Origin of the sequence: Pseudoalteromonas sp. HL-AS1 (genome assembly GCF_031198785.1) — a bacterium.
GTDB classification, from domain to species: domain Bacteria; phylum Pseudomonadota; class Gammaproteobacteria; order Enterobacterales; family Alteromonadaceae; genus Pseudoalteromonas; species Pseudoalteromonas distincta.
This window is the reverse complement of the sequence record NZ_CP133569.1, coordinates 3,287,272-3,517,957: the sequence shown is the minus strand read 5'-3', so window position 1 is coordinate 3,517,957 and position 230,686 is coordinate 3,287,272. Positions and strand designations below refer to the sequence as shown.

Annotated in this window: 204 protein-coding genes, 4 tRNA genes, 6 rRNA genes and 3 pseudogenes (2 of these 217 running past the window's edge); 135 read left to right on the top strand and 82 right to left on the bottom strand. The window is 40.2% G+C overall.

Annotated elements, in window-relative coordinates:
* The 3 genes from RB214_RS16330 to add form a co-directional block, all read left to right on the top strand.
* Window positions 1-371 carry the end of a heme biosynthesis HemY N-terminal domain-containing protein gene (locus RB214_RS16330; RefSeq protein ID WP_309167811.1) on the top strand. Its footprint begins 736 nt before the window's first position, so 371 of the gene's 1,107 nt are visible here — the last part of the coding sequence; its start codon lies beyond the left edge, outside the window; it ends in the stop codon at window positions 369-371.
* 51 nt (window positions 372-422) lie between these two features.
* A complete protein-coding gene (locus RB214_RS16325) occupies window positions 423-3,110 on the top strand; it encodes a CHASE domain-containing protein (protein ID WP_309167810.1) in 2,688 nt (895 codons plus the stop codon).
* A gap of 127 nt (window positions 3,111-3,237) precedes the next feature.
* Entirely contained in the window at window positions 3,238-4,239 is a 1,002-nt protein-coding gene (gene add / locus RB214_RS16320; RefSeq protein WP_309167809.1) for an adenosine deaminase, read from the top strand.
* Window positions 4,240-4,293: 54 nt separating this feature from the next.
* Here add and RB214_RS16315 read toward each other — a convergent pair whose 3' ends face one another.
* The 5 genes from RB214_RS16315 to RB214_RS16295 form a co-directional block, all read right to left on the bottom strand.
* The gene (locus tag RB214_RS16315) at window positions 4,294-4,704 is read right to left on the bottom strand and encodes a CBS domain-containing protein (RefSeq protein WP_309167808.1); all 411 of its coding nucleotides are present in this window, start codon (window positions 4,702-4,704) and stop codon (window positions 4,294-4,296) included.
* A 167-nt stretch (window positions 4,705-4,871) separates the two neighbouring features.
* On the bottom strand, window positions 4,872-5,585 hold the full coding sequence (gene fre / locus RB214_RS16310) for an NAD(P)H-flavin reductase (RefSeq protein WP_149594663.1): 714 nt from the start codon (window positions 5,583-5,585) through the stop codon (window positions 4,872-4,874).
* A gap of 109 nt (window positions 5,586-5,694) precedes the next feature.
* Window positions 5,695-7,161 carry a 4-hydroxy-3-polyprenylbenzoate decarboxylase gene (ubiD, locus tag RB214_RS16305; protein WP_002960958.1) on the bottom strand — a complete coding sequence of 489 codons (1,467 nt, stop codon included), beginning with the start codon at window positions 7,159-7,161 and terminating at the stop codon, window positions 5,695-5,697.
* A 71-nt stretch (window positions 7,162-7,232) separates the two neighbouring features.
* Window positions 7,233-9,263, bottom strand: coding sequence for a methyl-accepting chemotaxis protein (locus RB214_RS16300; RefSeq protein WP_309167807.1), 2,031 nt, complete (start codon window positions 9,261-9,263; stop codon window positions 7,233-7,235).
* Between the two features lie 66 nt (window positions 9,264-9,329).
* Window positions 9,330-9,611 carry an MliC family protein gene (locus tag RB214_RS16295; protein WP_024605925.1) on the bottom strand — a complete coding sequence of 94 codons (282 nt, stop codon included), beginning with the start codon at window positions 9,609-9,611 and terminating at the stop codon, window positions 9,330-9,332.
* A 145-nt stretch (window positions 9,612-9,756) separates the two neighbouring features.
* Between RB214_RS16295 and RB214_RS16290 the strand changes: the two genes are divergently transcribed.
* A complete protein-coding gene (locus RB214_RS16290) occupies window positions 9,757-10,662 on the top strand; it encodes a DUF808 domain-containing protein (protein WP_309167806.1) in 906 nt (301 codons plus the stop codon).
* A 43-nt stretch (window positions 10,663-10,705) separates the two neighbouring features.
* Here the strand turns inward: RB214_RS16290 and RB214_RS16285 are convergent, their stop codons facing one another.
* The 3 genes from RB214_RS16285 to RB214_RS16275 all read right to left on the bottom strand — a co-directional run bounded on the left by RB214_RS16285 (window position 10,706) and on the right by RB214_RS16275 (window position 15,408).
* Window positions 10,706-11,644, bottom strand: coding sequence for a tetratricopeptide repeat protein (locus RB214_RS16285; protein WP_309167805.1), 939 nt, complete (start codon window positions 11,642-11,644; stop codon window positions 10,706-10,708).
* Window positions 11,645-11,730: 86 nt separating this feature from the next.
* A complete protein-coding gene (locus RB214_RS16280; protein WP_309167804.1) occupies window positions 11,731-13,131 on the bottom strand; it encodes a M20/M25/M40 family metallo-hydrolase in 1,401 nt (466 codons plus the stop codon).
* A 180-nt stretch (window positions 13,132-13,311) separates the two neighbouring features.
* Complete coding sequence (locus RB214_RS16275) at window positions 13,312-15,408, bottom strand: TonB-dependent receptor (RefSeq protein ID WP_309167803.1); 2,097 nt, start codon at window positions 15,406-15,408, stop codon at window positions 13,312-13,314.
* A gap of 188 nt (window positions 15,409-15,596) precedes the next feature.
* Between RB214_RS16275 and dbpA the strand changes: the two genes are divergently transcribed.
* On the top strand, window positions 15,597-16,985 hold the full coding sequence (dbpA, locus tag RB214_RS16270) for an ATP-dependent RNA helicase DbpA (protein ID WP_165743273.1): 1,389 nt from the start codon (window positions 15,597-15,599) through the stop codon (window positions 16,983-16,985).
* A 22-nt stretch (window positions 16,986-17,007) separates the two neighbouring features.
* Here the strand turns inward: dbpA and RB214_RS16265 are convergent, their stop codons facing one another.
* On the bottom strand, window positions 17,008-17,580 hold the full coding sequence (locus RB214_RS16265; protein WP_309167802.1) for a DNA-J related domain-containing protein: 573 nt from the start codon (window positions 17,578-17,580) through the stop codon (window positions 17,008-17,010).
* Window positions 17,581-17,656: 76 nt separating this feature from the next.
* On the opposite strand from RB214_RS16265, the gene RB214_RS16260 reads away from it, so the two are divergent.
* Window positions 17,657-20,476 (top strand): ATP-binding protein, encoded by a 2,820-nt coding sequence (locus RB214_RS16260; protein WP_309167801.1) that lies wholly within the window; start codon window positions 17,657-17,659, stop codon window positions 20,474-20,476.
* Window positions 20,477-20,539: 63 nt separating this feature from the next.
* Here RB214_RS16260 and rho read toward each other — a convergent pair whose 3' ends face one another.
* Complete coding sequence (gene rho, locus RB214_RS16255; RefSeq protein WP_002960945.1) at window positions 20,540-21,799, bottom strand: transcription termination factor Rho; 1,260 nt, start codon at window positions 21,797-21,799, stop codon at window positions 20,540-20,542.
* 186 nt (window positions 21,800-21,985) lie between these two features.
* The gene (gene trxA / locus RB214_RS16250; RefSeq protein ID WP_002960942.1) at window positions 21,986-22,312 is read right to left on the bottom strand and encodes a thioredoxin TrxA; all 327 of its coding nucleotides are present in this window, start codon (window positions 22,310-22,312) and stop codon (window positions 21,986-21,988) included.
* 91 nt (window positions 22,313-22,403) lie between these two features.
* Between trxA and rhlB the strand changes: the two genes are divergently transcribed.
* The 6 genes from rhlB to RB214_RS16220 all read left to right on the top strand — a co-directional run bounded on the left by rhlB (window position 22,404) and on the right by RB214_RS16220 (window position 31,936).
* Window positions 22,404-23,681: an ATP-dependent RNA helicase RhlB gene (gene rhlB / locus RB214_RS16245; protein ID WP_024598841.1), complete on the top strand. Its 1,278-nt coding sequence runs from the start codon at window positions 22,404-22,406 to the stop codon at window positions 23,679-23,681.
* A gap of 43 nt (window positions 23,682-23,724) precedes the next feature.
* Window positions 23,725-25,218, top strand: a complete 1,494-nt coding sequence (gppA, locus tag RB214_RS16240; RefSeq protein WP_309167800.1) for a guanosine-5'-triphosphate,3'-diphosphate diphosphatase — start codon at window positions 23,725-23,727, stop codon at window positions 25,216-25,218.
* Window positions 25,219-25,778: 560 nt separating this feature from the next.
* A 16S ribosomal RNA gene (locus tag RB214_RS16235) occupies window positions 25,779-27,314 on the top strand.
* Between the two features lie 298 nt (window positions 27,315-27,612).
* Window positions 27,613-30,502 (top strand): 23S ribosomal RNA (locus RB214_RS16230).
* A 143-nt stretch (window positions 30,503-30,645) separates the two neighbouring features.
* Window positions 30,646-30,760 (top strand): 5S ribosomal RNA (gene rrf / locus RB214_RS16225).
* Together the 16S, 23S and 5S rRNA genes form the textbook arrangement of a ribosomal RNA operon.
* A gap of 582 nt (window positions 30,761-31,342) precedes the next feature.
* Window positions 31,343-31,936, top strand: coding sequence for a hypothetical protein (locus RB214_RS16220; protein WP_309167799.1), 594 nt, complete (start codon window positions 31,343-31,345; stop codon window positions 31,934-31,936).
* A gap of 2 nt (window positions 31,937-31,938) precedes the next feature.
* Here RB214_RS16220 and RB214_RS16215 read toward each other — a convergent pair whose 3' ends face one another.
* Window positions 31,939-32,319 carry a hypothetical protein gene (locus tag RB214_RS16215; RefSeq protein ID WP_002959647.1) on the bottom strand — a complete coding sequence of 127 codons (381 nt, stop codon included), beginning with the start codon at window positions 32,317-32,319 and terminating at the stop codon, window positions 31,939-31,941.
* Between the two features lie 99 nt (window positions 32,320-32,418).
* Between RB214_RS16215 and RB214_RS16210 the strand changes: the two genes are divergently transcribed.
* Window positions 32,419-32,859 (top strand): TerB family tellurite resistance protein, encoded by a 441-nt coding sequence (locus RB214_RS16210; RefSeq protein WP_002959645.1) that lies wholly within the window; start codon window positions 32,419-32,421, stop codon window positions 32,857-32,859.
* A 21-nt stretch (window positions 32,860-32,880) separates the two neighbouring features.
* On the opposite strand, the gene RB214_RS16205 is transcribed toward RB214_RS16210, so the two are convergent.
* Window positions 32,881-33,447 carry an NADPH-dependent FMN reductase gene (locus RB214_RS16205; protein WP_008138682.1) on the bottom strand — a complete coding sequence of 189 codons (567 nt, stop codon included), beginning with the start codon at window positions 33,445-33,447 and terminating at the stop codon, window positions 32,881-32,883.
* Between the two features lie 119 nt (window positions 33,448-33,566).
* Between RB214_RS16205 and RB214_RS16200 the strand changes: the two genes are divergently transcribed.
* Complete coding sequence (locus tag RB214_RS16200; RefSeq protein WP_138489798.1) at window positions 33,567-34,466, top strand: LysR family transcriptional regulator; 900 nt, start codon at window positions 33,567-33,569, stop codon at window positions 34,464-34,466.
* Window positions 34,467-34,487: 21 nt separating this feature from the next.
* Here RB214_RS16200 and norR read toward each other — a convergent pair whose 3' ends face one another.
* Window positions 34,488-36,044 carry a nitric oxide reductase transcriptional regulator NorR gene (gene norR, locus RB214_RS16195; RefSeq protein ID WP_309167798.1) on the bottom strand — a complete coding sequence of 519 codons (1,557 nt, stop codon included), beginning with the start codon at window positions 36,042-36,044 and terminating at the stop codon, window positions 34,488-34,490.
* 279 nt (window positions 36,045-36,323) lie between these two features.
* On the opposite strand from norR, the gene RB214_RS16190 reads away from it, so the two are divergent.
* Both RB214_RS16190 and hmpA read left to right on the top strand, forming a co-directional pair.
* Window positions 36,324-37,556 (top strand): NnrS family protein, encoded by a 1,233-nt coding sequence (locus RB214_RS16190; protein WP_309167797.1) that lies wholly within the window; start codon window positions 36,324-36,326, stop codon window positions 37,554-37,556.
* A 20-nt stretch (window positions 37,557-37,576) separates the two neighbouring features.
* On the top strand, window positions 37,577-38,758 hold the full coding sequence (gene hmpA, locus RB214_RS16185; protein ID WP_309167796.1) for an NO-inducible flavohemoprotein: 1,182 nt from the start codon (window positions 37,577-37,579) through the stop codon (window positions 38,756-38,758).
* Window positions 38,759-38,827: 69 nt separating this feature from the next.
* Here the strand turns inward: hmpA and RB214_RS16180 are convergent, their stop codons facing one another.
* From RB214_RS16180 to RB214_RS16170, 3 genes are all read right to left on the bottom strand, one after another.
* Entirely contained in the window at window positions 38,828-39,199 is a 372-nt protein-coding gene (locus RB214_RS16180) for a hypothetical protein (protein WP_138489796.1), read from the bottom strand.
* Window positions 39,199-40,806 (bottom strand): S41 family peptidase, encoded by a 1,608-nt coding sequence (locus RB214_RS16175; RefSeq protein WP_309167795.1) that lies wholly within the window; start codon window positions 40,804-40,806, stop codon window positions 39,199-39,201. Before RB214_RS16175 ends, RB214_RS16180 begins: the two co-directional genes overlap by 1 nt.
* A 100-nt stretch (window positions 40,807-40,906) precedes the next feature.
* Window positions 40,907-41,560: an endonuclease gene (locus RB214_RS16170; protein WP_309167794.1), complete on the bottom strand. Its 654-nt coding sequence runs from the start codon at window positions 41,558-41,560 to the stop codon at window positions 40,907-40,909.
* Between the two features lie 231 nt (window positions 41,561-41,791).
* Between RB214_RS16170 and RB214_RS16165 the strand changes: the two genes are divergently transcribed.
* Both RB214_RS16165 and RB214_RS16160 read left to right on the top strand, forming a co-directional pair.
* Entirely contained in the window at window positions 41,792-42,760 is a 969-nt protein-coding gene (locus RB214_RS16165) for a DnaJ C-terminal domain-containing protein (protein WP_309167793.1), read from the top strand.
* Complete coding sequence (locus RB214_RS16160; protein ID WP_165744775.1) at window positions 42,760-43,080, top strand: chaperone modulator CbpM; 321 nt, start codon at window positions 42,760-42,762, stop codon at window positions 43,078-43,080. Before RB214_RS16165 ends, RB214_RS16160 begins: the two co-directional genes overlap by 1 nt.
* Before the next feature lie 62 nt (window positions 43,081-43,142).
* Here RB214_RS16160 and RB214_RS16155 read toward each other — a convergent pair whose 3' ends face one another.
* Window positions 43,143-43,868 (bottom strand): hypothetical protein, encoded by a 726-nt coding sequence (locus RB214_RS16155; RefSeq protein WP_182738407.1) that lies wholly within the window; start codon window positions 43,866-43,868, stop codon window positions 43,143-43,145.
* Between the two features lie 313 nt (window positions 43,869-44,181).
* Between RB214_RS16155 and RB214_RS16150 the strand changes: the two genes are divergently transcribed.
* Window positions 44,182-44,562, top strand: coding sequence for a hypothetical protein (locus tag RB214_RS16150; RefSeq protein WP_024595094.1), 381 nt, complete (start codon window positions 44,182-44,184; stop codon window positions 44,560-44,562).
* Here RB214_RS16150 and RB214_RS16145 read toward each other — a convergent pair whose 3' ends face one another.
* On the bottom strand, window positions 44,563-45,003 hold the full coding sequence (locus tag RB214_RS16145) for a PaaI family thioesterase (RefSeq protein WP_149603343.1): 441 nt from the start codon (window positions 45,001-45,003) through the stop codon (window positions 44,563-44,565). It lies immediately after the preceding gene.
* A 167-nt stretch (window positions 45,004-45,170) separates the two neighbouring features.
* On the opposite strand from RB214_RS16145, the gene lexA reads away from it, so the two are divergent.
* The 5 genes from lexA to RB214_RS16120 all read left to right on the top strand — a co-directional run bounded on the left by lexA (window position 45,171) and on the right by RB214_RS16120 (window position 50,447).
* Window positions 45,171-45,788 carry a transcriptional repressor LexA gene (lexA, locus tag RB214_RS16140; RefSeq protein WP_024595093.1) on the top strand — a complete coding sequence of 206 codons (618 nt, stop codon included), beginning with the start codon at window positions 45,171-45,173 and terminating at the stop codon, window positions 45,786-45,788.
* A gap of 483 nt (window positions 45,789-46,271) precedes the next feature.
* The gene (coxB, locus tag RB214_RS16135) at window positions 46,272-47,414 is read left to right on the top strand and encodes a cytochrome c oxidase subunit II (RefSeq protein WP_024606463.1); all 1,143 of its coding nucleotides are present in this window, start codon (window positions 46,272-46,274) and stop codon (window positions 47,412-47,414) included.
* The gene (gene ctaD, locus RB214_RS16130; protein WP_007584944.1) at window positions 47,414-49,006 is read left to right on the top strand and encodes a cytochrome c oxidase subunit I; all 1,593 of its coding nucleotides are present in this window, start codon (window positions 47,414-47,416) and stop codon (window positions 49,004-49,006) included. The genes coxB and ctaD overlap by 1 nt, the downstream gene beginning before the upstream one ends.
* On the top strand, window positions 49,006-49,536 hold the full coding sequence (locus RB214_RS16125; RefSeq protein ID WP_002959612.1) for a cytochrome c oxidase assembly protein: 531 nt from the start codon (window positions 49,006-49,008) through the stop codon (window positions 49,534-49,536). Before ctaD ends, RB214_RS16125 begins: the two co-directional genes overlap by 1 nt.
* A gap of 35 nt (window positions 49,537-49,571) precedes the next feature.
* Window positions 49,572-50,447: a cytochrome c oxidase subunit 3 gene (locus tag RB214_RS16120; protein ID WP_309167792.1), complete on the top strand. Its 876-nt coding sequence runs from the start codon at window positions 49,572-49,574 to the stop codon at window positions 50,445-50,447.
* Here RB214_RS16120 and RB214_RS16115 read toward each other — a convergent pair.
* The gene (locus RB214_RS16115; protein ID WP_165744785.1) at window positions 50,350-50,658 is read right to left on the bottom strand and encodes a DUF2909 family protein; all 309 of its coding nucleotides are present in this window, start codon (window positions 50,656-50,658) and stop codon (window positions 50,350-50,352) included. The genes RB214_RS16120 and RB214_RS16115 overlap by 98 nt on opposite strands.
* 14 nt (window positions 50,659-50,672) lie before the next feature.
* Here RB214_RS16115 and RB214_RS16110 point away from each other — a divergent pair, with 14 nt between their 5' ends.
* From RB214_RS16110 to RB214_RS16090, 5 genes are read left to right on the top strand one after another with little or no spacing between them, the layout of a single operon-like run.
* Window positions 50,673-51,413, top strand: coding sequence for an SURF1 family protein (locus tag RB214_RS16110; RefSeq protein ID WP_309167791.1), 741 nt, complete (start codon window positions 50,673-50,675; stop codon window positions 51,411-51,413).
* The gene (locus RB214_RS16105; RefSeq protein ID WP_002959602.1) at window positions 51,403-51,897 is read left to right on the top strand and encodes a hypothetical protein; all 495 of its coding nucleotides are present in this window, start codon (window positions 51,403-51,405) and stop codon (window positions 51,895-51,897) included. Before RB214_RS16110 ends, RB214_RS16105 begins: the two co-directional genes overlap by 11 nt.
* Before the next feature lie 28 nt (window positions 51,898-51,925).
* On the top strand, window positions 51,926-52,915 hold the full coding sequence (locus RB214_RS16100) for a heme A synthase (RefSeq protein ID WP_165744789.1): 990 nt from the start codon (window positions 51,926-51,928) through the stop codon (window positions 52,913-52,915).
* A gap of 12 nt (window positions 52,916-52,927) precedes the next feature.
* A complete protein-coding gene (gene cyoE, locus RB214_RS16095; RefSeq protein ID WP_309167790.1) occupies window positions 52,928-53,857 on the top strand; it encodes a heme o synthase in 930 nt (309 codons plus the stop codon).
* Window positions 53,854-54,471 carry an SCO family protein gene (locus RB214_RS16090; protein WP_309167789.1) on the top strand — a complete coding sequence of 206 codons (618 nt, stop codon included), beginning with the start codon at window positions 53,854-53,856 and terminating at the stop codon, window positions 54,469-54,471. Before cyoE ends, RB214_RS16090 begins: the two co-directional genes overlap by 4 nt.
* A gap of 45 nt (window positions 54,472-54,516) precedes the next feature.
* Here the strand turns inward: RB214_RS16090 and RB214_RS16085 are convergent, their stop codons facing one another.
* Both RB214_RS16085 and RB214_RS16080 read right to left on the bottom strand, forming a co-directional pair.
* Window positions 54,517-55,845 (bottom strand): IS4 family transposase, encoded by a 1,329-nt coding sequence (locus RB214_RS16085; RefSeq protein ID WP_375144327.1) that lies wholly within the window; start codon window positions 55,843-55,845, stop codon window positions 54,517-54,519.
* A gap of 159 nt (window positions 55,846-56,004) precedes the next feature.
* The gene (locus RB214_RS16080; RefSeq protein WP_309167788.1) at window positions 56,005-57,042 is read right to left on the bottom strand and encodes a polysaccharide deacetylase family protein; all 1,038 of its coding nucleotides are present in this window, start codon (window positions 57,040-57,042) and stop codon (window positions 56,005-56,007) included.
* Between the two features lie 42 nt (window positions 57,043-57,084).
* On the opposite strand from RB214_RS16080, the gene RB214_RS16075 reads away from it, so the two are divergent.
* Window positions 57,085-58,356, top strand: a complete 1,272-nt coding sequence (locus RB214_RS16075; RefSeq protein WP_024604503.1) for an MATE family efflux transporter — start codon at window positions 57,085-57,087, stop codon at window positions 58,354-58,356.
* 9 nt (window positions 58,357-58,365) lie between these two features.
* Here RB214_RS16075 and RB214_RS16070 read toward each other — a convergent pair whose 3' ends face one another.
* Both RB214_RS16070 and nfuA read right to left on the bottom strand, forming a co-directional pair.
* On the bottom strand, window positions 58,366-58,635 hold the full coding sequence (locus RB214_RS16070) for a hypothetical protein (protein WP_002959572.1): 270 nt from the start codon (window positions 58,633-58,635) through the stop codon (window positions 58,366-58,368).
* Window positions 58,636-58,644: 9 nt separating this feature from the next.
* On the bottom strand, window positions 58,645-59,220 hold the full coding sequence (gene nfuA, locus RB214_RS16065) for a Fe-S biogenesis protein NfuA (protein WP_002959571.1): 576 nt from the start codon (window positions 59,218-59,220) through the stop codon (window positions 58,645-58,647).
* Between the two features lie 146 nt (window positions 59,221-59,366).
* On the opposite strand from nfuA, the pseudogene RB214_RS16060 reads away from it, so the two are divergent.
* A pseudogene (locus RB214_RS16060) lies at window positions 59,367-61,924 on the top strand (M14 family zinc carboxypeptidase).
* Window positions 61,925-62,147: 223 nt separating this feature from the next.
* On the opposite strand, the gene RB214_RS16055 reads toward RB214_RS16060, so the two are convergent.
* Window positions 62,148-62,825 carry a ComF family protein gene (locus tag RB214_RS16055; protein WP_309167787.1) on the bottom strand — a complete coding sequence of 226 codons (678 nt, stop codon included), beginning with the start codon at window positions 62,823-62,825 and terminating at the stop codon, window positions 62,148-62,150.
* Between the two features lie 74 nt (window positions 62,826-62,899).
* On the opposite strand from RB214_RS16055, the gene bioH reads away from it, so the two are divergent.
* From bioH to RB214_RS16040, 3 genes are all read left to right on the top strand, one after another.
* A complete protein-coding gene (gene bioH / locus RB214_RS16050; protein ID WP_309167786.1) occupies window positions 62,900-63,637 on the top strand; it encodes a pimeloyl-ACP methyl ester esterase BioH in 738 nt (245 codons plus the stop codon).
* A gap of 90 nt (window positions 63,638-63,727) precedes the next feature.
* Entirely contained in the window at window positions 63,728-64,036 is a 309-nt protein-coding gene (locus RB214_RS16045; protein WP_002959563.1) for a hypothetical protein, read from the top strand.
* A 4-nt stretch (window positions 64,037-64,040) separates the two neighbouring features.
* Window positions 64,041-64,895 (top strand): putative metalloprotease CJM1_0395 family protein, encoded by an 855-nt coding sequence (locus tag RB214_RS16040; protein WP_309167785.1) that lies wholly within the window; start codon window positions 64,041-64,043, stop codon window positions 64,893-64,895.
* A 72-nt stretch (window positions 64,896-64,967) separates the two neighbouring features.
* On the opposite strand, the gene RB214_RS16035 is transcribed toward RB214_RS16040, so the two are convergent.
* The 4 genes from RB214_RS16035 to greB form a co-directional block, all read right to left on the bottom strand.
* Window positions 64,968-67,295, bottom strand: a complete 2,328-nt coding sequence (locus RB214_RS16035; RefSeq protein ID WP_165744540.1) for a Tex family protein — start codon at window positions 67,293-67,295, stop codon at window positions 64,968-64,970.
* Between the two features lie 168 nt (window positions 67,296-67,463).
* Window positions 67,464-68,045: a CBS domain-containing protein gene (locus RB214_RS16030; RefSeq protein WP_039489108.1), complete on the bottom strand. Its 582-nt coding sequence runs from the start codon at window positions 68,043-68,045 to the stop codon at window positions 67,464-67,466.
* A 50-nt stretch (window positions 68,046-68,095) separates the two neighbouring features.
* Complete coding sequence (locus RB214_RS16025; protein WP_033020846.1) at window positions 68,096-68,407, bottom strand: hypothetical protein; 312 nt, start codon at window positions 68,405-68,407, stop codon at window positions 68,096-68,098.
* Between the two features lie 116 nt (window positions 68,408-68,523).
* Window positions 68,524-69,003, bottom strand: a complete 480-nt coding sequence (greB, locus tag RB214_RS16020; protein WP_002959554.1) for a transcription elongation factor GreB — start codon at window positions 69,001-69,003, stop codon at window positions 68,524-68,526.
* 195 nt (window positions 69,004-69,198) lie between these two features.
* On the opposite strand from greB, the gene ompR reads away from it, so the two are divergent.
* A complete protein-coding gene (gene ompR, locus RB214_RS16015) occupies window positions 69,199-69,918 on the top strand; it encodes a two-component system response regulator OmpR (RefSeq protein WP_024604499.1) in 720 nt (239 codons plus the stop codon).
* A 5-nt stretch (window positions 69,919-69,923) separates the two neighbouring features.
* Entirely contained in the window at window positions 69,924-71,237 is a 1,314-nt protein-coding gene (envZ, locus tag RB214_RS16010; protein WP_197098976.1) for a two-component system sensor histidine kinase EnvZ, read from the top strand.
* A gap of 22 nt (window positions 71,238-71,259) precedes the next feature.
* Here the strand turns inward: envZ and RB214_RS16005 are convergent, their stop codons facing one another.
* Window positions 71,260-73,302, bottom strand: a complete 2,043-nt coding sequence (locus RB214_RS16005; RefSeq protein ID WP_309167784.1) for a glycoside hydrolase family 97 protein — start codon at window positions 73,300-73,302, stop codon at window positions 71,260-71,262.
* Window positions 73,303-73,460: 158 nt separating this feature from the next.
* Here RB214_RS16005 and RB214_RS16000 point away from each other — a divergent pair, with 158 nt between their 5' ends.
* The 3 genes from RB214_RS16000 to RB214_RS15990 all read left to right on the top strand — a co-directional run bounded on the left by RB214_RS16000 (window position 73,461) and on the right by RB214_RS15990 (window position 76,973).
* Window positions 73,461-74,084 (top strand): methylamine utilization protein, encoded by a 624-nt coding sequence (locus RB214_RS16000; RefSeq protein ID WP_309167783.1) that lies wholly within the window; start codon window positions 73,461-73,463, stop codon window positions 74,082-74,084.
* Window positions 74,074-75,306 carry a hypothetical protein gene (locus RB214_RS15995; RefSeq protein ID WP_309167782.1) on the top strand — a complete coding sequence of 411 codons (1,233 nt, stop codon included), beginning with the start codon at window positions 74,074-74,076 and terminating at the stop codon, window positions 75,304-75,306. The genes RB214_RS16000 and RB214_RS15995 overlap by 11 nt, the downstream gene beginning before the upstream one ends.
* A gap of 65 nt (window positions 75,307-75,371) precedes the next feature.
* Window positions 75,372-76,973 carry a methyl-accepting chemotaxis protein gene (locus RB214_RS15990; protein WP_197098978.1) on the top strand — a complete coding sequence of 534 codons (1,602 nt, stop codon included), beginning with the start codon at window positions 75,372-75,374 and terminating at the stop codon, window positions 76,971-76,973.
* Window positions 76,974-77,153: 180 nt separating this feature from the next.
* On the opposite strand, the gene speE is transcribed toward RB214_RS15990, so the two are convergent.
* Window positions 77,154-78,017: a polyamine aminopropyltransferase gene (gene speE / locus RB214_RS15985; protein ID WP_008138747.1), complete on the bottom strand. Its 864-nt coding sequence runs from the start codon at window positions 78,015-78,017 to the stop codon at window positions 77,154-77,156.
* Between the two features lie 199 nt (window positions 78,018-78,216).
* Here speE and speA point away from each other — a divergent pair, with 199 nt between their 5' ends.
* The 4 genes from speA to RB214_RS15965 are packed head-to-tail and all read left to right on the top strand — an operon-like array spanning window position 78,217 to window position 83,238.
* Complete coding sequence (gene speA / locus RB214_RS15980; RefSeq protein ID WP_309167781.1) at window positions 78,217-80,097, top strand: biosynthetic arginine decarboxylase; 1,881 nt, start codon at window positions 78,217-78,219, stop codon at window positions 80,095-80,097.
* 60 nt (window positions 80,098-80,157) lie between these two features.
* Window positions 80,158-81,036, top strand: coding sequence for an acyltransferase (locus tag RB214_RS15975; protein ID WP_024604493.1), 879 nt, complete (start codon window positions 80,158-80,160; stop codon window positions 81,034-81,036).
* Window positions 81,037-81,061: 25 nt separating this feature from the next.
* The gene (locus RB214_RS15970; RefSeq protein ID WP_165744197.1) at window positions 81,062-81,982 is read left to right on the top strand and encodes an acetyltransferase; all 921 of its coding nucleotides are present in this window, start codon (window positions 81,062-81,064) and stop codon (window positions 81,980-81,982) included.
* Window positions 81,979-83,238 (top strand): mechanosensitive ion channel family protein, encoded by a 1,260-nt coding sequence (locus RB214_RS15965; protein WP_002959539.1) that lies wholly within the window; start codon window positions 81,979-81,981, stop codon window positions 83,236-83,238. Before RB214_RS15970 ends, RB214_RS15965 begins: the two co-directional genes overlap by 4 nt.
* Here RB214_RS15965 and chrA read toward each other — a convergent pair.
* On the bottom strand, window positions 83,195-84,349 hold the full coding sequence (gene chrA, locus RB214_RS15960) for a chromate efflux transporter (RefSeq protein ID WP_197098986.1): 1,155 nt from the start codon (window positions 84,347-84,349) through the stop codon (window positions 83,195-83,197). The genes RB214_RS15965 and chrA overlap by 44 nt on opposite strands.
* A gap of 190 nt (window positions 84,350-84,539) precedes the next feature.
* On the opposite strand from chrA, the gene RB214_RS15955 reads away from it, so the two are divergent.
* On the top strand, window positions 84,540-85,172 hold the full coding sequence (locus RB214_RS15955; RefSeq protein WP_002959537.1) for an OmpA family protein: 633 nt from the start codon (window positions 84,540-84,542) through the stop codon (window positions 85,170-85,172).
* On the opposite strand, the gene RB214_RS15950 is transcribed toward RB214_RS15955, so the two are convergent.
* Window positions 85,173-86,951 carry an ABC transporter transmembrane domain-containing protein gene (locus RB214_RS15950; RefSeq protein ID WP_182737900.1) on the bottom strand — a complete coding sequence of 593 codons (1,779 nt, stop codon included), beginning with the start codon at window positions 86,949-86,951 and terminating at the stop codon, window positions 85,173-85,175. It lies immediately after the preceding gene.
* Between the two features lie 91 nt (window positions 86,952-87,042).
* On the opposite strand from RB214_RS15950, the gene RB214_RS15945 reads away from it, so the two are divergent.
* From RB214_RS15945 to RB214_RS15915, 7 genes are all read left to right on the top strand, one after another.
* A complete protein-coding gene (locus tag RB214_RS15945; RefSeq protein WP_154904068.1) occupies window positions 87,043-87,441 on the top strand; it encodes a DUF3224 domain-containing protein in 399 nt (132 codons plus the stop codon).
* 17 nt (window positions 87,442-87,458) lie between these two features.
* Window positions 87,459-87,641: a hypothetical protein gene (locus RB214_RS15940; protein WP_024604488.1), complete on the top strand. Its 183-nt coding sequence runs from the start codon at window positions 87,459-87,461 to the stop codon at window positions 87,639-87,641.
* On the top strand, window positions 87,642-88,259 hold the full coding sequence (locus tag RB214_RS15935; RefSeq protein WP_024604487.1) for a LysE family translocator: 618 nt from the start codon (window positions 87,642-87,644) through the stop codon (window positions 88,257-88,259).
* Window positions 88,260-88,425: 166 nt separating this feature from the next.
* Window positions 88,426-91,299: a TonB-dependent receptor gene (locus RB214_RS15930; protein WP_309167780.1), complete on the top strand. Its 2,874-nt coding sequence runs from the start codon at window positions 88,426-88,428 to the stop codon at window positions 91,297-91,299.
* A gap of 22 nt (window positions 91,300-91,321) precedes the next feature.
* Window positions 91,322-95,626: an alpha-1,6-glucosidase domain-containing protein gene (locus RB214_RS15925; RefSeq protein WP_309167779.1), complete on the top strand. Its 4,305-nt coding sequence runs from the start codon at window positions 91,322-91,324 to the stop codon at window positions 95,624-95,626.
* A 174-nt stretch (window positions 95,627-95,800) separates the two neighbouring features.
* On the top strand, window positions 95,801-96,346 hold the full coding sequence (locus RB214_RS15920) for a PH domain-containing protein (protein ID WP_154904064.1): 546 nt from the start codon (window positions 95,801-95,803) through the stop codon (window positions 96,344-96,346).
* Between the two features lie 37 nt (window positions 96,347-96,383).
* The gene (locus RB214_RS15915; protein ID WP_309167778.1) at window positions 96,384-96,785 is read left to right on the top strand and encodes a DUF1801 domain-containing protein; all 402 of its coding nucleotides are present in this window, start codon (window positions 96,384-96,386) and stop codon (window positions 96,783-96,785) included.
* Window positions 96,786-96,800: 15 nt separating this feature from the next.
* On the opposite strand, the gene RB214_RS15910 is transcribed toward RB214_RS15915, so the two are convergent.
* Complete coding sequence (locus tag RB214_RS15910) at window positions 96,801-97,145, bottom strand: rhodanese-like domain-containing protein (protein ID WP_309167777.1); 345 nt, start codon at window positions 97,143-97,145, stop codon at window positions 96,801-96,803.
* A 286-nt stretch (window positions 97,146-97,431) separates the two neighbouring features.
* Between RB214_RS15910 and RB214_RS15905 the strand changes: the two genes are divergently transcribed.
* Entirely contained in the window at window positions 97,432-97,740 is a 309-nt protein-coding gene (locus RB214_RS15905; RefSeq protein ID WP_024594836.1) for a helix-turn-helix transcriptional regulator, read from the top strand.
* On the opposite strand, the gene RB214_RS15900 is transcribed toward RB214_RS15905, so the two are convergent.
* Window positions 97,733-98,353: a nitroreductase family protein gene (locus RB214_RS15900; protein WP_309167776.1), complete on the bottom strand. Its 621-nt coding sequence runs from the start codon at window positions 98,351-98,353 to the stop codon at window positions 97,733-97,735. The two genes, RB214_RS15905 and RB214_RS15900, sit on opposite strands and share 8 nt — an antisense overlap.
* 244 nt (window positions 98,354-98,597) lie before the next feature.
* On the opposite strand from RB214_RS15900, the gene RB214_RS15895 reads away from it, so the two are divergent.
* From RB214_RS15895 to RB214_RS15880, 4 genes are all read left to right on the top strand, one after another.
* The gene (locus tag RB214_RS15895) at window positions 98,598-99,479 is read left to right on the top strand and encodes an ABC transporter ATP-binding protein (RefSeq protein ID WP_002959519.1); all 882 of its coding nucleotides are present in this window, start codon (window positions 98,598-98,600) and stop codon (window positions 99,477-99,479) included.
* Between the two features lie 9 nt (window positions 99,480-99,488).
* Window positions 99,489-103,067 carry a M1 family aminopeptidase gene (locus RB214_RS15890; RefSeq protein ID WP_309167775.1) on the top strand — a complete coding sequence of 1,193 codons (3,579 nt, stop codon included), beginning with the start codon at window positions 99,489-99,491 and terminating at the stop codon, window positions 103,065-103,067.
* A gap of 183 nt (window positions 103,068-103,250) precedes the next feature.
* Window positions 103,251-103,562 (top strand): Bor family protein, encoded by a 312-nt coding sequence (locus tag RB214_RS15885; RefSeq protein WP_165744191.1) that lies wholly within the window; start codon window positions 103,251-103,253, stop codon window positions 103,560-103,562.
* Window positions 103,559-103,912, top strand: coding sequence for a Bor/Iss family lipoprotein (locus RB214_RS15880; RefSeq protein ID WP_309167774.1), 354 nt, complete (start codon window positions 103,559-103,561; stop codon window positions 103,910-103,912). Before RB214_RS15885 ends, RB214_RS15880 begins: the two co-directional genes overlap by 4 nt.
* Here RB214_RS15880 and RB214_RS15875 read toward each other — a convergent pair.
* The 5 genes from RB214_RS15875 to RB214_RS15855 all read right to left on the bottom strand — a co-directional run bounded on the left by RB214_RS15875 (window position 103,899) and on the right by RB214_RS15855 (window position 107,959).
* The gene (locus RB214_RS15875; RefSeq protein ID WP_309167773.1) at window positions 103,899-104,867 is read right to left on the bottom strand and encodes an IS30 family transposase; all 969 of its coding nucleotides are present in this window, start codon (window positions 104,865-104,867) and stop codon (window positions 103,899-103,901) included. The genes RB214_RS15880 and RB214_RS15875 overlap by 14 nt on opposite strands.
* A gap of 179 nt (window positions 104,868-105,046) precedes the next feature.
* Window positions 105,047-105,733, bottom strand: a complete 687-nt coding sequence (locus RB214_RS15870) for a TorF family putative porin (RefSeq protein WP_024591363.1) — start codon at window positions 105,731-105,733, stop codon at window positions 105,047-105,049.
* 278 nt (window positions 105,734-106,011) lie between these two features.
* Window positions 106,012-107,175, bottom strand: a complete 1,164-nt coding sequence (locus RB214_RS15865; protein WP_024606326.1) for a hypothetical protein — start codon at window positions 107,173-107,175, stop codon at window positions 106,012-106,014.
* A 155-nt stretch (window positions 107,176-107,330) separates the two neighbouring features.
* Window positions 107,331-107,531 carry a helix-turn-helix transcriptional regulator gene (locus tag RB214_RS15860; RefSeq protein ID WP_309167772.1) on the bottom strand — a complete coding sequence of 67 codons (201 nt, stop codon included), beginning with the start codon at window positions 107,529-107,531 and terminating at the stop codon, window positions 107,331-107,333.
* An 8-nt stretch (window positions 107,532-107,539) separates the two neighbouring features.
* Complete coding sequence (locus tag RB214_RS15855; RefSeq protein ID WP_309167771.1) at window positions 107,540-107,959, bottom strand: hypothetical protein; 420 nt, start codon at window positions 107,957-107,959, stop codon at window positions 107,540-107,542.
* Between the two features lie 232 nt (window positions 107,960-108,191).
* Here RB214_RS15855 and RB214_RS15850 point away from each other — a divergent pair, with 232 nt between their 5' ends.
* The 22 genes from RB214_RS15850 to RB214_RS15745 all read left to right on the top strand — a co-directional run bounded on the left by RB214_RS15850 (window position 108,192) and on the right by RB214_RS15745 (window position 126,493).
* Window positions 108,192-110,162, top strand: coding sequence for an AsmA family protein (locus tag RB214_RS15850; protein ID WP_002959500.1), 1,971 nt, complete (start codon window positions 108,192-108,194; stop codon window positions 110,160-110,162).
* 272 nt (window positions 110,163-110,434) lie between these two features.
* Window positions 110,435-110,803, top strand: coding sequence for a 50S ribosomal protein L14 (gene rplN, locus RB214_RS15845; RefSeq protein ID WP_002959498.1), 369 nt, complete (start codon window positions 110,435-110,437; stop codon window positions 110,801-110,803).
* A 10-nt stretch (window positions 110,804-110,813) separates the two neighbouring features.
* Window positions 110,814-111,128, top strand: coding sequence for a 50S ribosomal protein L24 (gene rplX / locus RB214_RS15840; protein WP_002959496.1), 315 nt, complete (start codon window positions 110,814-110,816; stop codon window positions 111,126-111,128).
* Window positions 111,129-111,144: 16 nt separating this feature from the next.
* Window positions 111,145-111,684, top strand: a complete 540-nt coding sequence (gene rplE / locus RB214_RS15835) for a 50S ribosomal protein L5 (RefSeq protein WP_010554915.1) — start codon at window positions 111,145-111,147, stop codon at window positions 111,682-111,684.
* A 10-nt stretch (window positions 111,685-111,694) separates the two neighbouring features.
* Complete coding sequence (gene rpsN, locus RB214_RS15830; RefSeq protein WP_006794245.1) at window positions 111,695-112,000, top strand: 30S ribosomal protein S14; 306 nt, start codon at window positions 111,695-111,697, stop codon at window positions 111,998-112,000.
* A 21-nt stretch (window positions 112,001-112,021) separates the two neighbouring features.
* Entirely contained in the window at window positions 112,022-112,414 is a 393-nt protein-coding gene (gene rpsH / locus RB214_RS15825; protein WP_002959491.1) for a 30S ribosomal protein S8, read from the top strand.
* 13 nt (window positions 112,415-112,427) lie between these two features.
* Entirely contained in the window at window positions 112,428-112,961 is a 534-nt protein-coding gene (gene rplF / locus RB214_RS15820; RefSeq protein ID WP_002959488.1) for a 50S ribosomal protein L6, read from the top strand.
* Between the two features lie 9 nt (window positions 112,962-112,970).
* The gene (gene rplR, locus RB214_RS15815) at window positions 112,971-113,321 is read left to right on the top strand and encodes a 50S ribosomal protein L18 (RefSeq protein ID WP_002959486.1); all 351 of its coding nucleotides are present in this window, start codon (window positions 112,971-112,973) and stop codon (window positions 113,319-113,321) included.
* A 9-nt stretch (window positions 113,322-113,330) separates the two neighbouring features.
* Window positions 113,331-113,837, top strand: coding sequence for a 30S ribosomal protein S5 (gene rpsE / locus RB214_RS15810; RefSeq protein ID WP_002959485.1), 507 nt, complete (start codon window positions 113,331-113,333; stop codon window positions 113,835-113,837).
* Window positions 113,838-113,839: 2 nt separating this feature from the next.
* On the top strand, window positions 113,840-114,022 hold the full coding sequence (gene rpmD, locus RB214_RS15805; protein WP_002959482.1) for a 50S ribosomal protein L30: 183 nt from the start codon (window positions 113,840-113,842) through the stop codon (window positions 114,020-114,022).
* A gap of 4 nt (window positions 114,023-114,026) precedes the next feature.
* On the top strand, window positions 114,027-114,461 hold the full coding sequence (gene rplO, locus RB214_RS15800) for a 50S ribosomal protein L15 (protein ID WP_002959480.1): 435 nt from the start codon (window positions 114,027-114,029) through the stop codon (window positions 114,459-114,461).
* Window positions 114,462-114,471: 10 nt separating this feature from the next.
* Window positions 114,472-115,800: a preprotein translocase subunit SecY gene (gene secY, locus RB214_RS15795; protein WP_002959478.1), complete on the top strand. Its 1,329-nt coding sequence runs from the start codon at window positions 114,472-114,474 to the stop codon at window positions 115,798-115,800.
* Between the two features lie 22 nt (window positions 115,801-115,822).
* Window positions 115,823-115,936 carry a 50S ribosomal protein L36 gene (gene rpmJ, locus RB214_RS15790; protein ID WP_002959476.1) on the top strand — a complete coding sequence of 38 codons (114 nt, stop codon included), beginning with the start codon at window positions 115,823-115,825 and terminating at the stop codon, window positions 115,934-115,936.
* Window positions 115,937-116,061: 125 nt separating this feature from the next.
* The gene (rpsM, locus tag RB214_RS15785; RefSeq protein WP_002959473.1) at window positions 116,062-116,418 is read left to right on the top strand and encodes a 30S ribosomal protein S13; all 357 of its coding nucleotides are present in this window, start codon (window positions 116,062-116,064) and stop codon (window positions 116,416-116,418) included.
* 12 nt (window positions 116,419-116,430) lie between these two features.
* Complete coding sequence (gene rpsK, locus RB214_RS15780; protein WP_002959471.1) at window positions 116,431-116,817, top strand: 30S ribosomal protein S11; 387 nt, start codon at window positions 116,431-116,433, stop codon at window positions 116,815-116,817.
* 21 nt (window positions 116,818-116,838) lie between these two features.
* Window positions 116,839-117,459, top strand: a complete 621-nt coding sequence (gene rpsD, locus RB214_RS15775; protein WP_002959461.1) for a 30S ribosomal protein S4 — start codon at window positions 116,839-116,841, stop codon at window positions 117,457-117,459.
* A gap of 24 nt (window positions 117,460-117,483) precedes the next feature.
* Complete coding sequence (locus tag RB214_RS15770) at window positions 117,484-118,470, top strand: DNA-directed RNA polymerase subunit alpha (RefSeq protein ID WP_002959452.1); 987 nt, start codon at window positions 117,484-117,486, stop codon at window positions 118,468-118,470.
* 39 nt (window positions 118,471-118,509) lie between these two features.
* Window positions 118,510-118,911: a 50S ribosomal protein L17 gene (gene rplQ / locus RB214_RS15765; RefSeq protein WP_002959450.1), complete on the top strand. Its 402-nt coding sequence runs from the start codon at window positions 118,510-118,512 to the stop codon at window positions 118,909-118,911.
* Window positions 118,912-120,057: 1,146 nt separating this feature from the next.
* Window positions 120,058-121,593 (top strand): 16S ribosomal RNA (locus RB214_RS15760).
* Window positions 121,594-121,889: 296 nt separating this feature from the next.
* Window positions 121,890-124,779: ribosomal RNA gene (locus RB214_RS15755) — 23S ribosomal RNA — on the top strand.
* A 204-nt stretch (window positions 124,780-124,983) separates the two neighbouring features.
* Window positions 124,984-125,098 (top strand): 5S ribosomal RNA (rrf, locus tag RB214_RS15750).
* Between the two features lie 315 nt (window positions 125,099-125,413).
* Window positions 125,414-126,493 (top strand): IS4 family transposase, encoded by a 1,080-nt coding sequence (locus tag RB214_RS15745; protein ID WP_309167770.1) that lies wholly within the window; start codon window positions 125,414-125,416, stop codon window positions 126,491-126,493.
* A gap of 72 nt (window positions 126,494-126,565) precedes the next feature.
* Here RB214_RS15745 and istB read toward each other — a convergent pair whose 3' ends face one another.
* On the bottom strand, window positions 126,566-127,330 hold the full coding sequence (istB, locus tag RB214_RS15740; protein WP_008111090.1) for an IS21-like element ISShfr5 family helper ATPase IstB: 765 nt from the start codon (window positions 127,328-127,330) through the stop codon (window positions 126,566-126,568).
* Window positions 127,331-127,358: 28 nt separating this feature from the next.
* Entirely contained in the window at window positions 127,359-128,903 is a 1,545-nt protein-coding gene (gene istA, locus RB214_RS15735) for an IS21 family transposase (protein ID WP_309169037.1), read from the bottom strand.
* 224 nt (window positions 128,904-129,127) lie between these two features.
* Here istA and RB214_RS15730 point away from each other — a divergent pair, with 224 nt between their 5' ends.
* The 5 genes and pseudogenes from RB214_RS15730 to RB214_RS20480 all read left to right on the top strand — a co-directional run bounded on the left by RB214_RS15730 (window position 129,128) and on the right by RB214_RS20480 (window position 132,143).
* Complete coding sequence (locus tag RB214_RS15730; protein ID WP_309167769.1) at window positions 129,128-129,382, top strand: hypothetical protein; 255 nt, start codon at window positions 129,128-129,130, stop codon at window positions 129,380-129,382.
* 29 nt (window positions 129,383-129,411) lie between these two features.
* The gene (locus RB214_RS15725) at window positions 129,412-129,675 is read left to right on the top strand and encodes a hypothetical protein (protein WP_309167768.1); all 264 of its coding nucleotides are present in this window, start codon (window positions 129,412-129,414) and stop codon (window positions 129,673-129,675) included.
* A gap of 121 nt (window positions 129,676-129,796) precedes the next feature.
* A complete protein-coding gene (gene tnpB / locus RB214_RS20485; protein WP_375144329.1) occupies window positions 129,797-130,024 on the top strand; it encodes an IS66 family insertion sequence element accessory protein TnpB in 228 nt (75 codons plus the stop codon).
* Window positions 130,025-130,094: 70 nt separating this feature from the next.
* Window positions 130,095-131,617, top strand: a pseudogene (locus RB214_RS15720) (IS66 family transposase).
* A gap of 214 nt (window positions 131,618-131,831) precedes the next feature.
* Window positions 131,832-132,143, top strand: coding sequence for a hypothetical protein (locus RB214_RS20480; RefSeq protein WP_375144328.1), 312 nt, complete (start codon window positions 131,832-131,834; stop codon window positions 132,141-132,143).
* Window positions 132,144-132,191: 48 nt separating this feature from the next.
* Here the strand turns inward: RB214_RS20480 and RB214_RS15710 are convergent, their stop codons facing one another.
* From RB214_RS15710 to RB214_RS15695, 4 genes are read right to left on the bottom strand one after another with little or no spacing between them, the layout of a single operon-like run.
* Complete coding sequence (locus RB214_RS15710; RefSeq protein ID WP_309167767.1) at window positions 132,192-133,178, bottom strand: aldose epimerase family protein; 987 nt, start codon at window positions 133,176-133,178, stop codon at window positions 132,192-132,194.
* Window positions 133,178-134,203, bottom strand: coding sequence for a UDP-glucose 4-epimerase GalE (gene galE, locus RB214_RS15705; protein ID WP_309167766.1), 1,026 nt, complete (start codon window positions 134,201-134,203; stop codon window positions 133,178-133,180). The genes RB214_RS15710 and galE overlap by 1 nt, the downstream gene beginning before the upstream one ends.
* A 50-nt stretch (window positions 134,204-134,253) precedes the next feature.
* Window positions 134,254-135,399 (bottom strand): galactokinase, encoded by a 1,146-nt coding sequence (galK, locus tag RB214_RS15700; protein WP_309167765.1) that lies wholly within the window; start codon window positions 135,397-135,399, stop codon window positions 134,254-134,256.
* On the bottom strand, window positions 135,399-136,442 hold the full coding sequence (locus RB214_RS15695; protein ID WP_309167764.1) for a UDP-glucose--hexose-1-phosphate uridylyltransferase: 1,044 nt from the start codon (window positions 136,440-136,442) through the stop codon (window positions 135,399-135,401). The genes galK and RB214_RS15695 overlap by 1 nt, the downstream gene beginning before the upstream one ends.
* 191 nt (window positions 136,443-136,633) lie before the next feature.
* On the opposite strand from RB214_RS15695, the gene RB214_RS15690 reads away from it, so the two are divergent.
* Entirely contained in the window at window positions 136,634-137,641 is a 1,008-nt protein-coding gene (locus RB214_RS15690) for a LacI family DNA-binding transcriptional regulator (protein ID WP_309167763.1), read from the top strand.
* Window positions 137,642-137,786: 145 nt separating this feature from the next.
* Here RB214_RS15690 and RB214_RS15685 read toward each other — a convergent pair whose 3' ends face one another.
* From RB214_RS15685 to uvrD, 11 genes and pseudogenes are all read right to left on the bottom strand, one after another.
* Entirely contained in the window at window positions 137,787-140,240 is a 2,454-nt protein-coding gene (locus tag RB214_RS15685) for a glycoside hydrolase family 2 TIM barrel-domain containing protein (RefSeq protein ID WP_309167762.1), read from the bottom strand.
* 170 nt (window positions 140,241-140,410) lie between these two features.
* Window positions 140,411-143,047 carry a hypothetical protein gene (locus tag RB214_RS15680; protein WP_309167761.1) on the bottom strand — a complete coding sequence of 879 codons (2,637 nt, stop codon included), beginning with the start codon at window positions 143,045-143,047 and terminating at the stop codon, window positions 140,411-140,413.
* Between the two features lie 5 nt (window positions 143,048-143,052).
* Complete coding sequence (locus tag RB214_RS15675; protein ID WP_309167760.1) at window positions 143,053-144,621, bottom strand: sodium/sugar symporter; 1,569 nt, start codon at window positions 144,619-144,621, stop codon at window positions 143,053-143,055.
* 53 nt (window positions 144,622-144,674) lie between these two features.
* Complete coding sequence (locus tag RB214_RS15670; protein WP_309167759.1) at window positions 144,675-147,005, bottom strand: glycoside hydrolase family 2 TIM barrel-domain containing protein; 2,331 nt, start codon at window positions 147,003-147,005, stop codon at window positions 144,675-144,677.
* Between the two features lie 36 nt (window positions 147,006-147,041).
* Window positions 147,042-147,740, bottom strand: a complete 699-nt coding sequence (locus RB214_RS15665) for an SDR family NAD(P)-dependent oxidoreductase (protein ID WP_309167758.1) — start codon at window positions 147,738-147,740, stop codon at window positions 147,042-147,044.
* Window positions 147,741-147,805: 65 nt separating this feature from the next.
* Complete coding sequence (locus RB214_RS15660; RefSeq protein ID WP_309167757.1) at window positions 147,806-150,517, bottom strand: TonB-dependent receptor; 2,712 nt, start codon at window positions 150,515-150,517, stop codon at window positions 147,806-147,808.
* A gap of 338 nt (window positions 150,518-150,855) precedes the next feature.
* Window positions 150,856-152,384 (bottom strand): annotated as a pseudogene (locus RB214_RS15655) (IS66 family transposase).
* Between the two features lie 70 nt (window positions 152,385-152,454).
* Window positions 152,455-152,808, bottom strand: coding sequence for an IS66 family insertion sequence element accessory protein TnpB (tnpB, locus tag RB214_RS15650; protein WP_309167756.1), 354 nt, complete (start codon window positions 152,806-152,808; stop codon window positions 152,455-152,457).
* Window positions 152,805-153,101, bottom strand: coding sequence for a hypothetical protein (locus tag RB214_RS15645; RefSeq protein WP_309167755.1), 297 nt, complete (start codon window positions 153,099-153,101; stop codon window positions 152,805-152,807). The genes tnpB (RB214_RS15650) and RB214_RS15645 overlap by 4 nt, the downstream gene beginning before the upstream one ends.
* Before the next feature lie 183 nt (window positions 153,102-153,284).
* Window positions 153,285-155,354 carry a GNAT family N-acetyltransferase gene (locus RB214_RS15640; RefSeq protein WP_309167754.1) on the bottom strand — a complete coding sequence of 690 codons (2,070 nt, stop codon included), beginning with the start codon at window positions 155,352-155,354 and terminating at the stop codon, window positions 153,285-153,287.
* A complete protein-coding gene (uvrD, locus tag RB214_RS15635; protein WP_002963007.1) occupies window positions 155,332-157,497 on the bottom strand; it encodes a DNA helicase II in 2,166 nt (721 codons plus the stop codon). The genes RB214_RS15640 and uvrD overlap by 23 nt, the downstream gene beginning before the upstream one ends.
* Window positions 157,498-157,800: 303 nt before the next feature.
* On the opposite strand from uvrD, the gene RB214_RS15630 reads away from it, so the two are divergent.
* The 3 genes from RB214_RS15630 (at window position 157,801) to RB214_RS15620 (ending at window position 159,214) form a co-directional block, all read left to right on the top strand.
* Window positions 157,801-158,025 carry a hypothetical protein gene (locus RB214_RS15630; RefSeq protein ID WP_002963009.1) on the top strand — a complete coding sequence of 75 codons (225 nt, stop codon included), beginning with the start codon at window positions 157,801-157,803 and terminating at the stop codon, window positions 158,023-158,025.
* Window positions 158,026-158,141: 116 nt separating this feature from the next.
* Window positions 158,142-158,510, top strand: coding sequence for a YacL family protein (locus RB214_RS15625; RefSeq protein WP_002963010.1), 369 nt, complete (start codon window positions 158,142-158,144; stop codon window positions 158,508-158,510).
* Between the two features lie 80 nt (window positions 158,511-158,590).
* Window positions 158,591-159,214, top strand: a complete 624-nt coding sequence (locus RB214_RS15620) for a dUTP diphosphatase (RefSeq protein WP_002963012.1) — start codon at window positions 158,591-158,593, stop codon at window positions 159,212-159,214.
* A gap of 15 nt (window positions 159,215-159,229) precedes the next feature.
* On the opposite strand, the gene yrfG is transcribed toward RB214_RS15620, so the two are convergent.
* Complete coding sequence (gene yrfG / locus RB214_RS15615; protein WP_309167753.1) at window positions 159,230-159,877, bottom strand: GMP/IMP nucleotidase; 648 nt, start codon at window positions 159,875-159,877, stop codon at window positions 159,230-159,232.
* 61 nt (window positions 159,878-159,938) lie between these two features.
* Between yrfG and nudE the strand changes: the two genes are divergently transcribed.
* The 7 genes from nudE to RB214_RS15580 all read left to right on the top strand — a co-directional run bounded on the left by nudE (window position 159,939) and on the right by RB214_RS15580 (window position 164,213).
* Complete coding sequence (gene nudE / locus RB214_RS15610) at window positions 159,939-160,511, top strand: ADP compounds hydrolase NudE (RefSeq protein WP_309167752.1); 573 nt, start codon at window positions 159,939-159,941, stop codon at window positions 160,509-160,511.
* Window positions 160,504-161,307, top strand: coding sequence for a 3'(2'),5'-bisphosphate nucleotidase CysQ (gene cysQ / locus RB214_RS15605; RefSeq protein ID WP_002963016.1), 804 nt, complete (start codon window positions 160,504-160,506; stop codon window positions 161,305-161,307). Before nudE ends, cysQ begins: the two co-directional genes overlap by 8 nt.
* A 136-nt stretch (window positions 161,308-161,443) precedes the next feature.
* A tRNA-Met gene (locus RB214_RS15600) sits at window positions 161,444-161,520 on the top strand.
* Between the two features lie 80 nt (window positions 161,521-161,600).
* A tRNA-Met gene (locus tag RB214_RS15595) sits at window positions 161,601-161,677 on the top strand.
* Window positions 161,678-161,739: 62 nt separating this feature from the next.
* Window positions 161,740-161,816 (top strand) — tRNA-Met (locus RB214_RS15590).
* A 236-nt stretch (window positions 161,817-162,052) separates the two neighbouring features.
* Window positions 162,053-162,667 carry a trimeric intracellular cation channel family protein gene (locus tag RB214_RS15585; protein ID WP_002957915.1) on the top strand — a complete coding sequence of 205 codons (615 nt, stop codon included), beginning with the start codon at window positions 162,053-162,055 and terminating at the stop codon, window positions 162,665-162,667.
* A 34-nt stretch (window positions 162,668-162,701) separates the two neighbouring features.
* On the top strand, window positions 162,702-164,213 hold the full coding sequence (locus RB214_RS15580; protein WP_309167751.1) for a YifB family Mg chelatase-like AAA ATPase: 1,512 nt from the start codon (window positions 162,702-162,704) through the stop codon (window positions 164,211-164,213).
* Here the strand turns inward: RB214_RS15580 and RB214_RS15575 are convergent.
* The gene (locus RB214_RS15575) at window positions 164,210-164,914 is read right to left on the bottom strand and encodes a response regulator transcription factor (protein WP_024605629.1); all 705 of its coding nucleotides are present in this window, start codon (window positions 164,912-164,914) and stop codon (window positions 164,210-164,212) included. The genes RB214_RS15580 and RB214_RS15575 overlap by 4 nt on opposite strands.
* A 216-nt stretch (window positions 164,915-165,130) precedes the next feature.
* Entirely contained in the window at window positions 165,131-167,626 is a 2,496-nt protein-coding gene (locus RB214_RS15570) for a prolyl oligopeptidase family serine peptidase (protein ID WP_309167750.1), read from the bottom strand.
* A gap of 84 nt (window positions 167,627-167,710) precedes the next feature.
* On the opposite strand from RB214_RS15570, the gene RB214_RS15565 reads away from it, so the two are divergent.
* On the top strand, window positions 167,711-168,787 hold the full coding sequence (locus RB214_RS15565; protein ID WP_309167749.1) for a hemolysin family protein: 1,077 nt from the start codon (window positions 167,711-167,713) through the stop codon (window positions 168,785-168,787).
* 32 nt (window positions 168,788-168,819) lie between these two features.
* Here RB214_RS15565 and RB214_RS15560 read toward each other — a convergent pair whose 3' ends face one another.
* The gene (locus tag RB214_RS15560) at window positions 168,820-170,031 is read right to left on the bottom strand and encodes an EAL domain-containing protein (RefSeq protein ID WP_309167748.1); all 1,212 of its coding nucleotides are present in this window, start codon (window positions 170,029-170,031) and stop codon (window positions 168,820-168,822) included.
* 166 nt (window positions 170,032-170,197) lie between these two features.
* Between RB214_RS15560 and RB214_RS15555 the strand changes: the two genes are divergently transcribed.
* Window positions 170,198-171,214 (top strand): metalloprotease, encoded by a 1,017-nt coding sequence (locus tag RB214_RS15555; RefSeq protein WP_154903618.1) that lies wholly within the window; start codon window positions 170,198-170,200, stop codon window positions 171,212-171,214.
* Window positions 171,215-171,269: 55 nt separating this feature from the next.
* Here the strand turns inward: RB214_RS15555 and RB214_RS15550 are convergent, their stop codons facing one another.
* Window positions 171,270-172,580: a TIGR00366 family protein gene (locus RB214_RS15550; protein ID WP_309167747.1), complete on the bottom strand. Its 1,311-nt coding sequence runs from the start codon at window positions 172,578-172,580 to the stop codon at window positions 171,270-171,272.
* A 169-nt stretch (window positions 172,581-172,749) separates the two neighbouring features.
* Between RB214_RS15550 and RB214_RS15545 the strand changes: the two genes are divergently transcribed.
* Window positions 172,750-173,817: a potassium channel family protein gene (locus RB214_RS15545; protein ID WP_309167746.1), complete on the top strand. Its 1,068-nt coding sequence runs from the start codon at window positions 172,750-172,752 to the stop codon at window positions 173,815-173,817.
* On the top strand, window positions 173,817-174,014 hold the full coding sequence (locus tag RB214_RS15540) for a PLDc N-terminal domain-containing protein (protein ID WP_002957905.1): 198 nt from the start codon (window positions 173,817-173,819) through the stop codon (window positions 174,012-174,014). Before RB214_RS15545 ends, RB214_RS15540 begins: the two co-directional genes overlap by 1 nt.
* A 24-nt stretch (window positions 174,015-174,038) precedes the next feature.
* Here the strand turns inward: RB214_RS15540 and RB214_RS15535 are convergent, their stop codons facing one another.
* Together RB214_RS15535 and RB214_RS15530 are read right to left on the bottom strand one after the other, a co-directional pair.
* Window positions 174,039-175,073: a cytosolic protein gene (locus RB214_RS15535; protein WP_309167745.1), complete on the bottom strand. Its 1,035-nt coding sequence runs from the start codon at window positions 175,071-175,073 to the stop codon at window positions 174,039-174,041.
* A 69-nt stretch (window positions 175,074-175,142) separates the two neighbouring features.
* Window positions 175,143-175,601 carry an EVE domain-containing protein gene (locus tag RB214_RS15530; protein ID WP_309167744.1) on the bottom strand — a complete coding sequence of 153 codons (459 nt, stop codon included), beginning with the start codon at window positions 175,599-175,601 and terminating at the stop codon, window positions 175,143-175,145.
* Window positions 175,602-175,678: 77 nt separating this feature from the next.
* Between RB214_RS15530 and tesB the strand changes: the two genes are divergently transcribed.
* On the top strand, window positions 175,679-176,536 hold the full coding sequence (gene tesB, locus RB214_RS15525) for an acyl-CoA thioesterase II (protein ID WP_002957902.1): 858 nt from the start codon (window positions 175,679-175,681) through the stop codon (window positions 176,534-176,536).
* A gap of 20 nt (window positions 176,537-176,556) precedes the next feature.
* Here the strand turns inward: tesB and plsB are convergent, their stop codons facing one another.
* Complete coding sequence (gene plsB / locus RB214_RS15520) at window positions 176,557-178,995, bottom strand: glycerol-3-phosphate 1-O-acyltransferase PlsB (RefSeq protein WP_039489010.1); 2,439 nt, start codon at window positions 178,993-178,995, stop codon at window positions 176,557-176,559.
* A 417-nt stretch (window positions 178,996-179,412) separates the two neighbouring features.
* Here plsB and rpsJ point away from each other — a divergent pair, with 417 nt between their 5' ends.
* From rpsJ to RB214_RS15415, 21 genes are all read left to right on the top strand, one after another.
* The gene (gene rpsJ / locus RB214_RS15515) at window positions 179,413-179,724 is read left to right on the top strand and encodes a 30S ribosomal protein S10 (protein WP_002957900.1); all 312 of its coding nucleotides are present in this window, start codon (window positions 179,413-179,415) and stop codon (window positions 179,722-179,724) included.
* 27 nt (window positions 179,725-179,751) lie between these two features.
* On the top strand, window positions 179,752-180,387 hold the full coding sequence (gene rplC, locus RB214_RS15510) for a 50S ribosomal protein L3 (protein ID WP_002957898.1): 636 nt from the start codon (window positions 179,752-179,754) through the stop codon (window positions 180,385-180,387).
* Between the two features lie 17 nt (window positions 180,388-180,404).
* Window positions 180,405-181,010 (top strand): 50S ribosomal protein L4, encoded by a 606-nt coding sequence (rplD, locus tag RB214_RS15505; protein ID WP_002957897.1) that lies wholly within the window; start codon window positions 180,405-180,407, stop codon window positions 181,008-181,010.
* Window positions 181,007-181,309, top strand: coding sequence for a 50S ribosomal protein L23 (gene rplW, locus RB214_RS15500; protein WP_002957896.1), 303 nt, complete (start codon window positions 181,007-181,009; stop codon window positions 181,307-181,309). The genes rplD and rplW overlap by 4 nt, the downstream gene beginning before the upstream one ends.
* A gap of 15 nt (window positions 181,310-181,324) precedes the next feature.
* Window positions 181,325-182,149 (top strand): 50S ribosomal protein L2, encoded by an 825-nt coding sequence (gene rplB / locus RB214_RS15495; RefSeq protein WP_002957895.1) that lies wholly within the window; start codon window positions 181,325-181,327, stop codon window positions 182,147-182,149.
* Window positions 182,150-182,164: 15 nt separating this feature from the next.
* Window positions 182,165-182,443, top strand: a complete 279-nt coding sequence (gene rpsS / locus RB214_RS15490; protein WP_004588689.1) for a 30S ribosomal protein S19 — start codon at window positions 182,165-182,167, stop codon at window positions 182,441-182,443.
* Between the two features lie 13 nt (window positions 182,444-182,456).
* Window positions 182,457-182,789: a 50S ribosomal protein L22 gene (gene rplV, locus RB214_RS15485; RefSeq protein WP_002957892.1), complete on the top strand. Its 333-nt coding sequence runs from the start codon at window positions 182,457-182,459 to the stop codon at window positions 182,787-182,789.
* A gap of 11 nt (window positions 182,790-182,800) precedes the next feature.
* Window positions 182,801-183,502, top strand: coding sequence for a 30S ribosomal protein S3 (gene rpsC, locus RB214_RS15480; RefSeq protein ID WP_002957891.1), 702 nt, complete (start codon window positions 182,801-182,803; stop codon window positions 183,500-183,502).
* Window positions 183,503-183,514: 12 nt separating this feature from the next.
* The gene (gene rplP, locus RB214_RS15475) at window positions 183,515-183,928 is read left to right on the top strand and encodes a 50S ribosomal protein L16 (protein ID WP_002957890.1); all 414 of its coding nucleotides are present in this window, start codon (window positions 183,515-183,517) and stop codon (window positions 183,926-183,928) included.
* Window positions 183,928-184,119, top strand: coding sequence for a 50S ribosomal protein L29 (gene rpmC / locus RB214_RS15470; protein WP_002957889.1), 192 nt, complete (start codon window positions 183,928-183,930; stop codon window positions 184,117-184,119). The genes rplP and rpmC overlap by 1 nt, the downstream gene beginning before the upstream one ends.
* Window positions 184,119-184,376 carry a 30S ribosomal protein S17 gene (gene rpsQ, locus RB214_RS15465; protein ID WP_002957888.1) on the top strand — a complete coding sequence of 86 codons (258 nt, stop codon included), beginning with the start codon at window positions 184,119-184,121 and terminating at the stop codon, window positions 184,374-184,376. The genes rpmC and rpsQ overlap by 1 nt, the downstream gene beginning before the upstream one ends.
* A 669-nt stretch (window positions 184,377-185,045) precedes the next feature.
* Window positions 185,046-185,513 carry a tRNA (adenosine(37)-N6)-threonylcarbamoyltransferase complex ATPase subunit type 1 TsaE gene (tsaE, locus tag RB214_RS15460; protein ID WP_002957887.1) on the top strand — a complete coding sequence of 156 codons (468 nt, stop codon included), beginning with the start codon at window positions 185,046-185,048 and terminating at the stop codon, window positions 185,511-185,513.
* A gap of 27 nt (window positions 185,514-185,540) precedes the next feature.
* Window positions 185,541-186,884 (top strand): N-acetylmuramoyl-L-alanine amidase, encoded by a 1,344-nt coding sequence (locus RB214_RS15455; protein ID WP_138489744.1) that lies wholly within the window; start codon window positions 185,541-185,543, stop codon window positions 186,882-186,884.
* Window positions 186,885-186,920: 36 nt separating this feature from the next.
* Window positions 186,921-188,768 carry a DNA mismatch repair endonuclease MutL gene (gene mutL / locus RB214_RS15450; RefSeq protein ID WP_309167743.1) on the top strand — a complete coding sequence of 616 codons (1,848 nt, stop codon included), beginning with the start codon at window positions 186,921-186,923 and terminating at the stop codon, window positions 188,766-188,768.
* Window positions 188,769-188,778: 10 nt separating this feature from the next.
* On the top strand, window positions 188,779-189,696 hold the full coding sequence (miaA, locus tag RB214_RS15445) for a tRNA (adenosine(37)-N6)-dimethylallyltransferase MiaA (protein ID WP_024605619.1): 918 nt from the start codon (window positions 188,779-188,781) through the stop codon (window positions 189,694-189,696).
* Between the two features lie 78 nt (window positions 189,697-189,774).
* Window positions 189,775-190,038 carry an RNA chaperone Hfq gene (gene hfq / locus RB214_RS15440; protein ID WP_024597268.1) on the top strand — a complete coding sequence of 88 codons (264 nt, stop codon included), beginning with the start codon at window positions 189,775-189,777 and terminating at the stop codon, window positions 190,036-190,038.
* A gap of 15 nt (window positions 190,039-190,053) precedes the next feature.
* Window positions 190,054-191,343 carry a ribosome rescue GTPase HflX gene (gene hflX, locus RB214_RS15435; RefSeq protein ID WP_309167742.1) on the top strand — a complete coding sequence of 430 codons (1,290 nt, stop codon included), beginning with the start codon at window positions 190,054-190,056 and terminating at the stop codon, window positions 191,341-191,343.
* 100 nt (window positions 191,344-191,443) lie between these two features.
* Window positions 191,444-192,613: an FtsH protease activity modulator HflK gene (hflK, locus tag RB214_RS15430; RefSeq protein ID WP_002957881.1), complete on the top strand. Its 1,170-nt coding sequence runs from the start codon at window positions 191,444-191,446 to the stop codon at window positions 192,611-192,613.
* 5 nt (window positions 192,614-192,618) lie between these two features.
* Complete coding sequence (gene hflC, locus RB214_RS15425; protein ID WP_002957880.1) at window positions 192,619-193,497, top strand: protease modulator HflC; 879 nt, start codon at window positions 192,619-192,621, stop codon at window positions 193,495-193,497.
* Between the two features lie 214 nt (window positions 193,498-193,711).
* Window positions 193,712-195,025, top strand: coding sequence for an adenylosuccinate synthase (locus RB214_RS15420; RefSeq protein WP_024597266.1), 1,314 nt, complete (start codon window positions 193,712-193,714; stop codon window positions 195,023-195,025).
* Window positions 195,026-195,136: 111 nt separating this feature from the next.
* A complete protein-coding gene (locus RB214_RS15415; RefSeq protein WP_309167741.1) occupies window positions 195,137-195,775 on the top strand; it encodes a tetratricopeptide repeat protein in 639 nt (212 codons plus the stop codon).
* A gap of 70 nt (window positions 195,776-195,845) precedes the next feature.
* Here the strand turns inward: RB214_RS15415 and RB214_RS15410 are convergent, their stop codons facing one another.
* Window positions 195,846-197,693 (bottom strand): sodium:proton antiporter, encoded by a 1,848-nt coding sequence (locus RB214_RS15410; protein ID WP_165743459.1) that lies wholly within the window; start codon window positions 197,691-197,693, stop codon window positions 195,846-195,848.
* Window positions 197,694-198,563: 870 nt separating this feature from the next.
* On the opposite strand from RB214_RS15410, the gene proB reads away from it, so the two are divergent.
* Together proB and RB214_RS15400 are read left to right on the top strand one after the other, a co-directional pair.
* Window positions 198,564-199,670, top strand: a complete 1,107-nt coding sequence (gene proB / locus RB214_RS15405) for a glutamate 5-kinase (protein WP_002957876.1) — start codon at window positions 198,564-198,566, stop codon at window positions 199,668-199,670.
* Entirely contained in the window at window positions 199,667-200,914 is a 1,248-nt protein-coding gene (locus tag RB214_RS15400; RefSeq protein ID WP_309167740.1) for a glutamate-5-semialdehyde dehydrogenase, read from the top strand. Before proB ends, RB214_RS15400 begins: the two co-directional genes overlap by 4 nt.
* 72 nt (window positions 200,915-200,986) lie before the next feature.
* Here the strand turns inward: RB214_RS15400 and RB214_RS15395 are convergent, their stop codons facing one another.
* The 4 genes from RB214_RS15395 to RB214_RS15380 all read right to left on the bottom strand — a co-directional run bounded on the left by RB214_RS15395 (window position 200,987) and on the right by RB214_RS15380 (window position 207,989).
* Complete coding sequence (locus tag RB214_RS15395) at window positions 200,987-203,194, bottom strand: EAL domain-containing protein (protein WP_309167739.1); 2,208 nt, start codon at window positions 203,192-203,194, stop codon at window positions 200,987-200,989.
* 59 nt (window positions 203,195-203,253) lie between these two features.
* On the bottom strand, window positions 203,254-206,472 hold the full coding sequence (locus tag RB214_RS15390) for a response regulator (protein ID WP_309167738.1): 3,219 nt from the start codon (window positions 206,470-206,472) through the stop codon (window positions 203,254-203,256).
* Window positions 206,472-207,734 (bottom strand): extracellular solute-binding protein, encoded by a 1,263-nt coding sequence (locus RB214_RS15385; protein WP_309167737.1) that lies wholly within the window; start codon window positions 207,732-207,734, stop codon window positions 206,472-206,474. The genes RB214_RS15390 and RB214_RS15385 overlap by 1 nt, the downstream gene beginning before the upstream one ends.
* 179 nt (window positions 207,735-207,913) lie before the next feature.
* A tRNA-Ala gene (locus tag RB214_RS15380) sits at window positions 207,914-207,989 on the bottom strand.
* Between the two features lie 166 nt (window positions 207,990-208,155).
* Between RB214_RS15380 and RB214_RS15375 the strand changes: the two genes are divergently transcribed.
* Both RB214_RS15375 and RB214_RS15370 read left to right on the top strand, forming a co-directional pair.
* Complete coding sequence (locus tag RB214_RS15375) at window positions 208,156-208,551, top strand: hypothetical protein (protein WP_309167736.1); 396 nt, start codon at window positions 208,156-208,158, stop codon at window positions 208,549-208,551.
* Window position 208,552: 1 nt separating this feature from the next.
* Entirely contained in the window at window positions 208,553-209,053 is a 501-nt protein-coding gene (locus tag RB214_RS15370; RefSeq protein WP_154903604.1) for a prolyl-tRNA synthetase associated domain-containing protein, read from the top strand.
* Here the strand turns inward: RB214_RS15370 and RB214_RS15365 are convergent.
* On the bottom strand, window positions 209,020-210,168 hold the full coding sequence (locus RB214_RS15365) for an MFS transporter (protein ID WP_309167735.1): 1,149 nt from the start codon (window positions 210,166-210,168) through the stop codon (window positions 209,020-209,022). The genes RB214_RS15370 and RB214_RS15365 overlap by 34 nt on opposite strands.
* Before the next feature lie 198 nt (window positions 210,169-210,366).
* On the opposite strand from RB214_RS15365, the gene RB214_RS15360 reads away from it, so the two are divergent.
* From RB214_RS15360 to RB214_RS15345, 4 genes are all read left to right on the top strand, one after another.
* Window positions 210,367-210,906 carry a DUF2058 domain-containing protein gene (locus RB214_RS15360; protein ID WP_002957867.1) on the top strand — a complete coding sequence of 180 codons (540 nt, stop codon included), beginning with the start codon at window positions 210,367-210,369 and terminating at the stop codon, window positions 210,904-210,906.
* A 183-nt stretch (window positions 210,907-211,089) separates the two neighbouring features.
* Entirely contained in the window at window positions 211,090-211,413 is a 324-nt protein-coding gene (locus tag RB214_RS15355) for a c-type cytochrome (protein WP_002957866.1), read from the top strand.
* Between the two features lie 165 nt (window positions 211,414-211,578).
* The gene (locus tag RB214_RS15350; protein WP_309167734.1) at window positions 211,579-212,346 is read left to right on the top strand and encodes a class II aldolase/adducin family protein; all 768 of its coding nucleotides are present in this window, start codon (window positions 211,579-211,581) and stop codon (window positions 212,344-212,346) included.
* Between the two features lie 26 nt (window positions 212,347-212,372).
* Window positions 212,373-213,548 (top strand): mandelate racemase/muconate lactonizing enzyme family protein, encoded by a 1,176-nt coding sequence (locus RB214_RS15345; RefSeq protein WP_007375956.1) that lies wholly within the window; start codon window positions 212,373-212,375, stop codon window positions 213,546-213,548.
* A 91-nt stretch (window positions 213,549-213,639) separates the two neighbouring features.
* Here RB214_RS15345 and RB214_RS15340 read toward each other — a convergent pair whose 3' ends face one another.
* The 8 genes from RB214_RS15340 to zapB form a co-directional block, all read right to left on the bottom strand.
* Window positions 213,640-214,011: a hypothetical protein gene (locus RB214_RS15340; protein WP_309167733.1), complete on the bottom strand. Its 372-nt coding sequence runs from the start codon at window positions 214,009-214,011 to the stop codon at window positions 213,640-213,642.
* Between the two features lie 49 nt (window positions 214,012-214,060).
* Complete coding sequence (locus RB214_RS15335; RefSeq protein WP_309167732.1) at window positions 214,061-214,900, bottom strand: amidohydrolase family protein; 840 nt, start codon at window positions 214,898-214,900, stop codon at window positions 214,061-214,063.
* The gene (locus RB214_RS15330) at window positions 214,897-215,625 is read right to left on the bottom strand and encodes an SDR family NAD(P)-dependent oxidoreductase (protein WP_024595817.1); all 729 of its coding nucleotides are present in this window, start codon (window positions 215,623-215,625) and stop codon (window positions 214,897-214,899) included. Before RB214_RS15330 ends, RB214_RS15335 begins: the two co-directional genes overlap by 4 nt.
* Before the next feature lie 21 nt (window positions 215,626-215,646).
* Window positions 215,647-216,135 (bottom strand): peptidylprolyl isomerase, encoded by a 489-nt coding sequence (locus RB214_RS15325; RefSeq protein ID WP_002957860.1) that lies wholly within the window; start codon window positions 216,133-216,135, stop codon window positions 215,647-215,649.
* Window positions 216,136-216,201: 66 nt separating this feature from the next.
* On the bottom strand, window positions 216,202-217,671 hold the full coding sequence (locus RB214_RS15320; protein WP_309167731.1) for a LysM peptidoglycan-binding domain-containing protein: 1,470 nt from the start codon (window positions 217,669-217,671) through the stop codon (window positions 216,202-216,204).
* 55 nt (window positions 217,672-217,726) lie between these two features.
* The gene (locus tag RB214_RS15315) at window positions 217,727-218,749 is read right to left on the bottom strand and encodes an MBL fold metallo-hydrolase (RefSeq protein ID WP_309167730.1); all 1,023 of its coding nucleotides are present in this window, start codon (window positions 218,747-218,749) and stop codon (window positions 217,727-217,729) included.
* 63 nt (window positions 218,750-218,812) lie between these two features.
* Window positions 218,813-219,118, bottom strand: a complete 306-nt coding sequence (locus tag RB214_RS15310) for a cell division protein ZapA (protein ID WP_002957856.1) — start codon at window positions 219,116-219,118, stop codon at window positions 218,813-218,815.
* Window positions 219,118-219,348, bottom strand: coding sequence for a cell division protein ZapB (zapB, locus tag RB214_RS15305; protein ID WP_002957855.1), 231 nt, complete (start codon window positions 219,346-219,348; stop codon window positions 219,118-219,120). The genes RB214_RS15310 and zapB overlap by 1 nt, the downstream gene beginning before the upstream one ends.
* A gap of 238 nt (window positions 219,349-219,586) precedes the next feature.
* On the opposite strand from zapB, the gene RB214_RS15300 reads away from it, so the two are divergent.
* On the top strand, window positions 219,587-220,426 hold the full coding sequence (locus tag RB214_RS15300) for a 23S rRNA (adenine(2030)-N(6))-methyltransferase RlmJ (protein ID WP_182671457.1): 840 nt from the start codon (window positions 219,587-219,589) through the stop codon (window positions 220,424-220,426).
* Between the two features lie 107 nt (window positions 220,427-220,533).
* On the opposite strand, the gene RB214_RS15295 is transcribed toward RB214_RS15300, so the two are convergent.
* The 3 genes from RB214_RS15295 to RB214_RS15285 all read right to left on the bottom strand — a co-directional run bounded on the left by RB214_RS15295 (window position 220,534) and on the right by RB214_RS15285 (window position 222,868).
* Window positions 220,534-221,352 (bottom strand): META domain-containing protein, encoded by an 819-nt coding sequence (locus RB214_RS15295; protein WP_138489730.1) that lies wholly within the window; start codon window positions 221,350-221,352, stop codon window positions 220,534-220,536.
* Between the two features lie 121 nt (window positions 221,353-221,473).
* Entirely contained in the window at window positions 221,474-222,040 is a 567-nt protein-coding gene (locus tag RB214_RS15290; RefSeq protein WP_309167729.1) for a PhnA domain-containing protein, read from the bottom strand.
* A 78-nt stretch (window positions 222,041-222,118) separates the two neighbouring features.
* Window positions 222,119-222,868, bottom strand: coding sequence for an ABC transporter substrate-binding protein (locus RB214_RS15285; protein ID WP_024595823.1), 750 nt, complete (start codon window positions 222,866-222,868; stop codon window positions 222,119-222,121).
* A gap of 149 nt (window positions 222,869-223,017) precedes the next feature.
* Here RB214_RS15285 and RB214_RS15280 point away from each other — a divergent pair, with 149 nt between their 5' ends.
* The 6 genes from RB214_RS15280 to RB214_RS15255 all read left to right on the top strand — a co-directional run.
* Complete coding sequence (locus tag RB214_RS15280; protein WP_309167728.1) at window positions 223,018-224,283, top strand: HDOD domain-containing protein; 1,266 nt, start codon at window positions 223,018-223,020, stop codon at window positions 224,281-224,283.
* A gap of 2 nt (window positions 224,284-224,285) precedes the next feature.
* Window positions 224,286-224,900, top strand: a complete 615-nt coding sequence (locus RB214_RS15275; RefSeq protein WP_007586454.1) for a paraquat-inducible protein A — start codon at window positions 224,286-224,288, stop codon at window positions 224,898-224,900.
* A 94-nt stretch (window positions 224,901-224,994) separates the two neighbouring features.
* A complete protein-coding gene (locus tag RB214_RS15270; RefSeq protein WP_225913250.1) occupies window positions 224,995-225,357 on the top strand; it encodes a hypothetical protein in 363 nt (120 codons plus the stop codon).
* Window positions 225,358-225,469: 112 nt separating this feature from the next.
* The gene (locus RB214_RS15265) at window positions 225,470-226,846 is read left to right on the top strand and encodes a TolC family protein (RefSeq protein WP_309167727.1); all 1,377 of its coding nucleotides are present in this window, start codon (window positions 225,470-225,472) and stop codon (window positions 226,844-226,846) included.
* A complete protein-coding gene (locus RB214_RS15260) occupies window positions 226,836-228,398 on the top strand; it encodes an efflux RND transporter periplasmic adaptor subunit (protein WP_309167726.1) in 1,563 nt (520 codons plus the stop codon). The genes RB214_RS15265 and RB214_RS15260 overlap by 11 nt, the downstream gene beginning before the upstream one ends.
* An 8-nt stretch (window positions 228,399-228,406) precedes the next feature.
* Window positions 228,407-230,686 carry the 5' portion of an efflux RND transporter permease subunit gene (locus tag RB214_RS15255; protein ID WP_309167725.1) on the top strand. 840 nt of this gene lie beyond the right edge of the window, so the window shows 2,280 of its 3,120 coding nt (coding positions 1-2,280); the start codon lies at window positions 228,407-228,409; its stop codon lies off the right edge, out of view.

Sequence of the window (230,686 nt, the reverse complement as noted above, 5' to 3'; positions counted from 1 at the left end):
ATGCCCACACCGCATATTTAATGCAAATGGCGCAAGCAGGTCAATTGGCTGCTATTGAAAGTGACTTAATTAAAATGGTTAAGCACAATGAGCAACACTTAGAGCTTGCCAATATATTAAGTAAAGCAACAGCAGCCGATGCAGCTAAGTTGCAAATAAGCATTCAAGAACGCCTTAAAAAGGATGATTCAAATAATTCACTATTACTTGCGCTAGCTTGCCTTGCTAATGCTAAGGGTGATTATGACTTAGCAGCTAGAATTTTTGATAAAGCACTGAATAGTGAAAATAAAAAACAGTTCTCTGAACAAGCTGTGTTGAGTTATAAAAATAGTGCACAGGCAGAAAAGGCGCTCGTTTTATATCAATAAATGACTACACTATAACTACTTAGCATTTTTTGTAGTTCAGGAGCACAAGCATTGAGAAAGTTTTTAATATTAACCCTTAGCTTGGCTTGTGCTTACTTTTTTACTGGGTATTTTAGCAACTCACTTCTTTCTGTAGATGGCTATGCGGTTGCCTCTTGGCCGCCCTCAGGAATTGCTTTAGCGAGCTTTTTAATTTGGGGACGTAAGTCATTTATTGGCCTTATTCTTGGTGCTTTCTGTACTAACTTAATTCATCTTGATAACACCGTAGATATTCTTCATTTTAATGTGCTTTTACAAGCTATTTGCGTCACTTTAGCCTCTGTTTTACAGGCTTGGATTGGTCGTCAAATTATAGTAAATGTTATAAAGACTCCACTAGATTTATCTTCTTTAAAACACAGTGTGCAGAGCTTAATAGTAGCAGGACCAATATGTTGTGTTATTGCTGCAGGTGTAGGAACAAGTTTATTAGCATTGAATAATGTGCTTCCGACCAATGCTATTTTTGATAACTTTATAGCATGGTGGATTGGCGACAGTATTGGCGTACTTATATTTACACCTTTAGTACTCGCCGCTTTTAATTACACACAAGTACGCCACCGTATGTTGGTAATTTTACCCTCGCTATTAATTTATATACTGATCAGCGTTAGTTTTTATGGCGCTGCTAGTGTTAAAAAAGAAAAAGACATTCAAAAGCAAGAAGCCAAAATACTTGTTGTGCAAAATGCTATAAGCCAAAAGCTTGATGGTATTACTGCTCATTTAGGCTTATTAGCTACGTTTTTTGCTAGTAGTAGTGACGTGAACTTTAAAGAGTTTAAACAATTTACTTCAAAGCAGTTGGACTACAGCCAAGAAATTCTAGCTTTTGAATGGATACCTTATATACCAGCAAATAAACTCGCAGATTTTGAAGCTCGTGATAATACAGCCACAGGCAAACCTTTATATATAAAAGAAAAGTCACTTGATGGAGGTTGGCAACCTGCAGGTACTCGTAGTAATTACTTTCCTGTAAAGTACGTATATCCCTTAAAAGGTAATGAAGATGTTTTAGGGTTTGATTTAGCTTCTAGTAAAGTAAGAGGTGCAGCGCTTAGCAAAGCGAAAGAGCTTAATGAACTTGCACTAAGTGAGCCAATTAACTTGGTCCAAAATACAGCTGAAGACGGTGTACTCTTTTTATATCCTGTTTTTGGAGAGTCGTCTACCGAAGATGATTTTCAAGGTTTTGTGGCAGCGATTGTCAGTCTGAAACGCTTATCGCAAACACTATTATTTGATCACAACAACTCAATTTCAGTCAGTTTTTTTGATACAACGATACCAGGGAAAAAGCAGGCAATTTATATTGCCGATACCGATAACTCGCAAACGCTGTTTAAAGAATATCAATTGTTGATTAGCAAACGCATGTGGCAGGTCGAGTTATATGAACCAATAGTTAGAACGTCTTGGTTAATGTATTGGCTTGCACAAATAGTAGGTATGTTGTTTGTGTGGTTACTGATTACATTTTTGATTTCAGTTACAGGTACAAACATACAAATTCGCGAACAAGTGGCTAAGCAAACGCATACATTACGCAAAGAAAAACAAAAAGCAGATGAAGCGAGTCACATTAAAGGGCAGTTTTTAGCAAACATGAGTCACGAAGTCCGCACCCCTATTAACGGTATAAAAGGGCTGCATTATTTGGCGCTGCAACAGAATGATTGGCAACAAGCAAGGAGTTACATTGAACAAGCAGATGGAGCACTGGGTGTTTTACTGCGGGTATTAAACGATGTGCTCGACTTTTCAAAAATGGAAGCAGGCAAGCTAGACTTAATGCAAGAGCCTATTAACGTAGCGAGTTTAGCGGATGAAATGCTTAATTTACTTCAGTTTGAAGCTGACATTAAATCAATAAAGTTAAGTCTCGATTTTGATAAAACATCAAATTTGGTCATTAATACCGATCCAATTCGCTTAAAACAAGTGCTGCTGAATCTGCTCAATAATGCGGTTAAATTTACAGGGGAAGGTGAAATCACTCTGAAAATTTGGCAATCGAAAAAAATGACTTATTTTAGTATTAACGATACGGGTATTGGTATTAGTAGCGAAGCACAGAAACAATTGTTTAAACCGTTTGCACAAGCTGATAGCTCAACCTCACGCCAATATGGTGGTACAGGCTTAGGATTAAGTATTTGCAAAAAACTGGTTGAGTTAATGGGTGGTGCAATTGATTTAGTTAGTTATGAAGGTAAAGGCTCTACATTTACATTTAGTTTGCCGCTAATATCGCCTTTACCAAAGGCAGAACAAATTCAGCAGCAACACAACGAAATAGACGTAAGTACATTATCATTTACAGGCTGTAAATTACTTTTAGTAGAAGATAATCCACTTAATCAGCATGTTGCTAATGCTATTTTAAAAACGAAAGGCTGTATTGCCGACATTGCTAACGATGGTTTTGAAGCCATAGAAAAGCTAGCCGAAAATAGCTACGACATTGTGCTTATGGATATTCAAATGCCAAAAATGGATGGACTCAAAGCAACAAAAGTAATTCGTCGTGATTTAGAGTTAATTGATTTACCCATAATAGGGCTATCGGCGAACGCCCATGACGATGACGTTAAAAAGGCACTAGCCTGTGGAATGAATGGCTATATTACCAAACCTATTGATGCAAATACGCTTTTTAAAACTCTTTGGCATTACTTATCAGGAAAATAGGCTATATCATTTTTTTGCACAAAAAGCAGACATATGACCGCTAAAACTTACCGCAAATCATATAGACTTGAAAAATAACTGTATCTGCGTATCATGCGCGCAAATTTAACTAAACTGGGTTGCTATTATGATCAATAGAGAATTACCTTTGCTAGATATTCACCGCCATTTAGACGGTAATGTACGTGCGCAAACCATATTAGAACTTGGTCGACAGTTTAATATAGAGCTACCTGCAGATAACGTTGAAGCATTAATCCCTCATGTTCAAGTTATTGATCCTGAACCAAACCTCATGGCTTTTTTACAAAAGTTAGATTGGGGAGTTACTGTGCTTGGCGACTACGATGCGTGTAGACGTATCGCAATTGAAAACATTGAAGATGCACAAGCACAAGGTCTTGATTATGTGGAGCTTCGATTTAGCCCTTACTACATGGCACAAAGCCAAGGTTTACACCCAGAAGGCGTTGTAGAGGCAGTTGTTGATGGTATTAAATCAGCAACAAAGGGCGCAAATATAAAAGCTAACTTGATTGGTATTTTATCGCGTACTTATGGCGTAAAAACGTGTCAAAAAGAGCTTGATGCATTACTCGCATTTAAAAATGATTTAGTCGCTGTTGATTTAGCCGGTGACGAAATTGGCTTCCCGGGTGAGTTGTTTGTAGAGCACTTTAAACAAGTACGAAATGCGTATTTAGCTTCGACTATTCATGCTGGAGAAGCACTTGGTGCTCCAAGTATTTGGCAAGCAATTAATGAGTTGGGTGCGAGCCGAATAGGGCATGGCGTTAAAGCAATTGAAGATCCAAAACTAATGGATTATTTACGCGATAACCGTATTGGTATTGAGTCATGCTTAACAAGTAATATTCAAACCAGTACAGTAAACGATTTAACTAAGCACCCACTTAAACAGTTTTTAGATCATGGTATTTTAGCGTGTATTAATACTGATGATCCTGCGGTTGAAGGTATTGAAATTGAGTATGAATATACCGTTGCTGCACCTAAAGCAGGCTTATCTCAAGCTGATATGGAAAAAGCCCAAAAAAATGCTTTAGAAATAGCATTTTTAAGCGATGGCGATAAAAAAGAACTTTTAGCACTCGTTAGCGCACGTTAATGTAAGAGCATTAAAAATGCCGCTTTATATAAGCGGCATTTTTGTATCTGCAATTTAGTGTGTTTGGCAGCTTATGTAATTATCGTAAAGTGCTTTAAGTACATCTGCTCGGCTGATCATACCGATTACTTTAATGCCCTCTACAACAGGGTAGTTTTTTGGTTTACCAGGCTGTATCTGCTGTGCAAGCTCAATAATGTTGGTATCGCCGCTAACGGTCACTACCTCTGTTTGCATAAGCTGCGATACTTTAACCATCCCATCACAAAAATAACTGCTTTGAGTAAGTGGTTGTAACAGCTCTTGCTCTGATATAAATCCAACTAAGTATTTATCTTTATCAAATACTGGTGCGCCAAGTAGTTTAAATTTTTGTAGTTCTGCTATGGCTGTCGTCATTTCTGTATCTGGTGTGATATTTGGCAACTTGCGTTGCATAAAATCTTTTACTTTTGTATTTAGCATTTGGGTCTCTCCCGCTGATGTTCTATACAAAGTATGGTTTATAGATAGGGATTTAGGAAATTGTTTATATTGATGGAGTTGATAGGTTTTAACTATTAAATATTTGTTGTTATAAAAATAAAGGCACCGATTAGGTGCCTTTATTTATAACTGAAAGTAAATTTCAATTATTTGATAAATGCGAATGCATCTGCGTACATGTTTTCACGAATTGCACCATGAGTAATAAAGTCATCACGGACAATACCTATCATGTCAAAACGACCTGCCATATAAATATCGTATGGTTCTAGTGACACAATATCTTGCATTACTGCTTTGTGTACATAGCCAGTGTGTCCTTGCCAATTAGCAGATGGATTTTCTACTACAGGAATAAACTTAAAATTCTCATGGCTATCTGCCCATGCTTGCATTTCTGTGTGTGCGTATAAAGCAGATTCTTCTTTTACGCCCCAGTAAAACAATACAGGACGGTCGCATTTTATTTCAGCTAAATGATCAGCCATTGATTTTGCGTATGAAAAACCAGTACCACCGGCGAGTAAAATAATAGGGCGCTCACATTGCAGGCGCAACTGTGAAATACCCAAGCCAGCTTCAATGTCTACTAACTGCCCTGTGGTATGGGCGTTTCGTAAATGCTCTAACGATTGCATTGCATACGAATCGGCACCTGAGGCGCCAATATGCAGTTCTATTGCATCGCACTGTGAAGGGCGACTAGCTATAGAAAAAGCACGTTTGTCTTTTTCGCCTAATACGAGTTGCATGTATTGGCCAGCTTCAAAGGTCACAGGTTGTTGTGGCTTTAAAATTACTTTATGAACAAATTCTGTAAGTGGGCTGATAGCTACAACTTCAGCTTTTAATGTTTGCATTTTTTACCTTTTAGCAGCGCTTGTAACAGCAGATACGCAATCGAATAGCTCGATTCTAGCATATCTGCAGGGTTATTTTATAGCCTGATATGTACTTACATATAAACACTTAAACAATATTAAGGCTTTCCCAAATATCATCTACACGGTCTTTGGTGTCTTTATCCATAACAATAGGCTCGCCCCATTCGCGGGTGGTTTCGCCAGGCCATTTATTGGTAGCATCCATTCCCATTTTTGAACCAAGACCTGAGACTGGTGATGCAAAATCGAGATAATCAATAGGTGTGTTTTCTATTAATGTTGTATCACGCGCTGGATCCATTCGGGTTGTTATAGCCCAAATAACATCTTCCCAATCGCGGGCGTTAACATCGTCATCGCAGACGATTACAAATTTGGTGTACATAAACTGGCGTAAGAACGACCAAACTCCCATCATCACGCGCTTAGCATGGCCTGGATATTGTTTTTTCATTGTTACAATCGCCATACGATATGAGCACCCTTCAGGCGGAAGGTAAAAGTCGACAATTTCAGGGAATTGCTTTTGTAGTATCGGCACAAACACTTCATTAAGTGCCACACCTAAAATAGCAGGCTCATCAGGCGGACGGCCGGTAAATGTGCTGTGATAAATAGGATCTTTACGATGCGTTAAATGAGTGACCGTCATTACTGGAAAGTCATCGACTTCATTATAGTAACCGGTATGGTCACCATAAGGGCCTTCTGGCGCCATTTCACCAGGCATTATGTAACCTTCAAGTACTATTTCTGCACTGGCAGGGACTTGTAGGTCATTTGAAATAGATTTTACAACTTCGGTTCTGCTGCCACGTAATAACCCAGCGAATGCATATTCGCTTAGAGTGTCAGGTACAGGCGTTACGGCACCTAATATAGTGGCAGGATCGGCACCTAATGCTACCGATACAGGGTAGGGTTGCCCTGGGTTTTCTTTACACCATTCTTGAAAATCAAGCGCGCCACCACGATGTGACAACCAGCGCATAATTATTTTATTTTTGCCTAATAATTGCTGGCGATAAATACCTAAATTTTGGCGCTTTTTATAAGGCCCTTTAGTAACTGTAAGGCCCCATGTGATTAATGGCGCTGCATCACCTGGCCAACAATGCTGAATAGGTAATTTAGTTAAATCTACATCATCACCTTCTAAAACTACTTGTTGGCAAGGTGCTTTTTTAACTTCTTTTGCAGGCATATTAAGCACTTGCTTAAAAATAGGTATAGCGCCTAGAGCTTCTTTAATACCCTTTGGTGGATCAGGTTCTTTTAAAAAAGCGAGTAGCTTACCCACTTCGCGAAGCTCGCTAACATCTGTTTGGCCCATGCCCATTGCTACGCGTTTTGGTGTACCAAATAAGTTGGTAAGTACCGGCATATCGTAGCCTTTTGGGTTTTCAAATAATAACGCAGGGCCTTTTGCACGCAATGTGCGATCAGATATTTCGGTCATTTCAAGATACGGGTCGATTTCTTGGGTGATACGTTTAAGTTCGCCTTTTTTTTCAAGCAAATCGATAAAATCACGTAGATCTTTATATTTCATTGTGGGCCGCTATTAAGCAAAAGAGTTAAAGTATTATACCCATTTCATGCAAGGCAAGTCATTACTTGCACTTAAAACTTAAAGCGCTCTACGGCACTCGTTAAAGAGTGTGCAAGTTGGTTTACGTCTTCACTTTCGCTTGCTAGGGTTGTCGCATTTTGGGCATTCAAGGTTGCTTGCTCTGTCACCTTGGCCATTATTTGTTGAATGTCGCCACTGTTAGTCAATTGCTCATGTGATGCATGAGCAATTTGCTCACTCATCTGATTAACAGACAACAATGTGCTTTTAATACGCTCTACGGCTTTATTTAGTTCAGTGCTGTTTTTAACACATTGCTTGGCTTGGTATTGGCCATCAGTAATGTGTTCTTGAGTTGTTTTAGTGTGTTGTTGCAATGTTTGGATCATGGTGTTTATTTCGCTAGTCGAGGTTTGTGTACGAGCAGCTAATGATCGAACCTCATCAGCAACTACAGCAAACCCGCGTCCGTTTTCACCCGCTCGCGCTGCTTCAATTGCAGCATTAAGTGCTAGTAAGTTAGTTTGCTCGGCAATGCTACTAATTGTTTCAACAATGGCTTCAATAAGCTGGGTGTACTGTGCGAGTTCTTCTGTGCTGCCTACTGCTTTATCAAGGCGCTGCAATAAAGTTTCTATACTTAGACTATTTTGATTAGCAATCTCGTTTACATCATTTGCAAATTGCGATGCATTGGTTATTTCACTTGATGTTTTATCAGCTTGCTCATAAACCGCTTGTGAGTTGGTTAGCATATTTTGTGCAAGCGATGTTGCCTGCGCGCTTCGCTCTAACTGCTGTTGTGCAACAACCGTCATTTGCTGACCTTTTTCACTGGTTTTAATAGCGCTGCGGTCTAGTTCGTGGGCGTCGCTACTAATTGCACCAATTAGGTTAGTAAGATCTTCACTGAGTTTATTTATGTTATTTAGCAAAGTACCAAATTCATCTTTACTACGTGGGTGGCTTCGCTTTGATAAATCACCTGAGGCGATTCGGGCTAAATCGCGGTTTACTTTTTTAAGCGGTTTTAGCATTGCGCGAGTTGTAAAAATAGAGATTGCGATAATCAATATAATTAAAACAATCGTAATAATTACTACAGAACTAATCCCTGTATTTATGGCGGCCTTTGCATTAGTTTGTAAGGCATTAAAGCGCTCATCAGCCAATTTATTAAGTTCAATAAGCTGACCTTCTGTTGTTATAAATTGCTGTTGAAAGTGTTCAAAATTTTGAGCTGCAGCAATAGCACTTTTGAGTACTTTATTTTGTTGGGCGTAAATTCCTGTATCGTTGTTAAGTAACTCTCTTAATTGATTAAACTTAGCCGTTAAATTTTTAGCATTAAACGCATTATCAAAAGGTAGCGCTTGTTGCTCTAAATAGGTGAAATTAGGTTGGATGTTATCTAGTAGAAATAGAGTATCTTGCTGATGACTATTTAAATCATTGATACTTGCAGTTTGAGTAATGCTTTTTATATTATTGCTTAAGTTAAACAATAAATCATCTATACGGGTCGCTGTTCCAAACATAGCATTAAGTAACGCCTGCTGTTTTACAGGCACTTCTAAAAGTTCTATATCAAGTAAGTTAGAACTTAAATTGTAAAGTTGCTCGTTAAACGTTGCTGATAATTCTATGGTGGAATTTTGCGCTACAAACTTACGCTCTTTAGCGCTAAACATTGCGACACTTACTTCAGTCAGTTGCTCGAAACCTGCGTTGGTACTGGTGAGTAAATTTTGCATTGTTATTTGTTGATTTAGTTGAGTGCTTAACAAATTGAGCATATCGCTAAATTGTTGTTGCTCAACTTGCGCCTGTTTTTTATTTTGTTGAAGTAAATCAAGGTTTGCTTGGCTGTAAGCTAAGGCGTTAAATTTGGTAATAGACAGTAATGATAGCCTTAAATCTTTGCTGAACTGTTGTAACGGAACCGCTAATTTTTCGGTTCGGGTATTGTTAACGCTAATTTTGTTTAATGACCAATAAAAAAATACACTACTTGTTAGCACCAATATGCCAATGGCTGTAAAGGCTAAAATTATTTTATGTTTGATCGCAATTGAACGCATAACTTCATCACAATAATGGGTCTTTAATTATTGTAGCACTATTGTAATTTATTGGTTTTTTTTATGTTAAACCTTGGTGCACTGTCTTTTTTTACCTGCAATGATTAACATGGCTTCCTTACCCTTACCCCAAAACAGTACCTCTTCACTTATATATTTATTCCCAGATGCACTTTTTTCGTGATTAAGTACATGCACTTTATTGTTAAAGATAAGTTCGGCTTCAGAATTATTAATAATATTGAGTTTTACGCTCTCATCATCGCATTGGTAAGCAGTACTGGTTTTTAAATCACTACATGCGGTTAAGCTTAGTAAAATAGCGATTAATGCTAAATATACTTTCATTTTTCCTCCCATCTTCTTTAAACGTTAGTTAAAACACAGGGCAAAATTTTAATCTAATGTAAGAATAACAAAGCAAAATTAACCGTTGGTGAAAGTAGCGCTTTAAGTTATGTTTATAGCAATATTTTTTGAGCTCGGAAGCTTTATGGCAGGCACTAACCTTTTAACGTTATTAGATGATATAACCACTTTACTTGATGACATTGCGACAATGAGTAAGGTTGCAACAAAAAAAACAGCGGGTGTATTAGGCGATGACTTAGCGCTCAATGCACAGCAGGTTACAGGTGTAGCAGCAGAGCGTGAATTACCGGTTGTTTGGGCTGTGGCAAAGGGCTCATTTTTAAATAAAGCGATACTCGTACCCGCTGCTTTATTAATAAGCGTATGGCTGCCTTGGTTAATAACACCGCTTTTAATGATGGGTGGTTTGTTTTTATGTTTTGAGGGAGCTGAAAAAGTATTTGCTAAGTTTTTGCCTCATAACAGTGAGGCGGTAGACGAGGGTGAGAAATTAGATTTAGTTGAGTACGAAAAACAAAAAATAAAAGGGGCAATAAGAACCGACTTTATTCTTTCTGCCGAAATTATTGTGATTACTTTAGGTACTGTGGCAGGTGCTACATTGCTTAATCAAGCTTTAGTGCTTTGTGTTATCGCAATTATAATGACTATTGGTGTTTATGGCTTAGTGGCAGGTATTGTAAAACTGGATGATGCCGGGCTTTATTTACTCAACCAATCTAAAGTGTCAGCTAATAAATTTAAAGAATTACTTGGGAAAGGCTTACTCGCAGCAGCGCCTAGGTTGATGCAGTTTTTAGCATTTGCGGGCACCATCGCGATGTTTTTAGTCGGTGGCGGGATTTTAGTACATGGTGTTGAGTTACTGCATCATACTCAAGTCGATGTAACAAACTATGCCCAATCTGTTGCTGGCGGTACAGGAGAAGTATTAGCTCCTCTATTGTTTGATGGTTTGCTAGGCGTGACTGCTGGCTTAGTTGTTGTGCTTATACATGTAGGTTATACAAAGTTATTTAAAAAATAATTCCAAGCTGGCGTACTTGTTGCGCCAGCTTGGAATTCACTCATTAACAGTTAGCTATTTTACAAAGAGATTCCAATTCAAATTGTGCTTTAGTATTTTTTTGCTCAATGGCCTTTTTGTACCAATAAATAGCTTGCTGTTGATCCTGTTCTATTCCCTGACCATCACGATACATTTGCGCTAAATTTAATTGCCCCCATTGAGAGCCCGCTTCAGCAGCTTGTTTAAAGCTATTAAATGCTTCAACAAACAAACCATCTTTAAAGTAAATAATGCCTTGTTGATTGTTTTTATCGAGCTTTAAGCCTTTATATAGTGGCTTAGGTTTGGGAGGATGCATCACAAACCCACCATAAAGGATGTTGGCATAGGGGCGCAGCACGTCGTAAATAGCTTCGTCGTTGTAAAGGCGTGCTACTTCATCACGAGGGAGGGTGATTGTTTTAGTGGAAAAGTAATTGTCTTGAATTAGCTGGCTAGTACGCATTGCCAAAGTAATACTATTATTACGTTTATAGCTGTAGTTGCTTATCTGAAAGGTAATAAATTGTTCGTCAAAATTTAAAACTTGAGCAATTCTTAAATTGGTTAGGGTCCAGGGCTCGTGTGTAAATTTGTCGGCGTGTACTAAGTAGGTATCATATATTTTAGGCGCATTTAAATAGCCTTCCTTTCGAGTCTCGCTATTAAGGTGCTGTTGATAAAAAAATAAAACAATCCAAAGTAATAAAAATACACCAATAAAGTATTTAGGTAGGCTTAGTTTTTCTATTAACGGTAGTTGCGTTATTTTTACAGGTTCGCTTTTTCCGCATTGATAGCACTCGCGTTTATAGCTTAATTTTAAGGCAAGTATAGGTAAAATACTAAACCGTAAATAGCGGCTTTTATTTACTAAATGGTAGGCGTCGCTTTGACAATGAGGGCAGCGTGTTGTTTGTGCAAAATGTGGAAATGTTTCACTCGTGTTGAAAAGTAACATAAAGCACGCTCCTTGTTTAATTACCTAAAGGTAAAACAAGAAGCGTGTTAGTTAAAGCCACAAACTGTAAGTAAGTATGTCAGTTATTACTTATTTTGAGCTTTAGGCTTAATTGTTGTTTTTGCATCAGCAGCCATTAGAGCAAATACAGCGTATGCAGCGGTATTTTGACGCAGCTTAGCAGGTGTTACTTTATCAAGCGTATCGTCAGCTGTATGATGGTAATCAAAGTAATCTGTTCCATCTTGAGCAAGTTCAAAAATAGGTGCTGAGGTTGCTGCTTTAAGTGGAATTAGATCAGGGCCACCATTCGCTTGGTTTTTACCAATATGCTCAATATTTAACGGCGCAAGTTCTTTTGCAATAGCACGCACTACAGGAAGTGACTCTGCGCTTACGTTCGATTCAAAAGCATATACAACATCAGCGCCAAAATCAGACTCAGCTGCTGCAACAATATTGCTTAGCTCGTTTTTATGCTCTGTAAAATAAGCTTTTGCACCCCAAAGACCTAGCTCTTCAGCTGCAAAAAGTACCACACGAATACTTCGCTTAGGACGCTTTACATCGCTTATATGTTTAGCGGCTGCCATTGTTAGTGCAACGCCTGCGCCGTCATCTAGTGCGCCAGTTCCTAAGTCCCAAGAATCTAAATGCCCGCCAATTAATACATATTGCTCAGGGTTTTCGGTACCATTAAATTGGCCAATAACGTTATAACTAGTGCCTTCACCAAGGCTTTCGGTTTGCACATTAATATTTACAGAAACGTCTTTATCTAAAGCAATGAGTCGTGCAATCTGATCGGCATCTGGGTTAGCAATGGTTACATTAGGTATTTTTGTAACACCTTCTTTGTAGTAACTACCACCAGTGTGTGCAAAACGATGATGACCAGTACTTACCGAGCGCATCATGTAGGCAACAGCCCCTTTTTTAGATGCTTCTATCGCGCCTGTGCCACGTGCTTTTACAGCAGGTCCGTAACCATTCCCGTCTATATCGCGGTTCATGCGGTAATTAATATACGCAATTTTACCTTTTAGGCTATTTTCTGGTGCTGCAATTAACTCATCAAGTGTTTCGAACAAGACTACTGGTGCTGTGATCCCATCTTTAGGCGTGCTTATACTGTTACCTAATGCAGTTAAATGTAGAGGTTGCTCGCTTGGTGTTAGTATTTTTCCGCTTTCGCTATAACGGCGCCATTCAGGAAAAGTCGCTTCTTCAAGCCATACTTTATCAAAACCAAGCTCATTAAATTTAGCTTTAGCCCATGCCACTGCTTTTTTATCATTTTCAGTACCAGGTAAGCGAGGTCCTACTTCAGTTGTTAATGACTCTAGTAATTTATAGCTTAAACCACTATTTAGAGCAGAGGTGCGCACTTCATTGACTTGTTGTAATTGCTTTTGGGTAAATTCGGCGTTGTTAGCGTTTGCAGCCATACTACTAGTAAGCAGCAGTGCGGTAATTAATTTTTTCATTTGGGTAAGCCTTTTTAATAATTAGCGCTATTAGAACATGTAACAAACATGATAAAAAATAGATGAGATGAATAGGCTTTGTAATAGGTTTAATGCTGTTAGGTATAACCGTTTAGATATAAAAAAGCCCGCGTAAATGTACGCGGGCTATATTTTAAAACTATTATTGTAATCTATTAATCAAAAGCTAAATTGCGCAGCCAAACGAAGATTTGTACCTTCGCCAACAGTTACGTTATTAGTGCCACCACCGCCTAGATAGTTTTTATCAAATAAGTTTTCGATGTTAAGGCGTAAATTAATATCGGTATTACTTAAGTTAAACTTATAAGTGGCGCCTACATCAACACGTGTATATGCATCTTTAGTAATTGTATTATCGCTATCTGCAAAGCGCTCGCCTTCATAAAAAGCGCCAGCGTTAATGGCAATGGCGTCGTTTAATTCATAACGGGTCCAAAGTGATGCCGACCATTTAGGTGCATCAACAGGGCGTTTGCCTTCCAATACTTCATCGCGTTCAAAGTTAGCATCTAGATACATAGTTGATGCCATAACAAATAAGCGGTCAGTAGCAGCACCTTGTGCGCTTACTTCAACACCTTTATGGCGTTGTTCACCAATTTGGTTCGTTTCGGTTGTAAATGAACCAATAGCAGGATCTAGTTGTTCAGTTACCAGCGTACCTTCTTTACTAATATCAAAAACTGCACCTGTAAGCATTAGGCGGTCATCAAATAATTGCCATTTAATACCAATCTCTCTTTGCTCAGATGTAACAGCATCTAATTTCATGCCGTTATTAATATCCATAGGATCATCAAGAGTGTCGCTACTTTGAGGCTCAAAGCCTTCGGTATAGCTAGCGTATATAGTTGCAGAAGCATTTGGATGATAAAGCACACCTACTTTAGGTACGAACGATTCGTTATTGCTGTTTTCTTTACTTTGTTTATCGTAACGACCACCCAGTGATAGTTGCCATTCTGGTGAGAATGAAATTAAATCTTGGATATAAATCCCGTAGTAGTCGTAAGCAGATGAGCTAATAGTGTCATCTGATTTGTAACTTATATTTGGGCGATTAGGTTCGTTTTGCCCAGCCGTGTAATCGAAATGATATGATGTGTTTTTACGATCCTTAGGCACTTTTAATTGGCCATAATAATAATCAAGCGAGTTAGCACCAATTAAAAGTTGATGCTGAATACCTGCAGTTGCAAATTCACCAATAAAGTCCACAAAGGCAGTTTTAAACTGCCAATCATCGAAGCGATCGTAAGGTTTTGAGGTGTAGCTATCACCTTCGATAAAGTTACTTGGTCTACTTGGCGCTGACTCAAAGCGCTGGCGTTCAAACGTTTGCTCGTTGTAGCCTAAATTTACTTGCCAGTCATCGGTTAAAAATACCTTTAGGTCTATACCTACGTTTTCTACTGTGTTGTCAATAAATGCCCAAGACATATCACGAATAGTTTTGTCATCGCCAATAACATTGGCATTATCATCAATCCATGCACCGGTGTCTATGTTCGCTTTATCATCTGTACGGTCGTAATGAACACGTACAAGTGCATTGTCGCTAATATCATAATCGACAACTACAGCACCTAAAAAGCGATCGCGCTCACGGTTTTCACCATTTTGATATTCACGCCAGTAGTCAACGTCTTGCTTTACTAAAATACCACGAGCACGTAAATCTTCCGATTCAGTTAATGCACCTGCAGCATCTACCATAAAGCGCGTCGAGCCATGTTGGTCTACATCGGCACTGGCATTAAATAATGTTTGTGCTGTAGGCTTTTTAGTTACCATGTTAACCAAGCCACCAGGGCCTGACTGACCATATAAAATGCTTGATGGGCCTTTAATTACTTCAACTTGTTGCAAAATTTCGATTGGTTGTTGATAGTGTGACCAATGCTGATGACCGTCGCGTAAATAACCTGTCGATGAGCTCAACTCAAAGCCGCGTAAGTTAAATACTTCGCGATTTCGTTGTTGTGAGCCTGCAGTTAAGCTTGCGTCATTTGTGAGTACTTCACCAAGTGTAGTGGCAAGCTGTTCGCTAATAATAGTGTCGGTTATTACAGTGACAGATTGTGCGGTTTCAAGTAATGAAGCTGATGTTCTCATTGCGCCATTAGCGTTATCTACTTTGTAATCGTTAAAGTAGCTACCCTTTACTTCTATGCGCTCAAGGTCGGTAGTGTTTGCATATGTGCTTGTTGAAATGCTTGCTAATAGTGCTATGTAAATAGAATTCAGTTTCATTAATTGCTTCCAGCGTAGATATGTAAAAAACAATCGCGATCTTAATGCAAACCACTATCATTTTCAACATCTTCATTAACATGTTTTATAATGTGTTTGTTAATGGTTGCCAATTACGAATTCTGCTATTATAAGCTGCATATTAGTGGGGCTTTCTCCCATGTTATTTTATTGCTATGGAACTTACTGTGACTTCAACTGCTTTTTCATCTTTGGCTTTACCGGCTGGACTCGTTGATAACTTATCAACACTTGGTTATGCCCACATGACACCTGTACAAGCGCAAAGTTTGCCGCCTGTACTTGCTGGTAAAGACATCATTGCTCAGGCAAAAACCGGTTCAGGTAAAACTGCTGCGTTTAGCTTGGGTGTGTTAGCTAAATTAAACGTAAAACGCTTCCGTATTCAATCTTTAGTTTTGTGTCCGACTCGTGAACTTGCCGAGCAGGTTGCGGTTGAAATGCGTAAATTAGCACGTGGTATTCATAATATTAAAATATTGACGTTATGTGGTGGTGTATCAATTGGTCCGCAAATAGGCTCGCTCGAACATGGTGCGCATATTATTGTTGGCACGCCAGGGCGTGTTGATGACCATATTCGTAAAGGTACTTTACGTTTAGATGATGTGGAAACATTGGTGCTTGATGAAGCTGATCAAATGCTTGATATGGGTTTTCAAGACACACTTGATGCAATTATTGAGCGTATTCCACAAAATCGTCAAACATTGTTATTTAGCGCTACATTCCCAAGAGCTATTGAAGCAATTGCTAAGCGTGTACTTAAAAATCCAGAAATGGTTAAAGTAGAAGAAGAGCAAGCCAAAAGCACAATTAAGCAGTACTTCTACAAAATGGATAATAATAAGCAGCGCTATCCAACGCTTAAGTTATTACTTCTTAAATTTACACCACAAAGCTGTGTTGTATTTTGTAATACAAAGGTAGAAACTCAACAAGTGTGTGATGATTTAGCTGACGAAGGCTTCAGCGCTGTTGCATTGCACGGTGATTTAGAGCAACGCGATCGTGAACGTACGCTAATTCACTTTTCAAATAAAAGTGCTTCAATACTTGTTGCAACCGATGTTGCTGCACGAGGTTTAGATATTGATGACATGGATATGGTTATTAACTACCATTTAGCACATGACACGCAAACACATGTTCACCGTGTTGGCCGAACTGGACGTGCCGGTAAAAAGGGCATTGCTTGTTCTATTTATGGTGAAGCTGAAGCGTTTAAAATTGCACAAATTGGGGAGCATTACGAGCGTGATATTACTCCAGAGCAAATGCCGCCGTTTAATTTGTTAGATAAACCGCCGTACCGACCTGAAATGGTTACTTTGATGATTGATTCAGGTAAAAAGCAAAAAGTACGTGCAGGTGATATCCTTGGTGCTCTAACAGGTAAGGATGGAGTTGCAGGTCGTCAAGTAGGTAAAATTAACGTACTTGATAACGTAGCATTTGTTGCTGTTGAACGTAACTCATCAAAACCAGCACTTCGCAAACTAACCGAAGGCAACATTAAAGGGCGTAAAATACGCGCTCGTCGCCTTACTCGTTAATTTAAAAGGCTAAATTAACAAATTAGCGAGCAGCTACCTTTAGCTGCTCGTATTGTAATTTTATTTTTTTAAACTTAACTTCACAACCATTTGGTTTATCTGGGTGCATTTGTAATGCAAGTTGTCTCCAGCGCTTTTGAACGTTTTTAAGAGTGAAGTTTTCAGGTAACTTCCATGCTAAAGCCAACGCTTTAAATTCATTTTCATTTAATGCTTGTTGTGGTGATGTCGTTTTGAACTGATGCCAAAAACTATTCAAAAGCTCATCAATTTGATCTTCATCCGTATCGTAATTATACCAATCTAAATAATAATCTCGCAAATTTTCGTTTGTTGTTACTAAGCTATTACCTTCTTTTTCTAAAAGCTCGATATGCAGAGTTGAAATGAGTAAACTCTGAGGGCGTAATTGTGCCTGCAGTTGGTACAATGCATTCATAATTAAAAAGTTGCGTTTAAATAAATCACGTTCAGGGCTTTTATCGAGTGTTGTTATTGCGCTGCGGTTTGTCAGTTCTGCTGCTAAAGTATGAACTTGCCAAACCTGCCTTGTTAATATCAGCTCAAAAATCTCATCAATCAGTGGGTTAAGCATTGTTTAGGCCCTAGTAGTTAGTGTATCTTCAATAAAGATTACACTGATATAAGTAACGGTTTGAAGGATTAAAATTATGCTGGGCAAGTTTAAATGCCTCTTATTTACTATATGCTGTGTACTAATAGCTCCTAGCTATGCCCAAAATACTGAATCGTTATTTGAGCAATTCAAAAACGAAGTGCAGTGGGAGCCTAAATTACAATTAGCAAATACGTTACTAGCTAATAAAAACGTTTCTAAAAAAGAGCGTGTCGCTGTTTATTCGGCATTGGGTAATAGTGCGTTATCGGCTGATAATTTTAAAGAATCTTTACACTATTTTAAATTATTAGAAAAACACACTTCAGATACTTTCTTTCCTGACGAGCACTTTCGTGCAATAAAAATGCAAGGTGTAGCACTTTTTTATCAAGGCTTATTTCAAAAGGCCATAACTCAATATACCCGCACCCTAGTATTAGCTGAAAAAAATGAACAACTACTTGAACAAGCAAATTTACTAAATAATATTGGTTTGGCTTATTTTAATATGAATAAGCTAGGCGATACCCTAGAGTTTTACTTAAAGGCAAAAGCTATTTACGAAGCGCACGGTAGTGAGCAAGATCAAACCGACATATTACTTAATATAGCAGGCGTTTATATACGCTTATCACGCTACGATAGTGCATTTAGTCTTTATCAAGATGTACTTAAAGTTTATCAGCGGTTAGATGATAAAAGTGGTATTGCGCAGGTATACAACAATATGGGTGTTGCTCATATGGAGAGTAATCAATTTGACTTAGCACTTCATTATTACCAGCTAGCGCTGCGTTATTATATTTCAGCCAATGATTACAATAAGTTATCTACGCAATATACTAACTTGGCTAATACTAATTTAGTGTTAAAAAAAGTAGATGAAGCGTACGAGCAAGCTAAATTAGGTGAGTACTATGCGCTTAAAATAGGTAACCATAATTTAGAGCTTAATGCGCTACATGCGCTTGGTAAAATTCAGTTTGTTAAAGGCAACTTAGAAGAGGCGAAAATAAGTTTAGATAGAGCTATTTTACTTGCCCACGAATATGGCAGTGAGCGAATAATTAGGGAGGGTTTAGGGACTAAAGCACTACTTGAAGCCAGTAAAGGCGATTATTCAAGCGCAATGGCCTTGCAACAAGAATATATTAGTGAGCTACGAAAACTCAGAAGTACAGCAATTATAAATGCATTAGCGGTACTTCAGCATCAATTTAAAGCAACCCAATTAAACCAAGAGATAGAAAAACTTAAACAAGATCGACGTGTGCAAGAGCTAAAAATGTCGCAGCGTTCTCAGCTTACTTTATTCTCTTTTTTACTATTACTTTTGGTTGTTGTAACTGGTATTGCGCTTTACCGCCGTGGCGCAGAAAAACGCGCTAAGCAGCAGTTAACAGAGCAAGTTACGCAGCGCACTGCCGAGTTACAAGCAATAGCACAGGAGCTAAGAGAAGCTAACGATGTTAAAAGCCAGTTTTTGGCCAATATTAGCCACGAAATCCGCACTCCACTAACGGCTATTTTAGGGCAAACAGATGCTTTAATTAATGAATTATATGAGCCTGAGTCACTTAAAGATGAATTAAGAGTAATTCAGCGTCACAGTGACCATTTAAAAAGCTTAATAAATGATGTACTCGATTTAAGTAAAATTGAAGCCAATAGATTAGAGTTAAATATTTCGTGCTTTGATATTGTAGAGCTTGTAAATGACGTACATGCAATGTTTATCACTCAAGCAAAAGCAAAAAATTTACGCCTCATTTTAGACAATCAAGTGGGTAATGAGTTTTACACTAAGCTGGATTTAATACGCGTAAAACAGATTCTTATAAATTTATGTTCTAATGCTATTAAGTTTACTCACGCTGGCCAAATCATTATTGCTTTAAATAAGAGTGAACAAGGGCTAGTGATTATTGTAAAAGATACCGGTATTGGTATGAGCTCTAAACAGTTAAAGCTTATTTTTGAATGCTTTAGCCAAGCTGATAACAGTATTAGCCGTCGCTTTGGGGGGACAGGGTTAGGACTTAGCTTATCGCAACAATTAGCCGCGATGATGGGCGGTTATATCAGTGTACAAAGCGAATACAAAAAGGGCAGTCAGTTTTCGTTCTTTTTACCGTGCGCAGAAGTAAATAAATCGCAAAGCCTGATTGAAACTCAAAGTGCTCCAAAGGTAAATAAGCAATTGTCAGGGCGTGTTGTACTTGCAGAAGATCACCCTGATAATCGAAGGTTAATAAGCCGCTATTTACGTTCAATGGGGCTTGAGGTTATTGCCGTTGAAAATGGTGAGCAAGCGGTAGAGCAGTGCTTAAAAGAGTATCCTGATTTAGTGCTACTCGATATTCAAATGCCTGTGATGGATGGGCGTTCTGCTTTTCAGCTATTAAAACAGTGTGGTTTTGAGCGGCCTATTTTTGCTTTAACTGCAAATGCTATGAGTCATGAAGTGGATGGCTATTTAGAGTTAGGGTTTAGTGGTTACTTAGGTAAACCGATAGATAAAGAGTCATTTTATAAAGCGCTTTCCAGCCACCTACATAATGCAGAAGATCAGCCAATTACAAAGCAAAATGAAGTTGATATGAGCGATCTTGTGATAAGTTTTAAGCAAAGCTTTGCTTTGGAGAGTGAAACGATTACTCAGCATTTTATAAGTGAAGATTTAGCCGCGCTACAAAAAGATAGTCATCGCATTTTAGGAGCGGCGCAAATGTTTGGTTTAGATGAAATTGCGCAATCGGCTCAAAGTTTAGATAGAGCACTTTTACGCAGGACCCAAAAAAGTAGTGCGAATGACTTTAAAGCGCTCGTTGATACGTTGCAGAGTGTACTTAAAAAGTATAACGAAAGTTAAACTGTGTTTAATCCAGACATAAAAAAAGCGCCTTAGGCGCTTTTTTTATTCAGCTAAAACGCTTTATTGGCGTCTCATCGAATCAAAAAATTCATCATTGGTTTTGCTCATCGATAGTTTATCGATTAAGAATTCCATTGCATCAATTTCTGACATGTCATGAACAATTTTACGTAAAATCCAAAGCTTTTGAAGCTCATCTGGTTTTGTTAGTAATTCTTCACGACGAGTGCCTGAACGATTAAAGTCGATAGCAGGGAATACACGTCTTTCCGCAATTTTACGGTTAAGGTGAAGTTCCATGTTACCAGTACCTTTAAACTCTTCGTAGATAACTTCATCCATTTTAGAGCCGGTATCGATAAGCGCTGTAGCTATGATTGTTAAGCTACCACCTTCCTCAACGTTACGTGCAGCACCAAAGAAGCGCTTAGGCTTGTGTAATGCGTTAGCGTCAACACCACCAGTAAGTACTTTACCTGATGAAGGAATAACGGTGTTATAAGCACGTGCTAAACGAGTGATTGAATCCAATAAGATAACAACATCTTTTTTATGTTCAACTAAACGTTTTGCTTTTTCGATAACCATTTCGGCAACTTGTACGTGACGAGAAGCTGGCTCATCGAACGTTGATGCAATAACTTCACCTTTAACTAGGCGTTGCATCTCTGTTACTTCTTCCGGACGTTCATCAATAAGTAAAACCATTAATGTTACATCAGGATGATTATGTGTAATTGATTGTGCAATGTTTTGAAGTAGCATTGTTTTACCCGCTTTTGGCGGAGCTACTAACAAGCCACGTTGGCCGCGGCCAATAGGAGATGCTAAATCAAGTACACGGGCTGTAATATCTTCTTTACTGCCGTTACCACGTTCCATGCGAAAACGTTCGTTTGCATGTAGTGGAGTAAGGTTTTCAAAAAGAATTTTAGTTCGAGAGTTTTCAGGTTTATCAAAGTTAACTTCATTTACTTTGAGTAAAGCAAAGTAACGTTCACCGTCTTTAGGTGGACGAATAAGGCCTGAAATTGAATCGCCAGTACGCATGCTGAAACGGCGAATTTGGCTAGGTGAAACATAAATGTCATCTGGCCCAGCTAAGTAAGAGGCTTCTGATGATCTTAAGAAGCCGAAACCATCTTGTAAAATCTCTAATACACCGCCGCCGAAGATATTCTCTCCGCCTTTGGCATGGGATTTAAGAATGGCAAAAATGATATCTTGCTTTCTTAAGCGGGCTACGTTTTCGAGCCCCATGGACTCAGCTAAGTCTACAAGCTCTTTAATCGACTTGTCTTTTAATTCGCGTAAATGCATATTGGTGGGTTCTTTATTACAGTTGTCATACTCAAAATCGCTTTGATCGTTGAGTGAGGTTTGTTGAATATAACTAAGGATTAGTTGGCTTTATAAACTAGCAGTTCACTGGCAAAGCGTCCAGTCTTTATACAAAATAAATTTAAAAAAGGGCAAAAAAGCCCTTTTTATTGTTCTAGCTTACCGTTAGATGTTGTTTTCTAAAAACTCGATAAGTTGAGTTTTTGAAAGAGCACCTACTTTCGTTGCAGCTACTTGGCCATCTTTAAAAAGAAGTAAAGTAGGGATACCACGAATACCAAACTTTGGCGGTGTGCCAGCATTTTGGTCAATATTTAATTTAGCAACAGTCACACGGCTGTCGTATTCATCAGCAACTTCGTGAAGAATAGGGGCGATCATTTTACAAGGTCCACACCATTCAGCCCAGAAATCTACTAGTACTGGTTTGTCTGATTGTAATACGTCAGCTTCAAAGCTATCGTCAGTAATTTGGATTATTTTCTCGCTCATTGCGCTCTCCGATTTAGTTAGGCGAAATATTTAGTGCGTATTTAAACACTCTTGTTTCTTATTGCAAGTTTAAACGTTATGCTTAAACGCTATGACTAAGACACATTTAACCGATAAAAAGTTTTCAGACTTTGCTATCGCACCGGAAGTGGTTGCCGGTTTAACCGAGAATGGGTTTGAATATTGCACACCTATTCAAGCAAAATGCCTACCTTTTATTTGTGATGGACGCGATATCGCGGGCCAAGCTCAAACGGGTACAGGCAAAACGTTGGCGTTTTTAACTGCCACGTGCCATCGGTTATTGCAATCTAGCAAAGCACCTAGTAAACATCCAAGAGCCCTGATCATGGCCCCTACTCGGGAGCTTGCGATTCAGATACACAAAGATGCTAAAATTTTAGCGCCGCACTGTAATCTTAACTTAGGTTTAGTATATGGTGGCGAAGATTACGAAAAACAACGTGCACAACTAGAAAAAGGCGTTGATATTTTAATTGGTACTACAGGTCGCCTAATTGATCTGTATAAGCAAGGCTGTTACACCCTTAATGAAATTGAGGTAGTCGTGCTGGACGAAGCCGATCGTATGTTCGATTTAGGTTTTATCAAAGATATTCGCTATATGTTCGATCGCATGCCAGATACATCAAAGCGTTTAAACTTATTATTTTCTGCCACATTATCGTACCGCGTACAAGAATTAGCTTTTGAGCACATGACAAACCCAGAGCATGTTCAAATTGAACCTGACGTTAAAACGGGTAAACGTATTCAAGAAGAGCTATTTCATCCTTCGCAAGAAGATAAAATTAAGCTGTTGTTAACCTTAATTGAAGAAGAATGGCCAGAGAAAGCAATCGTGTTTGCAAATACCAAGCACAGTTGTGAAACAGTTTATGCTTGGCTTAAGTCTGATGGTCATCGTGTTGGTATGCTAACAGGCGATGTTAACCAGAAAAAACGCCAAACTATATTAGCGCAATTTAGCAAAGGTGATTTAGACTTTTTAGTTGCAACCGATGTTGCTGCGCGTGGTCTTCATATCCCAGAAGTAAGTCATGTATTTAACTTTGATTTACCTGATGATTGTGAAGATTATGTACACCGTATTGGTCGTACTGGTCGTGCTGGAGCATCAGGTCATGCAATTAGTTTTGCGTGTGAGCAATATGCATACAACCTGCATGAAATTGAAGAATATATAGAGCACAGCATTCCTTTATCACATTATGATAAAACAGCATTGCTAGATGATTTAACTCAGCCTATTATTCAAAGAAAGCGCAACTATTCAAATGGTCCACGTAATCGCAGTAATAACAGCGGACGTCGTCCAAATAATAGTTACCAAAAAGGACGGTCGTAAGCGACCGTTTGTATAAGCAGTAGTAACTAGAGGTTTTTGAACGGTGGGGCAACTTAAACCGCAAAAAAATGTATACGCAGTTATTGATTTGGGCTCAAATAGCTTTCATATGCTTATAGCCAAATCAATTGCTGGCGGTCTACAAACAATTGGACGTGTTAAACGCAAAGTCCGATTAGCCGCAGGGCTTGATAAAGATAACGTATTGAGCACTGAAGCAATGCAGCGAGGCTGGGAATGCCTTGCCCTTTTTGCTGAGCGTCTACAAGATATCCCAGATAAAAACATCACCATAGTAGCCACTGCTACCTTGCGCTTAGCGACTAACGCCGAAGTATTTAAAAATCATGCCGAGAAGATTCTTGGTCATAACATCAATGTTATTAGCGGAGAATTAGAAGCGCGCACAATTTATAAAGGTGTTGCCCATACTTCTTCTTGTACTGGTAAACAGCTGGTTATTGATATTGGTGGTGCAAGTACCGAAGTTGTAATTGGTAAGGCATTTGATGCCCTACATTACAAAAGCCTCAACATGGGGTGTGTTACTTATCTTGAACGCTACTTTAAAGATTGCCAACTAAGTAAGAGTAACTTTAACGCAGCAATAAAAGCAGCTCGTACAGTCATTGATGAAATTTCTCCAGAGTATAAAGCTGCTGGGTGGCAAATTGCATCTGGAGCTTCTGGTACAGTACAAGCAATTCAAGAAATTATGGTCGCGCAAAATCTTGACGACTTACTTACACTTGAAAAGCTCAACACTATAAAAGATCAAGCAATTGCATTTAGCACTATTGCAGCGCTAGACCTTCCTGGATTAAGTGAAGACCGTCGACTGGTATTTGTATCAGGACTCGCAATCTTAATCGCACTATTTGAATCTCTTGCAATAGAAAAAATGGGATTGGCGGGCGGGGCACTGCGTGAAGGTGTTTTATATAGCATGGTTCCGGAGTTTCATAATAACGACATTCGCAAACGCACAGTTGATGGGTTTATGAGTCGTTATCATGTTGATCAAAAACAAGCGTGTCGAGTTTCAAGCTTGGCAATGCAGTTAGCGCTGAGTATTGATAAAGATTGGCCAATTGAAAGCTTAAATGGGTTACCACTATTAAAAGCGGTAGCGCAGCTTCATGAGATTGGATTACTAATAGAGTATAAGCAGTACCATAAACATACCGCTTATATTTTGGAAAATACCGATATGCCTGGTTTTTCACAATCAGAGCATAAATTAATAGTAGCGGTAGCAGATGCACATCGATCTGATTTTCCAAAAGGTTGTTTTAATTCACTCGGCGTAAATAGTCTATTAGCGCAATATATAGTGAGATTACTACGAATAGCAGTCATTTTATCAATGCGCAGACAAGATGATGTACTGCCTAAGTTTGAGTTAACTGCTAAAAATGAAGTGTTAGACCTTAAGTTTGAAAGTAACTGGTTAAAAGATCATCCATTAATGGCCAGTGAGCTGCAACAAGAGTCTAAACAGCAAGGAAAACTTGGCTGGAAGCTCATAGTAAACTAATTAAAAAGGCCCATCAGGGCCTTTTTAGTGTTTAAAGTAACCATTTCGATGTAAATATGTGCGAACAGCACATTATTTCAAGTTTTCTTCAAAAAAGGGTTGATCTGTTTTCGGATCTCCCTATAATGCGACCCCACTGAGACGGGAAACGGCAACGCATAGCGAGGCACGAACTACTCAGAGAGTTAAATAAAACTTCGGTTTTAAATCTTCCAAAAGAAAGTTTAAAACAAAGTGTTGACTCGAAAAATAAAGGGTGTATTATTCGCATCCCTTGAGACGCTAAAGCGACTCAAAACGTTCTTTAACAATATAAAGCAATCATCTGTGTGGGCACTCGTACAGATTGAGTTCTAACAGCCAACCTACTTCGGTAGTGAGGCAAACAAATTAGAGTCTCAATTGAAACTGAGTGACCATATGTTATTAAAAGATTCAGCCTTGAGCTGTTTTGATTTCACTTTTTTAAAAGTGAAAGTAATAACGCACAGTCAATTCGTTTTTGGCAACAAAAACAAAAATTCAGAATTCATTGAGCTGTCGAAAGACATAAAACTTTTTAATTGAAGAGTTTGATCATGGCTCAGATTGAACGCTGGCGGCAGGCCTAACACATGCAAGTCGAGCGGTAACAGAAAGTAGCTTGCTACTTTGCTGACGAGCGGCGGACGGGTGAGTAATGCTTGGGAACATGCCTTGAGGTGGGGGACAACAGTTGGAAACGACTGCTAATACCGCATAATGTCTACGGACCAAAGGGGGCTTCGGCTCTCGCCTTTAGATTGGCCCAAGTGGGATTAGCTAGTTGGTGAGGTAATGGCTCACCAAGGCGACGATCCCTAGCTGGTTTGAGAGGATGATCAGCCACACTGGGACTGAGACACGGCCCAGACTCCTACGGGAGGCAGCAGTGGGGAATATTGCACAATGGGCGCAAGCCTGATGCAGCCATGCCGCGTGTGTGAAGAAGGCCTTCGGGTTGTAAAGCACTTTCAGTCAGGAGGAAAGGTTAGTAGTTAATACCTGCTAGCTGTGACGTTACTGACAGAAGAAGCACCGGCTAACTCCGTGCCAGCAGCCGCGGTAATACGGAGGGTGCGAGCGTTAATCGGAATTACTGGGCGTAAAGCGTACGCAGGCGGTTTGTTAAGCGAGATGTGAAAGCCCCGGGCTCAACCTGGGAACTGCATTTCGAACTGGCAAACTAGAGTGTGATAGAGGGTGGTAGAATTTCAGGTGTAGCGGTGAAATGCGTAGAGATCTGAAGGAATACCGATGGCGAAGGCAGCCACCTGGGTCAACACTGACGCTCATGTACGAAAGCGTGGGGAGCAAACGGGATTAGATACCCCGGTAGTCCACGCCGTAAACGATGTCTACTAGAAGCTCGGAGCCTCGGTTCTGTTTTTCAAAGCTAACGCATTAAGTAGACCGCCTGGGGAGTACGGCCGCAAGGTTAAAACTCAAATGAATTGACGGGGGCCCGCACAAGCGGTGGAGCATGTGGTTTAATTCGATGCAACGCGAAGAACCTTACCTACACTTGACATACAGAGAACTTACCAGAGATGGTTTGGTGCCTTCGGGAACTCTGATACAGGTGCTGCATGGCTGTCGTCAGCTCGTGTTGTGAGATGTTGGGTTAAGTCCCGCAACGAGCGCAACCCCTATCCTTAGTTGCTAGCAGGTAATGCTGAGAACTCTAAGGAGACTGCCGGTGATAAACCGGAGGAAGGTGGGGACGACGTCAAGTCATCATGGCCCTTACGTGTAGGGCTACACACGTGCTACAATGGCGCATACAGAGTGCTGCGAACTCGCGAGAGTAAGCGAATCACTTAAAGTGCGTCGTAGTCCGGATTGGAGTCTGCAACTCGACTCCATGAAGTCGGAATCGCTAGTAATCGCGTATCAGAATGACGCGGTGAATACGTTCCCGGGCCTTGTACACACCGCCCGTCACACCATGGGAGTGGGTTGCTCCAGAAGTAGATAGTCTAACCCTCGGGAGGACGTTTACCACGGAGTGATTCATGACTGGGGTGAAGTCGTAACAAGGTAGCCCTAGGGGAACCTGGGGCTGGATCACCTCCTTATACGATTTAGAACTTATTTGTTCGTAGTGTCCACACAGATGATTGTTAATTAGTGCGTGTCCTTCGGGATAACTAATTAATATGCTCTTTAAAAATTTGGAAAAGCTGATAATAAAATTCTGATAGATACATTGTATTTATCAAGAGTTTTCAAAAGTAAAAAAAAGAATGGTAGCAGTACCATTCAGTGCCATTTAATTAACGTTTTACGTTGATTGATTGGTATCTACTTTAGTATTCAATATTAACTTCTGGCGAAGTTAAACTGTCACGAAACAAAGACCCGTTTGGGTTGTATGGTTAAGTGACTAAGCGTACACGGTGGATGCCTTGGCAGTTGGAGGCGATGAAGGACGTATTAACTTGCGATAAGCCTAGTCAAGCTAGTAAAAAGCGCTTGAGACTAGGATTTCCGAATGGGGAAACCCACCTGCTTGCAGGTATCGTTAACTGAATACATAGGTTAACGAGGCGAACGCGGAGAACTGAAACATCTAAGTACCCGTAGGAAAAGAAATCAACCGAGATTCCGAAAGTAGCGGCGAGCGAAATCGGAACAGCCCTTAAGCTTATTATGTGTTAATGGAAGGCTCTGGAAAGTGCCACGATACAGGGTGATAGTCCCGTACATGAAAAGACATTTTAAGTGAAATCGAGTAGGTCGGAGCACGTGAAACTTTGACTGAATATAGGTGGACCATCATCTAAGGCTAAATACTCCCAACTGACCGATAGTGAACCAGTACCGTGAGGGAAAGGCGAAAAGAACCCCTGTGAGGGGAGTGAAATAGAACCTGAAACCGTGTACGTACAAGCAGTAGGAGCCCACTTGTTGGGTGACTGCGTACCTTTTGTATAATGGGTCAGCGACTTATATTTTGTAGCGAGGTTAACCGAATAGGGTAGCCGTAGGGAAACCGAGTCTTAACTGGGCGACTAGTTGCAAGGTATAGACCCGAAACCCGGTGATCTAGCCATGGGCAGGTTGAAGGTTGAGTAACATCAACTGGAGGACCGAACCCACTAACGTTGAAAAGTTAGGGGATGACCTGTGGCTAGGAGTGAAAGGCTAATCAAACCGGGAGATAGCTGGTTCTCCCCGAAATCTATTTAGGTAGAGCCTCGGACGAATACTTACGGGGGTAGAGCACTGTTAAGGCTAGGGGGTCATCCCGACTTACCAACCCTTTGCAAACTCCGAATACCGTAAAGTAATATCCGGGAGACACACGGCGGGTGCTAACGTCCGTCGTGAAGAGGGAAACAACCCAGACCGCCAGCTAAGGTCCCAAAGTCATAGTTAAGTGGGAAACGATGTGGAAAGGCCCAGACAGCCAGGAGGTTGGCTTAGAAGCAGCCATCCTTTAAAGAAAGCGTAATAGCTCACTGGTCGAGTCGGTCTGCGCGGAAGATGTAACGGGGCTAAACTATGCACCGAAGCTGCGGATTCAGAATTTATTCTGAGTGGTAGGGGAGCGTTCTGTAAGCGGTTGAAGGTGTACCGGGAGGTATGCTGGACGTATCAGAAGTGCGAATGCTGACATGAGTAACGATAATGGGAGTGAAAAACTCCCACGCCGGAAGACCAAGGGTTCCTATCCCATGTTAATCAGGGTAGGGTAAGTCGACCCCTAAGGCGAGGCCGAAAGGCGTAGTCGATGGGAAACAGATTAATATTTCTGTACTCGATATAATTGCGATGGGGGGACGGAGCAGGCTAAACAAGCATGGCGTTGGTAGTCCATGTGAAAGTGAGTAGGTTGGTGACTTAGGTAAATCCGGGTTGCTATTAAGACTGAGACACGAGACGAGTCACCACGGTGATGAAGTTGTTGATGCCATACTTCCAGGAAAAGCCTCTAAGCTTCAGATTATATGGAATCGTACCCCAAACCGACACAGGTGGTCAGGTAGAGAATACTAAGGCGCTTGAGAGAACTCGGGTGAAGGAACTAGGCAAAATCGTACCGTAACTTCGGGAGAAGGTACGCTCCTATCTGTGATGAGACTTGCTCTCTAAGCGGACGGGAGCCGCAGTGACCAGGTGGCTGGGACTGTTTATTAAAAACACAGCACTGTGCAAAATCGCAAGATGACGTATACGGTGTGACACCTGCCCGGTGCCGGAAGGTTAATTGATGGGGTTATCCTTAGGGAGAAGCTCTTGATCGAAGCCCCGGTAAACGGCGGCCGTAACTATAACGGTCCTAAGGTAGCGAAATTCCTTGTCGGGTAAGTTCCGACCTGCACGAATGGTGTAACCATGGCCACGCTGTCTCCACCCGAGACTCAGTGAAATTGAAATCGCAGTGAAGATGCTGTGTACCCGCGGCTAGACGGAAAGACCCCGTGAACCTTTACTACAGCTTGGCACTGAACATTGAACCTACATGTGTAGGATAGGTGGGAGACTTTGAAGCAGCGACGCTAGTTGTTGTGGAGTCGTCCTTGAAATACCACCCTTGTAGTTTTGATGTTCTAACGTTGGCCCCTGAATCGGGGTTACGGACAGTGCCTGGTGGGTAGTTTGACTGGGGCGGTCTCCTCCTAAAGAGTAACGGAGGAGCACGAAGGTTGGCTAAGTACGGTCGGACATCGTACGGTTAGTGTAATGGTAGAAGCCAGCTTAACTGCGAGACAGACACGTCGAGCAGGTACGAAAGTAGGTCATAGTGATCCGGTGGTTCTGAATGGAAGGGCCATCGCTCAACGGATAAAAGGTACTCCGGGGATAACAGGCTGATACCGCCCAAGAGTTCATATCGACGGCGGTGTTTGGCACCTCGATGTCGGCTCATCACATCCTGGGGCTGAAGTCGGTCCCAAGGGTATGGCTGTTCGCCATTTAAAGTGGTACGCGAGCTGGGTTTAGAACGTCGTGAGACAGTTCGGTCCCTATCTGCCGTGGGCGTTTGAGAATTGAGAGGGGTTGCTCCTAGTACGAGAGGACCGGAGTGAACGAACCGCTGGTGTTCGGGTTGTCATGCCAATGGCATTGCCCGGTAGCTACGTTCGGAACTGATAAGCGCTGAAAGCATCTAAGCGCGAAGCAGGCCTCGAGATGAGTTCTCACTAGACTTTTAAAGTCTCTGAAGGGCCGTTGAAGACTACAACGTTGATAGGCAAGATGTGGAAGTGGTGTGAGCCATTAAGCTAACTTGTACTAATTACCCGTGAGGCTTAACCATACAACGCCAAACGCGTTTTATGCGACAGTTTGACAGAAGTTAATATGACTAAAGTAGAAATTACTGAAAAGACTTAAAAAATATTATCAGATATTTTCCAAATTCAGTTAATGCGTAGAAATACGGATTAACGCCCTAATTTGCTTGGTGACAATAGCGTTTTGGACCCACCTGACTCCATGCCGAACTCAGTAGTGAAACGAAACAGCGCCGATGATAGTGTAGCATTTGCTATGTGAAAGTAGGACATTACCAGGCTTCAAATTGTAGAGAGCCCGACTAGAAATAGTCGGGCTTTTTTACGTCTGCAGAAAAGTGAAATGTGCGCAATTAACATCCACTCACAGCAACATCCATCACGTAGGTCGGCCGTAGCGACTCCCGACGTTCCCGACGTTAAAATCACAACAAAACTTCTCAGTATTTCAGTCGGCCAATAAAATAGCATTTGCTAAGTGACTCTCCACCGCTGTGGGCACTACGACATCCTACTGCGTAGCGCACCGACCTCAAATTGTAGAAAGCCCGAATCTAACAATTCGGGCTTTTTTACGTCTGCAGAAAAGTAAAATGTGCGCAGTTAACACACACTCACAGCAACACCCATCATGTAGGTCGGGTGAGCTTAGCGACTCCCGACGTTAAAATCACATCTAGGAGTGTGTAATTAATATTTATAAAAGTAGGATTGTTAATGAGTACAGAGATATTTAGTCGTTAATCATTACTTAAAATTTTATCTAGCTGTCCCGCTCTCATTTTTATATAGATACTTCTAATAAAGTACTTAAGAAAACTGTACTATTACAGCTGTTTTAAAATAATTATAACGAGAAACAAATGAAATTATTAACTGCAGCAACTTTAATAATTGCTTCATCGACAGCTTTTGCACGCCCTGCACCGTTAGTGTCTATTCCTACTCATGATGCCTTTTTTAATAGTATTGCAGCGCATTGCGGTAAAGCTTTTGAAGGTGAAGTTGCGGTAGATAACGCGAAAGGCCCAAGCTCATTTACAGATAAAAAACTGGTTATGCATGTACGTAAATGTAGTGAGACTGAGTTACAAGTACCGTTTCATGTAGGAGACGATGCATCACGTACGTGGATCATAACTAAAACGGGTAGCGGCTTGAGTTTAAAGCACGATCATCGTCATAAAGATGGAACAGACGACGCATCAACTATGTATGGTGGCCATACGCTTGATGCAGGGTCTGCGCAGATACAGTCGTTTCCAGCAGACCAATACTCTAAAGAGTTATTTGTAAAACAAGGTCTTGCGCAGTCTGTAGGTAATACATGGCAAATGTATATTTACCCAGAAGTATTTACTTATCGATTAATTCGCCAAGGACGTGAGTTTAAGGTGGATTTTGATTTAACTAAACCGATTACTCCACCATCAGCACCTTGGGGTTATAAAGACTAAGGTTACTTACCCTTACTTGTATTTTCTTTAGTTTCGCATTGGAGTAAAACACTTAAATCTGGTTGGTAAGCGCGTGGTTTTGTTGGAAAGCGTTCGTACTCTTGCACGCCTTCAAGTACTTTCAACATAAAGGTATTGCCACGGCATAGACGGTCAGCATGACGTAACAAAAATACACTTTGATTGGTAAAGTGTTTGTAATCGTCTGACTGGATTTCTATTTTATAGTTGTCTTCGCCAATTTGTGTTTGGTAGTAATGTACTTTGTTATCAAAGTCGTAGAGCTTCTCGGTTTCGGCTTTTTCAGCAAGTGCAGTATTTGCACTCGAAAGGGCCACCAGCGTAGCGCCTATAAATAAGCGTGGTGTGTTTATTCCTTTCATAAAATGTATCCTTTAATTTGCGAACTTTATACCCATTAATAAGAGTAATAAGGTCGATTTCTTTACGTATTAGTCTAACACCCAAAAAGGGAAAGTGTGATGTTCAAACAAATAAAACAACTTTTTGCTGTATTCGATGAACAGCAGCCAAGTATGCAAGAGCACGATTTAAAAACAGCGGTTGCTGCATTATTAATTGAAGTTATGCGCGCAGATACCAAGCTTGAACATGATGAACAACGAACCCTGACTGTAACCTTAAAAAAGTACTTTAATTTAACAGACACTGAGGTTAATGAGCTTACTAATAATGCGGCAAGTAGCTTAGATGATTCGATAGATTACTTTCAGTTTTCAAAGCAGATTAATGAGCATTGTAGCGCGGCGCAGCGAATAGAAATAATAGAGTTATTATGGCGCTTAGCGTATGCCGATGGAGAAATAGATCCCCAAGAAGACTACGTTATACGTAAGGTAGCAGGGCTTTTATATGTAACGCATACCGACTTTATCGCCGCCAAAATAGCAGCGACAAAGTAATTAGTTATTTAGGCGTGCAAGTTATCTTAACTTACTTGCAACGCTTACTAACTGATGAGCGAGGGCTGATACTTTTTCAGCCGTTACAGGTTCATTTATTTGCCCATTTTCATTAAACAATGTGTGCACAGCGGGTACTGCAAGTTGATCGGCAAGTACTAACGATCCAATGCCGCTTAATATATCACGCACATGATTTAAACCGCGTAAGCCGCCAAGCCCACCAGGCGATGCTGCAAACAAAGCAACCACTTTATTACGAAAAGCAGGAACAGCACCTTGCTCTGTACGCGATGCCCAATCAATCGCATTTTTTAGTGCTGCGGTAATAGAGCCGTTGTACTCTGGGCTTGCTAGTAAAATACCGTCGGCTGTACGTAGCTTATCTTTTAAAAGCTGTACATCGCTTGGTGTACCTTGCGCTTCAATATCTTCGTTAAATAGTGGGATGTTTAATTCGTTTAGTTTTATTACTTCTACTTCAGCACCTGTTTGTAGAGCAAAGCGTGCTGCCTCATTAATAATTTTTTGATTAAAGCTTTCTTGGCGAAGGCTTCCAGCTAGGGCGATAATTTTTGGTGCTGACATGGTAGTGGCCTTTTAATGTTTTAAGTTACATGACTAATGTAGCAAAATTTCACTTGTAGAAAACCCTAATAAACGCAACACTTGTGTGCGTATATGCACATAAGTAAAAGGTAGGCAGCATGGCGATAAAATTTGAAGATTGGCAAGACGTTAAAGTTGCGTTTGAAGTGGCACGGTTAGGCACGCTAACAGCAGCGGCCGAGGAGCTTAATGTGCACCACAGCACAGTGCTTAGGCGAATTAATAATCTTGAAAAAAACTTAAATGCACGGCTTTTTCATCGCCATGCTCGTGGCTACAAGGTTACTGAAATTGGCACCAAGTTATTTGCAACAGCACAAACAATCCATAGCTCCTTAGAGCAGTTACATAACGATATAGTAGCGGCTGATAGCACCCTTAGAGGTAGTTTGTTGCTAACGACGGTAAGTGGCTTCATGGATGTCCTTGGTGATGTATGTGAGCAATTTCAGGCGCTACATCCACAAGTGCAGCTTGAGGTTATTTTAGAACAAAAAAGGCTAAGGCTCGATCACGGACAAGCACATATTGCAGTGCGTGCAGGCCCAAGACCTGATGAAGGCGATTATATTGCTCAGCATTTGGCGCAGCTTTCATCGGGTTTATACGCTAATAAACGTTACATTAATAAATACGGTATGCCTAAATTATTAATTGATTTACAACAACATAACTTTGTATCGGGCGTGGCAGGTTTTAATGCCCGCGTGCCTTATTTTGCATGGGCTGATGAGCACATTCCTGCATCGCAAATAAAGCTGCGAGTATCTGAAACTGCAGAAGCGACTCGTGCAATCATTAAAGGGCTAGGCATTGGCGGGTTACAACATGACGTAGCGGCGCAATATCCTGATTTAGTGCCTATATTGCACAGTGAGTTAAGCTGGCCTACCGATGTATGGTTAGTCACGCATCACTTAGTGCATCGTACTGCTAAAGTACAAGCTTTTGCAGGGTTGTTAAAAACACACTTTAGTAAGTTAGCTGCTAATCAATAGTTTTAGCTGTATTTTAAATGATTATAGTATTTTTTTTACTTCTATTCCTAGGCGTTTAGCCAAGCGTACTAAGTTTGCTCTATCTAATTCAAGTACTCTTGCTGCTGCCGACCAGTTGTAGTTATGCTGTTTTAATTGCTCGGTAATTATGTTGTATTGCAACGATTCTACAGCTTGTTTTAAAGGTTGGTTGATTAAGGCGTTCGCTGTACTTCGGCTCTCTGCTATAGGGGGTTGCAGCGCACTCGGTGTTAAATCACAGTGCTCGCTTGTAATGGTTATTATTGGATTTTGCCATTGGCTTTGTTTTGCTTTTAGGGCGCTGCGGCTAATGACATGTTCAAGCTCGCGAACGTTACCTGGCCAGTTGTACTGATTAAGCAATGCTTGCGCTTCAGGGCTTAGTTTTAATTGTTTTATCCCTAATTTACGGGCTGTTTGCTCAATAAAATAACCAGCTAAGAGTGTTATGTCGTGCTCGCGTTTACTAAGTGGTGGCACAGTAATAGGGTAGACACTGAGGCGATGGTATAAATCGGCTCTAAAGCGACCTTGAGCTACTTCTTCCTTTAAATTTCTGTTGGTTGCGGCAACTACGCGTACATCTACGTACTTTGGCGTGTCTTCTCCTACCGTTTGTATTTCGCCACTTTGTAGCACTCGTAATAGTTTACTTTGCATGGCAAGGGGTAGTTCGCCAATTTCATCTAAAAATAACGTGCCGCCATCAGCTAATTGAAATTTACCTTGGCGCGAGTTTTGCGCGCCTGTAAAAGCCCCTTTCGCATGACCAAAAAATTCACTTTCAGCAAGATTTTCAGGAAGTGATGCACAATTTAAGTGAATAAGCGGTTGATCTTTTCGAGCTGAATTTAAGTGAATATTACGCGCTACAAGCTCTTTCCCTACTCCTGTTTCACCTAATATAAGCACACTAAAGTTAGATGCTGCAACGAGTTTAATTTCGTTTTTAAGTGTTTGCATTAGCGGACTTTGACCAATAATTTCACCGCCGTCCCGTGTTAACGCTTCACGATTTAGTTCTTGCACTAATGCACTTGAGTGCTGTGCATGCTGTTTGTAATGGGCAAGTTCTAAGGCCGTTTTAAAGTGCGCGCTACACAGCGTTTGTAAGGTATTGAGTGTATCAGCGCTTATGCTGTTAAATGCATCGGCGTTAAGGCTATCAAACGTAAGTACGCCAAGTAGCGCGTTTTTATCATAAAGAGGTAAACCTAAACATGCATGTACCGGTATGTCGCCGGTTTTAGCTAATAGCAATCCGTCGTATGGATCGGGTAGTGGGCAGTCGTGCGCAAATTGAAGCGCGAGTGTGCTTTTGCAAATAGCTTCTAGGCGAGGGTGTTCTACTATTTTAAATCGTCTGCCTAAACTGTCGGGCATTAATCCTTTAATTGCCAGTGGTTTTAATTGTTCGCCCTGAAGCACTAATAACGCACTTGCATCACTAGGAATAACCCGCTCAACCGTTGCTAGTAATTGATCAAAGCTATGCTCGTGTAGTGTACTTTGAGCAAGCTCTAGAGCAACTTGTGTAAGGTTGAATTGCTGGTTCACGTCAAAATGACCTATTTGTGTTTTTATGAGTTAATTTATAGTAGGTCATAAAGACTCACACTGTAAAGTGATTTAATTTAACTTGTTGAATTTAATTAATTAAACTTGTTGGCACAGTATGTGTAATAGCTAAGTAACGTAGTTAGTTACAGAGATCGCCATGAACACACTAATGCTGAATAATTTACACAATCAAATACAGCTTGGCTCACTGCATGAGGCACTAGCGTGCGCTGAATACTTTTTTGCTCAGTATGGTGTAGGGAAGGAAATAAAATAATGCGCCCTATAAACTTAACAGAGCCAATGCCAGCACGCGTTGCTATTCATCAAGTATCTCAATGGCCATTATGGATGCTCGCTTTTAGACCTTTCTTTTTAGGCGGTGGCTTATTGGCATTTTTGTCGGTGGGGTATTGGCTACTTATTTTAACAGGCCATGCAAGTTGGCACTCATCGATACCTGCGACATTATGGCACGCGCACGAAATGCTGTTTGGCTTTGCAGGAGTTGTAGCTGTTGGCTTTTTACTTACCGCTGCACAAACATGGACAGGCGTACCGAGCATAAGTGGGAAAGCCCTTATGTGGCTTACGTTTATATGGCTTGCAGCGCGCTTAGCCTTTTTTGTGATATTGCCTGATATTGCTCATTTTAATTTATATGCTGCACTTACATTACAAGTTATTTGGTGGCTAGGCGCCATAGCAGTACTGGCTAATATGTTATTAAAAGCCAATAGCAAAAGTAACTATCCGTTTTTAGCTATTTTAACTGTGCTTTGTGGGCTCAATGTATTGTATTTAATACTTGTTTTAAAACAAAACATGCAGCTTGCACTTGGTGTGGTTGATACCGCAGTACTGGTAATTACTTTACTAGTTGGCATTGTTGCGGGTCGCGTTCTACCATTTTTTACCGCTAAAGGTCTAGGTTTAACCGCACAAGTTCGCACTCCTAAAATAGATAAAGCGGTGATGTATTTATCTATTTTGGCTATCACTTTATTTTTCATCAACAAGTTGTTTTTGAACACGATTAATCCTGCGTTAGTTGTTGCAACTGTTGCTGCGCTTCACCTGCTTAGGGCTGGTTTTTGGTGGGATAGCAAGGTATTGAGAGTGCCGTTGTTATGGTCTTTACATTTTTCCTACTTAGCGTTAGGCGTAGGGTTAATGATGGTTGCATTTAGCTTTTATAGCAGTGCAATACAATTTAAAGATGCGCTGCACTTAATCACTATTGGCACAATAGGTATGATGATTTTAGCAATGATGACGCGTGTATCGCATGGTCATACAGGGCGTACACTCGCTATTCCTCATTACATGGCTGTTGCTTTTGCGTTTTTGCTTGTGGCCGCTATTACTCGTTCATTACTCCCTTTTATTATTGGGCCTCACCTTGCTTGGCAAATAAGTGCTTTGCTGTGGTTAGTGGCTTTTTCATTATTTTTAATTCACTGCACACCTATATTAACGCGGCGTCGTGTTGATGGGCGTCGTGGTTAGTTCATCCATAGGAAACACATATGTTATCTGATAAAACCATTGAGATTGTAAAAAGCACAGTTCCGTTATTAGCGCAGGCGGGTACGGTTGTTACTAATCATTTTTATAAGCGTTTATTTAGTCATAATCCTGAGCTTAAAAATATTTTTAATATGGCGAACCAAGATACAGGTCGTCAGCAATTTGCACTTTTTAATGCATTGGCTGCGTATGCACAAAATATTGATAATTTAGCTGTATTAAAAGAAGCGCTAACACGTATTAATCATAAGCATACAAGCTTGAATATTTTACCTGAGCATTACCCTATTGTAGGTGCACACTTAATTGGTACGCTTAAAGAGCTTCTTCCTGAGCAATTTACTCCCGATGTTGAATACGCTTGGCGCGAAGCTTACGGCGTACTTGCTGATATTTGTATAACCGAAGAAGCTGCTTTGTATGAGCACAGTAAAAATAAACACGGTGGTTGGGCGGGAACTCGCCAATTTGAAATAACCAACAAACAGGCCGAATCAGAACTAGTAACGAGTTTTACACTTACGCCAGTTGATGGCGAAGCTGTTATTACACATAAACCAGGGCAGTATTTAGGTATTAAAGTTAAGCCAGAGGGCGCTGAATATGAAGAAATTCGCCAGTATTCTATTTCACAAAAAAGTAACGCTAAAAACTACCGTATTAGTGTTAAAAAAGAGCTACAGCCAAAGCCTGGCATGGTGTCTAATTATCTACACTCATTAGAGCAAGGCACTATTGTTGAGTTATACCCGCCAGCAGGAGACTTCTTTTTACGCAATAACACAAACCCAGCGGTACTCATTTCAGCAGGTGTTGGGCAAACGCCAATGCTGGCTATGCTTGAAACGCTATTAAGTGACAACTCTAATCAAGAGATTATGTATTTACATGCTTGCGAAAATACTCAGCAACATTCGTTTTCAAAATATTTATATGATCTAACAGCGCAGAATAACCGCTTGAAAACAATAACGTGGTTTAACCAAGCGACAGAGGGCGCTGACTTTACTGGGTTAATGAACCTAAATGCAGTACAAGCACAGCTACCATTGAGTAATGGCGACTTTTACTTATGTGGTCCTGCCGGTTTTATGGCATTTATAAAAAACCAGTTACTTGAACTAGGTGTTAAAAACGAGCAGATTCATTATGAAGTGTTTGGTCCGCATCAAGACTTGTAGTAACGCTTTAAAATAGAAAAAGGCGTACAGCGATGTGCTGCACGCCTTTTTTATAAACTTTAAAGTGCCTTATAACTCTTTACAGGTCACACCTTCAAGTACTGTAGTAAGCTCTTTCTTAGGATAGTAAAGCTCGCATTGGTTATTACGTAGCTGCAAAATAAACTTTTCAGATTTTATATTATGCGCGCCCATAATTACTCTGCCATCAGACCCTTTACTCATTGCATGATCAATTAGCAGTTCGCTACGTTTAGTAAATACGGAATCGGAAAGTGTTACTAATGCGCCTCCCTTAGCTTGTTGAATTGCCTGTTGTAGTGTTGTAATAACGCTAGGATTAACGCTCGTTAATATAGCGGGTTTAGCGGGCTCACTATTTACACTTTGGCATCCTCCCAAAGCGAATAAGGTAGCTAATGGGAGTAATAATTTAGCCATTACCTTTCCTCACTCAGTGTTGGCCAAGTTAAGTCCATATTACGCTGGGTAAATTGTACCGGCATATTTAAAGGAATGAGAGATTCACGAGAGCTTGAAAAATTAGCTGGCTCTGCTTTTGCAGCAGCCGTTCTAATTGGGAAACTGCCATTTTCAACATGAAATAATGCGGTGGCTAAAACGGCCTCGTCACTGTCGCCTAACTGATGATCAAAGTCGTCCTCAATTTCACAACCTTGAACATCAGCATCAAATTGTGGCGTAGGGGTTGGTGTAAAACCCGCAGCGTATTCGCCAAATCCTTTGCTATTTACCCCACTAAATTGAATAGTGTAATAGGTTGTTGCGCAGTTATGAGTTGGGGTAAAGCCATAGGGCTTACCGCAGGTTGTGTCGCCAATTAAAATAACTTCTGCGTCTATACCTTTTAAACCATTAATAAAAGCTTCTGATGCCGAACAGGTGCCTGATGTGCTTAATACATAAACCTTTGATAGGTTTAAATCAGGTAGGTTTTCACCTGTGCTAAAAAAAGTAGAGTAATCTATTTCTTCATCAATAAATGGAAAAGGTGAATCAACGGGTTGTTTATCGTTTTGTTGAGTTTGATAATAAAAGCGGTTGTTAACGTTGGCATTACCGGCAACCATATAAGCCAATTGTGCCGACAGTGCTAATAAACCACCACCGTTATATCTAAAATCGATTACAAGCTCATCAATACCATCGGTTTTAAACTTATTTACCGCATCAATAAGCCCTTCTTGGGCAATGCTTATATGGCTATTAAATTGCATGTAACCCACGCTTAAACCATTTGCGGTTGTAATCGTTTTAACATTTTGAACCGGTGTTTGTTCAATATTGCCAGCGGTTACATTAAATGTTTTTTCGGCGCCATCGTTACTGCGTACAACAATAGTATGTGAGTCGCCATTAGTTGGGCTAAATAAGCCTTCGTTAAGCGTATCTACACCCGACTGTGTATTGGTATTAATGCTAACACCGTCAACTGAAAGTACAGTATCACCACGTTGAAAGCCTATTTGGCTTGCAGGTGAATCATCTTCAAGATAAGCGACGCGTAAAATACGGTCGGCTGTATCGCCAATGAACGCCCAATTTATACCGTAACCAGAAGTAACGCCCGATTGCGCTTCTTGAAAGTAATCTTCAGTAGGTTCTGAAAAATGAAAGTTATCTTTTTTTGCCCCTGAGTCGGTAAGCTGCTCTGTTTTTAATTGGGCAAAATAATCGGCTACTGTGGCAAAGCTTTCAGGATCGTTATCGGCAATCTCATCATACCAAAGGTAGGTTTCGTCGCTCCAAGAGCGAAGCCAGAGTTTTTCGTAAAGGGCAGAACCTGCTTGATCTGGGTAAGGCTCGTTGTTATTAAAGGGATCGTTACCCGTACGCGGGGTTTCGCAAAAGTTTTTTAAATCGTTAGAGGGTTCAAATACACCCGCAGTCCATGTTGGACTGCTACTTACAGATGTTGTAACTACAGGGGCTGAGTCGATACCGCTACCGCCGCCGCCACAACCGGTCAAAGCAAAGCCCGCAAATGCAGTGAAAATGGCAAGCGAGGTTTTATTATTTTTAAACATAGGTAAGGGCTTTTTTGTAAATAAGTTGTTTAAAATATTACAACACTCGCTTGTTTATTCAACATTTATAACTTTGATTTATGTAAATGAGAGTTAAAGCTTAGAGCTTGCTCACACTACTTGTATCTGCGAATGCTTGCTTTTGCCATGCATTAAATAACTTTTGCTGTTTATCAGAGATTTTTAAACCGTATGTTTTTTGCATGTAAGCGTAGGTGTCAGCTATACGTTTTCGTGCATAAACAGGCGGTTCAACTACACGTTGCTTAAAGTTTACTTTTACTTCGCAACGGCCATATTGCGTGGCGTTTTCGCTAAGCATACCAAAACGATAATTAGAGCGATCGGCATTAATTTCGCCAATAGCTGGCGCTAAGTTATTTATATCAGCTTCCATTTTTCTAAATTTAGCACTTACTTTACGGCAGTTTTTACGCCCGCCATCTTGCCAGCATTGTAGCTGGTGACCAAATTCCCACGCCGGAACAATGTGCTCCCACTCAATGCGTAGTGCTCGCACATTTACTTTGCCTGAGCGGGTAAGGGTATTTCGAGGAATGTAACCACAGTTAGACGGATCAGGAACGAGTTTTTTGCCTTCTTTTTTAATGTCGCAACCGCAGTAAATGCTTTTGGCGTTGTCAGGTAGGGTTTTAATTAAATGTCTTTTAGCCGTTGAAAAACGGGTAAATTGTTCGGCAGATACCGAAACGCACACACAACAAGCCAATAAGGCCAGAATAAATCGAGTCATATCCATCACAAATGTGAACTACAGGAATGGGCAGTTTAAAGCCTTGAAGATAAAAGATAAAGTTAACTTAAGGGCAACGCTTATATTACTAAAAAGTGCCTGATTAATTTTTTACTCAAAGTTATTTTCACTATTCATTTATTTCTCACTATTTATCGTATTTTAACCACACAAGGTTACCCGTTAAGGAGTATGCTTAAAGCTTACTCAATATGAGGATTTGGATTGCAAATGAAATTTGTTGATTATTATGCAGTGCTTGGAATATCGCCTGATGCAGATGATAAAGCGGTTAAAGTAGCTTATAAAAAGTTAGCTAGAAAATATCACCCAGATGTAAGCAAAGAGCCTCAAGCAGAAGATAAGTTTAAAGAAATAGCAGAAGCTTACGAAGTCATTCATAACAAAGAAGAACGTGTAAAATACGACGAGTTACGTCGTCACCAACAAAATCGTGCTCGTCAACAGCAAGGTAATTATGGTGGTAACAATGCCTCATCGCAAAGTAATTATCAGCAAAGCGATCCTCAAACCGATCAAGAGTTTTCTGATTTTGTTAATTCAATGTTTGGCGGCGCCGGTGGATTCAATCGTTCCGGGCAGAGCAGAAGTAACGCCGCTCGCGCGCAAAAAGGACAAGATGTGGAAATAGAGTTCCCAATTTTTCTTGAAGAGACTTTAGTTGATACCGTGAAGCCTGTTGAGTTTATGTTACCGCAGCGAGACAGCAGTGGCCGTGTCACTGAAATTAAAAAATCACTAAAAGTGAAAATTCCCGCAGGTTCAGTAAATGGCGAGCGAATTCGACTAAAAGGGCAAGGCGGATTAGGGTCAGCGAATGGGCAAAATGGCGACTTGTATTTACAAATTAGTTTAGTGCCTCACCCATTATTTGATGTTGAGGGTCATAACCTAAATATAATTGTCCCTCTTGCACCATGGGAAGCGGCTCTTGGTACAAAGCTAAATTTACCTACGTTGACAGGAAAAATCCAATTAACTATTCCTTCTAATAGTCAGTCTGGTCAACGCTTGCGTATTAAAGGTAAGGGATTAATGAGTAAAAAAGCTAAAGGTGACTTATTTGCTGTGCTTAAAATTGTTAATCCAACATCTGTTGATGATACCAGTAAAAAACTGTGGGAAGAATTAGCCAAAAAAGCTCACTTTGATCCCCGTAATAACTGGAGCAAGCCATAATGCAAATTATCGTGACACAAAAAGACGATTTACTTACTAGCAAAGAGCTATGTTTGAGCAGTGATATTAGCGAAGCAATTTTATATGAGTTAGTTGAGCATAATATTGCGGTTCCAATTGAGGGGAAGCATGTTACGCAGTGGCTATTTACTGTATCTGCAGTGACCTTAGTTAAAAAAGCGGCCCGTATCCAACATGACTTTTCGTTAGATTGGTCGGCAATAGCTTTAGTTTTACAATTGCTGGATGAGCGTGATGAGTTGATTTTCGAAAACGAAATGTTAAAGCGACATTTGAGTCGATTTAAGCACTTGGAATAAAATAAGCCCTAGGCTTATTTACTCTTTGATAAGTGGGCGCTAGCTCTCAAAAACCAATATGACTACTTTGATTTATTCTTATTTTTAATTCGGATAAATCGTTTTAGTCGTATATTTTGTATAAGTAATAATATTCCACTCAAACAAAAAAGTACGCTAGTTGCTGAAAAGCTAATAAGTAGTGGATTATTAAAATTCTCTCGCTCATCGTAATCCATAATATGTAACATCCAAAAAAAGTCGAATATTCGCCATAGCGTGCTGCGAACGGTGACAACTTTGCCGTTATTTTCTGACAAGTACAGTGTTGTGTTAAAGGTGTCGTCAAATTGGACCTGCCAAACATTGGTTTTATATCCGACTTCCCGCGTACCTAGCTTTAGTAGTACAGCGCTTGTTACTTGAGCGTCAATAAGTAAGTGTGCTTTAGCATTTGCGGTAATTTGTATTTTAGTTGGCGGTTCAAATGGTCGGCCTGTTATGCCATTGAAGCTTTGCTGCTCGTTATTACTAAAGACAGTAATAAGTGGTGTAGTTAAGAAGTTCTCAAAAATTATTTGTGTTGGATTAACCACCTGAGAGGCAATATCGTCAAGGGAGGCAACATAATCAGCCTGCGTAAATGGGTTATTAAGAGTACGTGTTGCAAGATGCTCCCCATGAACTTTATCAAGAGGGATTGCACTCATAATTAAACCACCTAGTAACCATGCTAAAATTTGTAGTGCTAATAAATAACCTAACCATTTATGTAACTTGCGAGCATGTTTAAATATTTTTTTATTCATGTTTTAGTCTTATTATTTTTAGAGGCTAGTTTATTACATTAATAGGATAAGTTACTGCGACATTTTGTCGCAGTTTAAACTATAGCTTACTGTAATCATTTAAAAATAAAAAAGATTACACTTAAATTCCTAACATGACTTATCTGTTTAATTGAGCTGAATATTTGATATCCAGCTAGCTTTAAATGCTAAAAAATACTTAAAAGCTGCGAAATATCCATATAAAGTGGTTAATAGAGCATAGTTGATTTGGTATAACGGTAAAACTGCGTTAAAGTTTGCAATGAAATTATTAGAGGATAAATACGAAACGATGTCGGAAATTCAATTTTTAAATGTAGATCTTGAGCTTGAATCAAAGCAAGATATTAGTTTGCTAGTGGCGGACTTGAAAAAAGTCGCGACGATTTTACATTATGACAAAGACGAATACCGTCAACTAGCGCGTATTGAAGCTACAGGTGAGGTGAGCACACCTGATAAAGCCATAAACCATATATGTGAGCTTATTGAATCGTGTTCGCGTAATGCGCTAAAGCAATGGTTAAGCTGTTCACGTAGAACGTTTGATATTGGTTTTGAATCAGGGACTTCTCCTAAGTGCTTTAATCAAGCCTTAGATGCAGATACATTATTGCGTATATCTGCGATTGGTGCGGGTATGGAAATTACCATTTACCCAATCGAAAAGTAACTATCTTCGCTCTACGACTGCTGCGGTCATTTTTGATACGCAGCACAGCTCATTGCGGCTATTTGTAATTTTTATTTCCCATACTGAACTACGTTTGCCAATATGAAACGCTCTAGCCGTTGCTGTTAAAGTGCCGTTGCGAGATGCTTTTAAATGACTTGCGCTAATTTCCTGCCCTACACAGTAAAATTTAGTAAAATCGACAACAAAGTTAGCGGCATAGCTGGCAACTGTTTCGGCAAGTACAACGTTAGCACCGCCGTGAACCATGCCCATTGGGTTATGATGCTCAGGAATTGCCGGCATTGTGGCAACCAAATAATCATCGCCAATTTCTGTGACTTCTATCCCCATAGTTTTCATTAATGTTCCTTGGCCATTAATGCCTTGTTCTAACTGCTTGCACAGCTCTAAGGTGATGGGCTGGTACCAAATACTCATAATGTCTCCTTTGCATTTTTAATCATTTATAAACTTAGCTTTAGTTATATCCCTAAAATGTACACAAGTGAAATTACTTTAGCTATTTTAAGGCTTAATTTAAATTTGCGATTTTTATTTAACTGTATATACTCACAGTTAAATGTACTGTATGGAAAACCAGTTGTATGCGACCATTAACGAACCGCCAAGCTCAAATACTCGAACTAATTAAAGTTTTTATTAAAGACACTGGTATGCCTCCTACACGTGCTGAAATAGCGCAAACATTAGGTTTTAAAAGTGCCAATGCTGCTGAAGAACATTTAAAAGCACTTGCTAAAAAAGGCGCAATTAAAATGAAACCAGGTGCAAGCCGTGGTATTCAATTAATTGAAGAAGAAGAGCCAGAACAATTAGGTTTACCGCTTATAGGGCGTGTTGCTGCTGGTTCACCTATTTTGGCGCAAGAGCACGTTGAAAGTCACTGCAAAATCGATCCATTAATGTTTAAACCGGCTGCAGATTTTTTACTACGCGTTAACGGTATGAGCATGAAAGATATTGGTATTATGGATGGTGATTTACTTGCTGTACATCGTACTCAAACCGCTGAAAACGGACAAGTTGTTGTTGCCCGCCTAGACGAAGACGTAACTGTAAAACGTCTTGAGAAAGCGGGTCGTAAAGTATTACTTCATGCTGAAAACGACGATTTTGACTCTATTGAAGTAGATCTTGAGAATGAGTCTTTTAATATTGAAGGCTTAGCCGTTGGCGTTATAAGAAACGCTGATTGGATGTGACTTTAAAAATAGCTTTTAAACAAGCAGTTTTATAAATGCGTACTAACTAGTACGCATTTTTGTTTTAAAATTTGTACTAAAAATAGGGCGTAAACAGCCCACTGACTATTTAAGCTGTAAACTTTTTTGCACTTATATTTTCCCCCTCCGAATGCGTTAAACCCCTTTGTTTTGCTCATATTTTGAACTTTCTGTTGCCCAGTTGATTACCGATTTTTTATTAATTATTCAATATCACCTGATTGTTTTTTATACTAAAACTTGCTTGTTGTTCGTTTTTTAGCTAATTGTTAATGTGCTGAGCTAATAATAACTCACAGCTTTTTAGTTTTGAGAACACACAATATACATAAACTCGTTGTTGGCGCAGCAAAACCAATCAATATTAAATAAGATTGGCTAAAAAAATAAAAATAACGAATTGGCGTTTAAGCCGTATGCCTCTTCGCTTTGCATTCGCAATAGCATCAAAGGAGCCGTCACATGGGTAAACTGACCTCTACCTTGTGGCTTATATTATGTGTTTTTTCGCACCCAGTTTTGGCTAACAGCCAATACAATATGCGCAAAGGCGTAACCGATATAAGCAATAATGTATATCAGCTGCACATGACCATATTTATAATATGTTGTGTGATTGGGGTGATAGTGTTCGCAATTATGTTTTGGGCACTTATTCATCACCGTAAATCTAAAGGGGCTGTACCTGCCCAATTTCACGAAAGCACTAAAGTAGAAATACTTTGGACTGCAATTCCGTTTGTTATTTTAATTGCTATGGCAGTACCAGCCACTAAAACCCTAATTGCAATGGAAGATGCCAGCAAAGCTGATCTCACTATTAAAATTACGGGTTCGCAATGGAAATGGCATTATGAATATATGGGTGAAGATGTAGAGTTCTACTCTATTTTATCTACCCCGCAAGATGAAATCGCGAATCTTGCAGATAAAAATCCTAACTACTTACTTGAGGTTGATAAGCCTCTTGTACTGCCAATAAATCAAAAAGTACGATTTTTAATGACTTCTGACGATGTTATTCACTCTTGGTGGGTACCTGATTTTGCAGTTAAAAAAGATGCTAACCCCGGCTTTATAAACGAAACATGGACGAACATAAACGAAGAAGGTACTTACCGAGGCCAATGTGCTGAGTTGTGTGGTAAAGACCATGGCTTTATGCCCGTTGTGGTGGTCGCTAAATCTGAGGCTGATTTTAAAACATGGCTTGCAGATGCAAAGCAGGCTAAACAAAAAGCAGCATTAGCAGATGCCGCATTACTTGATAAAACCCTCCCAAAAGAAGAGTTAATGACTTTAGGCGAACAAGTATATATGGCTAATTGTGCTGCATGTCATCAACCTACTGGCATGGGGTTACCGGGCGTATTTCCTGCACTTAAAGGCAGCCCGATAGTGCTTGGCGATATGAAAGATCACATTGATGTAGTTATCCATGGACGACCTGGTACGGCAATGCAAGCATTTGCCAAACAGTTATCTATAAAGCAATTAGCAGCGGTTATTACTTATAAACGTAATGCGTGGGGTAATGATACGGGTGATGTTATTCAACCGAGTCAAATACAGACAGCACTTGATGCCAAAGTGGAGGCGAACTAATGAGTAGCATAGTAGAACAACCTAACGCCAATGAAGCTCATCATGCTCATCACCCAGCTAAAGGTTTTAAACGCTGGCTTTACACAACTAATCATAAAGATATAGGTAGTTTATATTTAATTTTTTCGCTGACCATGTTCTTAATTGGTGGTGGAATGGCCATGGTGATCAGAGCTGAATTATTTCAACCAGGTTTACAGTTGGTCGACCCTCACTTTTTTAATCAAATGACCACAGTGCATGGTTTAATTATGGTGTTTGGTGCGGTTATGCCCGCCTTTACAGGCCTTGCTAACTGGATGATACCACTTATGATTGGCGCGCCAGATATGGCATTGCCAAGAATGAATAACTGGAGCTTTTGGATTTTACCGTTTGCGTTTTTAATCCTATTGGCATCGTTATTTATGCCTGGTGGGGGTCCTGCATTTGGTTGGACTTTTTATGCACCACTGTCCACAACATACAGTAATGATAATACTGCATTGTTTGTATTTGCCGTACATATTATGGGGATTAGCTCAATAATGGGCGCAATCAATGTGATTGTAACCATAGTGAACTTACGTGCCCCCGGCATGACATGGATGAAGTTGCCCTTATTTGTATGGACGTGGTTAATTACTGCCTTTTTATTAATAGCGGTAATGCCTGTACTTGCAGGAGCGGTAACTATGGTGCTTACCGATAAGTATTTTGCTACCAGCTTTTTTGATGCCGCAGGCGGTGGCGACCCGGTGATGTTCCAACACATTTTTTGGTTTTTTGGTCACCCTGAAGTATACATAATGATTCTTCCTGCCTTTGGCATTATATCTACAATAGTACCTACCTTTTCTCGTAAAAAACTTTTTGGCTATGCCTCAATGGTATACGCCACATCCTCTATAGCACTATTGAGCTTTATTGTTTGGGCTCATCATATGTTTACCACTGGGATGCCGGTCGCTGGCGAGTTGTTTTTTATGTACGCGACCATGCTTATATCGGTACCTACAGGAGTCAAAGTATTTAATTGGGTTGCCACAATGTGGAAAGGCTCAATAACTTTTGAAGTGCCAATGCTTTTTAGTATTGCGTTTATTGTGCTGTTTACCTTGGGTGGTTTTTCGGGATTGATGCTGGCAATTACACCTGCTGATTTTCAATATCACGATACTTATTTTGTAGTGGCGCATTTTCATTATGTATTAGTAACAGGGGCTGTATTTTCGATAATGGCAGGGGCTTATTACTGGCTGCCTAAGTGGACGGGCAATATGTTTAATATCACGTTAGCTAAATGGCATTTTTGGCTATCGCTGGTGAGCGTGAACGTACTGTTTTTTCCTATGCATTTTGTAGGGCTTGCCGGTATGCCGCGTCGAATTCCCGATTATGCTCTTCAATTTGCCGACTTTAACGCAATCATAAGTATTGGTGGGTTTGCCTTTGGTTTATCGCAATTGTTGTTTGTAGCTGTGGTAATTAAATGCGCTCGTGGCGGTGATAAAGTGCCTGCAAAAGTATGGGAAGGGGCAGAAGGCCTTGAGTGGGAAGTTGACTCTCCAGCGCCATATCATACTTTTTCTACGCCGCCGGTTATTAAGTAATGACACACGCACCGCTACTCAAACGTTTGGTACTTATTTGCATAGGCATGTTTGCCTTTGCCTTTGCCTTAGTACCTTTGTATGACGTGTTTTGTGATGTAACAGGGCTTAATGGAAAGCCTTCGCTTGAGCAAGCAGAGCAAAGTACACAAATAGTACAAAACCGAGAAGTCGGCGTTAGCTTTACTACTCACGCACAAAGTGGTGCACCGTTTGAAGTTAAATCAAAAGAATACAGTGTAGTGGTAAAACCCGGTGCAATGCGTGAAGTAATGTTTAGTGCAAAAAATAACAGCAACCTAGATAAAGTAATGCAGGCTGTACCATCAGTCTCACCAGGTAAAGCGGCAAAGTATTTACATAAAATAGCCTGTTTTTGCTTTGATCAGCAACCTCTAAAAGCAGGGGAAGAGCTTGAATTTAAATTACTTTTTTATGTTGATACCGCATTGCCAAGCGACATTGAAGAATTAACTTTATCTTATACCGTATTTGATATTAGTGAACAGCTGGTGGCAAGTAATAACTAGCTTTTTAAACTAGTGTGAAACTAGGAGTAAATAAAATGAATCAAGAATATGAGCATTATTACGTACCTGAGCAAAGCCCGTGGCCTATTGTAGGTGCTGTTGCATTGTTTTTTATTGCAGTAGGGGCAGGCTTGACTGTTATGAGTGTAGGTAAAGAAGGTGGTAGCGGGGTTTATCTGCTTTATGCCGGTATTGCTGTGCTTGTGTATATGTTGTTTAGCTGGTTTAAAAATGTAATTAGTGAATCGGACAAAGGTTTGTACTCAGCACAAATGGATCGCTCTTTTAGACAAGGTATGAGCTGGTTTATTTTTTCTGAAGTTATGTTTTTTATGGCCTTTTTTGGTGCGCTTTTTTATGCACGGGTATTGTCGGTACCTTGGCTTGGAGGTGCAGACAATAATGCAATGACTAACGAGGTTTTATGGCCAACTTTTGAAGCTGTTTGGCCGCTAGTTTCAACACCTGCTGGCGAAACTACTCAGGCTATGGGCTGGCAAGGCTTACCACTTATAAATACCTTAATACTGCTTACTTCCTCAGTTACTTTACATTTTGCCCACGTAGCGATGGAAAACAATAAACGCACTCCACTTAAGGTTTTTTTAGGCGCTACTATTTTATTGGGCGTTTGCTTTTTAGGGCTGCAAGTTGAGGAGTACATGCATGCATATAATGACCTTAATCTAACGCTAGATGCGGGTATTTACGGTAATACGTTTTTTTTATTGACTGGTTTTCATGGCATGCATGTAACGCTAGGAACCGTACTTTTATTTGTAATATTTTTACGGATATTAAAAGGGCACTTTACTAAAGATAAGCACTTTGCTTTTCAAGCAGCTGCTTGGTATTGGCACTTTGTTGATGTGGTGTGGCTGTGTTTGTTTGTATTTGTATATGTGCTGTAGCGTTTATTGGCGAATTATTTGCTTTAATAAAACCAAGTTTAAGCGCTGCAATAACAACAACTAAAACAACGATCGAAAACAATACGCGACGACCTAAAAAGTGAGACATAGGTCGTCCCCCTGTTTTCCCTGACACCATAATAAACAATGCTCTAAATAAGTTAAAAAGTATAAATATTAACAACAGTACGATAATAATTTTAATAATCACTGAGTTGACCCTTTATGCAGTTAGTTTTATGGCACAAACAAAAGCTTAGCTCACTAATCACACTTTGTATGGTTGTGGTTGTTGTACTTGTGTGTGTGCGATTAGGGTTTTGGCAGTTGGAGCGAGGTGAGCAAAAGCAGCAACAACTAACCGCCATAGCTAAGCAACAGACTCGTGGTGTGATGAGCTGGTCTCAATTACTTAACTTGCCTGATAGCTGGAACAAAACTGGTGTATTGGTTAAGTTAAAAGGGCGGTTTGTACAAAACCAATATTGGCTTTTAGATAATCAAATTTATAACGGGCAAGTAGGGTACGACCTACTTGCTTTACTAAAGCCAGATAGCGAAGAAAAAGTGATTTTAGTTAATTTAGGATGGGTAAAAGCGCCTATATCTAGAGATACACTGCCAAAGGTTACTCTGCCTACAGGTGTTTTTATTCTTAAAGCGCAAATAAAAGAAAATAACTTAAGTAGCTTTACGCTTGAAGATAAAACTACAAATAACGACTTACCTACAAGAATCCAATCTATCGACTTGAATATGCTGAGCACCCAAAGCCAGCAATCATTAATTAATTTTATGGCTTACAGACAAGGTACTGGTGATGAGATTGCAACACCTCATTATGAGGCCGTTGTTATGAGCCCTCAAAAGCATAATGCCTACGCTTTGCAATGGTTTTTAATTGCTATTGCATGTGCTGTTGTGGCTATTTTTGCGAGTAAAAAAAGGACACATAATGAAAAATAATCCCCTTTTGTTGTTTGTGGGTTGCTGTGCAATCCCATTAGTTTTGGCATATGGCGCATTAAAGTTTGATTGGTTGCCTACTGCAATTACTAATAATGGTGAGTTTTTAAGCCAAGAAATAAAACTTAAAAATTGGCCGCAAAATAATCCCAAACAATGGACTATCGCGCTTAATTATTCAAACGAATGTAACACCCCATGCAGCGAACAGCTCAATGCACTTAATAACTTATATGTGGCACTTGGTAAAAACCAAGGCAAGGTTGATATGGCTGTAATGGGAAGCCCCGACAATAAAAATCTACCATGGAAAATTATTACCGAACAACAGAGTTTAAATCCTGCAAGTTTATATTTAATTGATCATATGGGGTTAGTGGTACTTGAATATCCCTTTAAGGTCGAGCCACAAGAAAACCGTTTAGTACAAAAAGGCCTATTAAAAGATCTAAAAAAATTACTTAACTATTCTCGTTCTAGCTAATTAAGTTGAGCTTAAGTTGGAGTATCTGATGTATAAAAATTATAAAAACTTAGTATTAATAACAGGATTACTCGCTTTGATTGTAGTTGCTTTAGGTGCGTACACCCGCTTAAGTGATGCAGGATTAGGGTGCCCCGATTGGCCTGGTTGTTATGGCTTTTTAACGGTACCTAAGCATGAGGCTGACATAGCCTTAGCAACTCAAAGCTACCCCGATATGATGTTCGAAACCGCAAAAGCGTGGAAAGAAATGATTCATCGCTACTTTGCAGGTGCTTTAGGCTTACTTATTTTAGGTTTATTTGTGTTGGCTTTTTTAAAACGCCAATATCCAACTACGCCAGTTAAATTGCCTTTGGCTTTACTTCTACTCGTGGTATTTCAGGCTGCCCTTGGTATGTGGACAGTAACCATGAACCTTCAGCCGCTTATTGTAATGGGCCACTTATTAGGGGGCTTTAGTATTTTGTCACTTATAACGCTTTTATATTTACGGCTAACCGCAAAACCTATTATGGGTGGCGATAGCGGCGCAAAACGCTATTTTGGTTTAAGTTTAGTAGCGCTCAGTGTATTAATTATCCAAATTGCACTTGGTGGTTGGCTGGCTGCAAATTACGCCGCTCCTCATTGTAGTGGTTTGCCATTGTGTAATTACGCACAACCGTTTTCATTGAGTAGTGTATTTCAATTACCACTTGAGCACAGTAATTATGAATTTGGTGTGTTATCGCAGCAAGCGCGTATGTCTATTCATTTATTACACCGCATTTGGGCACTCGTTACTTGTATCGTTCTGGCGCTAATTATGTGGAAAATATACAGCCAAGCGTACTCTAAAAAAATTAAAAATTGCGTTGTGAGCGTATTACTGACCCTGCTTTGCCAAATTAGCTTAGGGCTTATATTAGTACATTGGCATATTCCATTGGGAGTTGCACTGGCGCATAACTTGATGGCAGCCATACTGTTATTAAGCATGGTTAGGTTGTGTTATTACCTAAAATCACGCACATAAAAGGGAAATATAATGGCACTTATAATTGATAAAAAAATACTGCTACCCGTTAATACTCAGTCGCTAATTTCGCGTGCACATAACTTGCTGCAAGACTACTTAGCAATTAGTAAATTTAAAGTGGTAGCCATGTTGGTGCTAACAGCTTGGGTTGGTTTAGCGTTGGCTCCCGATGTAGGGCGCGGTATGGTCGTACAGTTTATTAGCTTGTTAGGTATTGGGCTACTTTCTGCTGCTGCAGCGGTTATTAATCATGTGGTTGATAGTGAGATAGACTCAAAAATGGCAAGGACTCGTCATCGCCCTGTGGCTAAAGGGCGTTTAAGTAAAACACATGCGCTTAGTTTTGCAGCTGTTATTGGGGTTGCGGGTTTTATTATGCTAATGGTGTGGGCCAATACCTTAACCGCTATATTAACGTTATTTGCATTGGTAGGTTATGCATTTGTTTATACATCATTTTTAAAGCGTGCTACACCGCAAAATATTGTTATAGGTGGGCTGGCTGGCGCAATGCCTCCATTATTAGGTTGGGTGTCAGAAACAAACCAAATGGCAGCAGCCCCTTGGTTACTTGTAATGATAATATTTACCTGGACTCCGCCACACTTTTGGGCACTGGCTATAGCACGAAAAAGTGATTACGAACGCGCTAAAATCCCCATGTTACCAGTAACCCATGGCATCGATTTTTGTAAAACGTGCGTTGTTGCTTACTCTGTTTTACTCGCTGTAGTTTGTGTATTACCTTATTTAATTGGTATGTCTGGATTAATCTATTTGATAGGTGCATGTGTATTAAATGCAGTGTTTATATATAAGGCGGTCAAATTAAAAATTGCTGGAAATGATGAGACTGCAATGGACTTATTTCGTTTTTCGATTATTCATTTAATGGTACTCTTTGTAATCTTATTTATAGATAAATGGCTCCCTTTATGAAGCAGTTATGGCTTGGATTAATTGTTATTTTAGTTTTATTTTTATCGGCATGTTCAAATGAAAATAGTCCGCCAGATGTAGATGCATTAGTTTACGAAAATGCAAAGCCATTGTCTGATTTTACGTTAAACGATCAGCGCGGCGAATTAGTGACTAAGCAACAATTTGTAGGACAGTGGAATTTAGTATTTTTAGGCTACACAAGCTGTCCAGATATTTGTCCATTAACACTTGCTAAGTTAAATGCTGTTTATAAAAACTTACAAGCAGATTATCCGCTACAAATTTGGTTTTTATCGGTTGATCCAAAACGCGATACACCAGCTAAACGAAAGCAATATATAGATTACTTTAATCCTGACTTTTTAGCTGTATCAGGGGAACATAAACACCTTTTTCCTGTTGTTAGAGAGCTTGGTTTAATTTACGCGATTAGCGATAGTAGTGAATCAGAATATGCAGTTGATCATAGTGCTTCGGTCGCTATGGTTGATCAAAATGGAGCCGTTAGAGCTATTTTTAAGCCAGAATTTAAACAAGGTAGTGTGCCATTAATTAATGCGACGATTTTAGCTGAAGAGTTTAAAAAAATAGCCGATTACTACAAAAACTAGTTTTTACTTTTTACCAATTTGAAAGGAGCTTTAGGCTAATGCCAGTCAGTTAAGCTGACTGGCATTTTTCTTTTTATGGGGATACTTAGATGGTTTTGGCTTAACCCATCGGGGATATCTTCTATCCTCTCGTCTAGCTGGAAGCTTAAATAAGACCAGTGTATTGAGTAAGTGCTGCCAGTGTATTGGAATGTTTCCTGGACTCATTATAGATACTGACGAGAAATACTGAATGACAGCCATCGAACTGCTAGAGAAACTAAGCTGGTTAGGCCATATCCCTGTAACTGTCGCCGCCATCGTCATTATTCTTCGTATTAAATTATAGGCGAGTAACACGCCCCATAGCTCCTGACGCACCATGTCTGGACGCTTGCTTCTTAAATGGTATGCGCTATCAAGCATGGTTTGTTTGATTTCTCTAAACCCAAGTTCTATCTCCCAACGATGACAATATAATTCAACAATTTCATTACCTGGATAACGCAATCTATCCGTCATCGAGGTTAATATACGGTAGCTTTTGCCCTTTATTGTTTTGCTGATTAATCTCGCTTTAATCGTTTCAGGAACATCGGGAAAGTTTTTTTGTGCATGCTTTGTGGTTTTCAATTCAATGATATGGTCATTTTTACCCGCGCTGGAGATGATTTCATACTGTAAGTCGGGCCTTGCTGGTATCAGCCAGTGCCTCATCTCCCCAGTTTGGTGCCAACGGTTTAACAGGCCTAAAGAATAATATCCTTTATCAAACATAGTCAGTGAATTATCTGGTGTACGTTCAATTAAACGCTCAGCTAATTTCATCTCGTTGGTTTTATAGTTATCAAACTCGCTACTGAGAAGTTGATGGCTGGTCAATTCCATATGACAAACCATGCGTATTTGAGGAAAGGCTGTATCACCGTATTGGTTGCTACCTGAAGAGAAGGCTTTACGATTATCAGGCGTGTCGGCTGTTCGCCACACAACACCGTCAACAGCTAATAGGTTCAAACCATTCCATGTTTCGAATGACTGTTGCTTATACATTGATTGAGCAGATTTATTGAAAACGTGTTTAACGGAATCATCACCTAACCTTTGTCTCGCCTGTACCATCGCACTTGGAGCAACGAGTTGGTTCTTGCCAGGTAACATGATATCTAGCTTATTAGCGATATTCCAAACTGATTCTTTTCGAAACAATGCCATGCCAATAACTGACCACAAAACGGCTTCAAGCGGTAACCTTCGCTTACGAACGGTTGCAATCCCAGCTTGTTGAAAACCTTGTTCAATGATTTCAGGGTCAAGAATTTCTGATAATTTTTCAAAGGTATGGTATCGGCTGCTTTCTTCAAGTGTTGCTTGCAGTGCTTGTTCTATATTCACAAAAAAATCCGTAGTTAGTTTCCTAACTACGGATTTTGCATGATCGTTTGGATCGGTCAACCGGTCATTTTCTTAACTGATCGGCATTAAGCTTTAGGCTCCTTTTTTTGTGCTCTAGAGTAGTTAATAAAATAACCCAGCGGTTTTTACATCAGGCAGTTAAGGTTTAGGCGCTTCAATTACCCAAGGCTGCGAAAACCAAAAGTAATCACCAGGGCTTGAAATAGAAGGGGCTGTGCAATTAAAACGAGAACGCCCTTTATTAAGCACTTTTGGTGAGGTGATTTCGACAGTATTTTTAGTTATCCATTTTAAATCTGCTTGGCCTACGCTTGATACATAACAGGCAAATTGGCTCTTATGAAAATCACCCATCTTAAATTCAATTGTGAGCGTGGGTGGATTTTGCTGTGTAACGCTATCTTGATAAGTTAAATTGGTGATATTAAACGCGCGTGAGTTAAGCTTAGTAATAAGGGTTTCTAGTTTGCTGTAAAAGCCTGATGCAGGAAAACGCGGCAAGCGGCTAAAATTAGAATCTTTATTTACAGCGCCTGAGTGCTGGCCAATACCCACAAAACCAAGCTCTGTCACGAGTGCTTGCAGCTCGTTATTAAACTCACCATACGGGTATGCTAAGTATTTATAGTCGTGGCCTATTTCTTCTTTTATGCGCTTTTGAGAGTTAAGAATATCTTGCTTAATACGTGATTGCCATTGTGCATCGGTTTCGTTTTCACGCTTAAGGTGTAAGTAATCATGTTGTCCGCTATGATTGGCTATTAATGCCCCTTTTTTAGATAATTCTTTGAGCTTATCCCACCCCATTACGTAACTCATACCTTCGTCTATTAATTTAGGATTTACAAAGATAGTGTACGGGTAGCCAAACTTTTCTAAAATAGGTGCGGCTTGTTCATAGTTATTGTTATAACCATCATCAAAGGTGATGGCGAGTGTTTTATCAGGTAAAGTTTCACCTTGTTGAAGCGCGCTAATTAACTCATTAAGAGGAATAACGTTAAAGTTGTGCTCTTTTAAATAGCTTAAATGCTCCGTAAATGTATTTGCGCTAACGCTCGTGACAGCGGGTAGGGTTTCACTAACATGATGATACTGTAAAATAACGGCTGCTTGAGCCCGTACAGACACACTAATGAGGATAAATAATACTAAATGAAACAATTTCTTATACATAATAAGGCACACCATAAAAGCTTGCTGTTGTTAGCGGGTCCGATGATACTATCAAATATCACAGTGCCGTTGTTAGGAATTGTTGATACTGCTGTAATTGGGCACTTAGGAAGCGCTCATTACTTAGCTGGAATTGCCCTTGGCTCTGCAGTTATATCTATTTTATTTTGGCTTGCTGGTTTTTTAAGAATGAGCACCACGGGACTCGTGGCACAAGCATACGGAAAAAACGATTTAACCCAACTTGCCGCTTTACTTAAACGCAGCCTATTGCTTGCAAGCGCAGTGGCCGTGCTATTAATTGTGTTATCCCCATTAATAAAGCACGCTATAGCTTACCTCTCCGCAGCCAATGGCGACGTACTTGCCCAAGCTTATCAGTATTTTAGCATTCGTATTTTTAGTGCTCCAGCAGCATTGTGTAATTTAGTGTTACTGGGTTGGATGCTTGGTGTACATTATGGTCGAGGCCCATTTTATTTATTACTCGTCACTAATATCGTTAATATAGTACTCGATATTTATTTTGTTGTTTATTTAGATTGGGCAGTTGCAGGCGCTGCATGGGCGTCACTTATTGCTGACTATACAGCACTAGTATTTGCACTGTTTTTAGTGGCTAAACTAGCTAAAAAACAAGACATTGATCTAAATGTACCGAACTGGTTGAGTATTAGCAAAATGGCTGAATTATTGAGTTTGAATAGAGATATATTTATTCGCTCTTTAATACTGCAATTATGCTTTAGTTTTATGACATTTTACGCGGCGCGTATAGGCGAAACCACATTAGCTGCTAATGCTGTCTTACTTAACTTTTTAATGTTGGTGAGCTTTGCTCTTGATGGCGTTGCTTACGCCTCTGAGGCAAAAGTAGGGCAAGCTAAAGGCCAAGGAAGTGTTAAGAATATAGAGCTGTGGGTTAAAATAAGCGTATTTTGGGGTATGCTTTTTGGTGTGTTATATAGCCTATTTTTTGCATTATTTGGCAACACCATAATCAAGCTTTTAACCAATGTGCCAGAGGTTATTCAAGAGGCAACGCATTATTTACCATGGATAATAGTATTACCAATTTTGGCCATGAGCTGCTTTTTGTTTGATGGTGTTTTTGTAGGGCTTACGCGAGCAAAGAACATGCGTAACAGTATGATACTTTCAGCTGGAGTTGGCTTTTTTGGTGTGTTTTGGGTGTTTATAGACTTGCAAAATAACGGGTTATGGCTGGCTATGAGCTGTTTTATGTTAATGCGCGGGGTTACATTAATAATTAAATATCACCTCTTAAAAATAAATAATCAGCTATTAGATTAAATAAATGGTTTATTTCCAGAGATCGGGGTCGTGGTGTTTAGGGCCCATATCTTTTAAAACTTGTGAAAAACGATTGGCAAAAATACCGCAGTAGCCCCAACCGGCAAAAAATAATGCGGGGAGTAAAATTATAACGCCAATTATTTGTAAGCTGTAGTGGGTGTAATACCCAATAGATATGAATATCACGGCTAGCACAAACAGTGCTAAGCCGCGAAAAAAGCGCTTTAAGCTCAGCTTAGGATTGCTCCCTAAGCGATAGATAAGCTGCTTTAGCATTTACAAGGCCTAATAGTAAGAGTGATCGCCCGCTTCGTGTTCTGTTATATCAGCAACACCGGTGATTTCTTCAAACTTAGCTATCATTTCTTTTTCAATGCCTTCTTTTAGTGTTACATCGATCATAGAACAACCGTTACAACCACCACCAAACTGAAGTATAGCTATACCTGCAGCTGTAATCTCAACAAGGCTTACTTGACCACCGTGGTTAGCAAGTTGTGGATTTACTTCGGTTTCTAGCATGTGCTGTACACGTTCGTTTAACGATGCATCGTCACCTATTTTACGCGCCTTTGCATTTGGTGCTTTTAGCGTTAACTGAGTACCCATTTTGTCGGTAACAAAATCGATTTCAGCTTCTTCTAAAAATGGAGCACTTTCTGCATCTACAACGGCATCAAAACCGTTAAAGTTTAGGCGAATATCGCTCGCTTCTACAGCGTCTTCTGGACAATAAGACACACCACATTCCGCTTGTGATGAACCAGGGTTTACAACAAACACACGAATATTGGTTTGTTGTGATTGATCTGCTAATAGTTTAGCAAAATGCGCTTGCGCTGTTTCGGAAATAGAAATCATAAAACCATCTATACTTGACTAAATTACTCGGATACTGCGTATCATACTCCGCTCATCGTGTTGCGGCTAGTGTTGAGCGTAAAAAGTTGGCATCTATTTTAAGCAATGGTAGCGTGCAAACAGCGAACATTTTTTGAGTGATTTATATGCGTTTGGTATTAACATTAATGGTGGTGTTGCTTAGCTTTTCAAGTGTAGCTAAGCCACTTTCGTATTATTTTGAACAAGATGTAAAATTTGACCCTTCAATTCCTACTCCTGAGCAAGTACTCGGTTACGAAGTAGGAGAGTGGCACGTGAGACATGATCAGCTCGTACGTTATATGGAAATACTTGCTGATAAAAGCGACCGTATAAATTTTGAAGTGATTGGCCGCACACATGAACAACGCCCCCTTGTCATGCTAACAATTACAGCAGCTGATAAGTTATCAAGCATAGAGCAGACACGCCAAGCTCACTTAGCACGCTTAAGTAACGATGGATCAGATGCTAATTCTACAAAACAGCCTGCCGTTGTATGGATGGGATACAGTGTGCATGGTAATGAGTCATCAGGTAGTATAACTCATCTTTGCTGGTGGCGTATTACTTAGCTGCTGCACAAGGCGCTGAAATAGATGAGTTATTAAATAACACGGTTATTTTACTCGACCCTTCGCTTAATCCTGACGGACTTGCTCGTTTTGCTAATTGGGCCAACAGTAACCGAGGTATGAACTTATCAAGCGACCCTAAAACTCGTGAACATGTTGAAAACTGGCCAAGCAGTCGTACCAATCATTACTGGTTTGATTTAAATCGTGACTGGTTATTACTACAACATCCTGAATCGCGCGCGCGTATTGCTAAATTTCATCAGTGGAAACCAAATGTCTTAACCGATTTTCATGAAATGAGACCAAACAGCAGTTACTTTTTTCAGCCAGGTATTCCTAGTCGTAAGCATCCTATAACACCGGATGAAAATGTAACGTTAACTAAAGCGATTGCTAACTATCACGCAAAAACGTTAGATGAAAATAACGCACTGTACTTTACTGAAGAAAGCTTTGATGACTTCTATTACGGTAAAGGCTCAACTTATCCCGACGTTAATGGTGGTGTAGGTATTTTATTTGAGCAAGCCAGTTCTCGCGGGCATATTCAAGATACTATAAATGGACCTTTGAGCTTTCCCTTTACTATTAAAAATCAATTATTAACGAGTTTATCTACCTTTAAAGCCGCTGTTGATAACCGCCAAGCACTACTTGATTACCAAGCTAAGTTTTATAATCAAGCTACAGATTTAGCTAGTGATGAAAGCTTTGAAGGTTATGTAATTGAGGGGGCGGATGACAACACTCGTATTAAAGATTTTTTAGGGTTGTTGAAACAGCATCAAATAGATGCTTTTTCGCTTACTAAATCACTTAAGGCTAATGGCAACAACTATACAACCAATAGTTACTTTGTGCCCTTAGCCCAGCCACAGTACCGCCTAATAAAAGCTATTTTTAGCGAGCAAAAAAACTTTGCTGATAACACTTTTTATGACGTATCTGGCTGGACTTTAGCGCATGCGTTTAACTTACCTTTTGCAAAAGTAAAAAGCAGTTGGGGTTTAGAGGTTGCAAGCACACCGTGGCAAAAAGCGGTAAAACCTTCTTTTGCCGCACTTGAGCAAAGCTATGCGTATGGCTTTTCGTGGGATGATTACCTAGCACCTAAAATGCTAAACAGCCTTTTAAAGCTAGGTATTAAAGCGCGTGTTGCGCTAAGTCCATTAACAGCCAAATCAAACTCAAGTGAAGTAAGCTTTGATGCTGGTAGTATCATTGTGCCAGCAGGCTTACAAACGAATAATGATTGGGTTGGGATATTAAATAAAGCACAAAACGAGTTTGGAATTGCAATCAAGCCTATTAACTCAGGTCTTACAAGCAAAGGAGCCGACTTAGGGTCTCGCACAATGGCGGTTGTTAGCGAGCCAAAAGTATTATTGGTAGGTGGTAAAGGCGTAAGCCAGTACGAAGCTGGGGAAGTATGGTATTACCTCGATCGCTTTGTCGGTGTTGCGCCAACAATTGTAGAAATGGAGCGTTTAAACTCTATCGAACTCAGTAATTACAGCCATATAGTACTTGCTCATGGTAACTACAATAGCTTATCTGATACCGACAAAGTGGCTATAAAAAGCTGGGTAAGAAAAGGCGGCGTTATTTGGGGCCATAAAGGCGGTGCTAAATTTTTAGCTGATCAGCAATTACTCAAAGCAAGCTATCTATCACGCCAAGATGTAGCAAGTGCATTTAAAACAAAAGGTTTAAGTTATGGCGATAAAGATCATTTAGCAGGGCGTCAGCGTATTGCTGGTGCTATTTTTAATACTAATGTAGATTTAACTCATCCGCTTACATTTTCACTTAAGCGCAATACATTGCCCGTATTCAAAAACAGTACTTGGTTGCTAGAAGCTTCCGATGCGCCATTCGTAAATGTACTTACCTACACTAAAAACCCATTATTGGCAGGTTTTACTGATGCCGTTAATGTTGATCAAGTTGCTGGTGGTGCTGGTTTAATTGCGCACTCATATGGACGAGGTACAGTAATAGGCATGACCGACGATCCTGTATTTAGAGGTTACTGGTATGGGACTAGTCGACTACTAAGCAACGCTTTATTTTTTGGTCATACGTTTCGTGCAAATGGCGAATAATACCAATTAGCTTAATTAAGTAATCTATTTTGAGGATGGAAAAACGTGTTGATAGCTAGGCAAAAAATTCGCTAATTAGTTGCTCTCGGCAATTGCTCTTGGATTGCTCTACCTTCTGCATCCATGCAGTCGTAAATGAGAATTTTTTAACACAGGTAGCGATACGTTTAGCCCCGCAAAATGATAAAGTATTATTGCGGATTGGTTTAGTACTTTTTAATAATTAAATAGGCGTTAAGCAAGTTGTAAAAGCCCACACTTGTTTAGCGCCTGCTTGTTTTAGTGCACTAGTAGCTGCGTTTAATGTTGCCCCTGTCGTCATCACATCATCAACAATAGCGACTGTTTTACCTGCCATGTCTTGTGTGCAAATAAAGGCATTTTTTAAGTTTTTAATACGCTTTGCTTTGGATAGCTCCGACTGAGCTTGTGTTTTTTTATCGCGAATAAGAACATTACTTAGTGGGGCGTAATTAGCTAAACAGGGTTGCCATACTTGGCTTACCTGATTAAATCCGCGAGTAATAAAGCGGCTTTTATGAAGAGGTAAAATAATAAAGGTATCTGGCAAGTTAGGGCTTTGCTCAAAAAACTGCGTTAACTGTTTTTGTATAATTTGCTGCAATGCCTTTTTATAATGAATTTGATTATTAAATTTTAGCCTTTTAAGCCAATGCTCAAAGGGAGGTTGATAAAAAGCGCATGCAAATAATTTATCAAACTCGCAATTAGGAAACATCTCAATAATATCAGGTCGATGCAATAAGCTCGTATGCTTACTAAAATCAAACAATGGTAAATCTTCAAGGCAATAATCACATAGCCCTAAAGAGGTCGTAATCGAGTTTTGACACTGCACGCAATAAGAGGGAAATAACCAATTTAAAACGGCTTGTTTCACTGACTCGCTCCTTGCATTGCAATCGCCTTTCTAAACGTTATGATGAGCCTAAGTTTGGTAAAGGTTAGGCAAATATGCAAAATGAGTTAGTGTTATTACATGGTTGGGGAATGAATCAGGGCGTATGGCAGTTAGTACAGTCAGAACTTGAGTTTTTATATTCAGGAAATGTACGTAGCCTTGACCTACCTGGGTTTGGTAATAGCCATGATTGCCCAAGCCCTTATACCTTGCATGATGCAGCAGAAATTTTAAGTAAGCAATTAAAGCCAAAGAGCATTTTAATGGGGTGGTCGTTAGGTGGATTATTTGCACTTTATATTGCTAAGCATTGGCCTGAAAAAGTATCTAAAGTTATTTTAATAGCATCGACTCCTTTTTTTGCTGAGGCAGATAACTGGCCTGGAATAAAAGCGAATGTATTGGCGCAGTTTAAAGATCAGTTAGTTAATCATCGAGAAAAAACAATAGAGCGCTTTTTAGCTATTCAAGCAATGGGTAGCGAGTCGGCGCGTGATGATATAAAGCAGCTTAAACAATTGCTAAATCAGTACAGCGCACCCCAAAGCGATGCCCTGAGTGCTGGTTTAGATATTTTACAAAACGACGATTTACGTGACTTATTTACTCATTGCCCAGTCCCTATTAGAGGAGTATTTGGCCGCCTTGATGCTTTAGTACCTTATAAAGCTATTAGCAAAATGTCAGCACTAAATACTGAGTTTGAATATGAAGTACTAGATAAAGCGTCCCATGCACCATTTATTTCTCATAAAAGTGAGTTTTTATCTGTCGTTAAATCAATGCTTTAAAATAGAGCTAAGAATAGCGCTGTTTAAAGCTTTATTTTGAGCAGAACCTGAGCGATAATTAAACAATGTTTATTTGGTGGAGGTTTTAATATGCCAATCGGATCAGTATTTAATAGTGGTATAGAAGGGTTTAACCGAGCTAGCCAAGGTATTGAAAAAGCCAGTGCTGAGATTAACCGTGCCAGTATAGAACAACAAGATGACGCGCAATTAGCGCAGCAACGTCAGCTTACGGCAGCACGCCCTGAAGAAGCGATTACTGCACCAGTAGCACAACCAGCTCGTGTTGATGAAGCGCTTGTTAACTTAAAAGTTGAAGAGTTTAATGCCAAGGCAAATACGCAATCAATTCAAACGGCCGATGATGTACTTGGCACGTTAATCGATATTAAAGTTTAGTATTATGAATATTGTCACGCCATTTCCGTCTATTAATATAAACACCGCAAATGTTTATACGGAAACCGCACGGCGTGACAACCAACTACGCGAAGTTATTCCGGCTCCCGCATCTAGTAGCGCAAGCAACACAGAAACCAAAGCGCAAAGTGATGCTGAAAAAGCAAAATTGCCAGGTAGTAGCGATGGTGCGACGTATAGCGCAACGGGAAAAATAGCAGGCGAAAAGTCAGTTCAGCAGCGCGATGGAAACTCAGAAAACCCTGAGGGCACTGAGCAAGAAAGTGAAGCAATTGAGAAAAAAGAATCTGAGCAAGAAGAGCTGCAATTAGAACAAGAACAACAACAAATTACAGAACTAAAAGCACGGGATACTGAAGTACGAATACACGAACAAGCACACGCTTCTGTAGGCGGGCAATATGCTGGCTCGCCAAGTTATGAGTATCAACGTGGCCCAGGTGGTACTAACTACGCAGTTGGCGGAGAAGTACAAATAGATGTATCAGAAATTCCGGGTGACCCGCAAGCGACTATAGACAAAATGCAAACGGTACGCGCTGCCGCATTAGCGCCTGCAGAGCCTTCAGGAGCTGATCGCTCTATTGCCGCAGATGCTACGCAAAAGCTGGCAGCGGCTCAAGCTGAGCTTGCACAACCTGAAAAAGAAGACGACGAAGACGCAAAAAGTAAACTTGAAGCGTCATTCTCTAGCGATGAAAGCAGCGATACAAAAACAGCTAAAAGTGACGAGAAAACACGTGATGCCGATGTTGAGGCACGGGCGGGGCGTATTGCTAATTTTTACCAAATGGCTACATCGCCAGCGAGCCAAAGTAGTTTTTCAGCGTTAAGTTAATAATTTAGCAAAACATAACCACAAAAAAACCGCTTACGCGGTTTTTTTCGTTTTAGCTTAGTTGTACAAGTATTATTTTTTTACTTTAGCATTAGCGAACGCATCGGCAAATGCATTGCCCATTAACGCATTACCGTTGTCACGTTTAGGCTTTGCAGCGCGAGGTTGCGAATTATTAGCACGTGCTTGTGGCTTTTGCGTAGCTGGAGCTGCTGACTTATTACTTGTGTCAATATCGTCATCTAAGCGCATAGTAAAGCTTATGCGTTTACGTGCAGCGTCTACTTCAACAACTTTAACCTTTACAATATCACCAGCTTTAACAACTTCACGCGGATCTGATATAAATTTATTCGTGATTGCTGAAATATGCACTAAACCATCTTGGTGAACACCTACATCAACAAACGCACCAAAATTAGCAACGTTTGAAACCACGCCTTCTAAAATCATACCTGGTTTTAGGTCACTAATTTTTTCAACACCGGCTTTAAACTCAGCTGTTTTAAATTCAGGGCGAGGATCTCGACCAGGTTTATCAAGCTCAGTAATAATGTCGGTAACGGTTGGTAAGCCAAACTTTTCGTCAGTGTAATCGTTAGCAGCAAGTTTAGTTAAAAAGTCGCTGTTACCAATTAGGTTACTGACATCTACGCTATTGCGTTCACAAATGCGTTTAACAACAGGATAAGCTTCAGGGTGAACTGATGAGTTATCTAGTGGATCGCTACCATTGTTAATACGTAAAAAACCAGCCGCTTGTTCAAATGCTTTTGGCCCTAAACGCTCAACCTTTTTAAGCTCACTACGTTTAGTAAATGTGCCGTTAGCATCGCGATAATTAACGATATTTTGCGCTAATGTTTTGTTCAAACCAGATACACGTGTAAGTAACGGTACCGAGGCCATGTTTAAATCTACGCCTACTGAGTTTACACAGTCTTCAACTACTGAAATAAGGCTCTGGCCTAATTGGCTTTGCGATACATCATGTTGGTATTGGCCAACACCAATTGATTTTGGCTCAATTTTAACAAGTTCAGCAAGTGGATCTTGGAGGCGGCGCGCAATAGAGACAGCCCCTCGTATAGAAACATCTAAATCTGGAAATTCATTAGCTGCAAATTCAGAAGCTGAGTAAACCGATGCACCTGCTTCGCTAACCATAATTTTACTAAGTTTAAGTTCGCTGTTTGCTTTGATAAGCTCAGCAACCAACTTATCTGATTCGCGTGATGCAGTACCGTTACCAATCGCAATTAGCTCAACTTTATGCTGACGGCAAAGTTGCTCTAACGTACGCACTGATTTATCCCAATGATTTTGTGGTGCATGAGGGAAAATAGTTTGTGTAGCTAGTAATTTACCTGTGCTATCAACAACGGCAATCTTACAGCCAGTACGAAGGCCTGGATCAAGACCTAAAGTAGTACGAGGGCCTGCAGGTGCAGCCATTAATAAATCTTTTAAGTTTTTAGCAAATACATCTATTGCACCGGCTTCTGCTTTTTCGCGCATTGCTGCAAAAAACTCATTCTCTAGGTGTAACCCTAGCTTAACTTTCCACGCCCATTGAACAACGTTTAATAACCAAGGACTTGCCGCTTTATATTTAATATCTAAACGGTAATGCTCAGCAATCATGTTTGCACATAATTGTGCTGAATTTTCTGCACTAGGCTCAGGGTTTATATTTAACTGAAGTACACCTTCATTTCGAGCTCTAAGCATTGCAAGCGCTCGGTGAGAAGGTACTTTTTTAAGAAGTTCTTGATGCTCAAAGTAATCACGGTATTTTGCACCGGTTTGCTCTTGGCCTTTAATCACAGTACTTTCAATTGCGCCATTTTGGCTAATGTGGCTTCTAAATTTAGCAAGTAATTTTGCGTCTTCAGCAAAGCGTTCCATTAAGATGAATTTAGCGCCTTCAAGTACCGCTTTTGTATCTGCAAAACCTTTTTCAGCACTTACAAACTGTTCTGCTTGTTGCTCTGGGTCAAGGTTAGCATCTTTAAATAGTGCATCTGCAAGTGGCTCTAAACCAGCTTCAATTGCTATTTGGCCTTTAGTACGGCGCTTAGCTTTATAAGGTAGGTATAAATCTTCAAGTTCAGTTTTACTTTGTGCATTGGTTATATCGGCACTTAGCTCTGGCGTTAATTTATTTTGCGATTCGATGGTCGATAAAATAAAACTACGGCGCTCTTCTAGTTCACGTAAATACGATAAACGCTGCTCTAAAAGGCGTAATTGGGTGTCGTCTAGGCCGCCGGTAACTTCTTTTCTGTAGCGGGCAATAAAAGGAACAGTTGCGCCTTCATCAAGTAATTTTGTAGCTGCAACAACCTGTTGCTGCTGTGCGTTTAACTCACCGGCTAAACGTGCAGAGATATCGCTCATGCAAAAACCTTTTTATACAATAAAATAAGACCAGAAGCGTGTTACTGGCGCCGTTAATTGCTTGAATAATATCACAGGAGGTAGTAATGAAAAGCTCTTAAAGCAAGCTATTTTACTTGCTTTAAGATGGTTGGGTCGGGAGTAAATCAATTCAACTAAAAGAGCGCCCTAGTGAGGGTGCTCAATGTTTTCTAATACTTCACTGAAAGAGTGAGCAATAGGTGAGATATGTACAGGAATATGTAATGTTTTAGCTATTTGGCGAGCTGAAATTAAACCACAAATTTCGTTACTCGCTGTTGTAACTAATAAAAACATTGTGCCCTGATGCTCCATAGTTTGCAGCGCATCACCAATGCATGCGTAGCTTAAGCTTTGCATACTTACACCTGTAAGGCGGTTAACTGGTGTCATAATGTCACGTAAGCTTACTTCGCTTCGTTGCATATTTAAGCGCTCTGCAATAATAGTAATTTTAGAGCTTTGTAAATCGGCGCTAGAAACTAGACCAATTAATTTTTGGTGTTCGTCTGTTACTAAAACAAAGTCAGATTGTTGTGCACTTACTTGTTTAAGTGCATCTGTAATCGTTGTTCCATGCTCTGCACGAATAGGTGTTTTTTGAGTAAAGTTATTCACCATTTTTAGCGCTGGAGAAGATAAATCGATTAATGGTTGATCATCTGCAAATGTGCTAGCAATAACGCCATGAGAAATATTTTGGGTACGTAATTCTTTAAAGTTTGACATAGTAGTCACCTTAGTAGTTATAAAATTTAATTAAGTTGTAAAATAATGAATTAAATTAAATAGCTAGGTGGTCCGCGTTGGTATGCAGTGCTAAAAGGTCTGTTTAGATTAGTGCTCTTATAAAAAGAATCTACGACATTAGGAAGTGGTTGAGGCGACCTAAAGGTAATAGTGTTAACGTGAGAGTCCACGTCAAAATCGAGGTTTGCTTGGTCAGGAATATCACAAGTAATAAAGTGATTAGATAGTTTAGCGTTATCAAGGTTTACGTCAGTGTTGCTGGCATGCAGCGTCAAACTTACACTCATTAAAAGTGCAAACAATACGGCATTACTAAATATGCGCTGTACTATGTTTGACATAATCACGACCTTAATTAACTGCTTTCAAATTAAACAAATCAACTTGAATAATTCAGTTATAGCTTATTGCTTTAATTTACACAATCAAAAGTTAACATGATCTGAATCAAAACTTTTTATTTCTTTTTTTGGTAATCGATACTGTTTACATACCACTGCTTTTTTCCCTGAGGAGTGGTCACTTCAAATTCATCGTCCACTTGTTTTTTAATCAACGCACGCGCCATAGGTGAGTCTATTGATATGTAATCTTTACGGTCGTAAATTTCATCAGGACCTACAATTCTGAACTTTTTAACTTCACCTTCTTCGTTTTCAATTTCAACCCATGCACCAAAAAATACTTTTCCATCTTGCACGGGAGAGTAGTCAATAATTTTTAAATCAGGTATGCGCTTGCGTAAGTAGCGTACCCGGCGGTCAATTTGACGCAGCAATCGCTTGTTATACTGATAGTCTGCGTTCTCAGAGCGATCTCCGAGGCTGGCCGCCCAGCTGACTATTTTTGTTACTTCTGGGCGTTTAACGTTCCATAGTTGATCGTGTTCTTGTTGTAATTGCAAGTAACCTTCGCGGGTAACTAAATTTGTTTTCATGGCCAATTCTTTATTAACTCTAATGGTGTGCACGTTATTAAATTTGCCAAAACTTGTCGAGCGTAAAATGTAATAAAGTACGAGTAAGGAAGCTTTGAAATGTTCAGTAACAATCTAAGCAAGTAATTAGTTTTTGATTATTAAGTTTTTCATTTATATTAACTAGTAATTGGATATAAAAATAAGAAAGAGATTATGGGACACGAGACCACAAAAGTATTAGTTGTTGATGACGATATGCGCTTACGCAGTTTGCTTGAACGTTACTTAGTAGAGCAAGGCTTTATTGTTAGAACCGCAGGAAACTCGGAGCAAATGGATAGACTCCTAGAGCGCGAAAACTTTCACTTAATGGTTCTCGATTTAATGCTCCCAGGCGAAGATGGCTTATCTATTTGCCGCCGCCTACGCCAAAAAGAAAATGAAATTCCTATTGTTATGCTTACTGCAAAGGGCGACGAAGTAGATCGTATTATTGGTCTTGAACTTGGCGCTGACGATTACATTCCAAAACCATTTAATCCACGTGAGCTACTTGCTCGCATAAAAGCAATTTTACGCCGCCGCGCAAAAGAAGTGCCAGGTGCTCCTGCTGCTGAAGAAAACTTAATCGCTTTTGGTAAATTTACGCTTAATTTAGCAACGCGCGAAATGAGTGAAGGGGATAAAACAATATCGCTTACCAGTGGTGAGTTTGCAGTGCTCAAAGCGCTTGTTTCGCATCCGCGTGAGCCACTTAGCCGCGATAAGCTAATGAACTTAGCGCGTGGGCGTGATTACAGTGCGCTTGAGCGAAGTATTGATGTGCAAGTGTCGCGACTTCGCCGCATGATTGAAGTAGATGCTGCTAATCCGCGATATATTCAAACCGTTTGGGGTTTGGGGTATGTGTTTGTTCCCGACGGTGGAAAGTAATATTTATGGGCATGTTTCCGCGCAGTGCTTTTGGGCAAACTGTTTTTTTAGTGGCGGCTTTGTTGCTAATAAATCAAATAGTGTCTTATGTTACGGTTAGTTTTTATGTTGTAAAACCAACTATTGAGCAAGTTAACTTGATGCTTGCTAAGCAAATTAAAACGGTATTTATTGACTGGGAAGATGGCGTTGAAATAAACGACGAAGTATCTGCGAAGTTTTTTGAAATTACCGGCATTGAAGTGATGACTCAGCGCGAAGCGATGCGTCAAGGGCTTGGGCAAAGCCGCGAATATTCTATGCTATCGCGTAGCATGACTGAGCAACTTGGTGGTTATTCTCGTGTACGTATTAGCCAAACTGATCCATTGATTTATTGGGTTGAAGCACCGCAAGCGCCAGGTTATTGGGTAAAAGTACCGCTTAAAGGCTTTAAAGAGAATAACTTAGAGTTTTTAACTTTTTACTTATCAAGTATTGGCTTTTTAAGTGTGCTGGGTGGGTGGTTGTTTGCAAGGCACCTTAATAGGCCATTAAAAGCACTGCAACAAGCTGCAGTAAAAGTAGGTAAAGGCGATTTTTCTACCAAATTAGAAGAAGAAGGCTCAACAGAAGTAATAGAAGTAACGCGCGCGTTTAATCAAATGTCGCGCGGAATTGCCGCACTTGAAAACGACCGCCGTTTACTAATGGCTGGTGTATCGCATGATTTACGTACGCCGCTTACGCGTATTCGTTTAGCCACCGAAATGATGGTTGATGAAGATGATTATCTTCGTGAAGGTATTATTTACGATATAGAAGACATGAACGGGATTATTGATCAGTTTATTGAGTATCTACGCCACCATAAACGTGAAGAACTAAGTTGCGAAGATATCAATGCTTTAGTTGCCGAGGTTGTCAATTCTGAGCTTCAGCATCAACGTACTATTACGTTTAAAAGTAATCCAAATATAGGCAATATACCGTTAAGCTCTGTGGCTATTAAACGTGTAATTACCAACATGATTGGTAATGCGCTGCGTTATTCTGAGGGCGATATTGAAGTACTTAGCTACTTTAATTCAAACAAAAAATATGTAGTTATCGCTGTAAACGATAGTGGCCCCGGCATTCCTGAAAACGAATTAGAGTCTGTTTTTGAGCCTTTTAAACAAGGCGATGCTGCACGAGGAAGTGAAGGCAGTGGCCTAGGCCTTGCTATTATTAAACGCATTGTTGATATGCACGACGGTAAAGTAAAACTAGAAAACCGCCCAGAAGGCGGTTTAAGTGCACAAGTATATTTGCCAATAAAGGTATCAACCCCTGCATAGTAAATGCAGGGGCTTTATTATATTAAAGTGCTTTAAAACGAATAGCTGTACCGCCACTAGTGGCTAATTTAAGCGTTAGTTTATCGCTTGCAGTTACAATACGTTTTTCGATAGCTATATCGTACGGATTATTTTTCCACTCTGCGCTTTTACCATCTTTATAAATTTGTGCTTCAAACTTTTTGCCTTGCTCTAAAAAGTCGAGTTTTACCTCAACAGTTCTGGCTTTTTCGTCCGTAACAGCACCTAGGTACCAATCATTTCCTGAGTATTTAGTGCTTTTACGTTCTTTACGAGCGAATACAATAAAGTCGCCTACTTCACCATCAATAGCAATACTTTGCTGCCAATCTGTTGGTACGTCTTGAATGAATCGAAACGCATCGGGCTTAGCCAAATAGTTTTTAGGTAAGTCGGCAGCCATTTGAATTGGGCTATACAAAACAACATAAAGCGCGAGTTGTTTGGCGAGTGTGGTTTGTGGGCGGTTTGTATCGCCTCCTAAACCATTAAAGCTCATATCAAAAATACCTGGCGTAAAGTCCATTGGTCCTGCAAGCATGCGGGTAAAAGCAAGCATTGGTACATGCTCTGGTGGGTTAGGTGGTGAACCCCATGCATTATATTCTTGTCCGCGTGCACCTTCGCGCGCAATCCAGTTTGGATAAGTACGGCGCAGGCCTGTATCTTTAATTGGCTCGTGAGTATTAATGCTAATTTTATGTTTAGCTGCAAGTTTTACGTTATAAAGGTATTCGTTAACCATAAACTGGCCGTCATGCCATTCATGGCGAGCAATACCGTTTTTGTCTATACGTTTTATATTTCCGCCATCGGCTACATAACCTGTTTTTACTTGGCTTACGTTTGATTTTTCGTAAAGGGCAAAGGCATCTTCCATTTGGTCACGGTAGTTGCTTACATTGCCTGATGTTTCATGGTGGCCAATGAGCTGTACGCCTTTTTCTTTGCCGTATTGAGCAAGCGCTGCTATATCAAAGTCGTCGTACGGTTTGGTAAAGTTAAATACATCGCCATTAAAATACCAATCGCCATCCCAACCAATATTCCAGCCTTCAACGAGTACACCATCAAAACCATACTGCGCTGCAAAATCCATATAGTATTTTGTGGTTTGCGTAGTGGCGCCGTGTTTTTTACCGCTACCCCAAGTTTGCGTGTTTATATGCATACCCCACCAGATACCCACGTATTTGCCAGGCTTAACCCACGACACATCACCGAGTTTATTAGGCTCGTTTAGGTTTAGTATTATATCTGAATTAACTAAGCCAACAGCGCTGTCGGCTATTTGAATGGTGCGCCATGGTGTTTTAAAAGCACCTTGCTTTGTAACGGCAACACCATCTGACCAAGGGGTTAAGTCGGCTGTAAATGTGCCTGGACGGCGCTGATTAAGCACCATACCCGCGTAATCAACAAGTGCGGCTTCATGAATGCTAATATGAGTACCGTCACTTGTTTTAAACGTAAATGGAGTGTGAGCTAGTGGAGCTTCGTTAAGTGGAGTAGTGTTGTAAACATATTCGTAGCGGTTCCAGCCACGAGCAGGTATCCACCATGCTGTTGCATCATGGCTATTGTTTATTGCAAATTCAGTTAACTCTTTGGTTATTTCTGTATGTTCGAACCCGGCTTGTTGTGGTACTTCGTATCTAAAACCTACACCACTATCAAATGCTTTAAATCGAATTGTGTAGGTACCTTTATTTGGCTCATTTTTTGTAAAGGTAACGGCCACTTCGTTATATTCGTCAACAACGTTTTGGCGTTCGCCCCAAGGTTGTTGCCACTGTGAGTTAACGCTTTGTTGTTCAATGCTTTTAATTTTAAAGCCGTCGCTAAAAGCTGCTTGTGTTTTAAATTCAAACCCCAGTAAAGATTTGTTTATAACCGCTTTGTTTTTAAATTTTATTGCGTAGCTTGGCGTGTTGTTTTCATCAGAGATGCTTACTGTTATTTGTGTGTCTGGCGATTTTAGCTCTACGGTTTGTCCGTAGCTATTACTAGCAAAGGCTAAAAGCACAAGTGCTGGTATTCTCATGGTGTGTCCTTAGATGAGTCGGTGGTGACATCTAAGGATAATGACTGTTGATGATTAATACGACTGCCTACATACGTATTCAATGTTTTAAAAAATAGAAAGAATTTGGTGGCTTAATCGGTCTATAATGTAAACAAATTGATAATAGCGACAAGAAAATGATAAAAAGCTTACTTTGTGTATTTTTACTAAGTGTTAGTACTGGAGTTTTTGCAGCAAATATTACAATTAAAAATGCTAATAATGACCCATTACCTAATGCTGTTGTATGGCTAACTGCAGGAGATTCCTCTAGCGTTATTCCTCCAGAAGCACCTTATGCGATGACCCAGCAAAATCGAGAATTTAAGCCGCGTATTTTAGTTGTCCCACAAAATGCAAAGGTAGAGTTTCCGAATGCGGACTCAATCATGCACCATGTTTATTCATTTTCTAAAGCTAAAACATTTGAATTAAAGCTATATAAGGAGCACCCAAAAGCGCCCATTACTTTTGATCAAACAGGGGTCATTGAGCTTGGCTGTAACATTCATGATTGGATGTTAGGTTATATTGTGGTGGTCGATAGTACTATTTTTGCAATCACTGATGAAAATGGTCATGTTGATTTAAATGCCAATGTAGGCGAATACACGTTAAGTGTTTGGCATTCTGGGTTTAGTGATATTAGTAAGGTTGAATCTCAAACTATTACTGTGGCTACTAACCCGATCACTTATAAAGTAAAGCAGAAAATTGCGGAGCAAATTGACTTTGCTACGGATGAATTTGATGACTATTAATCGCTTAACGAGGCTGATATTTTTAGCCGGTGCTTTATGTTTTAGTAATGCATTGTATGCACAAGTAAAAGGCTTGTTACAAATTAGAGCCGTGCAGGGTGACGATATACGTAGCTTTCAAGAGGGCGGCCTTGGGCTATATCGGCACGATACTAAAAGCGACGAACTTATTTTATCCCAAGGTATTTTAAATTTTAATGTTGATTTAGCATCTAGTTGGTCGGCTCATGGGGTGTTAAATGCGAATCAAGATCCTGACGTTGGCCTTGGTTTTACGCAAGCTTATGTAAAGTATCAGCCGCTATCTAACAGCAACTATAAATGGCATGTGCGTGTAGGGGGCTTTTACCCACTTATGTCGCTTGAAAACCCTGATATAGGGTGGACTTCTCCTTATAACTATACAAACTCAGCTATTAATAGCTGGATTGGCGAAGAAGTACGCACTGTTGGTGCAGAGATAACTATTAAGCGCCCAGCAAAACGTTTTAACAGCGCTCATAGTTTTAGCTTTGTAGGTGCAACATTTAAAGGCAATGACCCTGCAGGTACTTTACTTGCGTGGCGTGGTTTTGCATTACACGATAGACAAACTACATTTAACGAAAGTGTTAAATTTGCGCCTGTAGCGGCATTTAATGAGTATGAATTACGTTGGCAAGCTAACCAGGTTTTACCGTTTGAAGAGGTAGACGGGCGTTTTGGCTATTACGCTGGCGTACATTGGGATTACTTAAAAAAATCACAATTTCGAATTTATTATTACAACAATAATGGCGACCCAACAACACTTAATATTAGTACAGGGCAGTATGCTTGGGACACTCGCTTTACGAGCGCCGCTTGGCTTTATAAGTTTAATAGTAAAACCCGCTTTATAGCTCAGGTGCTCAATGGTAAAACCGAAATGGGCGCTAATGCTTTAATAGATAATGCCTTTTACAGCCATTATTTAATGTTAAGCCATAAAGAAGGCAAGCATCGAGTTTCTGTACGCTACGATTACTTTAAAGTGACAGATAACGACACCACTGCGTTTGATCCTAATGCAAGCAATGGGGCAGGTTTAACCGCAACATGGCGCTACCAGCTCACTAATAAACTACAAATAGGGGTTGAAGGTTCTGCACTTAAAAGTGTTGCAAAAAATAGAGAGCCAATTGGATTTAATGAACGAATCTCGCAGCAGCAAATAATGCTAAACGCTCAATGGCGATTTTAGGTTTTATAAACTAGATTTATTATCAAAAAGGTAGGTATTAAATATGGTTTTTTTTGGAGTAAGTAATGAATTTGAATAGTATCCGCGTCAAAGTCTCTTTTCCTATTGTTATTTTAGGTATTGCTATCTTGTCGTTAATTATTGGGTATTCATACTTAATTAACTTACAAAAAAATGCATTAGATGTGCAATCCGATAAATTTATTAAGGCTGTGTCTCTTGCTTTGAGTGCCGACAGGGATTTGTATCAAGCAAAGGTTGCTGAGTTAAATTTAGTCGCACATAACGACAATAAAGAAGCTTATTTGCAAGAACATAAAGAAAATGCTGAGCAAGTAACGCAAAGGTTAGAGCAGTACTTAGCTTTGTTATCGGACTATCCAAAAGCTATAAATGGGCTTCGCGGTTTTGATGGTGCTTATAATACTTGGTTAAACGCTTCACTGGCCTATATGAATGATAAAACAAATCTAAAAAAACAGTCTCAATCAGAAAAAGCATTTGACGAATTAAGAGCTACGCTTGATCAAGCTGGTGAATTAGCAGAGCAAACATCGGTTGAAGAAGTTCAAAAACTATCAGACACAATTGCTTCAACTAAGTTAACTATGCTTATTTTTGTCATATTAATTTTATTAGTGGCGTGTTGGTTTAGTTACCTTATTCCTAAGCAATTAACACAGCAAATTAACTATGTAACTTCTCGTATTAACGATATAGCCTCTGGTGATGGCGATTTAACTGGCAGGATCGCTATAACGTCTAAAGATGAGTTTTCTGAACTTGCAACGCAGTTCAATCGTTTTCTCGACAACTTACAGCAATTAATTCGCGATATTTTAGAGCAATCAAAAGAACTAAGTGAATTAGGAGGTGAGTTAAGTCAGGTTGCAAATAAAAACAATGCTGTAAATCAAACGCTCAGCCAAGCCTCTGAGTCAATAGTAAGTGCAGTGCATGAGATGAGTGTAGCAAGTAGAGAAGTTGCAGGTGTTGCTCAGCAATCATCAACAGAAGCTGATAAATCGTTAAATTTAGCTCAGCAAGGACTAACAGCGGTTGCGCACTCTAGTTCTCGTATTATTTCTTTGTCGCAAAATATGGAGCAAGCTATGGCGCGCTCTACAGAGCTACAACAAAGTTCTGATAACATTGCCAAAGTACTTGAGGTTATTCGTGCAATTGCAGAGCAAACAAATCTGCTGGCGCTTAATGCTGCTATTGAAGCCGCGCGAGCTGGTGAATATGGCAGAGGTTTTGCTGTAGTAGCAGATGAAGTAAGAACATTGGCTACACGCACGCAAGTAAGCACAAACGATATTCAAAAAATGATAGAGCAATTTGCAACGAGCGTAGAACAATCAATTAAAGCGATAGATGAAGGTAAGCAATTTGCAGATGATGCGGTTGGCTCGTTTAGTCAAACTAATGATGTGCTTAATGCAATGCAAAGCTCGTCTACTAAAGTAAATGATATGGCGATGCAAACAGCGCAAGCGACTGAAGAGCAGACAACGGTTGCAGATGAAATAAGTCAAAACCTATCATCATTAAACGATCAAACTTTAGAAGGGGGGGCGCTTGCTCGGACTACTGAGGATGTATCTAAAAAAATGGAACAATTGACTGATGAGCTAAATCACTTAGTGCATCGATTTAAAGTTTAAATAAACTGATTATTTGGTTAGATAGCTCTTTAAGGTTTTGAAATATGACTGTACTTATGTTGTTTGCTAGCTCGAGTTCAGTTTGAATAGTCATTATAAAAATAAAAAGGGACTTTAAAAGTCCCTTTTTTAATGCAATTTTAACCTTGAGAAGTCAACAAAGCCTAAAGTGAATTAGTATTATTTTTTATCAAAAGCGCGTTTCATGTAGTTAGGTGTAGCGAGTGCACCATGATGAATACCGCTGTTGTAGTATTCACTTTGCTCAGCTATTTGTGCTGCGCCGTCTTCTCTAAAACCGTCAAATGCTTGTGATTTACGTGCAAGTGTTACCGACCATAAACCGCTTGGGTAAATTGGTTGCGGGAATGGCAGTGTTTGTAAATCGTTAAAGCCTACGCTTAGCATTGCTTCGCGCATTTCAACTAATAATGGCATATGCATAAGAGGTGATTCGCTTTGTTGTACTAAAATACCACCTGGGCGCAGTGCATCTAAACAGCTTGTGTAAAACGCATGATTAAATAAACCTTCACCTGGACCCACCGGATCGGTGCCATCAACAATAACCACGTCGATAGATTCGCCAGCGGCTTCGCGCATGTATTTAATACCGTCGTCAAACATAACCGTTGCACGGGCGTCGTTGTTAGATTCACAAAGCTCTGGGAAGTATTTTAACGACATTTGCGTTACTACTTCGTCTATATCTATTTGCGTTACAGTTTCTACGCCTGGGTGTTTTAATACTTCGCGTAAAGTACCGCAGTCGCCGCCGCCAATAATAACGACGTTTTTAGGGTTTGGGTGCGCTAAAAGTGCAGGGTGGCTGATCATCTCATGATAAAAGAAGTTTTCGCGGGTTGTTACCATAGTACACCCGTCGATGATCATTAAATTACCAAAGTCTGTGGTTTCAAACATTTCTACCTTTTGAAAAGGAGACTGTTTTTCATCTAACTTTTTATTAATACGTAATGAAAATGCGCTGCCATCGCGGTCGCTAATTTCAGTAAACCACTTACTTTGATCTAAATTTGCCATAGTTACTATTACACTTTTTTAGGTTGAGTATGAAAAAGGGGCAATTCTGCCAGTGCTTGGCGTTTTGCTCAATGACATTTTAACTGATTTGACGAATAAAGTTAGTTAGGAGTGAGTGAAAGTTCAATTTTTGTTAGCCTAGTGGATAGTGACGTATTAAAATGCGCCTTTATACCTAATTGACTAAAGAAGAGTTGCCATGACCTGGGGTTTAGAAACAGCACGCGCCACTTATAACGTTGCTCATTGGAGTGATGGTTATTTTGATATTAACGCACAAGGCGAACTGGTGGCTTACCCAGATGGCGACCAAACAAAACCGGCCATTTCTTTAACGCAATTAACAGAGCAGTTTAAACAACAAGGTTTAACATTGCCGGTTTTAGTACGCTTTACTGATATTTTAAAAAATCGTGTAGATACGCTCACTAACGCGTTTACGCAAGCGCGAGCAAATCGTGAATATAATGGCAAATACACCTGTGTTTACCCAATTAAAGTAAATCAGCAATGCTCTGTAGTAAGTAAGCTATTAGCGCATCCAAGCGGACTTGTTGGCCTAGAAGCAGGCTCAAAGCCAGAACTTATGGCTATTTTGGGCGTAGCAAAAGAGCCAATCACTATTGTGTGTAACGGCTATAAAGACAGTGAGTTTTTACGCCTAGCGTGTATTGGTCAAGCAATGGGCCACAGCGTAAAAATTGTGGTAGAAAAGCTTTCAGAACTGACCACACTACTTGAAGAAATAGACAACCTAGGCATTGAACCGGCCATTGGCATTCGCATTCGCCTAAACTCAGTAGGCAAAGGCAAGTGGCAAAACACGGGCGGCGAAAAAGGCAAGTTTGGTTTAACGGCAGGCCAAGTACTAAGTGCTGTTGAAGTGCTGAAAAAGCATAATAAGCTGCACTTAATGCAAATGGTGCATTTTCATATTGGTTCTCAAATTGCCAACATTCGTGATATTCACCGTGCCTTGCGTGAATGTGCACGCCACTTTGCTGAGCTTACACAATTAAACGTACCGTTAAACACCGTTGATGTAGGCGGCGGCTTAGGCGTTGATTACGAAGGCTCTGGCTCACGCAGTGCGTGTTCAATGAATTACACCGTAGAAGAGTACGCGCGTAATGTAGTGAATGCATTTGCAGAAGTGTGCGATCAGCATAATCTTACGCATCCGGCCATTATCACCGAATCGGGGCGCGCTTTAACCGCTCACCATGCGGTATTAATTACCGATGTAATTGACGTAGAAAAAGCGCCCAATCATTTAAATCCAGAGCCGCCGCTTGAAAATAGCGCATTAGTGCTTGATGAAATGTGGCAGTGTTTACAGCGTTTAAACCCGCGTATGGCACTTGAGATTTATCACGACGCTATGCACTTATTTAGCGAAGCGCACGATCAGTACGTGCATGGCTTAGTAAGCATGCTAGAGTGGGCGAAAATAGAGCAGCTTTACTTTACTATTTTACATCGTGTACGTGCATCGCTTAGTAATAATGCGCGCGCGCACCGTGAAGTACTCGACGATTTAAACGAAAAGCTTGCCGATAAACTCTTTGTTAACTTTTCATTATTTCAGTCGTTGCCTGATGTATGGGGTATTCAGCAGTTGTTTCCGGTTATGCCAATCGAAAACTTAACTCAACCATTGACTCAGCGCGCGATTATTCAAGATATTACCTGTGACTCTGACGGGCAAATCCGCGAATACGTTGAAGGCGCTGGTATCGAAACCAGCCTACCAATACCAGAATATAAGCACGGTGAGCAATACCACATTGCTATGTTTATGGTGGGTGCATATCAAGAAATTTTAGGCGATTTACACAACTTATTCGGTGACACTGATTCAGTGCATGTAGAGCTTAATGATGAAGGTTATGTGTTAACCAATGCCATAAAAGGTGATAGCGTTAAGGATGTATTAAAGTTTGTTGACTATGATAGCGCCATTTTAGCTGACAACTTTGCGTACCAAGTTAATAAACTTGATGTATCAGCGCAGTGTAAAGAAGGTTATTTAGCTGAGCTTAATGCAGGCCTTGAAGGCTATACCTATTTTGAAGATTAATTTGTAAGCAACTGAAAGCGCAGTATTAGTGGCTGCGCAATGTTTAAAGGAATGGAAGTAATGTCAGTTATTCGCGGTGTATTTAGTATTATTTTTTACACAATAAACACACTTTTTTGGTTTGTGCCTATTTTTATTTGTGGGCTTATAAAGCTTATACCTATTAAGCCTCTACAAAAGGTTATGAGCTGGGCTGCAAAGCAATTTGCAACTATTTGGGTGACCTTTAATAGCTTAAATCAAAAGTTATTTACGCCAACTAAACTTAATGTAACTGGCCTTGAAGACCTCAAGCTAAAGGATTGGTACCTAGTAATTGCAAATCACCAAAGCTGGGTCGATATTTTAGTATTGCAGCGCGTGTTTAACCGTAAAATTCCATTTTTAAACTTCTTTTTGAAAAAAGAGCTTATTTACGTGCCTATTCTAGGTTTGTGTTGGTGGGCGCTTGATTTTCCGTTTATGACCCGCACGAGTAAAAGCCAATTAAAAAAGAATCCAAAGCTGCGTGGCAAAGACTTAGAAACCACGCGTAAAGCCTGCGAAAAATTTAAAGAGATGCCAGTAAGTGTGGTTAACTTTGTAGAAGGCACTCGTTTTACTACACAAAAGCACGCGCGCCAAAATAGCCCGTTTCCACATTTATTAAAACCAAAAGCGGGCGGTATCGCTTTTGTAATGCAAGCGATGGGCGAGCAAATTACTAAAGTGGTTAACGTTACAATTCATTACCCTGATGGCATTCCTACATTCATGGATTTTGCAGGTGGTAAGGTAAAAAATATCAACGTACACGTGGATGTAAGGCCTGTAAGCGAAGAGCTTATTGGTGACTACACCGGCGATTCTGAATTTAGAGTACGCTTTCAAAGCGAGCTAAATCGTTTATGGGAAAATAAAGAGCAAACATTACAATCGCTCGAAAAACACCCCAAATAAAAGGCAAAAATATGAGCTTACAGTTATGCTAAAAAAGTGGTTACCAAATTGGCTTAACGGCTTAATTGTGGGCTGCGTATTGTTTTCTAATGTAATGCTTTTTGGCTCACTAGTATTTGTACTAGGGCTTATTAAGTTATTACTGCCTTTGTCTGTTGTTAACTCTTTATTGCACAGCGCTTATCGAGGGTGGTGCAATGGCAATCGGTTTGGCTTGTGGTTAGGTTGTCCTAATATTATGGTTGATATAAGTGGCGATTTAAATTCAAAAAGTTGGTATTTACTTATATGTAATCACACGAGTTGGTTAGATATAACTGTGCTTAGCTCATTACATGCATTACCAGCCCCTAAGTTTTTTTTAAAAGATGAATTAAAATACGTGCCTTTTATTGGCACTGGTGCGTGGGCTATGGGTATGCCGTTTATGAAACGGGTAAGCAAAGCACAGCTTGCTAAAAACCCAAAATTGAAAGGGTTGGATGTAGAGCGCACAAAGCACAGCTGTCGCAATTTTCGTCACTATCCTACTACCATCGTTAATTTTGTTGAAGGCACACGCTTTACGCCAGCTAAGCATAATCTGCAGCAAAGTCCTTTTAAGCACTTATTAAAACCCAAAGCGGGTGGCATTGCTTTTGCGCTTGAAGTGCTAGCCAACCAATTTGATGCCATGCTAAATACAAGTTTAGTGTATAGCGGTAAAACAGATCACGTTTGTCGGAACTTACTCAAAGGCGAGCTAGATTCTATTTATGTTTCAATAGACGTAACGCCCATTAATGACAATATGCAGGGCAGCTATCAAACCGATGACGTATTTAAAGCTAATTTTCAACATTATGTGAATGAGCTATGGGTTGCGAAAGATCAGCAGCTTGCCGATATTTATGCTCAACAAGATTTACCTGAACCACAAATCAGTAAGGAAATTGAAACACTATGACCAACACCCACCTACAGGAGTTAATAGCTCCTTGGTTTGAAAAAGTACCCGATGCGGATTTTCTTAGTTCTATTACCGCAGTTTCAATAGGGATTTTTTCTTTATTAATTGTTTACTTATTTACTCGTAGGTTAATGTTACCAGGCATTCAAAAAGTGGTAACTAAGCTTTCGCCTCAACGTATTGGTTCGTTGTCGCCTATGCTTAATAAGCTTAATAGACGTATTGCAGGTATGCTTTGCTGCGTATTATTTTTGGCGACCTTTGACAGTGTTTATCCGGTTAATGAGCTGACCGCTGAAATTTTGAAAACGGTTGGCCAAGCCATACTAATTATTCATGTAGGTTTTATTTTTAGCAGTATTGTAAGCATTGCGGGTTCTATTTATAACCAATTGGAGTTTGCACGCGAAGTCCCTATTCAGGGCTTAATTCAGGTTGTTAAGCTAATCACCTTTATTGTGTGTGCTATTTTAATTGTAAGTATTTTCCTTGAGAAGTCACCCACTTATATTCTCTCTGGCTTTGGTGCTATTGCTGCTGTTACGTTATTAGTATTTAAAGACACTATTTTAGGCTTTGTAGCTAGTATTCAAATCGCAGCAAATCGCCTAGTAACCTATGGTGATTGGATTCAAGTAGAAAACTATGGCGCCGATGGCGAAGTAATTGATTTGGGTTTAAACACTGTAAAGGTACGTAACTGGGATAACACCATTACAACTATTCCAACTTATATGCTAGTTGCGGGTTCGTTTAAAAACTGGCGCGGTATGCAAGAGTCGGGCGGTAGACGTATTAAACGTTCACTTAATATAGATATGCACAGTATTTGTTTAGTAAGTGATGAATTTAGAAAGCAAATAGATGCGGCTATTCCGCTTCATGACTATATCCGAGTGACGACATTACCCGCTCAAGTTTCTAATTTAGGGCTGTTTCGTCGTTATGCTGAGGGCTATTTAAAGCAGCACAGTAAAATTAATACGTCGCTTACGTTAATGGTACGAGAGCTACAACCAATGAACCACGGGTTACCGATTGAGTTTTATTGCTTTAGTGAAGACAAACGCTGGATTTCGTACGAGCATCTACAAGCCGAAATAATGGACCATTTACTTGCAGTATTGCCAGTGTTTGGGCTTAGGGCATATCAAAGTGTGAGTGGGCAATTAAGCCCTCCTAACGAGCAACAAACAGATAAGCCAACATTTAGAGTGATGGCAAATAGTGCTGCAAAAGACCCACAGCAATAAATAAAGCTAAGAGCCACCAAATAGGTGGCTTTTTAAATCGCAGCCATGCAAATGTAATTATTAGTAACGCAACCTGCCAAAGGTTATGCACAGCCGATGTCCAAATTGGTGAATACAATGCGGCCGCTAAAAAACCGACTACCGCTGCATTGAGCGCCGCTATTGAACTTGCAAAACGTGGCTTACTTGCCAAATTAATCCAACTCTTCTGAAACGCCAGTATAAGTAAAAAACCAGGCATAAATATAAGCAGTGTAGCTATAAGGGCACCCACTAAAGGTTGCTCAGTAGTAAGTTGTGCGCCTAAGTAAGTAGCAATAGTAAACATTGGCCCTGGCACTGCCTGTGCACTCGCGTAAGCACTTAAAAACTGATCATCACTCAATGCTGGTACGCCAGCTTGAAGTACCGGCAGTACTACGTGTCCGCCGCCAAACACCATTGCACCCGCTTGGTAAAAAGGGGTAAACAAAGCAAACTCATGCCCTAGTGGAATAAAGCTAACCCCAAGTAAGAGCGCAAATAACCCCAGTGCAATCCAATTAATATTACTGTTTTTACTGCTAACATCGTCTGCTACTGTGCCAAGTTTTAATAAAGGCCATATAGCACCTACTGTTGCAGCGGTGATTAAAATCGCTATTTGAGTTCCCATCATTGGAAATAACACCAAGGCAAGTGTACTCATTATCGCAAGTAACTTAAGCGCAGCACTTGTACAAAAGCTTTTAGCCATACTAAGTGTTGCATCCGCGACTATAACAACGGCAAATAACTTTAAGCCTGCAATAATTGCAAAGTAAACAGCGTCAAACTGATGGGCACTAACCGCAAGCAGCACCATTATTAAAAACGAAGGCAAGGTAAAGCCTACAAAAGCAGCTATACCACCCAGTACTCCTGCACGCTCAACACCAATAGCAAAACTAACTTGGCTAGAGCCTGGCCCTGGTAATGCTTGGCTTAAACTAATAAGTTGTGCGTAACGGGTGTTAGTTAGCCAATTTAACGAATCTACAAAGTGGCGCTTAAAATAGCCTAAATGCGCAGCGGGGCCACCAAAACTCATGCACCCTAGTAAAAAAAATTGTCTAAAAATAGCAATTAACATTGCGCCAATATCCTTTGTAAAATTCATTAAATTGTCACAGCGTAGTATGACATTTTTATTAAAACGGCACATTAGTTTGAGGTCTGTTTAACAATCAAGCAAGATGCGCTGCTTTTAACACTCTCTTCATAGTTTGTTCATACATGTATTTGCATAATCTTGCTAAATTCTTAATGAATAGGGTATCACCATGACTTTAACTAAATCACTTTTAAGCGTAACCGTAGTAGCTGTATTACTTTCTGGTTGTGAAATGAATAACACCGGCAAAGGTGCGGCTATTGGCGCAGCAGCGGGTGGCGTATTAGGTAAAGCAACAAGTAACCATAAAGATAAGCGTATTTTTATAGGCGCTGCTATCGGCGCACTAGCTGGCGCTGCAGTGGGCAACTACATGGATAAGCAAGAAGAAGCATTTCGTGATGAACTTGCAGGCTCTGGTGTTGAAGTTGTACGTGAAGGCGATAACTTGCGTTTAGTTATGCCATCTAATATTACGTTTGCGACCGACCAATCTTATATTTCGTCTGGCTTTAACGATACCTTAGATGCGATTGCTAAAGTGATGAACAAATACGAAAAAACGTACCTAAGTATTGAAGGCCATACAGATAGCACAGGTAAAGACAGCTACAACATGAACCTATCGCGTGAACGTGCTCAAAGCGTTAAAAACTACTTAGTGAACCAGCAAATCATGGCTGAGCGTGTAAGTACTATGGGTTATGGCGAAACACGTCCAATTGCGACTAACGATAGTGCAAATGGCCGTGCTCAAAACCGCCGTGTAGAAATTCAAATAGTACCAAACACTGAAGAATAATTAGTCTTTATTAAACTGTAATTCACACAGTTTTTGATACAACGGGTTACTTGCTACTAATTCTTGGTGGGTACCCGTTGCTATAATCTCTCCATTTTCCATGACTACAATCACATCGGCATGTTTAACCGTTGCTAGTCTATGGGCAATAATAAGCGTGGTGCGGTTTTGCATTAAATGCTCAAGCGCAGCTTGCACGTGGTGCTCACTTTGAGCATCGAGTGCACTGGTTGCTTCATCTAAAAGCAGTATTTCAGGATCTTTTAAAATAGCGCGTGCCAGTACAATACGCTGCTTTTGCCCACCCGATAACCTCACACCTTGCTCACCTAAAAAACTGTTATAACCTTGCGGTAATTGTTTAATAAATTCATCAGCATGAGCATGTTTGGCAGCGGCATATACTTGCTCGTCACTTGCTTTTGGGTTGCCGTAGCGAATGTTATGCATTACATCGGAGCTAAATAAAATAGGGTTTTGCGCTACCATACCCATTTTACCTCTGAGGGTATTAAGCGATAATTCTTTAATGTTTATATCTTTAAATTTGATGGCTCCGCTAGCCGGATCGTAAAAGCGCTGTAGTAATTCAAATAAGGTTGTTTTACCTGCGCCAGAAGGGCCAACAATAGCCACAGTTTGGCCTTGAAGTATATTTAAACTTATTTTATTAAGTGCGCTTACGTCTGGGCGAGAAGGGTAGTTAAAGCTTATATTCTCAAGCGTAATAGCAGGGCTGTTACTATTTTTTAGTAAGTTACTATCTTGTGGATTTAGTGGGTTTTCTATCTCACTTTTAACAGCAAGTAACTCAAGTAATCTTGCAGCTGCGCCTGCTGCGCGTTGTAGTTCGCCATATACTTCAGCAACGGTTGCCACCGACATTGCCACCATAATAGCGTAAAACACAAAGGCTCCTAGCTCACCGCCAGTCATGGTACCTGCTAATACGTCGCTGCCGCCGACCCACAGCATTGCGCTAATAGCACTAAAAGTTAAAAATATTACCGCTGCAATTAAAAACGAGCGTTGTTTAATGCGGCTTTTAGCCACATTAAAGGCTTTTTCGGTTTCAAGTGCAAAAGCGTGCTGCTCTTGTTCTTCGTGGCTATAGCTTTGCACTACTTTAATATTTTGAATGATCTCGCCGGCATAGGTGCTTATATCGGCTATGGCATCTTGGCTGGAGCTTGCAAGTTTGCGCACCTTTTTACCAAATACCATCATAGGAACAAGTACCAACGGCACACAAGCAACAACCACTAAAGTAAGTTTTAAATTAGTAAACAACAGCATAGCAAGTCCACCAACCAGCATAAGTACACTGCGAAGCGCCATAGAAAATGATGAACCAATAATTGATTGCAGTAATGTTGTGTCGGTTGTTAAACGCGACATAAGCTCGCCACTGCGGTTTTCTTCAAAGTAGCTTGGGTGCAAAGTAACAATGCGATTAAACACGGCTTTGCGAATATCGTTACTGACTCGCTCGCCAATCCACGACATTAAATAAAAGCGGCTAAAGGTGCCTACGGCCAATAAACTAATTAAACCAATAAGCACCAATACAGCTTGTTGTAGCTGATCTTTAGAGCCAGCTATAAAGCCATGATCTATGACAAACTTAACCCCTTGCCCTAATGATAAGTTAACACCAGCGGTTACTAAAAGGGCAGCAAGCGCCGCTACTACCATCCATTTGTAAGGTTTAATAAAAGCAAAAATAGGTAATAAACTACTAAAAGCGGCTTTTTCGGGCTTAGGGCTTGTTTTTGACATAGTGGATTCTTTTTAAAGGTTAAGGTATAGATATGGCACTAAGATAATAAAAATCAATACTTTTAAACATTAGCATCAATAAGGAAACGTTATGACTACTGCAACCGTAAGTGGAGAATTTAATGTAAATCTGGCCCCTATAGAAGGCTACGCAAGCGGCCAAAACGGCGTTAATTTAGGGCGTATGTCGATAGATAAAACATTTAAAGGTAGCTTAAATGCCACCAGCCAAGGCGAAATGCTAAGCGCCATGACACCCACACAAGGCAGTGCCGGTTATGTTGCCATAGAGCAAGTAATAGGCGAGCTTGAAGGTAAAAAAGGCAGTTTTGTACTGCAGCATTTTGGCACTATGGATAAAGGCCAAGACAGCCTAATTTTAAATGTAATTCCCGACTCAGGCACTAATGAGCTAGAAGGGTTAACGGGCAGTATGAAAATACGTATTGAGCAAGGGATTCACCACTACGATTTTGAATACACTTTATAAGACACACAAGGATTAAAATGCAAAAAGTAATCGAATTTAGAAAGACCCGTTTTTTGGGTGGGGTAGATATAGTCGCACTGAATGACCGCATACAGGAATTAAACCAAGATGGCTGGAAAGTAATAAACGCAGTGCCCTTGGCAGGTTTTTATGGGCAAGTGCACGGTTATACATTACTTATTGAAACTGACGAGCTCTAAATGACATTTACAGTATGGTTAAGCCTAGCGGCTATTTGTATGATGGGCGCAATGTCGCCAGGACCAAGTTTAGCGGTGGTTTTAAAGCACTCACTTAACGGTAGTATGAAAAACGGTATGCTTGCCGCGCTCAGCCATGGTACCGGTGTTGGGTTATACGCAGGTGCATCGTTATTAGGGTTAGGCGCTTTAATGATGCAGTTTCCGACTGTTTATCAAATACTGGTGTATTTAGGCGCAGCCTATTTGGCGTATTTAGGTATAAAAATATTGCTAGCAAAACCCAGCAATAACGAACTTGAAGTACAAAAAAGTGAGGTAAGTGCAGCTAAAGCATTACAAGATGGTTTTGCCATTGCTTTTTTGAACCCCAAGCTCGCTATTTTCTTTTTAGCCTTGTTCTCACAGTTTATTGACCCTCAGCTACTTACTTTAAGTGTGGGTATAATTATGTGTTTAACCGTGTTTGTAATTGATACCGGTTGGTACTTGCTGGTGGCGTTACTGACTGAGGTTTCAAAAAACCGCTTTGGATTTACCAAGCAGAACCCGTGGCTTGATAAAATACTGGGAGTCGTATTTATTGCTCTTGCGATAAAAGTGGTGCTTAGCCTTTAAATAGCGTTCCAAATGTAGGTGTCTGTACGCGCATACACCTGTAGCCTAACCCTCATGCCCTGCATACGTATTCATTACATTAATTTTACCTTTTAGTTACAATTTGTTGGTTGTGTTTTGAACAACACAGCAACACCTGACAACAATAACTCAAAGGTTCACACACATGGACAAGTTTAAACTAAGTGCATTTATGCTGGCTTTATTTGCCGCTAATAGTGCATTGGCTGCAAACGAAGGCTCAACAAATCAATCACCCAGCACACAAGCTGAAGATTTAGAAATTATTGAAGTGCGAGGCTTTAGTCGCAGTTTAATCCAATCTTTAAATCAAAAGCGTTTTAGCGATACGGTGTCAGAACAAATTTCTGCCGATGATTTAGGGGCATTGCCTGATATTTCAATGGCCGATGCGCTTACACGATTACCAGGTATTTCAGCAGTAAGAACGGGCGGACAAGCGGCACAAATTAATATACGTGGGCTTTCGGGCGGGTTTGTATTTTCAACACTTAATGGCCGCGAGCAAGTATCTACAAGTGGCAGCCGCAGTATTGAGTTTGACCAATACCCGTCAGAATTAATTAGCTCTGCGGCGGTATACAAATCACCAAAGGCATCGCTTATTGAAGGTGGCGTGGCCGGTACGGTAGAGCTTGAAACCGCCAGCCCACTCAATAACGACCAAACACATAAATTTGTAGCTAATGTGCGCGGTATGTATAACGACCGCGCCTCAGAGGTGTCGGATGCCACTGAGTTTGGCGACCGAATTAGTTTTTCGTATCAAGGCAAATACCTAGACGACACATTAGGCGTAGCGCTTGGCTATGCGCGTTTGTTTCAGCCAAGTGTAGCAACGCAGTTTATTGGCCTTGCGTACAACGATACAAAAGACGTTGATGGCGCAGCTAACGACACCAATGGCCCTTTAGCTAATCCAGAAAACGAATACATTAGCGAAGGCTTTGAGCTACAGCATTTAGGCGGCGAAGAAACCCGTAATGGTTACTTAGCAGCTGTAGAGTGGGCGCCGGTAGATAACTTTAAATTAAAAGGTGATGCGTTTTTATCGCGCTTTGATAAAGAGTCGTTTGCCCGTGGCCTTAGGGTTAAATTAGGCGGGCCAACAGCTGCATATGCAAACGCCCAGCTTGATGGTAATGCCGTAATAGGCGCAGCGGTTAACCGCACTTCGCAAAGCTATACCCGCGTTGAAATAGTAAACGACGACAACCAAGACTTTGACGAAGTAGATAGTTTTGGCGTTAATGCCGATTGGCAGGTAACCGATAGATTAAGCGTAAATGCCGATGTGTCGCTCTCTCGCGCAAAAAGTAATTTTAGAAATGGCTTACTGTGGAGCTTAGTAGCAGAAGATGCCAATGCAGAAACGCCAGTATTTGATAACAACGTAGCAATTAACTATCAATTAAATGGCTTAAATTTACCTGACGTTGGGTTTAATCAGGCGGCCGCCTTTAGCGATATAGACCGTGTAATGGTCAGCAAATATGGTATTTACCCAGATCAAACAGAAGATGAAGTAACGGCATTTAAGCTCGATTTTAAATACGAGCTAGAAAGCGACATATTTAGCTCGGTAGAGTTTGGTGCGCGCTACTCAGATAGAGAGTACAGCCGAAAACGATCGGTATTTGAGTACGGTAACGACGGGGCGTTTTCAGCAACGCAACCGCCTTTGCGTTTAACCGACGATATGGCCTCTGTGGTTGACTGGCAGGGCGAGTTTAGTTATTTCCCATCGTATTTAGCTATTGATTTAGACAAAGCGCTCAATGCGTGGTTTCCAGATGGCACGCCAGAGCCTGTTCAAACATGGGGCAACGCTGATGGCGTAGACGACGCGCAAGGTTACACAACTAACTATTCGTGGACAGTGCTACAAAGCGGCTCGGTGTTTGAAGATGTGCTAGCTGCGTACGTTATGGTAAACATTAACACGCAAATAGGGGGGCTCGACCTATCGGGTAATGTGGGTGTGCGCCGCGTTGAAACCGACCAATCTGCAACGGTACTAGAAAACGTAGCAGGCGATGCGCGCTTAGGTGCGCAAAATATTGTTGATGAGAACGGCATTGTAAATGATTTATACGCGCCTAATGTATTAGGCACTAAATACACCGACTACTTACCATCATTAAATTTAAACCTGCAACTTAACGACAATTCACTTGTGCGCTTTGCAGCGGCTAAAGTCATGTCGCGTGCGCCAATTAACCGCTTAGCGGGCGATGCCAGTGCAAACGTAAGTGACGATGGGGTTATTAATGGCTCAAGTACTAATAACCCATTTTTAAAACCCTTTTATGCCGACCAATACGACTTATCTTACGAATATTATTTTGAAGAAGGCAACGGCACTATCGCAGCAGCGTTATTTTATAAAAAAATAGACTCGTTTGTTGAAACCTTATCAATCGAAAACTTCGACTTTAAAGGTAATGGCTTTAACGTACCTGATTTTATAGAAGACCCAGTTAGTGGCGAGCAAGTTGCGACAACTAACGGTATTTACACCACGGCAGTTAATAATGGTGAAGGTGGCTATATTAGAGGGCTAGAGCTTGCTTATACGCAAGTGTTTACCTTTTTACCTGAGCCATTTAATGGTTTAGGCGCTAACGCAAGTTACTCATACACCGAAAGTGAAATTGAATCGATTACCAGCTTAGGGGGCGACACATTAGCGCAATCTTTACCTGGGCTATCTAATAACGTGTTTAATGCCACGGTTTTTTACTCAATGGATGATTTTGAAACCCGTCTTAATGTGCGCTACCGCGATGAATTTGTTTCAGAGCAGGTTGCCATTAACGAGCAAGTGGTTAATTTTGATGCTGAAACCGTAGTCGACTTTCAAACCTCTTATCGCTTTAGCGACTCGCTAACAATGCTTTTGCAAGTTAATAACTTAACCGATGAACCAACCCAAAGTTACTTTGGCTCAGAGCAACGAACAGGGACGACTCAGTACTTTGGTCGTCAGTTCTACCTTGGTTTTACATACAGTCATTAATTAGCAAACGGAGCGTTTAAAAATGAAAATTATAACTATGTCTAAATATTTGCTAATAACGTTAGCGTTAATGCTATTAGCAGCGTGTGGTGGAACAGGTGATGTTGAATCTGGTGAACCATTACTTACCTGTAATGTGCCACAAGTCCCTAATGAAGCGGGGTCACAATGTGTCGATCCCGAACCTATATCGTGCCCGGCACCTACAGTACCTGATGAAAATAACGAAAGTTGCGTGGTTGGCGCCGACCCAACCCTGCCAGACCCTGTTGTATTTGCAGGGGAAGGAGAGGCGGTTTTGTTTTATAACCGCTTAGCCGATGACAATTACGAAGGCTACCGATTACATTCGTGGAATAACGATGTGTGTGATGCTTATGCACCACCATTTGATACCAGTGATTGGGCTAACGGCCATGAATACGATGGTATTGATCCAAACTACGGTGCGTACTGGATAATTAACCTTAAAGAGGGTTATAACGAATGTGCCAATTTTATTATTCATATTGGTACAGAAGGGTCAGGTAAGGCGTTTGGTGATGTGGATTTAACCATGCCGCTGATGCAAGACGATGAAACCTTTCAGCGTATGAACTTTACCATTCATGGCGAGCCTTCGGTGTTTGAATACCCTATATTAAGTTTAGGCGAACGCGCAGTTGCTATAACAGGTGCTTCAGCGCATTGGATTGATTTAAATACTATTTTGTATAAACCAAGTAACGAGTTTACAAGCCTAATTAAGTTACATTCATCAGCTACGGCTGAGCTTGAAGTGGATATTGATACTGGTTTAAACGGCGATACTGTTACGCTGCAATCAAGCAATTTAACTGATGAGCAAGCGTCAAAAGTACCGCATTTAACCACCTGGAACGCATACGAAGGAAGTTGGGATACAAGCACTGCCAAAACGCTTATTAAATCGCAGCTTGTTATTGCAGGTTACGATAGTGAAGGCACGCTGCTAGAAGCAAGCTATGTGCAAACCGCTAAAGCACTCGATGCCCTTTATACGCAAGGCGAAGACGATGCTAATGAAGCTGTGCTGGGTGTAAGCTATGGCAATAACGCGATTGATGTAACTGTGTGGGCACCCACCGCTAATAACATGATGCTAAACGTGTTTGATGATGCAAAAACACAAGTGCACTCTACGCCAATGACATTAAATACACAGACAGGTATTTGGCAAGCAAGTTTAGATATGCAATACGACCGCCACTACTACCGCTTTAATTTTGATGTTTACCACCCACTGACTCAGCAAATAGAGTCGCTTTGGAGCACGGATCCTTACTCACTAAATGTATCTACCAATGGTTTATACAGCCAGTTGATTAATTTAGCCGATGAAGACACTAAACCCGAAGGGTGGGATACACGCCTTATTCCTACTGTAGAAAACCCAGAAGATGCGATTATTTACGAGGGCCATGTACGTGACTTTAGTGCGCGCGATAACAGCGTAACAGAGGCTAACCGTGGTAAGTACCTTGCATTTACTGAGCTAAATAGTGCTCCTATGCAGCACTTACAAACTTTGGCTCAAAATGGCTTAACACACTTTCATTTATTACCTATTACTGATATTGGCACCATAGATGAAGACGTCAGTAAGCGTGTAGATATTAGCGATACGCTAGGTGATTTATGTGAGCAAATTAATGATGAAGCCGATGCGTGTAAAACCCAAGATAAAAACAGCACCATTATTGATTTAATGGGCGGTTATTTACCAGGCTCAGATGACGCACAAGCACTTGCTAATGCTATGCGCAGCTTAGATAGCTTTAACTGGGGTTACGATCCGCATTACTTTATTGCGCCTGAAGGCTCGTACGCCTCAAGCCCAGAGGGCATTGCCCGCGTTAAAGAAACCCGCGCTATGGTGCAATCACTGCAATCTATTGGTCTGCGCGTAGTGCTTGATGTGGTTTATAACCATACAACATCGTCGGGTATTTGGGACAAGTCGGTATTTGATAAGCTAGTACCGGGTTACTACCATCGCTATAACGAAGTAAGCGGTGAAATAGAGCGCTCAACGTGTTGTGAAAATACAGCTACAGAGCATGTAATGATGGATAAGTTTGTTAGTGATTCATTAGTTATTTTGGCGCGTGAATTTGGCTATGACAGCTTTAGATTTGATGTAATGGGGCACATGCCAAAATCGTCAATTCTTGCAGCACGTGATGCAGTGCAAGCTGTTGATGAAGATAACTACTTTTATGGCGAAGGTTGGGACTTTGGTGAGGTGGCAAATAACCGCTTATTTGTGCAAGCCAAACAAGCCGATATGGCCGGTAGCGAAGTAGGTACCTTTAACGACCGTATTCGTGAAGCCGTTCGCGGCGGCGCATTATTTAGTAATAGCTCAACGGATGGCAATTTAGCAGAGCAAGATACTTTACGTTTGTCACTTGCGGGTAATTTACAAAACTACGTTTTAAAAGACTTTAAAGGTAACTCAGCAAAGGGTAATAGCTTTACTTGGAATACTCAGCCAACGGCGTATGCACTAGACCCTGCCGATAGCATTCATTACGTATCAAAACACGATAACGAAACACTATGGGATCAGCTGCAATATAAACACAGCACTAATATGAGTATTGAGCAGCGCGTTCGTGCTCATAATATGGCATTAGCACTTCCGCTTATGAGCCAAGGTATTCCATTTATGCAAATGGGTGCCGACTTGCTGCGTTCAAAATCGATGGATCGTAACAGCTACGACTCTGGCGACTGGTTTAACTTTGTTGATTTTACCAAAGATACCAATAACTGGAATATTGGCTTGCCACTCGCACAAGACAACGAAGTGAAATGGCAAGAAATTATGCCTATTTCTGCTAATACCCAAGCGGCTGCACAGCCACAAGATATTACCTTTGCACATGATGTATTTAATGAATTTTTACAAATACGTAGTAGCAGCCCACTCTTTAGATTAACCACAGAGCAAGATGTTATTGAGCGGGTGGGTTTTCATAACGTAGGTAAAGCGCAGCAACATGGCTTAATAGTAATGAGCATTGATGATGGCGAAGGGCTAACAGACTTAGACCCTGCATTTGATGCGCTTGTTGTGGTGATTAACGCAACCGAGCAAACCCTTAGCCATACTATTGCCACCGCAGCGGATTTTGAATTACACAATGTATTAAAAAACAGTGTTGATGCAAGTATGGCTAGCGCCAATTTTGCTACTGGCGATAACGAAGGCACATTTACTGTACCGCCTTACACATTAGCTGTATTTACTAAAAACCAAGGTGAGAGCCAAGGTGTTGGTTTAAGTGCAAATGCGACCGTAGGCGCGCCTGATGTAGTACCTTATGGCAGCACCGCGGTGTTTGTGCGCGGTAGTTTAAATGACTGGGGCACACGCGATGCATTTGAATATATTGGCGAAGGTCAATACCGTATAGCAATTGCGCTGAGCGCTGGTGATTACGAATTTAAAATTGCCTCTGAAGATTGGTCTACAGTTGATTTTGGCGCGCTTACTGACGCTGATAAAGATGTAGTTGAAAACCAAAGTGAACCATTAACGCGCTCAGGTGCAAACATGACATTCAGCGCTACTATTGATGCAACCTATGTATTTTCACTTGATGCTTCAAACCCTGAAAATCCAACGCTTACTTTATACAACGAAGAGCCATTTATAGGCACTGCTATTTATGTGCGCGGTACGCTTAATGACTGGGGAGTAACCGATGAGTTAAGTTATAAAAGCAAAGGTATTTACACCTTTACTAAAACACTGAGCGCTGCAAGCTACGAATTTAAAATAGCGTCAGAAGATTGGAGCACGGTTGATTATGGCTCGGCTGAGGGTGATGCCAGTGTAATGGTTGGCACCGCTGAGCAGTTGTCGGTTGCGGGCGCGAATATGACCATCGACATTACCGAGCAAGGTGAATACCAGTTTATATTTGACGCCAGTGATTTAAATAACGTATCGCTAAAAGTGCTCAACGCTGAAATGTTTGCACAAACGACAGTGTTTATTCGCGGCAGCTTAAATGACTGGAGTACTGATAACCCGCTGATGTACGAGGGTGATGCAATTTACTCTACATCAATAGAGTTAGAAGCGGGTGACTACGAATTTAAAGTAGCGTCTGAAGATTGGAGTACCGTTGATTACGGTGGAGCAGGCGATACGCCGGTAGTGGCAATTGATGAACTAACACCACTTGAAGCGGTAGGTGCCAATATAGCACTAAATATTACCGAACAAGGTACTTACACCTTTAAGGTAATAGGCCCAGATAGAGAAAATGTGAGCATACTTATCAACAAACAGTAGCAGTTATATTTTCCCAGATCTAAGCCGAGCATAGCCCTGTATGCTCGGCTTTTTTGTATGTACATAAGTGTGTGAAAGTATATTTGAATGCTAATTATAAATGTTTGGACTAAATTGCATTCAATATTAGATTGGCGTACTTTTATAAATCCCCAACCATACAAAAGAAAGCTAATGAGTAACTTAACCTTAAAAAGTGCTAATTTTGATCCTAAAGTAAAACAATACTGGATGGTTACTGCCTCGCTATTTGCAATGTTGGCTCTTGTTACTATACCGCTTATACCTATCATTTTACTGATTGTATGGCTGGTGGGCGGACGAATACTCGCAGCTATGTCAGCTGATTTATTACCACAAAAATTGGTAGTTAAACGTGGCATATTATTTAAAGAAGAAAAATCGATTCCGCTTGAAAAAATCACTGATGTTGGATTAAGCCAAGGACCGCTCATGCGAATTTTTGGATTATATCGTTTAAGCTTTGAAACAGCAGGGCAGTCAGGAAATGGTGCTTTAGTGTCTTTGCTTGGTGTAGTTAATGCAAGTGAGTTTAGAGAGGCGATACTTGAGCAAAAAGATGTATTGGCTAATCAAGGTAAAACGTCGCAGCAGGCAACAGAGCAAAGTGAGAAAGAGCTACTGAGAGCACTTACTTATAGTGTTAAAAATATTGAGCAGATGCTACTTGTTTTACTTGATGAAAGGCAGCAAAAGTAACCTGTTTTAAAATTGTAGTGCTTATAAGGATATTTTTATGAATACGGAAATAGAAAAAATATTTAATAATTATCCCGAGATAGCAAAAAGTAAGCTTATAAAATTACGAGAGTTAATTTATACCGTAGCACAAGAGCAAAACTTAGGAGCTGTTGAAGAGTCTTTAAAGTGGGGAGAGCCAAGTTATAACACAATAAATGGCAGCCCCATTCGCGTAGGCTCTAAGGGCTCCTCGTGTTATTTGTTTTTTCATTGCGAATCAAAGCTAGTAAGCACATTTAGAGAGTTGTATTCCCACACTCTCACTTTCGAAGGTAACCGGGCAATTGTATTAAATAGTGAAAAGCCATTACCAGAATACCCAGTTAAAGAGTGTATTAAATTAGCACTGACTTATCACAAAGTTAAACGCCTACCTTTACTAGGCGCATCATTATAAGTATTCAGTTGATGTTTAAAACACACTACATATTTGGTTTGCGTCACAGGTAATAACGGTTACGTTTTCATAACCCACACGCGTTAACGCTTCTGCTCCCAACGTTGCGCGCGCACCACTTGCGCAGTGCACGTAAATAGGGCGAGCTGCGTCTTTTTCTATTTCCATCAGTTTCATCTCGAGTAATCCACGCGGAATATTTATAGCGCAGGCAGCCGATTTTGTCGCGTGCTCTGCAGGTTCTCGCACATCAATAAGTAAACCTTTATTTTGTTCAAGCTCGAGTTTTGCTTGCGCTGCGTCAATACGGCGTTGGTTAGGTGTGATAATTTTTAGTAAGTCAGGGATTGATGTAAGCATTAGTTTGTAAATCCTCTTTTTCTTAAAAAAGACATTAATAGGTGCTACTTGGTATAAGTAGGTTGAATTGAGTTAATACTTATAAATAACGTTAAAAACTGAAAGTTACTTTATATAAAGTAACTTAATAGCGCGGATACTGCCACAGCACTTCCGCCGATTAATAAAACGGCATCGTTAATTTTGTGATTGCCTTAATATTAGTAAAGTCTAATGTTAATTATATTAGAACCTACTAATGTAAAAGTCTATACTTAAAAAGGTATCAAAAAGAGAAATAATAAAAATGAATATTGAACAACTAGCTGTCAACGCAGAGCAAGCCGAACAGTTTTTAAAATTAATGGCTAACAAAAATCGCTTAATGATTTTATGTAGTTTATTACAAGGTGAGCAAAGTGTAGGTGAGCTAAATAAAAATGTACCTTTAGCACAGTCAGCGTTATCTCAGCATTTAGCAAGTTTACGCAAGGCAGATATGGTTGCTACTCGCAGAGAAGGGCACACTATTTATTACTCGTTGACCGACCCAAAAGTTGAGTCGATCATTGCTTTGCTATATGAGTGGTTTTGCCGAGCAGAAAATACTAAATAAACGTAGCTATTTCATCGAGTGATTTTTTATCCAGTGCATGAGCAGGTATTGATGCATCATCACTTGGGTAGCCTGTAATAAGTAGCATGTATGGGCGTTCGTTATCTCTATCGCGATTACATATGTCGGTTAAAAAACTCATTGGCTTTGGAGTATGAGTAAGGGTTGCTAAACCACTGCGGTGCAGTGCTTGAATTAAAAAGCCGGTAGCTAAGCCAACAGACTCATGCACATAATAATTCGTATTTTTATCATCGGTGCTTACGCCCCCCTTTTTTTGACTAAATACAGCTATAAGCCAAGGTGCATGCTCTAAATAAGGTGTATTGGCGTCGGTACCTAACGGTTTTAGCGCATCTAACCATTCTTCACCTGCTCTGCCTTCGTAAAAAGAACGCTCTAATTTTTCTGCGGCTTCTCTTATTTGTTTTTTTACATCGCTACTGTTTATAGCCACAAAATACCAAGGCTGATGATTCGCTCCACTTGGTGCTGTGCCAGCTGCTTTTATACATGCTTCAATAATATTTTTTGGTACTGGGCGATCGCTAAAGCTGCGAATGCTATGGCGGCGTTGGCTGGTTTGTAAAAACTCGTTAGCACGATTTAGCATTTCTTCATGTGGATATTCTATAAAGTCATTTAACGGCTGGCTTTAGTGATCTTGCATGGCTTTTCGCTTCTTATAAAAAGTATATGTGGTTTTTATACCGAGTGAATACAGTGCAGGCAAGTGTTATGAGTTTAAATTATGTTTATTTGTTGTTACAAATCTAACCAGTAAGTAACTTATGTTCCTATTTTTCTTGTGGTATAAAACATTATAAAAATAATTACTCATATTCAAGGAAGTAAAAATGCTATCAATAACAGGGTTATCTAAAACCTACGATAACGGCGTACATGCACTACAAGGTGTTGATTTATCTATCGGCAAAGGGATGTTTGGATTACTTGGGCCAAATGGCGCAGGTAAATCATCGCTAATGCGTACCATTGCAACACTGCAGTCGGCTGATTCAGGTTCAATTACTTTTGATGGCATTGATGTATTTAAAGACCCACAGGCTTTGCGCCAACGTTTAGGTTACCTACCGCAAGATTTTGGTGTATACCCACGGGTAAGTGCCTACGACTTGCTAGACCATATGGCTGTTTTAAAGGGAATTCATAATAAAGCAGAGCGTAAAGAGTCGGTTGAAGGATTACTTGCACATACTAATTTATATCAACATCGCTCAAAAGCGGTAAGTGGCTTTTCGGGCGGTATGCGCCAGCGTTTTGGTATTGCACAAGCCTTACTAGGTGACCCCGACTTACTTATCGTTGATGAACCAACAGCGGGGCTAGATCCTGAAGAGCGTAATCGTTTTCATAACTTGTTAGTAAGCTTAGGCGAGCAAAAAGTCGTTATATTATCGACCCACATTGTTGAAGATGTAGCAGAGCTTTGCCCAAACATGGCGGTGCTGGCAGGCGGTAAAATACTATTAGAGGGCAATCCAATTGCCCTTACCGATAAACTCCAAGGCCAAATTTGGCGCAAAGCCATGAGCCAAGAAGAAGCGCTAGAGCTTGAACCGCAGCTGCCTGTTATTTCAAAACGCTTATTTGCTGGGCAAACCATATTACACGTATTAGCCAATGAAGCCCCTGAAGGTTTTGAGCTCAGCAGTGCAAACCTAGAAGATGTGTATTTTTCTACGTTGCTTAATCATCGTAACAGCCAAGTAGCATAAGGGGGCGCTATGTTTTTTAATATGCTCGCGTTTGAGCTGCGCTATTTTATGCGTCAGCCTTCGTTTTATGTGACCTCATTAATATTCTTTTTTATGGCGTTTTTTATAAGCTCCAGTAGTAAGTTTCCGTTAGGTGGGGCTAATGTTCATATGAACTCGCCTTATACCATTATGGTTTTAACGGTTACCTTTTGTACGCTTGCTATGTTTTTAGTGGTTAACTTTGTTGCAAGCTCAGCGATTCGCAACAGCGAGACCAAAATGGATGAGCTGGTGTTTAGTAAGCCCGTTAACCCGCTTGCTTATCAATCAGGACGTTTTTTTGGTGCTTACTTGGTTGTGCTAGTTGTTTTTTTAACTGTGCCATTAGGCGTGTGTTTAGGATCTCAATTTGGCTTGTTGGTTGGCTGGCTCGATAGCGAGCTAGTAGGCCCCAATAAGTTTATATATTACGCAGCGCCTTTTTTATATTTAGCAGTGCCAAGCTTATTGGTCCTCAGTGCTATTTTTAATAGTGTGGCGGTCTATTTTAAAACCATGATGGCGGTATATGTAACGGCCGTGGTGGTTTATATAACCTACCAATTGGCGAGTATCTATTTTGATGATTTAGCGTTTAGAAATATTGTTGTTTACGCAGACCCATTTGGCACAGGGTCGTTAATTGACTTAACCCGTTACTGGACTGTAAGTGATAAAAATACTGAAGTGTTAACGCTTTCGGGCGATTTTTTAATTAACCGTATTTTATGGGTAGCAATAAGTTTAGCGATGTTTTTTGGCCTCGGAAAGTTAGGTAATCGCGTAGTCACTAAAAAACAGAAAAAGCAATTTGCTGTCTCTACGTTTGTAAAAAATAAACAAGCAGCACTTATTAGCAGCGCTAAAAATTACAAGTCAAAAGGGGTAAATACGAAATCGCAATTAGTAATGCGCAGCTTATTTGAACTTAAGCAAGTTATATTAAGTGCCCCTTTTATGATTTTAGCGGGTGTCAGTATTACTATGTTACTCGCACCACTTTTTGCACCTATTGGCGCATATGGCACAACGGATTGGCCGCTCACACAAAACATGGTGGGCATAATTCAAAACTCCTCCGCTTTGTTTATGTTTATCATTATTGCTTATTACAGCGCAGAGCTGGTTTGGCGAGAACGCCAAAGTGGTATGGGTGATATTGTTGACAGTTTCCCGGTGCATAACAGTGTGTTTTGGGTATCTAAAATTATTGCGTTAATCACTGCAGTTTGTGGCCTTTATTTAGTAGGCATGATGTTTACCATTGCAGTGCAACTGTTTAAGGGGCAATTTAACCTAGAGCTTGGCCAGTACTTATTTAGGTTGGGTTACCTTACATTACTGCCTTTAATTATGATGGCTATATTGGCGTTCTTTTTACAAATAATTAGCCCTAATAAATACATAGGTATGGGTTTATTTATTCTGTATTACATTGCTCAAATGGTAATGGGTGCTTACGGGTTTGAGCATCATATGTATCATTTTTCTCAAAGCAGTAGCGTACTGTATTCTGATATAAATGGTTATGGACATTTTTTACAAGGCGCGCATTGGTATACCCTATATTGGGGGGCATTGAGTGTGTTTTTAGCTATTGTAGGGTTTGCTTTATGGCATCGCGGCCCGTCGCAAACATTGCGTACTCGTTTATCTTTAGTACGTTACAACATGTCTTTAAAAGGCCAGATTGCAGCCGTTATAAGTTTATTGGTATTTGTGGGCGCGGGTTATAACATTTATTACAACACCCGTGTAATCAACGAGTTTGTAACAAGTGATGATAACGAAGCGCTACAAGTAAGGTATGAGCAAGAGTTTTCACAATACAAAGACTTGCCACTGCCTATAATAACTGATGTTGATTTAAACATTGATATTTATCCTAAAAAGCGTGCTTTAAATGCCGTGGCTAAAATTAAGTTTACCAATACCGCAAACGAGCCAATAACCCGTGTGTTAATCAACGAGCCTAGCCAATCTAAAAGCTGGGATGTAAAAATGGCGGGCGGAAAAATAGTAGAGCGTTTAACCGATTTTGGCATGGTATGGTTTGAGTTTGAACAACCGCTAATGCCCAATGAAGTGCGAGAAGGCGAGCTCTCAGTTTCTCGTGAACACGACGGTTTTGTTGATAGAAGATCTGATACTCAACTCGTGCACAACGGTACATTTGTAAATAATGGAGAATTATTACCAAATTTTGGTTATCAAAAGTATTTTCAAATTGCTGACAAGTATGAGCGCCGTAAGCACGAGTTACCTGAACTTGAGCGCGCACATAAACTAGAAGACAGCCGTTATTATACGCAAAATGAGTTTGGGCCTGCTAATGGGTTTATAAACTATAAGGCAACGGTAACCACCGATGAGTCACAATTTGCGATTACTCCAGGTTACTTAAAAAGTGAGAGTGTAAAAGATGGACGCCGCACCTTTGTTTATGAAATGGATGCTCCAATTATAAACTTTTACTCTGTGCTTTCGGCAGAGCTTGAAAGTAAAAAGGTTGAGCATAATGGGGTAAATATTGAGGTGTACTACCACAAAGATCATGCATGGAATGTTGACCGCATGATTGAGTCAGTTCAAGACTCAATAGATTACTACACACAAGCCTTTGGCCCGTATCAGCATAAGCAGTTACGTATTATTGAGTTTCCTAAGTATCGCTCGTTTGCGCAAAGTTTTGCCAATACGGTACCTTACTCAGAAAGTATTGGTTTTATTACAGACCTAAGAGATGAGAGTAAAGTTGACCTACCTTACTATGTAACCGCACATGAAGTTGCGCACCAATGGTGGGGGCATCAAGTATCAGGGGCTAATGTAGAGGGTAGTGCTGTTATTTCTGAAACACTTTCCCAGTACAGTGCGCTTATGGTGCTAAAAAAACGCTTTGGCGCCGAGAAGCTCCGTAAATTCTTAAAGTACGAGTTAGATAAATACTTAATGGGCCGTACTGGCGAAGCTTTTGAAGAAATGCCACTATATAAAACGCAGGCTCAACAATACCTTCATTACAATAAAGGCTCAGTTGCGATGATGGCTATTTATGATCGATTAGGTGAAGTACGCTTAAATGCAGCACTTAAAGCGTTTTTGAATGAGTTTAAATATCAATCAACGCCATATCCAACCACACTTGATTTACTTAGTTATTTAAAGCGAGATGCAACACAAGCTGAACAACGTTTTATTGATGATCAGTTTAAATATATAACGCTTTATGAGCTTGAAATGAAAGAAGTGTCGGTTACAGATGATGTTGATGGCGAAGGTTTTTATACAGTAACACTGAGCGTTGAAGCAACTAAGCAGCATGCCGATGGACAAGGTGAAGAAACTGAGCAGCCGCTCGATGAGCTAATTGATATTGCATTGTTTAGCGACGACCCTGAAAACTTACTCGCTGAAGACTTTGTTATTTACTCGAAAAAGCATCAAATAGTATCTGGTACCAATACTATTGAGCTAAAAGTAAAAGAAAAACCATTATTTGCGGGGGTTGATCCTTACATTAAGCTGGTCGATAAAGACAGTAAAAACAACTTAGCTAAGTTTTAAAGTCTATTTATTTACTAAGGACTTAAACTGACTACTTTAAAGGCCGCATTTATGCGGCCTTTATGTGTAATAAACTGTATAAAACTTCATAGCGTTTCTACATATTCCCCACAGCTTTTTACGCTAATATTTTATGTTCTCTTATAAAGTTACCTTACTGGTATTTAGTTTATAAGGAAGAGTATGAAACCATTAATCATAGGGGCGATAGCATTAAGCCTCAGTGCTTGTTCTGCGGTAACCATTCAGCCACGGGCAACAGCAAAAATAACGAGCCAAGCTAATTACGAAGATAGCCGCCCATTTTATTTATGGGGATTAGTGGGTGAGCAGCGGGTAGACGTAAAACAAATATGTTCAAATACACCGGTTATTCAAATGCAGTCACAGCAAACGTTTAGTGATGGAGCGCTGAGTTTAATTACGCTTGGAATATACTCGCCTCATACCATTAAAGTGTGGTGCCAAGAGCAAGTACTAGGGGAGACATTATGAGCATCAAGCTATTTGCAGCCGGTTGCACACTGATTATTTTAACGGGGTGTACAAATATTTACTTTGATAACGGTATGCAGAGCAAAGTAAGCAATAAGACGCTAAAAAGTTCACAGTGGCATCATAATTTTGCACTTGCGTTGTACGAGGGATCAGAGCCGTTAGATTTAACAAAACATTGCCCACAAGGGGAGTGGCAAAGCGTTCATACGTATAAATCGTTTACTAATGGTTTAGCTGAGGTGGTTGTGAATCAAATTGGCCCAGCTTGGTACCCTAAAACAGTAGAAGTACAATGTAATAAGGTCGCGGATTCAAATCTGAAGTGCATAACGTTTAGGCGGCTTTAGCCGCCAAGTGATCCTGCATCAATTTTGCAGGCGTTTCAAATCCAAGTGTCTTCCTCGGACGATTATTAAGTTGCTCAAGTACTGGTATAACCTGCGCTGGTGTTACCGCCTTAAAATCTGTGCTCTTCGGCCAATACTGGCGTAGTAATCCATTCGTGTTTTCATTCAATCCGCGCTCCCATGAGTGATAAGGGTGAGCAAAATAAACAGGAACACTTAAAGCCTCTGTGATTTGCTCGTGATAAGCGAACTCTTTTCCATTGTCAGCCGTGATGCTATGAAGCGCTGACCTATATGGCCTTAATAGTTCTATCGTCGCCGTAGTGACGGCTTGTGCTGTTTTGCCTGCCACCTGAGTTGATACAGTGAATTGGGTGACCCGCTCTACAATGGTAACAAGGGCGCCTCGATGACCTTTGCCTATGACGGTATCTATTTCCCAATCTCCGATACGACCTTTCTCATCAACTATTTGTGGGCGCTCTTCAATGCTAACGCGATTTTTTATTTGCCCTCGGTTTGTTTTACCATGACTGCGCTTGTGATATTTCTTACCGTGTCGGCGCAGATGTAGGTATAACTCACCACCTGCTTTTTTATCTTCCCAGATATACAGATAAATGCATTCATGGCTGACAGACCGTTCACTTTCTTTGCGTAACCATCCCGTTATTTGTTCAGGACTCCACTTCTCATTAAGCTTCTGTGTAATTAAAGCTATCATTTCAGGTGTCATCTTAAGCGGTTTTCTTACACTTCTTCGGCGAAACAAAGCCCGCTCATGAGCTTGTTTGTGTCTGTAACCTCGCTTACCTGTATTTCTAGAAAGCTCTCTTGAAATCGTAGATTGCGATAAATTAGTTAGCTCAGCAATACTTTGTTGCGTAAAACCGCTTTTCTTTAGAACGGCGATCTGGCATCTTTGCGCATAGGTCAGTTGTTTGTAATGTCTCATTGTAAAATCTCTTGCCGGAGAAAAAGCAGTTAGTTTATGAGCAACTGACCACTTAATCTAGCCAAAACAAGTTATGCACTTACAATTTGAATCTAGGGGTACCATTTAAAGCAAAACAGCTATAAAAGAAGAAAAGGGCCAAAAGGCCCTTCGTGTCGCAGCAAGTAACACATTCTTTCTTATAAATTAAAGTCTACAGAATAAGCAACGTAAGCTTTAATATCTGAGTCATCCATATCTGTATCAGATAAACCAAAAGTGAACCCATCTTTCGAAATTGATACACCGTAATCTAAGATATTATCATCGCCAATAAAGTCACCTGAGTAGTGGCCTAAGTGAAGTGCCATTTCAGTGCCGTTACTGCCAACAGCAAAACCGTAGTCAGCTGTCAGGTAAAGTGAATCACCAAAGTCTGTACCATCACCACTTGCAGCTGATGTTGCAAGTACTGAAGCACCAAATGTAAAGCCTTCAACACTGATGCTACCGTAAATTTCAGAGAAATCGGCGTCAGCTTCAGAAGCGGCATCTGGGTAGGCGTAATAAATATAGCCAACATCGTAGCTAACGCTTTCGTTAATGTCGCCACCAAAACCTGCATATAGGTCAAGCTCATAGGTCATTTCATCTGCCCACGATGCATTTGAAGCCCAAGTACCTGCATAAAAGCCCGATTCATTGGCGTAATCAATACCGCCTGAAATAGCTGCATCGCCCCCAGTTTGCTCTTGACCACGCCATAAGTAGTTTGATGTTGCCGCTGCGTTTGCTGTTACTTCAGCATGTACGGCTGTTGACGTTAAAGATGTTGCGCCCATTAATGCTATAGCACTTATAGCGATGGTTTTTTTTAGTTTTAGCATGTCCATTTCCCGTTATATGATTTTTTGCTCGCCAAGGTTTTTATTATGTATTCGGAACCTTTAGGCTGACGGCTTTTTATTGTTTAACTAACGGGATAATTGCACTGTATGTGCCAGCTTCATTATTTTTTATTAAAAATTATTTTTTATATATTAAAAACATGAGCTTGCATTTTATAGATTGAGAAGAGATATGGCATGTAGGAAGACGTTGCGCACACCGCTGGTGCATAAATTAACCTAGCCGCACCATATAAGTACGGCTAAATTAGAAGTTTTTAGCCAAATATAGTGCGCATAAGGCTAATTGTTTCGTTTACACTACGACCTTTTTGAACTTCACTCACAATTGAATCGCGCTTACTGCGAATGTGCTCAGGAATATCGTCAGCAGCAAGTGCGCGGTCTACTAAAATTTCTGCAGACTCTTTACCTCTACGCTGAGTTTTACCTGTCGTAGTTGTAGTTCGTTTAGGCTTACTTAACAGTTTGATGTAGTTAGAGTTATCTGGTGTTTTAGCATCAGCATAGTGAAAGAAACATGGGATTAGCGCTTTAATAGCAACTAATTGTTCTTCTAACTCATTACTAGGTTTAGCCATTTTGTACCATGACATAGCTTGAATACCTTTTACAATATCTTGCCAGTAACGCTCAAAATCACTATTTTTAAGTTTAGAAACACCAAGGGCACCGCATAATGCATCTAACCGATTGTTTGTGATCGGAGTAAATATATCAGGGCGACGCATTGCAAGCAGTCGTGTTGCAGGCGCAAGTGTTGGTTTTTCATTATTGTCGGTGAATATTTTTGAATAAGCAGCAACAAATTGTTGATATTCGTATTGAGTAATGTCACCTTCAAGTGGAATATTTACTAGTGCATCGTCAAAGGCACCTGGTAAATCGCCAAGCATTTGATGAAAGCTCTTCGCACTTTTTGTTGATGCAAACCATTCAACGTCAAAGTTATATGTGCTTGGATCAAGTGATGCCATGTGCTTACCGCTAAACGCAAGTAAATCTTCAGGAATCATATCTTTAAGAGATTGTTCACGAATGCTCTTAATGTAGTCTACTAAGCGAAGCTGTTCATCAAGAGCAATAACGTCTTTGTGTTGTTCTACAAATACACTTACTACAGGCCACGGAGCAATACGTAAAGTTTTAACCTGTAAAAAGCTGATAGCTGAAATAAGCTGATCGTGTAGCTTCTTAAGTACTGGTAATTGCTGCGGCTCTAGTAAATCGTAGTTCATACGATCTCTACTTGCACTTAGCAATTCGTAACACCAAGGTAAAAAATCATCAGGGTGGTTTTCTACTTTCACGGCCATAAGGTTAAGGCTTAATTCTGAAGATTGCTTCAGAATGTTCTGATAGATTTGATTTTCTTGTTCGCCTAGCGTCATTTTTGACGGTGAAATTAGCAGTTTTTTCATGCCTTGTAGAATCTCCGGTTTAGATATATATTTTTTTGCTGGTCTATTTTAGCGCAATTACGCTAATAACAACAGCGCTGTCCTCCATACGTTGTAATTGAAGTAGCTAAATCGGCGTTTTTGCTAATAGAATGAGGCCAACGTTTTAACATGTATCAATCATTTTTATCTAGTACAAAGAGACTTTCAACTGAGGTATTAAAATGCTTTGCTATTTTTAGAGCAATTATTACCGAAGGGGTAAATCGTGCCGTTTCTACTGTACTAATAGTCTTACGTGAAACCGCAATTAGATCAGCCAAACCTTGTTGAGAAAGGCCTGCTTCTTTGCGGTATTTTGCAATTTTATTTTGCACTTTTGCTCCTAATCTTTGCTTTGCCAAAGAATTGATACGCTGTATATTAAACTCATTACAGCAAGGTAAAATGTAGCCATCATGCTGTGAGATACTTCTAAAGCAAGAGTATCGGAGAGTAAGTACACGCCACCCATACTAAAAAGTAAGCCAAGCACGACATGTTTATAGGCAATAGTGTCGATGGTATTTAAATACTCATCTTTATATGTAAGGTGGTATTTCATTCTCCATGTAAACCCGCCTCTGATCACAAACATAAAGAATGAACCTAAAAAAGCAGCAGTTCCTAAAAACAATAGTGGGGCTGATGTTTGATTAAGCATTGGGTAAACACTAATGATTAATAAAGTGACCCCCATGAATAATGAAAACCATGCATTTTGGCCCATAAATTTTTCTTCACTTTTAATATCGTAATTAGACATAGCTCATTTCCTTTTAAAATTTTTACAATATGTAACCTTTAGGTATCAATGTAGCCTTAAGGTTTCATTGGGTCAATATTTATTTGTAACCTAAAGGTATCAAAATGTTTCAGGGGCGATTCAGGATGGGAATGTAATATCTAATAAAAAGCTTTTTTATCAGAACGACAATGATTTTAAGGCTAACACTCGCTATGATAAGAACATTATTTGCACGTTTTAAAGGACGATCATGAAAACCTTACTTAAAATTGTAGGTGTAATACTTTTACTATGTATAGCACTAATTGTTGCCGCACCGTTTCTAATCCCTACTGATACTATTTTTAACAAAGTTTCAGAACAGGTAGAACAAACAACTGGGCGCACTCTTACCATTAAAGGTGATAAAACACTTAGCGTATTCCCTGCATTAAAGTTAGAACTTAACGACGTGCATTTTGCAAATATGGAATCAGGTTCGCGCGCCGATATGGCGAGTATGAAACAGCTTGCTGTACACATACCTTGGTTTTCATTATTTGGTGGTGAGTTTAAATTAGATAAGTTTGTTATAAACGAACCAAATATCCTATTGGAAACCGACAAAAATGGTAAAGCCAATTGGCAGTTGTTTGATGCAGTTGCAGAGCAACCAAAAGAGCAGAGCCAACCAGGTGAAGCGATAAAGCTTCCAGATAACTTTGATATTGAGTTAGGTGAGGTTGCTATTTATGGCGGCACATTCACTTATCTAGATGGTCAAACAGGTGCCAAACAACAAGTTAGCGATTTAGAACTCGCTATTTTACTTCCTTCACTTCGTAAAACATTAGAAGTAAAAGGGGGTATTACTTATATGCAAGAGCGTTTTGATCTTGATATAAAACTAGATACTCCTGCTAAAGCAATTGAAGGTGCTACTTTTAATGTTAAACAAACCTTAGATTCTCGTTTAGTTGATTTAACGTTCGAAGGGAGCATAGCTAAGCAAGGCCAAGATATTAAAGGTCAGTTAGCACTAAGCGGTGAGTCTGTTAAAAGTATTGCGAAATGGCAAGGCGTAGAGCTAGACGCTAAAGACAATGCATTTAACGGATTTAGTGTAAACGGTAAAATGCACCTACTAGGTGAGAAATTTAATCTAGAAGATTTAGTTGCGACGTTAGACGCATTAGAAATAAAAGGTAAGAGCGAGCTTAACCTAGGTAAGCGTTTAGCAGTAAATGCTGATATTGATTTAGGTATGCTTGACTTAAACCCGTATCTACCTGAAGCAGTGGCAAAACAAGAAGAGCCAGAAGAGCAAGAAGATAAACCTGCAGAGCCAATAGTATGGGATGACACTAAAATTGATTTAAGTGCATTAAATTCACTAGATGCAAATGTAGTGATTCGTTCAAGTGGATTAAAAGCAAATGATATTAAATTAGGCGCAAATCAATTTACTGTTGCTTTAAAAAATAGCGTTGCAAAACTAAGCCTAGATAGCTTTTCTGCTTATGAAGGGTCAGGTAAAGGCGTTATCAATGTAAACGCACAGCAAGTACCTTATAAAATATCAACTAACTTTGACTTAGCTGGAATAGATGCACAGCCTTTATTAACGGATGCGGCAGGTTTTGACAAGCTAATGGGTAAGGGGTCTTTAAATTGGAACCTAAACACAACTGGCCAAAGTCAAAAGTCGTTTATTGGTGCGCTTAATGGAAAGCTTGGATTTGAGTTTGCTGATGGAGCTGTAAAAGGTGCAAATATAGCTGAGATGGTTCGTAAAGGTAAGGAACTTATTTCAGGTAACTTTGGTGCTGCATCTGAAGGGCTTGATACCGGATTTGAAGAATCTGAGCAAACAGATTTTTCAGCATTAACTGGAAGTTTTAACTTTACTAATGGCGTTGGCAAAAATACCGACCTATCACTTATCAGCCCACTTATTAGAATATCAGGTGAAGGCGACGTTGATTTACCGCAAACAACGGTCAACTATCGTTTGGTTACAGGTATAGTTGGATCTATCGAAGGTCAGGGAACTACCGATGACAGCACTGGCTTTAAAATACCACTACGTATAAAAGGGCCTTTCCACGATGTAGGTATAAAGCTAGATGTTGGTGATGCGCTCAAAGATGAAGCTAAGCAGAAGGTCGATGAGGCAAAAGAAAAAGCCAAAGACAAAGCAAAAGATAAAATTAAAGATAAATTAAAAGGTTTATTTGGTTAATTTATTATACTTTAAACAAACAAGGCACATTACAGGTGCCTTGTTTGTTTTGTAACCACCTGTAAAATAGCTACATAGCCGTAATTACTCAGCTTTAATTTCCCATCACTCCAAATTAATTAAAAAATAACCTATCGCTACCCCCTCAATGCTGGTACAATTGCCCGCCCTTAAGAGACAACTCGTTTGTTTTTGAGTGGGATTTAATCGAAATGTCTTGATTTTAAACAAATTTAAGACACGTTGTAATTACTACACCGGAGGTCATTAACATGATCCAAATGCAAACTCAGCTGGAAGTTGCTGATAACAGCGGCGCTCGCAAAGTGCAGTGTATAAAAGTCCTTGGTGGTTCTCACCGTCGCTACGCAGCGATTGGCGACATCATTAAAGTTTCTGTAAAAGAAGCTATTCCTCGCGGTAAAGTGAAGAAAGGTGATGTTAAAAACGCGGTAGTTGTGCGTACCAGAAAAGGTGTTCGCCGTCCAGATGGTTCTCTGATCCGTTTTGACAGCAACGCTGCTGTTATCTTAAATGATAACTTACAGCCAATTGGTACACGTATTTTCGGCCCTGTGACTCGCGAACTTCGTAATGATAAGTTCATGAAAATCGTTTCACTAGCCCCAGAAGTACTGTAAGGAGCCAATCATGGCAGCAAAAATACGTCGTGATGACGAAGTAATCGTACTAGCAGGTAAAGACAAAGGTAAGCGCGGAAAAGTGCTTTCAGTTGTTACTGAATCTGGTCGAATCTTTGTCGAAGGCATAAACTTGATCAAGAAACACCAAAAGCCGGTTCCACAATTGAACCAAGCTGGCGGCATTGTTGAGAAAGAAGCATCTATGGATGCATCAAACGTTGCGATCTTCAACTCGGAAACGAGTAAAGCTGATCGTGTAGGTTTCAAGATTGAAGATGGTAAGAAATTACGTATCTTTAAATCTACTGGTAAAACTATCTAATAGTTGGAGTAGAATGATGGCGAAACTGCATGAAGTATATAAAGACAAAGTAGTTGCTGAACTTCAAGAGAAGTTTGGTTTCAGCTCTGTCATGCAAGTCCCTCAGATCGAAAAGATCACATTGAATATGGGCGTGGGCGAAGCCCTAGCTGACAAGAAGATTTTAGATAACGCAGTAGCGGATCTAGCAGCAATCTCTGGTCAGAAACCTTTAATCACTAAAGCACGCAAATCTGTTGCTGGCTTTAAAGTGCGTGAAGGCTACCCGATTGGTTGTAAAGTAACCCTACGCGGCGAGCGTATGTGGGACTTTTTTGAGCGTTTGGTATCAATCGCTATCCCACGTATTCGTGACTTCCGTGGCGTAAGTGCAAAGTCTTTTGATGGACGTGGCAACTACAGCATGGGCGTACGTGAACAAATCATCTTCCCAGAAATCGATTACGATAAAGTAGACCGTGTACGCGGTATGGATATTACTATCACTACTTCTGCGAAATCTGATGAGGAAGGCCGTGCGTTGTTAGAAGCGTTTAACTTCCCATTTAAGAAATAAGGGTAGGGTTATGGCAAAGAATTCTATGAAAGCGCGCGAAGCAAAGCGCACAAAACTAGTTGCTCAGTACGCTGAAAAGCGCGCTGCACTAAAAGCTATCATCAGTGATGTTAACACATCTGAAGATGATCGTTGGGACGCGGTACTTAAGCTACAAGCTTTACCACGTGATTCTAGCCCTGCACGTCAACGTAATCGTTGTAACATTACGGGCCGCCCACATGGTTTCCTTCGCAAATTCGGCATGAGCCGTATTAAAGTTCGCGAAGCAGCTATGCGCGGTGAAATTCCTGGCCTTAAAAAGGCTAGCTGGTAATAGAATCATGGGAGTAAGACTATGAGCTTGCAAGATCCTATCGCGGATTTGTTCACACGAATTCGTAACGGTCAATCAGCGAAGAAAGTATCTGTAACGATGCCAACTTCAAAGCTGAAAGTAGCATTAGCTAAAGTACTAAAAGACGAAGGTTATATCGTAGATTTCGCTGTTAACGGCGAAACTAAACCTGAGCTTTCTATCGAGTTGAAGTACTTCGAAGGCAAAGCTGTAATTGAAAATATCCAGCGTGTAAGTCGCCCTGGTTTACGTATCTATAAGAAACGTGACCAATTACCTAAGGTAATGGGTGGTCTTGGTATCGCTATCGTATCAACTTCTAAAGGCCTAATGACAGACCGCGCAGCACGTAGTGCTGGTGTTGGTGGTGAAATCATTGGTTTTGTAGCTTAATCGGAGGGGAACTATGTCTCGCATAGCAAAGGCACCAATTACTGTTCCTGCCGGTGTAGAAGTTACATTAAAAGGCCAGGAAATCACAGTTAAAGGCAAAAACGGTGAACTTACTCGTACAATCAACAACGCTGTTGAAGTACAAGTTAATGACAACGTTATTACTACTTTACCTCGTGATGGCGTAGCTAATGCATGGGCTCAAGCAGGTACTGCTCGCGCTCTAATCAACAACATGGTTGTTGGTACGCATGAAGGTTACGAGAAGAAACTTCAGTTAGTAGGCGTGGGTTACCGTGCTGCAGCGAAGGGTAAAACATTAGATTTAACTCTTGGCTTCTCACACCCAGTTAATTTCGCAGTTCCTGAAGGAATTACGATTGAAACTCCAAGCCAAACAGAAGTTCTAGTTAAGGGCGTAGACAAGCAGTTAGTTGGTCAAACAGCTGCTAACATTCGTGCATACCGTAAACCTGAGCCTTATAAAGGTAAGGGTGTTCGTTATTCAGATGAGAATGTACGCCGTAAAGAGGCTAAGAAGAAGTAAGGTAAGACGATGGATAAAAAAACAGCTCGTCTACGTCGTGCTAAACGCACTCGTAGAAATTATATTGAACAAGGCACAACGCGTCTTGTTATCCACCGCACGCCACGTCACATATACGCTCAAGTTGTAAATGCTGAGGGTAATGTACTGGCTGCTGCTTCTACTGTTGAAAAGGCTATTAGCGAAACAGTTAAAGGCACCGGTAACGTTGAAGCTGCGCAAGCAGTTGGCAAAGCGGTTGCTGAACGTGCGGCTGACAAAGGCATCGAAAAGATTGCTTTTGATCGCAGTGGCTTTAAATATCACGGCCGTGTGAAGGCGCTAGCTGATGCTGCGCGTGAAGCCGGTTTGCAATTCTAGGAGTAGACTATGGCTAACGTAGAAGCAAAGCAACAACAGCCTGATCTAGCTGAAAAGCTAATCGCGGTGAACCGTGTGTCTAAAGTAGTTAAAGGTGGTCGTATCTTTAGCTTTACTGCACTAACTGTAGTTGGTGACGGCGCAGGTAAAGTAGGTTTTGGTTATGGTAAAGCACGTGAAGTTCCAGCTGCTATTCAAAAAGCAATGGAAAAAGCACGTCGCAACATGATCAATGTAGACCTAAATGGCAATACATTACAGCATCCTGTTAAGGGACGTCATGCTGGCTCACTAGTGTTCATGAAACCAGCCTCTGAAGGTACTGGTATCATCGCAGGTGGTGCTATGCGTGCAGTACTAGAAGTGACTGGTGTTCAGAACGTACTTTCTAAATGTTACGGTTCTACTAACCCAATCAACGTAGTGCGTGCAACGATTTCGGCTCTTGAGAATATGAATTCTCCACAGTCAATCGCTGCAAAACGTGGCCTTCGCGTAGACGAAATACTGGGGTAACCATGGCAAATCAAACTGTAAAAGTAACACAAGTAAAAAGCTCTATCGGTCGTTTACCGAAACATAAAGCTACATTACGCGGTCTTGGTTTACGTCGTATCAACCACACTGTTGAGTTAGAAGACACAGCATGTGTACGTGGTATGATAAACAAGGTTTCTTACATGGTTAAGGTAGAGGGTTAATTCGATGCATTTGAATACACTTTCACCTGCTGCAGGTTCAAAAACTGCTCCAAAACGTGTTGGTCGTGGTATCGGTTCTGGTCTAGGTAAGACTGGTGGTCGTGGTCACAAAGGTCAAAAATCACGTTCTGGCGGCAAAGTACGCGTTGGTTTTGAAGGCGGTCAAATGCCTATGCAACGTCGTCTACCTAAATTTGGTTTTACTTCTCGCAAATCTTTAGTATCTGCAGAAATAAACCTTTTTGAAATCGCTAAAGTTGAAGGCGATGTGGTAGACCTAAGCGCGTTACAAGCAGCTGGTCTAGTTAAAAAGAACGTTCTTTTCGTTAAAGTTGTTAAATCTGGCGAAGTTTCACGCGCTGTTACCGTTAAAGGCCTTAAAGCCTCTAAAGGTGCTCGCGAAGCTATTGAAGCTGCCGGAGGCAAGGTAGAAGACTAAGGAAGTACTAATGGCTAAACCAGGTCAAGATACAAAAAGTGCACAAGGTGGACTTTCGGAATTGAAGCGCCGATTACTCTTCGTATTGGGTGCTATCATAATTTACCGTCTAGGTTCATTTGTGCCGATCCCTGGGATTGACGCCGCTGTACTTGCCGATTTCTTCGAGCAACAAAAGGGCACCATTGTTGAAATGTTCAACATGTTCAGTGGTGGTGCACTTGAGCGAGCTTCAGTGTTAGCACTGGGTATTATGCCGTATATCTCGGCTTCGATTATTACGCAACTATTAACGCATATGTATCCTCCGTTTATAGAGCTTAAGAAAGAAGGTGAGCAAGGGCGTAAAAAAATTAGCCAGTACACACGCTATGGCACGCTTGTGCTAGCTACTATTCAATCAATCGGTATTGCTACTAGCTTACCGGGCATGATGGAGGGGTTAGTTGTTAACCCTGGTATGGGTTTCTATTTCACCGCTGTGGTGAGTTTAGTTACTGGTACTATGTTCCTTATGTGGTTGGGTGAACAAATAACAGAGCGTGGTATCGGTAACGGTATCTCTGTTTTAATATTTGTTGGTATTGTAGCTAACTTGCCGTCTGCTATTGGTTCGACAGTCGAAATGGCGCGCCAAGGTGATTTGAATGTTTTTGTACTGTTGATGGTTGCGGTAATCGTATTCGCTGTTACTTATCTTGTAGTGTTTTTCGAACGTGGACAACGTCGTATTGTTGTTAACTACGCTAAACGCCAACAAGGTCGTCAAGTATTTGCTGCCCAAAGCACGCATTTACCACTAAAAGTAAATATGGCGGGTGTTATTCCACCAATCTTCGCTAGCAGTATAATTCTGTTCCCTGGTACAATTGCTAGCTGGTTCGGCCAAGGTGAAGGTCCAGTCGCTGATGTATTACAAGCTGTTGCTACTACGTTGACTCCAGGTCAACCGTTGTACTCGCTTGTTTTAGCTGCGGCTATTATCTTCTTCTGCTTTTTCTACACAGCGTTGGTTTTTAACCCGCGTGAAACAGCAGATAACCTTAAGAAATCTGGCGCATTTATCCCAGGTATTCGTCCAGGTGAGCAGACATCTAAATACATTGATAAAGTGATGACACGCCTGACATTGGCAGGTGCTTTGTATATAACCTTTATCTGTCTGGTGCCTGAATTCATGACGATGGCGTGGCAAACGCCATTCTACTTCGGCGGTACATCAGTTTTGATTATCGTTGTAGTAATCATGGACTTTATGGCACAAGTACAGACTCACCTGATGTCTCATCAGTATGATTCTGTGCTGAAAAAAGCGAACCTTAAAGGCTACGGTCGATAAGGTCAGTTTACGGAGTTGAGCAATGAAAGTACGTGCTTCCGTTAAGAAAATATGCCGTAACTGTAAAGTTATTAAACGTGCTGGTGTAGTACGCGTAATTTGCAGTGAGCCTAAGCATAAGCAAAGGCAAGGCTAAGTAAACAGTCGTGCAGGCTGAGTTTTCTCGGCCTGTGTTTTTAGTAGTGATTTGGTCTTCGTTTGAGTATCCTTACGGGCTTTTCAAACTTTTGATTACCAAATTCGAATATAGGAGATGTGTTAGTGGCCCGTATTGCTGGCATTAACGTCCCTGATCATAAACATGCAGTTATTGGTTTAACAGCTATTTATGGCATAGGTAAGACTCGCTCTAAGGCTATCTTAGAAGCGACTGGTATCGCCGAAACCACAAAAATCGGTGAACTTTCAGACGAAATTCTTGACGTACTGCGTGATGCAGTTGGCAAGTACACTGTTGAAGGTGATCTTCGTCGTGAAGTTACTTTAAATATCAAGCGCCTAATGGACCTTGGTTGTTATCGTGGCCTACGTCACCGTCGCTCTTTACCACTACGTGGTCAAAGAACTAAGACTAACGCGCGCACCCGTAAGGGTCCTCGTAAGCCTATTAAGCGATAAGGGGATAGTATTATGGCTAAGACACCAATTCGTCGTAAAAAGGTTAAAAAACAAGTTGCTGATGGTATGGCTCATGTTCATGCGTCTTTCAACAACACTATTGTAACGATTACCGACCGTCAAGGTAATGCACTATCATGGGCTACTGCCGGTGGTTCAGGTTTCCGTGGTTCACGTAAATCTACACCATTTGCTGCTCAGGTTGCTGCAGAGCGTGCAGGTACTGCTGCTCAAGAATACGGTTTAAAAAATCTAGAAGTTTTCATTAAAGGTCCAGGTCCAGGTCGTGAATCTGCTGTACGTGCTTTGAATGCTGCTGGTTACCGTATTACCAACATTACTGACGTGACGCCAATACCACATAATGGTTGTCGTCCACCGAAGAAACGTCGCGTTTAACAATAGGTTAGGAGAAATAACATGGCAAGATATTTGGGCCCTAAGCTCAAGCTGAGTCGTCGTGAAGGTACTGACCTGTTCCTTAAGAGCGGCGTAAGAGCTATCGACTCTAAGTGTAAACTTGAGACTGCACCTGGTCAGCACGGCGCTCGTAAAGGTCGCTTATCTGATTACGGTTTACAATTACGTGAAAAGCAAAAAGTACGTCGTATCTACGGTGTATTAGAAAAGCAATTCCGTAACTACTACAAAGAAGCTGCTCGCCTTAAAGGCAACACAGGTGAAAACTTGTTACAGCTTTTAGAGCAACGTTTAGACAATGTTGTATATCGCATGGGTTTTGCTAGCACACGTGCAGAAGCACGTCAGTTAGTAAGCCATAAAGCGATTTTAGTTAATGGTCGTGTTGTGAACATTCCTTCATACGTAATTACTCCAGAAGATACTGTTGTAATCCGTGAGAAGTCTAAGACGCAAGCACGTATCATCGCTGCTCTAGAGTTGGCTGAGCAACGTGAAAAGCCGACTTGGGTTGAAGTTGACGGTAAGAAATTGGAAGGCAGCTTTAAGCGTCTACCTGAGCGTTCAGACCTGTCTGCGGACATTAATGAACAACTAATCGTCGAACTTTACTCTAAGTAAAGTTAAGAGTTAAGAGAGGATAAAATGCAGGGTTCTGTTACAGAATTTCTAAAACCAAGGTTAGTCGACATCGACGCTATCAACCCAACGCGTTCTAAAATAGTTTTAGAACCATTAGAGCGTGGCTTTGGCCATACTCTGGGTAATGCTTTACGCCGTATATTACTTTCATCTATGCCTGGATGTGCAGTAACTGAAGTTGAAATCGACGGTGTATTACATGAGTACAGCGCGAAAGAAGGCGTTCAAGAAGACATCATTGAAATACTATTAAACCTTAAAGGTTTAGCAGTAACGTTAGAAGGCAAAGATGAAGTTTTTCTGACCCTGACTAAATCTGGTGTAGGCCCTGTTACTGCGGCTGATATTCAGCACGATGGCGATGTAACAATTGCTAATCCAGATCACGTTATTTGTAATTTAACTACAAATAACAGCGAGATCAGCATGCGTATTCGTGTTGAACGTGGTCGTGGTTATGTGCCGGCATCTAGTCGTTTATCCTCTGATGACGATGAGCGTCCAATTGGTAGATTGTTGCTTGATGCATCATTTAGCCCAGTTGAACGTATTGCGTACTCGGTTGAATCAGCTCGAGTTGAGCAACGTACAGATTTAGACAAGTTAATCATTGATATGGAAACAAACGGCACTTTAGATCCAGAAGAAGCGATCCGCCGTGCGTCTACTATCTTAGCTGAGCAATTAGATGCATTCGTAGATTTACGTGATGTAACTGAGCCAGAAGAGAAAGAAGAGAAGCCAGAATTCGATCCTATTCTACTTCGTCCAGTTGATGATCTTGAATTAACAGTACGCTCAGCAAATTGTTTGAAAGCCGAGCAAATTCAATATATCGGTGATTTAGTTCAGCGCACTGAAGTTGAGCTTCTTAAAACGCCTAATTTAGGTAAGAAGTCTCTAACTGAAATTAAAGACGTGCTAGCTTCACGTGGACTTTCTCTAGGCATGCGCCTAGAAAATTGGCCACCTGCAAGCTTAGCTGAATAATCTAAATCACTATATTAGTTTAGTTAGAAGGATAGGGTCATGCGCCATCGTAAGAGTGGTCGTCAATTAAACCGTAACAGTAGCCATCGTAAAGCGATGTTTAGCAATATGGCAGGTTCTTTGGTGAAACATGAAATCATCAAAACTACTTTGCCAAAAGCGAAAGAGTTACGTCGTGTAATTGAACCTTTAATCACACTGGCTAAGACTGACAGTGTAGCAAATCGCCGTTTAGCGTTTGCTCGCACGCGTGATAATGAAGTTGTTGGTAAATTATTCAGTGAAATCGGTCCACGTAATGCGGATCGTCCAGGTGGTTACACTCGTATTCTTAAGTGTGGCTTCCGTACTGGTGATAATGCACCAATGGCTTATATTGAACTAGTTGGTCGCCCAGCGACTAGCGAAGCAGTTCAAGAAGACGCACAGTCTGCAGAGTAAGTCTTAAAGAAACCTAAAAGCCGAGCTTATGCTCGGCTTTTTCTTGCCTAAAATTTGTCAAACTATATGAACCAGTAATTACCTTCTATTATGTGCATCGACTCATAGATTCTGAATCGATAGGTTGTTTTTACAGTTATTTTAATAGCTCTGCCTAGTTACCCTTTACTTACCATCGATCCAAAATAGCCTATCCGGTTTTAGTTAAAGAGCATTTTTACTTTATATAGTGATTTACAGTTATTAATAATAGAACTTCGAATTTAACTGCCATTAAGCAATCCCTAACGAAGTTTTTATTGATTAGAGCTGATCAGAAGATATAAGGGTCGCTCTCTTATCTATATACCGGTACTAAGAACCTCATAGAAAAGCTAACCATTGGGGCCTTAGTAAATTCACTTCTCAAATAAAAATATAGCCCAATGAATTTAAATCTCAGCTTTTGACTATTTCAAATGATTTTAGTAACACGACTCTTAACTTATTGGTTGGCTTTTTCAGCATTGATGATCCAAATATGCCTCTACTGATCACTAGTTACCATAACTTTGACTTTAAATAGCTCTATAAACCCCTCAATACAGGTGGTTTAGTTGTGTTTTTGAGCGTTTAGCTCAAATACTCAGCGAGCAGCACATTATTTCAAGTTTTCTTCAAAAAAGGGTTGATCTGTTTTCGGATCTCCCTATAATGCGACCCCACTGAGACGGGATATGGCGACGCGCAGCGGACAACGCATAGCGAGGCACGAACTACTCAGGGTGTTAAGTAAAACTTAGATTGAACCTTTTTAGAAAGTTTAAATTTAAGTGTTGACAAAAAAATAGGAAAGCGTAATATGCGCAGCCCTAGCGAGATAAAGTTCAACTTTATAATCGCAACGTTCTTTAACAATATAAAGCAATCATCTGTGTGGGCACTCGTACAGATTGAGTTCTAACAGCCAACCTACTTCGGTAGCGAGGCAAACAAATTAGAGTCTCAATTAAAACTGAGTGACCATATGTTATTAAAAGATTCAGCCTTGAGCTGTTTTGATTTCACTTTTTTAAAAGTGAAAGTAATAACGCACAGTCAATTCGTTTTTGGCAACAAAAACAAAAATTCAGAATTCATTGAGCTGTCGAAAGACATAAAACTTTTTAATTGAAGAGTTTGATCATGGCTCAGATTGAACGCTGGCGGCAGGCCTAACACATGCAAGTCGAGCGGTAACAGAGAGTAGCTTGCTACTTTGCTGACGAGCGGCGGACGGGTGAGTAATGCTTGGGAACATGCCTTGAGGTGGGGGACAACAGTTGGAAACGACTGCTAATACCGCATAATGTCTACGGACCAAAGGGGGCTTCGGCTCTCGCCTTTAGATTGGCCCAAGTGGGATTAGCTAGTTGGTGAGGTAATGGCTCACCAAGGCGACGATCCCTAGCTGGTTTGAGAGGATGATCAGCCACACTGGGACTGAGACACGGCCCAGACTCCTACGGGAGGCAGCAGTGGGGAATATTGCACAATGGGCGCAAGCCTGATGCAGCCATGCCGCGTGTGTGAAGAAGGCCTTCGGGTTGTAAAGCACTTTCAGTCAGGAGGAAAGGTTAGTAGTTAATACCTGCTAGCTGTGACGTTACTGACAGAAGAAGCACCGGCTAACTCCGTGCCAGCAGCCGCGGTAATACGGAGGGTGCGAGCGTTAATCGGAATTACTGGGCGTAAAGCGTACGCAGGCGGTTTGTTAAGCGAGATGTGAAAGCCCCGGGCTCAACCTGGGAACTGCATTTCGAACTGGCAAACTAGAGTGTGATAGAGGGTGGTAGAATTTCAGGTGTAGCGGTGAAATGCGTAGAGATCTGAAGGAATACCGATGGCGAAGGCAGCCACCTGGGTCAACACTGACGCTCATGTACGAAAGCGTGGGGAGCAAACGGGATTAGATACCCCGGTAGTCCACGCCGTAAACGATGTCTACTAGAAGCTCGGAGCCTCGGTTCTGTTTTTCAAAGCTAACGCATTAAGTAGACCGCCTGGGGAGTACGGCCGCAAGGTTAAAACTCAAATGAATTGACGGGGGCCCGCACAAGCGGTGGAGCATGTGGTTTAATTCGATGCAACGCGAAGAACCTTACCTACACTTGACATACAGAGAACTTACTAGAGATAGTTTGGTGCCTTCGGGAACTCTGATACAGGTGCTGCATGGCTGTCGTCAGCTCGTGTTGTGAGATGTTGGGTTAAGTCCCGCAACGAGCGCAACCCCTATCCTTAGTTGCTAGCAGGTAATGCTGAGAACTCTAAGGAGACTGCCGGTGATAAACCGGAGGAAGGTGGGGACGACGTCAAGTCATCATGGCCCTTACGTGTAGGGCTACACACGTGCTACAATGGCGCATACAGAGTGCTGCGAACTCGCGAGAGTAAGCGAATCACTTAAAGTGCGTCGTAGTCCGGATTGGAGTCTGCAACTCGACTCCATGAAGTCGGAATCGCTAGTAATCGCGTATCAGAATGACGCGGTGAATACGTTCCCGGGCCTTGTACACACCGCCCGTCACACCATGGGAGTGGGTTGCTCCAGAAGTAGATAGTCTAACCCTCGGGAGGACGTTTACCACGGAGTGATTCATGACTGGGGTGAAGTCGTAACAAGGTAGCCCTAGGGGAACCTGGGGCTGGATCACCTCCTTATACGATTTAGAACTTATTTGTTCGTAGTGTCCACACAGATGATTGTTAATTAGTGCGTGTCCTTCGGGATAACTAATTAATATGCTCTTTAAAAATTTGGAAAAGCTGATAATAAAATTCTGATAGATACATTGTATTTATCAAGAGTTTTCAAAAGTAAAAAAGAATGGTAGCAGTACCATTCAGTGCCATTTGATTAACGTTTTACGTTGATTGATTGGTATCTACTTTAGTATTCAATATTAACTTCTGGCGAAGTTAAACTGTCACAAAACAAAGACCCGTTTGGGTTGTATGGTTAAGTGACTAAGCGTACACGGTGGATGCCTTGGCAGTTGGAGGCGATGAAGGACGTATTAACTTGCGATAAGCCTAGTCAAGCTAGTAAAAAGCGCTTGAGACTAGGATTTCCGAATGGGGAAACCCACCTGCTTGCAGGTATCGTTAACTGAATACATAGGTTAACGAGGCGAACGCGGAGAACTGAAACATCTAAGTACCCGTAGGAAAAGAAATCAACCGAGATTCCGAAAGTAGCGGCGAGCGAAATCGGAACAGCCCTTAAGCTTATTATGTGTTAATGGAAGGCTCTGGAAAGTGCCACGATACAGGGTGATAGTCCCGTACATGAAAAGACATTTTAAGTGAAATCGAGTAGGTCGGAGCACGTGAAACTTTGACTGAATATAGGTGGACCATCATCTAAGGCTAAATACTCCCAACTGACCGATAGTGAACCAGTACCGTGAGGGAAAGGCGAAAAGAACCCCTGTGAGGGGAGTGAAATAGAACCTGAAACCGTGTACGTACAAGCAGTAGGAGCCCACTTGTTGGGTGACTGCGTACCTTTTGTATAATGGGTCAGCGACTTATATTTTGTAGCGAGGTTAACCGAATAGGGTAGCCGTAGGGAAACCGAGTCTTAACTGGGCGACTAGTTGCAAGGTATAGACCCGAAACCCGGTGATCTAGCCATGGGCAGGTTGAAGGTTGAGTAACATCAACTGGAGGACCGAACCCACTAACGTTGAAAAGTTAGGGGATGACCTGTGGCTAGGAGTGAAAGGCTAATCAAACCGGGAGATAGCTGGTTCTCCCCGAAATCTATTTAGGTAGAGCCTCGGACGAATACTTACGGGGGTAGAGCACTGTTAAGGCTAGGGGGTCATCCCGACTTACCAACCCTTTGCAAACTCCGAATACCGTAAAGTAATATCCGGGAGACACACGGCGGGTGCTAACGTCCGTCGTGAAGAGGGAAACAACCCAGACCGCCAGCTAAGGTCCCAAAGTCATAGTTAAGTGGGAAACGATGTGGAAAGGCCCAGACAGCCAGGAGGTTGGCTTAGAAGCAGCCATCCTTTAAAGAAAGCGTAATAGCTCACTGGTCGAGTCGGTCTGCGCGGAAGATGTAACGGGGCTAAACTATGCACCGAAGCTGCGGATTCAGAATTTATTCTGAGTGGTAGGGGAGCGTTCTGTAAGCGGTTGAAGGTGTACCGGGAGGTATGCTGGACGTATCAGAAGTGCGAATGCTGACATGAGTAACGATAATGGGAGTGAAAAACTCCCACGCCGGAAGACCAAGGGTTCCTATCCCATGTTAATCAGGGTAGGGTAAGTCGACCCCTAAGGCGAGGCCGAAAGGCGTAGTCGATGGGAAACAGATTAATATTTCTGTACTCGATATAATTGCGATGGGGGGACGGAGCAGGCTAAACAAGCATGGCGTTGGTAGTCCATGTGAAAGTGAGTAGGTTGGTGACTTAGGTAAATCCGGGTTGCTATTAAGACTGAGACACGAGACGAGTCACCACGGTGATGAAGTTGTTGATGCCATACTTCCAGGAAAAGCCTCTAAGCTTCAGATTATATGGAATCGTACCCCAAACCGACACAGGTGGTCAGGTAGAGAATACTAAGGCGCTTGAGAGAACTCGGGTGAAGGAACTAGGCAAAATCGTACCGTAACTTCGGGAGAAGGTACGCTCCTATCTGTGATGAGACTTGCTCTCTAAGCGGACGGGAGCCGCAGTGACCAGGTGGCTGGGACTGTTTATTAAAAACACAGCACTGTGCAAAATCGCAAGATGACGTATACGGTGTGACACCTGCCCGGTGCCGGAAGGTTAATTGATGGGGTTATCCTTAGGGAGAAGCTCTTGATCGAAGCCCCGGTAAACGGCGGCCGTAACTATAACGGTCCTAAGGTAGCGAAATTCCTTGTCGGGTAAGTTCCGACCTGCACGAATGGTGTAACCATGGCCACGCTGTCTCCACCCGAGACTCAGTGAAATTGAAATCGCAGTGAAGATGCTGTGTACCCGCGGCTAGACGGAAAGACCCCGTGAACCTTTACTACAGCTTGGCACTGAACATTGAACCTACATGTGTAGGATAGGTGGGAGACTTTGAAGCAGCGACGCTAGTTGTTGTGGAGTCGTCCTTGAAATACCACCCTTGTAGTTTTGATGTTCTAACGTTGGCCCCTGAATCGGGGTTACGGACAGTGCCTGGTGGGTAGTTTGACTGGGGCGGTCTCCTCCTAAAGAGTAACGGAGGAGCACGAAGGTTGGCTAAGTACGGTCGGACATCGTACGGTTAGTGTAATGGTAGAAGCCAGCTTAACTGCGAGACAGACACGTCGAGCAGGTACGAAAGTAGGTCATAGTGATCCGGTGGTTCTGAATGGAAGGGCCATCGCTCAACGGATAAAAGGTACTCCGGGGATAACAGGCTGATACCGCCCAAGAGTTCATATCGACGGCGGTGTTTGGCACCTCGATGTCGGCTCATCACATCCTGGGGCTGAAGTCGGTCCCAAGGGTATGGCTGTTCGCCATTTAAAGTGGTACGCGAGCTGGGTTTAGAACGTCGTGAGACAGTTCGGTCCCTATCTGCCGTGGGCGTTTGAGAATTGAGAGGGGTTGCTCCTAGTACGAGAGGACCGGAGTGAACGAACCGCTGGTGTTCGGGTTGTCATGCCAATGGCATTGCCCGGTAGCTACGTTCGGAACTGATAAGCGCTGAAAGCATCTAAGCGCGAAGCAGGCCTCGAGATGAGTTCTCACTAGACTTTTAAAGTCTCTGAAGGGCCGTTGAAGACTACAACGTTGATAGGCAAGATGTGGAAGTGGTGTGAGCCATTAAGCTAACTTGTACTAATTACCCGTGAGGCTTAACCATACAACGCCAAACGCGTTTTATGCGACAGTTTGACAGAAGTTAATATGACTAAAGTAGAAATTACTGAAAAGACTTAAAAAATATTATCAGATATTTTCCAAATTAAAGAGGTGACTCTTAGCGCGTAGCGTTAAAGTTGAGGCACCTTGCGCAAAGAAAATGGTAGCACTACGTGCTTGTCATTGATTCTTTGCACCTAATTTGCTTGGTGACAATAGCGTTTTGGACCCACCTGACTCCATGCCGAACTCAGTAGTGAAACGAAACAGCGCCGATGATAGTGTAGCATTTGCTATGTGAAAGTAGGACATTACCAGGCTTCAAATTGTAGAGAGCCCGACTAGAAATAGTCGGGCTTTTTTACGTCTGTAGGAAAGTGAAAAAGCAGGTTCGAGGTGAAAGGTATTAGGTTAAAGGAAGAGAATTGAACAGACCCAATTCCACGACATACTAATGCGTAAGCGTCCGAGCAACGACACCTAGCAGAATTGAAAATACCGTCAGTTTCTACTGGAGGTATTATGCAAAAAAGAACCCTTAATGACTAATGCCGATCAGTTAAGAAAATGACCGGTTGACCGATCCAAACGATCATGCAAAATCCGTAGTTAGGAAACTAACTACGGATTTTTTTGTGAATATAGAACAAGCACTGCAAGCAACACTTGAAGAAAGCAGCCGATACCATACCTTTGAAAAATTATCAGAAATTCTTGACCCTGAAATCATTGAACAAGGTTTTCAACAAGCAGGGATTGCAACCGTTCGTAAGCGAAGATTACCGCTTGAAGCCGTTTTGTGGTCAGTTATTGGCATGGCATTGTTTCGAAAAGAATCAGTTTGGAATATCGCTAATAAGCTAGATATCATGTTACCTGGCAAGAACCAACTCGTTGCTCCAAGTGCGATGGTACAGGCGAGACAAAGGTTAGGTGATGATTCCGTTAAACACGTTTTCAATAAATCTGCTCAATCAATGTATAAGCAACAGTCATTCGAAACATGGAATGGTTTGAACCTATTAGCTGTTGACGGTGTTGTGTGGCGAACAGCCGACACGCCTGATAATCGTAAAGCCTTCTCTTCAGGTAGCAACCAATACGGTGATACAGCCTTTCCTCAAATACGCAGGGTCTGTCATATGGAATTGACCAGCCATCAACTTCTCAGTAGCGAGTTTGATAACTATAAAACCAACGAGATGAAATTAGCTGAGCGTTTAATTGAACGTACACCAGATAATTCACTGACTATGTTTGATAAAGGATATTATTCTTTAGGCCTGTTAAACCGTTGGCATCAAACTGGGGAGATGAGGCACTGGCTGATACCAGCAAGGCCCGACTTACAGTATGAAATCATCTCCAGCGCGGGTAAAAATGACCATATCATTGAATTGAAAACCACAAAGCATGCACAAAAAAACTTTCCCGATGTTCCTGAAACGATTAAAGCGAGATTAATCAGCAAAACAATAAAGGGCAAAAGCTACCGTATATTAACCTCGATGACGGATAGATTGCGTTATCCAGGTAATGAAATTGTTGAATTATATTGTCATCGTTGGGAGATAGAACTTGGGTTTAGAGAAATCAAACAAACCATGCTTGATAGCGCATACCATTTAAGAAGTAAGCGTCCAGACATGGTGCGTCAGGAGCTATGGGGCGTGTTACTCGCCTATAATTTAATACGAAGAATAATGACTGCGTAATACCATGATGCCGATCGCTCAATACCATTCAAGCCGATCACTTTTTTGTCTGTCAGTAGACCTCAGTAAAATCTAACTTGAGTGATCGGCATCAGTCAAGAAATTTAGTTTTTTTCGCATCGACTCGCCTTTTAATTCCAACTTTATCGCCCCGTGCACAAGCCTATCTAGAATCGCATCCGCGTGTGTCGATTCTCCGATCATTTCATACCAATTTTCTATCGGTAATTGACTCGCAATTAAGGTCGATTTTGTATCATATCTTGCATCAATTAATTCCAGTAAATCACTCCGTTGTTGAGCCGTTAATGGCTCTAATCCCCAATCATCTAAGATCAGTAAATTGGCAGAGCTAAGCTTGTTGATCAGTTTTCGATAACTACCATCGGCTTGCGCTAGAAACATCTTTTCTAATAGCTCTTTGAGCCTAAAATAATAAACGCTACTCCCTTGTTGGCAATGGTTTTGACCAAGCGCGCAAGCGAGGTAAGTTTTGCCACAACCTGTTGCTCCTGTGATCAAGATGTTTTGGTGAAGACGAAGCCATTCACCTTGTGCTAATGAACGGATCTGAGCTTTATCGAGTTGTCGTGCTGCGCCATAGTTGAGTTGGGCAAGTGTGCCGCCAACTCTGAACTTTGCTTGTCGCGTTAGGCGATCTATTTTACGCTGATCACGCTGCGTTATTTCATGTTCAAGCAATAAACTTAGCCGCTCTTCGAAGCTTTGTTCAACGTATAAATTGGGTTGCTCGTATTGCTGCAATAGCGCATCACGTATGCCGCTTAGCTTTAAATTACTTAACTGATTATTAACTTGTTGATTGATATTTTGCATAAGTTTTCCTATGGTTTGTTAATTTTTATTAATGGTAATAGTGGTTGCCACGGATATTTTTATGATCAATATCTTGTAGTAAATCACCTTGAGCTTGTGGCAAGGGTTGTTTATCCAAGCCTTTTTCTAAGATAGTCTTTACTTGTTTAACGCGAGTAACACCTGTGGTTAATGCGCGATGACAGGCGGCTTCAAGACGTTGATCACTAAACTTTTTACCTAGGCTTAATAACCCCATACAAGCACGGTAGCTTTGCTCTGGATGTTTTTTAGCTTGCATCAATTGCATAACAAACTGCTCAGTTGATATGCCAAATTTACTCGCCCAGCGTTCGAACCGCTGTGGTGTCCATTGTTGCTGCTTTTGATGAGCGATAGGCATATGCAGATCAAGCGTGGTGTGCGCACCTTCTCGGTATGATCTGGGGTGAACAGCGACTCGTATGCCTTGATGGTAGAGTGTCACCAACTTCTCGGAGGCATGGGCTTCAAGCTTTTGTTTAATTAAGGTATGTGGCACTGAGTAGTAGTGCTTTTCAATTTCCACATGATAATCAATATGCACGCTCACCTGTTTTACTAAGGTATAGCTGTAAGGCTGTGTGGGCAGTGGTTTGAGTGCAGGTCTGTCGATAGCATCAAACTGACTGAGCCGTGAGCCAGGATGCTTTTTCATTTTACGTTGATTTAAATCGACCAGTAATGCTTGTATTTTCAGGTTCAATTGACGCAAGCTAAAGAAGGTTTCATTGCGAAGGCGCGCTATTATCCAACGTTCAACAATTTGCACACCCACTTCAGCCTTAGCCTTATCCTTTGGTTTATAGGGTCTAGCGGGCACAATGACCGTATCGTAATGTGTCGCTAGTTGTTGGTAGGTTGGGTTTAAGTCAGGCTCATATCGACACGGTTTGGTGACGGCACTTTTAAGGTTGTCAGGAATTATTAGCTCAGGAACACCGCCAAGAAACTCAAAACAACGGGCGTGACTCATCACCCAATCTTCGAGTTTCTGGCTGTAAGTCGCTTCGGCATAGGTATAATTTGATGCACCCATGACCTCAACGAACACTTGTGCAGTACGACACTCGCCTGTACTTGTATCAACAATACTCATGGTTGGGCCACAGTAATCCACAAACAGTTTTTCACCTGCTTTATGATTTTGTCGCATGGAGGGTTTTTGGCATTTAAGCCATGCCTTGTACTGACGGCAGAAGTGAGTGTAACTGTAAAAACCTTCCGCGTGCCGCTCTTTGTATTCTTCCCAAAGCAGCAACAACGTCATGGTTTTAGGCCGAAGCTCTTGCTGAACTAACGACCAGTCAGGAATGGTAAAGCCTTTTAATCGAGGCTTTGTTTTGAAGAACGCTCGTTGCAGAGCGTGATCATCCCACTTCTCATCAAGCGGCCAGTAAGTAATATCTAACTCTGCTGATTTACAGGCATATTTAGACACGATTGAGGGTGAAACAGATAAGCTTGTTGCTATCTGACGATGACTGAGTTTACAGCTGTATTTTAGTCTTAAAATCTCTTTAAGTTTACGCATTGAAATAGGTGCCGTTGGCATGGTCATTCTCATCATCAAAAATGAAAAGAATAACGGTTAAAAACACCTACTGGCTAGACAAAAACGTGTACAAATTGAACGATACCATTCAAGCCGATCACTCAATACCATTTTGACCGAAAAGTGATCGGCATCGATGGTATTGAGTGATCTCGATGGATGGTATTAGGTGATCGGCTTAGATAGTATTAGGTGATCGCGATGCATGAGAATATGCAATGACGATGGCGGCGACAGTCACAGGGATATGGCCTAACCAGCTTAGTTTCTCTAGCAGTTCGATGGCTGTCATTCAGTATTTCTCGTCAGTATCTATAATGAGCCCAGGGAACATTCCAATACACTGGCAGCACTTACTCGATACACTGGTCTTATTTAAGCTTCCAGCTAGACGAGAGGATAGAAGATATCCCCGGTGGGTTAAGCCAAAACCATCTAAGTATCCCCATAAAAAGAAAGATGCCAGTCAGCTTAACTGACAGGCATTACCCTTAATGACTGGCAAAAATTGATTGAGCAGCAACAAACCAGCGGTTTATCTATTGTCGCATTTTGTAAAGAAAACATGTTACCCACTTCAAACTTTTATAAATATCGGTCTAAGTTACAAGACGCTGCAAAAGCACCTAAATTGGTGAAAGTGCAAAACAAAGCCATTCCCCATAAAGTGAATGCCTCAATCACGTTATCTCATGGTGAAACTCATTTAACTATACCAACCTCATCTGAGCCTACATGGGTGGCTAATTTAATAAAGGCGCTGCAAGCATGAACATGTTTATTGATGTGCCCGACGTGTACCTTTGCAATCAGTTTTTCGACTTCAGAAAATCCATTAATGGCTTAGCGGCCATTGTGAAAGTGAACTCGAACTGTCAGTACTATCCGGTGCCGTGTTTGTTTTTTGTAATAAAAGCCGAGATAAGCTGAAGATATTGTATTGGGATAACACAGGCTTTGCCCTGTGGTATAAACGCCTCGATAAGCACAAATTTAAATGGCCGAAAAACCTCTGCGCCAACACCCTAAACTTAACCGAGCAACAATTACACTGGTTATTATCTGGGTATGATGTCATAGGGCATCAACAAATCAACATCGAAAACGCTAGCATTATTTAGATCGTCGCGGGATCAATATTAACCATCGCATTAAGCTAGTTTACGGTAAAAAACATTATAAAATAGAAGGATGAATATTGATGTTAACCGCCTTCCAAACGATCCGGCGTTGCTTAAAAAGCTGTTGGTAGAGCACGCTGAAAAGTTAGCGCAAGCGACTGCGAGAAACCGGTATCTAGAGGAGCAATTCCGCCTAGCGCAACAAAAACAATTTGGTAAAAGTGCCGAAGTCTTTGACGCACAAGGTGAATTGTTTAATGAAGCCGAAGACATCATTGAGCAACCTGATGAGCTTGCTACGCAAGAGATTAGCTACACTCGCAAAACACCAAAGCGCAAACCATTACCCAAAGACTTACCCCGTGAGCAAGTGATTCATGACATTGCCGAAGAAGACAAGTTGTGTACCTGCTGTGGTAATGAATTGCATAAAATGGGTGAAGACGTCAGCGAAAAGCTCGACTTCGTCCCCGCAAAGATAAAAGTCATTGAGCATATTCGCCCAAAGTACGCGTGTCGTGAATGTGATAAGTCAGGGTCGAATAACAGTATTAAACAAGCCAAGATGCCAAACATGGCCATCAACAAAGGCATGGCCACGTCCAGTTTGTTAAGTCAAATCATCACCAGCAAATATCAATATGCATGCCACTGCACAGACAAGAGTCGATGTTCAAGCAATACGGCATTGAGCTTAGCCGTAAAACCATGAGTGACTGGGTACTCGCATCCGCTACCTTGTTTGAACCGCTGATACAACGACTGAAACACGCGTTACATAAACAGCCTGCGATACATGCCGATGAAACGACGGTCAATGTGGTCAACGCCGACAAAGTAAAAAGTTACATGTGGCTATATTGTACCGGCACGGATTCGCCATCGGCTATAAATAAACACAACCCAATACCAAACATTGTGCTTTACGACTATCAAAACAGTCGGGCAGCTTCCTGTGTGGTTAATTATCTGGATGGCTATTCGGGCTATTTACAGGTTGATGGTTATCAAGCGTATGCACAAACGCAATCAACACTCGTTGGTTGCTGGGCCCATGCACGTCGTAAATTTATAGAAGCAAAACACGTGCAGGGTAAAAACAAGACAGGCAAAGCCGACGTAGTCTTGAGTCTTATTCAAAAACTGTACGGCATTGAATCAAAACTCAACGATAAAACACCAGAACAAAAGCATGAAATAAGGCAAGAGCAAGCGAAACCTATTATTGATAAACTGCATAAATGGCTAGAGCAAAACCAGCCACGTTTAGTCGGGAAAACCAAGTTAGCAGAGGCAGCAACCTATCTCGCTAATCAATGGCATAAACTTATAGTTTACCTTGAAAATGGTCAGCTTAATATCGACAATAACCGCGCCGAGCGCGCTATCAAACCATTTGTTATTGGCCGTAAGAACTGGATGTTTAGCCAAACCTCACGCGGCGCAATAACAAGCGCTCACCTATACAGCATCATCGAAACTGCAAGATCCAACGGCTTAACGCCATTTGATTACATCATGCATTGCCTCGATGAGCTTTGTCAGCCTGAGCCAGACATAGAACAATTATTGCCTTGGAATATCAATATCTAGGTGATGATCACCGGACGTTTACGATGTTGCATGTAATATTTTTAAGAATTCAAAAACCAGCGCGCATTTATCAGATCCATTATTTCGATATACCGATGTAGCAATTTCTAAAAAGGAAAAGCAGCTAAAATTAGAATCTATCGAAGACTTATCCAATTTCTCCATAGCAGCCTATCAAGGAGCAAAAGATTTATTGGGTGAACAGTTTAAAATAATGACTTTGTCGAATCTAACGTATGTAGAACACCCGCATCCAAAAAACACAACTCTTGCCATGTTAGCCGGTAAAAAAGACATTAGAATTGGCGATATCAATATCTTTTATTTTGATTTGAAAAATCAAAACTACAACAACAACGATATTAAAACACAAGAATTTGACATCCATCATTTATGGCCTGATGTATATTCACACATGGCATTTAAAGATGAAATTTTGCGAGATAAAGTGAATATACAAATTAAAAATATGTCAGAGGACGGCAGTCTCGAAAATATTTATAAACAGTATATTAAGTATCCATAAAAATTATAGCCTCTATTTGTAGGATTTATTGTACCTTCAACAGCTACTCTACCCCTCTAAAATATCAAACTGGTAACTTACACGCTTGTTATAACGAGTATTTTTATCCACTAATATACTCGGAAACTGTAGTTGGTTAACAGCGTCAACATAACCTTGGCTTTCTAAGCAGACACCTTGATAAGCATCAAAGGCGCCGGATAAAAACTTACCAGTATAAAATTGAATACAAGGCTGGTCGGTATACACAGAAACAGCTATGCCATTTTTGATTGATGTTAACCTTGCTTTCTCCTGCTTAAATGAACTTTTTTGCAATACAAAACAATGATCAAAACCTGACTCATCAATCACTTGCTGATAGTTAGACTGTTCTATTAACTGACTAATTTTTAGATCCGATTTTAGGTTTGCTGATTGGCCTAATTTATTACAATCGATGATCTCGCCAGTCGGTAAACCATCGCTGTATTTTTCTAAAAATGAATCGGCATTTAACAAAACCGTTAAATCGGCACATGATTCTTCACCAAGGGTAAAATAACAATGATTGGTTAAGTTTATTGCTGAGGTTTTGTCACTGACAGCGTGGTAGTTAATTTCTAACCGGTTGCTATCGGTTAACTTATATTCCACGGAGTATTCGACATTACCAGGAAATCCTATTTCTTGATCGGCAATCATTAACTGGTAACAGACACTATTGTCAGTAACTTCAGCGGCCCGCCAAAAGCGCAATGACAAATTATCTTCACCGGAATGAAGGCAATTCTCGCCATCGTTCTTATTAAGGGAATAACTTGTACCTTCAACCACCATCTTTGCATCTTTAATCCGATTACACACAGGTCCGCAAGTTGCGCCAATATAGTATGGGTCAGTTAAAAAGTCATTGGCCTCATCATATGTCAATGTCATTTCGGTTAACTGACCGTTTATCGGCAATTTAATGGATTTTACCCGAGCACCAAAATCAATTAACTCAACCCGCATTCCATTAATATTTTGTAAAACTTGAGTACTAACACTGGCCATTATTTATCGTAACCATTTGGGTTATTCGACTGCCAACGCCAAGTATCTTCCATCATTTCAGCTAAATTACGTTTGGCTTGCCAATTCAATTGAGTATTGGCTTTTTGCGCATTAGCCCAAAATGCAGGTAAATCACCAGAACGTCGAGGCGACACTTGATATGGAATCGCTTTATTTACCGCTTTTTCAAAGGCGGTAATAATGTTAAATACAGAAATGCCTTTGCCAGTTCCTAGATTAAAGGCCTCGACACCGGTGAAATTAACATTTTTTTGTAACCAATTTAATGCCGCAACATGGCCTTCGGCTAAATCCATAACGTGTAAATAATCTCGTTCACAGCTGCCATCTGTAGTATCGTAATCGTCGCCAAATATACTTAACTTGTCACGTTTACCTACCGCAACTTGCGCCACAAATGGCAATAAATTATTTGGGATACCTTTAGGATCTTCACCTATGCTGCCGCTAGGATGCGCACCTATAGGATTAAAGTAGCGTAATGAAACACCTCTGAATCTATCATTGGCGTTGGCTTGATCAGCCATGATACGCTCAACCATTACTTTTGTTGCCCCGTAAGGACTTGATGGCGTCCCTAGTTTCATCGACTCGACATACGGTATTTCATTTTCTTCACCGTACACGGTAGCGGAAGAGCTAAATATAAAGTTTTGTACATTATACTTTTGCATTACTTCCAATAAACATACCGAGCCATGCACGTTATTTTGATAGTAATTCAACGGAATTTGACCTGACTCACCCACCGCTTTTAATGCCGCAAAATGAATAACAGCATCAATGTTATGGGTGTTAAATACCGCCTCTAATTCATTGACGTTACAAATATCACCTTGGATAAAATCAACACTTTTACCGGTCAATTTTTCCACTCGGTTTAAGGACTCTTCACTTGAATTACAAAGGTTGTCATAAACAACAACTTGATGATCATTTTCCAACAAACACAAAACGGTATGAGAGCCGATATAACCGGCTCCACCTGTTACTAACACTTTCATTTATTTAATACCTTTATATTCTTAGCCACAATGTACGGAATACTTTTGCCCTAACGATTAAATGCGCCATCCGATGCAACACAGACATAAATATGTTCTTTTAGACCGGTTTTTTGCTGGTAGTTTTGTGAGATTTTTAGTTTTATATCATCAACTAAATCTTTAGGTGTCAACGCCACCACACAACCACCAAAACCGCCGCCAGTCATACGGACTCCGCCTTTATTACCTAACTCAGAACCAATTAGTTCTACCAGATAATCCATCTCTGGAGTGGTCACCGCAAAGTCATCTTTTAACGATATATGCGACTCAGCCATTAACTCACTCATCTTTATCATATCATTGTTTTGTAAAGCGATTAATGCGGATTCTGTACGAGCATTTTCTGTGATCACATGTTTTGCACGTCTCACTAGGTCTGGAGCTAGTTTATCTTGTGCCGATAACAATTGCTCTAGAGTGACATCTCTTAGGGCTGGCTGATTAAAATAACGAGCAACTTCTTCACATTGTTGACGTCTGGTATTGTATTCACTATCAACCAAGCCTCGTTTCACATTTGAATTAACGATTAGCAGCGCCATTGAATTTGGAATAGGTGCATGTTGGTAAGTTAAGGTTCGACAGTCTAATAACATCACATTATTTTTTTTGCCCAACGCCGAAATCAGTTGATCCATAATCCCGCAGTTACAGCCGACAAAGTTATTCTCAGCCTGCTGGCCCAATAATGCCGCCTGCACACCACCAAGATCAATGTCATTTAATTGAGCAAATGTTTTTAATATGGCAATTTCAAAGCTTGCCGACGAGCTTAACCCCGCGCCTTGTGGCACGTTACCTGTAACGACTAAATCGGCACCTACAATGTCTGTGTACTGTTTAGTTAATGCTTGTAAGGTGCCGCCAATGTAATTAACCCACATTTTTTCGTTATTAAATTCGATATTATCTAACGAAAACTCAACGGTTTCATTATTACAATCTACCGCTAATACACGAATAATCTTATCATCTCGTTTGCTCGCCGCGATGTCAGTACCAAAATTTATCGCTGCCGGTAAAACAAAGCCATCATTGTAGTCAGTATGATCGCCAATCAAATTTACTCGGCCAGGACCATGGGTTAATAAGCTCGGCTTAGTGCCAAAATGGTTAATATACTTTTCGCTAACTAAATCAAACTGGCTCATTATTTTTGCCCTTTATAATGTACTGACGATGCATCTCTTAATCTTTGAGCCGCTTGTTCGGCGGTAAGGTCTCTTTGAGCTTCCGCCATCATTTCATAACCAACCATGAATTTACGTACCGTCGCTGAACGTAACAATGGCGGGAAAAAGCTCGCGTGCAATGTCCACTCTTTATGATCTTCACCATCATAAGGCGCGCCATGCCAACCCATAGAATATGGAAAAGAAGTATTAAACAAGTTGTCATATCGAATGGTGATCTGCTGAATAATATCCGCCAAGGTAACTTGTTGTTGCGCGGTTAAGTCCGTCATTCTTTGGATAGGAAAGCGTGGTAATAGTAGTGTTTCAAAAGGCCATGCTGCCCAATATGGAACTACCACTAACCAATCTTCATTACTTACCACGGTACGTTCTTCTGAATCAAACTCACGTTGTGTGTAATCTTCTAACAGGTTTGTTCCGTGCTCTGCTAAATATGCTGCTTGAGCGTTTTGCTTTTTTTGTACCAATGTCGGCAGTTGTTGTTGTGCCCAAATTTGGCCATGAGGGTGCGGATTTGAACACCCCATTACCGCGCCTTTATTTTCAAATACCTGTACCCAGTTATAGGTTTTGCCGATTTGCTGGCATTGCTCTTGCCATGTTTGAACTACCCTAGTAATTTCTTCAACACTTAACTGAGGTAAGGTTTTACTGTGATCTGGAGAGAAACAAATAACTCGACTTTCACCTTGCTCGGTTTGCATTTTAAATAACGGATCGCCTGTACTAACAACCGGTGTGTCTGATTTTAAAGCGGCAAAGTCATTCTGAAATACAAAAGTACTATCATACTCAGGATTTACTTCACCATTGATTCTGGTATTGCCAGAGCATAAAAAGCAACTGCTGTCGTAGGCTGGATTTTGTTTTTCATCCAGCGCTTCTACTTGCCCCTGCCAAGGACGTTTAGCTCGATGTGGTGACACTAACACCCATTCATTAATTAACGGATTATATCGACGATGAGGGTGTTCTGTTGGGTCGAAAGCTGTGCTCATGATTAGTTACCTAATTAAATTCAATAAGTAAAGTGTAAACGTTTACATTTTAATCTACAAGTATAATTTTACACTTTGAAACGTAATAATTTTAAAAGGAAATACACAGAAATAAGATATGTAAACGTTTTGACTTTTAACCATAGGAAATACCATGTAATATCAGACAAAATTCTATACGAAAATTATTTATGTCAACCATAAAAGATGTAGCAAAGGAAGCTGGCGTTTCAATCGCCACTGTCTCACGAGTGGTAAACAATGGCCCTAAAGTAAGCGAAAAAACCAAAAATAAAGTGCTGTCTATTATGGCAAAATTGGGCTATCGCCCAAACGAAAATGCCAGAGCATTAGTGACCCAAAAAAGTACAACATTAGGTGTAGTGATCCCAGATTTAACCGACCCTTTTTTTGCCTCTCTCGCTAATGGTGTGGATAAAGTCGCTCGCCAAAATAATATGCAGCTTCTACTGAGTACCGGTATGGTCAGTGAAGAGTCTGAACGACAGGCGATAAATCTACTGTTAGAACGACGTTGTGAGTCTATCGTTATCCATAGTAAAAAACTGCCGGATCAGGAACTGATCGAATTAGCCAACAACGTACCGGGCTTCGTATTAATTGATCGGTTTATCGAGCAAATAGCCCAGAAGTGTGTTTGGCTTGATAATGAAGAAGGTGGAAAAATTGCAGCAAGGCATTTAATGTCTCTAGGACATACAAAATTTGCCTGTATTTCAAGTCACTACGCAATCGATGATCCCGCATTACGCTTCAAAGGATTTCAGCAGGAAATTGCGGAATCTGGCTCTTCATTGTTACCGCACCATACTGTACAAGAAAAACCAACGTTACAAGGTGGTGAAATAGCGACACAGAAATTGTTATCGAGTGATTCAAGTTTTGATGCTATTTTTGTGTACAACGATGCAATGGCCATTGGTGCGATCTGTACCCTTGAAGATAACGGCTTTAAAGTGCCAAATGATATATCAGTGATTGGTTTCGATGACGTATTATTGTCCCGCTACTCTCGACCAAAACTAACCACCTTGCACTACCCTGTTGAAGAAATGGCGGAATTTGCAGCTCAACTAGCATTAAAAAAAGTCACCAATATATCAGCAGAGCAACTTAAAAAAGGCTTTAAATACATACCTAGATTAGTAAAACGCGAATCCACCGGATTAAAAAGCTAAGTTAATCTTCAAAGCACTGGTAATGTCTTTCACGGATATTATCAGTGTGTTAGACCTGTATTTGTCGTCAAAACTACTTTGGTATTAGCATTAGCTTTTTTAGCTACTGATTTTCTTAGCTAGTGGTTTTCTACTTATTCTTTTATTAATTACGAGTCTTAAACGTGATCTTATTAGAGGTTATACCTTTGGCTTTGGCCGTAACGGTAATATCACCTATAACGCGGTTGTTAGATTGCACAACGGCCACAACGCGACCCCGAAATGTTTGTCTACTATTGCTTGTAAAACTTTCTACCGATCTTGGGTTTGCATTACCCACAGCTAATAGTTTTCCAGTACCTGACACATTAAATTCTACCGCCACATCTTGATCCCAATGATAAACTCGATGCCCCTCAGCGTCATAAAGCTCTGCGGTAACATAAGCTATATCTTGCCCATCAGCCGACAGTGACTTGCGCTGGGAAACCAGTCTTATCTCAGCGGGTTTACCTGCCGTATTTAATAACCATTGATCTTCGGCAACCCCAGCATTGTAGCCAACCACTTTTAACGTGCCCTCAATATAAGGCACAGTAAACGTGGTCATAAATTTAGTCTCTGGTGAGGTTATTTGGCGACCGTAACTTTTACCGTTAATGAATAATTCAACTTCCTCAAATACTGAATAAACCACAACATCTAGGTTTTTCCCTTTTGCTTCTGGCCATGTCCAACTTGGATGAATATCTGGACTGACCCAATACAAATACCACGACGGGTCTTGTTCCGGGCTTAATGATGGATTTGGACTTTGCACAAATGCAGATATTTTGTTCTTTCCGGTGTGCCAAAGTACATCTCGGTAATAAGCCGCTGGACGTTTAAAGCCTAATGCATCAATTTCGCCAGTGTAAGCTAATGTCCAAGGATAGGGAGCTAAGTTTTTCCACTCAGGGGCATAGCCGGTCCAGCCAATCGATGCTTCACCAATATAATCCCACCCAGTCCAAACAAAATCACCGATGACATAAGGCAAGTCTTCGACATATTGCCAATACTCAAATGCAAGATTGGAGTAAGTTTCAGACCCATACATTACTCGTGCAGGAAAACGTTTATGCTCGCTTTTATAGTTTTTTTCTTGATAGTTATAACCTACAACATCAAACACATTTAAATATGGATCCGCCTTTTCTCCCGCAGTATTAGCACCGACGGTTATTTCCCGGCTACTGTCTAAAGACAGAACATGTGCTTTAAGCATTGATGCAGTATTAACGCCTAATGCTTCATTCTGTTCGGGGATCTCGTTGCCTAAACTCCACATGATGACGCTAGGGTGATTTCGGTCTCGCTTTATAAAGTTACTGACATCTTGTTGCCAATCTTGCTTAAACCGAGATGCATAATCGTTTTTATGATCAAATTTAGAATAATTCCAAGCGTCGAATATTTCATTGATCACTAACAATCCTAAACGGTCAGCCGCATTTAAAAATGCCACTGAGGGCGGATTGTGGGCAGTACGCACCGCATTAAATCCAGCAGCTAATATTCTTTCTACTTTACGTTCCTCTGCTCGTTTATAAGCCACAGAGCCTAATAAATAATTATCATGGTGAATGTTTAACCCTTTTAACAACAGAGGTTGACCATTTAGAGTAAAGCCATTTTTGGCATCAAACGATAACTGTCTAATGCCAAACTCCGTTTCGGTGACATCGGTCTGAACACCATCCACAACAAGAGTTTGTTTTAATTTGTATAAATACGGTGATGAGCCTGACCATAATGTTGGCCGCGGTAATGTGATAGTGGTGTTAACGTGCCCGGTTTTTCCAACAGAGCCGTTGGTGCTGTTAGAGCTATTTTTAGGACTATCCGAGCTTGTGGCAGTCAAACTGACATTACTATTACGTTGCTGAGCAACAACATTACCTTGTTGATCTAACACCTCTTGCGTCAACGATATCTTTTTATTGGTTTTGCTTACATTGGTTTTACTAACAATACTTTTACTTACAATTGAGGTATCCACGTTAATACTGGCAAACTCATCAGTTATTACCGGTGTAGTAACAAACGTGCCCCAATGCTTTATATGAGTAGCGGGTTTAAATGAAAGTGACACAGGGCGATATATCCCAGAGCCTGAATACCAACGGCTATTTAAGTGGTTATTATTCACTTTCACCGCAATCGTATTGGTCTGACCAAATTTCAGATGGTTGGTAATATCAATCCAGAAGGATGTATATCCATAATGTTGGCCGCCAACCAATGCGCCATTTACATAGACTTCTGAATTCATGTAAATACCACCAAACTCAAGGATAGCCACGCTATCTTTTAGCTCGGTATTTAATTGGCTATTTAGCTCAATTTCTTTTCGATACCAGGCAATGCCACCTTTGGTATAACCGGTGTCGTATTGATCGATTGAGTTTTTATCGAATGGGCTATTGCTTGAGCCAATATCTTTAATTGACCAGTCATGAGGTAACTGAATTTTTTGCCAGTTAGTAACATCTAAATTAACGTCAGAGCCTTGCTTCACATCACCAAGATGGAAGCGCCAATCTAAATTAATATCTGGACTGCTATTAACATCCATCGAATAGCAATAGAAGGAAATAAGATGGGTAAATAAAACCAATAAGATTACACGTAACATACTGAATAAATTGAATTTTATAAAACTCAAACCGGGTCTCCTCCAGATTTAGTCAGGTTACTACGTAATTGTAGTAACCTGAAATAAGTAGCTTAAGTAAACGTCAAACTCTAGCGTTTAATTAAACTTACGTTCTCTATTTCGATACCATGCCAACTAGACATTGCCTTGTCGTTATATGCTTTAACGTTAAATGAGATCTGCAAACCTTGTATTAAGTTTATAGAACTATCAAATGTTTTAGCATCATTGCCCTGTGGGGCAATTGAATTAGGCATAAACGATGGATAGGCTTGGATCATCATGGTCTCGCTGGAGGTTAATGAAGATAACGGCACAAGTAAATACTGCCATTGATTGGTTACATTTAGTTTAGTGCCAAATGCCAACCCGTCTTTATCTAACAGCGCAAAGTTAATATGCTCTTGTTTGGTTAACGAACGTATTTTTATTGCGAGCGTATTTAGTCCACGGGTATTTCTGTCGATTAACTGACTATCCGCTGCCAAGGTGGTTTTTAACAAATCGTTGCTCTGGGTTAGATTATCTAAGCCCAGTTTTAAAACCGTGCCCAATCCATTTTGACCACTAACGTACTCTTGTCTTACCTTGCCATTTTTAGGATAAATTAAATTATTACGATCCAATTGCGCATCGAACAAACTCAAAGGAGTACCTTTAGGTTGCAGTTCAAACGACCAGTAATCACTTGCTTTGACAAAATCCCAGTCAAATGGTGTACCGCTTACGGCTCCTGGAAATGTGGTTTTTTCACCGTTAGAAGTCACAACAAATGCATATTCCATTGGCCCTGTCTTTTGCCAAGATTTAGGCAATGGAGCACTGTATTTTGTACCTGATTGTTTGGTCATTGCAAAAGCCGTAAAGCTTCTGTCATTGCGATAACGTAACAATAATTCGACATTATCAACCGCTTGATTAGTTCCAAGTTCGACAACGAACTGATAATCATCATCTAGCGTTATCGCTCTTTGAGGTTGATGCGATAAAGTTAAATCTTGAGATTGAATATTAGGTAAAAAGTAATCGGTTGAAACTTTTTTAGCCGTTATATTTTCACTCGGACTATTCGAACTCTGGTTGCCCACTGCCGATGCAACCATGAACTGCTCCAGCTGCTGCTGTGAATTGGCAATCAGGTATTTACCTGGTGTAATAACCACGCTGTTATTATCGGCTTTGATTTGAGTTGAATTATGTAAATTAATACCTTGTAAATAAAAGCTTTCGGCTAAGTCATCAACCGTTACCGTTAATTTACGTTGATTGATATAAAGGCGTCTAACTTCTCTTTGTAAGCTAGAGTTTTGGTATGGGTCTTGTAATTGATGTACGTCTGGGTACACCTCTAACTGCCAAATATCGTCGGTTAATTTATCTAAAAAGTAAGCGCCATTACCTTCATATTGAACAACTGGAGAGCTACCAACACCTGCAATATGCTTCAATTTCTTAAGGTTTTTCGGGGCTTTGGTGGTGGTGTTTGAGTGATAAAAATAACGGTCATTATTAAATAAACTCAAATCATCTTGATAACTTAATTCAACATCTCCAAATTGATTATTTTCTGGATAAGGCTTAGATTCAACGCCTCGCTCCGCTTGTTTAAAAGCACGTGCCGCTATCATTAAGCTAATGGCTTTTTTAGGAGTGTAGAGTAAATTTAAATAGTGAGTATTGTATTCTGAATTTGTATGAGCAATATTCCCAGGATCATAAGAAAACTGAGTAGCCCATTGAAAACCAGCGGCTCTAAAACTTCTTGCCATGGCTGGATACATAACACTGCGACCGACATCAGCAGCATCAAATTCATAGATCATTTTCGCTTTGTTGTTACAACTAGCAATAGAGGCAAATACATTGGTGTAGCTTGCCACCATAGGTAACATATTGGCCAATATTTCACTATTTTTTACTAATCCTGTTGGATACCATTGATAGGCGATACCGTCGATTTTACTTTCACATAAAGCTTTTGCATAAGGTTGATCATTACCTTGTTCACTAATGTTATAAAACAACGGTTTTGTTACCTGTTGCTGACGGATAACATCAATTAATCCCTCAATATAGCTTATGCTTTTTTCAGGTGATTGATGATGCTTAGGTTCGTTAAACAACTCCAGAGCCACAATGTTTGGATCTTGTCCATAACGTTGCCCAGAATAACGGTTGGTATGCGCCATTAACTGTTTTAAATAAACGTGTTGGGCAGCAATAGCCGCCTCAACTTCATTCATTTGTGCTTTGCTATAATTAGTGGCAAAACCGGTTTCTAGCGGATCAGGTTCAGGATAACCACTTCCCCACCAAGCAAGTGGTGTCAGAATGACTTTAATATTCTTTTGGCTTAGTTTAAACAGCAAATAATCAAATAACTCTAAGTGATGATTATTCTGTAAGTTACCAGCTTTATCAGTCAGCTCTCGATCCCAAAGATGGATACGGTAGGCGTCTAACCCTAAACGAGCAATATGATCGACATCCATATCAATTGCTTGTTTAGGATCGATACCAAGCTTATTCAGAGCACGATAAGAGTAAGCAAATGGCGCACTATAATTAACGCCAAACAAAGCAAGCTCTTTGCCCTTCTGTTCGCCAGATGCCCATTTAAGTACGCCTTTTTCTACTACTACATTCTCAGTAGTCTGCGCTTGAACATTGCTTGCTGCTATCGAAAGCGTTAATAACGCCGTAATTATGCTTCGTATTTTACTCATTTTTATTACCACCAAACTGTATAAAATGCGATTAATATAAGCGTGATCAATAAGGCAGATATATTGAAACTCTTTTGCGTGGTGAAATTAACATCGTCTAATTGAACTGCATTAGGATGTGCATTTTTTGACTCTTTTTGCATCAATGTCACGACAACCGCCAACGCAAGACAACTTAAAAAGACGTAACCTACTCTGTCCATGAAAGGCACTTCAGGTATGAGTATTTTGGCTGCAACTGAGAACACCGCAGAGCCTATTGTGGCAGCAAGTGCCGCATTGGCGGTTGTTCTTTTCCAAAACATACCTAATAAAAACAACACAACAATTCCTGGTGTGAAGAATCCAGTAAATTCTTGGATATATTGAAATGCTTGATCAAAGTCACCTAGAAGCGGTTTAGCAGTCAATAATGCAATGATTAATGCGATTACACTTACCACACGGCCAACTAACACATAATGAGACTGCGATTTATCTGATTTTATTGGCTTATATAAATCCATCGTAAAGATAGTCGCTACACTGTTAGTCATCGACGCTAAGCTCGACAAGATAGCAGCGACTAAGGCTGCAAAGATCAACCCTTTTAGACCAGTTGGCATTAAGTTCATTAATTCAGGATAGGCTTGGTCTGGTTTTGACAGCTCTGGTAATAGAAGTACCGCTGCGATACCCGGTAAAACAACAATTACAGGCAATAACAATTTCAAAAAGGCAGCAAAGGCGATGCCTTTTTGTGCTTCAGCTAAATCTTTAGCGGCAAGCGTACGTTGGATAATGTATTGATTGAATCCCCAATAAGACAGGTTCATGACCCACAAACCACCAAGTAATACTGACAAACCTGGTAGGTTGACATAATGAGGGCTATCGGCTGATAAGATCATGTCAAACTTTTCAGGTAATTCGCTAGTTAAGCGATCAAATCCAGCCAATAATCCTTGTCCATCACCAATTAAACTTAGCGACATATAAGATAAGAATAAGCCACCGGCTATCAGCAATACAACCTGAATAATATCGGTAAAGGCAACCGCTTTTAACCCGCCATACAATGAATAAGCTAGTGATAAAACCGCCAGTAAAATCATACAAATGGTTAAGTCTAGGCCAGTGATGGTATTAATCGCTAACGCACCTAACCATAAAACCGCAGTTAAATTAACAAAAACATAAACCGCTAACCAAAAAATAGCCATGGTCGTTTTAACGCGACCATCAAAACGTTCCTGTAAAAACTGTGGCATCGTATAAATTTTACGTTTCATAAAAATAGGCAAAAAGTACTTACCAACAATGATCAAGGTTATTGCCGACATCCATTCATAAGACGCAATAGCTAAACCGACTACGTAACCAGAGCCAGACATACCTATGATTTGCTCAGCAGAAATATTAGCGGCAATTAAGGATGCTCCAATTGCCCACCAAGGCAAGCTATTACTAGCTAAGAAATAATCATCTGTATTTTTATCATGACCGACTTTTTCACGAGAAACATAATAAGCTATAGCGATTAAACCGAGCACATAAATGGCAAATATTGCCAAATCAATTGTATTTAACGTCATACATATCCTTTCTTCATTGTTGTAGCTTTTAATTGACTACTTATTCTATTCTATTAATTTGAAAGATTCTCAATCTGTAATGGTGAACTTTTTATGTTCAAAGCGCTGGAGCTAGCTTGAATAGTTCCGCCTTTTAACGATTCGCCAATACGTAATAATACGGCTGCTTTACCTTGCTCGGTAAGTGAATCACTTGAGTAAACAATCTCAATATCACCTGTGGTGCTAAAATGAATTTCATCACCATTGGTATGAACCAAGTTTCCTTTGTTATCCACTAATTGTGCATAAGCAAAGACGACATCTTTGACACCAACCGCTGGTAATTGTCCACTAATATCGATAGATAGTTTTATGCCTGCTGGTTCTCCAGCGGTGGTAACACTATGCTCAGCGACTAATTCACCATCTATAAATGCTTTTGCCTTTAATTGACCCGGTTTAAATTGCTGCATAGCAAATTCAAATGGAGGATGAGTTAAATGGCTAGATAATTTGTTTTGAGTTGGTTTTTGTTTAGCGATCAATGTGTTATTTAACCAAAGTTCCACTTCATCAGCATTACTAAACACTCTCACATTGTTTGATGAGTGACCGTTCCATTCGCTAGCAATAAAGACCATAGGACCAGAATCAAACTTATCTGACTTGATTTGAGGGCTACGTTGACTTTGATAAAAGTAATAACTGTATTTAGGTAAACGATATAAGCTCATGATCCCCGATGATTCTAAGTCATCAGCATAACCACGGTTATAATCAAACATTACCCAGTAACCATCAGCGAAAGCTGGAAAGCTTAAGTTGTCATTATGAGCTTCTTGTAGGTTTCTCGCTTGTTGTAACAAACGGGCTTCACCTGCACTTAATAACTGACGAGAAGTACGTTCCTCTTCTTTTAAATCGCTCCACGAGTCTTGATTTAAGCCTGCATTTTGTGCGTAATATTCCCAGTCACCGTACTCTGAAACATTGTAAGGTTGAGTGGGGACTTCATAATGTTTTTGTCTATGTTGACGGGCTTGCAAATATAAATCATAACCAAGCTGCCAGCCGGCAGAGAAGCCGGTAGGGTCTTCTAACTTAACGGCACGATGTAAGTCAGCAATAAACGGTTCTGGCATCCAAGACTCGTTTAATGAACATTCCCAAGCTAATACACTGGCATGGTTTCTATCACGACGGATAAGATCATGACAGGTGTTAATGATTTGCTGTTTAAAGTCTGGGTTTTCTAAATAATATTGCCAGCCCAAAATAGCATCAATTAATACTAAGCCTAATTCATCGGCAGCATCCATAAACGCTTTAGAATGAGGGTAATGAGATAAACGGACATAATCAAAACCGGCTGATTTTATTTTAACCGCATCACGGTAATCGGCTTGTGCAGACGTTGCGTATCCAACATGAGGATATTCTTGATGGCGGTTTACGCCTCGTAAAAATGTTTTCTCACCATTGATCAACAATTCATGTTTTGCATTAAATTCAAATTTTCTAATACCGATACGAGTATTCTTTTGCTCAATCAGTTCATCACCTAAATAAATCTCTGTGCTTAGTTGGTATAGATTAGGTGAATTAGGACTCCACAAATGAGCGTTTTCTATATTCAATGTTTGATTGTATTGATGATTATCATTAGCTTGTAGTGACAAACTGTCATCTGATGTTTCAGCCACTAATTCATTATTGAAATATACTTTTTGCTTAAGTGTAAAATCTTTGCTCTGTTTGTAGTCATTGGCAATATGGGTTTTAACATTAATGGTTGAGGTTTTAGCACTTACTTTTGGGTAAGTAACAAAAATGCCACCACTTGCTACTTTATTCGCATGCATTTCATCGGTGATGTACAAACGGTCTTTAATTAATAAGTTAACGTCTCTGTATAACCCACCGTAAGTATTAAAGTCTAATTTATTAAGCGGTTTAGGACCAATAACTGGGTTATCAAGATTACTTAATTTTACTTTTATAATATTCGGTTTTGTCTCACTGATTAAGTCAGTTAAATCATAAGTGAATGGCAGGTAACCACCTAAATGCTCACCTAATTTAGTGTCATTTAACCAAACTTGCGCATGGCTCATTGCCGCTTCAAAACGAATAAACACTTTTTTATCTTTCCATGTAGGCGAGATATCTAATGTTTTTTCGTATATTGCATCGCCTTGCCACTGATCATTAACAACCATAGGCTCAATCTTTGGTGTATGCGGTAAACTAACTTGTTCCCAACTATCGTTAGCAACATTCGCCTTTACAACTTTAAATTTCCAATTCTGGTTTATATTTACTTTATTAATTGATGGCGTTTGTTTAACCCCACATGAACTAATAATGAATGATAATAAAATAAAACATAGTGCTCTTAACACTGGACACCCCTTAACGCTGAATTCAGCAATAATAATTTAGCAAAAGTTACTTTCACACTCAGGTCTAATAACCAATTCATGTACATGTACATTTCCTTTTGTCTGTAACATAGACACAATCGCCTCTGATACATCCTCAGGATTTAAATAGTTTGGTCTTGATTCAGATCTAAATTCAGTATTAATACCTCCCGGATAAACGGACAGAACCTTTATACCGCTAGCATGAAGCTCTTTTCTCAACACTTTAGTATACATATCTAATGCTGACTTACTGGCCGTGTACTGGGCAATGCCTGCATTTGCATATAAACATGTGGTTGACAGGACATTCAGTACAATGCCATCTTTTTTTGTCAACATGGATGGTAAAACTAACTCAACTAATCGTACTGGAGCAAAATAATTAATCTCCATCATTTTTGTACATTCTTGCCACTGTGGCTGATGCGCTAATGTTCTTGATGAATTTAACCCTGCGCAATTAATTAAAATATCTATATCGCCATTGGCTTTTTTAGATTCAGTTACAAATTGATTAAGTGCTTGTTGGTCAGACAAACAAAAACAGTCGGAATAGACTGGTGTGTTTGATTTAAGTTTAGACAATGTTGTTTGAACTTTGCTGCTAGTTTTTCCGCATATACTTAACGTAAAACCGAGATTAGATAGCGTTATTGCTAACTCTCTACCAACTCCAGATGACGCACCTGTGAGCAATATATGTTTGGCCATTTTCAATATCCTTAAAATAAAAAAAGCGGTAAAGTGTTAACAACACTTTACCGATTATGTCTTATTTACATTGAATATTGGAAACCAATTAGGAATCGACGACCCCATTCAACATTTTTAGCTGGCTTGCTATAGTCATTATCCCAATAACTTACAGAAGCTTGGTTGGTTAGATTTTGAGCTTGTAGGGTTAATTTAAAGTTTTCAGTTACTTGATAACCAATACTTGCATCAACCGTAGTTTCTTCAGCATTCAAGTTAACCTTCGAAGGATCCCAACTATTTATGCCAGTAAACTCACTGCGGTAGTTGTAAGACACTCGAGCATCAAAACCATCTTTGTCATACCATAAAGTTAAACTTGCGATATCTTTAGAAAGACCGCCTAAGTTATATGGATTACTTGTTGGTTTGAATTCTTCTACATCACTGTCTGTGTAAGAGTAGTTAGCAAACACACCTAACCCATCAAATGGCGCAGGTAACATGTCAAATGATTGTTGATACAATAATTCAAAGCCTTGAATGACTCCACCGTCACCATTGATAGAGCGAGTCATGGTGTACGATTGACCATCAACTTCTATCATCTCTTCTGAAAGTCCAATGTGCGAATCTAGATCTTTTATAAAGAAATTGATGGTTGCCGCTGAACTTTCGCCCCAGAAATATTCGTAACCTAAATCAATTTGGTTTGCTAAATATGGGTCTAGTAATGGATTACCGCCACTTGCTGATGGAGGTTGAGTCGTATCATCAAACGAATAACCAGTACGCATTTCTAATAAAGGAGGACGAGACATGGTACGTGCAATGCCTAAACGGATTTGCGATTCATTAGTGATATTAAATACCATATTTAATGATGGCAGCACTACATCATAATCGTGATCAACCGTTAACGGCACGATATCACCGCCAGCGTTCTGTTCATAACCGATGGACTCAACTTCTGTTTTTGCATAACGCAAACCAAAGTTACCAGTGAACGTGGTATCGCCAACATCACCTGAGATATTAAACATCACATAGGCTGCGGTATTTTTTTCATTTAATTCCCAAGAAGCCAGTTGGTTTTTATCCGAACGATCTCTTGGATTGGTGGAGCCACCAAATGCCACATTGGCCACTTGATCCCAATCTTTAAATGAATAAATTGCTGGGACATTATAATCGCCACCAATTTCATAACTCATACCATAGTCCGTTAAACCATGGTCTTGTTTAGCATAACGGAACCAATCATTTATTTGATCATTCTCTTTGGTTCTGTCGGTTAAACGCCCACCAAATTTTACTTTTTCAATCACGCCCCAATATAAGTCGCGCTCAAAGTCTAAATTAACATTGTACATCTCATCGGTTAGAACTTTGTCATCATCGCCTGTCATTTCAGATGGCGTATATTCTTGACTTGTAATTTCCCAATTACCTGGTGATGTTTCGGTCCATACATCTGATACGCTACCCAATGAATAATTTTCAGGGCTGCTGATATCACCATTTTTAACAATAATTTCAGCGGCATCTTTACCTTCAACATCAAAACCTAGTTCGTAATCGCCACCTACGTAAGTAGGTTTTATATTTACCCAAACAGATTCGATACTGGCTTTTGAATAACCAACATCGGCAGTGATAGTCCAAGTATCACCAATGTGTTCAATATTTAATCCTGTGCTTAACATTTCATTGGTTTGGAACCAGGTTGGGTTTGAAACATCAAGGCCAACTAATTGACTACCAGCAACAAGCTGTTCTGTTCCGTCGGCATGAGGAATTATTTTATAAGAGCCGTTGTTATATGCTTCAGCTCCCCAGCCACCTTCAGGTGCATCAGCATCATCCCAGTTACCTAAATCACCAGGTCCCATTTGGTCATCACGCTCTTTAATGTCGAACTGTGAATAAAATAAATCGCCTTTCACTGTTAGACTGTCAGTTGGCATCCACTCAACGATTGCAAGGCCACCAATACGCTCATTATTACCTTGTTTACTCTTGGCCATTACGCCAAAAGGTGCGTGTTCAGGTATCCCATTACCATTCAAATCACCACGAGTATCACCATTGTTATAATTCCAAGATTCCACACCACGTTCTAAAGATGGCTGATCTTGATAGGTAAGACCTAGTGCGATACCAAAAGTATCTGAGATAGGATCTACATAACTAATACCCAATTTTTTACCAACACCATCGGTATTTGGTAAATCATCAGCTAACGTGTTTTTCATTAAGTTGCCTGATACTGTAAAAACTCTTTTATCTTTAGAGAGTGGACTAACAAAGTTCATGTTCACTAAACCTGAGATCCCACCTTCAGCCAAACTAGCAATAGGGCTTTTATACACTTCAACTGAATCTATTAATTCTGCCGGAAATTGTTCAAAACGTACATCTCGGCTTGGCTCAGCTGATACAATTTCTCGGTTATTCATCGTTGCATTATTTAAACGAGGTCCCATACCACGAATAGATATTCTACTTGCATTACCTCTATCACGTGAGGCAGCAATACCCGGCAAACGAGCAAGTGAATCCGTAATACTGACATCTGGTAATACACCTAAATCATCTGATGATATTATCTCTACCACGGAGTCAGAAAAACGTTTTTCGCGTAAGGCTTTACCCAACGCGGCACCAAAGCCTTTAACTTCAATTACCTCAACATCTTTCATTTTATTTTCGGTTTCATCGGCTACAACCGATTGAGCGGCTAAAATTTGACTTACAGCCAACGCCACTAAAGTAGTCTTAAATAGTTTATTCATTATTTTTCCCCGTTAATATTGTTGTATTGCAATCTTCCCTAGTTACTTTTTTCGTCCGTAGCATATGTTTATATATCGTATTGTTCGACATTTATAACACCAAAGGTAAACGTTTTCTAACAAAAAATATACAAAAACAACACCAGCAACACAATCAATTGATTTTAAATGAATTTAAATTGGGTAAACGTTTACCTAGTTAGATAGGTAAACACAATAAGCAAGTGTTATATATCGTTATACAGTGAGTATATTTTATGGATTTAAGCTTATGTAAATTGCCTTTTCTTAATGAAAGAAAAGCGTTAACACAAATGTAAACGTCTGGTGATCTACACCTAACTAATAATATTCCAAGGTAATAGACTGTTGATGTCTGGCTCTGCTTGGCAGAGTTCATCTAGGCATTTCATGATGTAATCGAATGGGATTAAACCATTGGCTTTGGCCGTTTCGATAATGCCGTATAAAGCCGCACTGGCATTCGCTCCGTTAGATGTTTGACTGAACATCCAGTTCTTGCGGCCAATGACGAACGGTTTTATTGCTCGTTCAGCACGGTTGTTGTCGATATTTAATCGACCATCTTCAAGGTAAATAATAAGTTTAGGCCATTGGTTCGCTAGATAGTTAGCGGCTTCTGCTAGTTTTGTTTTACCAATTAACCGTGGCTGGTTTTGCTCTAACCATTGATGTAATTTGTCGAGAATTGGTTTTGTTTGTTGTTGCCTTATTTCATGTTTTTCATCGGTTTTTTGTCTTTGAGCTTTGATTCAATACCGTAAAGCTTTTGAATAAGACTTAATGCCACATCGGCTTTACCTGTCTTCTTGTTACCTTGCACTTGTTTGGCTTCAATGAATTTTCTTCGAGCATGTGCCCAACAGCCAACTAGCGTTGCTTGCGTTTGTGCATAGGCTTGATAACCATCCACCTGTAAATAGCCCGAATAACCATCAAGGTAATCGACGACGCAGGAAGCCGCCCGACTGTTTTGATAGTCGTAAAGCACAATATTAGGTATGTGGTTTGTTTGTTCTTTGTTTATGGGATGTGGTGAATCGGTGCCTGTGCAATACAACCACATGTAACTTTTTACTTTATCCGAATTAACCACATTCACAGTAGTTTCATCCGCATGCACCACCGGTTGTTTTAACAGATCTTGTTTAAATCGTTTTATCAATGGTTCAAACAAGGTGGCTGATTTTAACACCCAGTCACTCATGGTTTGTCGGCTCAGTTCAATCCCGTATTGTTTGAACATCGCCTCTTGTCTGTGAAGCGGCAACGCATACTGATATTTACTGGTGATGATTTGGCTTAATAAACTTGATGTCGCCATGCCTTTGTTGATTGGCATAACAGGCATTTTCGCTTGCTTGATGTTGTTTTTGGTGCCTGTTTTTTCACATTCACGACACGCATATTTTGGACGGATATGCTCAATCACTTTTACCTTTGCGGGTATAAAGTCGAGTTTTTCTGAGACATCTTCACCCATTTTATGCAGCTCACCACCACAACAGTCACAGTGTTTGTCTGACTCAGGGATATAATGAACAACCTGCTCACGCGGTAAATCTTTTGGTAATGGTTTGCGCTTTGGTGTTTTGCGAGTGTAGCTAATCTCTTGCGTAGCAAGCTCATCAGGTTGCTCAATGATGTCTTCGGCTTCATTAAACAATTCACCTTGTGCGTCAAAGACTTCGGCACTTTTACCAAATTGTTTTTGTTGCGCTAGGCGGAATTGTTCCTCTAGATACCGGTTTCTTGCAGTCGCTTGCGCTAATTTTTCAGCGTGCTCTGCCAGCAGCTTTTTAAGCAAAGCCGGATCGTCTGGAAGGCAGTTAACATCAATATTCATCCTTTTATTTTATAATGTTTTTTACCGTAAACTAGCTTAATGCGATGGTTAATATTGATCCCGCGACGATCTAAATAATGCTAGCGTTTCCGATGTTGATTTGTTGATGCCCTATGACATCATACCCAGATAATAACCAGTGTAATTGTTGCTCGGTTAAGTTTAGGGTGTCGGCGCTGAGGTTTTTCGGCCATTTAAATTTGTGCTTATCGAGGCGTTTATACCACAGGGCAAAGCCTGTGTTATCCCAATACAATATCTTCAGCTTATCTCGGCTTTTATTACAAAAAACAAACACGGCACCGGATAGCACTGACAGTTCGAGTTCACTTTCAACAATGGCCGCTAAGCCATTAATGGATTTTCTGAAGTCGACAAACTGATTGCAAAGGTACACGTCGGGCACATCAATAAACATGTTCATGCTTGCAGCGCCTTTATTAAATTAGCCACCCATGTAGGCTCAGATGAGGTTGGTATAGTTAAATGAGTTTCACCATGAAATAACGTGATTGAGGCATTCACTTTATGGGAAATGGCTTTGTTTTGCACTTTCACCAATTTAGGTGCTTTTGCAGCGTCTTGTAACTTAGACCGATATTTATAAAAGTTTGAAGTGGGTAACATGTTTTCTTTACAAAATGCGACAATAGATAAGCCGCTGGTTTGTTGCTGCTCAATCAATTTTTGCCAGTCATTAAGGGTTCTTTTTTGCATAATACCTCCAGTAGAAACAGACGGTATTTTCAATTAATTAAATCCACTCTGCTAGGTGTCGTTGCTCGGACGCTTACCATTCTACTGCGTTGTCGCTACGAAGTAGCGCGCCGACTCCAAATTGTAGAAAGCCCGAATTTAACGATTCGGGCTTTTTTACGTCTGCAGAAAAGTGAAATGGCTTTATGAAGAAAGTTGCTTTGCGAGTATGTTTGTTGTGTTTTTGAACTGCTGTTCTAATTGCTTTTTGCCGCTGAGATTAAAATTTTTAATAAGTTGCTCATCGGTATGGTGTTGTAAAACTGTTTGAATTAAAAGTTGCTGCTGATTGGCTGCTATCCTAGTAATTATAACAGGATTTTGGCTAATTAAACGCCAGAGAGTGGGTGAAATAGTAAAGCGGTTACTGCTGAGTTGCTGTGTAAATAACCTTAACGTATCAGAAGCTATTACCTCATCATTAAATGAGCGCAGTAATGTGCTAACCAGTTGCCATTCTAATGACTTAAAGTGGCTTAATAGGCTATAAAAGAGCTCGTATTGAAACTGTTTAATCAGTGACTGTAAACTTTGTTGTGGTGCATTAAGAGATTTAACAACTAAAGTTGCGTGCTCAGCAGTGCTTTTGTCGCGTTGGTAACCTAATTTAACAGCATTAAAGCCTAGGCTTTGCCAAAATTTTAGCAATTGTGCAGTGGCACCAAAACTAGCACCAAACCAAGTACATTGTTCTTTTACTTGTGACTCGCTATAGCTCAGTAATGCTTTTCCTAGGCCACAATTATGTGAGCTTGGATCAATTGCAATACGGACAACTCGCGCACTTAAATGAGTTAAAAAATCACTGTTAAAGCTCAGTTGTGCAAGTGTTTGCGCCATTAAATGCCCTTGTGGGCGGCGCTCACCATTTATAACTTGCTCAGTAAGTTCTTCACTTAAACCGCCTTCTATCGCGATTAAGCATACACCCACTAATTGCTTGTCTATTTTGCTGATAAATATGCGTTGCGATGGCGCATCTAACAACTGGCGTAAATCATTCACACTACTTTGATAATGAGCAAGTGCAAGTAAAGCAACGACTTGGCACAATAGTGCTTCATCAGTTACGAGTTGTTGCTGAGTTACTTCACTATGCTTAGGAATCTGCGATTTATTGCTATTAGTCTCTTGATACTGTGCATCAAGTGCTAATAAACTGCGAATATGCTGCTCAAGTGGATCGTGTTTAGCAAAACGCAGTGGCTCATCAAGCGTTACAACTTTAGAGGCTTTATAGTGCGCTTTTATATAGTTACTAAAGCGAATGGTATAACCCCTACCATTGCCCTCATACCCAACCAGAGTGCTTGCAAATACTATACGAGGGTAATGAGCTAGCATTTGTAGTAATAACGGAACAGGGATTGCTGCAGCTTCATCAACGAGTAGTAAATCGCACTCAGGTAGTGTGTTTAATAACGCGTCAGGTGCAACGTAGTGCAAGTTGGCGAGCTGTTTATGTTCAGCGTTGTATTGAAGGCTTAACTCTTGGGCTAAATGTTTAAAGCTGCTATGGGTCGCTTTAAACTGAGTGCTGCAAATAATTACTTTTTTATCAGTTAGTTTTGCCGCGGCTAAGCCAAGTGCTGCCGACTTACCTCTGCCTCTATCAGCATTAATGAGTAAAGGCCTGTTTGCACGGCCATTAGCTACTTTTACTATCTGCTCAATACAGTTTTGCTGTGGCTCATAATCAATTTTATTATGCATTACATAGCTAGCGTTATTACTAATACAGCCATTTTTTTCACTAAAGTGAAAAGCAGGTAACGGTTTAATAATAGTCGCGAAACGCTGATTAAATATGCTGTAGTCAATGCTCTGACCGTGTGATTGCACTGTACTTAATGCGGGATCTTGCCAAGAGCCTAAATCATCTAGTTCAGGCAGTAATAAAAACAGTATACCGCCTGCTTTAACGGTGCCGGCAAGTGCTGCAAGTTTATCAGGGTGGAAACCACTAAAACCATCGTAAACAGCATGAGCAAATTCTTGCCCTAAAATTTGGTGTGTGCGAGTAGGCCAGTACGAATTTTTAATCGCGCACTGCTTTGATACAACAAGTGTATTGTTTTCATCTATTAATGAGTTAAGTATTTCATAACACCAAGCTGGGCTGCCCGTGATCAACACTAGCTGACGATGATACGCGCCAGCTAATTGTTGCTCTAACTCATTTAGGTGTGCTTTATACCGCTTGTAATCGTGCATAGGCCGTTACTAACCATTTGCTACCAAGGTCGTCAAAGTTAACTTGTACGCGAGATTGTGCGCCACTACCTTCATAATTCAGTACAGTACCAATACCAAACTTAGCATGCAGTACGCGTTGTCCTAAGTTAAAGCCACTGTCTTCAAATGCGGCATGGCTAACTGATGCGCTAAAACGCCCAGCGGCAGGCGGGCGAGAAACCTGTGTTTTAATACGGATTTCTTCTACGCAGTCTTCAGGGATTTCGCGTAAAAAGCGAGATGGGCTATGGTATTTTTCTTGCCCGTATAAACGGCGACTCTCAGCATGGCTAATGTATAACTTATCCATTGCTCGTGTCATGCCTACATAACAAAGGCGGCGCTCTTCTTCTAAGCGACCCGACTCTTCGTTGCTTTGCTGAGAAGGGAACATGCCTTCTTCTACGCCTACCATAAACACTAGCGGAAACTCTAAGCCTTTAGCTGAGTGAAGCGTCATCATTTGTACGGCGTCTTCGTGTTCTTCTGCTTGTCCTTCACCTGACTCAAGTGACGTATGGGCTAAAAAGCCTTGTAAAGGTGAGCTGTACTCTTCGTCTTCAGGCAGCTCATACTGATCACAAGCGCTAATTAGCTCTTCTAAGTTTTCTACGCGAGCACGGCCTTTTTCACCTTTTTCGGCTTGGTACATTGCCATTAAGCCTGAGGTTTGAATTGTGTACTTGGCTTGCTCATGCAAAGTTAGATCGCTAATTTTATCTTCTATTTGTTCTACTAGTTCTACAAACTTACTTACTGCACCAGAAGCACGACCAGATAAATGCTGTTGTTCTACAATTGCTTTTGCGGCATACCAAAGCGGTAACGATTCTGCTCGTGCACAATCTCGTATATGGCTCAATGTTTTATCGCCAATACCGCGTGCTGGCGTATTAATTACACGCTCAAATGCGGCATCGTCTTGACGATTACCTACTAGGCGTAAGTACGACAACGCATCTTTAATTTCTTGTCGTTCGAAGAATCGCATACCACCATAAATACGGTATTTTAAGCCTTCTTGTAGCATGGCTTCCTCGAGTACACGAGATTGCGCGTTACTACGGTATAAAATTGCGGCATCTTGTAGGGCATTACCTGCATTTAACCAGCTTCGTAGTTTGCTACTTACAAAGCGCGCTTCGTCTAACTCATTAAATGCCGCATAAATAGAAATTGGCTCGCCGTCGTTACCGTCGGTCCATAAGCTTTTACCCATACGCTCTGAGTTATTTTGAATTAATGCATTAGACGCTTTCAAAATAGTTGCAGTTGAACGGTAGTTTTGTTCAAGACGAATGGTTTCTGCGCTAAAGTCAGTTAAAAATCGTTTAATATTTTCGATTTTAGCACCGCGCCAACCGTAAATACTTTGGTCATCGTCGCCTACAATCATGATACTGCTTGTATCGCCTGCAAGTAACTTTAACCATGCATATTGAATGGTATTTGTATCTTGGAACTCGTCTACGAGCATATGTGCAAAGCGTTGCTGGTAATGACGTAGTAACGTAGGGTTATTTTTTAACACTTCGTAGCTGCGCAGTAATATTTCGGCAAAATCTACTAGTCCTGCTCTATCACAGGCCTCTTGGTAGGCGGCGTAAACACGCAGCATCATTTGCTCGTTAATATCGTATGCTTGAATATCTTTAGGGCGAAGTGCTTCATCTTTTTTGGCGCTAATGTACCAGCCAAATTGTTTAGCAGGCCATTTTTTATCATCAATATTCATTGATTTTAATAAGCGCTTGATCATCCGAAGTTGATCGTCAGAGTCTAAAATTTGAAAGGCTTCTGGTAAGTTAGCTTCACGGTGATGAGCACGTAAAATACGATGCGACAAACCATGGAACGTACCAATCCACATACCACCTACAGGGGCTTTTAGTGTTTCTTCAACGCGGCTGCGCATTTCTTTAGCCGCTTTATTAGTAAAGGTTACGGCAAAAATACTGTAAGCAGATGCTTGCTCAACTTGCATAAGCCACGCAATACGATGAACTAACACTCGTGTTTTACCAGACCCAGCACCTGCTAATACCAGCATGTTTTGTAGTGGGGCAGCAACGGCATCGCGTTGTTTGTCATTTAAGCCATCGAGTAATTGTGAAACGTCCATCGTTACGCCTTTTTAATCAATATTGTGGGCAGTATAACAGGTGTTTTTGTTAGGCTAAATAAAATACTGTTTTTATAAACAGCTATTTATAAAATAGCCTTAAAAACGAGTAACTTGCTAATTTTTTAAACAAACAAAAAAGTGTAAACGCACAATAAAAATTGCTAATTTGACCTAAAGTTAGCAATTTTTACTAACTCTCTAAATCTAGGGTAATTTAACTATTTGATTTGTAAGCTTTAATAAATTGGCATAGAGTGTGTAAGTAAATAATTATAAAATCAAATAAATACAGAGGTTAGTATGGCAGATCAAGGTTCTGGCGGTAACGTAATCGCAGCATTATGTAATATATTTTTTCCTGGTTTAGGGCAGTTAGTGCAAGGGCGTATTTTAGCGGCTATATTTTTTGCACTCGCTATTATAATAAGTTACGCACTAATTTATGTGCTTGTAGGTTTTGTACTTGTGCCTATTATTTACTTATGGTCGATTATTGACGCAGCGCGTTATAGATCGCGAAGTTAACGGCTTTAAAGTTGAATAAAATAGCGCCCTTGTGGCGCTATTTTACTTTATATGTCCTGTGGTTTGCGGGCGTTTACGTATATAATTACGCAATTAAAGATTTACAGGCAAACCCTATGGAATATCAATTTATTCGCGACCCTATTAGTGGGCTACGTATTAAAATAAGCAGTGAACACGCTATTATTGGTCGCTGGCTAAACGAAGAAATAGGCAAAGACAAAGTAGCTATGGTGCAAGCGCTTATTGCATCGGTGAGTTCAAGCTATGAGCCGCTAACGCTAAAAGGCCAAGAAATAGATTTAATATTAACCAAAGACGAAGCACTATTTGAAGCCCATGCGCTTCATCAAGACAGTGAAGACCTAATAGCGTATCAAGATGACGATTTAGCGCTTGAAGAAAATGGTTTAAGTAGTGGTTGTGGCTTTGAAGATTTCATTGATTTAATTGATTCATGGGCTGAATTTAGCGGCTCAAAGTAAACTACATATTAAGATAGTGCTGATGCGTTAAGCTTCCTTTATCTGTACTATTACACTAATCAAAAACGACAGGAATGAATATGTCTGCCAATTTAAACAAGCTAGTAGTTATGCTAGAAATGCAAAACGCCATGAACACTAAAGTACATGAGCAATGGTTTACTCAAGGATTCGAATGGTACCGCGCTATTTGGGTTGAGTGTGCTGAAATGCTGGATCATCATGGTTGGAAATGGTGGAAAAAACAAACACCAGATACCGAACAAGTTATTTTAGAGTTGGTTGATATTTTTCATTTTGGTTTATCGCTTAGAATTGACGGCAAAACTAGCTACGAAGACTTAGCAAAGCAACTTGAAGCTGAACTTAGTAATGCTCAACAAGCGGATGACTTTAAACAAACGCTAGAAATATTAGCGGCTTCTGCTGTTGCAGATAAAACGTTTAATGCAGCTGCATTTGCTGGCTGTATGGCGCAAATGGGTATGGATATTGATGATTTATATCGCGGCTACGTAGGGAAAAATACGTTAAACTTTTTCCGCCAAGATCACGGTTATAAAGATGGTAGCTATATCAAAGAGTGGAACGGGCAAGAAGATAACGAGCATTTAGTTGAAGTAGTTAAAAGCCTTGATACGGAACATGCAGATTTTGCAAAGTTAGTATATCAAGGCCTTGAAGCGCGTTACCCAAAAATCTAGCCCAAGTAAACTACGTTAAATAATCTTACGATAGTCGGTAACACTCAGGTAATCGGCTATTTCGTTATGTGGTTGTTGGCTATCAGGGTTAGCAACTGCAAGTAAGTGCTCAATGCCGTATTCTCGCGCGGCATTTAATACCGGCATACTGTCATCTACAAACAAAGTGCGCTGCTTATTAAACCCTAAGTCTTTTTGTACTTGGTGCCACAAACTTTGCTGCTCTTTACTTACTCCATATTCATGAGTAGACACTACACCATCTAGGTAGTTATCAATCGCTGTATGCTCAAATTTCAGCATGACACTCTCAGGGTGGGCGTTGGTAAGTAAAATTAACTCTTTGCCTGCTTTTTTAAGCTCGGTTAAAAAATGAGGTACGTCTTCGCGCATTTTAATTAAATGCTGAGACTCTCGTTTAAGCTCCATTATAGGCAAGTTTAATTGCTGCTCCCAATAATCTAAACAATACCACTGTATTTGACCGCTCACAGCTTGATAGCGTTTTAAAATATCTGCTTTAGCTGCATCTAGGCTAATGCCTCTAGCTAATGCGTGTTGCGCAGGGATAACGTTAAGCCAAAAATGACTGTCGTAATGTAAATCGAGTAATGTTCCATCCATGTCGAGCAAAACGGTATCGATTTTTGACCAATTTAACATAGGAATTTCAACTTATAAGGTTTATTATTGAACTAACTGCCATGATAGCAAATTAACGCCAATGACACAGAAAAAGCACCCAACACCACCACAAATCCTCAGTAACAATGTTGTTGCTAAAAGTCGCCTGTTTACTGTGGAGTCTTTAGAGTTAAAGTTTTCTAATAACGAAGAGCGCCAGTATGAGCGAATTCGCGGCGGTGGCCGGGGAGCAGTGATGATTGTTCCGTTAAGTGCAGATAATGAGTTACTACTTGTACGTGAATACTGTGCGGGCACAAACAATTACCAGTTAGGTTTTCCTAAAGGCTTAATTGATCCGGGCGAAACGCCAGAGCAAGCTGCTAACAGAGAACTTAAAGAAGAAATTGGCTTTGGTGCTGAGTATTTTAAACCATTAAGAACAGTAACAATGGCGCCGAGTTACTTTAATGCCACTATGCATATTTTATTTGCTAAGCAATTATACCCACAAACCCTTATTGGCGACGAACCAGAGCCGCTTGTTGTTGTTAAGTGGCCATTAACTCAGTGGCAGTCATTATTATACCAAGAAGATTTTACCGAAGCACGCAGTGTTGCAGCTTTGCTATTATTAGATAAGTATTTAGCGTCTGGAGCTGCCGATGAATAAATTAATCGAACCGTGTATTGAATTAGCTGAGCGTGCTGGCGATGCAATTATGGCCATTTATAAAAAAGGCGATATTGGCCAACAAGAGAAATCAGATAATACGCCTGTCACCAAAGCTGATTTAGCAGCAAATGACGTACTGGTTGCTGGATTAAAAGCACTTGCGCCCGATATCCCAATTATGTCGGAAGAAACACCTATACCAGCACTCGCCGACAGACAGGACTGGCAGCGTTATTGGTTGCTCGATCCGATGGATGGTACTGGCGAATTTATTTTAGAAAGTGGCGACTTTGCAGTAAACATTGCATTGATTGAAAATAACCACCCTGTGCTTGGTGTTATTCATTGGCCTGCAAAAGGTGTGACTTATTTTGCTACAGCTAAAAATGGTGCCTTTAAACGTGAAAACTCAATTGATAAGCAAATATCTGTAGCGCCGCCAGAGAGCTTGACGCTTGCAGTGAGCCGCCGCCAAAAAATAGAAGCGGTGAGTCAGTATTTAAATAGTCAGTTTACAACGATTGCTATTGGTTCGTGTTCTTTAAAAGCCTGTACTGTTGCAGAGGGCAAAGCAGATTGTTTTTTAAGAATTGGTCCAACGGGAGAGTGGGATACAGGTGCTTCACAAGTTATTGTTGAAGAAGCCGGTGGTTGTATTACCGATGCAGAATTTAACCCGCTAACGTACAACCAACGAGAGAGTACTGAGAACCCTGACTTTATAGTGATGGGACATCCCGACTGGGAATGGCAAAAAATGATTAATCCGCATCAAAGATTGAGCGCAGAATAGTAATTTGGTTGCTTTTTGTTCGGTTGAACAACTTTAATTAGTTTAGGTCTTGCATTAAATGTTTATTCCTATATAGTAGCGCTCTCTTCAAGGCAGGCTTGTAAATATTACGAAAATGTTTTAAAGAAATTACAGGCGCGGGATGGAGCAGTCTGGTAGCTCGTCGGGCTCATAACCCGAAGGTCGTCGGTTCAAATCCGGCTCCCGCAACCAATTTCCTTAGGGATTGAGGTTACTGTAAACTCTAACTTAAGAGATAAAATAAAGTAGTCGATAGACTTAAAATATACAGGCGCGGGATGGAGCAGTCTGGTAGCTCGTCGGGCTCATAACCCGAAGGTCGTCGGTTCAAATCCGGCTCCCGCAACCAATTATTTAATTGGAAGCCAAGTTGTAATGTAAGCAACTTTAAACAAGTCTACAAATTTCAGGCGCGGGATGGAGCAGTCTGGTAGCTCGTCGGGCTCATAACCCGAAGGTCGTCGGTTCAAATCCGGCTCCCGCAACCACTGAAATAAATAAGAATGAAATGACACGCTTAAAGCGTGTTTTTTTATGTCTAAAATTTGGTGAGTGTGGTGAGATCATCTTCACTGCATGAGGCATTCACTTCTCATAAGCGCAAGCTCCCGCCCCCTGAGATACACTTTAAAATGTTATAAACTTCTTAAAATAAATCGTTATTACTTAAAACCTTGTTTGGTTTGTGTTAAAACGGCACAAATATTTTTAGGTTGTTACAAATATGACTGAACTTTACCACTGGTTTGATTTAATAGGCATTGCGGTGTTTGCTGTATCAGGCACTTTGCTAGCGTACGAGAAAAAAATGGATGGCTTTGGGGTCGTAGTTTTAGCGACAGTAACTGCTATTGGTGGTGGTACAGTGCGAGATCTAATTTTAGATGTTCCTGTGTTTTGGTTACACGATCAAAGTTACTTTTTTGCCATACTCGCTTCAGTATTTGTTACAACACGCCTTATAAATAAACAAAAGCCGATACCTCATTATATTTTACAAACAGCGGATGCGTTCGGGTTAGCTTTTTTTGCAGTAATGGGGGCGCAAAAAGCACAGCTTGTTGGTATGCCCGATATGACTGCGGTAATTATGGCTGTAATTACAGGCTGCTTTGGTGGATTAATTCGAGATGTGCTTGCACGCGAGATCCCTATGCTATTAAAGGGTGAGCTTTACGCTATTACCTGTATAGCGGGTGGTACTGTTTATACGCTTGGCATTAGTTTTTCGTTAGCAACCGAAATGGCGATGGTATTAGGCATGTTAATGACCTTATTACTTCGTTTAGCCGCTATAAAATGGCAAATCACATTACACGTTTTTAAATATCCTGACTAAACTGGTGTAATCACACCATTTACTAGGATAAGGAATGTCGTTAGCTCGTATATTTTCTCGTGCTCAAGTGGGCATAAATGCCCCTGAAGTTATTGTAGAAGTTCACCTAGGAAATGGTTTACCTGCTTTTCATATTGTAGGTCTGCCCGAAGCGTCTGTTAAAGAGTCGAAAGACAGGGTGCGTAGCGCACTCGAAAACTCACAATTTGGTTTCCCCGATCAACGAATAACCGTAAATTTAGCCCCAGCCGACTTACCAAAAGATGGAGGGCGGTTTGATCTGGCTATTGCGGTGGGAGTTTTAGTCGCCTCTGGGCAAATAGTGTGTCCTGATATTCATAAGTACGAGTTTTATGGTGAGCTCGCTCTTAATGGTGAAGTGCGTGGTGTAAACGCTATTTTACCTTCGGTACTTGCTGCAAAAGAGCAAGATCGTTGCTGCTTTTTACCTCTTGCAAACGACAGCCTAGCAAGCTTAGTTAATGGCGTTAAACGCAAAGCCGTAAGCTCTATTCAAGAAGTATGGGGCGACCTACTTAATCAACAACCCTTGCCATTAAATATAGAGTATCCCGACTGCACACAAGCCCCTGACTTTTTACTTGATTTAAGCGATGTGAAAGGTCAGCCCGGTGCAAAGCGAGTACTCGAAATTGCTGCAGCTGGCGGGCATAATTTATTATTTTTAGGTCCTCCAGGTACTGGTAAATCGATGCTGGCCCAGCGAATGGCAACTATAATGCCTACTATGTCGGACGATGAAGCTATTTCGACAGCTGCGCTTTACTCTATTATTGGGCAATCCATAGATTTAACTAATTGGCGACAGCGGCCATTTCGTAATCCACATCATACGTGCTCAGCTGTTGCTTTGGTGGGGGGCTCTTCAAATCCCAAGCCTGGTGAAATTTCTCTGGCACACAATGGCGTACTTTTTTTGGATGAATTGCCTGAGTTCGAACGCAAGGTACTTGATTCACTGCGTGAGCCAATGGAAACCGGTACGGTTACTATTTCACGTGCAGCTAGGCAAATGGAGTTTCCGGCGCAGTTTCAGCTTATTACAGCATTAAATCCAAGCCCAACAGGGAGTCATACAGATAAGCGGGCAACTCCCGATCAAGTTATGCGTTATTTATCGCGCGTGTCGGGGCCTTTTATTGATCGTATTGATTTGCAAATAGAACTACCTCGTTTAACTAGTGTTGAACTACAAAGTACTCAGCCGGAGGAAAGTAGTGCTGAGGTTAGAGCAAGAGTTGAAACGGCTTATTACCTACAACTAAAACGTCAAGGTAAGGTTAATGCGAGGCTTAATAATAAAGAAATGAGTGTGCACTGTGTACTAGCGCCAGCAGAGTTGCAGTTTTTAGCCAGAGCAAGCGAAAAGTTGTCTTTATCGCCACGCTCTTATCATAGAGTAATTAAGGTGGCGCGAACTATTAGTGATTTAAAGGGGGCTGAAAATATTAGTTTAAATGAGCTTAAGGAAGCTCTTAATTACCGTGCATTTGAGCGCCTTATTGCGCAATTAACTAAATATTAAATAGAGAGCATGTAGCCTTTACCGCGAACGGTAACAATACGTTTTTGATCTTTTTCGTCATTTAATTTTTTACGTAAACGACCAATCAGCACATCAACAGTACGATCGTTTGGACTCCAATCGGGCTGGCCTATTTCTTCTGATATTTTTTCACGGGATGTGGCTTTACCTGCATTACTAATTAAGCAAATAAGCACTTTATGTTCGGCTTCAGTTAAGCGTGATTCAACGCCTGCAGCAGTAATTAGTGTGCGGTTATCGGGGTGAAGCTTAAAGTCAGCATATTCTATAAATTCTTCGCTTTCGTCGTCTTCTAGGTTAACGGCAACACGCTTATAGAGCGCGCGCATGCGAAGTTCTAACTCAAGTAAATCGACGGGCTTACAAATATAGTCATCAGCACCTTGTGCAAGGCCTGCAATACGATCGGCTTGGGAGTCACGACTCGATAATACAATAACGCCAATATCGGTAAGTGTGTTTAATTCTTTTGCCAGCTGAAGCCCATCGCGCTTTGGCAAAACAATGTCAATTATGGCTAATGATATAGCACCGCGCAGGTTTACCCGCTGCCTTACAATATTAAGTGCATCAGCGCCAGTGGGGTCTACCTCTATTGTAAATTCGGTATCTGCAAAGTGATTTTTGATGCGTTTAACGAGTAGTTCATCGTCTTCAACCAATAAAACATTAATAGCCATAGTACTTTATTTTGAATGCTTATAGCTCTGTATGGTAGCACCAATAGGTAAATGCTGAGAAGGGGGTTTATTAGTTTTAAGTAACTTAATATTTCAAAGGTGTATAAGACGTTATTAGAGGATTAGGTTAGCACCTTTAGACTAATTAAAAGGTGCTAAATAATTAATTCTACTATTAATAAATCTGTATTAAGTTGTTATTTTAAAGGTTCAGGCTCAGTCATTTTTATACATCGAGTCCCACCATTGAGGCTCGTTTTTTAGCTTTTTATCAAAGTATGCGAGCATGGTGTTCCACCAATCAAATCGTTTATCGCGTGCAAAAATTTGATGGTCAGCGCCTTTGTATTCGATTAACTCTACGTCCTTATTAAGCAGTTTAAGCGCAGTGTACATTGTTAAGCTTTCGCCAACAGGTACATTGGTATCGCTATCACCATGAAGAAGTAGCATAGGTGTTGTTACTTTGTCGGCATGAAATACAGGGCTATGTTGGCTGTAAAGCTCAGGGTTATTCCACGGGAAGCTATTTTTTGATGCTTCGCCAGAATATAAGTAGCCCCACCAACCTTCACCCCAATACGAGGTAATATTAGAAATACCCGCATGAGCTATTGAAGCACTAAATATATCGGTTTTAGTTGCTAATAACATGGTCATGAAGCCACCGTACGATGCCCCTAAGTTACCTACTTTTTTACTATCAACATAGTTGTATTTATTTAAAAAGGCTTGCGTGCCTTCGATAATATCGTCTGCGGTGTAGTCGCCCCAGGCATTAACATGCTGCGCTGAAAAATTTTGTCCAAACCCTGTTGCGCCAGTAGGTTGCACTACATAAACAACATAGCCATTTTCTGCCCATAAGTTAAACGGGTAACGACCTGTAAAACCACGCGTAACTGGTGAAGTACCGCCGTAGTAATACACGAGCGCTGGGTGCTTTTTAGTTTTATCTAAATTGCTTGGAATGTAAACACGGCCCGTTATCTCAACCCCATGTTTATTTTTAAAATTAAACTCTTCTAATGTAGGGAATCGTGTATTTGCATAGCTACTTGGTTTTGAATCCCATATTAAATCTGTTTTATTTTTACTTACGTTCAGGCGCTTTAGTTGTTGTGGCGCTAAAGCGTTAGTGCCACTTAATAAAATTTCGGTATTACGGTCGTGTGAGTAACTAAATTGTTCAACAATATCCAATCCCGTATTTAACTTTTTAAAGCGCTGTTTATTTAAATCAAATAGGTAAAGTGGTTGAGTGTCTTGCTCTGTTACTTTAATGAGCGCATCGCCGTTTTCTAAAACGTGCAGTTGGCCAATAGCGGGGTCGAATTGTTTACTGAGTGCTTTTACGTTTTTACCGCTTTCAGTAAGTAGGTAAAGTTGCCCGTCGTAGTTATTAGCAAGCATTGCTTTTGGTAGTGCTCTGCCTGCGCCATTTTTAAAGTCCGGGCCTGCAACTACATAAATATCTTTATTTGCGTATTTGGCTAAATTAAACGTTTTGAATTTACCAAGCGATGAAAGCTTGTTTGATTTTAAATCGAGTTCAACAAGCTCTGTTTCAGGGTGGGTTGATGCCTGCATTGCCATTACTGGGCGGCTCATTAATACTTTGCCACGGTTACTATTTGAATCTTCAAGGCTGTAAGAAAGAGGACCTTGGCTAAGTGCTTTTGTTAAACCACTTTTAGTATCAAGCATATAAATTTGGCTGATGGAACGCGCATACGACCAGCGATCTTGCAGACCTTTATAGTGCTTGGTTAAGCTGTTAGTACTCTCAGGTGATTTAGACCAGCTAAACAAAAGACTGGTGTCGTTATAAAAGGTAAAGCCATTAGCTCCTTCTAAATCGTTTGCTAATGTTTTTATTGAGAAGTTTTTACGGTTAAGTTGTTTAAGCTCACCATTTAACAAATACACTAAATATTGGTTATCTGGACTCCAAATAATGTTACTTGGTTGGCCTGCTTCAAAGCGATAAAGCGTTTGATTGTCTGAATCTTTAAGTACAGTAACTGTATTTGCTTGATTTTGTGTTTTATCGCTATAAGTGCGAGTGGTAGTAACGTACTGCTTGGCATTAGGTGCGAGTGATAATTGGCTAATAGTAGGAGCATCAAATAGTTGTTTTGCAGATAAACGTTTTATGTGTGAAGTGCTGAGCGTAATTTTATCAATGTCGCTCTTAGGAGCAAAATCAAGCGTTACATCGTGCCAATTAGCTACTTGCTGGGCTACTATTAAAACAGTGTGAGTACTGTTATTTAAAGCTAACTTATAGCTATTTTTATCGCCTGTTTGTAGTTCGCCATTAATAAATAACTGACCTTGCTCAATCCCTTTTAAGGTAAGTGTACCTTGCGTAAAGTGGGTTGTTTCAATATTAAATTTTAGTGCCTGTAACCCACCTAAAGTGAGCGCATTGATTTTATTAAACGGCTGCCAGTTTTGTTTTTTCCCAAATACAAAAAAACTATCTGTGTCTGCTTGTAGTTGCGGCAATAGGTTGTTAATAATCGCACTGCCATGAGGTGTCTGAAAAGGCTTTAACTGCATGTCTTCGGCAAGTGGGCCGATAAACTGAATTTTTGATTTATCCAATGGTGCAGCTATTGCAGCAAAGCTTAAGCTGCTAAGCGTTAAAAGAGCTGCTGCGTACTTAAATAGCTTATTTTGATGACACCATGGTGCGCTAAATTTCATTATTATGCCTATTATTATTGGAAGTTTGGCCAAATATAGCATGTATTGTTACCATGCTCACATATCCAATATAGAGGAGAGAAAGTGACTTTACTGATAGTTTATATGGTAGTGGCGATTGTTATTTCGTTTTTATGTTCTGTGATGGAGGCTGTGTTATTAAGTATTTCGCCCAGCTATGTTGCATCACTTAGAAAAAAACACCCTGAGCTTGCTAAACAGCTCGAAAAGCTTAAAAACAATATAGATCAGCCTTTAGCTGCTATTTTAACTTTAAATACAGTTGCCCATACTGCAGGTGCAGCGGGAGTTGGCGCACAAGCGGCTGTCGTTTTTTCCGATGCGGCTGTAGGTATTGCATCAGCCATTATGACATTTCTCGTATTAATTCTTTCTGAAATTATACCTAAAACCTTGGGGGCTAATTACTGGCGAGCTTTAACCCCAAGTGTTACCTACGCTTTGCGGTTTTTAGTTATATCGCTAAAGCCTTTTGTATGGTTTGCTCAAAAGCTAACAAATTTAATGGGTCCAAAGCACGATGAGGCTTACTATATTCGTCAAGAGATAGAGGCAATGGCTGATATAGGCACGGAGTCGGGTGCATTACATCAGGATGAGTCCGAAATAATTCGTAATTTATTGCATTTTAGACATGCAAAATTATGCGACTTAATGACGCCTCGAACTGTAATTTTTAAAATCCACAAAGACTTAACAGTAAATCAGTATTTAAACGATTACGGCTCGTCGTCATTTTCTCGTATATTGGTATTTGATAAAGACAGCGACGATATCGTTGGGTTTGTGCATAAAAACGATATTATGCTGGCATTTCACCGCTTAGGCACCGATTACAAAATTAGCAAATTGATTAAGCCTATTTATACCGTACCAACTTCTCAGAACGTATCGTCGTTACTGCAAACACTTTTAACAAAGCGCACTCATATATGCTTAGTTGTTGATGAGTACGGTGACGTGCAGGGTATTGTAACGTTAGAGGATATGATTGAAGCTTTAATGGGGCTAGAGATTGTAGATGAGCGTGACCAATCTACTAATATGCGCGCAGTAGCAAGGCAGCGTTGGCACAAACGCTTAGCAAGTAGTGCACATATAGTTAGTGAAGAAGATAAACACACTCGGGGTGATAATTAGCTAACAGGCCCCGAGTAAATATTAGTTCCGCTTTAAGCGGGGCTGCCATCAGTTTTTAGCCAATCTTTAGCCCAAGATATAAATTCGTCTTGTGGTTTAGGGCGACTAAATAAAAAACCTTGTATGGCTAGGTTTCTTCTATAGTGCCTTAAATAATCGAGCTCTTCTGGGCGTTCAACGCCTTCTGCCACTAAATCTAAATGATCTTTATTCGTAATATTAAATAACGAACTTACAACCACTTGAGAAAATAAATCTGTTTCTATATGGCTAATGAGTGAACGGTCTATTTTAATTTCAGTAAAAGGAAGGTTTCGAAGCTGGTTCATATTAGTAAAGCCAACACCAAAGTCATCTAGCGATATACCAAAGCCATGCATTCTTAATCTATTTAGTGTTTCTAATTGCATGAGGCTTGAGAGTGCATGTTGTTCTGTTATTTCTATAATTATATTACTAGGCGTGAGTTGGTTTAATTCTAAAATAAGTAATAATTTATTAGGGCAGTTTAGGTCATCGAGCTGGGTTGGCGATAAGTTAAAGGCCATTTTAAAATCATGACCTAGTTGTGCTGTCATATTTTTGAATTCGCTGGTGGCCTTTTCAAAAAGAGAAAATGTAATTTGATTAATTAAGTTGTGTTGTTCGGCAGTATTTATAAAACGGCAAGGTAAAATAATATTGTCGTCTTTACTTGATAAAATACGCGCTAACACTTCAACGCTTTCAATTTTATTGTTATCCGCGTTTATTTTTGGTTGGTAAAAAGGCGTTATTTCATCGTTTTTTAATGCATCAATAAGCTCATCTTTTGAAATGGCTGGCTCTTTTAATAAAGTGTGGCTGTTTAATTGCGCCACTTTAGTAAGTAACCTACTAACCTGAGACAGTTGCACTGGCTTTGAAATATTACCAATGAGGTGCGCGTTATGTTGTTTCGCGAGATTGGCAGCTAAGCTAATAACTTTATGGTCCATTTCAGAAACAATTATTATACCGCCTTGATAATGTAACTCTCCTAAGTGGCGGATTAATTCCATGCCGTCCATTTCGGGCATATTGAGATCAGTAAAAATAGCATCAAAGTAGTTGATATCTTCTTTAACTTTTTCAAGCGCTTCTTTTGCATTCAGGTACGTAGTTATAGTGTTAGACATACCCAATTCGTTAAGTATAGCTTCCATAACGATCAAAATTGCTTTTGAATCGTCAACAACTAAAATATTAGGCACTATCTTCTTCACTGTTATCCCTTTCAATGTATCGCTTGGAGTTACTATAAAAGTAGTAGTGTTTTTTTATTTTGTCAGTATCAAATGCTTTTATTTTGAAAATAGTTACCTAGCACCTTCCCTCGTGTTTTTGAGCTGATTAGGTATACTAGCGCCATTATTTTAAACGGTCTTAATTATGATAAGAATAGATCTTACTTTAGCCGAGCAACCATTTTCGCTTATGCTGTATGGGCAAAAAATTGTGCAAGTGTTTCATGGACAACAAGCCATTACCTTTGATAACCCTCGTGAAAACTACTATCAGTTTACTCACGACAATAAAGTAATTGGTATTGATACTGGAACGGTGGAAGAGCAAAGCATTTCGCTTTTTGTAGATGATCAATTTGCAACACAACTTGCGCTACCAGCACCTACAAATGGCTCACCTAAAAAAGGCTTTTTAGGGCTAGCTGCATTAGGTTTTAAGCTTTTTAAAAGTGCTAAGGTAATTAAAGTAGTGCTTGCGGGGGCTTCTGTTGCAGGCTATGCGTGGTTATTTAGTATTGAATTTGCACTAATGCTAATTGGTTGCTTAGTCGTACACGAGTACGGCCATGTGCGAGCAATGAAATACTTTGGCATAAAAACCAAAGGTATTTACTTAATCCCGTTTGTTGGTGGGCTTGCTGTAAGTGACGATAAAATAACGACTCGTTGGCAAGATGTCGTTATATCATTAATGGGGCCTGCGTTTGGTTTAATTACCTCGGTGTTGGGCGTCGTTTTATATTACGCCACCGAGATGGAAATATTTGCAGGTGTTGCAGTTCTTAGTGCGTTATTAAATTTATTTAACTTGTTACCTATTCTACCGCTTGATGGCGGGCATGTATTAAAAAGTATTAGCTTTTCAATGCGTTCATGGATTGGTTTAAGCGTATGCTTATTAGGCGTACTATTTGGCTTATGGCTGAGCTACACCTTTGGCTTAATGTTACTGGTATTCTTTTTGTTTGTAGGTGCGCTGGAAATTGTATTTGAGTGGCGAGGCCGTCACTATTCACATTTAATGCCACTAGATAAATATGGTCAAGGTTTTTCAGCGGTTATGTATGCAATTGTAGTGGCTGGGCATGTAGCTGTAATGATGCACTTTGCCGATTCAGAAAATCCAATATTGAGCCTGCCGATGACTATTTTATCGAGCTAGTATTTATCGTTCTAGATGAAAACGGGCTGTAATATTTATTACAGCCCGTTAAACATTAATAAAAGCTCAATACCAGCGATATAAAAACCCCAGTCACAAACAACTGCACAACACAAAACCCCATAATATCTTTTGCTTTTAGGCCCGCTATAGCCAATACGGGTAGTGCCCAAAAAGGCTGAATTAAATTGGTCCAGGCATCGCCCCACGCAACAGCCATAGCAACACGTGATATATCGGCACCTAGCTCTTGTGCTGCAGGTATTACAATAGGCGCTTGTACTGCCCATTGCCCGCCGCCAGAGGGAACAAACATATTAACGAGTCCTGCACTTATAAAACTAAAGAATGGCAAGCTATCAGCATCTGCAACGGCAATAAAGCCACGTGATATCTGTTGTGCTAATCCGCTATCAACCATTACCGCCATAATGCCAGCATAAAAAGGAAATTGAATAACAATGCCAGCCCCGCTTGGAGTTGCTTGTTGCAGACTGTTAAGTAAATTATGGGGTGTTTGATGCAGCGTAATAGCTAAAAACAAAAATACGGCAATAACGCTATTAAGGTTTAAGTTTCCGCCAGCAATAAAAAAGTAATAACCTAAATATGCCAAACCTAATAAGCCAATTGTCATGCCGAGTAGTTTACTTTTTTCCAAATGTTGAGCGGGTCTGGTTATTGTTGTGGGCTTAGGTGTTGTCTCTTGTAAAAGAGCTGGGTCGATATATACGCTTTCTTGCTCGCTTGGCAGCATATAGCGATTAACGAGCGGCATAATAATGAATAAACCAACTAATATGGCTATATTAAAGCCCGCAAATAAAGTGTGCTCTGTACTAATAATACCAATGCTGGCCTCTGAAAAGTGACCATCGGTTGCGATAGTTAAAGGAATCGAACCGGCTAATCCGCCATGCCATACAACAAAACCTGAGTAAGCGCTGGCTACTAATAATCGATAATCAACACGAGTATGTTTAGCAATTGCCTTGGCAAAAAGGGCACCAATAACTAAGCCAAATCCCCAATTTATCCAGCTCGCTAAAAGCGAAATAAGCGTTACTAATATAATTGCTTTAGGTGCGGTGCTTGCAAATGTTGCTAGTTTTTCTAATAACTTACTTATAGGTGGCGTACTTGCCAACATATGGCCTGTAATTAACACTAGTAGCATTTGCATAGCAAAACTTAATAAGTTCCAAAACCCACCTCCCCACGCTTGTAATACTTCAATGTTAGTTGCGGTTGTAAATAAGCTCGCACTAATAAGAGTAATTATTGTAAGTAAAATTACAAATATAAAAGGGTCGGGAAGATAGCGCTCTACAATTTTAGTAAAAGGGCGGGCTATTTTATTAAGCATAAGCACAACTGTTTTGGTTATTATTTTAACGCTAATTAATCATGAAAAATCACCATTGGCAAACAGCATTTAGTCTAATATTTGCGGTTAAAAGCTTAAACATTGCTTAAAAGCATCGCTTACAGTAACGTACTGTATATAGATAATTTACTAACGAAGACTTTGTATTATGCCGGTGATATTTAAAAGGCTAGCGTTACTTGTTCGCGCTCATATAGATCAGTTGAGTTGGCAAGCAGTGGCATTAGCTATTTTGACTCATATGCTATTAACATGGAGCTTACTATTTATAGCGAATGAGAAAGCGTTAACCTCGCTTACTACCTTTTTTTACTATTACACAGTAACAACATCAACAGTGGGATATGGTGACTTTAGTCCAACTACTGATCTTGGTCGTTGGGTGGTTGCATTAATACAAATTCCATTTGGTTTAGCTTTATTTGGTGTTTTGCTAGGAAAAGCAGGACAAACTGTTACTTACTTAATTAGGCGCGCTATGACTGGTGATAAAAACTTTGCCCACAGTAACCACCATATTATTATTTTTGGTTGGCACGACACTCGTACAAAAAAGATGATTGATTACATTTTGGCAGATACGAAACGTACTGACCGTCGTATTTTACTCGCGGTAACAGAGCAAATGGATCATCCTTTTTTAGCTAACGAAAGCGTTGATTTTGCACGTTTAACGAGCTTCACTAATTTAGTTGAGCTAGAGCGGGTTGCTATTCGTAGTGCTGATAAGGTGATTATTGATGGTCAAGATGACGATCAGACATTTACAACAGCCCTGCGCATTAGTCGCTTAGTAAAAGATGATTGTCATATAAGTGCTCACTTTTTGGATGAAACCAAAGTTGAGATGATGTTAGAGCATTGCCAAAATGTAGAGTGTAGTAGTGCAAAATCAGCTGAGATACTCGTACGCTCAATGCAAGATCCAGGTTCGAGCCGTGTGCAAGAGGAGCTGCTATCTACTTTGCACGGCGATACACAATTTAGTTTGAAAATACCAAACGGATGCAAAGATATGGAGTTTGGTACTTTGTTTCATCATTTTAAGCTTGAGCATGATGCCATACTGTTGGGTGTTGCTCATAATTTAAGTGCGCAAAATATGGATTTAAATCCACCATTAGATTACAAAGTAAGTGAAGGCGATATTCTGCACTATATATCGGTGGATCGAGTATTAAGTAGTGAAGTAGACTGGTCGAGCCTAGAAAAATAATGAATGAAGTTGTATTTTTAATTGTTGTTTTAAGTGCTTATATATTACCTGTCGTTATTGTACTCAACAGTAAGCGTACACAGGGTCATGAAAAGAATGGCTGGCTAATGGGAATAATTATATTTTCTTGGTTAGGGTTAATGATGTACTTTGCCATTGTGCCCAAGTATGGGCACAAAAAGAAAAAGGCCAAATAGAGTAGTTGGCTTTTACTGGCGTAACTACTCTTCTAGTTGCTTAATTTTATGCTCAATTAAAGGATCGTCAGGTACAAGTTGTTGAGCAACTTCTAATAACTGAATGGCATCATTAGGATGCTCATCTTGATGCTTAAGGGCAACATCTATTAATGGCTGAATATCAATTTTTGCCTGATGTTCCTGTACGTGAACTTCTTTTTCATCAATCAAAATATTATGAGCTTTGCTTAATAGTGTTTGACGGTGAGCTGAGTTTACATTCGCTTTATTAAGGCTTTTGTAATAATCCTCTTTAAAACGTAAGGTTTTAGTTTGCATACGAAATTGCGCAATATCAATTTGCTGATGCTGGATAAAATCGACGGCTACTTGCTTATAAAATCCAAACTTATTCAAATATGTGGCATGTGTGCCATGTCCCATACCAAATACTCGTAAGTGAGTTAACTGCTTATAGCGCTTAGCGTGCATTCGGTCTATACGATTAGTAGGATCGTAAATAATATAGCCTTGGGCATCTCCTAAATCTAGATCGTGATAATCTTGCTGCCAATCAAACTGCTGAGCTATATCGGTACTAGAGCGGTCATCCCACGGTACTAATTCTTTATTTTTAGTACTTACCGGGTGGAAGAACAACACCTGATTTAGCTTTAATAGTTTAGCAAAAGCGCCAACAGCAAATCCGCCACGACTTAAACCATAGCCAAGTCGACAATTAAACGGCGTAAGTAATGTTGATAATTGCTCGAGAAAAAAGATTAAATTACGATTACGAAACCAATTACTTTTACCTAAATGCTGAAAAGCGATTACGTTTACGTTTTGTTTTTGAGCTAAGTGATAACCCCATGGTGCAAAATCAGGGTGAAGATCTTGCTCTTGCACGTTAGTGCCAGCAGGGGAGAAGGTAAAAAGCAGGGGTTTATTAACGTCAACAAAATCATACTTAACAAATACATCGCCGAGTAAATCATTACCCGTTATGGGTAATCGAGTTTGTTGCTCATTGCGCGGGAGAGTTAACCATTCATCTAACCAATACAGTAATTTCATTAATCCTCCAGCTATAAGTCAATGTAGATCATATCAAACTCAATGAAATTAGGTCAAACCGATAGGATATTACTGCGTCATTTTGATTATTTCATCCCAGTCATTTTTAGTAACAGGCATTATTGATAGTCGTCCGCCCTTTTTAAGTGCGATTTCAGTAATATTGTCATTGGCTTTAATATCTTTAAGGCTAATTAATTTTTTTAAATGGCTTTGGTAAGTAACTTCAACAACAACCCAACGTGGTTTGTCGCTGGTGGCTTTTGCATCGTAATAGTCGCTGCTTAAATCAAATTGAGTGGGGTCTGGGTAGGCTTCTTTGGTAATTTCTGCAATACCCGCTACGCCCACGTGTTTGCAGCTTGAATGATAAATCATGACTGAATCACCGACTTTGACGTCGTAACGCATAAAATTTCGTGCTTGGTAATTACGCACGCCTTCCCAAAGAGTCGTTTGTTTTGGTGCATTTTTTAAGTCATCTAATGAAAACGCATCGGGTTCAGTTTTAAATAGCCAGTAAGCCATAACAGTATTCCTAACAAATATTTACTTCCCACTATTGTATAGTATCATTTGGACACTAGGGTAATGAGGAAGAAATAATGAGCCAAGTATTAGATGATTTATTGTCGTTGTTAACACTTGAAGAAATTGAGCAAGGTTTATATCGAGGACAAAGCCAAGATTTAGGCTTTGGTGCTGTATTTGGTGGTCAAGTAATGGGGCAGGCGCTTTCTGCTGCCAAAGAAACCCTACCTGAAGGGCGAATAGTTCATTCATTACATTCTTACTTTTTACGCCCAGGCGATCCGGCTAAACCCATTGTTTATGACGTAGAAACTATTCGCGATGGAAAGAGCTTTAGTACGCGCCGAGTCAAAGCAATTCAGTACGGTAAACCAATCTTTTATATGACCGCGTCGTTTCAGGGTGAAGAAAATGGTTTGTCGCATCAAGCGACAATGCCTGATGTTCCCGCACCCGAAGAACTACGTTCATCACTTGAGTTTTACCAAGATAACGCTTCACATATCCCAGAGGTTATCCGTAATAAGTTTACCCGTGAAATGCCAATTGAAATGCGACCGGTTACTTTTCATAACCCGTTTAAACCAGAGGTTATGGAGCCGGTAAAACATATTTGGTTTAAAGCTAATGGTGAAATGCCAGACGATCAGCGCATCCATAATTACTTATTAGCGTATGCGTCTGATTTTGAGTTTTTACCAACTGCATTACAACCTCATGGTGTGTCGTTTATGCAGCCAAATATGCAAGTAGCTACTATTGATCATGCAATGTGGTTTCATCGTCCATTTAGAATGGATGATTGGATTTTGTATTCAATTGATAGTCCAAGTGCGAGTAATGGGTGTGGTTTGGTACGGGGGCAGTTTTTTGATCGCCAAGGCAACTTGGTTGCCTCAACAATGCAAGAAGGGGTTATGCGTCAACGCTAACCCCTTCTGTAAATGCATTGCTAGTTACACTGGTCTTGAACTATATCGCTGATTGACTGCCAGACGCGTGCTGGCAGTAATGTTTTAAGGTGTGCGTAGGTTTCACATAGTTGTGTGCTACCTACTAAGCCCTTATCACCCTCTGTTATTAATGACTCGCCACGTAAGTTTTCGATAAAACTAACAAGTACTTTTTTGTCAAAAAACTCAGGTGTTTTTATGCCGTGCAGTGTACCTAAACGTTGTGCGAGTACTTGGCTTTCTCTTTCAAGCTCTGCTTTTTCAATGCCATCACTTGTTTGAATAAAACCAATTACAATAGCGTAACGTTGTAGAGTAAAGCTAAGTGCTCGTCCAAGCATTTCAAGCTTAGCTAGGCAGTCATTACTGTTCGTTATATGAATGTTATCGCCATCAAACTCAATTAAATTTTGATCAGCAAAGTTAGCTAAAATACGCGTTATATAGTTTTCATCAAGAGGCTGTAAATACCACTCTTTAGCAAATAGCGGATAAAATGTTTTTACAAGTTGCTGGCATTGAGCAATCGTAGTGCTGTGTTGTTTAAATAGATGTAGTGCAATTAAGCTTGGTACTGCAAACAAGTGCAAAATATTGTTTCGGTAGTAATTAAACAGTACTTTTTCTTTATCGCTAATCGTAATAATTTCGCCAAACTCATCACTGATAACTTCAAACTTATTAAGCTTTAATGCATGCGTTAGTAATTGCTCTGGAGTTTCGTCTGGTGTAGTTACTTTGTTACTGTAGCTTGCATCACGCTGTAAGCGCAGATAAAAATCAAGCTGAGCTAATAGCTTTGGTTTACTCAATGCTTGTTTATCGTTAACCAGCAATATCATCGCTAGTAAGTTAACCGCATTAAGCGCCGCTGCATTATTAATTTTAACCATTACTTGGTCGGCAAGTTTAGTTACTTGTGGTGCTAACCATTGTGGCTTTTGCACGTCAGTTGGGTGTATTGAATCACGCCAATCAGGTTGGTTATCGTTTAAGTATTGGTTAATAGAGATTGGGTCGCCAAAGTTTAAGTTACCACGACCGTAGTTTTTAAGGTTTTTGATTGCCTTAAAAATACCAAATATAGATTCGCCTTTTTTATCTTTACCATCCAGCTCTTTAAGGTAGGTGTTAATTTCCATGACGTGCTCGTAGCCAATGTACACAGGAACAATAGATATTGGTCTGTCTATTCCGCGTAGCATTGCTTGTAATGTCATAGATAGCATGCCCGTTTTAGGTGGCAGTAAGCGTCCAGTTCGGCTTCGACCGCCCTCCGTGTAAAACTTAACAGAGTAACCTTTAATAAACAGTTGGCTTAAATACTCTTTGAATATGGCAGAATAAAGTTTATTACCTGCAAACGAGCGACGAATAAAAAACGCACCAGAGCGTCTAAATATGCCTCCGGCAGGGAAAAAGTTAAGATTTATACCAGCAGCTATATGCGGAGGTACTAAACCTAAATGATAAATAGAGTAAGTAAGCAGTAAGTAATCCATATGGCTGCGATGACAAGGCATATAAATTATTTCATGTCCTTTATCTGTTAGTTCATGAATTTGTTCGGCGTGTTTAATATCAATACCATTATAAAGCTTATTCCATAACCAAGTTAAAAACCTTTCGGCCACACGTATCATTGCTTCAGAGTAATTAGCGGCTATTTCATCAAGTAGCTTAAGTGCATTTTGACGAGCTTCTGTTTGGCTAATGTTTTTAGCGTTAGCTTCATCTTGAATTGCTTTTTTTATAGTAGGTGACGCTAATAATGAATTAAACAATTGCTCACGAGATGGCATTTTAGGGCCTGTAGCAGCTAGCTTTTGGCGCTTAAAGTGAACACGCGCTACGCGTAATAATTTATGAGGTAACTCACTTACATCGGCTTTTTCATTGACTAAAAGTGATAAGTCGAGTGGTTGGCTAAAGCGAATAAAGTTATCGCGCCCTGAAAATAACACCACAAAAAACTTTCTAAACCAGCTTGGAGTAAGAGAGTGTGTAATTAAAGTACGTAGTCCTGGCTTTTCTTTACCTGGATCGCGCCCCCATAAAATAGTAACAGGCACCACTTGTACGTTTTGCTGACCGCTTTTTATTAAGTACTCAATAATTTGCTTGCCTTGGGCTAAAGCATTGGTTGGTTTTGCTTCATCACCAAATAACGGTGGAGGATTTTTAATACCAATAAAACGGTCTAAATTTTGAGTCCCTAGCACTTGCTCTTCTGTTGGGCTAGGTAGGCCATTCTTTTTACAAACATGCGCCAGCGCGGCTAAATCAAAACGTGAATTTAAACGCACTATGTAAAATGTAGGGTACTCAGGGTTTAGATCATACTGTTTAATAGGATTTTCTGGCAGCACTTTGCTTTTCACAAATAAGCGACTAAATCCAGCAGACATAACATTTAAACAATAATTAAAAATACGCATCGACTCACCATATTGAGAGTATTAAGGGCAAAATTAGCGCAACAGGATACCATAATATCTAAAAATCCCTTAGTTTGCGCAATTAAGATGTTTAGTTGTTTGTTGACTAGCATCAAAAACATTAGTTCAAGTATAGCTATTGAACATGTATGGACGCATATTTAATCAAATTAGTATTCATTACATTGTTTCTAAATAGTTGTTGCATTTATCACCAATACCTCTATAATACGCAGGCTTTCAAAATTCCTCTGGGAATTAGAAAGGATAAATTAAGCTTGGATTTCAAGCTAATAAACAGGAGTTCCGATTTGGAACTCAACGTAGATATAATCAAACAGCCGACATCTTAAGTTTTAAGATTGTTTCGGTCGTTTTTTTATGCTCTTTTATATGCTCTTTATATTGAGGTTAAGAATGTCAAATCAACGCATTCGTATTCGCCTAAAAGCTTTTGACCACCGTTTGATTGACCAATCAACGGCAGAAATCGTGGAAACTGCGAAACGCACTGGCGCACAAGTACGTGGTCCAATCCCACTACCTACACGCTTTGAACGTTTTACTGTACTAACTTCACCGCACGTTAATAAAGATGCGCGTGATCAGTACGAGATCCGCACCCATAAACGTCTGATAGACATCGTAGAACCAACTGACAAGACTGTAGACGCGCTTATGCGTTTAGATCTTGCTGCTGGTGTTGATGTTCAAATCAGCCTGGGTTAATCGAAAGATTAGAGAGGTTTTAGGAAAATGGCATTAGGTCTAGTCGGTCGTAAAGTGGGTATGACACGAATCTTCACTGAAGATGGTGTATCTATCCCTGTGACAGTTATTGAAGCGACACCTAACCGCATTGCTCAGATCAAATCTGACGCAACAGACGGTTATAACGCGCTTCAAGTAACCGCAGGCACTAAAAAAGCAAGTCGTGTAAACAAAGCTAAAGCGGGTCATTTCGCTAAAGCTGGTGTTGAAGCGGGTCGCGGTCTGTGGGAATTCCGCCTTAACGGTGGTGAAGGCGATTTTGAAGTAGGCGCTGAGCTTACTGTTGAATTATTCAACGAAATCAACAAGGTTGACGTAACCGGTACTTCTAAAGGTAAAGGTTTCCAAGGTGGTGTTAAGCGCTGGAATTTCAGCATGCAAGACGCTACACATGGTAACTCTCTATCTCACCGTGCTCCTGGTTCAATCGGTCAAAACCAATCACCTGGTAAGGTGTTTAAAGGTAAGAAAATGGCCGGTCATATGGGTGCTGAGCGTGTAACGACTCAAAACTTAGAACTAGTTCGCGTTGACGCTGAGCGTAATTTGCTTTTAGTTAAGGGTGCAGTACCTGGAGCTATTGGCGGTGACGTTATCGTTAAACCAGCTGTTAAAGCATAAGTCCTGGAGATTTAGTGATGGAATTAGCAATTAAAGACGCTTCTGGCGGTCTTGAAGTTTCTGAAGCTACTTTTGGACGTGAGTTTAACGAAGCATTAGTACACCAAGTAGTTGTTGCATACGCAGCAGGTGCTCGTCAAGGTACTCGTGCTCAGAAGACACGTTCTGAAGTAAGCGGTGGTGGTAAAAAACCATGGGCTCAAAAAGGTACTGGCCGTGCACGTGCCGGTACAATCCGTAGCCCAATTTGGCGTTCAGGTGGCGTTAGCTTTGCAGCTAAACCACAAGACCACAGCCAAAAAGTAAACCGTAAAATGTACCGTGGTGCGATTAAAAGCATCTTATCTGAATTAGTTCGTCAAGAGCGTTTAATCGTTGTTGAAAGTTTTGCTCTAGCAGCACCAAAAACTAAAGAACTAGTTGCTAAGCTTAAAGAACTTGAGCTTAAAGATGTTCTTATCGTGACTGAAGAAGTTGATGAAAATCTTTTCTTATCGGCACGTAACCTTTATAAGGTTGACACACGTGATGTAGCTGGTATCGATCCTGTAAGCTTAATTGCTTTCGATAAGGTACTTATTACAGCCGCTGCTGTTAAGCAACTTGAGGAGGCGCTAGCATGATTCGCGAAGAACGTCTTTTAAAAGTGATCCTTGCTCCACATATCTCTGAAAAAAGCACAATTGCTGCTGAAGAAAACAATACTATTGTTTTTAAAGTAGTAAATGACGCAACTAAAGCTGAAATTAAAGTAGCAGTTGAGAAGCTTTTTGAAGTAGAAGTAACGGGTGTTCGCACACTTAACGTTAAGGGTAAAACAAAACGTACTGGCGCACGTTTCGGTCGTCGTAGCGACTGGAAAAAAGCTTACGTTACTCTTAAAGAAGGCAGCGAGCTAGACTTTGTCGGCGGCGCCGAGTAATAAGGGGATAGAATTATGGCACTTCAAAAGTGTAAGCCTACTTCTGCGGGCCGTCGTCACCTAGTTAAAGTGGTTAACTCTGATCTACATAAGGGTAAGCCATACGCACCACTTTTAGAGAAAAACTCTAAATCAGGTGGTCGTAATAACAATGGTCGTATTACGGTTCGTCATATCGGTGGTGGTCATAAACAACATTACCGTTTAATCGATTTTAAACGTACTAAAGATGGCATTCCAGCCACTGTTGAACGTTTAGAATACGATCCAAATCGTAGCGCAAACATCGCTCTTGTATTATATGCAGACGGTGAGCGTCGTTACATTATCGCACCAAAAGGCTTAAAAGCTGGCGATGCAATCCAGTCTGGTGTTGATGCACCAATCAAACCTGGTAATGCATTACCAATGCGTAATATGCCTGTAGGTTCGACTGTTCACAACGTAGAATTAAAACCAGGTAAAGGTGCTCAAATCGCACGCTCTGCTGGTGCATACGTTCAAATCCTTGCTCGTGATGGTCAGTATGTAACATTACGTCTTCGTTCAGGCGAAGTTCGTAAAGTTGAATCTGATTGTCGTGCGACTCTAGGTGAAGTAGGCAATGCAGAGCATATGCTTCGTTCACTTGGTAAAGCAGGTGCAAATCGCTGGCGTGGTATTCGTCCGACAGTTCGTGGTGTTGCCATGAACCCGGTAGATCACCCACACGGTGGTGGTGAAGGTCGTACATCTGGTGGTCGTCATCCTGTGTCTCCATGGGGTAAGCCGACTAAAGGTGCGAAGACGCGTAAGAACAAGCGTACGGATAAATTTATAGTACGTCGTCGTACTAAGTAATATTGAGGAATAGCCATGCCACGCTCTCTCAAGAAGGGTCCTTTTATAGACCTACACTTGCTGAAGAAGGTAGAGAAAGCTTTGGAAAGCGGTGAGAAAAAGCCAATTAAAACTTGGAGCCGTCGTTCAATGATCATACCTAACATGATCGGATTGACCATTGCTGTCCATAATGGTCGCCAGCACGTACCAGTTTTCGTTTCTGACGAAATGATCGGTCACAAACTAGGTGAATTTGCACCAACTCGCACTTACCGTGGCCATGCTGCGGATAAGAAAGCGAAGAAACGATAAGAGGGGAAGATAAATGCAAGCATTAGCTAAACATAAATTCGCCTCTGGTTCGGCGCAAAAAGCACGTCTAGTTGCAGATCAGATCCGCGGGTTACCTGTAGATCGCGCACTAGAAATCCTGGCGTACAGCCCTAAGAAAGCGGCTGTATTAGTTAAGAAAGTACTTGAGTCTGCTATTGCTAACGCAGAGCATAACGAAGGTGCTGACATTGATGAGCTTCGTATAACAACGATCTTTGTGGACGATGGTCCTACAATGAAACGTATTATGCCTCGTGCTAAAGGACGCGCAGATCGCATCCTTAAGCGTACAAGCCATATCACTGTTATGGTTTCAGATAGCTAGGAGTATAAGTAATGGGACAAAAAGTTCATCCTACTGGTATTCGCCTAGGTATATCTAAACCTTGGGTTTCTACCTGGTACGCGAGTTCAAAAGATTTCTCTGCACAGCTTTTTGGCGATCACAAAGTTCGTACATTCCTTACTAAGGAATTAAAAACGGCTTCTGTGTCTAAAATCGTTATTGAGCGTCCAGCAAAATCAATCCGAGTAACAATTCACACGGCTCGTCCGGGTGTTGTTATCGGTAAAAAAGGCGAAGACGTAGAAAAATTACGTCAAGCGGTAACTAAAATCGCTGGTGTACCTGCTCAGATTAATATCTCTGAAGTACGTAAACCAGAACTAGATGCACAACTAGTAGCAGACGGCATTGCCTCTCAACTAGAACGTCGTGTTATGTTCCGTCGCGCTATGAAGCGTTCGGTACAAAATGCAATGCGCATCGGTTCTAAAGGGATTAAAGTTGAAGTTAGCGGTCGTCTTGGCGGCGCTGAAATCGCACGTTCAGAATGGTATCGTGAAGGTCGTGTACCTCTACATACTCTTCGTGCTGATATCGATTACGCAACTTCTGAAGCCTTAACCACTTATGGTATCATTGGTGTTAAAGTTTGGATCTTCAAAGGCGAAGTTATTGGTGGTTTACCACTAGTACAAGAGCAAGAGAAGCCAGCTAAACGCGCACCAAAGAAAGCCAAGAAAAGTGCTAAGTAGAGGTAGCGAGTAATGTTACAGCCAAAACGTACAAAATTCCGTAAAATGCACAAAGGCCGCAACCGCGGTTTAGCGCAAAACGGTAACAAAGTAAGCTTCGGTACTTTCGGATTGAAAGCAACTGGCCGTGGCCGTATGACTGCTCGTCAAATCGAAGCAGCTCGTCGTGCTATGACGCGTCACGTGAAACGTCAAGGTAAAATCTGGATTCGTGTCTTCCCTGACAAACCGATTACAGAAAAACCTCTTGAAGTTCGTATGGGTAAAGGTAAAGGTTCTGTTGAATATTGGGTTGCTGAAATTCAGCCTGGTAAAGTACTTTACGAAATGGAAGGTGTTTCAGAAGAGCTTGCTCGTGAAGCGTTTGACCTTGCTGCTCGTAAACTGCCATTCAAAACAACTTTCGTAACTCGGACGGTAATGTGATGAAAGCTAGCGAACTAAAAGATAAAAGCGTAGAAGAGCTTAATGCTGAACTTCTAGGACTACTTCGTGAGCAATTTAATATGCGCATGCAAGCTAGCACTGGTCAGTTAGCTCAGACACACACGCTAAGAACAGTACGCCGCGATATCGCGCGTGTAAAAACAGTTATTAACCAGAAGGCAGGTCAATAATGAGCGATAAAATTCGTACTCTTCAAGGCCGTGTAATCAGCGACAAGATGGAAAAATCTTTCACTATCGCTATCGCACGTTATGTGAAGCACCCAATCTATGGGAAATTCATTAAACGTACGACTAAGTTACACGTACATGACGAAAATAACACAGCAAAAGCGGGTGACGTAGTTACTATCCGTGAATGCGCACCAATTTCTAAGAATAAATCTTGGACTTTAGTAGACGTTATTTCTAGTCCAAAACAAGCTTAATTTTTAATTAAGTTAGTTTTGTAAAAAAGCCCTGGCATTAGCCGGGGCTTTTTGTTTTCTGGAACTGCCTTATCCTGAAACGTGTTTATACATTTAGGACTTATACCAATCCGCAATAATACTTAATCATTTTGCGGGGCTAAACGTGTCGCTACCTGCTTTAAAAAAGGCTCATTTAGAACAACTAAATAGCGAATTTCTGCCTACCTATCAACACGTTTTTCCAGCCTCAAAATAGATCACTTAATTAAGCGAATTGGTATTATTTTATGAAAACTATTAAAACTAAAGACGTTAAGTTAGTTGGTATTATCTTTTTATCAGAAATACAAAAGCATGCAGGGTAGTTTTCTGGTTTGTGTCATCAACTCCGTTGTTGTTATATATTTTTGGTGTCAGAACTAGTGGGTGAATCACAAAAGTTTGATTATAAGCTTACATATCTCAGTAACTTTAATACTTGCTATAGGCATCTCAGCCGTTGTGCTGCTTTTCTCTTACTTTATTTCAATGTTACAGTTTTAAGGTATCGAAAATAGATATTCAAATATAACTTTAATCATTCGCTTGTGTGGTTTTTTTATGTCTAAAACCTCAATTTATCGCCTTAAATGAATATTCTGGTATGATTAGCAAATATGCGCTTTTGAATGAATTTTTGAGGTAATAATGACGCGTAGTTTTGAATTTCATTTAACTGATGAGATTGCCACGGTTGCAATGGGTAATCGCGTTGCTGATATTATAGAGCAAGGTGCGGTTATTTATTTACATGGTGATTTAGGTGCTGGTAAAACAACGTTTACACGAGGTGTAGTGCAAGGCTTTGGCCATACAGGTAAGGTTAAAAGCCCGACCTATACACTAGTAGAACCTTATGAGCTTGAGCGTGCAAATGTTTATCATTTTGACTTATACCGCTTAGGTGATCCTGAAGAACTCGAATACATGGGAATACGCGATTATTTCTCAGCAGACGCAATTTGTGTTGTTGAATGGCCTGAAAAGGGTGGTGAATTTATTCCTGTGCCTGATTTAGATATTACTCTAAGCTATGTGGGTAACGAACGTAAAATTGTTATAAATAGTGCGAGTGAGCGCGGTATAGCAATTGTCGAAAAACTAAATAATCAATAATAATATAGTTAAGGCAGTAATTATCCAATGAGCCGAGGTGTAGTTAAACTTTTTATTTATCTTATGGTTATCACCATAAGCTTGCCGCTATGGGCTAAAAACACAATCAATAGTGTGCGTGTATGGCCGTCTCCAGATAGTACGCGCGTGGTATTTGATTTAAATGATAAGCCCGACTTTAGCTATTTCATGCTTAAAAACCCTAGCCGTCTAGTGATTGATTTAGAAAATACTAGCGAGTTAAAAACATTGCCAGGTGTGCCTCCGAAACATCAAATAGTAAGCAAATTACGTTACTCAAAACCTAAAAATAAACAAAGCGTACGTTTAGTATTTGAATTAAGTGCGCCAATAAAGCCAGTGGTATTTGCCCTCGCACCTACAGGCCCTTATAAAAATAGACTCGTTGTTGATTTATACAATAAAAGCCAAGCTACTACAGTTGTTTCTCCTGCTCAAACAGCCGCTAAAAACCGTCAACTAAGCCAAGAGCGCGACATTGTTATTGCGATTGATGCGGGGCATGGTGGCGAAGATCCTGGTTCAATTGGGCCATCAGGCACCTACGAAAAAACAGTTACACTGCAAATTGCGAAGCGTTTAGAGCGCATGATTGATGGCGAACGTGGCATGATTTCGCGCATGGTACGAAGCGGTGACTATTTTGTAAAATTAAATACCCGTACTAATCGAGCCCGTGAAAAAAAGGCAGATTTTTTTGTTTCTATTCATGCTGATGCATTTACAAGCCCTGGGCCAAATGGTGCCTCTGTGTGGGTTTTATCATTAAGACGTGCTAATTCAGAAATAGGTAAATGGATAGAAGATAAAGAAAAACACTCCGAGCTTTTAGGTGGCGCTGCTGATGTAATGAAAGATGCCGCCAATGAAAAATATCTAGCACAAGCGTTGCTTGATATGTCGATGGACCACTCTATGAAAACTGGCTTAAATGTAGCTGACGAAGTGGTTAAAGAGCTTCGTAAGGTTGCCAAACTGCATAAAAAAGATCCCCAGCATGCGAGCCTTGCAGTACTAAAATCACCAGATATTCCATCTATTTTGGTAGAAACGGGGTTTATATCTAACCCGCGAGAAGAAAAGCTACTTAAAAGCCCTAATCATCAAGAGCGTTTAGCTAAAGCGATATTTACTTCAATTAAAAATTATTATTTGAAAAATCCGCCGGATGATTCGTTATTTGCTAAATTAAAGTCGCAATATCCAACAAAGCATAAAGTACGCCCCGGTGAATCTTTAAGTATGTTAGCGAGTCGCTATGGCGTTACAGTCAATAAATTAAAACAAGTTAATAAGCTTAGTTCTAATACCTTATTTATTGGGCAAGAGCTCGATATACCTCAAAGTTAGTCATTATTATTAGCGCAATGTTTGCTAGGAAGTCTCATGAATATTGAAATATTACCCGCGCGTTTAGCCAATCAAATTGCCGCAGGCGAAGTGGTTGAGCGCCCAGCGTCGGTAGTAAAAGAGCTTGTTGAAAATAGCTTAGATGCTGGCGCAACGCGTATTCAAATTGATATTGAGCGCGGCGGCCACAAACTTATTCGTATTCGTGATAATGGCGCAGGGATAAGTAAAGATGAGCTAACGCTCGCACTTTCTCGCCACGCGACAAGTAAATTAAAATCACTTGATGACCTTGAAAACATTTGCTCACTTGGCTTTAGAGGGGAAGCACTTGCGTCAATTAGTTCTGTGTCGCGTTTAACGCTGAGCTCAAAACCAAAAGAGCAAGAAGCAGCTTGGCAAGCTTTTGCAGAAGGCCGCGACATGGCCGTTCAAGTAAAACCTGTAGCGCATCCCGATGGCACAACCATTGAAGTAAAAGATTTATTTTTTAATACTCCAGCACGTCGTAAATTTTTACGCACCGAAAAAACTGAATTTAGCCATATTGATGAGTTGATAAAGCGTATTGCGCTTAGTCGCTTTGATGTCTCTATTACACTAACTCACAACGAAAAAGTAGTAAGGCAGTATCGTGCCAAAACTGATCCCTCTCAGGCTATAACACGCGTAGCACAAGTTGCAGGTAAGGCCTTTGCTGAGCAAGGTTTGCATATTCAATCAGGAGAGGCTGGCCTACAGCTGCATGGTTGGGTGCTACCTGTAGGCTCAGCGAATACGACTCAGTACACTTATGTGAATAATCGCATGATGCGCGATAAGCTTATTTTGCATGCTATACGCCAGGCATTTGAAGAAGTAAGTGGAACACAAGAATTACCCGGTTTTGTCATTTATATTGATATTGACCCTCGGCAGGTTGATGTAAATGTTCACCCTGCTAAGCATGAAGTGCGTTTTCATCAAGGGCGGTTAATTCATGATTTTATATTGCAAGCTATTAAGCAGGTAGTGGTGCCATGGCAAGGCGAATTCACTAACGAATCAGCGAGCACAGAAGCAGAATTCACGCCAGCGTTCATTGAGTCAACGCATAGCAGTGCTAATAATATAGAAAGCGAAGGAGCGTTTGATTACCCTAAATCGCAATTACAGCCTTCTTACTCTGGAAGTGCTGGTAGCTCAAGTTCGTCCTCAGGTACTAGAAGTGTTGGCGGTACATACCGTGCTACACCAAGCACGAGCCATCATGACGTAAATGCGTTTTATCAAGGAGTGAGTGAGCAACACGCCGCACATTTTGATAATGCAGCCAATATATCTGCTGCACAACACCAGTCAGTATCTGTTGATAATGTCTTAAAAGCTGTTTCTATTATAAGTGTTAGTGAAGGAGTGTGTGTCTTTAGTGAAGAGCAGCAATTGTATTGCTCACATTTTAAATATGCATTAGTTGATGATTGGCATAATCAAATTAAAGAGTTCGGAAGTTTAGAAGGGAAAGCCCTTTTGTTACCAGTGCGAGTAAACTTAGAAAAAGAAGATTGCTTACTTATAGAATCCCAGCAATCGTGGTTTACCTTACTTGGTTTTGAACTTGTAATAGAAAAACAATTTGTAATGGTTAAAAAATTGCCAGCGTGTTTATATTTACTTGACGTAAGTGCAGCGGTAGGTGAGCTACTTGATGCGTGTAAAGCAAAACTTGAAAATATAGAAAATTGGTTAGAATGGCAAATGAAATGCGTGCCGACCCGATTTTATTTAAGCAATGTATTTTTAGCGCAACAAATGCGCTTACAAAATAATCCACAAACTATTGAACGCTTGCGTAAAAAAGCAGTTAAAATAGAGCTAAATCACTATTTAACGCAATTAGATTAAGGTATCAGTGTTGAGTAATTTACCAGTTATATTTTTAATGGGTCCAACTGCAGCAGGTAAAACAGCATTGGCAATCTCGCTGTGCGAGCATTTAAATACAGAAATAATCAGCGTAGATTCAGCGCTAGTGTATAAAGGTATGGACATTGGTACAGCAAAACCTGATGCCGAAGAATTAGCCAAAGCTCCGCATCATTTAATTGATCTACTTGACCCGAGTGAAACGTATTCAGTTGCAGATTTTAGGCGCGATGCAGTGCAAAAAATTGACGAATTTCACAGACAAGGTAAAGTGCCTGTATTGGTTGGAGGTACAATGCTGTACTTCAAATCTTTAATTGATGGTTTATCGCCATTACCTGAAGCAGATACAGAGATAAGAGCAGAGTTAGAAGCGCAAGCGAAAGAATTTGGCTGGCCTCATTTATATAAAGAATTAGTTAAAGTTGACCCAAAAGCAGCCGAAAAAATAAGTGAAAATGATTCACAAAGAATTAATCGGGCTTTAGAGGTTTACAGGTTAACTGGTAAGGCCATGACTGAGTTGCAAATGCAAAAACAGCCGGCTTTACCTTATACTTTTCATCAATTTGCAATTGCACCGCAAGAACGCAGTGAATTACACCGCCGAATTGAAGAAAGGTTTAAAATAATGATTGATCAGGGGTTTGAAAATGAAGTTTCGACCCTATATCTACGTAAGGATTTACACCCCAATATGCCTTCTATTCGTTGTGTTGGTTATAGACAAATGTGGGATTACCTTGCGGGTGAAACAAACCATGATGAAATGGTTTTTCGTGGCATCGCAGCAACACGTCAGCTGGCAAAACGGCAGTTAACGTGGCTTCGTAGTTGGCCTGATGTTACTTGGTTAACAACAGGCGACGAAGAAAACTTGCATCGTGTAGTAAGTTCGCTAAGCTAGTAGTAGTTGAATATTGTTTTTTATCAAATAAGTTCAGCCACTTAATTATAATAACACCTAGAACGAAGGAACAATAACATGGCAAAAGGCCAATCGTTACAAGACCCATTTTTGAATGCACTACGACGTGAGCGCATTCCAGTATCAATCTTTTTAGTAAATGGCATAAAATTACAAGGCAAAATTCAGTCATTTGACCAATTTGTTATTTTACTAGAGAACACCGTAAATCAAATGGTTTATAAGCATGCAATTTCTACAGTTGTCCCTGCTCGCGCAGTTAACTTCCAAGCAGTTCAAGGGAGTGAAGACACTGAAGAGGCAGAAGCTGGAAACTTTTAATTAGGAGCATAATGTTTGTTTGACCGCTATGAATCCGGCGAACAGGCAATTTTAGTTCATATCGACTTACCTAAAGAAGGAGATCGTGAAGATCTTCATGAATTAGAAATGTTGGTATCTTCTGCTGGTGTTAGTAGTTTGGCGGTTGTGCAAGGCAGCCGTCAAGCACCACATCCGAAACTATTCGTCGGTACCGGTAAAGCAGAAGAAATAGCTGAGATTGTCAAAATCCACAAAGCAGATGTCGTAATTTTTAATCATCAACTCAGGCCATCACAAGAGCGTAATTTAGAGCGCGTTTGTCAATGTCGTGTGCTTGATAGAACGACGCTAATTCTTGATATTTTTGCCCAGCGCGCACGTACCCACGAGGGTAAGCTGCAAGTTGAATTGGCTCAACTTCGCCATATGTCGACTCGATTAATTCGAGGCTGGGCTCACCTTGAACGTCAAAAAGGCGGGATTGGTTTACGTGGCCCTGGTGAAACTCAACTTGAAACTGACAGAAGATTACTTCGTGCCCGTATTCAAAATATTCGTGCACGTTTAGCTAAAGTTGCAGTGCAACGTGAACAAGGTAGGCGAGCTCGTACTCGCAACGAAATACCTACAGTTTCATTAGTTGGTTATACCAATGCGGGTAAATCTACATTATTTAATCGAATTACAAATTCAGATGTATACGCGGCCGATCAGTTGTTTGCCACGCTTGACCCGACTCTACGTAAGCTTGAGTTAGGTGATGTTGGCCCTGTTATCTTAGCTGATACAGTGGGCTTTATTCGTCACCTACCACATGACTTAGTTGCTGCTTTTAAAGCAACGCTTACTGAAACTCGCGAAGCTGATTTGCAGTTACATGTAATTGATGCCGCAGACTCACGTCTGCAAGAAAATATTGAACAAGTACAATCGGTGCTTAAAGAAATTGAGGCCGACGAAGTACCACAGCTATTAATTTATAATAAAATTGATGCGCTGGATAACGTAAGCCCACGTATTGATCGAGACGACGAAGGCCAACCTATAAGAGTATGGCTTAGCGCTCAGACTGGTGAAGGGTGTGAATTACTTAGCGAGGCTATCAGTGAGTTACTAGCTAAGAAGATGTTTAACGAAACATTATTTCTTACGCCATTGTATGGTCGCTTAAGAGCTGCATTGTTCAGCTTAAATGCAGTGCATGAAGAGCAATTTGATGAGCAAGGTAATTGGCTGTTAGATGTTAGAATGCCAATGGTTGAGTGGAATCGTTTAATTAAAGAATTTGGTCCTGAAATTGCTGGTTTTATCAACCGTAATTAAAAATTGACGTTTTAATGTCGGTTTTTGTATGAGAAACGCGGTAGATTTGTTAGATTTAACACAATTTCCTAATTTATTTAGATAACAATGGAGTATAGCTATGGCCTGGAATGAACCGGGTAATAATGGCAATGACAAAGATCCGTGGAATAATAAAGGCGGACGTGATCAAGGCCCACCTGATTTAGACGAGGTGTTCCGCAAGTTTAGTAACAAGTTCAGCGGCTTATTTGGCGGGAAAAAATCCGGCAATGGTAGCGGCGGTGGACTTGGCGGAGCCGGTATTTCATTCATACTTATTATCGCCGTTATTGTATGGGCGTTAAGTGGTATTTATACGGTTAAAGAAGCCGAGCGTGGTGTGGTTCTACAATTTGGTAAATATGACCGAATTGCTGATCCTGGTTTGCGTTGGAAAATGACGTTTATCGAAACGGTAATCCCAGTAGATATTGAAGCTGTTCGTTCATTATCGGCTTCTGGTTTTATGCTTACTGAAGACGAAAACGTAGTGAGCGTTGAGTTTCAGGTGCAATACCGTGTTATTGACCCATACCTTTATGAATTTAGCGTAACTAACGCAGATAGTAGCTTAGAAGAAGCGCTAGACAGTGCACTGCGTTATGTTGTGGGCCATGCAAAAATGGACCAAGTATTAACTAATGGCCGTGAGGTTGTTCGTCAAAATACATGGGATGAGCTTAATAAGATTATCGAACCATATAACTTAGGTTTAATTGTTACTGACGTGAACTTTAAAGACTCTCGTCCACCAACTGAAGTTAAAGATGCATTTGATGATGCAATTGCTGCACAAGAAGATGAAGAACGTTTCATCCGTGAAGCAGAAGCATATGCTCGTGAAATTGAACCGCGTGCTCGTGGTCAAGTAACGCGTATGACTCAAGAAGCGGAAGGTTATCAAGAGCGCATTACATTGGAAGCACAAGGTGAGGTAGCTCGCTTTGAAAAGCTTTTACCTGAATATCAAGCAGCTAAAGAAGTTACTCGTGAGCGCTTATACATTGATGCAATGGAAGAAGTGTTAGGGAGTAGTTCTAAAATATTGGTTGATGTTAAAGGCGGCAATAACATGATGTATTTACCTCTTGATAAAATCATGGACAAGCAAGGGACAGCAACACGAGTTGCACTTCCAAGTTCAAGTGATATTCAAGACTTGCGTAATAAAGTTAATACGTCGCGCAATAGCTCTGTTAATAGTGGCAATGACCGCTTTAACAACGACCGCTTCAATGATGGGAGATAATCATAATGAAAAACTTTAGTTTAGTAATACTATTAGCTGCCATTGTTATGTCTTTCTCATCGGTATTTGTTGTACCTGAAGGGCAAAAAGCAATTGTAATGTTATTTAGTAAAGTACAAAAAGATAGCGACGATAAAGCGATTGTATATGGCCCAGGCCTACAATTTAAAGTACCATTTTTTAGCCAAGTACGTCGTATTGATGCACGTATTCAAACGCTAGATGGTGCGCCAGATCGTTTTGTTACTAGCGAGAAAAAAGACTTAATTGTTGATTCGTTTGTAAAGTGGCGCGTTAATGACTTTAGTGCTTTTTACTTACGTGCTCGTGGCGATAAGCAATATGCTGAAACGCTACTTAAGCAAAAAGTAAACAATGGTCTTCGTACAAACTTTGGTACACGTACAATTCGCGAAATTGTATCAGGTGAGCGTAGCGAGTTGATGGAAGAAGCGTTAGTACAAGCTTCTGAAAGTGCACGTGAGCTAGGTATTGAAGTACTAGACGTACGTGTTAAGCAAATCAACCTACCACAAGAAGTGAGCAGCTCTATTTACCAACGTATGCGCGCTGAGCGTACTGCGGTTGCAAAAGAGCACCGTTCTGAAGGTCAGGAAAAAGCAGAGACTATTCGTGCGGGAGTTGACCGTCGAGTAACTGTAATGCTTGCTGATGCTGAGCGTAATGCACGTTCTGTACGTGGTCAAGGCGATGCTGATGCTGCAGGCATATATGCTAATGCGTACAACAAAGACCCTGAGTTCTTTAGTTTTGTACGTTCGCTTGAAGCTTACAAAAAGACTTTTAAAGATAAGCAAGATGTTATGGTGCTTTCACCAGATAGCGACTTCTTCCAGTATATGAAAGGCGCTAAAGCTCAATAGACTTTACGTTAATTATTTAAAAGTTAAAAAGCCTCGCATTTGCGGGGCTTTTTGTTAAATACAAACTAGTGCGTTAAATCACTGTTATTTATGTGGTTATTGGTCAATATTTGGATATAACAATTGCCCGCAGAAAAAATAAGCTGAATAGGGGTGATCTTTACTTTAGTTTTCTGGTAAAATCTCGTCCTAATTTTCTCTAAGTGAATTTACGATGGGTAAAAACGTTGTTGTATTAGGCACCCAATGGGGTGACGAAGGAAAGGGTAAGGTAGTTGATCTCCTTACAGACAAAGCATCTTTAGTAGTTCGTTATCAAGGTGGCCACAATGCGGGTCATACTTTAGTTATCGAAGGTGAAAAGACGGTTCTACACCTTATTCCATCGGGTGTATTACGTGACAATGTTAAATGTGTGATTGGTAATGGTGTAGTTTTATCACCAGAAGCGCTAATGAGAGAAATTGGCATGCTTGAAGAGCGCGGCGTACCAGTACGCGAGCGTCTTTTAATAAGTGAAGCATGTCCGCTAATCTTGCCTTTCCATGTTGCATTAGATGTAGCCCGCGAAACAGCTCGTGGCGATAAGCCTATTGGTACAACTGGCCGTGGAATCGGTCCTGCGTACGAAGATAAAGTAGCACGTCGTGGTTTACGCGTAGGCGATTTATTTAATCCTGAAGTATTTGCAGCTAAATTAAAAGAAGTGCTTGAGTACCACAACTTCACTTTAGTTAACTACTACAAAGTAGATGCTGTAGATTTCCAAAAAACGTTTGATGATGCAATGGCTGTTGCTGATATCTTAAAAGCAATGGTTGTAGATGTAACTGAGCTTTTAGATCAAACGCGTTTAGCAGGCGAAAACATTTTATTTGAAGGTGCACAAGGTACGTTACTTGATATAGATCACGGTACTTACCCTTATGTAACATCTTCAAACACTACCGCTGGTGGCGTTGCGACTGGTGCAGGTTTTGGTCCATTAAACCTTGATTACGTTTTAGGTATTATTAAAGCGTACACTACACGTGTTGGTTCAGGTCCTTTCCCTACAGAGCTTTACGACGGTCTTGATAAACAAGATCCAGTTGGTAAGCACCTAGGTGATAAAGGCCATGAGTTTGGCGCTACAACAGGTCGACTTCGTCGTACTGGTTGGTTAGATGCAGTGGCTATGCGCCGTGCAGTTCAAATCAATAGTATTTCAGGTTTTTGTTTAACTAAGCTTGATGTTTTAGATGGCTTAGAAACACTTAAAATCTGTACTGGTTACAAGCTTGAAGATGGCACAGTTACTAACGTAACACCATTAGCGGCCGAAGGTTACGATAAAGTAACACCAGTATACGAAGAAATGCCAGGTTGGTCAGAAAACACTGTTGGTGTAACGAGTCTTGACGGTTTACCAAAAGCTGCGATTGACTACATCAAACGTATTGAAGAAATTACGGGTGTTCCAATTGATATTATTTCTACAGGTCCTGACCGTGTAGAAACTATGGTGCTTCGCAATCCGTTTGCGTAATTACCATTAGATTAAAAAAAGCTGCTTCGTGCAGCTTTTTTTGTGTCTAAAATTCACCTTGGAACGATCTTTGTATATTATTTAATAAGTTTATATATATAAGTGGTGAATATGCGTTTATTTAATCGTAATTGCGTACTAAGGCTTTCGTTAATAACGCTGTCTTTATTTATTGCAACCAACAGCTTAGCTACAGAAAGCCCTGCTGCTGTGCCGCTGTATACAGAATCAGAGCTAATTGCGTTAATAAATAAAAATACGCATTTAGCGCGCGTAAAGGCAGATGATTGCCAGTTGGTGCAAGATATAGAAGCACGAGCCAATAAAATGGCATTGCCGTCTTATCAATTTTTATACGGCGATATGCTGGCTTATAACGTGTGCGTTGATCGCAATGTAGAGTTAGGTGTGTATTACATGCGAAAAGCAGCTGAGCAAGGCTTAGCGGCAGCGCTAGAGCAATTGGGACGATACTACGACACTGGTCGTTTAGTTCAGCAAGATAAAGCAATGGCAATTACGTATTTGCGTGAAGCCTCGTCGCAAGGCAATTTAAAAGCACAACTACGTTTAGTTAAATTATTTAATGATGGTTATGGCAGCCCGCGTGATTTTGAAGATGCTTATCGTTGGCTATTTAATTCTATGGTGGCAGATAAAGCGACTCATAATAAAATTGAGCGAGCGCTGACTAAGTTAGCGCAAAAAATGCCAGATAGTGTGGTTGCTCGAGCTCGCCTTCCTATTTAATGGCTTTTAAAAAACAAAACCCTAACTTTTTAAGTTAGGGTTTTTGAGTTTTTACAGGTAGTAAAAGTGTTTAACTTTCTTCTTTAGCCTTTGTTTGCGGGTCTTTTAAAACCGACATTTTAGGCGGCTGTAATGCAACAACACGCTCACCTTCTTGCGGCGGTTTTTCCATGTTAATTGTAAATGGTCTTAGCTTAATTGGCGTATCGTCATCACTGTCTTTATCACCTTTGAGAATAAATAAAGGGATAGCCTCAGGGTTCATTTCTAAGTATTGTTCCCAGCTAAACTCATCCGAGATACGTGTTGAACTAACCTTACCGCCTTTAGCTATAATACTGCTTAAACGTGCATACGAGCCTTCGTCTCCAAACAGTATTTGTCTAGATAAAAACGTTGCGCTGTCTTTATTTGCTTTTGCATGCGACGTTGATGAGCGTAGCGAAAATACATTTTTTTCATTAAGTAAATGAGAAAAGTATTGAACACCTAATGCATTATGATGACGATTTGGCGATAATGCTAATACACTACGAATCGTTGTTAGAGGTAAGTAGCGTTCAGCATGCTCTGATTGCGGGTTACCATAATAACAAGCTAAACCATCCATACGTGCCATTCTGCAGTTTTCCCATGCAGGATCTGACAGGTGAACCGGAATGTTTTGCTCTTGTAAGCCACGGCCGATTGCACGCGATACATGGTTTGCACCAATAATTAATATTGTATTTGGCGATGGCTGGCGTACACCTAATAGCTTGGCAACAGGAATGGCGGTTAAGCTCTGTAGTACAACGGTAATTATAATTACTGTAAATATGAGAGGTACCATTTTTTCAGCATCAGCAACACCAGACTCCATCATGCTAAGCGCAAATACCGACCCAACGGCTGCGGCGACTATACCGCGTGGAGCTATCCAGGCAAGTACCAAACGAGACTTCATTGGTAAGTCAGTACCAAATGTAGAAATAGCAATACACAGTGGACGAGCAACAAAAAGCACGATAGCTAAAAATATAAATACATCGCTGTCGAGCATCATTAAATCAGAGAGCTGTAAGCGTGCTGCAAGTAAAATAAACAGCGTTGATATTAATATCATCGACAAGTCTTCTTTAAACTCAAGTACAGAATCTATTTCTAAATCGTCTTGGTTAGCAAGCCAAATGCCAAATACAGTCACTGCTAATAGGCCTGATTCATGGCTTAAATAGTTTGATACAGAAAAACTAATGAGTACTAATGCCAATATACCAAACTTATGTAATTCAAATGGTAGCCATTCGCGACGCATTAATAGTGTTGTTAACCAACCAGCAGCAACACCAATACTTAATCCAACACCGAGGGTTTTAACTAAGGCAATAATAGTGTGGCTAAATACTTCGCCTTGGCCTACAAGCATTACGGCTTCAAATACTAATACAGCGAATAATGCGCCGATCGGGTCTATTACAATACCTTCCCATCGAAGTATGCGGTCAATGTCTTGTGTGGGGCGCATTGAGTTTAATAGCGGTGCTATAACAGTAGGGCCTGTTACAACTAGCACTGCACCTAATACCGCAGCTACACGCCAATTAAGTTCAAGCAACCAATAGGCGCTGAGGCTAATAATAATACAGGTAGTAAGCATGCCGATGGAGCAAAGGTTTCTTACAACTTTTCCGATTCCTTTTAGCTCTCTGAAATGCAGAGTTAAGGATCCTTCAAATAAAATGATGGCAACACTTAGTGATACAACTGGAAACAGTAAATCACCTAATAATGCATCAGGGTCTAAAACACCACTAAATGGTCCAAGTAAAAGACCAGTAAGCAATAAGAAAAGAATAGCGGGCACTCTAAAAGCCCACGCGACCCATTGGGCAAGCACAGAGCAAAGTGCGATACCGGCTATGTAAATTGCTGACATAGATTAAGAATTCCTTATTTATGACGGTTTGTTCAGAAAGTATAACTTTTGTTAATTATTAATACAGGGGTATACACGGGAAATTCAAATATTACTAATCAATTTTAGCTGCTTATAGAAGATTAGTAGGCTTAAATTATTTTGCGCGTGTTCAGTCGCCTTATTTTAAGCCGTATTAATTGTTTAATAGATTGAATTTTAATAACAATCAAACACCACAAACGAGAAGGAATTAGCTTCGCTCGAATTTTAACCTTGATTTTTAAGAGGTATTTAGTGTAATATGCTTCGTGTTCTAATAATTAGTTATCTAATGAAGTTTATTGGAAGTAAAAGTGGTTTGTTAATCTTAACGTCATTTTTAATCTTTATAATCATGCATTAGTGGTGTTACTAGTATTTGAACACTACATAATTTCATTTGCCGAACTCTTGGTATGGTTTTGCTAAACAAGTTTATTTAATTATTTAAGTAAATAAAGGTTTGAGTTGAACTATTGCTTTCAATGTTTAACCCCCATCGTGGCGGTTAAATCTCGGTCCTTTGGTCTTCACCCTATCTGTTGGTGTATCAGACTTTAGAGGCTCTATGTATGTTGTTAATAAAAAAGCCACACACAGCTTTTTACAGCGATGCATAAACAACACTTTTAAATTTTTTGATTAGTGCTGCTCAATATTATTGGGTTGTTGCTACTTTATACTTAACCTTAAATCTAAGCTTATTGTTTTAGATATAGTTTTCGCGTGTGTGTAAAAAAAGTGTTGCCTAAATGAAAGACAAATTCGAAGCTATGTTTTAAACCTAGCTACTTAGTTTTAGCTCGTCTAATTAAGGTGAGCGCAGATAAAATGGAAAGTTGAGCATTTATGCAAAAGTTAAATTGGCGACGTATCGTACTTAAAGTAGGTAGTGCATTAATTGCACCAGATCAAGATGGCTGCCGTTCGCGTTACATATTAACCATCGCACAGTTCATTGTTCGTTGTCGTGCCCGTGGAATCGAGGTGATTTTAGTATCATCGGGTTCTGTAGCGGCTGGCGCGCACTTATTCCCATCAGACAAACCACGTTCTGTGGTAATGAAAAAAGCAATGGCGGCAGCAGGTCAAACAGAAATGATTGCCATGTGGGACCGATTTTTTGACTTTCCATCTGCGCAGCTATTACTAACTCATGGCGATTTACGTGACCGCGAGCGTTATCAGAGCATTCGTGAAACCGTGTTCACTTTACTTGAACATGGTGTACTTCCTATCATTAATGAAAACGATGCCGTAACCACTGATGATTTACGAGTAGGTGACAACGATAACTTATCAGCAATGGTCGCAGCAGCTGCCGATGCCGATGCTTTATTAATATTCTCAGACGTTGATGGGCTATATGATAAAAACCCTAACTTACATGATGATGCGGTGTTACTGCCTGAAATAAAATCAATTGATGAATCTATTTATGCTATGGCAGGATGTGCTACAAGTGCAGTAGGTACTGGTGGCATGAAAACCAAAATAGAAGCGGCAGAAAAAGCAACATCTCATGGTATAGCGACTTATATTATAAATGGCTTTAAAGAAGAAACATTTACAAAACTGCTAGCTGGAGAAAACCCAGGTAGTGTATTTTTACCGTACGAAAAACCGATGCAGGACTCTATTCATTGGATGACACATACAGCAAATGAGCAAGGTGAAGTTGTTGTTGATGGATCATTTGATGAATCTCTTGAAGGTGAAAGTGGATGTATTCGTGGTGACGAAATCATGGAAGTTCACGGTGAATTTGCCGTGGGTGATACCATTTTAGTACGTAGTGAAGACGGTACGCGTTTAGCTAAAGCGACCGCAAATTATAGTAGCTGTTTGTTAAACTTTATTGCAGACAACGAACAGAGTGAATTCAGCGAAAAAATGCAGGATTCAATTGGACCAGTTATATCTGAAAAACATATCGCATTATTGGAGAAGTCATGAGTTTAATTACGGACATTTCACGTCAGGCAGCTAAAGCTGCACATACACTTGCTTTACTCGATACCGAGACTAAAAACCAAGTATTAGTTGAAATGGCAGCGGCACTAAGAGAGCAAAAAGCATTTATAATAAAAGAAAATGAAAGTGATTTAAGCGCAGCACGCGACAATAACTTAGCAGCCTCAATGATCGACCGCTTAACGTTAAACGATGAGCGTATTGAAGCAATGGCAGAAGGTATTGAAGTAATCGTAAGCCTTGATGATCCTGTTGGTCAGCTGCGTGATATTACTGAGCGCCCAAATGGTATTAAAATTCGCAAAATGCGAGTACCTCTTGGCGTTGTATGTATGATTTACGAAGCACGCCCGAATGTGACAGCAGACGCTGGTGCACTATGTTTTAAATCAGGTAATGGCGTAATTTTACGTGGCGGCAAAGAAGCACTTAGAAGTTCACAAGCTATCGCAAGTGTAATGCACAGCGTACTTGAGAAGCACAACTTACCGGTATCACTTATTTCAGTGATTCCAGATCCAGACCGTGCGCTGTTAATGGAACTGATGCAGCAACGCGAAAGCATTGATTTAATCATTCCACGCGGCGGCGAGGGTTTAATTAACTTTGTTACTGAAAACAGCACGATCCCAGTAATTCAGCATTACAAAGGCGTTTGTCATCTATATGTAGATAAAGATGCAGACCTAGAAATTGCGCTTAACTTACTGCTTAATGGTAAAACGCAGCGTACCGGTGTTTGTAATGCACTAGAAGGTTTAGTTGTGCATCAAGATGTGGCAGATGAGTTTTTAAATCTGTGTGCAGTTGTATTACGCCAAGAAGGTGTAAAAATAAATGCTGACAGCTTTGCAGCTAAATACTTTGATAACGCAACAGTCCTAGCCGATAACGAGTTTGGTGAAGAATACCTAGACTTAGAAATCGCTATTCGCGTTGTTCCAAACTTTACGGCAGCGGTTGAACACATTGAACAGTTTGGTTCAAACCATACAGAAGTAATTTGTACTAAAAATGAAGCTGCTGCAGAGTTATTCCAACGCAGTGTTGATGCTTCTGTAGTAATGGTTAACGCATCGTCTCGTTTTTCTGATGGCTCACAATTGGGCCTAGGCGCAGAGATTGGTATAGCTACTTCCAAGCTACATGCATACGGTCCTATGGGCCTCGAGTCACTAACGACTGAAAAGTATTTAGTTAATGGAGTTGGCCAAGTTCGCGAGTAACCGTAAAAATTAAGTCCATAAAAAGCCGAGCATATTCATGCTCGGCTTTTAAGTTTATAAATCACGCTATAGTTACTTTAACTTTTTAAACCAATCACTTGCAGGTTCTGGTCTGTGTAAATAATAGCCTTGCAGAATAACCTCAGGATACTCCTGTAGTAAATCAAAATGGGACTGGTTCTCTACGCCTTCAGCAACTATCTCGAGTTCAAATAAACGACCTAAGCTTACAATCATATCAATAATTAGTTTATCGTTGTTATCGGTAGGAGCCTCTAAAACAAAAGAACGATCAATTTTAAGTTCTTGTATTGGTAATTGTTTTAGGTAGGTTAAACTCGAATATCCAGTACCAAAGTCGTCAATTGATACTCTAATACCTAGTTTCTTGAGAAAGTGAACCGCTTCAATAGCCGCTTCCATATGATTAAGCAATGTACCTTCAATTATCTCAATAGTGAGTTGTTGAGGATTAATGTTATGTTGCTTTATCTGTTGGCTAATAAAGTTTAAAAAACGCGCTTCATGAAAGTGCCTGCCACTTATATTAATTGATAAGTTTAACTCAGGGTGAGTTTTACTAAGTTGCGTTAGCATTTCAAGTGCATTTGAAGTTACCCAGCAATCTAAATCATAAATTATGTCTGACTCTTCGGCTATAGATATAAACTCACTAGGACTAATAAAGCCTTTTTGAGGGTGCTCCCATCTTAATAAAACCTCTGCGCCTTTAAGGGTTTGGCTTCGATCAAATTGGGATTGTAAATATAGCGATAGCTCATTATTAGAAATAGCTTTACGTAAATCTTGTTCTATTTCAAAACGGCGTTTTGCTTGCTCGCCAAATGAAGTATCAAAAAAGGTAACTCTATTACCGCCTTTCTCTTTTGCTTTGTAACAGGCCGCTTCACAGTTACGAATAGTCTCAATAGCACTTTCCCATTGAACTTCTCGTGGAAAGATATAGGTGCCAATACTTACAGTTAAGCTAACGTCTTGTTCAGCAAAGACAAATGGATGGTTTACACTTGCAAGTAGCTCTTGGGCTTTATTTTCAGCCATTGCTTGAGCTCTAGCTCTGCCCACACCTTTTTCAATTGTACACAGCACTGCAAACTCATCACTGCCTAAGCGAGCAATAACATCTTTTTTACTCACCTTAGAATGAATTCGTTTAGTTAATTCTTTTAAAATATTATCGCCAGCGAGTAAGCCTAATCCATCATTAATTGAGTGGAAGCTGTCTATATCAATAATATAAATATAGGCATAACTATTTTCGGTACTACAAACTTGAAGTTGTTGCTCTAACTGCTTTAAAAACCCATTTCGGTTGGGTAAACCTGTAAGTTCATCATGCCATGTAAGGTAATGAATTCTTTCTTGGGTTACTTTAACGCTCGAAATATCACTAAATACACCAATATAGTGCACGTTAGTATCTTGCTCGCCTTTTACCATACTGAGAGTTAATAACTCAGGGTAAAGCTCGCCATTTTTCCGTCTAGTTACAAGTTCTCCACTCCAATAGCCTGCTTGATTTGCATGTTCCCATACTTGGTCAAAGCTAATACTCGGATGGTTGTTTTGTTTTATATCGTGTAACTGCATTTGTAGTGAGTCTGATTCACAGTAACCGGTTATACGACAAAATGAAGGATTCACCGCAATAATTTTGCCATTACTATCGGTAATAACAACACCATCGGCGGTTCCCGTTAGGGCTTGATAAAATAACTTTTGTTTTGATGAAAGTTCTTTTAATTCTTCTTCACGTTGGCTTAACTCTTTCGCCAGTAACTCTATTTCGAGTAATTTGTCGTGCAGGTCGAAGTTTTTTTCTATAAGCCTATCTAGCATTCCTTGAGCGGTAATATGAGTGCGAATGCGTGCTCTAACGAGCGCTAGTTTGTAAGGTTTATGAATGTAATCAATTGCGCCCATTGCAAAGCCTTTTTCTTCAGACTCTTCTTCGGTAAGCGCAGTTACAAATATGACGGGGATGCCTTTAGTATTTTGTTTCGCTTTGAGTATATTACATACTTCGTAGCCGTCCATGCCCGGCATCATTATATCTAATAAAATCAAGTCAGGGCGAGTTGACTCAACAAATACTAATGCTTGTTCACCGCTAGTTGAAATACGTACGTCGTAGTCAGTTAAAAGTCCTTCAACTAATACGTGTAAATTACTAGGTTCGTCATCAACAATAAGAATTAAAGGTTTATGCTTTTTCTCTGTAGTTAATCCCTTACTGTTTGCGAGATAATTTGAATGCACTATCTATCCTTCTTTGCGTTCTTTGCTATGTTAAATCTAGTTCAGGTTAGTGGTTATGCCTAATTTTTATTATCGTTTCTATATTTATCAATCAACTCTATTACTAATGCGTAGTTAAAATGATCAATTGCTTCTTTGAGCTTAAATAGAGAGTGGCTTCTATCATATTGATTCATTTCTAGCTGTCTAACCAAACTGCTAGGTACGGGGCGAGCCGTTAATGCTAATGAGTATATTTTATCGATAACCGAGTCTTCGTTTTCTAGTTCATGTCGCTGTATATGCTCTTTTTTAAAGCTATCAGCTACCAAGAATTGTTTTACGGCAAAAAGTGTAAGTGTTAATTGTTCATTAAAGTGAGATAAGTTAATACTTTTCTCATTTATTAAGCTTTTCTCAACACTTTGCGCGCTTTGTTGCAGTAGCTCCAAACCTAATGTGCCGGCAAGGCCCTTAAGTGTATGTACTAGTCGAATTAAGCTTTCTAACTCTCCATTTTTAATTAATATATCAGCTTTAGTCGAAAAGTCATTGTAATCGTTGACAAACTGAGTAAATAATTTAGTTAATAATACGTCATTATTTTCTAGGTTTTCTTTTGCTAAAAGCAGATTTATAGTGCTCAGAGGTTCATTACTTTGCAGATGTTTCTCTATACTTTCGTAAAGCGCATCAAAAATAATCGGTTTTACTAAAAAGTCGTCCATACCCGCTCTAAACGCTGCTTTTTTATCATTAGGATCTGCGGCTGCCGTAATAGCAATTATAGGAGTTTTGTAGCCTCGCTCTCTTAATATGCTTGTTGCTTCTAGTCCGTCCATAACTGGCATTTGAACATCCATAAAAATAATATCGATGTCATTTGTCTCTATTTTATCTAATGCATCACGTCCATTATCAGCAATGATCACAGTCATATCTAATCTTGTTAAAAGGGCTGAGGCTATTTCTTGGTTAATTTTATTATCATCAACAACTAATGCATTAAAACCCGAAAATTTAGGATGGGGCTTTAATTGCTTTTCTTTGAAATTATTGGGTGAAAGCTTTCTTAAAATTTCAACTTCACTATTTTTATTACCAATAATTATAATGTCTATATTTTCATTTTTTGCAATTGGCTCAGGAGACTCTTCATCGGTAATTAATAAAATAAGTGTTAATTTTTCATTAGCGTTTTTATTTTGAGCGTACAGTTGTTGTAAAATAAAGTTATCGTTGAGCTCTTTTTTTTCTATCGACATTATTACAATACTAAATGGGCTACTAGGCTGAGACATTTTTGCAATGGCTCTTAATGGTTCTTGTGTTGTTTCTGTCGTTATATTTATATCACTTAGTAAGTCCATTAATTTTTTAATTTGCTCATTATCAGGGCTAATTAATAAGGCGTGTTTTTTTAGCTTTTGTTGCTCAGATAAAGTAAAGGGTAGAGTAAAGAAAAACTCGCTACCTTGATTAATCGTGCTCCTTACTTGTATATCTCCGCCCAGCAATTTAGTTAATTGTTTGCTTATAGTGAGTCCTAAACCGGTCCCACCATACTTTCTTGTTGTGCTTGAATCACCTTGCGAGAAAGACTGGAATATAATTTTTGATTGCTCTTCAGTCATCCCAATACCCGTGTCTTTTATACTAAAGCGAAGGTTTATTGTTTTTTCGTGTTGAGATGTCGCTTCTATAATTAATGATATTTCACCATGCTCAGTAAACTTAATTGCGTTACCTACACAGTTATTTATTATTTGGCTTAAGTGCATTGGGTCGCCAATAAGTTCAAGCCCTGCATCAACGTGTAAAGTAAAGTTTAATAACAAACCTTTTTGCTTGGCATTTGTTGAGAATAAATTTTGAACGTTAGAAACTATAGTATGTAAGGTAAAAGGGATTTGCTCTAACTGAACTTTTTCCGATTCTAGCTTAGAAAAATCCAGAATATTGTTTAAAATCTGCAATAAATTTTGAGCACTTGAAAAAGCTTTATCTGCGTAGTGTTTTTGCCTTGAGGGAAGCTCGCTGCTTTGTAAAAGTTGCAACATACCTAATATGCCATTCATTGGGGTGCGAAGTTCATGACTCATATTGGCTACAAAATCTATTTTTGTTTTATTGGCTTTATCGGTTTGCTCCATGGCACTCGTCAGGTCGGCATTCATTGCTTCCATTTGGGAGTTTAATACGCGGGTTTCATTGAGTAGCTCTTTGGTTTGCTTATTTTTTAAATATAAAGCGTTAGCTGCTTTTATTACCGATGCTATTTCAGTTTGATTTTGGCTGTTATTTGAAATAGTTATTGGCTTTTCGCTATTCATGTCTTTAAGTAATAAAGTGAGCTGAGTAATTGGTTTTATAACCGATCTAAAAATAAAATAGCTTAAAAATAAAATGATTAACATAATTAAAACGGCAAATATATTTGCCTGTTCTGTATTTTTTGTTAAGTGGCTACTTAGTAGCTCTTCTGTTTTGATTAGTTTATTTTTTTCTATGTTTTTAATTTCATTAGTTAAATACAGCAATTCGTTTTCTATGCCTGTAAGCACTACATTTACAGAAAAAGTGTAGCTACGGGTGAGTAATACAAGTTGGTTATAAGCTTGTTTTAAGCTTGTTGTTTTATTGGAGAGGGATTCATTTATTACAGAGGTGCTCGTTAGTTTTTTATGTAAGTGATTTAAGTTTTGTTTTACATTTTGTGCTTCATCAAAATTAGGTTTATAGAGGTAGCTTATAATTGCATGTTTTAAATTACTTATTGTGAGTAAAACATCGTTAAAAATAACTTTATTATCATTGTTTGAAGACCCTTCTAAATCACTAATTGTTACTTGTAAGTCATCAATAGGTTGTTTGAACTGAGTAATGTAAATGTGTTCGCGTTTTTGTCTGTTTACGACAACTTGGCCAAATGTATCTTGGTAATTATTTAAATACTCGCCAAGGCGTATTAGTGAGTTTTGATACTCAGGGGTCTGGTTTTGAGTGTTTGTTTTTAGCTGCTCGAGATTTAGATTTGCCTTATTTAAATAAAAATTAAATTTGGTAATCGTATTTTCATTTGCATTGTCAATAAATGAAACTGCATGCCCTTGCAGGGAAATAATATCGTTTTCTAAGTTAGTTACAGCTTCACTTTGAATAAGCGCGTTATGTTGCGATTTTTGCAAGTTAAGTAAAGACGTTTGCGAATAGTTAAACAAATAGCTCTGTAAAAGAAGTAATCCAATCAGCGAACACAGAGCTAATATTATTTTTGATTTAATTGAGTTTATTATCATTATCGGCTAATCAACTCATACCATTTTTGCAGGCTGTAGTCATAGGTTGGCATAACTGTATTCCACACTGCTACATTACTAAAGCGTTTATGGTAACTACCGCCATTACGTTGCCCACCTGCTTTTACAGCTACGTCGCCATTGGTATTTAATAAATCTATGTTTGTTGCTTTTCCACCGTACCAGTAATCCCATTCAGACTGAGATAGGAGTAGTTTAGAGCGCTGCGGGTTACTAATGTAATAACCTTGGCGAGCAATAAATGCACCAGGCCAGCCTGAAAGCCACCAATTCATATAATCGTAAGCTGCATCTTTTGCGCTACTTTGTATTTGTGACGATAAACACATAACACCATGCCAGCCTCGGTAGCCTTCTTTTGGCGCGGCAAATCGTACATTAATATTTTGGCTGTTTAATGCAGAAACTGCAGGCGAAAACATGCTTTCTATATGGGCTCGCTTACTTCTCATAAATTCAATCGACTCAGGAACCGAATTCCAATAGCCACTAAAGTGACCTTGGCGTTTAAAGTCGAGTAATATACTAAACAACCTATCAAGTTCTGGGCGGGTCATTGCACCTATATTGTTAAATTTTATAAGTCCTTTACTTTGTGCTGCTAGGGCTAGGTCAAATAATCCAATGGTAGGCGCATTTACAATAGCTACTTTACCTCTGTTCTCGTCATCAAGCAGCCAACTCCAGCTTTCTGTTTCGTATGCTATACCGAGCTTAATAAAGTCGGTGTTGTAACCAAAAGAGTCAACATTATGCACATAAGGTAAAAAGCTAATATGATCGCTTTCTTGTGAGCTTAATGTGCCATCGGGTTGTACATTTAATAATTTATAGGGAGCATCACCTGCACCAATACTTGCAGTTTCGGTTAGTTTTCCCGTTTTAGTAAGTGGATTTATCTCGTTAAAGTAGGTGAGTCGTTTTTTTTCTATTGGCTGTATAGAACCTGCATCCCAAAGCACATTAATGCTGTTTGACCATTGTTCGTATAAATCAAAGGAGCCAGAGTCCATTGATGCCTTTTGCAAAACGGCAGCGCTGCCTGCGGGAGTAAATTCTATATTAATACCCAAGTCACTCATCGCTTGCTTGCGAATAGCCTCTTGGAGTGTTACATGCGTACCAAGCACTCTTAATGTGACTTTTTTTCGGGCAAAAACATAAGGCGCATGTGTTATTGCACCAGCTGTTAAACCTATTGCAGCTAGCTTTTTTAGCGTTGAACGCTTAGGGTTGCCCATGTTAAGCCTAAAGTACTAATGTGTGACATTATGTATAGCTAAGAACTTGTAAAGACACAAGTTGAATGGATAAATTTAAAATTATATAGAATGAAAAATTAGAATATTAGGGTATCAAAAAATAATAAAAACAGTGGGAAAATAGAAGAGTAGAACGAATTTGAAAAGGAGTAGGAAAGTGGTGGAGCTAAGCAGGATCGAACTGCTGACCTCCTGCGTGCAAGGCAGGCGCTCTCCCAGCTGAGCTATAGCCCCACATTCCTAAGTTACATATAATGTAACTGCTTGACTGCTGAGTTCCAAGCGGGACGAACTTTAAGTTTTTTTATAAATTTGGTCAAGTATTTTTTCGTAAATTTTCACTGTTTACGTCAATTTTTGTTAGACTCGGCTTAATTCAAAACTAAAACGATAAAAAACAATGAAAAAATGTGTTCTAGCGCTTATGGTTTTACTCGCTGGCTGTGCCTCAAATGATGAGCCGCCTTTTGAAATAAATAATAAACAGTTTCACGAAAGGCAAGATGAGCAAGGCAATAAGCTTTTTTCTTATGTTGTTTCGGTAAAAGCTAAGCATCGTGAAAACTTTAACTTAGACCGTGGTTCTAACAAGAGACCAAGTCGTGGTGAGGTTAAGCAGTATATAGAGAAAGAGCATTTTGAAGAGTCGAGCATTCTGAAGTTACAGCTAGAAGACCAAGCAGTTGAATTATTAAATCAAGAGCTAAAAGATCGTAAGTATTGCGGCAACAAGCATGAAGTTAATGATGTTTTATGGCGAGATTTGAGTGTACAACTAAGAGGGCGTTGTTTGTAATATGCTGGCTGATAAAACTAAGTTAGCAGAGCTTTTGGCGCACCTAGATATTAACTATGATGTAATAGAGCATCCGCCGCTACATACTAGCTTAGCGGCAGATGAGTTTATGATTGAGCGCCCAGGTACTCGCCTTAAAAACCTATTTTTACGCGATAACGAAGGCAAGCGACACTTTTTAGTTATTACAGCGCACAATAAGCAACTCGACTTAAAGGCACTATCAAAGCAACAAGGGCTTTCACGCTTAGGGTTCGCATCGAGTGAGCGGCTAGCTAAATATTTAAAAGTGGCTCCTGGGTGTGTATCTATGTTGGCTCTTTTAAATGATAAGCAAAACGAAGTGAGCTTATGGGTTGACCAAGATATTTGGCACGGTGATTTGTTTCATTGTCATCCGTTTGAAAACACCCAAACATGGTTGCTTAGTAAAGCTGATTTAGAAACATTTTTTAATTACACAAAGCATCAACCGCGCGTTGTATTTTTACCCTCAAAATAAGCCCACATAATTAACGATAAACCACATAAGCAAACCGCAAGCAGCGTAAACATAAACGCTGTTTGCCCATGATGTTGGTATACTACACCGGGTAATAACGACCCCAATGCGCCACCACTGTAATAAAACGATACATATCCGCCATTGGTTACACTTGGTGGGGCTTTACTGATTTTATTAACGAGCGGTGCGGCAGTTGAATGAATCACAAACATAGCACCGCAAAACAAAGTAAATGCGATTAAAAATAAGCTAAGCTGGTGGCTCATTAATAAAATAATACTCACACTATAAAAACTAAATACCGCAGTTAATAAATGCCAAGGCGAAGGGACTTTTTTAAGCAACCAAGGTGCAGCAATAGAGGCGAGGGCACCAACTAAATAACCACTGTAAACTAAACCTATGTCACGAGTATTGGTAATTAAAAACGTGTTTTGTAATATAAACGGTAAGTAATTAAGTAATGCAGCAAAACAAAAAAACATACAAAAGACGGCACCGTACACTTTAAGGATAGCGCCTTCTTTAAGTTGTTTAATGTAATCGAGTGGGGAGAGCTGCGACTGTGTAGCTGGGTTTGTAAAGCGAGAATGCTTAATTGTCAAAGCTAAGCAAATAAGCATAAAAGCAATTACGTAATAAAAGCTCTGCCAATTCCATAAGTCGCTAAACAAAGCGGCAAACACGCGTCCAAAGTAACCACCAACTATACTGCTACCAATATATAGGGTCATATTTTTTTGAAGTGTATCAGCGCTATAACTCATGCCTATATAGCTAGTCATTGCTGTTAAAGCTGCGGGGAGCGTTAAACCTTGTAAAAATCTGACTAATAATAAAAGCTCAAAGCTAGGTACATAAACAAAAAGTAAGCAGCTAAGGCCTAAAAGCACCATTGCAATACGTAATATAAGTAGTGGATTTATTTTTGCTAAAAATAAACCATAAACGAGCGGGGCAATGGCTAAGGGCAGCATAGTTGCAGTCATTAAGCTGCCAGCTACCGCAGGTGCTACATTAAATTCGCTCGCAAAAAGGCTAAGTAGGGGTTGCGGTGCATAAAGCACAAAAAATATAAATACCGAGCAAACGAGTAGATGAGGTAAACGCATTATATGGCTTGTGCATTTGCTGATTGGTTGCGTGGTATTGTATTAAAAATTGCTTTTAATTCATAATTAAAACCATAGTCATTGCGCTATATCATGGTTTGTTTTAACTAGTTTGCTAGATTAATGTCGATAGCGCTGTTATTTGAACTCGTTGGTGATTAAAATAGCGATAATATTAGTTTTTAGTGGAACAAAGCCATGGGTTCATTACAAGACCAATTGCTTCAAGCAGGATTAACAACATCGCATAATGCTAAAGTTGCTAAATCAGAAAAGCGTAAGCAACAAAAAAAGCAAAAGAAAGGGGCTACTAGCAACCCAAGTGATCTGCAAAAGCATATTCAACAAACCAAGCTAGAACAGCAAAAAAAAGCTGAAGAGCTTAACCAAACACGCCAAGTGAGTTTAAAGCAGCGCGAGCAAGAAGCGCGTGTTAAACAAATTTTAGAGCACCACAACCAAGACGCTATTCGTGGTGAGCGCACATTTAATTTTACTTATCAAAACAAAGTAAAAAATATCGACGTGAACGAGAAAACGCAAAAAGCGTTATCGGGCGGTCGTTTAGCTATTTGTGTACTAGAAGGGCAATTTTACGTATTAGACGACGAACCAGCACGCAAAGTGGCTGAAGTTGACGAAAAGTATATTGTTTTTCATGTAGAGCCAGAAAACAAACCAAAAGATGAAGATGACCCGTACGCAGACTTTGAAGTACCAGATGATATAGTGTGGTAATAGTCTATTAAGGGTAAGCTCATTTTTATTTGTTAAAGTATATAAAAGTGAGACAGAAACGAGTTGGCGGTTTTTGGTTAAGTTGATCGTCTAGCGTCGTTTCGTACGTATGCTTTTTATTTGATTGTTTACTACAATCAATAGAACAGTTTTTCTAACCGTCAAAAAAGAAGAGTAAATACAATGAGCAAGATGAAAACACTACTATTAGGCGCGGGCATTACTTTAGCCGCAAGCTTCTCGTTTAATGCAGCTGCTGCCGATGGCGCTGCACTTTATACCGCTAAAAATTGTCAAACTTGTCATGGCGCTGAAGGTAAAGCACCAATTATGGGTATGTACCCTAAACTAAACGGTCAAAACAAAGACTATTTAGTAGCGCAAATGAAAGATATTAAGTCAGGTGCACGTAATAACGGTATGACCATGGCTATGAAAGCAATGGTTGCAACGGTAACTGATGAAGAGTTTGAAGCAATTGCAGATTACCTAGCTAACGTAAAATAATTTACGCAGTTATACCATTTTAATGCAATTAGTATTTTAGTTTTATAAACAGCCACACAATAGTGTGGCTGTTTTGTTTGGTGTTTGCTATAAAATAGAGACTGCTTTAGACTTCTAAACATCTGTTCGTACAGGTTAATAATGTACGTTTTTAAAAGGCTTATTATGTTTGATTTACCCCAACTCGATTTAAAAAATAAAGTATCAGCACAAGAGTGGCAACTTCGTATTGATTTAGCCGCGTGTTATAGACTGGTAGAGCACTTTCGTTGGGGGGATTTGATCTATACGCATTTATCAGCACGTTTGCCTGGCACTGACCACTACTTAGTGAATGCGTTTGGTTTAACCTTTGATGAAGTAACTGCCTCTAATTTAGTAAAGGTCGACTTAGACGGCAACATTATTGACGATACGCCATTTAGTATTAACCCTGCTGGCTTTACTATTCACAGTGCGATTCATGAGGTACGCGAAGACGCTCATTGTGTTATTCACCTTCATACTAAAGAAACAATCGCAGTCGCTACACAAAAAAATGGTTTATTACCGCTTAGCCAGTATTCAATGTTTTCATTGCCATCGCTTTCTCATCATGGCTACGAAGGGCTTGCAGTAAACGACGACGAGCGAAAAGTGCTGCAAGATGATTTGGGCAGCACTAACCATATGTTATTGGTAAATCATGGTGGCTTAACAGTAGGTCCAACGGTAGGCGATGCGTTTATGCGCTTTTATGACTTACAGCGAGCGTGTGAAATTCAACTAGCGCTACAATCAAGCTCGCAAGAGGTGATTGAAGTACCGCAACCTATAATCGACAATATTTATAATCAAGCAAACGTAGTACACAGTGGCAGCACCGGCGGGCAACTTGCGTGGCCTGCAATGTTACGAAAAGCGTATCGACTTGACCCTAGTTTTGCAAAATAACCCATAGCGGTTAATAAGGAATTTTAATGAAAGTAAATCGCGTTGAAGTATTTGATATTCACTGTCCTGATAGACCTTCTTGGACACCTGTGTTTGTACGAATTCATACTGACGAAGGTATTAGTGGTGTTGGCGAAGCCGGCCTTGCATACGATTTAGGTCACAGTGCTGCAGCGGCTATGATTAAAGAAATGGCCGACGCCTTTTTAATCGGCCACGACCCATTTCAAACAGAAAAACTATGGTCTCGTATGTTACGTGAAAGCTTTTGGGGTTTAGGCGGCGGACCTGTTGTATATGCTGCAATGAGCGCAATTGATACCGCACTTTGGGATATAAAAGGTAAAGCGCTTGGTTTACCTGTATACCAGTTATTAGGCGGTAAGGTTAACGACAAACTACGCACTTACGCTTCGCAATTACAGTTTGACTGGGATAGCGAATTTAAAGCGCTAGTACAACCGCAAGAATATGCAGAAGCGGCTTTAAAGGCGATGGCCGAAGGCTACGATGCAGTAAAAGTAGATCCAATTCAGTACGATAAAGACGGCAATACTTATTACGACCGTACAAAAATAATCTCACGTACTGAAATGAAGTTATACCGTGCACGCATGCAAGCTATTCGCGAAGCAGTAGGCGACGAAGTGGATATTATTTTTGAATGCCACAGTTTACCAGGCGTGACAACAGCCATTCAGTTGGGTGAAATTGCAGAAGAATTTGACTGTATGTACTTTGAAGAGCCAGTTAACTACCTAAACCACTCATTACATGCAAAAGTAGCAGATAAAGTTAATGTGCCAATTGCTGGTGGTGAACGTTTGTATAATCGCTGGGGTGTGCGCCCGTATTTAGAAGATCAAAGTATTGATGTTCTGCAACCTGATATTGGTTTATGTGGTGGTTTTACCGAAACTAAAAAAGTGTGTGATTACGCTGATATTTTTGATGTGCGAATTCAAGCTCATGTATGTGGCGGGCCAGTTGCAACTGCAGCATCACTGCACTTAGAAACGGCTATCCCTAACTTTTTGATTCATGAGCACCACACTTATGCGATCAAAAAGTGGAACCGCGAGTTATGTTTACAAGATCCACAACCTAAAAATGGTTTCTTTGAAGTGTCAGAAGAGCCTGGGTTGGGTATTGAATTAAACGATGAGATTGTTATGCGTTCTCAACGTGTAGAAATAAAGTAACTTTTTAACCTAACTTTAGGTCATGCATTAAAAAGCCGGTAAGTGATTAGTCACTTACCGGCTTTTACTTGTTTGGTAAATTTTTAGCTTGTTATGACTCGTTAATTTTACATTCTACGTCTTTAAGCTCAATAGTGGCTTTACTATCAAGGTGGCGTATATAGCATTGCTTGCCTTTAATCATCAATTCAAACTGATCGGGTGTATTGCGACTTTGCGTGTCGATAATATTATTACCATCCACATTGCTAAGGGTTACTGTGCTGCTGGTAGTAAATACATTATCAGCTAATTGAGTTTCTTGTATATGTACAAGTGTTTTAATTGCTTTGCTAACGGCTGTTTTATTTGGCTTTGACAGTAGAGCATGTTGCAGCTTAGGTGTAGGGTCTGGATTTTGAGATATGCAGCCATTGAGAAAAAACGCAGAAAATACAACGATTAGTAAAAAGTACATTTTCATAAATTGGCCGTATTATTATAAAAAGAGAGTTTAATATAACTAGTTTTACTTAAACTTGGTAGTAGTGCTTAGCGTTTGCATAGCTAAGGTTATGCCATGTCTTATCGTTTGAGCATAACGCCTTATGGGAGTGCCATAGGGTGTTGTAGCTTGTATTTATTTGGCACACAGGAAAGTTGCTTGCAAACATAATACGCTGCTGGCCAAAGTGATTAAAAAGGATATTAAAACACGCTGCTTGTTGCTCACTGGTAAGTTGTAGTAATTCAAAACCAGAGAATTTAATGGCTATGTTGTCGTGCTGAGCAAGTAACTCAACATCTTGTCGCCAATCATTTAAATTACTTGGCAGTCCTGCATGATTAATTATAATTTGAAGCTGCGGTAGCTGCTTAGCGTAGTAAGCTATTTGTTTGGTTATTTCGCTATTTTCAATATCAAATTGAGCTTCAAAATGCAGTTTATTTGTAGCCAATAAATTAAGGTTATTAATACAATGAGGGCTTTTTAGCCTCACTGCATCATCTTTTTCGGTTATATCTCTTATACCACAAAGGGTTGAATGAGCCAATGCATTTAGCGCGTGATTAAATTGCTCTGCGGGCGCATCAATTTGGTTGTAACTAATAGCCTTAAATGAAAGGTTTTTTAAATGCGAGCTTAGCCAGTTTAACTCGTTTATAGGTGATTGATTATCAAACCCAGCCTCAATGTGCACAATACCTGCAAGTTCAAAATCAGTACTTTTAACAAGTTGCTCTGCACTTATTGGTTGTTTAATTTTTTCTAGGTTAGGCCATGTTGGTGGGTTTTCGCCTTGTAGCCAAGTATATTGCCCCTCGGCAAGATTAAAAAAATGCACATGAGGGTCAATAATTTGCATGCTCATTGGGCAGTGTAACCACCATCAATACTTTGTAGGCTGCCTGTAATAAAACTGGCATCGTCACTTGCTAAAAAGCTCACAAGGGCAGCAACCTCATCGGCTTGACCTAATCGGTTAAGCGGTTGAAGACTTGCTTCCTCGGCAACTATTTCTGCTTTGTTTGCGCCACTTTTTGCGCAGTACGCATCTATCGCGTTATGAAATAGCGGGGTTTCTATTGTGCCAGGGCATACCGCATTTACTCTAATATTAAAGCTCGCGTAATCAAGCGCCGTTGTTTTGGCCATTGAGGCAAGGGCATGTTTTGTTAGGTTATACGCAAAAGAGTTTTGCTTACCTATAATTGCTTGATCGGATGCGACTAATATAATAGCGCCGCTATTTTGCGCTTTCATGCTTGGCAACACGCTTTGTACTGCGGCATAGGCGCCTTTAACATTAAGCGCAAAAAGTGCATCGAGAGTTTGCTCGTCGGTGCTTTCTATATTTGCGCTTAAGTGTTTTCCAGCATTAGAAACAAGTACATCAATACGTTTGCTTTGTTCACAGATAGCGTTGATGCAGCTTTGTACCGCCGATACATCACTTACATCACACTGATGAAATATACCAGTTTCGCTTGGCTCTATATCAAGGTTATGTACTTTATAGCCATTACTTAGCAAACGCTTTACAACGGCTAGACCAATTCCTTTTGTACCACCTGTAACTACTGCAACTTTAGACATACTTACTTCCTTTATTGCTAACTAGTGAGAGTGACCGCAGCCGCCTTCAGCGTGCACATGTCCGTGAGAAACTTCTTCACTCGTCGCTTCACGTACAGATACAACTTCAACGTCAAACGTTAGTGTTTTGCCCGCAAATGGGTGGTTTAAATCACAATCTGCGTTAAAACGACCAACCTTAACAATGGTAACCTGATGACGGCCTTGGTTAGAGCTAACCATTGCTGTCATACCTGGTTTCCATACTTTAACGTCGCCTTGTAGATGCTTAAGCGGAATACGTTGAATTAAATCATCAACACGCTCGCCGTACGATTCACTTGGCTCTAGAGTTACACTAAATTTTTCGCCGGCTTCTTTACCTTCAAGTGCTTTTTCTAAACCAGGAAGCATGCCTTCGCTGCCATGAATGTAAGTAAGTGGCGCTTCGTTTGTGCTACTTTCAATTTGTTCGCCCGCTTCGCTAAGGGTGTAATGAAATTCAACTGCTGAATTTTTGCTAATTTGCATGCTTGTCTCTTCAAATAATAACTATGTTAGGGCGTAATTTTACGCGAAATATACGTGTTTATAAACTTAACGTGGCTGATTTAGTGTTTTTTGTAAATCTAGCAGTAAATCTTTTTTTATTGGTGCTGCTTTTTGCTTTTCAGCCTGTGGTATAAACAGTACTAATTGAGTGCCAGGCTTTAAAATACTTGATGCAGAGAGTTTGTTCCATTTTGCCAAGTCGCTATGAGGTACATCATAAAGCTGACTTATACTCCAAAGGCTATCGCCTGACTTAACTTCGTAATCTATTTCAATGGTGGGAATCGCAATCTCTTGGTGTTCTAAATAAGGGCTGATTTTGTAATCAACAGTTAATGTGCTTGGCAGAGTTTTAGGTTGCCCAACTAATAACTTTTCTCCAACACCTATTAAATTATTATTTTTATTATTAAGTTGTTTCAAAGCTTTTACAGACATACTAAAACGCCTGGCGATACTGTAAAGCGTATCGTTTTGTTTAACGATGTACTCTCCAGCAAAGTTTGATTTGAAGAACTGACTTTTTAATAATGCTTCTTGCCCTATAGGCAGCAGTAAAGTATGCGGCCCGTTAGGTGAGCTTTGATTTTTTAAATATCCCTGATTAATAGCATGTAACTGCTTTGAACCTATACCAGAGAGCTTGGCAATGACTGAAAAGTCGAACTGCTGGCCTATGTTCATCTGTGTTGTAAATGGTTTATATGCTAGCTTTGGGCGTTTAATGCCCTTTTGTGGATGTTTAACTAAATAACTTAAAGCGAGTAATTTGGGTACATAGTCAGCAGTTTCTTTTGGCAGACTGAGCGACCAGTAATCGGTGCTTTTACCGCGTTTTTTGTTTTTTTCGATTGCACGTTTAACACGGCCTTCACCACTGTTATAAGCGGCCAAAGCGTGTAGCCAATTACCATCAAAGCGTTTATGTAAGTAACTTAAGTAATCAAGTGCAGCATCGGTTGAAGCAAGTACGTCTTGGCGCCCGTCGTACCATTGGTCTGATTTAACACCAAAGTGATGCGCCGTTGCGCCAACTAACTGCCAAACACCAACAGCTTGCTGTGATGAGGCTATTGTTGGTCTAAAATCGCTTTCTACAAATGGTAGTAATGCGAGCTCCATAGGTAATTGCTTTTGCTCAATTTTTTTTACGATGTGATACAGGTAAGGCGCTGCGCGTTTGCTCACCGTTTGTAAGTAGTTAGGTTGCTTTGCATACCAGCTGATACGCTTTTTTAAAGCGCGATTTTGATAAATCGTAAAGTGTAGATTATTGGCTATATGCACCCACAGATCGGTGGTTTTTGGTGGGCGCTTTTTTACGATTGTTTTTTTGAATTGAAGTGACGTAACTGGCTCATTAACTTGAGGCGTTTGAGCTACTTCCTCGTCAATATCATAAGTATAGTCAGGCTCAAAATGAGTAAATATTTGTGGAGCGTCTTGTGGTTCTTGCTCCGTTGATTGACAACCAAATAACAAAATACCCAAACAACATAAAACCAAACTGCGCATAGTGATCACTTTTGTAAATTCCTTTTATTATTTTAACACAATCCGTTGTGTTGAGTTATTCTGCGCTTTTTACGCGATTTAGGCCTGCTTGTAAAAAAAAGTTACTCGATTTTATATTAAGCGCTTCTTGTTTATAAGGCTCAATAACTGATTCAGGAAACGACAGCATTAATTGCTCAATACTTTGATCTTTATTGTTTTTAACATGCTCTGTTATGGCTGTTAAAAATGATAGTGGCTGTTTCAGCTGCTCTTTTGTTAATGTGCCGCCGTGACCAGGTATAATAGTAGCGAGCTTTTCATCGTTAATATATCGCTTAAGCAACGTTTGCCAACTTTTAAGTTCACCGTGTCCAGGGTAAGGAAGCCAGTCAACGATATCGCCACCAATCAGCACACTGCCATTATTAGTAGTAATAGTTAAATCACCGTTAGTATGGGCTTGCTGCGGCTCAAGCGTTACCTCAAAACCACCAAGGTCGATAACTTTACGACTATTAATGACTATTTCGGGTTTGCTAAGCTGATACTCCTGCCAGCGAAAAAGTCGCTTTTTTGCAAGCTTTAACTTATCACGCCATTTAGCTTGCTCTTCTTTGGGTACATTCGCTAATCGTTGGTAGCTCAGCTCAATGCTCTTTTCATAGGTGTCTAGTTTGTCGGTATATGCTGTTTGGTAAAGGCTAAAATTTTTATTTACTTGCTGATGAACAACGAGCTTGGCATCAGGATAAAAATTTTGCATAACCGCCATACCTAGCAAGTGATCGTCATGGTAATGCGTGGCAACCAAATAGCATAAAGGTGTTTTAAGGCGTTTTTTTAAATCTTCAGCAAGTTGTTCAACTGCAGCAAAATTGGCACTCGTATCAACCAGTAAGGCACATTTTTCGCCTTCAATTAATACTTGGTTAGAGTCGTAAAAGCGAAGCTTGTCTTGTTGCTTTAAAAACTGAACATGAAGGTTTATTGTATTCCAAGTAACGGCAGCGTAGGTGTTAGGTGCTATTGATAATAAAGTGCATGCCAATAGTAAGTGCTTACATGAAGAGGTTATGTTTGAAAGTTTTAACTTCATTTATTATCTCTACGCTGAGGTTTAATTACTTTAATAATAAACAAAAAGCGCAGTATGCGCTTTTTATTTTTGGTGTTTGGGGTCATTTGCCAAATGCTGACTGAGTTTATCAATCAATTGGTCTTGATGCTGTTGTTCAACTGTAGCCTGTGTTTTTGCTTCTAGCAATTCGTGGCTTAAGTTTAATGCTGCCATTAGTAGGGCTTTTTGATCGTTTCTAACGGTTGAGCGTTGTTTCATTTGCTCAACTAAGTCATTTAGATTTTTAGCTGCTGCTATTAATGCATCTTCCTGCCCTTCGGGGCAAGCAAATTGCTGCTCTTTACCTAGCAACTCAACAGTGACCCGCTGGTTTTGCAGCTCAGACATTAGCTAGCCTGTTGTGCGCTTTGTAATTTATCAAGAAGACCAGATAAAGTAGTGCTGGCATCTTTTTGCTTTTCTTCATTTTCTAAAGCTTCAAGCTGTAGTAATTCGTTTTCATCGCTTAGTTTAGTGTTCTGTTCTTTTAAAGTAGCAACATCTGTTTGTAATTGATTATTACGTTCGATTAAAGAATCGATCAGTTGTTCGAGTTGTTGAAGAGTAGTGTTGTTCATAAAGGCGCTCATATAACTGTAATTAATGTCATGCAAATGTAAAGCAAAGTGTGTTGATTTGCCAGCATTTACGGTGGTTTTAGCTGATTTTTCTTCTGTGTTAAGGGATAATTCAGCATATGAGCTTTTTCATTCAGAAATGGTTCACTTTAACACTCTCTTATCTTGGTGTAAGTTGCCAAAGCCTAGTGCTTATGGTTCACTTACGATATTAAATTGCGTATGGCGAAAATAAATAATGCTTAGTTACAGACACTCATTTCATGCGGGTAATCCTGCCGATGTACTTAAACATTTAGTACTGGCACAAGTACTAAATTATCAAACAATTAAAGATAAACCGCTTGATTATATAGACACGCATTCAGGTGCTGGCTTTTTTGAACTGGCAGCTGCTGATGCGCAAAAAACGCAAGAGTATCAAGATGGTATTGAAAAACTTTGGCAACATAAAAGTGAACATGCTGAGCTTAATGAGTACATTGAATTAATTAAGTCATTTAACGACACTGACGAACTTGCATTTTATCCAGGTTCACCAAAAATTGCAGAGCATTACTTGCGCCGCCAAGATAAGGGCTGGTTTTTTGAATTGCACCCGCGCGATTTATTATTACTTGAAGAAAACATGCAAGGTAAGCGCTCTATTCGTGTACGTGGAGAGGATGGTTTTACCGGTTTAGTTGGTTTATTACCACCAGCATCTCGCAGAGCGTGTGTATTAATTGACCCACCGTACGAAATTAAAGATGACTACGAAACGGTTGTAAAAACCTTAGTTAAAGCTCATCAGCGTTTTGCTACAGGTACTTACATGATTTGGTATCCGGTTGTTGATAGAGAACGCATTGATAATATGGAGCAGGGCTTAATTGATTCAGGAATGCGCAACATTCAGCTATTTGAATTAGGCACTGAAGCGGATACTGACGTACACGGCATGACAGCATCTGGCATGATTGTGATTAACCCTCCATGGAAGCTAAAGCAAACAATGGATGCAATAATGCCTGAACTTGTTGATTTGTTAAGTGAGCCAAGTGGTTTTTACAGAAGTGAACAACTCGTTGATGAGTAGCTTTAAATAGCGCTTACAATGAATGATAAAATGCCCAGCTTTGCTGGGCATTTTATTTAAAATCAATACGAATGTGTTAGGTAACACATATATTAGGGAGCTAAATATTAATTAAAATAAACTGCGTTAAAAGTAGCAAGCGTATTACCGCTGTTGTTTTTAAGTTTTAGTGACTCGCCTGTAATTTCCCACTTTGAAGTATTGTTAAGTACGTTAGACATAGCTGCCTCTTGGTCCATATTCTCCGAACACATCTTTTTTGTACTCGCTAACTGACTAAGTGTAATTGTGTGCTGCTCGGTGCTATAACTTCCGCTAAAATTATTACAGCCTAAAAAGCCATTAACACGGTAGTCTTTATCGAACTGAATAAACGGCTCTTTAGTTGTAACATTTACTGTTTGAGCATTGATTGTTATTGCTTTCCAGTACGTATTTGTAAGCGTTACGTCTGGCTTTTCAACGGATACTTTTGAAAGCTCAATTTTATAAGGGCCAGTTAGCTGTGATTCTCTAAATGGGTCGTTATTTGTGGTACTTGTGTAAAGTACTTTGTCTTTATTTATGATTCTGGCGCTTAGGCTATAGCGGTGTTTATCGTTAACTTTACTGGCATCATAAGTTAGCTCTACAGTAAATGGTGGGGCTTGGGTTATATCAATCACTTCTTGGGTTATTATATCTGCTTTTACATCCATTTTAGATACATCCGAAAGCGTAACTATTAACTGTGAACCGGGGCGAAGCATACTGCGATCTTTGTAGCTAACTTGGGTAGTTAGAGTCGATATTGATTTTGCTTGCTCTGTATTTTCAGTCGGCTTTGTTTGTTGATCACAACCGGTTATAGCAAAAGCGCTCAGTGCTAATAAACTAAGTCCTGTAAGTGCTTTTTTACGTGAATGTACTGCTTGATGCTTTTCCATGTTTGTTATCCTTACTCAATATTATCCCCCTAGTGTATTACCTAGTGACTTAATCATTCCTTAACTTATTTTAAACATAAAAAAAGGCGCATTAGCGCCTTTAATAATTAAAAACAAACGATTATTTTTTAACAAACTTAGTTAAAATAACTATGCGCTGGCCGTCAACTCGCCCTTCAATATGTTCAGGGTTGCTGGTTAGGCCAATATTACGAACAGCTGTTCCGCGTTTAGCTGTAAGGCTACTACCTTTAACGTCTAAGTCTTTAATTAGGGTAACAGTATCGCCTGCTTGAAGTACTACACCGTTGCTATCTATATGCTTTAAATCGTCATCTTCAGCAAGTGCTTTTTTAGCCCACGTCAGCGTATCTTCTTCAAGGTAAATCATGTCTAGCGCATCTTGTGCCCAGCCATTATCAGGCGCTAAACGCGAAAGCATTCTGTAAGCTACAACTTGTACTGCAGGAGTTTGGCTCCACATGCTATCGTTTAAACAGTGCCAATGCGTAGGCGTTATTTCGCTGTTATTCTCGATTTGATCTTTACATGTTTGACACGTGTAAATACATTTATCTGAGTGGGTTTCAGTTACCGGTGGTACTTCATAAACAGATAAGTTCTCGGTGGCTGCACACAATTCACATTGATTATTACTACGTTCGATTAAGGCTTTTTCAATACTCATGGGGCTCTTTCTGATTCTGGTCGAGTTAACATTTGCTGCTATTGTACTCCAAAACACGAGCTCTGCGCCATTAGTCCCTTAATTTTGTGTGGGTATATTACTCATATACTTATCTTCAATAGTTTTTATATATCCTTGAGCGTGAAGGTTTTTAATTGCTAGGTTTATCTGGGGCAATAATTCTTTGTGTTTGCTCAATAAGCGAATTCTTAAAAAACCATGGGAATGCTGTGCGCCAAAGGCAATGTTTATCCCTAACTGCTTTGCCCAATAGAGCGCAGTTAACTTACCTACTAGTGCAGCTTCTACACGGTTTCTTGATAGGGCTGTCATAAGTTCTTTTTCGGATGGAAAGTCAACACGCTCAAAGGTGTTGTCATTAAAGTAATAGTAACCTAGTACCGTTCCTATATTTTTACCCTTCAAGCTATCAGCGCTTTGCCAATGCTGGGCATTTTTAGGCAAGGTAACAATCATTTCTGTGGCATAAATAAGCGGCTCTGAAAAAACATAACGAGGGTCATTTCTCTCACTCTTAGAGAGCCATTCTAATGAAATAACATCAAAATCGATTATTTCATCTTGTAAATATTTGGTAATACGCTTTGTAGGTAGGTCGATATGAGAAGCTGCAATATTGGCATCATCGAGTACTTTTTCAATAATTTCGGGTAATATGCCAGGCTTTTCTGGATCATTTGTATAATATGGATAATGACTCCCTGACGCGCTAACATTATATTTGAGGGGAGTAGGGTTAATGCTGGCATAGCTAAAAAATACAAATAGCAGAGGGCTCAGTACTAATAACCGAATAAAGTTAGTCAAATCTCTACCTTTTATATTAATATTTTATATTAGTGTTGTGTAATTTTAACGTTTTTGCAATGACGACTATATTTATCTTATGCGTGTTGCATTAAAGTACACATATTATTGGCTGTTTTGCCATCTTTTATTTATAGGTTTAGAGCCAAGTGAAATTACATAACATACCTGATGAAGTACAAAAAATAACTCAGTTTGTTGCGCGGCAACCTATTTTTGATATAGACCAGAATGTTTTCTCGTACGAATTGCTTTATAGAGACTCAGCCAATAATGCGTTTCCTGTAGGCACTTCTGATGTCCATGCGACAAGCCGCCTATTTTTTAATGCTTTAATGTTGGTTGGTTTAGATAGACTTACCGCACATCATTTAGCTTTTATAAACTTGTCATCAGAAACTATTCTCGATAACTTCCCCAAACTTTTATTGCCAGAAAATAGTGTTATTGAAATAGTGGAGCGCACGGGTAATATTCCTGTGGTGGCTGAGCGTGTGCAAGAACTTAAAAAAGAAGGCTATGTTTTTGCACTTGATGATTACGATGGCGATCCAAAATGGGAGCCACTGTTAGCACATGTTGATTACATAAAAATTGAGATAGATGATCCGGTTATTAAAACCAATATGCGCATTAAAAAAATAAAACGCGCAAATCCACATGCAAAAATAATTGTTGAACGAATAGAGACGCATGAACAATTTAATATATTAAAATTGGCAGGCTGTGATTTATTTCAGGGGTTCTTTTTTTCTCGCCCAGAAATGATTACGTATAAAGGTGTAGAGCCTTCAAAGTTAACTGTTTTTGATCTATTGCGTTTTACAGCAAAACAAACACTTTGCTTTAAAGAAGTTCATCAACGAGTGGCCAGAGATGTAGCCATAACAGCCAGGGTTTTAAAGCTGGCTAACGCGCGTTCAGGCAAAGCAAATTTAGTTATTACTTCTATTTCACAAGCGGTTATTTATTTAGGTGAAGATACAATAAGGCAATTTGTTCGTGTATTAGCAATTAGTGAGTTGGGGGTCGAAAAACCAACTGAGTTAACTAAGCTTGCTTTAACTCGGGCACAATTTATGTCGCTTATTTTAGAGCAAAATAATAAAGAACTGACTGAGCAAGGCTATCTAGTGGGTTTGTTTTCTGTGCTTGATGCCATTTTAGATGGCGATTTAAAAGACATAGTTAAAGAGTTTACTTTAGATGCTGCAATATCTGATGCGTTACTACTTGAAAAAGGCACTTTAGGTGAGTGTTTATCGCTAATAAAAGAGTTTGAAGTAGATAATATTGATAAGGCGATGGTTCAACTAGCTAAAATAAATCCCGAACAACATGTTGGGCATATATTTAATTTTTTACTGGATGCTGTTTTATACAGTGACGACATTATTGAGGCAATAGCAGAATAAATATGCGTAATTGGTTGTCGGTTATAAGTGTAGTGGTTGCTCTTTGTTTATTGTTTCCTGGTATTACAAAACCAGTATTAACAATAGAGGGCAACATAGATAAATCAAAACTAGCGCAAGCGGGTATTGAAATGCTGGCTGAAGAGGGCGATGGTCGAACTCGCAGTATGCTAATGATGTTCTCGAACATGCTAGGGCTTGATAAGTTAGAAGGTGAGATTAGCGCCTATAACAAAACACAAAGTATTTTAGGCACAGTTAAAGAGCTTGCTAGCAATAATAATTTATTTGTAGCCGCTTTAGTGGGGTTGTTTTCTATTGTTATTCCAAGCTTAAAGCTATTATTACAGTTGCTTTATTGTTGCCTACCTTTGAATGGGTTTAAGCAAAAGCTCGGTCTGGTTATTTGTGCATTAAGTAAGTGGAGCATGGTTGATGTATTTGTTATTGCATTAATAGTGACTTACTTAGCAGGTAACGCCCATGGTAAAAGTGGCGAGCTACTTGTTATGAATGCACAATTTGGTGAAGGGTTTTGGTATTTTAGCGCATATTGTATATTTGCAATTATCGCGAGTAACTTAATTAAAACACCTGCTAAACCGCAGTCTACATAATTAAAGTATTTGTGGTTGCCGTTAGGTTACCTTACAATCATTTTAAAGTTTATTAAAAGGCATAATGTTGCAACGTTTTTACTCTAGTTTACTCATGATAACTTTACTGCTCACTTTTGTGGGTCAGGCAGTTGCGTCTGTAGCTATGGTATGCGAAATGCCACATATGCCAACTAAGACAGCAACGCATGCCCAAATGCCAATGACACAAAGTAGTGATGCAACAGCTGTCGTTAGCATGTCTGAAAATATGATGCAGATGGATTGTTGCGACGACGAAAGTACGCCACAAAATGACTGTAAATGCCCTATGAGTGGCTGCGCTGCTAACTCAATGCTTAATGTTGATACTTTATTTAGCGTTACTTTACTTGAATCTGAAAAAGTAAATGTACGTGTATTTACTACACAAATTAATATACCTCGTTCACTCTACCGCCCTCCTATGTCTGCTTAATAGCAGGATAGGTGTATGTAAAAATTGCGGTAACCCCGTTTATTGGTAACTCCTAAACACCTTTTTTGCTTCCTAATTTAAGATTTTCTTTTATTTTTAGATGGAGCAGGTGATGAACCACGCTGTAAGTATTAAAGTCGTATTATGTAGTGTTGTGTTATTTAGCACAGCCGTTAATGCGCAAAACAATCAAAATAACCTAAATACCGAAACACTAAAGCAAACTAGTAATGAGCAAACGCTTAGCTTAACGCAAGCGCTTAATTATGCGCTAACGCATGAGCCATGGCTAAAAGCGAGTGGCTACCAAGAAGATGCAGCAATAGCGCAAAGCATTGCCGCTGGCACCTTACCCGATCCTGTTTTAACGGTTGGCTTACTCAACTTACCTACTAACGGTTATGCGTTTGATCAAGAAGGGATGACGCAGCTTAAAGTTGATTTGAGCCAAAAGTTTAGCCGAGGGAATAGTTTAGCACTTAAACAAAAGGCATTAGCACAGTCTGCTCAACAATACCCTTCGCAGCGCGCCGATCGCTTAGCACAAGTAAAAGCAATTGTGATTGAGTCGTGGTTAAACGCGTATCGTGCTCAGCGAAGTATTGCTTTAATTGAGCTAGATAAAGGGCTATTTACTCAACTTATTGACATTACCGAAGCAAGCTACGCAAGCACCTTAGGTAAAACACGTCAGCAAGATATTATTCGTGCGCAATTAGAACTCACCCGTCTTGAAGATAAGCTGGTTATGCTTGAGCAGCAATTTGAAAGTGCTAAAAACCGTTTAGCACAGTGGTTACCTATGAATATGCTTATGCAGCCTTTAAATACTGAGTTTACTAAAACCGCAGGGCTGGTTGATTTTGCGAGCCTTGAATTTGATGAGCTAATACAGTTGCTTATGACGCATCCCGCAATTATTGCGATAGATAAAACCGTAACGGCAAAGCAAACCGAAGTTGCACTCGCTAAGCAAAGCTACAAACCTCAGATGGGCGTTAATGTGGGTTATGGTTACCGGGATGATACCCCGATGGGTGAGTCGCGAGCTGATTTACTCTCTGTAGGGTTTAGTATTGATTTGCCATTGTTTACTGATAACAGACAAGATCAACAGGTTAAATCGGCTATTGCGAGTGCAGAAGCTACTAAAACACAAAAGCTGGTGGCGCTTCAAAAACTCAAAGGCATGTACTTTAAGGAGTTTAGCCAACTCGCTCGTTTGCAAAAACGCGATGCGCTTTATCAAAATACGTTATTACCGCAAATGTCAGAGCAATCTCAGGCAACACTAAATGCTTATACACGCGACGACGGGGATTTTTCTGACGTGATGCGCGCGCGCATTAGTGAACTTAACGCCAAAATTGATGCACTGAATATTCAAGTAGATCAACATATTATTACCGCCCGCCTTAATTATTATGCAAGTAGCTTAGACCCCCAAGTAATGAGCGAGCAAACTGGAGAATTACACAATGAATACTAATTTAAAGTTACTTGTTGCCGCCTTAGTTGGCGCAGGCGCCTTTGGGTTAATAGGCGGCTTAGTAATGCAGTTTTTACCTAGCAACTCGGCAATGAATGAACAACAAAGCGCAGACAAACAGCCCTTATATTGGGTAGCCCCTATGGATAGTAATTACAGGCGTGACACGCCAGGGCTTTCGCCAATGGGAATGGATTTAGTACCTGTGTATGAAAACGCTAGCAACGCTCAGGATGGACCTGGTGCTGTAACTATTTCGCCTGCAGTAGTTAATAACTTTGGTGTAAGAACTGCCAAAGTAGAGCTTAAAACACTTCACAGCGATATAAATACTGTGGGTTATGTGCAATATAACCAAGACCAACTTATTCACATTCATCCGCGTGTAGAAGGCTGGATTGAAAGTTTATATGTTAAAGCACAAGGCGCAGAAGTTAAAGCCGGTGAGCCTTTATATACATTGTATTCACCACAATTGGTGAACGCACAGGAAGAGCTTTTATTGGCGGTTAATCGTAATAATACCGTGTTAATTCGGGCTGCAAAGGCGCGTTTAGAGTCGTTAAATGTGTCTGATGGATTTATCGAGCGCTTACAAAAAAATAAAAAGATAATGCAAAATATTACTTTTTACGCAAAGCAAAGTGGTGTGGTAGATGAGCTAACAGTACGAGAAGGCTTTTACGTTAAACCAGGCACATCAATGATGAGTATTGCCCAGCTTGATGAAATTTGGGTAGAGGCGGAAGTGTTCGAGCGCCAATCAGAACAAGTGAGTGTTGGGTTGCCCGTTACAATGACACTTGATTACTTAAAAGGTCAAAAGTGGGAAGGTAAGGTTGATTACATTTACCCCGCGCTTGATGCTAAAAACCGGACTCTGCGTGTAAGGCTTAGGTTTGAAAATGCAGATCATCGGTTAAAACCAAATATGTTTGCACAAGTGAGCATTCACGCTAAAGCGAGTAAGGCGCAATTTACAGTCTCTAAAGAAGCGGTAATTCGCACGCAGCATCAAAACCGTGTAGTTATTGCATTAGGTGAGGGTCGTTTTAAATCGGTAGAAGTCGACGTTGGGCAAATTAATAGTAATGAAGCGGTGATTTTGTCAGGTGTAATGACAGGTGACACGGTAGTGACTTCAGCGCAATTTTTAATAGACTCTGAATCGAGTAAAAGCTCTGACTTTAAGCGAATGGAAATGCCTAGTTCTGGTATTAGCTCAGGTATGAGCTCGGATTCTGGTTCAGACTCTAATATGAACATGGATATGCAGCCACAAAGCGCCACGGTTAACGGCACTATTAATGCCATAGATACACAAAATCGCATTATAAATATTAGTCGAGAAGCCATTGAAAAATGGAATCGAGAACCCGCCACAATGGACTTTGTATTAGCGCCAGATATTGATATTACCAAGTTTGAAAATGCCCAGCATATTAATTTTACTTTTAGCATTATTAATGATGAATTTGTAATTACTAAAGCGCAAAACGCAGAGCTGATTGATCATTCTACTATGCAACCTATGCAACATAGTTCTCACTAGGAGCCATTATGATAACTGCCATTATTCGCTGGTCTGTTGGCAATCGCTTTTTTGTGTTGTTGCTTACATTAATTTTACTGGGTGGAGGATTGTTTGCACTAAAAAATACGCCCGTGGATGCCTTACCTGACTTATCTGATGTTCAGGTCATTATAAAAACTACTTACCCGGGGCAAGCGCCGCAAGTAGTGCAAGACCAAGTTACATTTCCGCTCACCACTGCAATGCTTTCTGTGCCGGGTGCACAAACTGTAAGGGGTTTTTCGTTTTTTGGTGACTCGTACGTTTACGTTATTTTTGACGAAAAAACTGATTTGTATTGGGCGCGTAGCCGAGTACAAGAATACCTAAGCCAAGCAGCAAACCGATTGCCCGATAGCGCTACGCCAGAGCTTGGCCCTGATGCAACAGGCGTAGGTTGGATTTACTTATACGCACTAATTGATAAAACAAATAAACACGATATTAGTCAGCTACGAAGCTTACAAGATTGGTTTTTAAAGTTTGAGCTACAAACTGTGCCCGGTGTATCTGAAGTGGCTGCTGTTGGTGGCATGGTTAAGCAATACCAAGTCAATGTAGAGCCTGATAAATTACGTGCATATGGTATCCCGCTTAGCCTTATTCAAACGGCGATTCAACAAGGCAACCAAGAGATGGGCGCCTCGGTAGTTGAAATGGCTGAAGCTGAATACATGGTAACAAGCACAGGCTACATTAAAAGTGTTGCCGACCTAGAAGCTATTCCGCTTGGTGTAAACGCTAATGGTACTGCGCTGCAATTGCGTGATGTAGCCGATATTAGAGTCGGGCCGCAAATGCGCCGTGGTATTGCAGAGCTTAATGGCGAAGGCGAAGTAACCGGCGGCATTGTTATTATGCGCTATGGCGAAAATGCACAAAAAACTATTGAGCTGGTAAAAGCAAAATTAGAATCACTTAAAAAGGGATTACCAGAGGGCGTTGAAATAATCCCTGTGTACGATCGCTCCAACTTAATTAATAACGCGGTAGATAATCTAACAAGTAAGCTAATTGAAGAGCTGATTGTAGTTGCTTTGGTGTGTGTGGTGTTTTTGTTTCATGTGCGCTCATCATTGGTGGCGATTATTACGTTACCGCTTGGGATTTTAACGGCATTTATAATTATGTATTGGCAGGGGATTAACGCCAACATTATGTCTTTAGGAGGAATTGCAATAGCGATAGGTGCAATGACCGACGGCGCTATCGTCATGATTGAAAATATGCACAAACATATGGAAAAAACGCCCCTTACCAACGAAAACCGCTGGGAAGTTGTGGCTAAATCGGCGAGTGAAGTGGGTCCTGCATTATTTTTTAGTTTATTAATTATTACCGTCAGCTTTATGCCGGTATTTATTTTAGAAGCGCAAGAAGGACGTATGTTTGCGCCACTGGCTTACACTAAAACCTATGCTATGGCAGCGTCTGCTGGGCTTGCGATTACCTTGGTGCCGGTATTAATGGGTTACTTTATTAGAGGTAAAGTTATTTCGGAGCAAAAAAATCCAGTTAACCGATTACTCGTCGCAGCGTATCGCCCACTACTTAACTGGGTGCTTAAATTTCCAAAAATGACATTGGTACTCGCGGTGGTTGTTTCTGTTATTGGCTTTTACCCGGTAAACAAAATAGGCAGTGAATTTATTCCGCCACTTGATGAGGGCGACTTAATGTATATGCCCACAACGTATCCTGGTTTATCGGTAGGTAAAGCGCGCGAAATACTACAGCAAACCGACAAGCTAATTGCCACAGTACCCGAGGTTAAAACAGTATTTGGTAAAGTTGGGCGAGCAGAAACTGCAACAGATCCTGCGCCGCTTACAATGATAGAGACGTTTATTCAGTTAAAACCAAAAGATGAATGGCGCGATGGTATGACCCTTGAAAAACTTAAAAAAGAACTCGACGGTTTGGTTAAGTTTCCGGGGTTGACGAATGCGTGGGTAATGCCAATTAAAACACGTATTGATATGCTCGCAACCGGTATTAAAACTCCCGTGGGCATTAAAGTTGCGGGACCAAAGTTGAGTGAAATTCAAAAAATTGGTCAACAAATAGAAGTGCTTTTAAAAGATGTGCAAGGCACCGCATCGGTTTATTCAGAGCGAGTAGCGGGTGGGCGTTATATAAAAGTAGATATAAACCGAGAAAAAGCGGCGCGTTATAGCTTAAATATTAGCGACATACAGCAAGTTGTATCTACTGCAATAGGTGGTACAAACGTAACTCAAACCGTAGAAGGGCAAGAGCGCTACCCA

Coding starts and splice junctions, on each gene's coding strand:
- RB214_RS15385 (WP_309167737.1), bottom strand. CDS start 207,734: ATGGGCAACCCTAAGCGTTCAACGCTAAAAAAGCTAGCTGCAATAGGT.
- envZ (WP_197098976.1), top strand. CDS start 69,924: ATGGGCATGTTTCCGCGCAGTGCTTTTGGGCAAACTGTTTTTTTAGTG.
- coxB (WP_024606463.1), top strand. CDS start 46,272: ATGGGTAAACTGACCTCTACCTTGTGGCTTATATTATGTGTTTTTTCG.
- rhlB (WP_024598841.1), top strand. CDS start 22,404: ATGACTAAGACACATTTAACCGATAAAAAGTTTTCAGACTTTGCTATC.
- RB214_RS15890 (WP_309167775.1), top strand. CDS start 99,489: ATGTTTTTTAATATGCTCGCGTTTGAGCTGCGCTATTTTATGCGTCAG.
- zapB (WP_002957855.1), bottom strand. CDS start 219,348: ATGAACAACACTACTCTTCAACAACTCGAACAACTGATCGATTCTTTA.
- RB214_RS15455 (WP_138489744.1), top strand. CDS start 185,541: ATGAGCCGAGGTGTAGTTAAACTTTTTATTTATCTTATGGTTATCACC.
- RB214_RS15580 (WP_309167751.1), top strand. CDS start 162,702: ATGTCGTTAGCTCGTATATTTTCTCGTGCTCAAGTGGGCATAAATGCC.
- RB214_RS16200 (WP_138489798.1), top strand. CDS start 33,567: ATGGCGATAAAATTTGAAGATTGGCAAGACGTTAAAGTTGCGTTTGAA.
- rplO (WP_002959480.1), top strand. CDS start 114,027: ATGCATTTGAATACACTTTCACCTGCTGCAGGTTCAAAAACTGCTCCA.
- RB214_RS15355 (WP_002957866.1), top strand. CDS start 211,090: ATGAGCAAGATGAAAACACTACTATTAGGCGCGGGCATTACTTTAGCC.
- RB214_RS16205 (WP_008138682.1), bottom strand. CDS start 33,447: ATGTCAGCACCAAAAATTATCGCCCTAGCTGGAAGCCTTCGCCAAGAA.
- RB214_RS15695 (WP_309167764.1), bottom strand. CDS start 136,442: ATGAGCACAGCTTTCGACCCAACAGAACACCCTCATCGTCGATATAAT.
- rplV (WP_002957892.1), top strand. CDS start 182,457: ATGCAAGCATTAGCTAAACATAAATTCGCCTCTGGTTCGGCGCAAAAA.
- rplQ (WP_002959450.1), top strand. CDS start 118,510: ATGCGCCATCGTAAGAGTGGTCGTCAATTAAACCGTAACAGTAGCCAT.
- RB214_RS15325 (WP_002957860.1), bottom strand. CDS start 216,135: ATGCAAATTAGCAAAAATTCAGCAGTTGAATTTCATTACACCCTTAGC.
- RB214_RS15340 (WP_309167733.1), bottom strand. CDS start 214,011: ATGAAAATGTACTTTTTACTAATCGTTGTATTTTCTGCGTTTTTTCTC.
- proB (WP_002957876.1), top strand. CDS start 198,564: ATGCAAAAGTTAAATTGGCGACGTATCGTACTTAAAGTAGGTAGTGCA.
- RB214_RS15910 (WP_309167777.1), bottom strand. CDS start 97,145: ATGCTTACATCAATCCCTGACTTACTAAAAATTATCACACCTAACCAA.
- RB214_RS15880 (WP_309167774.1), top strand. CDS start 103,559: ATGAGCATCAAGCTATTTGCAGCCGGTTGCACACTGATTATTTTAACG.
- greB (WP_002959554.1), bottom strand. CDS start 69,003: ATGAAAACAAATTTAGTTACCCGCGAAGGTTACTTGCAATTACAACAA.
- RB214_RS16275 (WP_309167803.1), bottom strand. CDS start 15,408: ATGAAACTGAATTCTATTTACATAGCACTATTAGCAAGCATTTCAACA.
- hmpA (WP_309167796.1), top strand. CDS start 37,577: ATGTTATCTGATAAAACCATTGAGATTGTAAAAAGCACAGTTCCGTTA.
- rplF (WP_002959488.1), top strand. CDS start 112,428: ATGTCTCGCATAGCAAAGGCACCAATTACTGTTCCTGCCGGTGTAGAA.
- RB214_RS15575 (WP_024605629.1), bottom strand. CDS start 164,914: ATGGCTATTAATGTTTTATTGGTTGAAGACGATGAACTACTCGTTAAA.
- RB214_RS15995 (WP_309167782.1), top strand. CDS start 74,074: ATGACTATTAATCGCTTAACGAGGCTGATATTTTTAGCCGGTGCTTTA.
- RB214_RS15390 (WP_309167738.1), bottom strand. CDS start 206,472: ATGATAATAAACTCAATTAAATCAAAAATAATATTAGCTCTGTGTTCG.
- RB214_RS15320 (WP_309167731.1), bottom strand. CDS start 217,671: ATGCGCAGTTTGGTTTTATGTTGTTTGGGTATTTTGTTATTTGGTTGT.
- RB214_RS15710 (WP_309167767.1), bottom strand. CDS start 133,178: ATGGCCAGTGTTAGTACTCAAGTTTTACAAAATATTAATGGAATGCGG.
- RB214_RS15885 (WP_165744191.1), top strand. CDS start 103,251: ATGAAACCATTAATCATAGGGGCGATAGCATTAAGCCTCAGTGCTTGT.
- tsaE (WP_002957887.1), top strand. CDS start 185,046: ATGACGCGTAGTTTTGAATTTCATTTAACTGATGAGATTGCCACGGTT.
- tesB (WP_002957902.1), top strand. CDS start 175,679: ATGAGCCAAGTATTAGATGATTTATTGTCGTTGTTAACACTTGAAGAA.
- RB214_RS15930 (WP_309167780.1), top strand. CDS start 88,426: ATGGACAAGTTTAAACTAAGTGCATTTATGCTGGCTTTATTTGCCGCT.
- RB214_RS15965 (WP_002959539.1), top strand. CDS start 81,979: ATGACCAACACCCACCTACAGGAGTTAATAGCTCCTTGGTTTGAAAAA.
- RB214_RS15630 (WP_002963009.1), top strand. CDS start 157,801: ATGGCAGATCAAGGTTCTGGCGGTAACGTAATCGCAGCATTATGTAAT.
- trxA (WP_002960942.1), bottom strand. CDS start 22,312: ATGAGCGAGAAAATAATCCAAATTACTGACGATAGCTTTGAAGCTGAC.
- RB214_RS16300 (WP_309167807.1), bottom strand. CDS start 9,263: ATGCGTTCAATTGCGATCAAACATAAAATAATTTTAGCCTTTACAGCC.
- RB214_RS15865 (WP_024606326.1), bottom strand. CDS start 107,175: ATGAAAAAACTGCTAATTTCACCGTCAAAAATGACGCTAGGCGAACAA.
- RB214_RS15415 (WP_309167741.1), top strand. CDS start 195,137: ATGCGTTTATTTAATCGTAATTGCGTACTAAGGCTTTCGTTAATAACG.
- RB214_RS15290 (WP_309167729.1), bottom strand. CDS start 222,040: ATGAGTATTGAAAAAGCCTTAATCGAACGTAGTAATAATCAATGTGAA.
- rplD (WP_002957897.1), top strand. CDS start 180,405: ATGGAATTAGCAATTAAAGACGCTTCTGGCGGTCTTGAAGTTTCTGAA.
- rpmC (WP_002957889.1), top strand. CDS start 183,928: ATGAAAGCTAGCGAACTAAAAGATAAAAGCGTAGAAGAGCTTAATGCT.
- RB214_RS15900 (WP_309167776.1), bottom strand. CDS start 98,353: ATGCTAAATCGTGCTAACGAGTTTTTACAAACCAGCCAACGCCGCCAT.
- rho (WP_002960945.1), bottom strand. CDS start 21,799: ATGCATTTACGCGAATTAAAAGACAAGTCGATTAAAGAGCTTGTAGAC.
- RB214_RS15875 (WP_309167773.1), bottom strand. CDS start 104,867: ATGAGACATTACAAACAACTGACCTATGCGCAAAGATGCCAGATCGCC.
- RB214_RS15935 (WP_024604487.1), top strand. CDS start 87,642: ATGACATTTACAGTATGGTTAAGCCTAGCGGCTATTTGTATGATGGGC.
- RB214_RS15730 (WP_309167769.1), top strand. CDS start 129,128: ATGGCGGCGACAGTCACAGGGATATGGCCTAACCAGCTTAGTTTCTCT.
- RB214_RS15625 (WP_002963010.1), top strand. CDS start 158,142: ATGGAATATCAATTTATTCGCGACCCTATTAGTGGGCTACGTATTAAA.
- RB214_RS15275 (WP_007586454.1), top strand. CDS start 224,286: ATGCGTAATTGGTTGTCGGTTATAAGTGTAGTGGTTGCTCTTTGTTTA.
- speA (WP_309167781.1), top strand. CDS start 78,217: ATGACCTGGGGTTTAGAAACAGCACGCGCCACTTATAACGTTGCTCAT.
- RB214_RS15955 (WP_002959537.1), top strand. CDS start 84,540: ATGACTTTAACTAAATCACTTTTAAGCGTAACCGTAGTAGCTGTATTA.
- RB214_RS15920 (WP_154904064.1), top strand. CDS start 95,801: ATGAGTAACTTAACCTTAAAAAGTGCTAATTTTGATCCTAAAGTAAAA.
- RB214_RS15370 (WP_154903604.1), top strand. CDS start 208,553: ATGCTGGCTGATAAAACTAAGTTAGCAGAGCTTTTGGCGCACCTAGAT.
- RB214_RS16280 (WP_309167804.1), bottom strand. CDS start 13,131: ATGAAAAAATTAATTACCGCACTGCTGCTTACTAGTAGTATGGCTGCA.
- RB214_RS16210 (WP_002959645.1), top strand. CDS start 32,419: ATGTTCAAACAAATAAAACAACTTTTTGCTGTATTCGATGAACAGCAG.
- fre (WP_149594663.1), bottom strand. CDS start 5,585: ATGCAAACATTAAAAGCTGAAGTTGTAGCTATCAGCCCACTTACAGAA.
- RB214_RS15535 (WP_309167745.1), bottom strand. CDS start 175,073: ATGAAATTACTGTATTGGTTAGATGAATGGTTAACTCTCCCGCGCAAT.
- RB214_RS16220 (WP_309167799.1), top strand. CDS start 31,343: ATGAAATTATTAACTGCAGCAACTTTAATAATTGCTTCATCGACAGCT.
- rpsH (WP_002959491.1), top strand. CDS start 112,022: ATGAGCTTGCAAGATCCTATCGCGGATTTGTTCACACGAATTCGTAAC.
- RB214_RS16290 (WP_309167806.1), top strand. CDS start 9,757: ATGGCAGGCACTAACCTTTTAACGTTATTAGATGATATAACCACTTTA.
- RB214_RS15530 (WP_309167744.1), bottom strand. CDS start 175,601: ATGGCTTACTGGCTATTTAAAACTGAACCCGATGCGTTTTCATTAGAT.
- RB214_RS15620 (WP_002963012.1), top strand. CDS start 158,591: ATGTCTGCCAATTTAAACAAGCTAGTAGTTATGCTAGAAATGCAAAAC.
- rplR (WP_002959486.1), top strand. CDS start 112,971: ATGGATAAAAAAACAGCTCGTCTACGTCGTGCTAAACGCACTCGTAGA.
- RB214_RS16105 (WP_002959602.1), top strand. CDS start 51,403: ATGAAAAATAATCCCCTTTTGTTGTTTGTGGGTTGCTGTGCAATCCCA.
- RB214_RS15855 (WP_309167771.1), bottom strand. CDS start 107,959: ATGTCTAATTACGATATTAAAAGTGAAGAAAAATTTATGGGCCAAAAT.
- RB214_RS15895 (WP_002959519.1), top strand. CDS start 98,598: ATGCTATCAATAACAGGGTTATCTAAAACCTACGATAACGGCGTACAT.
- rpsS (WP_004588689.1), top strand. CDS start 182,165: ATGCCACGCTCTCTCAAGAAGGGTCCTTTTATAGACCTACACTTGCTG.
- rpsQ (WP_002957888.1), top strand. CDS start 184,119: ATGAGCGATAAAATTCGTACTCTTCAAGGCCGTGTAATCAGCGACAAG.
- RB214_RS15685 (WP_309167762.1), bottom strand. CDS start 140,240: ATGGATGTTAATAGCAGTCCAGATATTAATTTAGATTGGCGCTTCCAT.
- tnpB (WP_309167756.1), bottom strand. CDS start 152,808: ATGAACATGTTTATTGATGTGCCCGACGTGTACCTTTGCAATCAGTTT.
- RB214_RS15330 (WP_024595817.1), bottom strand. CDS start 215,625: ATGTCTAAAGTTGCAGTAGTTACAGGTGGTACAAAAGGAATTGGTCTA.
- RB214_RS16075 (WP_024604503.1), top strand. CDS start 57,085: ATGATACTATCAAATATCACAGTGCCGTTGTTAGGAATTGTTGATACT.
- RB214_RS15585 (WP_002957915.1), top strand. CDS start 162,053: ATGACTGAACTTTACCACTGGTTTGATTTAATAGGCATTGCGGTGTTT.
- RB214_RS16295 (WP_024605925.1), bottom strand. CDS start 9,611: ATGAAAGTATATTTAGCATTAATCGCTATTTTACTAAGCTTAACCGCA.
- rpsE (WP_002959485.1), top strand. CDS start 113,331: ATGGCTAACGTAGAAGCAAAGCAACAACAGCCTGATCTAGCTGAAAAG.
- RB214_RS15640 (WP_309167754.1), bottom strand. CDS start 155,354: ATGCACGATTACAAGCGGTATAAAGCACACCTAAATGAGTTAGAGCAA.
- RB214_RS15260 (WP_309167726.1), top strand. CDS start 226,836: ATGAATACTAATTTAAAGTTACTTGTTGCCGCCTTAGTTGGCGCAGGC.
- RB214_RS15945 (WP_154904068.1), top strand. CDS start 87,043: ATGACTACTGCAACCGTAAGTGGAGAATTTAATGTAAATCTGGCCCCT.
- rpmJ (WP_002959476.1), top strand. CDS start 115,823: ATGAAAGTACGTGCTTCCGTTAAGAAAATATGCCGTAACTGTAAAGTT.
- RB214_RS16145 (WP_149603343.1), bottom strand. CDS start 45,003: ATGAGTATTTGGTACCAGCCCATCACCTTAGAGCTGTGCAAGCAGTTA.
- RB214_RS15645 (WP_309167755.1), bottom strand. CDS start 153,101: ATGCAAAAAAGAACCCTTAATGACTGGCAAAAATTGATTGAGCAGCAA.
- RB214_RS16120 (WP_309167792.1), top strand. CDS start 49,572: ATGAATCAAGAATATGAGCATTATTACGTACCTGAGCAAAGCCCGTGG.
- rpsK (WP_002959471.1), top strand. CDS start 116,431: ATGGCTAAGACACCAATTCGTCGTAAAAAGGTTAAAAAACAAGTTGCT.
- RB214_RS16260 (WP_309167801.1), top strand. CDS start 17,657: ATGCTGGGCAAGTTTAAATGCCTCTTATTTACTATATGCTGTGTACTA.
- RB214_RS16285 (WP_309167805.1), bottom strand. CDS start 11,644: ATGTTACTTTTCAACACGAGTGAAACATTTCCACATTTTGCACAAACA.
- istB (WP_008111090.1), bottom strand. CDS start 127,330: ATGCAAAATATCAATCAACAAGTTAATAATCAGTTAAGTAATTTAAAG.
- RB214_RS15680 (WP_309167761.1), bottom strand. CDS start 143,047: ATGAGTAAAATACGAAGCATAATTACGGCGTTATTAACGCTTTCGATA.
- RB214_RS15850 (WP_002959500.1), top strand. CDS start 108,192: ATGAAAACCTTACTTAAAATTGTAGGTGTAATACTTTTACTATGTATA.
- RB214_RS16175 (WP_309167795.1), bottom strand. CDS start 40,806: ATGTTTAAAAATAATAAAACCTCGCTTGCCATTTTCACTGCATTTGCG.
- cyoE (WP_309167790.1), top strand. CDS start 52,928: ATGGCACTTATAATTGATAAAAAAATACTGCTACCCGTTAATACTCAG.
- RB214_RS16005 (WP_309167784.1), bottom strand. CDS start 73,302: ATGAGAATACCAGCACTTGTGCTTTTAGCCTTTGCTAGTAATAGCTAC.
- RB214_RS15770 (WP_002959452.1), top strand. CDS start 117,484: ATGCAGGGTTCTGTTACAGAATTTCTAAAACCAAGGTTAGTCGACATC.
- RB214_RS16265 (WP_309167802.1), bottom strand. CDS start 17,580: ATGCTTAACCCACTGATTGATGAGATTTTTGAGCTGATATTAACAAGG.
- rpsJ (WP_002957900.1), top strand. CDS start 179,413: ATGTCAAATCAACGCATTCGTATTCGCCTAAAAGCTTTTGACCACCGT.
- ctaD (WP_007584944.1), top strand. CDS start 47,414: ATGAGTAGCATAGTAGAACAACCTAACGCCAATGAAGCTCATCATGCT.
- ompR (WP_024604499.1), top strand. CDS start 69,199: ATGGGACACGAGACCACAAAAGTATTAGTTGTTGATGACGATATGCGC.
- RB214_RS16040 (WP_309167785.1), top strand. CDS start 64,041: ATGAATATTGTCACGCCATTTCCGTCTATTAATATAAACACCGCAAAT.
- hflC (WP_002957880.1), top strand. CDS start 192,619: ATGAAAAACTTTAGTTTAGTAATACTATTAGCTGCCATTGTTATGTCT.
- RB214_RS15310 (WP_002957856.1), bottom strand. CDS start 219,118: ATGTCTGAGCTGCAAAACCAGCGGGTCACTGTTGAGTTGCTAGGTAAA.
- RB214_RS15295 (WP_138489730.1), bottom strand. CDS start 221,352: ATGGAAAAGCATCAAGCAGTACATTCACGTAAAAAAGCACTTACAGGA.
- rplX (WP_002959496.1), top strand. CDS start 110,814: ATGGCAGCAAAAATACGTCGTGATGACGAAGTAATCGTACTAGCAGGT.
- RB214_RS16090 (WP_309167789.1), top strand. CDS start 53,854: ATGAAGCAGTTATGGCTTGGATTAATTGTTATTTTAGTTTTATTTTTA.
- RB214_RS15265 (WP_309167727.1), top strand. CDS start 225,470: ATGAACCACGCTGTAAGTATTAAAGTCGTATTATGTAGTGTTGTGTTA.
- galK (WP_309167765.1), bottom strand. CDS start 135,399: ATGAGCCAGTTTGATTTAGTTAGCGAAAAGTATATTAACCATTTTGGC.
- RB214_RS15270 (WP_225913250.1), top strand. CDS start 224,995: ATGATAACTTTACTGCTCACTTTTGTGGGTCAGGCAGTTGCGTCTGTA.
- RB214_RS16000 (WP_309167783.1), top strand. CDS start 73,461: ATGATAAAAAGCTTACTTTGTGTATTTTTACTAAGTGTTAGTACTGGA.
- RB214_RS16190 (WP_309167797.1), top strand. CDS start 36,324: ATGCGCCCTATAAACTTAACAGAGCCAATGCCAGCACGCGTTGCTATT.
- RB214_RS16165 (WP_309167793.1), top strand. CDS start 41,792: ATGAAATTTGTTGATTATTATGCAGTGCTTGGAATATCGCCTGATGCA.
- rplE (WP_010554915.1), top strand. CDS start 111,145: ATGGCGAAACTGCATGAAGTATATAAAGACAAAGTAGTTGCTGAACTT.
- bioH (WP_309167786.1), top strand. CDS start 62,900: ATGCAAAATGAGTTAGTGTTATTACATGGTTGGGGAATGAATCAGGGC.
- RB214_RS15365 (WP_309167735.1), bottom strand. CDS start 210,168: ATGCGTTTACCTCATCTACTCGTTTGCTCGGTATTTATATTTTTTGTG.
- RB214_RS15660 (WP_309167757.1), bottom strand. CDS start 150,517: ATGAATAAACTATTTAAGACTACTTTAGTGGCGTTGGCTGTAAGTCAA.
- hflK (WP_002957881.1), top strand. CDS start 191,444: ATGGCCTGGAATGAACCGGGTAATAATGGCAATGACAAAGATCCGTGG.
- RB214_RS15420 (WP_024597266.1), top strand. CDS start 193,712: ATGGGTAAAAACGTTGTTGTATTAGGCACCCAATGGGGTGACGAAGGA.
- nfuA (WP_002959571.1), bottom strand. CDS start 59,220: ATGATTTCTATTTCCGAAACAGCGCAAGCGCATTTTGCTAAACTATTA.
- RB214_RS16180 (WP_138489796.1), bottom strand. CDS start 39,199: ATGGCTAAATTATTACTCCCATTAGCTACCTTATTCGCTTTGGGAGGA.
- RB214_RS15990 (WP_197098978.1), top strand. CDS start 75,372: ATGAATTTGAATAGTATCCGCGTCAAAGTCTCTTTTCCTATTGTTATT.
- RB214_RS16110 (WP_309167791.1), top strand. CDS start 50,673: ATGCAGTTAGTTTTATGGCACAAACAAAAGCTTAGCTCACTAATCACA.
- rplB (WP_002957895.1), top strand. CDS start 181,325: ATGGCACTTCAAAAGTGTAAGCCTACTTCTGCGGGCCGTCGTCACCTA.
- RB214_RS16155 (WP_182738407.1), bottom strand. CDS start 43,868: ATGAATAAAAAAATATTTAAACATGCTCGCAAGTTACATAAATGGTTA.
- uvrD (WP_002963007.1), bottom strand. CDS start 157,497: ATGGACGTTTCACAATTACTCGATGGCTTAAATGACAAACAACGCGAT.
- RB214_RS15555 (WP_154903618.1), top strand. CDS start 170,198: ATGATAAGAATAGATCTTACTTTAGCCGAGCAACCATTTTCGCTTATG.
- yrfG (WP_309167753.1), bottom strand. CDS start 159,877: ATGTTAAATTGGTCAAAAATCGATACCGTTTTGCTCGACATGGATGGA.
- mutL (WP_309167743.1), top strand. CDS start 186,921: ATGAATATTGAAATATTACCCGCGCGTTTAGCCAATCAAATTGCCGCA.
- RB214_RS16315 (WP_309167808.1), bottom strand. CDS start 4,704: ATGCTAAATACAAAAGTAAAAGATTTTATGCAACGCAAGTTGCCAAAT.
- RB214_RS16170 (WP_309167794.1), bottom strand. CDS start 41,560: ATGACTCGATTTATTCTGGCCTTATTGGCTTGTTGTGTGTGCGTTTCG.
- RB214_RS16070 (WP_002959572.1), bottom strand. CDS start 58,635: ATGCTAAAGCAGCTTATCTATCGCTTAGGGAGCAATCCTAAGCTGAGC.
- rpmD (WP_002959482.1), top strand. CDS start 113,840: ATGGCAAATCAAACTGTAAAAGTAACACAAGTAAAAAGCTCTATCGGT.
- RB214_RS15375 (WP_309167736.1), top strand. CDS start 208,156: ATGAAAAAATGTGTTCTAGCGCTTATGGTTTTACTCGCTGGCTGTGCC.
- istA (WP_309169037.1), bottom strand. CDS start 128,903: ATGCCAACGGCACCTATTTCAATGCGTAAACTTAAAGAGATTTTAAGA.
- RB214_RS15950 (WP_182737900.1), bottom strand. CDS start 86,951: ATGTCAAAAACAAGCCCTAAGCCCGAAAAAGCCGCTTTTAGTAGTTTA.
- chrA (WP_197098986.1), bottom strand. CDS start 84,349: ATGTTAATTGCTATTTTTAGACAATTTTTTTTACTAGGGTGCATGAGT.
- lexA (WP_024595093.1), top strand. CDS start 45,171: ATGCGACCATTAACGAACCGCCAAGCTCAAATACTCGAACTAATTAAA.
- RB214_RS16025 (WP_033020846.1), bottom strand. CDS start 68,407: ATGTCAAACATAGTACAGCGCATATTTAGTAATGCCGTATTGTTTGCA.
- RB214_RS15545 (WP_309167746.1), top strand. CDS start 172,750: ATGCCGGTGATATTTAAAAGGCTAGCGTTACTTGTTCGCGCTCATATA.
- RB214_RS15940 (WP_024604488.1), top strand. CDS start 87,459: ATGCAAAAAGTAATCGAATTTAGAAAGACCCGTTTTTTGGGTGGGGTA.
- RB214_RS15970 (WP_165744197.1), top strand. CDS start 81,062: ATGCTAAAAAAGTGGTTACCAAATTGGCTTAACGGCTTAATTGTGGGC.
- hfq (WP_024597268.1), top strand. CDS start 189,775: ATGGCAAAAGGCCAATCGTTACAAGACCCATTTTTGAATGCACTACGA.
- RB214_RS16080 (WP_309167788.1), bottom strand. CDS start 57,042: ATGTATAAGAAATTGTTTCATTTAGTATTATTTATCCTCATTAGTGTG.
- ubiD (WP_002960958.1), bottom strand. CDS start 7,161: ATGAAATATAAAGATCTACGTGATTTTATCGATTTGCTTGAAAAAAAA.
- secY (WP_002959478.1), top strand. CDS start 114,472: ATGGCTAAACCAGGTCAAGATACAAAAAGTGCACAAGGTGGACTTTCG.
- RB214_RS15975 (WP_024604493.1), top strand. CDS start 80,158: ATGTCAGTTATTCGCGGTGTATTTAGTATTATTTTTTACACAATAAAC.
- RB214_RS15915 (WP_309167778.1), top strand. CDS start 96,384: ATGAATACGGAAATAGAAAAAATATTTAATAATTATCCCGAGATAGCA.
- cysQ (WP_002963016.1), top strand. CDS start 160,504: ATGAATAAATTAATCGAACCGTGTATTGAATTAGCTGAGCGTGCTGGC.
- rpsN (WP_006794245.1), top strand. CDS start 111,695: ATGGCAAAGAATTCTATGAAAGCGCGCGAAGCAAAGCGCACAAAACTA.
- RB214_RS15870 (WP_024591363.1), bottom strand. CDS start 105,733: ATGCTAAAACTAAAAAAAACCATCGCTATAAGTGCTATAGCATTAATG.
- rplN (WP_002959498.1), top strand. CDS start 110,435: ATGATCCAAATGCAAACTCAGCTGGAAGTTGCTGATAACAGCGGCGCT.
- RB214_RS15690 (WP_309167763.1), top strand. CDS start 136,634: ATGTCAACCATAAAAGATGTAGCAAAGGAAGCTGGCGTTTCAATCGCC.
- RB214_RS16045 (WP_002959563.1), top strand. CDS start 63,728: ATGCCAATCGGATCAGTATTTAATAGTGGTATAGAAGGGTTTAACCGA.
- RB214_RS15315 (WP_309167730.1), bottom strand. CDS start 218,749: ATGAAGTTAAAACTTTCAAACATAACCTCTTCATGTAAGCACTTACTA.
- RB214_RS16030 (WP_039489108.1), bottom strand. CDS start 68,045: ATGTCAAACTTTAAAGAATTACGTACCCAAAATATTTCTCATGGCGTT.
- RB214_RS15925 (WP_309167779.1), top strand. CDS start 91,322: ATGAAAATTATAACTATGTCTAAATATTTGCTAATAACGTTAGCGTTA.
- RB214_RS15300 (WP_182671457.1), top strand. CDS start 219,587: ATGCTTAGTTACAGACACTCATTTCATGCGGGTAATCCTGCCGATGTA.
- RB214_RS15360 (WP_002957867.1), top strand. CDS start 210,367: ATGGGTTCATTACAAGACCAATTGCTTCAAGCAGGATTAACAACATCG.
- rplP (WP_002957890.1), top strand. CDS start 183,515: ATGTTACAGCCAAAACGTACAAAATTCCGTAAAATGCACAAAGGCCGC.
- RB214_RS16035 (WP_165744540.1), bottom strand. CDS start 67,295: ATGAGCGATATCTCTGCACGTTTAGCCGGTGAGTTAAACGCACAGCAG.
- RB214_RS16125 (WP_002959612.1), top strand. CDS start 49,006: ATGACACACGCACCGCTACTCAAACGTTTGGTACTTATTTGCATAGGC.
- RB214_RS20480 (WP_375144328.1), top strand. CDS start 131,832: ATGACTTTGTCGAATCTAACGTATGTAGAACACCCGCATCCAAAAAAC.
- RB214_RS15550 (WP_309167747.1), bottom strand. CDS start 172,580: ATGCTTAATAAAATAGCCCGCCCTTTTACTAAAATTGTAGAGCGCTAT.
- speE (WP_008138747.1), bottom strand. CDS start 78,017: ATGGCAAATTTAGATCAAAGTAAGTGGTTTACTGAAATTAGCGACCGC.
- RB214_RS15400 (WP_309167740.1), top strand. CDS start 199,667: ATGAGTTTAATTACGGACATTTCACGTCAGGCAGCTAAAGCTGCACAT.
- RB214_RS16160 (WP_165744775.1), top strand. CDS start 42,760: ATGCAAATTATCGTGACACAAAAAGACGATTTACTTACTAGCAAAGAG.
- galE (WP_309167766.1), bottom strand. CDS start 134,203: ATGAAAGTGTTAGTAACAGGTGGAGCCGGTTATATCGGCTCTCATACC.
- RB214_RS15665 (WP_309167758.1), bottom strand. CDS start 147,740: ATGGCCAAACATATATTGCTCACAGGTGCGTCATCTGGAGTTGGTAGA.
- RB214_RS15345 (WP_007375956.1), top strand. CDS start 212,373: ATGAAAGTAAATCGCGTTGAAGTATTTGATATTCACTGTCCTGATAGA.
- RB214_RS16150 (WP_024595094.1), top strand. CDS start 44,182: ATGTCGGAAATTCAATTTTTAAATGTAGATCTTGAGCTTGAATCAAAG.
- RB214_RS15410 (WP_165743459.1), bottom strand. CDS start 197,693: ATGTCAGCAATTTACATAGCCGGTATCGCACTTTGCTCTGTGCTTGCC.
- add (WP_309167809.1), top strand. CDS start 3,238: ATGATCAATAGAGAATTACCTTTGCTAGATATTCACCGCCATTTAGAC.
- rpsD (WP_002959461.1), top strand. CDS start 116,839: ATGGCAAGATATTTGGGCCCTAAGCTCAAGCTGAGTCGTCGTGAAGGT.
- RB214_RS15350 (WP_309167734.1), top strand. CDS start 211,579: ATGTTTGATTTACCCCAACTCGATTTAAAAAATAAAGTATCAGCACAA.
- nudE (WP_309167752.1), top strand. CDS start 159,939: ATGACACAGAAAAAGCACCCAACACCACCACAAATCCTCAGTAACAAT.
- RB214_RS15905 (WP_024594836.1), top strand. CDS start 97,432: ATGAATATTGAACAACTAGCTGTCAACGCAGAGCAAGCCGAACAGTTT.
- RB214_RS16100 (WP_165744789.1), top strand. CDS start 51,926: ATGTATAAAAATTATAAAAACTTAGTATTAATAACAGGATTACTCGCT.
- RB214_RS16215 (WP_002959647.1), bottom strand. CDS start 32,319: ATGAAAGGAATAAACACACCACGCTTATTTATAGGCGCTACGCTGGTG.
- rpsC (WP_002957891.1), top strand. CDS start 182,801: ATGGGACAAAAAGTTCATCCTACTGGTATTCGCCTAGGTATATCTAAA.
- RB214_RS15675 (WP_309167760.1), bottom strand. CDS start 144,621: ATGACGTTAAATACAATTGATTTGGCAATATTTGCCATTTATGTGCTC.
- RB214_RS15335 (WP_309167732.1), bottom strand. CDS start 214,900: ATGAGCATGCAAATTATTGACCCTCATGTGCATTTTTTTAATCTTGCC.
- rplC (WP_002957898.1), top strand. CDS start 179,752: ATGGCATTAGGTCTAGTCGGTCGTAAAGTGGGTATGACACGAATCTTC.
- RB214_RS15540 (WP_002957905.1), top strand. CDS start 173,817: ATGAATGAAGTTGTATTTTTAATTGTTGTTTTAAGTGCTTATATATTA.
- plsB (WP_039489010.1), bottom strand. CDS start 178,995: ATGCGTATTTTTAATTATTGTTTAAATGTTATGTCTGCTGGATTTAGT.
- RB214_RS15570 (WP_309167750.1), bottom strand. CDS start 167,626: ATGAAATTTAGCGCACCATGGTGTCATCAAAATAAGCTATTTAAGTAC.
- rplW (WP_002957896.1), top strand. CDS start 181,007: ATGATTCGCGAAGAACGTCTTTTAAAAGTGATCCTTGCTCCACATATC.